Source organism: Streptomyces sp. NPDC053426, assembly GCF_055585405.1.
Genome location: NZ_JBVJKE010000002.1, coordinates 1 through 224,028, shown reverse-complemented (window position 1 = coordinate 224,028; position 224,028 = coordinate 1). Strand labels below are relative to the sequence as shown.

Here is a 224,028-nt window from a genome sequence, read left to right as displayed (position 1 = left end):
CACCACCAGGTCGATGTCGTCGCTCTGCGCGGCCTGCCGGCCGAGGTCGCGCGCGTGCCCGCGGTACTCGGTGGTGACCGCCTCCAGCTTCATCTCGCTGGCGAGCGCGTGGATCAGCACATCGCGCGTGCGCGCACTGGTGGTGGTTGCCGCCGGGTTGACCACGAGAAGTGCACGCATGACGTGCAGGGTACCTACTGAGCGGTACCGGGCCCAGACCGAGTCGGGGGCGGAGGGGGGAGACGGGGCGTGAACCTCGACACGGGGGACGCGCACGGCGAGGGCTACCCTTCAGGGGTGAGCAGCGAGCAGACCCCCACCACCCCGGACGCCACCGGCCCCCGCCCGCGCCGTCTGACGTACGCCGCGGCGCTGGCCGCCCTGGAGGGGCTCGCGCTGGTGGCCGGCGGCGTGTGGATGTCGGTCCTCGCCCTCACCGGCGAACCGGACGACCGTCAGCAGGCGATCACCGGCGGGGTGACGCTGATCGTGCTCGCGCTGCTCCCGCTGCTCGCCGCGCGGGGGCTGTTCGCCCGGCGGAGCTGGAGCCGCGGCCCCGCCGTCATCACGCAGATCATCGCGCTGCCGGTGGCCTACAACCTGCTGCGTTCCGACAGCGTGGCCATCCCCGCCGGAATCGCGCTCGCCGTCGTGGCCGTCACCGCGCTCGTCCTGCTGGTCAACCCCGAGACGACCCAGGCCCTCGGCATCCGGGGGCCCGGGAACGCCGAGAAGTAGCGCCCGCCCCCGGACCTCGCCGGGATCGCGGGGTGCGGCGCGCCCCCTCCCGGAGAGGGACCCCAGCGGCGTTGTCGCCGGCTGCCGGCTGCCGACTCCCGCACGCTCGACCGCTTCCCCCTCGGCTTCGCTCGAGCGGGAGGGGCCCATTGTTCGGGGGACCCCCGTCGCGTCGACGCCTTCCTCCGCCTTGCAGCCGCACGCTCGACCGCTCCCCACCCCCGGCTTCGCTCGAGCGGGCGGTAGCCCCGTGCGCGGGAGGGAGTCCCGTGGCCACCGTTCGGCCCGGCCGCGAGGCGCCGTCACCTGGGGGTGGCCTGGTCCGGAAGACAGGTTCCGGCGCCCCGGCGCCTGTGTCGGGTCACTCCTCCACGAGCAGCTTCTCCCGGAGCTGGGCCAGGGTGCGGGCCAGCAGCCGGGAGACGTGCATCTGCGAGATGCCGACCTCCTGCGCGATCTGCGACTGGGTCATGTTGCCGAAGAAGCGCAGCAGCAGGATCCGCTTCTCGCGCGGCGGCAGGTCCTCAAGGAGCGGCTTGAGCGACTCCCGGTACTCCACGCCCTCCAGCGCCTCGTCCTCGGCGCCGAGGGTGTCGGCGACCGCCGGGGACTCGTCGTCGGTGTCGGGGACGTCCAGGGACAGCGTGGAGTACGCGTTCGCGGACTCCAGGCCCTCCAGGACCTCCTCCTCGGAGATGGCCAGCTTCTCGGCCAGCTCGTGCACCGTGGGGGAGCGGCCGTGGAGCTGGGACAGCTCCGCCGTGGCCGTGGTGAGCGCCAGCCGCAGCTCCTGCAGCCGGCGCGGCACGCGCACCGCCCAGCCCTTGTCGCGGAAGTGCCGCTTGATCTCGCCGACGACCGTCGGGGTCGCGTACGTCGAGAACTCCACGCCCCGGTCGGGGTCGAAGCGGTCGACCGACTTGATCAGCCCGATGGTGGCGACCTGGGTGAGGTCGTCCAGCGGCTCACCGCGGTTGCGGAAGCGGCGCGCGAGGTGCTCGACGAGCGGCAGATGCATGCGCACCAGGCGGTTGCGCAGCTCCGCGTACTCGGGAGTGCCGTCCTGCAGCGCGCGCAGCTCGAGGAACATGGCGCGCGCCCCGCTGCGGTCCTGCGGGTTGTGGTGCGCGTGCCCGCCCTGGGCGCCCGGAGCGCCGGGGGCGCTCCGCGCGCCCCGGGCGGCGGGCGCCCGCGGCGCCTCGTCCTCGGCGTGTCGCTCGTGCTCGCTCATCGTCCCGCCCGTCGCCCTTCCCCGAGCGCTCGCCTCGTCCCCCGCTGCCGGCCTGGCCCTGGCGGGGGCGCCCCCCTGGCCCGGAGCGACCCCGGCCGGGGTCGTGCCCCGCGCGGCACCGCCGGACTGCCCGCCGTCCGGGGCGACGGTCTCCGCGGAGTCGTCCTCCGGATGCGGCCGGGCCTGCTCGGGGATGCCGTCGATGCCGTCCGGCACGCGCTCGGCCGGCAGCTCCCGTGTGCCGCGTTCTTCGTCCCGCACCGGCCCGTCCTCGCTCCTCACGCCGGCCCGGGTCCCGCGCCGCGCTGTTTGTAGAGGCTGATCGACACGGTCTTGTCCTCGTCCACGGCGGAGGAGACCTTGCCCGCGAGCGCGGACAGGACGGTCCAGGCGAAGGTGTCCCGCGAAGGGGCGTGACCGTCCGTGGTCGGCGCCGAGACGGTCACCTCGAGCGAGTCGTCGACGAGCCGGAAGACACAGCTGAGCACCGACCCCGGCACGGCCTGCTGGAGCAGGATCGCGCAGGCCTCGTCGACCGCGATGCGCAGGTCCTCGATCTCGTCGAGGGTGAAGTCCAAACGGGCCGCGAGGCCGGCCGTGGCCGTACGCAGCACCGACAGGTAGGCCCCCGCGGCCGGCAGCCGGACTTCCACGAAGTCCTGGGTCGCGGGCTCGCCTGCGATCTGGGACACCCTCACCTCCAAGGTGGTACAAGCGTTTAAGGGCCTGTTTCGCCCCCGGGTAACGCGCTACGTGGTTCAGCGGTGACGCTATCGCGCTCTCGACGGTCCTGTCCCCGGGACCCCGACCCGTGTGCTGTCACTCATAGTAAAACTATGAATACGCTCCGTGGCTAGGGGTCTGCGGCTCCCAAATGGGAAGAGCGCGCGCCGCATTGACGTACCCAGACGTCAGACGGTCGAACCGTCCGGCACCGGGGTCACTCCGGGTCACACCAGCACGTGGTCCACGAAGCACCAGCGCCAGTCCTCGCCGGGCTCGTGGGTCCGCATCACGGGGTGGCCGGTTTCCCTGTGGTGTTCCGTGGCGTGCCGGTTCGGCGAGGAGTCGCAGCACCCGACGTGGCCGCAGGTGAGGCAGAGGCGCAGCTGCACCGGATCAGTGCCGTCCCGCAGGCACTCCGGACACGTCTCACCGAGCGGGACGGGTTCCGGGTGCGGCAGCGCGTCGGCGTGCGTGCACTGTTTCATGATTGCCAGATTACGACGCCCGCGCGGGGAGCCGCGCGGAAAAACGAGGGTGGGCCGGACATGGATGTGATGCCGCTGCTGTTGCTGGTGGCGGGCAGCGCCGCGATCGCCGCGGCCGCCCGGCGCACCCCGGTGCCGCCACCGCTGCTGCTGGTCGCCGCCGGACTGGCGGTCAGCTACCTCCCCGGCGTGCCCGAGTACACGCTCGACCCGCACATCGTCCTGCCGCTCATCCTGCCCCCGCTGCTGCACACGGCGGCCACCGACAGCTCCTACCTCGACCTGCGGGCGCAACTGCGGCCGGTGGCGCTGCTGTCGGTGGGGTACGTGCTGTTCGCGACGTTCGCCGTCGGCTGGGTCCTGTACCTGATGGTGCCGGGCCTGCCGCTGACCGCGGCGCTGGTGTTCGGCGCCGTGGTGGCCCCGCCGGACGCGGTCGCGGCGACGGCGGTGGCGCGCCGGGTGGGCCTGCCGTCCCGGATCACCACCATCCTCCAGGGCGAGTCCCTGTTCAACGACGCCACCGCGATCACCGCGTTCCGGGTGGCGGTGGCGGCCGCGGTCGGCGAGGGCGCGACCTGGGCCGGGGGAGTCGTGGAGTTCCTGGTCGCCGCGATCGGCGGGGTGGCGGTCGGCCTGGTGCTCATGGCACCGCTGCACTGGCTGCGCACGCACGTGAAGGAGGCGCTGCTGCAGAACACGCTCTCCCTGCTGATCCCGTTCGTCGCGTACGCCGCCGCCGAGCAGGTGCACGCCTCCGGAGTCATCGCCGTGGTGGTCGTCGCCCTCTACCTGGGGCACCGCGCGTGGGAGGTCGACTTCGCCACCCGCCTCCAGGAGGACGCGGTGTGGAAGATGGTCGCGTTCGTCCTGGAGTCCGCGGTGTTCGCGCTGATCGGACTGCAGCTGCCCGTCGTCCTGAGAGGACTCGGCGAGTACGAGGGCGTCGACGCCGCCTGGTACGCGGTCGCCGTCTTCGTGGTGGTCGTCGTGATCCGGTTCCTCTGGGTGTACCCGGCGACCTGGCTGCCGCCGATGCTCTCGGCGAAGATCAGGGAGCGCGAGGGGAGACCCGGCTGGAAGGCGCCGTTCGTCATCGCCTGGGCCGGAATGCGGGGCGTGGTATCGCTGGCCATCGCCTTCTCCATCCCGGTCGCCGCCGAGGGCGAGGACTTCCCGCAGCGCAACCTGCTGCTCTTCCTGACCTTCACCACCGTCATCGGCACCCTGGTCGTGCAGGGGCTGACGCTGCCCCCGCTGATCCGGGTGCTCAAACTCCCCGGACGCGACGCGCAGGCCGAGACCCTGGCCGAGGCCAACGCCCAGGCGCAGGCCTCCCGGATCGCCGAGCAGCGCCTGGACGAGCTCCTCGCCGACGAGCGCAACGCCCTTCCCGCACCGCTCGCCGAACGCCTGCGCACCGTCCTGGAGCGCCGCCGCAACGCCGTCTGGGAACGGCTCGGGCAGGTCAACCCGGTCACCGGGGAGTCGGTGGACGACACCTACCGGCGGCTGTCCCGGGAGATGATCAGCGCGGAACGCGAGGTGTTCGTCCGCCTGCGCGACGGCCGCCACATCGACGACGAGATGCTGCGCACGCTGCTGCGCCGGCTGGACCTGGAGGAGGCGGCGGCGTTCCGGGAGACGACCTAGCCGCCTGAAGCCTGTCCGGCGGTTCAAGCCGGAGGGGACCGGTGGTGTCGTCTTGCGGCCCGGGTGAGCGGGGCCCGGCACGCCGCGGACGGGCGCGCCGGATCCCGCGTCTCCGGCATGATCCGCCGGACGGTCCTAGGGGAAGGGCCGTCCGGTGACCACCGCGGCGACCGTGCTCCCGCGCGGGAACGCGTTCTCCTCCGCCAGGGCGACAAGGGCGTAAAGCAACTTGGCGACATAGAGACGTTCGACCGGGATGCCGTGGCGGTGCTCGAAGTCCTCGGCGAACGCGTCGAGTTCCGGGGTGACGCGGGCGTAACCGCCGAAGTGGAAGCGGTCGTCCAGGCTCCAGTCGCCGCGCGGGCCGCCGAACGCCTCGCCCTGCAGGGCCCGTATGTCATCGGCCAGGAAGCCGCCCTTGAGCACGGGTATGCCCAGTGCGCGCGTCCCGCCGCCGAGCCCGGCGGCCAGTCCGGCCAGCGTGCCGCCGGTGCCGCAGGCCACCGCCGCCACGTCCGCCCGGCCGGCCAGCTCCTCCCCGAGCGCCCGGCAGCCGCGCACGGCGGCGGGGTTGCTGCCGCCCTCGGGCACGACGTACGCGCCCTCGGCGCCCGCCGCGCGGAGCAAGGCCGCCAGGGTCTCCGGTTCGGTCTTGCGGCGGTACGCCGACCGGTCGACGAAGTGCAGCCGCATCCCGTCGGCCGCGCACCGGGCCAGCGAGGGATTGAGCGGGCGGCCGGCGAGTTCCTGCCCGCGCACCACGCCGACCGTGCGCAGGCCGAGCAGCCGGCCGGCGGCGGCCGTGGCGCGCAGATGGTTGGAGTACGCGCCGCCGAAGGTGAGCACGGTCCGTCCGGCCGCCTCGTCGAGGTTCGGCGCGAGCTTGCGCCACTTGTTGCCGACCAGTTCGGGGTGGATCAGATCGTCCCGCTTCAGCAGGAGCCGTACTCCGTGCCGCTCGAACCGCTGGTCCGTGACCTCCCGCAGCGGGGAGGGCAGCCGTGGGCGCAGGCCCGCGAGGGCGTCGCGGGGGTCGGGGGTGTCGGAGCCGGTCACCGGGCCATTGTCGCCTGCGGCTCCTCGCGGCTCCGGCGGCGCTTGCCGTGGCGGTCCCGGAACATGTCGATCAGGGAGGGGCCGCCCCACAGGCACCACAGCGCGATCACCGGGTCGCATATCGCGCAGCCCAGGGACGACGTGTGGGCGAACGGGATGATGGGGTTGCCCTTGATGTGGTGGACGACGTCCCACGCGGTGTGCAGCAGCCAGCCGACGCCGATGAACGTCCAGGACTCCAGGCCGCGGAACGCGACATAGGTGACCAGCGCCGTGAAGGCGAACTCCCAGCCGCCCAGCCCGCCCCCGCTGAGGTAGGCGGCGCCCGCACCGGCGACCATGAGGGCGTTCAGGTGCCTCCGGTGCGGTTCACGGACGAGGGACATCAGCAGGGCGTAGAGGACACCGATGCCGACCGGGGCGACGTACTGCATGGCGAGGCCTTTTCCTGGGACCGTCAGGGACGTTCACCACGCTAGGAGCGGGTCGCCACGGGTCCCAGGGGAGCGAGCGACAGGTTCCCACGGGTTGTCGCCAGCCAGGCCGTGCGCCGTGCGCCGTCGCGCCCGTGCGCCCGCGCGTCACTTCAGCCGGTCGCCGATCCGTTTCCTCATCGAGCCCATCGTGAACCCGCGCGGGTCCACTTTCCCCGGCTGCCACTCCCTGTGCCCGATCACCGACCGTTCGTTCCAGCCGTGATGACGGCACACGGCGGCCGCGGCCCTCTCGATGGCCTCCAGCTGGGCCGCCGGCCAGGGGTCCTCGCCGTCGCCGAGGTTCTCGCACTCGAAGCCGTAGAAGTGCCGGTTGCCGTCGGTGTTCGCCTCGTTGTCCTTCGGCAGCGCCCTCTCGGCGATCACCGCGCGGAGCACTTCGTCGTCGCCGAGCCCGGCGTGGTTGGCCCTGCCGTAGCCGACGAGGTGGACCCGGCCGTCCTTGGTGATGACGCCGTGGCACAGGGGTCCGGGCAGACCCTCGTAGCCCTTGCGGCAGATGTCGACCGTGCGGGCGCTGCCCCGGGTCACGGTGTGGTGGATCATCACGCCGTGCACCGGGCCCCACGGGCCCTTGTGGTTGCGGTTGTGGTCGCGCCAGTCGCCGACCTCGACGACCGTGAGACCTTCCGCCTTCAGAGCGCGCAGGAACGCGCTCGCGGACATGGGTGGGGCCATGACCGCCCTCCTTCGTGCCGGACGGCGGCCGCCCTTCGCAACCGCTCGCTACCGGGCCTATACCTAAAAGGAGCGAGTTCAACTACTCGTCAGTCTCCTGTGCGAGCCGATCCGGACAATTTCCTTCCGGTCCGGCACCGTCGAACGGATGCCCATGTCTGCCCAGTCCCCCCAAGATCCAATCCCGCTCGATCGGGTAATGGTGCGCGCACGCTGGGTGAGGAAGGCTTGATCGCGCAATGCCACGCCCGGCGCGGCCGGGTGCGGGATCACCATTGGGGAGGGCAATTCTCTATGTCGGTAGGCGAAGAGGTCCGCACGGAGCAGGCCAGGCAGCAGCAGAGCCTCGGTACGGCGGCCGCGCGGAACCTGGCCACCACGACCAAGTCCGTGCCGCAGATGCAGGAGATCAGCTCGCGCTGGCTGCTGCGCATGCTGCCCTGGGCCGACGTGCAGGGCGGTACATACCGTGTCAACCGGCGGCTGACGTACGCCGTGGGTGATGGCCGGATCACGTTCGTGAAGACCGGCGACCGCGTCGAGATCATCCCCGCGGAGCTGGGCGAGCTTCCGGCGCTGCGGTCGTACGAGGACGAGGAGGTGCTGACCGAGCTGGCCTCCCGCTGCCGGCAGCGGGAGATCGGGGCCGGTCAGGTCATCGCCTCCTTCGGCAGTCCGGCCGACGAGGTGTACCTGCTGGCGCACGGCAGGGTGGAGCGGGTCGGCACCGGCCCCTACGGCGACGACGAGTCCCTCGGAGTCCTCGCCGACGGCGCCTACTTCGGCGAACAGGCGCTGCTGGGCGAGGACGCCATCTGGGAGTACACCGCCCGCACCCTCACCGCCTGCACGGTGCTCGTGCTGCCGCGCGAGGCCGTCGAACAGGTCGCCGAGCGGTCGGACACCCTGCGCGAACACCTCAGCCGGCGGCTCACGCTCCCCGGGCAGCGCACCAACAAGTACGGCGAGAAGGAGATCGACCTCTCGGCCGGCCACAGCGGGGAGCCGGACATCCCGCACACCTTCGTCGACTACGAGGCCAGGCCGCGCGAGTACGAACTCAGCGTCGCCCAGACCGTGCTGCGCATCCACACCCGCGTGGCCGACCTCTACAACCAGCCCATGAACCAGACGGAACAGCAGATCCGGCTGACCGTCGAGGCACTGAAGGAGCGCCAGGAGCACGAACTCGTCAACAATCACGACTTCGGCCTGCTCCACAACTGCGAGTACGACCAGCGGATCCAGCCCCACAACGGGGTGCCGAGCCCCGACGACATGGACGAACTGCTCAGCAGGCGGCGCGGGACCAGGCTGCTGCTCGCCCACCCGCGCGCGATCGCCGCGTTCGGCCGCGAGCTCAACAAGCGGGGACTCGTCCCCGAGACCATCGACATGAGCGGCAACCGCATCCCCACCTGGCGGGGGGTGCCGATCTTCCCGTGCAACAAGATCCCGGTGACCGAGGCCCGGACGACCTCCATCATCGCCCTGCGTACCGGTGAGGAGGAGCAGGGCGTCATCGGACTGCGGGCCGCCGGCATCCCCGACGAGATCGAGCCGAGTCTGTCCGTGCGGTTCATGGGCATCAACGAACAGGCCATCATCAAGTACCTGGTCACGGCCTACTACTCGGCCGCGGTCCTGGTACCGGACGCGCTCGGCGTCCTGGAGAACGTCGAGATCGGCCGTTGGTGACGGCCTGCCGCCGGCTCCCGCCCAGCACGCCGTGTCCCCGCCCGTCCGGGCGGGTACACCTCGGAGGTACGCGCTCGACGGGGGCGGAAGCGCCACACCTCCGCTCCTTCACCGAGCCGGTCCCAGGGGGAAGTCGATGACGGAGTCCATCACGGAGCCGAAGACGGGGCTCACGGCGGAGAGCACGGCCGAGATGCCGACGGTGCCGGAGCAGCGGCCCGGTGACGGGCACGAGGCGACGATGCTGCTGGAGCGGGCGCGGGCCGCGGTCGACCCGGTGCTGCGGGCCGCCCTCGGCTCGCTGCCCGGCCCGATGCGCCGCGTCGCGCTCTACCACTTCGGCTGGGAACAGGCGGACGGCACCCCGGCCGGGGGCGGTTCGGGCAAGGCGATCCGCCCCGCCCTGGTGCTCGCCGCGGCCTCCGCCCTGGGCGGGCCCGTGGCCCGGGCGTCCGCCGTACGGGCGGCTGCCGCGGTGGAACTGGTCCACAACTTCACGCTGCTGCACGACGACGTGATGGACCGAGACACCACCCGTCGCCACCGGCCCACCGCCTGGACGGTGTTCGGGGACGCCGACGCGATCCTCGCCGGGGACGCCCTCCAGGCGCTCGCCCTGCGGCTGCTCGCCGAGGATCCCCATCCGGCGGCCTCGGCTGCGGCGGCCCGGCTCGCGGACTGCGTGGTCGAGCTGTGCGCGGGGCAGCACGCCGACACGGCCATGGAGCAGCGGGGCCCCGGCGAGGTCACCCTCGCCGAGACGCTCGCCATGGCCGAGGCCAAGACCGGCGCCCTGCTCGGCTGCGCCTGTGCGATCGGGGCGCTGTACGCGGACGCCCAGGACGCGGACGTGGCGGCGCTGGACGGGTTCGGCCGGGAGGCGGGACTGGCCTTCCAGCTCATCGACGACGTGATCGGCATATGGGGCGATCCGCGCCGCACCGGCAAACCGGCCGGCGCGGATCTGACCGCCCGCAAGAAGTCGTTGCCGGTGGTCGCCGCGCTCACCTCCGGCACCCCGGAGGCCGCCGAACTCGCCGCCGCGTACGCGACCCCGCACCACGAGGAGGAGGACCTGGAGGAGATCGCGCTGGCCGTGGAGCGGGCGGGCGGCCGGGACTGGGCACAGACCCAGGCGGCCGACCGGATGGCCCGGGCGATGCAGGAAGTGGCCCGCGCGGTGCCCGATCCGGAGGCGGCGGGCGGGCTGCTGGCCCTGGCCGAGTTCGTGACGCGGCGCACCACCTGACGGCCCGCCGGCCGTCTCCCCGGCCCCGGAGCCACGGTGCCGTGCGGCTCCTGACCCCGCACGGCACCGTGGTCCCGGCCCGGCGGGTCCCGCACTTCCCCACGATGTGCGGGGCCCGCCCTTCCCACGCCCGTCCCGCACTAGGCTCAACCTCCGTACGTTCAACGACGGTTGAGGCGAAGGGGCGGACATGGGCGTGGCGATCCGGACGGCTGGGGACGGAGACCGGGAGCTGATCGTCCGGCTCCTGGACGAGGCGTTCCAGGACGACCCGGTCAGTGGCTGGGTCTTCCCCGGCGACGAGTACCGCCGTACGACGCACCACAGGCTCATGGCGGCCTTCACCGACGTCGTGCTCGCCGAGGGGCGTGTCGACCTCACCGAGGACGGCTCGGCGTGCGCGCTGTGGATGTCCGTACCGGCGGACGACCCCGGGCACGGCGAGGAGCAGCCGGACGACGACGGTTTCGCGCGGATGCGTCGGGCCGTCGACCCGGACAACGAGCGGGTGGAGCTGATCGGCCGGCTCACCGCGGGCATCCACCCCTCGGGACGGGCCCACGCGTACCTGTGGATGATCGGCGTGGCACCCGGCCGCCAGGGCGAGGGGCTCGGCACCGCCTTGATCGGCTCCGTCCTCGACCGCTGCGACCGGGAGGGGCTGGCGGCTTACCTGGAGGCGAGCAGCGAGCGCAGTGTCCGGCTGTACCGGCGCCTCGGCTTCGAGCCGGCCGGTGAGCCCCTGGCCCTTCCGGACGGCCCGTACATGTGGCCCATGTGGCGCGAACCCCGCACCACCGGCTGACGGACCGGCTGGTCCGGGGCCGGGGAGCCGGCGGTCGGCGGGTCCGGGACCCCGAAAGGGACGTTCGGCCCTGGCCGCCGGCGCGCGTCAGGACTTCACTGGCTCGCGGGTGGCGCCCGCCGGCCGTACCGAGGGATCCGGCGGGTGTCGGACGACGAGGCCGGCGGGGATGTGACGATGACGACGACGGGCGACGGCACGACAGGCGACGACGGCACGACGGGCGGGAACATCGCGGTGGTGGGGCACGCCGACCTGACCCCGGACACGCTCCTGCTGGTGGAGTCCGCGTTGCGGGCCCGGCTGGCGCGGCGGCCCGCCCCGGCCGTGGCCATGGTGCGCACCGGCGCGGGAACGCCACTGGCGTCCGGCCGGGCCGCGCGGGCGTCGGGGTGCCCGCTGGCCGTGGTGCTCCCCACGCGTATCGGGGTGCCCGCCCTGCCGCCCCGGCGGGACCGGATGGCGGCCGGCGAACTGCTGACCCTCGCCGACGAGGTGCGTCTGCTGACCTATGACCCGGTGGACCGCGACTCCTGTATCGGCGCGGACGAACGGCTCGTCGCCTCCAGCGGTCTCCTCCTGGCCGTCTGGGACGGTTCCCCGTCCAACGGCCGCGACGCCACCGCCCACCTGGTGACCTACGCCCGCGCCCGGGGCGTCCCCGTGGAGATCGTGTGGCCCGCGGGGGCCGCCCGGGAGGCACCGTCAGCCCTCCGTGCGGAGGGCTGACGACGGCGACAGGGACCATTGGCCCCCGCCCGGAGGCCCTCACAGGGACCCTTCGACCCATGTGGACCCCTCTCCCCGCCGCCGATCATGGGCGCGCGAAACAGCCTGGGGAGGAAGACGTCCGGTGGACGAGATACGCATGGAGAAGGTCGAAGCCGTGGAGGACGGACGGCCCCGTCCGGTGCCGCCGCCCGAAGGGACCGCCGCCGGGACACCCGCGGTGCGCCGGACCGCGTGGGTGGACTGGCTGACCACCACCGACCACAAGAAGATCGGCACGCTGTACCTGGTCAGCGCGTTCGTGTTCTTCATCGTCGGCGGGGTCATGGCGCTGATGATGCGCGCGGAACTCGCCCGGCCGGGCCTGCAGATCATGTCGAACGAGCAGTTCAACCAGGCGTTCACGATGCACGGCTCGATCATGCTGCTGATGTTCGCGATGCCGCTGTTCACCGGCTTCGCCAACTGGATCATGCCGCTGCAGATCGGCGCGCCCGACGTGGCGTTCCCCCGGCTGAACATGCTGGCCTTCTGGCTGTTCCTGTTCGGCTCCTCGATCGCCGCCGCCGGTTTCCTCACCCCGGGAGGAGCCGCCGACTTCGGCTGGTTCCTGTACGCCCCGCTGTCGAACGCGGTCTACTCACCGGGCATCGGCGCCGACCTGTGGATCATGGGCGTGGCCCTCTCCGGCTTCGGCTCGATCCTGGGCGCGGTCAACTTCATCACCACGATCATCTGCATGCGCGCGCCGGGCATGACGATGTTCCGCATGCCGATCTTCACCTGGAACGTGCTGCTGACGGCGCTGCTGGTGCTGATCGTGTTCCCGGTGCTGGCGGCGGCGCTGTTCGCGCTGGAGTGCGACCGGAAGTTCGGCAGCCACATCTTCGACTCGGCCAACGGCGGGGCGCTGCTGTGGCAGCACCTGTTCTGGTTCTTCGGCCACCCAGAGGTGTACATCCTGGCGCTGCCGTTCTTCGGCATCATCTCCGAGGTGATCCCGGTCTTCTCCCGCAAGCCGATGTTCGGCTACATGGGTCTGATCGGCGCGACGATCGCGATCGCGGGCCTGTCGGTGACGGTGTGGGCGCACCACATGTACGTCACGGGCGGTGTACTGCTGCCGTTCTTCGCCTTCATGACGATGCTGATCGCGGTGCCCACGGGCGTGAAGTTCTTCAACTGGATCGGCACCATGTGGAAGGGGTCGCTCAGCTTCGAGACCCCGATGCTGTGGACGCTGGGCTTCCTGATCACCTTCCTCTTCGGCGGTCTGACCGGCGTCATCCTGGCCTCGCCCCCGCTGGACTTCCACGTCTCCGACACCTACTTCGTCGTCGCGCACTTCCACTACACCGTCTTCGGCACGGTCGTGTACGCGATGTTCGCCGGCTTCCACTTCTGGTGGCCGAAGTTCACCGGCAAGATGCTCGACGAACGCCTGGGCAAGATCACCTTCTGGACCCTCACGGCCGGTTTCCACCTGACCTTCCTGGTCCAGCACTGGCTGGGCGTCGAGGGCATGCCCCGCCGCTACGCCGACTACCTCGCCGCCGACGGCTTCACCGCCCTGAACACCCTGTCCTCCATCGGTTCGTTCCTGCTCGGCCTGTCGATCCTGCCGTTCTTCTACAACATCTGGAAGACGGCCAAGTACGGCGAGCCGGTCGGCGTCGACGACCCCTGGGGCTACAGCCGCTCCCTGGAATGGGCGACCTCCTGCCCGCCCCCGCGGCACAACTTCACCACCCTGCCCAAGATCCGCAGCGAGTCCCCGGCGTTCGACCTGCACCACCCCGAGATCGCCGCGCTCGAATCGGCGAGGTGAGCCGTGTCGCAGCCCGTACTGGCGCTGGGGTGCGCGGTGGTGACGGCCGCCGGATCGGTCTGGTACCTGCCGGCCCTCGCCGACCTGCGCGCCGGAGCCGCCGACCGGCCGCTGTCCCGCCGTACGGCGGCGCTCGCCTGCCTGACCGGCTGGGGCACCCTCGGGGCGATCGCCTTGGTGCTGCTCGTGGCCACGGCGTGGTGGGTGCCGGCGGGGGTGGCGGTCGTGGGTGGTACGGCCGCCGCCGCGCTGTGGACCGATGCCGCCGTGCGGCGCGCCGGTGAGCAGCGGGAGGCGGCCCGGCAGTGGGCGCAGTTGCCGCACGTCCCGCTGCCCGCCGATGCCCACCGCCACCGCGGAGCGGTCGCCGCCCTGGCCGTCGCCGGTCCGGTCGCGGGAGCGGCGGCCGTGGTCGTCCTCGGTGTGATCGTCACGGTCCCGGCCCTGGTCGTGGGCCTCTTCCTGGTGATCGCCGTACGGCACACCCGTATGGTCCGCCGCACGACGGCGAACCACGGGCACCCCAGGTCCTAGACGTCCGGGCCGTCCATATGCGGAACCCTCCCACCCACTTGCCCCTGGTCCGGCGAATCTCCTTGCATCACTACAACTGAAGTACTACAACTGGAGTTGTCAGGACGAGGCAGCCAACGGAAAGAGGCCGCGTTGCGAAAGCTCACGTACTACATCGCCTGCTCCATCGACGGCTTCATCGGGGACCCGGAGGGCGACGCGTCGGCGATGTACCCCTTCGTCGACGAGGAGTTCCTCGCCTTCCTCGTGGCGGAGTACCCGGAGACCATCTGGACCGCCGGCCGCCGGCAGATGAACATCGACGACCTGCCGAACAAGCGGTTCGACACGATCATCCAGGGCCGGGGCAGCTACGACCTGGCCCTGAAGGAGGGCACCACCAGCCCCTACTCCCATCTGCGCGAATACGTCGCCTCCCGCACGCTGGGGGAGTCGCCCGACCCCAACGTCGAGATCATCGCGGACGACCTGGTCGGCCGGGTGCGCGCGCTGAAGGCGGAGGACGGCGCGTACGACATCTACCTGTGCGGCGGGGCCAAGCTCGCCGGCGAACTGGCCGACGAGATCGACGAGCTGATCATCAAGACGTACCCCATCGTGCAGGGCTCCGGCATGCCGATGTTCGACTCCGGCTTCGCGATCACGCAGTTCGCGCTGGAGTCGGTGCGCTCGTTCGGCAACGGTGTGCTGGTGCGGACGTACAGCAGGAAGCGCTGAACCCGCTCCGGGCCTACCCTGGGGGCATGGACAGCGAACAACCCGTCTGTCCCGTCTGCGGACAGCCGGTGGAGACGGTGGTCCGGCGCCACAAGACGCTGGGCGCGTGGGTCCCGGTGTGGACGCACGGCCCGTGCCGCAACCCGAGGTGCCGGGAATCCCGCTCCCACGAGGCAGAAGCGGGGGAAGCCCGGGAGGAAGCCGTGAACCAGGCACCCACCAAGCGCTAGCGTTGCGGCATGGGCGTGGTGTGGCGGTGGGGCGTGGGCGTCTGGTCGGCCGTCGTCCGCCCCCTCACCACCGACTGGTCCGACCGGCGGGCCGGTCCGCCCGTCTCCGGGTCACGGCCGGTCAGACAGTACGTACCGCCCGCCGGGTCCCTCATCACCGTCCAGTGGCCGAACGTGCCCACGCACACCGCGCCCAGCTCCTCGTGCCGCGCCCGGGTCGCCCCGATGTCGGCGCAGGCGAGGTCCAGATGGGCGGAGACCGGCCGTTCCTCCTCCAGTCGCTGGAGCAGGACGCGCACGGGCAGCCCGGCCGGCGGCCTGACCACACGGAACTCCGGGAGCGAACCGGGCACCGCATCCCAGCCGGGCAACAGCCCGCTCCAGAAGGCGACTTCCGTGTCGTAGGCGGACGGCGGGAGATCGAGGCACACCTGGTCCAGACGGCTGCCGTGCACGACGGGCGGCCGTACCGACTCCCCGTGCCAGGGCACCGCGCAGAACAACTGCCCCGCGGGTGACCGCAGTACGGCCCACCCCTCGTGCTCGCCGACCGTCTCCGCGCCCAGCCGCGACGCGTGCGCCACGAACTCCGGTACGTCGTCCACGGAGAAGTCGAGATGGGCGCCGCCCCCGCCCGAGACGGTTCCCTGAAGCTTGACGCAGGCGTCGGCGCCGTCCGCCAGCAGGGTCGCGAACTCCCCGTCCTCCCCGCGGACTTCGGACAGCCGTGTGCCCGTGACCGCCGTCCAGAACTCGGCGGCCGGGCCGGCCTGGAGGGCGGGTCGGTCGATGAAGGCGTACGTCCAGCGGATGCTCATCGCCCGATCGTAGGGCGCTGCGCCACTACCCGGGCCCGGGCCGTTCCATGAACCGCAGCATGTTCCCCGCCGGGTCACGGAACGCGCAGTCACGCACCCCGTACGGCTGGTCCACCGGTTCCTGGAGCACATCCACCCCGGCGGCGCGGACGCGCTCGAAGAGGGCGTCGCAGTCGGCGGTGGTGAAGTTGACCCCGCGCAGCATGCCCTTGGCCAACAGTTCGGCCATCGCCTGCTTGTCACCGGGGGAGGCGTCCGGGTTCGCGGCGGGCGGCTCCAGCACGATCTCCACGTCCGGCTGCTCCGGCGAGGCGACCGTCACCCAGCGCATCCCCTCGAACCCCACGTCGTTGCGGACCTCGAGACCGAGCACGTCACGGTAGAAGACCAGCGCCTTGTCGTGGTCGTCGACGGCGATGAAGCACTGGGCGAGCCGTACGTCGTTTCCTGTGTCCATGCGTCCACGTTAAAAGGTTTCGCTCGGATCGACCCGCGCCCGGCCCCGGACCGGCCGGGTGTACATCCGCGCCACGCACGGCGGAATGACCGCGCTCTCCTCGTGCGACCGGGCCCGGTACGCGCTCGGCGTCTCCCCGACCAGCTCGGTGAACCGCGAGCTGAACGACCCGAGCGAGGTGCAGCCGACCGCGAGGCACACCTCCGTCACCGTGAGATCGCCCCGCCGCAGCAACGCCTTGGCACGCTCGATGCGCCGGGTCATGAGATAGGCGTACGGCGTCTGCCCGTACGCCTCGCGGAAGCTGCGCTGGAAGTGCCCGGCCGACATCAGCGCGGTCCGCGCCAGCTCCGGGACGTCGAGCGGCTCGGCGTACTCCCGGTCCATCCGGTCCCGGGCCCGCCGCAGCCGCACCAGATCCTCCAGCTCCATCCGCCCAGCATCCCACGCCCCGCGGCGGCCGTCCCGCGTACGCCGATCGCCGGTCGTCGCGCGAGGCGGGCCGGCAGCGCTGTCTCATCGGGCCGGCAGGGGAGGCATCTCCCGCTCGATCAGGGGTTTGAGCAGGTTGAGCGCCGCGCCGCGTGTGGGCGCGAGGGGACTCGGGACCCCCCGGAGGGGTATGGCACCGCTCTCGACGATGCCGCGGAGAACGGTGGCCACCTCGGCGTCGTCGGTTCCGGCCAGGGCGGCCGCAAGGCGCAGAGCGTCCGTCCGCGGCCCCGTGGCCCAGCGCTCCGCCAAGTGCCGGATGCGTGTACTCGACGCGCTGTGCCGGGTTGCCGCCGCGAGGGCGGCGAGGGTGAACTGTACGGCTTCGTCCTCGTCGTCCCAGCGGCCCAGAAGGTACGGTGCCGCGGCTTCGACCGCATGGCGGGCGGCGAGTTCGTCCGCTGTCTCCTCCAGCGGAAGGCCCAGGGCGACCCTGCGGTCGGCCCCGGAAGCAGCCAGGCGCTGCCCGATGGTGGCCGCTTCGAACAGGAACGTGGTGAAGACGGCTCGATGCGCGGGACGGATGTCCTCGTGGCCCGCGAGACCGGCCAGCAAGGGAATCTCGTCGGCAGTGTGCGGGTAGCAGGTGCCCTGATGCATGACCGAGTTGGCCAATTCGAAGATGACTTCGCGATCGTCGGAGAAGCTGTCGGCCTCGTTAGTGAGCCACCAGGCAGTTCCGTCAGGCAGCTTGCCCTGCTGAGCTTCCTGATCACGGGCAACTTGCCGCGCACACTCAAGCACGGGTGGGAATGGACGTTCGGCGGTGGTGCACTGAAGCGGCGTGGCCGGAGCTGGTTCCTCCACCGGTGGAGGGAAGCTTGAGATCACGTCGCGCCGAATGCGATGGGCGTGCTTCTGGTCGAGTTCATGGACCAGCCCCCGGTGGTCGAATCTGGGCAGCATGGTCTCTCGGTTGGCCAGGGACCCGCCGTTCCGGAAACCGCCGTGCGCCCTGCCGATGGCCTCGACCACTGCCCGCTCGCAGTCGTGCTGGTGGAACTCCGAGGCCCGGTCGGGAGCTTCCTCGTCCACGAGGCCGTCGACGCTCCACCAGCCCTCCAGCTCGGGCCGGGAGAACTCGGGCTTGCCGAACAGGTGGTTCCCGGGGTCCAGGTGCGGAAGGTACACCGGGCGCACGGTCACCCACCGGTGTCCACGTCGCGTCAGTGCCGAGGCCACCGAGCGGGCGTCCGCTTCGCTGGGAGCGGCGACGGAGTAGTGGACCACCATCTCGGATGCCGGCCAGGAGACCGGCTCGTCGACGCCAGGACGTGAGGTGAGTTCGTTCGGCATGCGGCGAAGCATAGGCAGCGGGTCGGACAACGGGTCGCGGACGAGGCCGGCGCTGTGACCGCGTCGGTTCACCGGTTCGGTGGCCGCGGCGGTCGGATGCGCGCCGGTGTCTCCCGAGTCCCTTCCGAATGATTCCGGAAAGCCGAACGGCCCGGCCGGGGTGTCCGGGCGGGCCGTTCCGACCTGCGGTGGAGGCAGGTGTGAAGCCTCGGAAGGTCAGGCCTTCTTCGTCTCCTAGTAATGGGTCAGGTCGGTGACCTGCGGGGATCTTCCCCGTGGGCCGCTGACCTGGCCTTTTGCTGTTGGCTGGCGATGGGGTGCGACGGTCCTAACCGGGTTTCCTGCGGACTGTGTGCGGACTGGCACGTGGTCGACAAGAGGAGGAGATGAGGAAGTAGGCGCCAGTGGTGGTGCGAGGATGTCAAATCAACTGCTGAGCCCCCGTGCCTCGATGGCATCCAGCGCTTTGCGGACGGTGGTGACCCAGGCGTGGTCCTGCCCGACCCGTTCTTCCAAGGTGGCCAGGACCGCCGCGTACGCCTCTCTGGCCTTCACCAGCGGCAGCAAGCCCAGATCGTTACGGCACTGGGCGAGGCGGAAGCGGGTCATCAACGTCTCCTCGTGGTTGGCGCCGAGCGCGGTGACCTCTCCCGCCAGGGCCTGCTCGTACCAGTGCAGCGCCTCGGTCCGATCTCCGTGCGCGTGCAGCGTTCGGGCCAGGCAGTAGGCCGCCTTTCGGGCGTAGGAGTCGGCGGTTCCCAGGATGTCTATGTATGCCTTTGCGATCTCCCGCAGCTCATCCTGTGCCTCCCCATAGCGTTCCAGAGCCTCCAGCGTGTGGGCCAGGCAGTGGCGCTCGGACAGCACCTGCGAGTCCCGAGCGTCCACGGTGAGTAGTCGGTCCGCCAGCACGGCGCGGATCTCCTGCTCGGCCTCGGCCGGGCGGTCGCAGTGCCGGAGCATGTCGCCCCGTAGGTGTCGGAGCCCGAGCGCCTCCGGGAGGGTGGGAGAACGCCTGTCCCCACTGCCGTCGAACCAGGGCAGCGACGCATCGAGCAGAACAATGGCGTCCCGACGACGGTCCTGGTGGGCGAGGTTGCCACACAGGCACTGGAGCATGCTCCAGTACAGCGTGTGCGTCATGCCCTCGGCTCCATAACCCTCTAGGTCGGTCAGCACCGAGCGGTACTCGGCTTCGGCCTCGGCCCACCGCTCGGCGGAGTCCAGTGCGTGCGCCAGCTGGTGTCGGTGGTGTAGCGGCAGAAAGCGGTGGTCCCCCGGCGAGCGGCTGTCGAGGTTCTCGGCCAGTGCCCGGTACTCGGCGAGCGACCCCTCTTCCCCGTGGCCTCGTACCATCATGCGCTGGGCGACGGTGGCGTGGGTGAGAAGCGTGTAGGGGTCGTCGGAGCCTAGTTCCCGGCGGCGGGCTTCCAGGACAGCGCGCAGTTCCGCCTCCTCCTCGGCATCGGTGATCCGGCCATGCTTGTGACGGGCGAGGGCGACGTTGTAGCGGGTGATCAGCGTCTCGGGATGGTCCGGACCCTGGTCCGCTAGCTGGCGGGCCAGAACGTCCTCGTACTCACGCAGTTTCTCCTCGCCGTCGAGCAGGCTAAGGGTGGCGCGGTGACGGACCGACAGCCGCACCGGGTGGTCTTCGGGGAGGATGGCGGCTCGGCGGAGCAAGAGGCGGGCGAGTGTCGCGTCCATGCCTGATGCCGGGAGGTCGGAGAAGTTGAAGAAGGCGTAGGCGGCGAGCCCGGCCCGCAACAGAGGCAACAGCAGTGCGTCGTCTCCTGCCCCGGCGCTCCCTTCCGGTGCGGCGTCCAGGGCGGCAGTGACATGGGGGGCCAGCAGACGCCACCAGGGCCAGTTGGCCGGCTGCTCGGGGGCGTGGGCCGCGCCCTGCGCGAGGAGTCGGGCCGCAGCATGCCACACTGCCAGACGCTCTTCAGGCGGGTCGTCGGCGAGCCGTAGAGCGTTCACCTCCCTCACCAGCCGGTGGCTGACGAGACACGGGAACGGTTCAGCCTTGTCGGTCAGACCGTTCGGCCCGATGTCGACGACGTCGATCAGGTTCAGGTCGACCAGGGCCTCCAGAGCACGGTCGATCCGGTCCACCTGCTCTGCATCCGCTCTGGGCGGGCATGGCAGGACATCGGGGTCCAGCAGGTCGACGGGGAACGGAGCCGCGGCGCAGCAGGACAGCATCCGCATAAGCGTGCGAGCCTCCGGTAGTTGCTGTTCCTCCAGCAGGTTCAGGGACAACTCCCAGGTGCGGCCGATCAGACGGCGATGCGCGCGTTCGGCGTCGGACTCCTCGGGCCGCCAATGTCCGCCCTGGTCGAGCAGTCCGGCGCCGACCTCGCCGAGCGCGTCGGCGTAGGCCGCGAAGCTCCGTAGCCGACCGCTAGGTCGGCGGCCCCGGTTACGCAGGAGCCCGGCGCCGCGCGCCGCGCGGGCAAGGTGGGAGCCGGCAAGCCTGAGTGCCAGAGGCAGTCCGTCGAGTCGTTCGGCGAGTGCCAGTGCCTCCGTCGGACCACCGGCCTCCCCGGCGAGGTCCAGCAGGACATCCCGCCCGTCGGCGGGGCTAAGGACGCCGACCCGGTGGGTGTCGGCTTCCCGGCCCCAGACGTCGGGGTTGCCGACCCGGGTGGTGACCACCGTCAGGCCGGAGAGGCTTGAGCGCAGCCAGCCAGTCCCGTCGCCGGGCGTGCCACCTGGCGCGGCGAGCCACGCGGGTTCGTCGGCGTTGTCCAGCACCAGCAGCCACGGGTGTTCGGCGCGGTCGAGCAGGCCCCACACTAGATCGGTGGCGCTGGTGCGCCCAGACCAGGCCGCGTCGATGTCCCCGTCGTCGGCGCCCAGCTCGCGAGCCACCTCTCGCATACCGGTGACGAGCCCTTCCGGGGTAGCCGCAGACAGCCAGAAGACACGGTATCCGCGATCCCGGGCTTGACGAGCCAGATGCAGCGCCACAGCGGTCTTGCCGCAGCCACCGAGGCCGCACAGGACCTGCGGCCGGCTCTCGCCCTCGGCCAGCCTGGTCTCCAGTTGGGCCAACAACGCATCGCGGCCCCGCAGACGAGGCGGCAGCTCGCCGTAGGGCGGGCGAATGGAGAACGTTCCGGGGCCTGCCAAAGCGGGGGGCTCGTCCGCCTCAAGGGGCGTCTCGGTTGAGGGCTCAGAGCCGTCGGCGCGTGCGGCCCGCTTCTCCGCGTTCACCGCCTGCTGGGCGGTTTCTCGGGCTGCAGCCCAGTCGCGGTCGGGGGTGACGTCACAGCCGCGGAGCAGGGCGGCGAGCTTCTCCCAGGTGGGGACCCGTCGTGCGGTCAGCGCGTCGGAGACGGTGCTGCGGCCCACGCCGCTGCCGACAGCCAGTTCGCGTACTCCCGAGTACCCCGCCCCTCGCGCTACCTCTTGGAGCCGACGCGCCAACTGCCGTGCCTCGCTGGGCGCGTTGTCGTCGATCTGTCCAAAGCCCGCTGCCACTGGACCCCTCCCCGCGGTCACTGGTTAGACCTGAGCTTAGGCAATGTCCGACCGGACATCCGCAGGACAGCGGACACCGAACATTCCCGCAGGCACGCACCGTGCTACTCGCCAGCTGTCCGGCGGCTGTCCGACAGCTCTTCAGGACGATTCCACACCCGCCTAAACCAGGGGGGACAGCGGCGTTCGACGCCGCGTCACCGAGAGGCAGGAGAACAGGAATGGTCACGGACTTGGTCATGGCGGCGGCGGAGTTCGTACAAGCACACGACAGCGGGCTGCAGCTGGGACTCACCTCGCTCAGGCTGGCCGTTGAGGTCGCACGGGGCGTCCGGCGGGTGATGCGGCGGCGCGGCGGAAGGATGGAAGCCGCCGCTGAGGACACCACCCGGAGGGGAAGGCGAGCTGGACGTCGAGCTGTTGGGCGGAGGGGCGGACGACTCACCGGAACGTGTTGTCCCACATGTCGTCGCCGACGGTGTGGACATACGGGCTCCTCGAGGTAGGTGGGAGCCGGTCCATCAGGCCATGCGCTTCATCTCGATGGCGAGGGCTCCGAGGGCTTCCTTATCGGGCCCGTAGATGGTGCGGATGTTGGCGAGCTGCTGGTCGCGGGTGGCGGTCGGGTTGACGTTGGACGGGCCCTCGCCGTCGAGGAGGGCCTCGAAGTCGGGGTACTCGGTGACTCGGAGGACTTCGACGTCGCAGGTCTCGTTGGTGTCCTTGATGCGGAAGCGGATGGTGTCGCCGGCGGCGAGGTCGGCGAGGTGCGGGTACTTGACCCGCACCTCGATGGTCTTGGCGCCCGCGGCGACGAGCTCGAAGTACTGGCGGTAGAGGTTGAGCTCGCGGACGCGGGCGGTGCGGTCGGTCATCGGGAAGGAACGCTCCTGGGGGACGGTGCGGTGATCAGGCGGCCGATCTCGGCGGCCGAGTACGAGCGGAAGAAGTGGCGGGGGTCGGAGAGCAGGGTCTCGGTCATGGCGAGCAGTTGGTCGGCGTACTCGGTGACGGTGCCGGGCCACTGCCGGGTATCGAGCATCCAAGGGGCGGCGCCCTCGGGCAAGGGGGCACGGCCTTCTCGTATGAGGGATTTCGACAGCTTGGCGCCGGTGTCGGTGACGACCTGGGGGCAGAACAGCCGGGCCGGCAGCTGGGCGCGGGTGAGGCCCACCGCCTGGAGGGCTTCGTCGACGAGGTGGGAGCCGAAGACCCAGTCACCGCCCTTGACCATGACATGCAGGGTGCCCTGGGGGCTGGTCACGGCGAGTTCCTTGACCAGGTTGCGGTAGAGGGTGGCCAGGTCGAGGTAGCCGCCGGCGGTGGGCGTGATCGTGACCTCGTACGGCCCGTGGCGGAGGCACGTCGCGGAGACCACCGCTGACTCGGGCTCGGCGAGGCGGACTCGGGTGCGTTCGGCGTGCTTTTCCGTCCAGCCGCACCCGGGGTGCGGGCAGGGGATGCGGAGGTGCGGGGTGCCGGTGGAGGGGGCGAGCCACCAGCGGGCGGCGTCGATGCGGGGGAGGAGCCGGAGCCACGTGCGGCGGTAGTGCTCGCCGGCCTGCTGCTGGGTGTACGTCTCGATGCGGTGCGGGATGCCCAGGCGCCTGGACAGGGCCGTGAAGAAGGGCTGGTAGAGGGCGGTGACGAGGTCGTGCAGGGCCTGCTCGCCGAGGGCCTGGGCGTAGGCGCGTTGGTAGCGGTGTCCGTTGGCGGGGTCGGTCGCCAGCTCGTGCGGGGCGTTGTCGAGGGCGCTGAAGAGGACCTCGGTGGGGAGGCCGAAGCGGTCGCGCAGTCGGGCCGCCATGGCGAAGGCCAGGGACTGCACGAGCGAGGTGCCGATGTGCGGGGCGCCGTTGATCTGGGTGCCGACGACCAGCACGATCCGCTCGGGCGGGGCAGCCAGGATGCGCGGGGTCAGGACGTCCTCGGCGTGGTGGAGGGCGTTGGCCAGGACGGTGTTCGGCGAGACGGGGTGCGTCGTCACGAGGTGTCTCCCTGGGGGCCGGTGGTGTGGGGCGGCAGGGGAGCGGCCCCGTTCTTGGCACGGTCGAATGCGGCCCAGACGCACTTTCCGGGGCCCGTCCGCTCCTTTACGCCCCAGCTGTCGGCGGTCGCGGCGACGATCAGCAGACCGCGGCCGTCGACGGTGGACTCCTCGGGAACGCGCTTCGTCGGCCTCTTCTCGCCGCTGTCGTGGACCTCGATCCGCAGCTCCGCGTCAAGGGACTCGACGCGTACGAGGACCAGTCGACCCACGGGCGCCCCGTGCAGCACGGCGTTGGTGACGAGTTCCGAGGTGCACACCCGCATGTCGTCGAGGTGGCTCGTCTCACTCCATTCGGTCAGCGTGGCGGCGACGAAGTCGCGAGCAGTACGCGGCGTGGTCCGGCGGCGGGGGAAGAGCATGGTGCGGTGCCGGCCCGTGCCCGGAAGGCGGTCCGGGGCGGCGTCGGTCGCCTGGTTGGTGAGTCTGCTTGCCATGGTCAACAGCAAAGCGACTTAACTCATTTGGGTCGGGAGCCAGCGTGGGGGCCAAGGCAGGGGCCACTATGGGGGCCAGAGGTCACGTGTTCCTGGGGGACGGCATGGGCGACACCGGGATCGGCGCCTTGCTCGTCCGGCTGCGTACCGCGCGCGGCTGGAGCCAGCAGAGGGTTGCCGACGAGTACAACGCCCTGGAGGGGCGCTCCGCGAAGACCGGCAAGGAGATCGGGCGGTACGAGCGCGAAGCGCGAGTTCCTGTTCCCTACGCCCGGAAGTACCTGGCGCAGGTCTTCGGTGTCGATGTCACCGTACTCGACCAAGCCGTTGCCATCAGCAAGGGACAGCGGGACGGGGCTGACGCCGCCGAGGTCGAGACTGTGCCGTCGGTGCTGCCGCCCGAAGACACTCACGTCCGTGGAGGCCCGCTCTCGGAGGACGCGGTGCGTTCGGCGGACTTCGCCCGCTTCATCGCGCAGCGGAACGCCGACGAGTTCGTCGTGGAGCAGTTGGAGGCAGACGTCGGCCGGCTCGCCCGTACGTACGTCAGCCACCCGTTGATGGAGCAGTACGTCGAGATCAGGCGATTACGGGACGGGGTCTTCGAGTTGCTGCGTGGGCGCCAGCACCCCCGGCAGACCACTGACCTCTACCTCTCCGCTTCTCGCCTCTGTGGCCTGTCCGCGCACGTCTGCCTTGACCTTGGCGCCTACGACTCCGCCGCCACTCACGCCCGCACCGCACGTGCCTGTGCCGAGGCGGCGGGGCACGAGGGGATGCTGGCCTGGGTACGGGCCGTGGAGTCGTTGATCGCGTACTGGACAGGGCAGTACGAGCAGGCGGCCCGGCTGGCGCAAGTCGGCCGGCGGCACAGGGCGAGCGGCAGCATCGGCCCACGGCTGGCGAGTCTGGAGGCGCGGGCGTTGGCGATAGTCGGCGACACGGCAGGTGCGCTCGCTGCCCTGTCGGATGCCGAACGATCGCGCGAGGCGATCTCAGGTCGGGACGAGGTACTGGGAGTCTTCGACTTCCCCGCAGCCAAGCAGTTCGCGTACGCCGGAACGACTCTTCTGGCCGTGGGCGGGCAGGAGCACCTCCAGCGGGCCATCGTCAGCGCGGAGACGGCGATCCGCCTCTATCGCAGCGCGGACGGAGACGACCAGTCGGTCGGTGACCTGTTTGCCGCGCACCTCGACCTCGCCAGCGGGCACCTGCTCCTGGGCGACCTGGACGGCACGGAGAAAATGCTCGGCTTCGTTCTCCAGTCCTCGCCGGAGCGCATGTCGGCCAGTATCGTGCGCCGGCTCACCGTTCTCGGGCGGGAGCTGGAAGGGCCGCAGTACGGTGGAGCCGCGCAGGCAGTGCACCTGCGCGAACGACTCCAGCACACGGCCGTCCGTGCTTCCCTGCCTGCCGCCCACCCACCGGAGTTGCCGACGTGACCGACCTGTCCGCCGCCTACGACGCTGCTGTCACCGACCGGACCCGCCTGGCGGGCAGCGCCTACAACGGAGACCGGGACCTGGCCGCCCGGCAGTCGCTCTACCAGTGGCAGACGCCCCGGTACGACCTTCCCGGCCTCGTCGCCGAGCGGCTGGGTGATGTATGTGGGCGGGTCGTCGACATCGGCTGCGGCAACGGCAAGTTCATCCAGCGGCTCCGCCAGGACCGCCCGGACCTGTCCCTGCTCGGCTTCGACATCGCGCCCGGCATCCTCGCCGGCGTACCCGGCCCGGTCGCCGTGGCGGACGCCACGCGGCTTCCGCTGGCGGCGGGCAGCGTCGACGCCGCTCTCGCGCTTCACATGCTCTACCACGTGCCTGACATTCCCCAGGCGGTCAGGGAGCTGGCCAGGGTCGTGGACCGTGACGGGCTGGTGGTCGCCTCCACCAACAGCGACCGCGACAAGGCCGAACTCGACGACCTCTGGCAGCGGGCCGCCGGCGACGTCCTCGGCGTCGAGCGCGGCCCGGCCCGAATCTCGCTCAGCGCCCGCTTCTCCCTGGAGAAAGCCCCGGCCTTCCTCGGGGAGGAGTTCAGGCAGGTCGAGGTCGTCGAACTGCCAGGGACCATCACCGTCCGCGACCCTGAGCCCGTCATTGCCCACATGGCTTCGTACCGAGCCTGGGCAGACCAGCAGGACATGCCTTTCGACGCGACCATTGATCGGGCCCGTGCCCTCGTCGCCGACGACATCGCCCGCAATGGCGTGTACGAGATCACCTGCCTTGGCGGCATCCTTGTCTGCCGCCGGTGAGATCACCTCTGTAGCGGCCAGGGCCCGGTGAGCAGGCGTCGTGCCTCCTCGACGATCGAGTCCGCCAGGGATTCCCGGTCGCCGAGTCGGATCGCCGCCCAGTCGTTGTATGCCTCGGTTTTGTCGACGAGCGGCCTGAGTGTCTGCGGCCGGGCCAGTGCGCCCCACCCTTCGTACGTGATCAGGTCACCGCCGGCGCCGGGGGCCAGGCTGCCGTTCACGATCAGCCGGAGCCACCAGCGGACGAGTTCCCAGCGAGCCACTTCCCAGGGGAGGTCGGTGGTGTCGGCTGGCAGGTCTTGGAGCAGGCCGAGTTCGTCTAGTACCTGGTCGAAAAGGGTGTCGGCCTGCTCGTGCTCGGAGCGTGACAGGCCGGCGAGGAGGGGGAGGGACTCCGTCTCGACGTCGAGAACCAGGGCCGTGAGGCCGGCTTCGATGAGCTGGTCCGGGTGGTGTCGTCGGCCGATCAGGCGTTCCAAGGCCAGCATCCGGAAGCAGTCGACGGCCTCCTGCGCGGTCGTGGCGTACGGCGTGAACGGCGTGGGCGCGGTGACGTCGATGTCCGGTCCGCCCTCGACGAAGTACGACCAGAAGTCGACGGTTGAGTGGGCGAGGAGGCCGCTCGACCGCCCGGCGAATTCGTGCTGGATGTAGTCGGTGAGGTCGTTTCCGTACAGGATGATGTCGGTCTGGTAGACGGACAGGACGGGGTGCCCGTACTCGCCCGCCGTGCCGGGCAGGTAGCGGTGTCCGTAGACCGGAACCAGTTGCGGCACGCTCTCCAGTTCGGTTCTCGCGACGCGCAGTGCCTCGGACGTCTCCGCCGGTCTCGACGGCCAGCCGGGATGCCAGAACACGTTGTGCTCCACGTCGAAGAGCACGCCCTCCACCGGCCACGCCAGTCGTTCGGCAAGGTCCTCAGGGTCGCCGTCGCGCCAGTCGGGCCACCGCGACGAGCCGTGCGGGAGCCCGGCGGCGAGGAAGACGCGGTGGTCTGCCGAGAAAGTGAAGCCGAACCGTGTCTCGACCGCGTCGAGTTCCCGCTCACTGAGACCCGGACCGATTTCGGCTCGGATCATGCCCTGTAGGAGCTTTGCGACTTCCGGGGTCAGGTAAGGGGGCGATTGCGCGGTCATGCACCTCAGCGTAGTAAGCAGTACGGCTGTGCACGCTGGGGGGGCCGTGGGAGTCTGTGGCCGCCCAGTATTCGCGGCGATGGACGTGATGGATGACAGTTCTCCCTGCCCGAAACTGATTGGCTGGCTGCTGCCTTGCTGCGAAGATTCCTCTGTTTCCTAGACGGAGGACATTTGTTCGCTTTCGTGTGTGCGAGGTGCGGCGCCGAGCTGACCGCCCCGCTGTCCCAGGTCGCCCTGCCGGTCCATGCCCATCAGAAGTACGGGAATGGCATTCAGCTTCCGGTGCTCATGGAACCAGGCACGTTCGCCGTGGACCCGGAGCCCTGGGGGCCGCCGTGGAGGACGTGGGGGGAGATCCATCCGGAGGAGGCGACCGCCCGCGGTGTCTACGCGCCGGTCTACTCCCTGTCCGACGGCGCGCCCGGTGCGATCGTCATCGCGCCGGGTGACGCCCGCGGCACTCTGCTGATTCCGGAGAACTGCGGCGGCTACTGCTGCGGCCTCGACGGGGCCGACGGCCCGAACATGGCCTGCGAAACGTGTGGTTTGCCTGTGGCGAGCCGTATCGACGATTGCTCGCTCTGGCAGGCGGTGTGGCTCGCCCCGGGCGCTGTGCGGCGTCTTTCCGTCGACGGGGCCGACATCGCACCGCTTTCCTGGACGGAATTGATGGCGGAGAGGAAGGGCACGCCTCCGTTCGAGCCGATCACCGCCAGGTGGGGGTCTCGGCTGGGGCTGAACCACTGGTGGTCCTGGAGTCCACGCTGGGAGGCCGCGGTCGGTCGGGCACTCGCCCACCTGTTGGTGGCTTCGGAGGGCCAGCCGGTGACGGTCCCGGGTGGCTTGATCGGGGAAGTGTTCCAACGTGCCCTGGACGCCTTGCTGCCCGCAGGTCCGCCGGAGCGGTGGGCTGTCCTGGCTGGGCCGGGACAGCCCGCCCCTGGCGGGGACGCCGACATCCTCCTCGTGCCGGCTCATCCGCAGACGGGGGAGACCTGGACCCTGCCTGGCCTGGCCGCCTCGGTGCATTTGGTGCCGTTGCCGTTCGGAGTGTGGCTGTGGCTGGCCTTCCCTGAGCCGCATCTGCCCATTCCCGCGTCGGGTGGCATGCCCGACGGCGTCCTCCGCGACGACCCGCCTGCGCCGCACCCCCATTACCTGTTCCGGGCTGATCCGGAATCGTTCCGACACGCCCTGGTCCGATTGCCAGCCGTCCGCAGCCCGTGGCTGCGCGAGATCCTTGAGAACGTCGCACAGCACAGACGGGTCGGCCTCTTCTAACCTGCGACGCGGTGACGTGGTTGGCGGTGTGGTCCGTCCTGAGGCGGTATTTGGTTCGGCTGTGTGGGCTTCGAACGGGCGGTGCCCACCGTTCCTTGCTGGCGTGCCGCTTGTACCCGCTTGTTGGGCTGGGACGTGGTGCGCCAGATCAGGACCTGGGCCGGATGCTCGGCGGTGTCCAGTTCGCGTTCGGCGGCAGCCTGGGCCAGGAGTTGGTGAGGGCGGTGCCCGGCGGACTCGGCGTAGGCCAGGGCCGTGACGAGGGCGGGCCAGGCTGGGTCGGTGAGGATGCGCTCGGCTTGGGCGGGGATGGTGTGGCGGATGGCGGCCTCGAAGCGGTGGGCGGTTTGTGGGAGGGGTGTGCGGAGGGTGAGTTCGGTTAGGACCGGAGTGGCGGCTTGCTCGTAGCCGGCCTGGAGGTGGCGGAGGGCCTGTTCGGCTGCGGCGGCCTGCTGTTCGTGGCCTCGTTGGGTGTGCCAGTGGGCGGCGGCGCGGGCCAGGTGAAGGGCGGCGAAGATCACGGCGACGGTGAGTCCGCCAGGGGCGTGCGAGGCGTAGGCGAGTTCCTTGGCGGCTTCTCGGAGGGCGGTGGCGGCTTGGTGGTCGGCGCGGATCGCCGAGCGGCGTGCTCGGTTGAATGCCACTGCTGCTGCTCGGAGTTCTGTCCGGTGCGGGCCGCGCGTGGCGAGGGTCAGGTTGTGGAGGACGTCGCCGAAGGCGGCCAGGTGGGCCTGGGCTATGGCATCGGTGGCAGAGTCCAGGACCGTGTGGGTGGAGTGCAGGGCGGATGCGGCCTTGCGCCAGGTCTGCGCCGAGTCCGCCACTTGCTTGGGGCGGTCCGCCACGTCCTGCGCGGGGAGGCGTTCGCGTAGGCGGTTGATGGAGAGGTCGGGGGCGAGTTTGGAGCCGCCGTACCAGATGGGTTCGCCGGCCGCGTTGGTGTCGCCGGGTGCGGCGAGGCTGTAGCTGATCACGTCGCCGGTCTCGGGGCCGAGGCGTGTTTTGACCTTGATGCCGAGGGACTGCAGCACGGTGAAGTAGTCGGCTTCGTTGTGTACGGCGGCGGCGACCGCGTATGCCTGCTCGCGCAGCCAGTGCCGTGCCGTGACTGTCTGGCCCTGGCGCTCGGCCTTGGCGCGTTCGGCGCCGGTGGGGGTGCGGGGCGCGGTGAGGTCGCCGGACTTCAGGCGGCGCAGACCGAACTCGGCCTCGATCTTGCGGCATTCATCTTGGGCTCGCTGTCCGTCGCGGTGGGTGCGCGGGCGGCGCCCGTCGGCACGGACGGTGGTGGCCATGATGTGGATGTGGTCGTCGGCGTGGCGCACCGCGATCCACCGGCATGCCTTCTCGTCGCCTTCGGGGGCGATGCCAGTGGCGTGAACGATGCGGCGGGCTACCTCGGCCCACTCGGCGTCGGTGAGGTAGCGGTCGCCGGGCGCGGTACGGACCGGGCAGTGCCAGACATGCTGAGGTGGCTTCTTGCCGCCCAGCTCGCGGGTGCGCAGGTCGACATGGTGGTCGAGGCGCTTGGCGAGCAGGGTGTAGCTGGCCTCAGGGTCGCGGCCCGGGTCTGGGGCGCCGGCCATGTCCCAGGCGGCGACGATGTGAGGGTCGGCGTGTTCGTCGCGACGGCCGGGGCCGAAGAGGTAGACGATCAGTCCGCGGGAGTCGGAGCCGGTGGAGACATCAGGAACCATGCGCGGTGCCTTCCGTCAGGAGCTGGTCGATCAGCCGGTAGCTGCTCTCGGCGGCTTGCTCGACGCGGTCCAGCACCGCCTCGACGTGCTCGGGCACCGTTCCTCGGTGGATGGCTGCGGTGATCTGGTTGAGGTTGCCGCCGATGCGGTTCAGCGCGACCGTCTGTGCCTCGACGGCCTCGACCAGCGGACGGACCGGGTCGTCCTCCGGGCTGCCGACCAGCCCCGCCTTGCCCAGAGCGGCGGCCAGGGCGGCGTCGCCGACGAATCCGGCGAACTTCTGACCGCGCTGATGAGCGGCGGCGCTGATCACGCTCACCGCGGTCCGCGTGAAGCGGATGGTTTTCTCCTGGTCGCGCCTCTCCACCGTGCGCTTGCGGTTCCTCAGCGCGGGCAGGACGGGGGCATCGAGATCCCGCCAGGAGAGCTGCTCGACGGGAGGTAGGACATCGGCCGGCGACTGAGCGTCCGGGGCGACGGAGTCGGCTGCGGTCCAGCAGCCGGTCTCGGCTACACCCTCCTCCGGCTCGGGCGCCCCCTGGCGCTCGGCCTTCTCCTCCGCCACCCCTGGGGCGGGGGCAAGCGCGGACGAAGCCTCGTTAGAGGCTCGTTCGCTCCAGCTTGCTGCTGATCGGCGGGTCAGGCCGAAGAATCCCTTGCGGCGGCGAGCGGGGACGTTGTCGGTGTTCGTTTCGGGCATGGGGTGCTCCGATGGTGGTGTGGGGTGAGGCTTCGTCACGTCCGTTGCATCCGTCCCGTAGCTGGTCAGGACAGGTACGGAGGCGGTCGCAGGTACGGAGTGATCCGTATCGGCGAGGAACTCCGTCCCCGCGCTGACCTGCGCGGGGACGGATGCGACGGATTGATACGGAGCTGGTGTCAGCGAGTGGGCCTGGGGCCGGCAGGCCCGCCGGGCGGGCCGACGGGCAACGTCCCCGTCGGAGGGGTCGGTGGCATGCCCGGGACTCGACGTGCGGGCACGGTCTCGCTGACTGCGGGGGCCGGCCGGGCGGGGCCGGGGCAGTAGCGGGCCCAGGCGTCGAGGAACTGGTTGCGGGCGTACGCCTTGGCCTGCCTGCCGTTCTCGAAGCGGTGGTTGGCCGGGCTGATGCCGAAGTCGCGCAGCAGGTTGGCCAGGTGGTAGGCGTTCAGGCCCTTCGTCCCGTACTCGGCCCACGGCGCCTCGGCGTCCTGAACGAGGGCGGCGAGCAGGTCGTGGCTGCGCAGCGCCTCCGTGTTGCCCTGTTGCTCGAAGGCGCGGCGGATGTCCCGGAGCAGCCGGGTCTTCAGCGTCGTCTGTTCGTCCTGGACCACCTCGGTGCGGGTCATCGACAGGCAGGCAGCGCGGGCCTGCGCGGGCCAGTGACCGCCGGCCAGGTCGGCGACGATGACCAAGGGCTCCCAGGTGTCCGCGGCCCGGTCTTCGACCGGCATCGGTGGCACCAGCCGGTGCGCTGCCCCGCGCAGCGGGGTCAGCCAGGCGGCCAGCCGGTCGCGCAGCGCGTTCAGTTCCGGGACGGAGTAGCGGGAGCGGAAGGGAGCGATCTTCTCGCCGGGCTTGCGCTTCTGCATGCGGAGCACGACGGCGCGGTCCATGATCGTGTCTGGCAGGTCGCCGATCCCGGCCAGCGCGGCCATGGCGAAGGTGGGGAACGCGGTCGGCTTGTGTTCCGGGCCGGAGATCCGCCAGGCGGGGCGGTTGCGCTGGTGTCCGGCGTTCAGCAAGCCCCGGAGGTCCTCCTTGTCGCCGGCCTTGGGGCCGAAGATGGTGTCGGCCTCGTCCACCAGGAGCGTCGGCGGGTCCTCGCCGATGATCCGGAAGACCACCGCCGGTGAGGTGTTCACGGTCATCATCGGCTTGTGCACGGTCTCGTGGAGCACGTCCAGGACGCGGGACTTTCCGCATCCCTTGGTCGGCCCCACCACCGCCAGGCGCGGCGCGTGCTGGAGGGCGGGCTGGATGTGGGAGGCCGCCGCCCACAGGGTGACCGCGGTCAGTGCCTCCTCGCTCGGCAGGACGACGTAGCGGCCGATCGCGGCGCGCAGCTCGTCCAGTACGGCGGTCCCGTCCTGGTCCCGGTCCACCTTGGGACCGGCGCGCTTGCGGTCCCCAGTTCCCGGTCCGGGTTCGGGGGCCGTCCCCGGAGCACCGTGGTCAACCCGGACCGACGGTCCGGGTTCGCCGGCCGACTGACCGGAACTCTCCACCCGGTCATCGACTTCCGGACCAGGTCCACGGTCCGGGTTTCCGGCCCGGTCCGGCAGGCCGCTGAGCTGCGCGTTCTCCGTCAGTCCGGGTTCCTGGTCCGGGTTGTCCGGAACTTCGGTCCGGGTTTCGGTCGCGGGTCGGTCCGGTCCCGAACCGACCGGACCAGCGGCACGGTCCGCTTGTTCACCGGTCCCCGGAGAGGCGGACTGGCCGTCCGCTCGGTCCGGACCGAGCCACGGGATGCCCTGGCCGGGGACCGCAGCAGCAGGCCAGACGACCTTGCGGGATGTGTTCGAGGTGGCGGGGGACGTAGAGTCCTCCATCGACGTTCCTCTCAGGTGAGGGACGGGACGGGCAAGGTCCCGCCTCTCACCGGTTCGTTCGTTCAGGGATGGGCGGCGTGCAGGGGAATCTCCGGCCCTCGGCGTTGGCGCGCCGGGGGCCGTTGCTGTGTCCGGGGCTGCGAGCTGCTCACGAGGCCAGGCCCCATTCGTCCTGGCCGTCGATCAGCGTCTGCTCGTAGCGCAGGAGCTCGGCCTCGGGGTAGAGCACCCGCTTGCCGACCTTGATGCCGCGCGGCCCCTTCCCGATGTGGCGCCAGTAGCGGACGGTGCTCTCGGCTGTGCGGTAGCGCTCGGCGACCTCGGCGGTGGTCAGGTATCGCATGCATTCCCATTCGGCTAGATGGCGATTCGATCTGCATAAAGTTGTACCTCGGGATCGGCGGTTACCCAAATCGGGAAGCTCATGTTTCAATTTGGATAGCGATGGTCGTGATGGAGGTTCGATGGCAGGCGACAGGCCCGAGGGCGGCGAGGTGCCGCTGCTCTACAGCGAAGGGAACGTGGCCGCGCGCGTGGCGCTGGAGCGCGAGGTCAGAGGGTGGAGCACGACCGAGCTGGCGGAGCGGGTGACCAGAGCCGGCGTCAAGATGAACCAGACAGCGGTCTGGCGCATCGAGAACGGCTCTCCTCGCCGGCGCATCAATCTCGACGAGGCCCTCGCCTTCTCCCGCGTCTTCGAGCTCCCTCTCGAAGAGCTGATGTCCCCGCCCCTGGAGGGGCTCGACATCGACAGCCGGCGCCTCGTTCAAGAGGCCGTCGAGGCGTTCTACGAGACCCGAGACGCGCGCGATCGTCTCCATCGCGCCGTGGTCGCCATCGCCGACCACATCAAGGCCCATCCCGACAGCTCGCGGGCGATCCACGAGCAGTGCCTCCGCCTCATGGGCGACGAGCGGGACGCTCGCACGCTCAGCAGTGACATCGAGGACGGCGGCCACTACTGACAAACGACACGAAGGAGAGGCCACTTGGCCAACATCCAGAAGCGCCCCAACGGCAAATGGCGGGCCCGCTACCGCGACCTCGACGGCAAGGAGCACGCCCGCCACTTCGAGCGGAAGCTGGACGCCCAGCGGTGGCTCGACGAGGTCACGGCCAGCATCGTGACCGGCCAGTACGTCGACCCGCGTGCCGGGCGGATCACGTTCGAGAAGTACGCGAAGAAGTGGGAGGAGTCGCTCATCGCCAGCGAGGCGGGTGAGCGCATCACCGACAACGCGCTGCGGCTGCACCTCGTCCCGGCGCTCGGCTCCCGCGCCATGGCGGCGATACGCCGCAACGACATCCAGGTCCTGTTCAAGAACCTGTCCGAACTGCTCGGCCCCGGCAGCGTGCGGAACGTCTACGACGTCCTCGTGCGCGTGATGACCGCGGCCGTGGAGGACAAGGTCATCGCGTCCAGCCCGTGCCGCCGGATCACCCTTCCGCCCACGTCGGACGAGGAGGTCACGCCGCCCATGGTCGCCCAGGTCGAGGCCATGGCCCGGGTGATGCCGCCGTACATCCGCGCGGCGATCGTCACGCTCGCGGGGTCAGGCTTGCGCATAGGCGAGTTGCTCGGCCTCAAGGTGTCGGACGTCGACTTCAAGGCGGGCACCATCCGCGTCGAGCGGCAGCGGCTCCAGTCGGGGAAGATCGGCCCGCCGAAGACCGCGAAGTCCCGGCGCACCGTCCCGGTCGGTGAGGTCGTCACCGACGCTCTCCTCGCGCACCTCGCCGCACGCCCCTCCAAGGAGTGGCTGTTCACGATGGAGGAGGGGAAGCCGCTCAACTACCGGCGGTGGAAGACCGAGTGGAACGGCGCCCGTCGCGCACTCCAGGCGGCCGAGAACGGCGCAGCCGAGCGGGAGGGCCGTAAGGCCGTCGAGCTGCCGCACATGGTCACCCACGACCTGCGGCACTTCTACGCCTCCGCGCTCATCGCCGGCGGCGCGAGCGTCAAGCAGGTGCAGCTGGTCCTCGGGCACGCGTCCGCCGTCATCACGCTGCGGATCTACGCGCACCTGTGGCCCGGGGAAGAAGACCGCACCCGGGCCGTCATGGACGCCGTGCTCGGCGGCCTGCGGACCGGGTGCGGACTCGGAGACACTGCAATCAAGGAAATCGCAGGTCAGAGGGCATGATCGAAGATCAAGCCTTCTTCGTCTCCCAGAAGATCTTGTCGATCTGGGCGATGTAGTCCAGCGCCTTCTGGCCGGTGGCCGGGTCCGTCGACGCCTTGGCGGCCGAGAGGGCCTTCAGGGTGTCGTTGACCAGCTGGTGCAGCTCCGGGTACTTCTCGAAGTGCGGGGGCTTGAAGTAGTCGCTCCACAGCACGGAGACGTGGTGCTTCGCCAGCTCGGCGCGCTGCTCCTTGATGACCGTGGCACGGGCCTGGAAGTGCGGGTCGTCGTTGCCGGCCATCTTCTCCTGGACGGCCTTCACCGACTCCGCCTCGATGCGGGCCTGGGCCGGGTCGTACACGCCGCAGGGCAGGTCGCAGTGGGCGCTGACCTTGACCTTGGGGGCAAACAGGCGGGAAAGCATGGAGCGTTTCCTTCCTCGTGATCGTCTTCTCACACTGGACATTACTCCGTGGCGGACGGCTTTTCGCGGGTGCCCCCGCGGGCTTAGGACAAAAGTCCGGGGTGAGACTGAGACTGGTGGAGGACGAACCGGGGAGGTGCCGGGTGATGCCGGAGCTGTCGCAGGACGCCGAGCGGGCGAGGGCGCCGCTGCCCTTCGGGGTGGCCGAGGTGACCGGGCCGTCCATGGTGCCCACGTTGCACCACGGGGACCGGCTCCTGGTGCACTACGGCGCCCGGGTCAAACGCGGGGACGTGATCGTGCTGCGGCATCCGTTCCAGCAGGACCTGCTCGTCGTCAAGCGGGCCGCCGAGCGGAGGGAGGGCGGCTGGTGGGTGCTGGGGGACAACGCGTTCGCGGGCGGCGACAGCACCGACTACGGGGTGGTGCCCGACGAGCTGGTGCTCGGCCGGGTCCGGTTCCGTTACCGGCCGCGCGGCTCCGAGCGGCGTTCGCCGCTGGCCGTGGTGGGCTGGGCGCTGTCGTCGGCCCGGCCCGTGCTCTCCGGCCGGTCGGCCTCCAGGCGTTTGCGGGCGCGGTAGGCGGCCACGTTGGCGCGGGTGGCGCAGCGGTCGGAGCAGTAGCGGCGGGAGCGGTTGGTGGAGGTGTCCAGGTAGGCGTTGCGGCAGGGCGACGCCTCGCACAGGCCGAGGCGGTCCACGCCGTACTCGGTGAGGTGGAAGGCCAGGCCCATCGCGGCGATGGCGGCGTAGCCGGCGGTGGCGTTGGAGGGGTGGTCGGCCAGGTGCATGTGCCACAGCGGGCGGCCGTCGTCGTCGCGGAAGTCGTGGCCGGAGATCTGCGGGCTGACCGGGAACTCCAGCAGCAGTGAGTTCAGCAGGTCGACGGCGAGGGTCTCGTCGCCGCCGTCCGCCGCCTCGAAGACCGAGCGGAGCCTGGCCCGGACCGAGCGGAACCGCGTCACATCGGCGTCGGTGGTGCGCCGGGCGGCCGACTGGTTGGCGCCGAACAGATCGCGGACGGCCTCGACGGAGGTGAGCGTGTCCTTGCCCCGGGCCGGTTCCTCGGTGTTGACGAGGCGTACGGCGTAATCCGAGTAATAGGCCAGTTCCACTTGTAGTCCTTACGCGGGGGGTCTAGTGTCGGAGCGCGGTCTTGTAATGGACGATTCCGTACCCAGGGTATTACGGGACGTATGCGAGGGAGGCGCTCGATGACGGACGCGGACACCACCACGGCCGCCGCCGACTGGCGGGCCTGGCAGGAGAGCTGGGACCGGCAGCAGGAGTGGTACATGCCGGACCGCGAGGAACGCTTCCGGGTCATGCTCGACATGGTGGAGGCCCTCGTCGGCACCGCGCCGCGCGTGCTCGACCTCGCCTGCGGCACGGGCAGCATCACCGCCCGGCTGTTCGACCGGTTCCCGGACGCCACCAGCACCGGCGTCGACCTGGACCCGGCGCTGCTCGCCATCGCGGAGGGCACGTTCGAGGGGGACGAGCGGGTCTCCTTCGTGACGGCCGACCTCAAGGACCCCGAGTGGCAGGCGGCACTGCCGTACGACTCCTACGACGCCGTGCTGACCGCGACGGCCCTCCACTGGCTGCACCGGGAACCCCTCGCGGACCTCTACGGGCACATCGCGGGGCTCGTCCGCGACGGCGGTGTCTTCATGAACGCGGACCACATGATCGACGACACCACGCCCCGGATCAACGCGGCCGAGCGCGCCCTGCGCCACGCCCGCATGGATCAGGCCAAGCGGGACGGTGCCCTCGACTGGGCCCAGTGGTGGCAGCTCGCGGCGAAGGACCCGGTCCTCGCCGCGCCGACGGCCCGCCGGTTCGAGATCTACGGCGAGCACGCCGACGGCGACACGCCGTCGGCCGCCTGGCACGCGCGCGTGCTGCGCGAGAAGGGGTTCGGCGAGGCGCGGGCGGTGTGGTGCTCGCCCTCGGACGCCTTGCTGCTGGCACTGAAGTAGCCGGAGGGGAACGCGAAGGGGCGGTACGGAAGTCCGTACCGCCCCTTCGCGTGTCCGTTCAGAGCACCTTGGACAGGAACGACTTGGTGCGGTCGTGCTGCGGGTTCGTCAGCACCTCGCGCGGGTGGCCGGACTCGACGACCACGCCGTCGTCCATGAACACCAGCGAGTCGCCCACCTCCCGGGCGAAGCCCATCTCGTGGGTGACGACGATCATCGTCATGCCGTCCTCGGCGAGGTCGCGCATGACGTCGAGGACCTCGCCGACGAGCTCCGGGTCGAGCGCCGACGTGGGCTCGTCGAAGAGCATCAGCTTGGGCTGCATCGCCAGCGCGCGGGCGATGGCGACGCGCTGCTGCTGACCGCCGGAGAGCTGGGCGGGGTAGTGGCCCCTGCGGTCGCCGAGGCCGACCCGGTCGAGCAGCCGCTCCGCACGCTCCCGGGCCACGGCCTTGGTCTCGCGCTTGACCTGGACCGGAGCCTCCATGACGTTCTCCAGCGCCGTCATGTGGGGGAAGAGGTTGAAGCGCTGGAACACCATGCCGATGTCCCGTCGCTGCGCCGCGACCTCCTTCTCCTTGAGCTCGTAGAGCTTGTCGCCCTTCTGCCGGTAGCCGACCAGCTCACCGTCGACGGACAGCCGGCCGGCGCTGATCTTCTCCAGGTGGTTGATGCACCGCAGGAACGTGGACTTGCCGGAGCCGGACGGGCCGATCAGGCAGAACACCTCCCGCGCGTTCACCTCCAGGTCGATGCCCTTGAGGATGTGCGCGAGGCCGAAGGACTTGTGCACGCCCTCCGCCTTGACCATCGGGTGACCGCTCGGGCCGCTCACCACGTCCTTGCCGATCTTGCTCATCGGGTCACCTCCGGGCGGCCGAAGGAGTTGAACAGACGGAGGTTCTTCTTCAGGCGCTGCAGCGGCGTCGGCGGCAGGTTACGCGTCGAGCCACGGGCGTAGCGGCGCTCCAGGTAGTACTGGCCGACGCTGAAGACGCTGGTGAGGGCCAGGTACCAGATGGACGCCACGAAGTACATCTCGACCACCGCGAGCGAGGTGCTGGAGACGTCGGTGGACCGCTTGATGAGTTCGTTGAACTGCACCGCGTAGGCGAGCGACGAGGTCTTCAGCATGTTGATGAACTCGTTGCCCGTCGGCGGCACGATCACCCGCATCGCCTGGGGGAGCACCACCCGGCGCAGCGTTTTGGACTGGGTCATGCCCAGCGCGTGGGACGCCTCCGTCTGTCCCTCGTCGACGGACTGGATGCCCGCGCGGACGATCTCGGACATGTACGCGGCCTCGTTGAGGCCGAGACCCAGCAGTGCCGCCAGGAACGGCGTCATCACCTGGTTCATCTCGTCCTTGTAGAACCCCAGGTTGAGCACGGGGAACACCAGTGCGATGTTGTACCAGATGAGCAGCTGGACCAGGACCGGCGTGCCGCGGAAGAACCAGACGTAGAAGTAGGCCACCGTGCTGGTGACCGGGTTCGACGACATCCGCATGACCGCGAGGATCACGCCCAGGACGAGGCCGAGCACCATGGCGAGCACGGAGATGTACAGCGTGTGCCAGGCGCCGGACAGGATCGTGCCGTCCGTGAGGTAGTCGGGGATGATGCCGTAGTTGATGTTCGCGTTGGAGAAGGCGATCCCGATCAGCACCAGGATGGCGATGACCACCGCGCCGGCCACCCAGCGGCCGTAGTGGCGCACCGGGATCGCCTTGATCTGCTCCGGCGGCACCGATGACGCCGGAGCCTTGTCAACCGTGTCGGTCACAGTGACTGCCCTTCAGTGTCGCCGAGGTTCAGGAACCGCCGTTGATCTTCGCCTCGGTCACCGCACCGTCCGTGACGTTCCACTTCTCCAGGATCTTCGTGTACTCGCCGTTCTCGATGATGGCTTTCATGGCCGCCTGGAGGGCGTCCCGGAGCTGGGTGTCCTCCTTGCTGACGCCGATGCCGTACGGGCCGGCCTCGATCTGCTCGCCGACGACCTCGAAGTCCTTGCCGCCGCCCGACGTCTTCGCGTTGTACGCCGCGACCGGGAAGTCGTTCAGGTCGGCGACGGACGCGCCCTGCTTCAGCCGCAGCAGCGCCTCGGGGTCGGTGTCGTAGGTCTGGAGCTTGATCGCCTTGTTGCCGTCCTCGGTGCACTTCTTGTTCTGCGCGTTGGCGATGCCCTCGGAGGTGGTGCCGCGCTGCAGCGCTACCACCTGGCCGCACAGGTCGTCCAGGGACTTGATGCCCTTGGGGTTGCCCTTCTGGACGAGGATCGACGTACCGGCGGTGAAGTAGTCGACGAAGTCGATGCCGTCGCCGGCCTTCTTGCCGGTGTCGGAGTCGATGCCGTTCTGGCGGTCCGCGGTGTCGTTCATCGCGGACATGATCACGTCGAAGCGGTCGGACTGCAGACCGACGATGAGCTGGTCGAACTTGCCGTTCTGGAAGTCGAACTCCACCCCGAGCTGCTTGCCCAGGGCCTTCGCGATGTCGGGGTCGATACCGACGGCCTCGCCGTCCTTCATGAACTCGACCGGCGGGTACGCGATGTCGGAGCCCACCTTGATGACGCCCGCCTTGCGGATGTCGGCCGGGAGCTTGTCGGCGAGCGGCGCGTTGGACGAGTCGGCGGTGCCGCTGTCGCTGCTCTTGTCCGTCTGGTCACCGCAGCCGGTGAGAATCAGCGCGCCTGCGACCGCGATCGCGCCGACCGCTGCAAGACGGGAACGCGCGGCGGTGGTACGACGGGTGGTGCTTGCGGTCATGGTGGGTTCCTCCGGCGGATGGGTGGAGATGCCGATGGGTGGGCCACTGCCGATGGGTACCGACAGCGCCGCAGGTCGACGAGAACACACGTCTTCGAGTGTCGCGACCTCGTGCGATTACGGCATCTTGCCATTCGGTCTGAGCCATTCAGGGGGCCCGCGATGTCAAAATCGGATAACGGGTGACGCCCGAACCGCACCACTCCGGGACATCTGACCGGACAGTCTGCGGGAATCATTCGTTCCGACCGGAAGATCTCCGGTCCATCCCAGGATGCGGACTCGTCCACCGAGGTTTTTGTCGTGATTGTGGGCTTGCTCGTAGACCGTCCCAGCCTTGTCCTGATATGGAGCGACAATTCAGGGCGGCGGCATGTGACCTTCGCGTTATGGACTCGTCGCCGACGGCGTCCGTCCGGTAAGAAGGTTCTTTACACCCCTCATCCGGGGCTCAGGGCGCGTGTGCGGCGCGCCCGTCGTGTTCGGCCCGTACGCATCAACCCTCCGGGCCTTGCGCGGTCCCGCCCACCCCTCACCAGGAGTGGCAACCCTCAAACCATGAACAATTAAGGGGTAAAACCAAGTGGCAGCGGAGATTGTCAATCCTCGCAGCGACAGCGAAAGCCGGAACGGTCATACGGAGCAGGGCAACGGGGCCGAGCCCCTTGACTCCTTCGACCCGGCGTTCGCGCTGCACCGCGGCGGCAAGATGGCCGTGCAGGCCACCGTGCCGATCCGCGACAAGGACGATCTGTCCCTGGCTTACACGCCCGGCGTCGCGAAGGTGTGCAGCGCGATCGCCGAGCAGCCGGACCTCGTCCACGACTACACGTGGAAGTCGCAGGTCGTCGCCGTCGTGACGGACGGTACGGCCGTGCTGGGACTCGGTGACATCGGTCCCGAGGCCTCCCTCCCGGTGATGGAGGGCAAGGCCATCCTCTTCAAGCAGTTCGGCGGTGTGGACGCGGTCCCGATCGCCCTGAACTGCACCGACGTGGACGAGATCGTCGAGACCGTGGTCCGGCTCGCCCCGTCCTTCGGCGGGGTGAACCTGGAGGACATCTCCGCGCCCCGCTGCTTCGAGATCGAGAAGCGGCTGCAGGAGCGGCTGGACATCCCGGTCTTCCACGACGACCAGCACGGCACGGCGGTCGTGTCGCTGGCGGCGCTGCGGAACGCGGCGCGGCTGAGCGGACGGACGCTCGGTGAGCTGCGGGCCGTGATCTCGGGCGCGGGCGCGGCGGGTGTCGCGATCGCCAAGATGCTGATCGAGGCCGGTATCGGCGATGTCGCCGTGGCCGACCGCAAGGGCGTCGTGTCGCGGGACCGCGAGGACCTCACGCCGATCAAGGCGGAGCTGGCGTCGTTCACCAACAAGGCCGGCCTCTCCGGATCGCTGGAGTCGGCGCTGGCCGGCGCCGACGTCTTCATCGGCGTCTCCGGCGGCACGGTGCCGGAGCCGGCGGTGGCGTCGATGGCCGAGGGCGCGTTCGTCTTCGCCATGGCCAACCCCGACCCGGAGGTGCACCCGGAGGTCGCGCACAAGTACGCGGCGGTCGTGGCCACCGGGCGGTCGGACTTCCCGAACCAGATCAACAACGTGCTCGCGTTCCCCGGCATCTTCGCCGGCGCGCTCCAGGTGCGGGCCTCCCGGATCACCGAGGGGATGAAGCTGGCGGCGGCCGAGGCGCTGGCCTCGGTGGTCGGTGACGATCTCGCCGCCGACTACGTCATCCCGTCCCCGTTCGACGAGCGGGTCGCCCCCGCGGTGACGGCGGCGGTGGCCGCGGCCGCCCGGGCGGAGGGTGTCGCCCGCCGCTGAGGTGCGCGGATCGCCGGTCGGCCCCGTCCCCGGGTGGGCGGGGCCGATTTTCTGTGCCGGTTTTCCGTGCCGGGGGCTTGGGCCGCCCGGGTGGCGGATCCCGTCGTGTGGCAAGAGGGCGTGTCTCACAGCGGGGCCCGGTTCCTTCGGCGGGGCGGGGAACCTATCGTCAAGGTCATGTTCGCTGTCTACGCCGCCCGAATCGACCGCGACCAGCCGCTCGCGGGTCTGGAGTCGGGAGAGCGTCCCGCTCCCGAGCCCCGGCCCGGCTGGAGCACCGTCACGGTCAAGGCCGCCTCCCTCAACCACCATGACCTCTGGTCCCTGCGGGGCGTGGGCCTCGCGGAGGACAAGCTGCCGATGATCCTCGGCTGCGACGCCGCCGGCGTCGACGAGGACGGCAACGAGGTCGTCCTGCACTCGGTGATCGGACAGAGCGGCCACGGGGTGGGTCCCCGCGAGCCCCGGTCCATCCTGACCGAGCGCTACCAGGGCACGTTCGCCGAGCGGGTCGCCGTGCCCACCTGGAACGTCCTGCCCAAGCCGAAGGAGCTCTCCTTCGAGGAGGCCGCCTGTCTGCCGACCGCCTGGCTGACCGCGTACCGGATGCTGTTCACCAACGCCGGGGTGCGGCCCGGGGACTCCGTACTGGTGCAGGGGGCCGGGGGCGGCGTCGCCACCGCCGCGATCGTGCTCGGCAAGGCGGCTGGGCTGCGGGTCTTCGCCACCAGCCGGGACGAGGCCAAGCGGAAGCGGGCGCTGGAACTCGGGGCCGTGGAGGCCGTGGAGACCGGGGCGCGGCTGCCGCAGCGGGTCGACGCGGTGATCGAGACCGTGGGGGCCGCCACCTGGTCCCACTCGGTGAAGTCGCTGCGGCCCGGCGGCACGCTGGTCATCTCCGGTGCCACCAGCGGTGACCGGCCCTCGCACGCCGAGCTGACCCGGATCTTCTTCCTGGAGCTCAAGGTCGTCGGGTCGACCATGGGCACCAAGGACGAGCTGGAGGACCTGCTCTCCTTCTGCGCCGCCACGGGGGTGCGTCCCGTCATCGACGAGGTGCTGCCGATGGACCGGGCCCGGGAGGGCTTCGAACGGATGGATTCCGGCGGGCAGTTCGGCAAGATCGTGCTCACGAACCCCTGAGGGGCGAGGCTCGCCCCGACGGCCGGTCCGGGTCTCCGGGCCGGCCGTCGGCATGTCAACCGGGGTTGACAGTGGTGGAGTGTCAACGTACGTTGACATCATGACTGAGGCAACCGACCTCGCCGAGCGGGCGGGCGATCGCGACCCACGGGTCGGCCTGCGGGCCGTCGCCGCCCTGCGCCGGCTGCTGGAGCAACTGGAGACCGTGCAGGTGCGCAGCGCGCGCCATCAGGGCTGGTCGTGGCAGGAGATCGCCACCGAACTCGGAGTCAGCAGGCAGGCCGTGCACAAGAAGTACGGGAGGCATTGATGTTCGAGCGGTTCACGAAGGACGCCCGTGATGTGGTGAAGGGGGCGGTCGAGTACGCCGACGGGGCGCAGGCGGGGACCGTCGACGCCGAGCATCTGCTGCGTGCCCTGCTGGATCGCAGGGCCAGCCGCGCGTCCTTCGCGTTGGCGGCGCTCGGGGTGGACGAACGCAAGGAGTCGGTACGGCGTGCCCTGGACGAGGCCCGGCGCCGTGCCGGTCTGTCGCAAGCCGAGTCCGACGCCCTCGCCGGACTGGGGATCGACGTCTCGGAGATCGTCGCCCGGGTGGAGGAGGCCCACGGTGTCGGGGCGATGTCCGGCGACCGCAAGGACAAGGGCTGGTGGTCGGGGCGCCGCAGCTTCAGCCGGGGCGCCAAGGACGTGCTCGAAGGGGCCCTGCGTATCGCCGTGGCCCGGCGGGACCGTCACATCGGCGACGAGCACATCCTGCTCGCCCTCACCGCCCGCCCCGGCGTCCCCGCCGAGGTCCTCGCCGACCACGGCGTGACGCACGAGTCCGTGACCCTGGTCCTCCACGGGGGCGGCGAGGCGAAGGCGGGCTGACATCGGCGCAGGCCCAACCGGGTCGGGCTCAGCCCGGGCCCGGGTGGGCGGACCGGTCTTGCGGCCACGGCCGGGTCCCGCCGGGTCTGGGGTGTTCCGTCGGGCCGGGGCTTGTCGGAGCCCGGGTGCCGGCCCGGTCGGGGCGGGGCGGGAGACTCACCGCTTCGGGGTGCGCAGGATCACCCCGATGTGGGCCGCTGCCGTGGACAGGTGGCGGCGGGCGTCGCGGAGTTGGTCCGGGGTGACTCCGTGGTCGCGGGCCGCGTCGCGGATGTCGTCCCGGAAGCGGTCCAGCAGGCGGTCCAGGTCGCGGGCCGGATCGCCGGTGGAGTCCGCGGTGTCCTCGTGCGCCCAGGACGGGGTGTAGTCGGCGGGGAAGTCCTCGGGTGTCTCGGAGTACGACGGCTCCGAGGTCTTGCCGGAGGCTCCTGTGCCGGTGCGGCCGAAGGCGAAGTCCTTGCCGAACCCGCTCATCTCCTTGGCCAGCTCACCGAGGCCCTCCCGCAGGCCCGTCGGCCAGTCGCCCCGGGCGAAGTGGTCCTGCACCTGCTCCTGGACCTGGCGCACGATGCGCTGCACCTCCTCCTGCGCCCTGTCCTGGGCCTCCTTGGCCTGGCGGCGGGCGCGCTGGGCCTCCTCGCGGGAGCGGCGGCTCTCGTCCTTGGCGCGGCGGGCCTGTTCCTTCCACTCCTGCTTGGCGCGGCGCATCTCTTCCTTGGCCGCCTGCCAGGCGTCCTTGTTGCCGAAGACCCCGAAGTCGCCGAAAACGCCTTCCTCCTCGGTGGCCGCCCCGCCCGTACGGCCCTGGCGGGCCTTGCCGGCCGCGGCCCGCATCTCGCGGCGCAGATCGCCCGCCGCGCCGCTGACGTCGGCCCGGATCTCGGCGGCCAGCTCGGCGACCGACTCCCGGATCTCCAGCTCCAGATCGGCCAGCTCGCCGCTGCGGTCGGCCAGTTCGGCGCGGCCGGCGTCCGTGATGGAGTACACCTTGCGGCCGCCCTCGGTGGTGTGGGTGACCAGGCCCTCCGCCTCCAGCTTGGCCAGGCGCGGGTAGACCGTGCCCGCCGACGGCGCGTACAGCCCCTGGAAGCGCTCCTCGAGGAGGCGGATCACCTCGTAGCCGTGGCGGGGGGCCTCGTCCAGCAGCTTCAGCAGGTAGAGGCGGAGGCGTCCGTGGGCGAAGACGGGAGGCATGTCAGAGCACCTTCTTGTCGGTCGTACCGGCATTGTCTTCCGCGCCGCCCTGCGGTTCGGGCTCGTCCTCCGCGGCCGGACGGCGCAGCAGGGCGATGGAGCCGGAGACGGTGGTGGCGCGCAGCTTGCCGCTGCCCGCGCCCAGGCGGCCGGTGAGCTTGTGGGCGCCCCACACGCCCTGGACCCGGAGGTCGTCGAAGGCGTTGGAGATCGCGCCGCTCGCGGTGTTGGCCTCCACCTCGGCGTCCGCGGGGTCCGGCAGCCGGATGGCGATCTCGCCCGAGACGCTGGTCAGCTTGACGTCGGTGGGGCCGTCGGGGTCGAGGTCCACGATCAGTGATCCGCTGACCGTGTCCGCCCGTACGGAGGAGCCGGAGCCCTCGACGACGGTGAGGTCGCCGGAGACGGAGGCGAAGCGGAGGTCGCCGGTGACGGACTGGGCCTCCACGTTCCCCGAGACGGTGTCCGCGTGGACCGGGCCGGACAGGGCGACCAGGGTGGTGTCGCCGGCGACGCCCTTCACCGCGGCGGGGCCGTGGATTCCGGAGACCACGGCGCCGGCGCCGACCACGCCCACCTCGACCCGGGTCCGGGCCGGGACGGCCAGGGAGACCACCGCGCTGCGGCGCCAGCCCTTGCGGTCCAGCCACTTGAGGAAGCCCTTCCAGGGGAGGTCGTCGTAGGCGACCGTCAGGGTGCCGTCCTGCTGGGTGACCACGAGGGGCGGGCCGTCGATCTCGGAGACCTGGAGGTGGGCGGAGGGGTCGTCGGTGCCGACGATGTTCACTGTGCCGTTGACGATGCGGACGTGCAGGTTGTTCACGGGGGTGTCGAAGGTGAGCTTCGTGGGTTCCGCGACGGACCATTCGGGCATGAGGGGACCTCCTGGGAACGCAGCGGTCGACGATGACGCGGCATATCGCGTCTTACGTGATTCACGATATATCGCGGCAGGGGAAAGTCAAGGCACTCGTTCTGGTGATCCGTCGGCTTGTGACCGTGCCGATGGTGATGGTGGTGTGCACCGGTGGTGGTGCTGGGCGGGGGGTGTTCGCGCAGCCCGGCGCTTGCGGGGTGCCGTCGCGCCCACCCGTGCCGCCCCAGCGGCACGACTGCCCGCGGGAGCGGCGGTGCGCGGTTGCCCGCGGGGACGGTGGTGCGCGGTTGCCCGCGGGAGCGGTGGTGTGGGGCTGACTGTGGTCGGCGAGGGGGTGTTCTACTCCTCGTCCTCGTCGTCCAGGCGGGCCAGCCAGGTGGCCAGGCGTTCCACCGGGACCTCGAAGTCGGGGTTGAGGTCGACGAAGGTGCGGAGCTGTTCGGCCAGCCACTCGAAGGTGACCTCCTCCTCCCCGCGCCGCTTCTCCAGTTCCTCGATGCCACGGTCCGTGAAGTACATGAGGACAAGGATATGCGTGGGAAAACGGGCGGGCCGCACCCCCGTGAGAGGGGTGCGGCCCGTGCGCGTACCGCTGCCGGTTACGCCTCGAAGACCTCGCGCACCAGCTGCTCCTGCTCGGCCTGGTGGCGCTTCGCGGAGCCGACCGCCGGGGACGAGCCGTGCGGCCGCGAGATGCGGCGCAGACGCTCGTCGTGCGGGAGGTCGGCGCCGACCGCCAGGTCGAGGTGGTCGATCAGGTTGAGCGCGATGAACGGCCAGGCACCCTGGTTCGCCGGCTCCTCCTGGGCCCACAGGTACTTCTCGGCGTTCGGGTACTTCTTGATCTCCGCCTGGAGCTCCGCACCCGGCAGCGGGTACAGGCGCTCGATGCGGATGATCGCGGTGTCCGTCGCGCCGCGCTTCTGCCGCTCGGCCTCCAGGTCGTAGTAGACCTTGCCGGCGGTGAAGACGACCTTCTTGACCGCGGCCGGGTCGACCGAGGCGTCGCCGATGACCGGGCGGAACTGGCCCGTGGTGAACTCCTCCGCCTTCGAGGCCGCGGCCTTCAGGCGCAGCATCGACTTCGGGGTGAAGACGACCAGCGGCTTGTGGTGCGGGTTGTGCACCTGCCACCGCAGGAGGTGGAAGTAGTTCGACGGCGAGGTCGGCATCGCGACCGTCATGTTGTTCTGGGCGCAGAGCTGCAGGAACCGCTCCGGGCGGGCCGAGGAGTGGTCCGGGCCCTGGCCCTCGTAGCCGTGCGGCAGGAGCAGGACCACACCGGAGGTCTGGCTCCACTTCTGCTCGGCCGACGAGATGAACTCGTCCACGACCGTCTGCGCGCCGTTGACGAAGTCGCCGAACTGCGCCTCCCACAGCACGAGCGCGTCGGGGCGGGCCAGCGAGTAGCCGTACTCGAAGCCCATCGCCGCGTACTCGGACAGCAGGGAGTTGTAGACGTTGAGCCGCGACTGGTCCTCGGAGAGGTACTGCAGCGGCGTGTACTCCTCGCCCGTGCTGCGGTCGATGATGACCGCGTGGCGCTGGCCGAAGGTGCCGCGCTGGGAGTCCTGGCCGGCGAGCCGGACCGGGACGCCCTCCAGGAGCAGCGAGCCGAAGGCGAGGGTCTCGCCCATGCCCCAGTCGATGGTGCCGTCCTCGACCATCGCCGCGCGGCGCTGCAGCTGCGGCAGCAGACGCGGGTGGACGGTGATGTGGTCGGGGATGTTGACCTGGGACTCGGCGATCCGCTTGACGGTCTCCGTGGTCACCGCGGTGTTCACGGCGACCGGGAACTCGGCCTGCGGGTCCGAGGGCTCGACCGTGGCCGGCTGCGAGGTGGCCTCGCGGACCTCCGTGAAGACCTTCTCGAGCTGGCCCTGGTAGTCCTGGAGCGCCTGCTCGGCCTCTTCCAGGGTGATGTCGCCGCGACCGATGAGGGACTCGGTGTAGAGCTTGCGCACCGAGCGCTTCTTGTCGATCAGGTCGTACATCAGCGGCTGGGTGAAGGCCGGGTTGTCCGACTCGTTGTGACCGCGGCGGCGGTAGCAGATGAGGTCGATCACCACGTCCTTGTTGAACGCCTGGCGGAACTCGAAGGCGAGCCGCGCGACGCGGACCACGGCCTCCGGGTCGTCGCCGTTCACGTGGAAGATCGGGGCCTCGATCATGCGGGCCACGTCCGTCGCGTACATCGACGAGCGCGACGACTCCGGGGCGGCGGTGAAGCCGACCTGGTTGTTGATGACGACGTGGACCGTGCCGCCGGTGCGGTAGCCGCGCAGCTGCGACATGTTCAGGGTCTCGGCCACCACGCCCTGGCCCGCGAAGGCCGCGTCGCCGTGGATCGCCACCGGCAGGACGGTGAAGTCCGTGCCGCCCTTGCCGATGATGTCCTGCTTGGCGCGGGCGACGCCCTCCAGGACCGGGTCCACCGCCTCCAGGTGCGAGGGGTTGGCGACCAGGGAGACCTTGATCTGCTCGCCGTCCAGGCCGGTGAAGGTGCCCTCGGCGCCCAGGTGGTACTTCACGTCGCCGGAGCCGTGCATCGACTTCGGGTCGAGGTTGCCCTCGAACTCGCGGAAGATCTGCGCGTACGACTTGCCGACGATGTTCGCCAGCACGTTCAGCCGGCCGCGGTGGGCCATGCCGATGACGACCTCGTCCAAGCGGGACTCGGCGGCCGAGTCCAGCACCGCGTCGAGCAGCGGGATGACGGACTCGCCGCCCTCCAGGGAGAAGCGCTTCTGGCCGACGTACTTCGTCTGCAGGAAGGTCTCGAAGGCCTCCGCCGCGTTCAGCCGGCGCAGGATGCGCAGCTGCTCCTCGCGCTCCGGCTTGGTGTGCGAGCGCTCGATGCGGTCCTGGATCCACTTGCGCTGCTTGGGGTCCTGGATGTGCATGAACTCGACGCCGGTGGTGCGGCAGTACGAGTCGCGCAGCACGCCGAGGATGTCGCGCAGCTTCATCAGGGACTTGCCGGCGAAACCGCCGACGGCGAACTCGCGCTCCAGGTCCCACAGGGTGAGGCCGTGCTCGACGATGTCCAGGTCGGGGTGCTTGCGCTGGCGGTACTCCAGCGGGTCGGTGTCGGCCATGACGTGGCCGCGGACCCGGTAGGAGTGGATCAGCTCGAAGACGCGGGCGGCCTTGGTGACGTCGTCGTCGTGGGAGGCGTCGATGTCCTTGAGCCAGCGGACCGGCTCGTAGGGGATGCGCAGCGCCTCGAAGATCTCGTCGTAGAAGTTCTTCTCGCCGAGCAGGAGGTTGGCGACCGCGCGCAGGAACTCGCCGGAGGCGGCGCCCTGGATCACCCGGTGGTCGTAGGTCGACGTGAGCGTCATGACCTTGGAGATGCCGAGCTTGTTCAGGGTGTCCTGGGAGGTGCCCTGGAACTCCGCCGGGTAGTCCATGGAGCCGACGCCCATGATCACCGACTGGCCGGGCATCAGGCGCGGCACGGAGTGGACGGTGCCGAGGCCGCCGGGGTTGGTCAGGGAGACCGTGACACCGGTGAAGTCGTCCATCGTCAGCTTGTTGTCGCGGGCGCGACGGACGATGTCCTCGTAGGCCTGCCAGAACTCGAAGAAGTTCAGCGTCTCGGCCTTCTTGATGGCCGCGACGACGAGCTGGCGGTCGCCGTTGGGCTTCACCAGGTCGATGGCCAGACCGAGGTTGACGTGCTCCGGCTTCACCAGGGTCGGCTTGCCGTCCACCCGCGCGAACGAGTGGTTCATCGCCGGCATGGCCTTGATGGCCTGCACCATCGCGTAGCCGATGAGGTGCGTGAAGGAGATCTTCCCGCCCCGGGCCCGCTTGAGGTGGTTGTTGATGACGATGCGGTTGTCGAACAGCAGCTTCACCGGGACCGCGCGCACGGACGTGGCCGTGGGCAGCTCCAGGGAGGCGTCCATGTTCTTCGCCACGGCGGCGGACGGGCCGCGCAGGGTGACCTGCTCGGGGCCGGCCTTGGCCTCGGTGGCGGGCTCGGGCTTCGGCTTCGCGGCGGCCGGCTTGGCGGCGGGCGCGGCAGGCGCGGCGGCCTTCGCCGGGGCGGGAGCCGGAGCCTGGGCCGGGGCGGCGGGCGCCTTGGCGGCCGGCTGAGCGGGCGCGGCGGCGGGCCGCGCGGCCGCCGGAGCGGGCTGGGCGGCGGGCTGGGCCGGGGTGGTGGTTCCCGCGGCCCCCGCGGCCGCGGTACCCGCCGGAGCCGAGGTCGCAGGCGCGCCCGGCTTGTAGTCGGCGAAGAAGTCCCACCAGGCTCGGTCCACCGAGTTCGGGTCCTGGAGGTACTGCTGGTAGATCTCGTCGACGAGCCATTCGTTGGCACCGAAGGCCGCAGCGGGGTTCTTACCCGCTTGGTCGGTGTCGGTCGAGATGCTCGAGTTACTGGGGGACTGTGGCGACACGGCGTCAACCGCCCTCTTCCGCTTCGCAAGATGATGGACAGCGGAAATAAAGGCTACGCCCCCGAGAGCGAGAAGGTCAGGCCGGGCCCGTCCATCGTCGTGTAAGTCACATCGCGGCGGGTGTTTCGGCGCGGGAAATGGCGGGAAACAACCCTGGTTCCGCATCTCCGGGCCGCTTCAGGGATCGCTCGGACGGGCCCCGGCGCGCAGCTCGCGCGGGCCTCTGCCTGATCACACGTGTCCGTCAGGTCGAACGCCGGTGGATCTTGCGGCTCCGCTTCGAACTTTACGTCAACTCGGTACGGATGACGCTCCCGGAAGAGTGATGAGAATCCGGCAGCCCCGCTCGGATTCGGCCACTCCGATCCGGCCGCCGTGCAGATCGACGGCCCAGCGGGCGATCGCCAGGCCGAGACCGGTGCCGCCGTCGCTGCCCGGACCGTGCGGCCGGTTGACGCTGCCCCGGTTGAACCGCTCGAAGACGCGGTGCCACTCGGTCCGCGGAATGCCGGGCCCCTCGTCCAGCACCTCAAGCTCCAGCGACTCCGGCTGGTCCCCGCGCCGCGCCCGGACCGTCACCCGGCCGTGCGGCGGGCTGTGCTTGACCGCGTTGTCGATGAGGTTGGCGACGACCTGGTGGATGCGCTCGGGGTCGGCGTGCGCGACGAGTTCCGGCGGCGACACGTCGAGGTGCAGATGGACGTCCGTACGGGTGTGGCTGCCCGATCCGGAGGCCATGCCCGCGCGGGCCGTGGAGACCATGTTGGCCTCCTTCAGCACCCCGGACAGGTACGGCCACACCTCGAACCGCCGCTTCCTCAGCGGCACCACGCCGTTGTCCAGGCGGGACAGGTCGAGGAGCGTCTCCACGAGGCGGCCCAGCCGCTCGGTCTGCTTCAGGGCCGTGCGCATCGTCTCGGGGTCGGCCTCGGTGATGCCGTCGACGATGTTCTCCAGCACCGCGCGCAGGCCCGCGATGGGCGTGCGCAGCTCGTGCGAGACGTTGGCGACCAGCTCCTTGCGCTGGCGGTCCTGGGCCTCCAGCTCGTCGGCCATGACGTTGATCGTCCGGGCCAGGTCGCCGAGCTCGTCCCAGCGGTTCTCGCGCACCCGGCGGGTGTAGTCGCCGTGCGAGATGGAACGGGCCACGGCGTTCATGTCGTCCAGCGGCGCGGTGAGCGAGTGCGCCACGAACTGCGTGATGAGCAGCGTCGCGATCATCGAGAAGATCGTGATGAAGCGCAGCTCCGTCTTGGTGTGCACGGCGATCACCGACAGTCCCGTGGTGATCAGGACCGAGACGACGACCAGCGCACCCAGCTTGGTCTTGATCGAGAACGGGCGTACACCGCCCCAGGGCTGCCGCGCCCCGGGGCCTCTGCGTCCGGCCGGACCGTCGCTCATGGCGTCGGCGTCTCCAGGGCGTAGCCCACGCCGTGCACGGTGCGGATGCGCTCGGCGCCGATCTTCCGGCGCAGCGCCTTGATGTGGCTGTCGACCGTGCGGGTGCCGGAGGCGTCCGCCCAGTCCCACACCTCGGCCAGCAGCTGCTCACGGGAGAGCACCGCGCGGGGGGTGTTCGCCAGGCACACCAGGAGGTCGAACTCGGTGGGCGTCAGGTGGACGTCCTCGCTGCGCACCCGCACCCTGCGCTGCGCGTGGTCGATCTCCAGCTCGCCCAGGCGCAGGATGCCGCTGCGCGGGGTCGTCGCCGCGAGGGCGGCCCGCTCCATGCGGCGCAGCAGTACGTGCACGCGGGCCGCCAGCTCCCGCATGGAGAAGGGCTTCGTCATGTAGTCGTCGGCGCCGACGCCCAGCCCGACCAGCATGTCGGTCTCGTCGTCGCGCGCGGTGAGCATCAGCACCGGCACCGGCCGCTGGGCCTGTACGCGCCGGCAGACCTCCAGGCCGTCGAAGCCGGGCAGCATGATGTCGAGGATCAGCAGGTCGGGCTGCCAGGCCTCCGCCGTGTCCACCGCGGACGGGCCGTCGCCCGCCGTTTGCACCAGGAATCCCTCGGCGCGCAGGCGCGTCGCGATGGCGTCCACGATCGTCGCGTCGTCCTCGACCACCAGGACCCGGCGCTGGGCGCCGGGGGTGGTCGTGGCCGTGCCGTTGTGGGAGGTCTGTGTCTGCTCCATCGCCCGCCCCTGAGGTGTGCTTTTTCCGGAATCCGTGGGGTGATCCGTCGTCTGCGCATCACTGCGATTGACGTTTGAATGACCGCGTCAGGGCAGCAGCGTACGGGGATTCACCGTGGCTTTGCTATCCAGGTCGGACGCCGAGGTGCACGACGTCCGGAACGCCCCGGGCAACGGGGATCTCTTCGGTACGCACCTGTTGGAACCCGGCATTCCGCAAGGTTCCCTCGAATTCCGGGGACGGTTTCGCCGACCATACGGCGAGTACCCCGCCCGCCCTCAACACCCTTGCGCAGGCGGCGAGTCCGGCCGCCGAGTAGAGCCCGTCGTTGTCCTCGGTGACGGTCCAGTCGGGCCCGTTGTCGATGTCGAGGCAGAGCGCGTCGAACGTGTCCGATGTCTCATCGAGGTAACGGACGAGGTCCGCCTCGACGATCTCCGTACGCGGGTCGGCGAGGGCCCGCGCGGAGAGCCCGGACAGCGGTCCCGCGCGGTGCCACTCGACGATCGCCGGTTCGCGTTCCACCACGGCGATCCGTCCCCAGCGGGGCTGCCCGGCGGCGTGTGCGAGCGAGAAGCCGACCCCGAGGCCGCCGATCAGGACGTGCGGGCCGGTCCCCGGTCCGTGCCCCGCGCGGGCGTCGAGGGCGGCCAGGGCGGCGTCGACGAGCCGCCGCTCCGAACGGCCGTCGGAGGTGTCCATCAGGAAGCAGCCGTTGGCGATGATCTGCAGCAGGTCACCGTGCCTGCGCAGCACGACCTCGCCGTACGGGCCCTCGCGGCGGTCCAGGACTTCGGGGGGTTCGGGAATGTCGTACGGGGTGGACATGCGTTCATCCTGGCAGCTCCCTTTCTGCGGCGGCCGGGGCTTCGGCACCCGGGACGGTGATCGCTCAGAGCGAACGCGACTCCGGGAACATTCGGCGGCTCACAAGCATTGAGTCGGCATAGCTCAACTTGACTGCCGAAGGGGAGATCATGGCTGCTGAGTCCACACCGCTCGCCCTGCCTGTGCTGCCGCTCGACGACGAGGTCGTGCTGCCCGGGATGGTGGTTCCGCTGGACCTGAGCGATTCCGAGGTGCGCGCCGCGGTGGAGGCCGCCCAGGCCGCCGCCCGCACCGCCCCGGGAAAGCCCAAGGTGCTCCTGGTGCCACGCGTCGACGGGACCTACGCCGGCACCGGCGTGCTGGGCACGGTCGAGCAGGTCGGCCGGCTGGCCGACGGCGATCCCGGCGCCCTGATCCGCGGCCGGGGCCGCGTGCGCATCGGCGCCGGGACCACCGGGCCGGGCGCGGCGCTGTGGGTGGAGGGCACCCGCATCGACGAGAGCGTGCCCGAGCCGCTGCCGGGGCACGTGACCGAGCTGGTCAAGGAGTACAAGGCGCTCGCCACCGCCTGGCTGCGCAAGCGCGGCGCCTGGCAGGTCGTGGACCGCGTCCAGGCCATCGACGACGTCTCCGCGCTCGCCGACAACTCCGGCTACTCGCCCTTCCTCACCACCGAGCAGAAGGTCGCCCTGCTGGAGACCACCGACCCGGTGGCCCGGCTCAAGCTCGCCACCCAGCAGCTGCGCGACCACCTCGCCGAGCAGGACGTCGCCGAGACCATCGCCAAGGACGTCCAGGAGGGCGTCGACAAGCAGCAGCGCGAGTTCCTGCTGCGCCGCCAGCTCGAAGCCGTGCGCAAGGAGCTGCGCGAGCTCAACGGCGAGCAGGAGGGCGAGGAGTCCGACGACTACCGGGCCCGCGTCGAGGCCGCCGACCTGCCGGAGAAGGTCCGTGAGGCCGCGCTCAAGGAGGTCGACAAGCTGGAGCGCTCCTCCGACCAGTCGCCCGAGGGCTCCTGGATCCGCACCTGGCTCGACACGGTCCTGGAGATGCCGTGGAGCGAGCGGACCGAGGACGCCTACGACATCCAGGGCGCCCAGGCGGTCCTCGACGCCGAGCACGCGGGCCTTCAGGACGTGAAGGAGCGGATCACCGAGTACCTGGCGGTGCGCAAGCGGCGCAGCGACCGGGGCCTGGGCGTCGTCGGCGGACGGCGCGGCGGTGCCGTGCTCGCCCTCGTCGGCCCGCCCGGCGTCGGCAAGACCTCGCTCGGCGAGTCCGTCGCCCACGCGATGGGCCGCAAGTTCGTCCGTGTCGCCCTCGGCGGCGTCCGCGACGAGGCCGAGATCCGCGGCCACCGCCGTACGTACGTCGGCGCGCTGCCCGGCCGGATCGTGCGGGCGATCAAGGAGGCCGGGTCGATGAACCCGGTCGTGCTCCTCGACGAGATCGACAAGGTGGGCTCCGACTTCCGCGGCGACCCGGCCGCGGCCCTGCTCGAAGTCCTCGACCCGGCGCAGAACCACACCTTCCGGGACCACTACCTGGAGGTCGAGCTCGACCTGTCCGACGTCGTGTTCCTGGCGACGGCCAACGTCCTGGAGGCCATCCCGGAGGCCCTGCTCGACCGCATGGAGCTGGTCCGCCTCGACGGCTACACCGAGGACGAGAAGGTCGTCATCGCCCGCGACCACCTGCTCCCGCGCCAGCTGGAGCGCGCCGGGCTGGCCGAGGACGAGGTGACGATCGACGAGGGCGCGCTGCGCAAGCTGGCCGGCGAGTACACGCGCGAGGCGGGCGTGCGCACCCTGGAGCGGTCCATCGCGCGGCTGCTGCGCAAGGTCGCCGCCCAGCACGAACTGGGTGAGCGGAAGCTGCCCCTCACCGTGACCGAGGGCGACCTGCGGGGCCTGATCGGCCGGCCGCACCACGTGCCCGAGTCCGCCCAGGACCCGGCCGAGCGGCGTACCGCCGTCCCCGGTGTCGCCACCGGGCTCGCGGTGACCGGCGCCGGCGGAGACGTCCTCTACGTGGAGGCGTCCCTGGCCGACCCGGAGACGGGCGCGGCGGGGCTGACCCTGACCGGCCAGCTCGGTGACGTGATGAAGGAGTCCGCGCAGATCGCGCTGAGCTTCCTGCGCAGCCACGGCGCCGAACTGGAGCTGCCGGTGGGCGACCTGAAGGACCGGGGCGCGCACATCCACTTCCCGGCGGGCGCGGTGCCCAAGGACGGCCCGAGCGCGGGCGTCACCATGACCACCGCCCTGGCCTCGCTGCTCTCCGGCCGGCTGGTCCGCACCGACGTGGCGATGACCGGTGAGGTCTCGCTGACCGGGCGGGTGCTGCCGATCGGCGGGGTGAAGCAGAAGCTGCTCGCCGCGCACCGTGCGGGGATCACCACGGTGATCATCCCCAAGCGCAACGAGCCCGACCTGGACGACGTCCCGGCGGAGGTGCTGGACAAGCTCGACGTCCACGCCGTCACCGATGTCCGCCAGGTCCTGGAACTGGCGCTGTCGCCCGCGACGAACGGGGCGGTGCCGGAGGTTCCGGTCGCGGCGTGACGGACGCGGCCGGTCGAGGGAAGGCCCGGGTCCCGTGAGGGAGGCCCGGGCCTTCGCCGCGCCCGGCCGCTGTCGGCGAATCCGCCGGACCGCTTCCGGACGCGGGCCCCGGGCCGCGCCGGGAGCGGATCTCCCGGCGACACGCCGCCGGCGGACCGCAGAGGCGGGAGATCCGCGCCCCTCGGCGTCCTGCCGCCGGACGTGCCGCCGGATCTCCGCCGGATCCCCGCCGGATGCGCCGCCGGATGTGCCGACGGCTTCCGTGCCGCCAGGCGGGGACCGCGGCCGGGTCAGCCCAGGGCGAAGGTCCGCACCCGGTCCAGGGTGCCGTTGAAGAGGTCGTGGTCCCCGACGGTCGGGCCGGTCGAGGTGTACTGCCACATCGTGTACGTGCTCCAGCCCGCGGGCAGTTCGCCCACGGTGGAGGCGTACCGGGCGATCCACAGCGGAGTGGTGGCGGCGAAGCCGGCGTAGTTGCCGGTGCACTGCTTCCACCAGCTGGTGGCCGTGTAGATGACGGCGTTCCGGCCGGTGCGGTACCGGTACTGGTCCAGGAAGTCGCGGATCCAGCTCACCATCGCGCTCTGCGACTTGCCGTAGCAGGCGTCGCCGTACGGGTTCCACTCGATGTCGAGCACGCCCGGCAGGGTCCGCCCGTCCGCCGACCAGTCGCCGCCGCGGTCGACGAAGTAGTCGGCCTGGGCGGCGCCGCTCGCCGTGTCGGGCGTGCCGAAGTGGTAGGCGCCGCGGACCATGCCGACGTCGTACGAGCCGTCGTACTGCTGCGGGTGGTACGGGTTGGTGTAGTACGTCCCCTCCGTGGCCTTGGCGTAGGCCCAGCGGACCCCGCTGTTCCACAGGGTCGTCCAGGCGACGTCGCCCTGGTGGCTGGAGACGTCCACGCCCTCCGTCCGGGTGGAGCGGACGGAGGGGAGGCCGCCGCTGCCGTCGTGGGCGGCGACGCCCATGCCCATGTGGGCGGAGCCGCGCGGAGGCGCGGTGGGGGCGGATCCGGCCGCGACGGCCGGGCGGGGGAGGGAGAGCACCGCGAGCAGGACCGCGCCGGCGGTCGCGAGCGCGCGTATGCGCAGGAGGCCGGATCTGTGCACAGGCATGACGCATCTCCGAAAGGTCGGTGTGGGGCGAACCCGGAATGTGACCCACGTCCCATGTGGTGGGCATGCCACGCAATCGCCTGGTGAGGAGACTGCGCACGTGGACCACGGCGGGGGCGGGGCGTCCTCCCCCACTGCCCGAAGGGCGTGGGAGGTGCTCCCGGCCGTCGTTGGTCTACGCCTGCGAAATACTGGTGGAGCTGCGGCGACGTCGCCACTTGGCGGGAAACTTTCAGAACCGGAAAACCGAAGCAGGGGCAGACGTGCACGAACAAGGACACCGCGGCGAAGAGCGCGCCGCCTCCCCGGAGCCCGCGCCGGGTGTGGACCAGCCGGGATTCCTCGCGCTGGAACGCGAGTTGACGGTGCTGCTGCGGCGCGCCCGGGCCAGCCAGGGGGAGATGGCCCGCGCGGTCCATCCCGACCTGGAGCCGTCCGCGTACGGGCTGCTGGTCCGTCTGGATGAGTGCGGCCGGCAGCGGGCCACCGAGCTCGCCGCCTACATCGGCGTCGGCAAGGCGACGATGTCGCGCCAGCTCCGCGCGCTGGAGCAGCTCGGGCTCGTCGCCCGCGAGCCGGACCCCGCCGACGGCCGCGCCTGGCTGATCGCCCTCACGCGGGAGGGCCAGGAACGGGTCCGCAGGGTCCGCGAGGCCCGCCGCGCGCGCTACGCCGGCCGGCTCGCCGACTGGGACCCCGACGAGGTCACGGAACTCGCCCGGCTGCTGAACCAGCTCAACCGGGGCATGGAGAAGTGACCCCGTACGGGCTACCGCTCACGGGGTGACGGTTCGGCCTACTACCGCCAACGGGGTGACAGCTCGGCGTACACCACCGTCGCGTCGTCGTGCGTCTTGCCGCGGCGCGGCGGTACCCGGTCCGCGTCCGCCCGCTCCAGGGCCCGTACGCGGTCCACCAGGGACCGGGCGCCCTCCTTGCGGACCAGGGTGAGGCAGTCCGCCCAGTCGCCCTCGTGGAACCTCTCCACCCAGCGCGCCGCGCCGTCCGTCAGGGCGGCCAGGGCGCGCACCCCGTCGCGCGGCAGCGAACCGGTCACCGCGCGGGAGGCCACCGAGGGATCCGCCGCCGCGGTGAAGAAGCCGCCCTCCTTGTTGCGCAGCGTGGTGTCCACCAGGGCGTGGGAGGCCAGGGCCGAGCGGGGCAGCCGGTCCAGGCGGTCGTCCAGGAACGGGGTGACCGCCCCGTCGGGGGACTCGACGAGCAGGGCCGAGTCGGACAGCACCAGGTAGTCCACCGAGGCCGGTGACCAGCGGGCCAGCACCACGGTCGCCTGCGGCGTACGGGGGTGAGAAAGGTCACAGGTTGCCGCGTGGCCGGCGGCGGTACGCGCGAGGGCGCGGGAGAGCAGCTCGGCCAGCGGAACATCCGGGAGGGAAACGGTCAGTTCGGTCAGCGCCCCGCCGAGCCGCGCGGTGAACCAGGGCACGGAATGCAGGCATCCACCGCCGTCCCCCGGTGGCGTGACCCCGTCCAGCACCACGAGCGAACCGCCCTGTCCGGAGGCCGGAAGCCCGACGCTCGCGAAGTCCTCGTTGGGGCGGCCGGGATCACCGGGCTCCGAAACAAGCTCCGTACGCATCCCGTCAGTCTGCACGACCCCTTCACAAGGGTCGCGAAAGGCCCTCGCCGGTCGCCGGATCCACGCAGCCGCGCAGGTCAGGCGCCTGGTTTGGGAGGGAATACAGTGCTCCGGGAAGACGTGGCGGCGAATATTGCCACCGCCCGCCGCAGACGTCCAACCGGCGTGCCGCGCGGGGCCGCTGCGGGAGCCGGCGGAACTTGCCCCCCAACTCACCTCCGGGGTTCACTCCTTCGAGTGGCGGGTCAGGTGATGCGCATCCACTGTCCACGCTCACTGGGAGGGTCGGGGAGCGATGGGGGCGCCTCGCTGTCCGAGCACGGTCAAGAGCTCGGGGTGAACGCCCGCACCCGTTGACGGAGCGTCACCCGGACCCACGGGTACACGAGTCAGGAATGCGAGCACCGGTGCAGAAGTCGCGGCCTCGTCGCACAGGCAAGCAGACGGCCCCCACGGGGGACGCGGAGCAGAAGCCCACCGTCGGCAGGGGTCGCCCCACCCATGTACGCAACCGGCTCATCGTCGCCGTGGCCGTGGTGGCCGCCGCGATCGCCGCTGCCGGGGCACCCTCCGTACTCACGGCCTCCGGGCAGCTCAAGGACTCGCAGGACCTGGTGACGCTCGCCGAGCAGACCCAGGACGCCCTCACCCTGGCGCACTCCCTCGCCGACGAGCGCGACGAGGTCGTCCCCTACATCGCGGCCGGCCGCCCCGAGTCCGAGGCGCCCTCCGAGGAGCACAGCGCCCGCGTCGACCGGCAGGTCGAGGAGCTGCGCACCGACACCGACATGCCGCAGGAGCTGCGCGACGGCCTCGACGCCGTCGCCACCGTGCGCAGAGCGGCGCTCACGGGCAAGAGCAGTGCTCTCGAAGCGCAGCAGGCGTACTCCACCGCCATCACGCGACTGCACCGGCTCGCCGAACAGCTCGCGGAGCAGATCCCGCCCCGCGCCGGCTCCGGCGCCTACGCGCTCACCGAGCTGGACTCCGCCGTCCAGCAGGCCGCCGCCACCCGCGGACTGCTGCTCGCCGCGCTGAACGTGCCGACCACCACCCAGACCGTGATCGACCCGATCACCGGCCTGCCGTCCACCGTCACCAGCTCCTCGGACGCCGACGCGAAGCGGCGCGACGCGCTGACCGCCGCCGCGCTCCAGGCCCGGCTGCGCTCCGACGCGGCCCTCGCCGACTTCCGCGAGACCGCGCCCAAGGCCGCCCGCGGCTCCTACGACTCCACGGTCACCGGACCCGAGGTCGAGACCGCCGAGAAGTACCTGGCACGCCTCACCGACGAGCCCACGCTCTCCGACGACGACCTCGACACCAGCGTCAAGAAGCTGCGGGCCGCGCTCACCGCGCGGATCGACACGATGCGCGGCGTCGAGTCCGCGCTCTTCGACCAGCGCACCAAGGACCTCGCCCAGCTCCGCGACGACGACGTCACCGCGCTGGAGATCCGGATCGCCGCCCTCGGCGCCCTGATGCTGCTCGCGATCGGCATCGCCACGGCGATGGCCCGCACCCTGACGCGTCCGCTGTCGGTGCTGCGCCGGGGCTCCGCCCGCCTCGCCGAGGCGGAGGACCCCGCCGGCCAGGAGCCGGTCGCCTTCACCGGCCGCAACGACGAGTTCGCCCAGGTCGTCCGCTCCGTCAACGCCCTGCACGCACGCGCCGCCGCCCTCGCCGAGCGGATCGCCACCCTGGAGGCCGACCGCAAGCACCTCGTGGGCCAGCGGCAGAAGATGGCCGACGCCCGCGAGGAACTGCGCACCGAACTCGCCGAGTCCGCCGCCCATCTGGAGCGGCTGCGCGCCGGCATCGGCGGTACGTTCGTCAACCTCGCCCTGCGCACCCTCGGACTGGTCGAGCGCCAGCTCGGCGTCATCGAGGGGCTGGAGGAGCGCGAGGACGACCCGGACCGGCTGGCCACCCTCTTCAAGCTCGACCACTTCGCCACCGTCATGCGCCGGCACAGCGAGAACCTCCTGGTCCTCGCCGGCACCGAGCAGGGCCGGCGCACGGCGGGTCCGGTTCCGCTGGTGGACGTCGTACGGGCCGCGGTCAGCGAGATCGAGCGGTACGAGCGGGTCCGGATCGCCGCGCTGCCGCCGCACGCGCACATCGCCGGGTTCGCCGCGGACGACCTGTCCCACCTGCTGGCCGAGCTCATGGAGAACGCCACCTCGTTCTCCCCGCCCGACCTGCCCGTCGAGGTCTCCGGCTGGCTGCTGGAGAACGGCGAGGTCATGCTCTCCGTCCAGGACGAGGGCATCGGCATGACCGGGGAGCGGCTGGAGCGGCTCAACTCCCGGCTGTCCGACTTCGACCCGGAGGTCACGTACGACGCGGAGGCCGAGGACGGTCTCGGCCTCGGCCTGTACGTCGTGGCCCGGCTCGCCCACCGGCACGGGGTGCGGGTCCGGCTGCGCGAGCAGAAGCAGGGCGGCATCGCCGCGGTCGTCGTCCTCCCCGACCCCCTGCTGGCGCCCGCCGCCCCCGGCGCGGTCCCCGCCTCCGTCACCGGCGCCACGTACACCCTCCCGGGCGCCGATGCCGAGGCCAACTCCAACGTCCTCCACGGCCGCGCGGAGCAGGACGACCCGCTGGTCGCCCTGGCGGAGAAGGCGGTACGCCAGCAGGGCTCGTCCGGTGGAGAGACACCGGACGAGCCGACGGAGCCGCCGGCGGCGGGCGACGCGGGTGGATCCTCACGGGTCCCTGCGGAGGCCCCCGCGGAGGGCTCGGCCGGGGAGTCCGCGCAGGCCCCTGCGGAGGATGCCCGGCCGGACGGTGACGACGATCCGGCGGAGGCGGAGGCCCCTGCCGGGGAGGCGGGGGAGTCCGCGCCCGGACACGGGGACGAGTCCGCGAGTGATCCTGTGGGGCGTGAGGGCGGCGACGCGCCGGTCGAGCGGCCCGCCGAGGTCACGATGGAGCTGCTGATCCCGGTGCAGCCGGAGGCGGCCGACGAGCCGGCGGCCTCGTCGGAAGCCGCCCGGGACCACGGTGCCGACGCCGACCGCATCGAACGCACGGCCGTTCCCGGCGCCCGGGGAGCCGAGACCGGCGACACCGCCGGCGCCGAAGCCGGTGCCGGAGCGGCGGCCGAGCCCGGTACCGACGCCGTCGGCCGACCGGAGGGCGAGAGTGTCCGCCCGGGGCCGGGTCACGCGGGCGGAAACGATGCCGCGGGCGCTGCCGCGCAGCCGTTCGGCGTGGGTGCGGACGACGCCGTCCGCCCGGGCGCCGGTCACGTGGCCGGAGACGAGGAGCCCCCGTCCGGTGCCGCGAGCCGGCCGGCCGGCGAGGCCCCGGAGGACGCCGCTTACCCGGCCGCGTCCCACAGGGACGTACCCGGCGCGGACGCCGGGCCCGAGAGTTACGCCGGAACAGACGTCGGCCCCGAGGCCCGACCCGGAGCCGGTGCCGGGCCCGAGACTCGCCCCGGAGCCGGAGCCGGAGCCGGAGCCGGAGCCGGAGCCGGAGCCGGAGCCGGAGCCGGAGCCGAGCCCGAGGACCGCCCCGGTGCCGGCGTCGGCCCCGAGGGCCGTCCCGCAGCGGGCGGTGCCCCCGAGGGCGCCCCCGTGGCCGGCGCCGAGGACACCGCGCCGCTTCCGCGGCGGCCGGTCGCCGCGGGCGGTGGTGACACGGAGCACGCGCGTGTCGCCGACGGGGACGGGGACGGAGCCGAGGAACCGGTCACGGCCAAGGGGCTGCCCAAGCGCACGCCCAGGATCACCGCGCCCGTCGCGGCCCCGCGCCCGCGTACCGGGTCCGTGGACGCCGAGGCCCTGCGCCGCCGGCTCGGCGGTTTCCGCCGGGGGGCGGACGCCGGGCGCCGGGACGTCGAGGCGGAACTCGCCGAGCGGACCGGTGGCCACCAGGCGCCGTCCGACCCGGCCGCCACATCCGAAGAGACCACGGGGGGCACAGTCGAGGAGGCAAGCAGTTGACCGCGTCGCCCAGTACTGTCGGACTGAGCAGTGAGGCCCGCAACCTGCACTGGCTGTTGAGCAACCTCGTCGAGGAGGTGCCCGGCATCCTCTCCGTCGCGGTGGTCTCCTCCGACGGCCTGCTCCTGCTGTCGTCCGACGACTCCCGGAACACCGAGGCCCGCGACGCGCGGAGCGCGAGACGCACCGGCCCCCGCGGCTCCGCCGCCGACCTGGCCACCGTCGTCTCCGGCATCGGCAGCCTCACCGTCGGTGCCTCGAAGCTGATGGACTTCGGTCCGGTCAAGCACACGATGGTGTCGATGGACGAGGGCAGCCTGTTCGTGATGTCCATCAGCGACGGCTCCCTGCTCGGCGTGCACGGCTCCGCGGACTGCGACATGAGCGTGGTGGCGTACCACATGGCCCTGTTCGTCGGCCGCGCCGGCCATGTCCTGACCCCGGAGCTCCGCAGCGAGCTGCGCCAGTCCCTGGAGACCGAGTCCACCGGGAGTCGCCGATGAGCAGGTCCGGGAAACACCTTCCGGTCCGCGGCGGCGACCGCAAACCCGCCCGGGTCCGCCCCTACTCGCTCACCGGCGGCCGCACCCGCTTCGGCCACGTCCTGCTCGTCGAGACGTTCGTCGGCGCCACCGCCGCGCTCGAAGCCGCCGGGGAGCGCAAGGAGCTGACGAACAGCCCGTCCGGCTTCCGGGGCATGCCGGAGATGCGGGCCATCGTCGAACTGTGCCGCCGTATGCGAACGGTGGCCGAGATCGCCGCGCTGCTGAGGATGCCGCTCGGCGTGGTCCGCGTCCTCCTCAGCGACCTCGCGGACCAGGGAAAGATCCGTGTCTACGGAACGGGAACCGGCCACGGCACGGGCCGCCCGGACCGCGCGCTGCTGGAAAGGGTGCTGAGTGGACTCCGTCGTCTCTGACGTCGCTCACGGCGTCTCCCCGCTCACCGAAGGGGGCGACGAGCCGCTGCTGCCCTGGCAGACGGACCGCACCCGCGCGCCCGTCGCCACGAAGATAGTGGTGGCGGGCGGGTTCGCCGTCGGCAAGACCACGCTGGTCACCTCCGTCTCGGAGATCACGCCCCTGCAGACCGAGGCGCTGATGACCGAGGCGAGCGAGGGCACCGACGACCTCACCGCCACGCCCGGCAAGCTGACCACCACCGTGGCCATGGACTTCGGCCGCATCACGCTCGACGACGACCTGGTGCTCTACCTGTTCGGCACGCCGGGCCAGCAGCGGTTCTGGTTCATGTGGGACGACCTGGTGCGCGGCGCGATCGGCGCCGTCGTGATGGCCGACACCCGCCGTCTGAAGGACTGCTGGCCGGCGCTGGACTACTTCGAGAGCTGCGGACTGCCGTACGTCGTCGCGGTCAACCACTTCGACGGCAGTGAGCGGTTCGACGCCGAGGACGTGCGGGAGGCGTTGACGATCCCCGCGCACATACCTGTCATGATCATGGATGCGCGCCGCCGGATCTCGGTCATCGAGACCCTCCTGTCCCTCGTGGGCCACGCGCTCGACGAAACCCCCGAGTGACCCCCGAGCCATCCCCGAGCAGCCCTCTTAGGAGCGTCCCCCCTATGCGGAAGATACTCGTCGTCGGAGCCGGCCAGTCCGGTCTCCAGCTCGCCCTCGGCCTCCAGTCGCACGGGTACGAGGTCACCCTGATGTCCAACCGGACCGCCGACGAGATCCGCACCGGACGGGTCATGTCGACGCAGTGCATGTTCCACACGGCACTCCAGCACGAGCGCGACCTCCAGCTCAACTTCTGGGAGTCCCGGGCCCCGAAGATCGAGGGACTCGGCGTCTCGGTCGCGGCCCCCGGCTCCTTCGACCCGGGTCCCTCGCAGCGCGCGATCGACTGGCTGGGCAGGCTCGACGGGTTCGCGCAGTCGGTGGACCAGCGGGTGAAGATGGCCGGCTGGATGGAGACCTTCGCCCAGCGCGGCGGCCAGCTCGTCATCCACGGCGCGGCGGTCGGCGACCTCGACTACTTCTCCCGTACGTACGACCTGGTGCTCGTCTCGGCGGGCAAGGGCGAGCTCGTGCAGATGTTCGCCCGCGACCCGGAGCGCTCCCCGTACAGCGAGCCGCAGCGCGCCCTGGCCGTCGCCTACGTCCACGGCCTCGGCCCGCGCCCGGAGCACCCGGACACGGAGGCGGTCCGCTGCAACCTGGTCCCCGGTGTCGGCGAGATGTTCGTCATGCCGACCCTCACCACCTCGGGCCGTGCCGACATCCTCTTCTGGGAGGGCGTACCCGGCGGCCCGCTGGACGCCTTCAAGGACGTCAAGGACCCCTCGGAGCACCTCTCCCTGACCCTGGAACTCATGGAGAGGTTCCTGCCCTGGGAGTACGCGCGGGCCACCAAGGTCGAACTGACCGACGCCGGCGGCACCCTCGCCGGCCGCTACGCCCCCACCGTCCGCAACCCCATCGGCCGGCTGCCCTCCGGCGGACTCGTCCTCGGCGTGGCCGACGTGGTGGTCGCCAACGACCCGATCACCGGCCAGGGCTCCAACTCCGCCTCCAAGTGCGCCGCCTCCTACCTCGCCTCGATCCTGGAGCACGGCGAGAAGGAGTTCGACGAGACCTGGATGCGGCAGACCTTCGACCGCTACTGGGAGACGGCCCGGCACGTCACCAAGTGGACGAACGCCATGCTCGCCCCGCCGCCGGAGCACATCCTGAACCTCCTCGGCGCCGCCGGACAGCTCCAGCCCGTCGCCGACCGCTTCGCCAACGGCTTCGACAACCCGGCCGACTTCGAGAACTTCTTCTACGACCCGAAGAAGGCCGAGGGCTACCTGATGGAGGTCTCGGGCGCGGCCGGCGCGTAACCCCCGTCCGGCCCGTCCATCGCCCCGTCGGGAAGCTCCGGCGGCACGTACCGCCGTACGGGCTCCCCGTCCGGGTCGGGGCGTACGGCGCCCAGCACCGGGTTGGCCGCGATCGGGGAGACCTTGATCCGCGCGCCGGGGCGGGGCGCCTGCACCACCATGCCGTCGCCGAGGTAGAGGGCGACGTGTGTGGCCTCCGGGAAGTACACGACGAGGTCACCCGGCCGCAGCTCGTCCAGTGGCACCCGCTCCAGCCGCGCCCACTGCTCCTGGCTGGTCCGGGGGACCGGCGTCCCGGCGGCGCCCCACGCCTCGGACGTCAGCCCCGAGCAGTCGTACGTCTCGGGCCCCTCCGCGCCCCACTCGTACGGCTTCCCGAGCTGCTCCACGGCGTAGCGCACGGCCCGTTCGCCCGCCGCCGAGGGAGGAGTGCCGCCGCTGCCCAGCGCACCGGAGGCCACCAACTCCTCCTGCGCCTCGGCCGTGTTGCCCCGCTCCAGCTCGGCCAGCGCGGCGAGCTGCCCGGCGGTGAGCGAGGCGAGGAGCTCCTCGACCGCGCGGAGCCGTTCGCGGACCTCGTCCCGCTCCTTCCCGCGCCGCTCGGTGAGGGCGAGCCGGGCGTCGAGGGCCCTGCGCGCCCGGCGGGCCAGCGCGTCGGCCTCCTGCTCGTCGCCGGTCAGCCGGCCCACCGTCTCCGCCCGCTCCCGCGCCAGCCGCCCGATCACCCGCCCCTGGTCGAGCGCGCGCTGCGGATCGCGCGCCAGCAGCAGCCGTAGGTAGGGGGAGAGGCCGGTGACGCTCTGGTACTGCCGGCGGGCCAGCAGGCCGGCCGCGCCCCGGCTGTCGCGCAGGGAGAGCCGGGTGCGGGCGAGGGCCCTCTCCAGCCGCTCGGTCTCGGCGCGCTGCCTCTTCAGCCGTTCCTCGGTGGCGTTGTAGGTCTCGGTGGCCTTCTCGGCCTCCCGGTACAGGGTCTGAAGCTCCGTCAGCAGCTCGGCGACGGAACGCTCGCCGGAGCCGGTGCCCGGGCCGGCGGCGCCGCCGGCCGGTTCCGGGACGGCCACCGCGGGCACGGGCGCGAGGACGGCCCCGGCCGCCAGTACCGCCGTACACGCCAGACGCAGCAGCTTTCCTGACACTCCATCACCTCCGACGCGGGGCGGCTCGTCCGCTCCGCATCGCGAGCATCGGGCGGGTGCCGGTGGTCCGCTCGCCGAGTGTGCGCGGTTCGGCGCAACCCGGTCACCCGTCGGCGTCGTCCGGCTTGCCCTTCGGCGTGGCGTCTGGATCGGGCGCGGGCCTCGACCACGGCCACCTCCGGCCGTCGCCGGCCCGCCCCGTGGGGTCGTACAGGTACTTCCAGCCCCGCGTCAGCCCGGTCCGCGCGCTCCGTGCCCGGGGCACCCGCCGGTAGACCAGCACGGTGGGCGGGCCGCCGTCCGGGGCCGGGACGGGGATGCGGTACGTCTTCGGCGGGTGCCCGGTGATGCCCAGCAGCACGGGCAGCACGCGCCCGTCCATGGGCCCGCCCTCGAACGGGGTGTCTTCGCTCTTCACGCCCCCAGTGTCGGCGATGCGCGGGCCGTCAGGGGTCCGCGGCCAGCTCCCGCACCAGCGCGTCGGCCTGCGCGTCGCGCCGCGCGGTCACCTCCAGCACCGCCACGAACTGCTCCACGAGCCAGTCCCGCAGTTCGTCCAGGGGCGGCTGTTTGTCCTCGTCGAGCCAGATCAGCGAGGCCGCCTCCACGGCGGTGATCCACATCCGGATCGTCATCCGGAGCCGGCGTCCGGGCTCGGCGACCCCGAGATGGCTGAGGACGTGCTCGGCGGCGGCCCGCCGTACGCCGTCCACTATGGCGGTCGTACGGGAGGTCTCCACGACGCTCCCGCCCTGGAGCAGCGCGCTGAACCCGGTGTCGTGCTGGTCGACGAAGGCGAGGTAGCGGTCGAGGGCGCGGGACAGCCGGGGCAGCAGCGGGCCCTCGTGCGGTTCGTCGAAGCAGTGCCGCAGCTCGTCGGCGGCGGAGCGGAGGGCGGCCTCGTAGAGCTGCTGCTTGCCGCCCGGGAAGTACCGGTACACCAGGGGGCGTGACACGCCGGCCGCCTCCGCCACGTCGTCCAGGGAGACGTCCTCCGGGGCGCGGTGGGCGAAGAGGGAGAGCGCGGCCTCAAGGAGCTGGCTGCGGCGTTCCTCGACGCTGAGCCGCCGGTAGGCGGGGGTGGGGGCCTGCGAGGTCATGCCCGCAGGGTATCCGCCCGCCCGTCCACGCGAGCAGCCCCGACGACCGCCGGAGCTTCCGTCCGACGCCGCGCAGCACGCCGATGTCGTCCAGGCTGTTGCTCGATGTGCGGCTGCGCCGCGTGGCCGTGAGCCGGTCGGGGGTGTGGTGGTCGAGTGGTGGGGGCGCCCGTCTAGGCGAGCAGCCCCGACGACCGCCAGAGCGTCCGTCCGACGCCGCGCAGCACGCCGATGTCGTCCAGGAAGTCCGTGAGTCGCTTCGAGCCCTGTTGCATCACGTCCCGGCGGTGGGCGCTCGCCTTGACCTGGGCGACGGCCGCGCGCCGGTCCAGGCCGACGTTGGTGTAGACCTCGGGGTTCACGAAGGCCACCGAGAACACCCGGGCGAACTCTCCGGAGGTGACCCGGGTGAACTCCTGCGACCACTTCGGCGCGGTCACCATCTGGCGCCGCAGCTCCTCACGGGCGTAGCGCACGTGCCGGGCCTCCTCGACGACGTGGATGCGCGTGACGCCCCGGATCAGCGGCTGGACCCGCTCGTCCGGGAAGGTCAGCCGCTGCATCCAGTCCAGCACCTCCTCCCCGAGCAGGGTCGCGGTGAAGGAGCCGGGGGTGGTGGAGATCGTCTTGAAGAGGCGGCCGAGGTTCTGGTGGACGCGGCTCACCGGGTACCAGGGCGTGCCGCCGCGCGAGATCACGCGGGCGAACATCTTGGAGTGCCGGCACTCGTCCTCGATCTCGGTGAGGGCGTACCGCACGTGCGCGCTGGTGGCGGACTTGTCGTAGATGTGCCGGACCAGGAGCTGCATCAGGATCAGCTCGAACCAGATGCCGAGCGAGGCGAGCGCCGCGGCCTCGTGCCGCGAGAGCAGGAGGCGCTGCTCCTCGCTCATCCGCTTCCACATCGGGGTGCCGTACAGCGAGACCAGCTCCGGCGGCCAGAACCACTTGCCCTCCTCGAAGGGCGCCTCCCAGTCCAGCTCCTCGTCCGGGTCGAAGGAGTGCCTGGCGGACGACTCGAGCAGCCGCTGGGCCACCTGCTCCCGGTCCTTGAGCAGCCCGAGCGCGTCCCGCAGACCATCGAGCGCGTCGGTTTCCGACAGGGTCGTCATGGCGGTTCCACCTCGGGGCGTCTCGGGTTACCGGCGGGTCACCCACTTATGAGACTGCCTGTCAGCAAGCCCGTCAATCCCTCGCGCACGACTTGTCGACGACCGCCGGCCGTCAGGCCGGGCAGCCCAGCCCCTCCGGCACCTCGCCGGCCAGCGGCTCCGCACCGCCCGGCGGGAACGACGTGCGCAGGGTGAAGGCGTACGGGGTCGGGCCGTTGGCGCGCAGGTGGAGGAGGCGGGACTCGGCCTCCGCGACCGTGGGGCGATGGCCCTTCGGGACCCACCACATGGCGACCATCGCCTCCTCGACGCGCTCGAACCACTCCCTGCGCCGCGCCAGCATCTCCCGGTGGCGGCCCTGGTACATGAACGCCGTCAGGGCGTCGGTGTCCCGCCACACCGACATGTTGATGATCAGCCAGGAGTCGCCGAAGACGGCGATGTCCGTCGCGTCGCCGCTCTCGTCCTCCAGGCGCCAGACGAAGCCGTCGGCGGCGTCGGCGTCCGCGTTCACCGGGTCGAGACCGTCGACGAAGTCCTTCAACCGCGGGGAGTCCAGCGGGGCTTTGAGGCGGGCGATGTTCACCTGGGCGAGTTCGTACGCGATGTCGGTCATGTACCGAACGTTAGGTCGGGAACGTGCCGCTCCGGCACCCCCGTCTCATCAAGTGGGCGTTTCCGCCTACGAGTTCAGCACCGCCTCCATCACCGCCCGCGCGATCGGCGCCGCCGTCCCGCCGCCGCTGATCTCCCGCCGGTTCGCCGCCGCGTCCTCGACCACCACCGCGACCGCCACCTTCGCCTCCATGTCCGCACCGCCCCGCGCCCAGGAGATGAACCAGGCGTACGGCGTACCGGAGTTGCCGAGACCGTGCTGGGCGGTGCCGGTCTTGCCGCCGACGATCGCACCGGGGATCGCGGCCTTCGTGCCGGTGCCGTCCTCCACCACGCCCCGCATCAGCTCCCGCAGCCGCGTCGCCGTCGCCGGGTACATGGCCCGCCGTACCGGACGGGACCCCGCCGTCGACACCGTGCTGCCGCCCGCCCGCGTGGTCCGCTCCACCAGATACGGCTCCCGCACCTGTCCGCCGCTCGCCACGGCCGCCGCGACCATCGCCATCTGCAGGGGCGTCGCCCGGGTGTTGTACTGCCCGATCGACGACAGCGCGAGCTGCGCCCGGTCCACCGTGGTGTCGAAGGTGCTGCGCGCCACCCGGAACGGGATCCGTACGTCCGGGTCGTTGAAACCGAAGGACTCGGCCGTCGCCCTCATCCTCTCCACCCCCGTGGCCACCCCCAGCTTGGCGAACACCGTGTTGCAGGACCAGACGAACGCCTCCCGCACCGAGGCGTCCTCGCACCCCTCGGACCCGTTGGTCAGCCGGGTCCTCGTCCCCGGCAGGGTGTACGGGTCGGGGGAGTCCGTCGGCCCGTCCAGGTTCCTCACCACCCCGGCGTCCAGCGCCGCCGCCGCGGTGACCACCTTGAACGTCGAACCCGGCGGATACGTCCGCCGCACCGCCCGGTTCAGCATCGGCCGGTCCGGATCGGCGTTCAGCCGCGCCCAGGCGTCCCGCGCCACCGCGCCGTTCCCGGACAGCAGCGCGGGGTCGTACGACGGGACCGACACCAGCGCCAGGATCCTCCCGGTCGACGGCTCCACCGCCGCCACCGCGCCCTTCCGCGAGCGCAGCCCCTCGTACGCCGCCCGCTGCGCCGCCGGGTCGATCGTCGTCACGACGTGACCGCCCGCGTTGCGGGAGCGCGTGAACTCGTTCCACAGCGGCAGCGGCGCGAGCACCGGGGCGGTCCCGGACAGCAGCCCGTCCTCCGTGTGCTCCAGCAGTGTCGTGCCGTACTCCTGCGAGGCGAAGCCGGTCACCGGGGCGTACAACGGCCCGTCGCGGTACGTCCGTTCGTAGCGCAGGTGCTCCCCGGTGTCCCGTGAGCCGGTGACCGGCCGCCCGTCGACCAGGATGTCGCCGCGCGGCTGCTGGTAGCGGGCGATGGTGTCCCGGCGGTTGGCCGGATTGGTCTCGTAGTCCTCGGCGTGCAGGACCTGCACACGGGCGGCGTTCACCAGCAGCGCCACCAGCAGCAGGGCGCAGAACAGCGCCGCGTGCCGGATGTGCCGGGTCACCGGGGCGCACCCCCGCCGCCCTGCCGCCGCGCGGAGTCGCTCAGCCGGACCAGCAGCGCCACGATCGCCCAGTTGGTCACCACCGACGAGCCGCCCTGCGCCAGGAACGGCATCGCCATCCCGGTCAGCGGGATCAGCCCGGTCACCCCGCCCGCGATCACGAACACCTGGAGCGCCACGAGCGAGGCGAGGCCCACCGCGAGCAGCCGTCCGAACGGGTCGCGCAGGGCCAGCCCAGCCCGGTAGCCGCGCTCCACCAGCAGCCCGTAGAGCAGGAAGATCGCGGACAGCCCGGCCAGGCCCAGTTCCTCGCCGGCCGTCGCCAGGATGAAGTCGGACTTGACCGCGAAGCCGATGAGCACCGAGTGCCCGAGCCCGAGCCCGGTGCCGAGCGTCCCGCCCTCCGCGAAGGCGAACAGGGACTGGGCGATCTGGTTCGGTCCCTCGCCCGCCTCGATGGAGCCGAACGGACGCAGCCAGGTCTCGATCCTGTGGTGCACGTGCGGCTCCAGCCGGCCCACCGCCACCGCCCCCAGCGAGGCCAGCAGCAGGCCGACGGCGATCCAGCCGGTGCGGCCGGTGGCGACGTACAGCAGGACCACGAACAGGCCGAAGAACAGCAGCGAGGTGCCGAGGTCCCGCTCCAGCACCAGTACGCCCACACTGACCAGCCAGACGGCGACGATCGGGCCGAGCACCCGCCCGGTGGGCAGCCGCAGCCACCGGGCGCGGCGGCCGGCGTAGGTGAGGGCGCCCCGGTTCGCGGCGAGGTAGGCGGCGAAGAAGACCGCCAGCAGCACCTTCGCGAACTCGCCGGGCTGGATGGAGAATCCGGCGACCCGGATCCAGATCCGGGCCCCGTTCACCGCGGGGAAGAGGATCGGGACCGTCAGCAGGACCAGCGCGACGGTGACGCAGACGTAGGTGTAGTTCTGGAGCACCCGGTGGTCGCGCAGCACCAGGACGACCATGATGAACAGCGCCACGCCCAGCGTCGACCAGATGAGCTGGGTCGGGGCCGCCGGATCGCCCGGCGTCTCCAGGTCGAGCCGGTAGATCAGCACCAGGCCGAGGCCGTTGAGCAGCACCCCGATGGGGAGCAGCACCGGGTCGGCGCACGGGGCGCGCCAGCGCACCGCCAGATGGGCGACCAGCGCGAGCACGCCGAGCCCGGCGCCGTAACCGGCGGCGCCGGGCGGGACGGTGCCGTTCCTGGCGAGGCCGACGGCGCAGTATCCGTACACCGACAGCAGGACGGCCAGGACGATCAGGGCGAGTTCGACGCCGCGGCGCCCGGTGAGGCGGACGGCGGGCGCGGGCGGATCCGCCGTCGCCAGGGTGATACCGGCCTTGCTCATGTCCGGAACTTACCCAAACAGGGCGCCTTGCGCGCTTCGCTCATCAGCACCAGCGTGGCGCGGGACCGAGGTTGTCGATGTGGGCGGCCGGCCCCCACGCCCAGGTGCCGTCCGTGAGGAGGTACCAGAGGGGGTTGTCCTTCACCTTGTCGCCCGGGACCTTGCAGAAGATCGAGACGACATCGCCCTTGTGGGCGTACCGGATGATCTGCGAACCCCGGTTCGGGGCGCTGCGCAGGGCCAGGGAATTCGCCGTGACGACACCCTTGTACTGGCCCTGGTTGCCCTGGTGGTGGCCACCGGCCTGGTTGCCTTGGTTGTTGTTGCCGCCCTGCTGGTTGTTGTCGCCGCCTTGGTGGTCGCCGTTGCCCCCTTGCTGGTCACCGCCGCCTTGCTGGTTGCCGTTGCCACCGCCTTGCTGATTGCCGTTACCGCCCTGCTGGTTGCCGTTGCCACCGCCTTGCTGGTGGCCGCCGCCCTGCTGGTCGGCGTTGCCGTTGCCGCCCTGCTGGTTGTTGTCGCCGTTGCCGCCCTGCTGGCTCCAGTTCCCCTGGCCACCGCCCTGGTTCGGGTCGTCGGCGGCGACGGCGGGGGTGACGGCGGTCGCGACCGCGAGGGCCCCGGCGGCGAGAGCTATGGGCAGACGGCGGGCGAGCGGGGGACGCGAGGGGCGCGGGGACATGGGGTACCTCCACATGCGAGGAAAACGGGTCGAAGGTGACTTATCGCCACACTAGGAGCGGCCCTCCGCACCCGCCCGCCCTGCTGCGCCATCGGGGACGGCACCACCCGCCCCGCCTACTCCGCCAGCTCCTCCAGCAGCCGCGCCGTGGGCAGCCCGGCACGGAGGTAGTCGACGAACAGGTCGTTGTGCAGGGCCCAGGACGAGCGGCGGGAGCGGATCAGCCGGATCGCCGCCTCGGCGGTCCTGCCCTGCCGTACCAGCGCGTGCGCGACCACCAGACCCGAGCGGTTGTACCCGTGGTAACAGCGCACGAGGACCGTACGGCCGCCGTCCAGCGCCTCGCACGCCGCCTCGGCCAGCCGGATCACGCCCGCGAGCTGCGTCCCGTCCAGCGGTCCGTCGGGGATCGGCCACACCTGGTGCTCGACCCCGGGATCCGGCCCGTGCCCGGGCAGTCGCAGCAGCGTCTGCACGAGATCGAACTGCCGGTTCACCACGGCGAACTCCAGCCGGCCGGAAAGGCCCCGGAACTCGTGCCCGCCCATCCACAGGCCGGGCACGATCTCGTTCCACGGACTGTCCGGGGCCGGTACGTCGGGTTGCCTCCTGCGGGTACGCAACGGTGCCTCCCCACCCTCACCGCCCAACTCCTCTCCAAGGTAACCGCCTTCTTGCCCCCGGAGCACCCGCCTGTTCCCATGGACGTGAGGTGATGATGCATGGACGGGCTGCGCGTCATACCGACCTGGCGGCACGGCCGGGAAAGGCTGTACGTCTGCCTCCCGGACGGCCGGAACCTCGCCTGGTACGACCGTGAGACGGCCAGGGTCAACCTGCTCGGCGAGGAGTACGAGGAGGACGTGCTCACCGCGCTGGGCCCCTTCCTCGCCGGCCCGGTCTCGGTCGGCCCGCCCCCGGTCCCCACCCCCGCCGAGCTGGCGCGCCTGTCCCTGCACCCCGACGACGACCTCGCGCCGAACCGCCCCGGCGAGGCCCTGCTGATCGACCTCGACCGTGCTCCCGGCCCGGCCCGCCGCCTCCGCCCCGACCCGCGCCGCAGGGCGCTCGCCGCGGAGCGGGCGGTGGGCGAGGCCCTGGACCGCATGGACGGCGCCGGCTGGCACACCCTGCACTCGATCCCGCTCCCCGGCGGCGACCGCATCCACCACCTGCTGATCGGCCCCGGCGGGCTGTACGCCGTCCACGCCCTGTACGCCCACCGGCAGCGGGTGACGGTCGCCGACCCCCGGGTCGCCCTGGGCCGCCACGAACCGCGCCCGCTGCTGCACAGGGTCCGGGCCGACGCCGACCGCGCCTCCCACGCCCTGACGGCCGAGGTCCGCCCCGTGCTGGTCCTGGTCGGCGCGTCGGCCGTGACGGTCCAGGCCCCGCCCCGCGAGGTGCGCGTCCTGACGGACGCCGACGTGGAGACCCTGACCCGCACGGGCGGGGTCCTGAAACCGGCCGACACGGAGGCCCTGCACGCGATGGCACGGGACCGGAACACCTGGTCCCGGCTGTGACCGGACGCCCCTCCCCGCCGCCCTCTCGGTGAGGAACGCCATAAGATGGAAATCTCGTGCAAAGTATGACAAACGCTCCGACTGTGATCGGCGGACGGCCGGACCGGAAAGGTGCTGCACATGAGATCCATCTGGAACGGCGTGATCTCGTTCGGCCTGGTCAGGATCCCGATCAAGCTCGTGAACGCCACCGAGAGCCACGCGGTCCCCTTCCGTGAGATCCACACGGAGGACGGCGGCCGGATCCGCCACCGCAAGTTCTGCGAGCTGGAGGACCGGGAGGTCACCGCTCAGGAGATCAGCAGGGGCTACGAGGAGGCGGACGGCACGATCATCCCGATCACCGACGAGGACCTGGCCCATCTGCCGATCCCCACCGCCAGGACGATCGAGATCGTCACCTTCGTCCCCGAGGACAGCATCGACCCGCTCCAGATGAGCGCCGCGTACTACCTGGCGGCGGGCAGGGCGCCGGCCGCCAGGCCGTACACGCTCCTGCGGGAGGCCCTGAAGCGCGGCAACAGGGTGGCCATCGCGAAGTTCGCGCTGCGGGGCAGGGAGCGCCTGGGCATGCTCCGCGTGGTCGGCGAGGCGATCGCCCTGCACGGTCTGCTCTGGCCGGACGAGGTCCGCGCCCCCGAAGGGATCGCCCCCGACGCGGACGTCACCCTCCACGACAAGGAGCTGAACCTCGCGGACGACCTGGTGGACGCCCTCAGCGAGGTCGGCCTGGAGGACCTGCGCGACGAGTACCGCGAGGCGGTGGAGCAGGTCGTCGCCGCCAAGATCTCCGGCGAGGCCCTGCCCGAGGTGCCCGAACCGGAGCGCGGCGTCGAGGTCCTGGACCTGACGACGGCCCTGGAGCGGAGCGTCCGCGCGGTCCGCGGCGAGCCGGACGAGGAGGCCGGGGTCGAGCGGTTGCCGCGGCGCAGGGCGTCCCGCTCGTCCCCGAAGGAGACCGGCGGCAGGAAGTCCACGTCGAAGGCGGAGAAGAAGACGGCGTCCCCGGCGCGCAAGTCGACGTCGAAGACGAGCCAGGCCGAGAAGAAGAAGACGGCGGCGAAGAGCGCGGCAGGGAGCACGGCCGGGAAGACCTCCTCGAAGAAGGCCCCCTCGAAGAAGAACCCGGAGGCGAGGACACCGTCCCGCAAACGCTCGGCCTGACCCACGGCGGAGCGGACGGCCCGCACGCCGGCGTCACGTCGGCGCCGCGCGGGCGGAGCGCGGGCACCGCGAGGGCGCTACGAGAGCGGCGCGCGGGCGCTACGAGGCTGCCCGCGCGGGCGGTACGCGGGTGCCGCGGGGGTGCCCTGCCATACGGGCGCCGTGAGGGCGGCTGTGTGGGCGGCGCGTGTGGGCGGTACGAGGCTGCCGCGGGGGTGCTTGCCATGCGGGTGCCGTGAGGGCGGCTGTGTGGGCGGCGCGTGTGGGCGCTACGAGGCCGCCCACGCGGGCACCCGCGAGGGGGGTGCCATGCGGGCACCAAGAGGGCGGCGTGTGCGGGCACCGTGCCAGCCGCCCGCGCCGCCCGCAGGCTCCGCGCCCGTCATCGGCTCCGCGCCGCCCGCCGACTCCGCGCCACCCGCCGGCCCCGCGCTACGCCACCCGCCTCAGCGCCAGCACCGCGTTGTGCCCGCCGAACCCGAACGAGTTGCTCAGCACCAGGTCACCGCCGTCCGGCAGCGCCCGCGGTTCCCCCCGCACCACGTCCAGGTCGATCGCGTCGTCGACCTCCCCGCAGCCCACCGTCGCCGGCACCACCCGGTGGTGCAGCGTGAGCACCGCGGCGACCGCCTCCACCCCGCCCGCGGCCCCCTGAAGGTGCCCCAGGTGCCCCTTCAGGGCCGTGACCGGCACGTCCCGCCGCCCGAGCACGCCCCGCAGCGCGCGGGCCTCCGCGAGATCGCCGTCGACCGTGGCGGTGGCGTGCGCGTTGACGTGGACGACGTCCGCCACCCGGCCCCCCGCGTCCCGCACGGCCCGCCGCAGCGCGAGCGCGATGCCGTCGCCGGACGGATCCGGCGCCGCGACGTGGTGGGCGTCGGCGGACAGCCCCCACCCGGCGGCCTCGCAGTAGACACGGGCCCCACGGGCGCGCGCGTGCTCCTCGGACTCCAGGACGAGCACCCCCGCCCCCTCCCCGTTGACGAACCCGTCGCGGTCCTTGGCGAACGGGTGCGACGGCGAGCCCACGGACGGGTCGCCCTCCGCCAGCGCCCGCATCGCCGCGAAGGACGCCATGATCGTCGGCGTCACGACCGCCTCGGCACCGCCCGCGAGGGCGACGTCGACCCGCCCGTACCGGATGCGGTCGACGGCCTGCCCGATCGCCTCGGTCCCGGAGGCGCACGCGCTGGTCACGGTGCGCGCCTCGCCGGTGATGTGCAGGTCGAGGGAGACCTGCGAGGCCGCCTGCGAGGGCACCGTCATCGGCGGGGTCAGCGGTGAGACACCGCGCGGCCCCTTCTCCCGCAGCCTCCGGTCCCCGCCGACCAGCACCGACGCGTCCCCGAGGATGGCGCCGAGGCTCACCCCGACCCGCTCCGGATCGAGCCCGCTCTCGCGCGTACCGCCGTCCGCGTACCCCGCGTCGGCCCACGCCTCCCGCGCCGCCAGCACGGCGAACTGCGCGGCCCGGTTCATCCGCCGCGCCGCCTGGCGGGGCAGCAGTCCGGCCGGGTCCACCGGCACGGTCCCGGCGATCCGCACCGGCAGCCCGTCGAACTCCTCGCCCGTCAACTCCCGTATGCCGTGCCGCCCTTCGAGCAGCCCCTGCCACAACTCGCCCGCACCGACGCCCAGCGGGGTGACGGCACCGAGCCCGGTGACGACCACCCGCCGCACCCCGGCCGCCTCCGCCGCCCGCACGGGGCGCGGTTCGTGCCGTACGACGTCGCCCTCCCGGTCGGCCCCGGCGGCCCACCGGCGCACCTCGGCGTCGGACACCGGCCCGGCCGCGCCCTCACCGTCGGCGTGCCAGGCGCCCCAGCGGCGGACGTACGTCACCTCCTCGGCCTCCGGATCGACGGCGCGCAGGGTGCGCACCCGGTCCCCGTCCCGGAACTCCACGTCGTCGAGGACCGGCGAGCTCACCCGCGGGACCGCGGCCACGTCCAGCCGCCGCCCGGCGACGGTCACCCGCTGGTCGCGGCGCAGCGTCTCCTCGTGGTCCACCCCGCCGAGCGGCGGTCGCAGCGTGACCCGGATCACCTCTGGGCCCTCGGGCAGTGTGTGCGTCACGACGTGCCACCGGTGCCGCACCGCGTCCTCGCGGGACAGGGCGAACAGGTCACCGGGAACGACCTCGGCGGCGGTAACCGCGTACGGGCGTATGGGTACTTCAGGCGTTTCGGGGGAGTGGGTCATGGCCGCGCATGCTCTCTTTGGTCCGAACTGTCGTACTGGGGGCGGTTACGAGTGTTCTGTACGACATGCGACCAGACCATTGTTGAATCACGGGCATGTCCGTTTTGCCGCGCTATACCAGGCGAGTGACGGGAGACACACCCCTCAACGCGCGGGCGGAGCCGACGAGTTACCCGGCCGTAGCCCGTATGTGCAAAACGTCACGAATGGCCCGACGCTCCCGCTCGCCGACGCGGAACGGTGTGCTTCGATGGGTGCGAAACCTGTACGCAGCGGGGACGGCCGGGTTGCACGGGGCATCCGAGACACCGGTGGAGGGCATGACCGAGGAAGAGTTCGACGCTTTCTACGCGACCGCGTTCCCCCGTCTGACCGGGCAGTTGTACGCCTTCACCGGGGACCTCGGGGAGGCCCAGGACGTGGTCCAGGAGGCGTTCGTACGGGCCTGGGACCGGCGTCGGAAGCTGCTCGCCGACGAGGCGCCCGAGGCGTGGGTGCGCACCGTCGCCATGCGCCTCGCGGTGAGCCGCTGGCGCCGTGCGAGACGCTGGCTGGAACTGGTGCGGCACACCCCGCCGCAGGAGACGACCCCCGGACCGGGCCCCGACCGCACCGCCCTGGTCGCCGCGCTGCGCCAACTGCCGGAGCAGCAGCGCATGGCCGTCGTCCTGCACCACCTGTGCGACCTCAGCGTCGAACAGGTAGCCTCCGAAACAGGTGCACCCGTGGGCACGGTCAAGGCCAGGCTGTCCCGCGGACGGGCGGCACTGGCCAGACACCTGGCGGTGGACGAGGCCGAGGAGCCGGCCTGGAGGGAGAGCGGCCGTGTCGGATGAACTCGCCGGTGCCTTGCGCGAGTTGGCCGCACGGCACGAGACCCCGCCGCGCGTCGGCGCCGCGGAGGTCCGCGACCGTGCCCGGCGCCGCTCCCGCCGCCGCAGGGCGACCGTCGCGCTCGGCACGGCGGCCACGGCGGCCTGCGTGCTGACGGCCGTCGCGTTCACCCTGCACACCGGGGAACACGACCGGAACGGCCGTACCCCGGCCGCGGCACCGGACGCCCGCACCCCCGCCCCCACCACGGCGACCCCGGTCCCCGCCTCCGACGGCGTCCTGGACCTGGGCCGTCACACCCTCACGGTAGGCGAGCGCGTCATGCGCGTCGACTCGCACTCCTTCCGCCGCTTCCCGCCCGGCAGCCGGATGACGGTGACGGCCAAGGCCGACCTCAAGACGCTGCCGTTGGAGGGCGCCGCCAGGTCCGGCAAGGCGGTCAAGGTCCCCTACCTGGTGGAGCTGCGCACCCCCGACCGGCAGCCGGTCTACGCGGGCGCCCTCGCCTTCGACACCAAGGCGCTCGCCGCCCTCTCCGCGGAGACGGGCTGGCTGGGCATGAGCCCCACGGACGCGGAGTGGTTCTACACCCGGGCGCGGACGGGCGACCGCATCGAGATCACGTCGACGGCCACCCCGAGCGCGGAGGCGACGGCCACCGCGCCGACGAGGGCGGAGACAGCTGTCGGATCCCGGACCCCCGGGACCGCGGGCGGAACGGGCGGCTGACCTCGGTCCCTCACCGGGAGGGTGCGGCGGCGGGCTGGTCCTTCGCCCACCACAGGAACGCGGCGGCGTGCTGCTGGTTGGCGAACCCCTCGCCGACCAGGGAACGCAGCAGGTCGTTGCTCCAGAGGATGAGCCGCCCGAGCGTCCAGTTCACCGACTCCGGCGCCGGCAGCTCCAGCCCGTAGACCTTCCGCGCGATCTCGCGCTTGCCGCCCGCCTCCGTCGTGTACTTGAGGATCGTCAGATACCGCTCGGGCTCCACCACGCACAACACCCGTGTGAGCAGGGCTTCCTTGAACCCGGTCATGGCGAACGGCACGCTTCCGGCCAGCAGATGGTGCAGCCTGTCCCCGAGCGGTATGTCGTCGGGCCCGTACAGGAGGTACGCGATCGTCTCGCGGGTCGCCTCCCCGGCGGCGGTGTCACCCATGCTGTTCCAGGCGGAGTTGAAGGTGGCCTGGTTGCCGGGGCGGGCGCCGACCTCGGAGTTGGCGAAGTCCTTCAGACGCCTCGGATCGCACGCGCGCAACCCGTCCGGGGAGAAGATCTCCTGGTACTCCGCCCAGTAGGCCGCGACCCGGGGATCGAAGTCCGGCCGTACGGCGAGATACCGCTCCTTGAGCCCGGCCACGTGCTCCAGCCTGCCGGGTTCGACGTCCTCGGCCTTCGGGAAGCGCGCCGCGAGCTCGTCGAAGGAGAAGGAGCGGGGCGTCCGTTCCCTCTTCGGGGCGGCGGGCACCGCGTGCTCCCACTCGTAGCCGCACCGGTGCCGGACGACCCGGCCCCCGCCCTCCAGGATCCGGACGACCTCGATGTCCTCGTCGTCGCTGCACAGCGGACACATGACCAGGGCCATGCCCACCCCCGTTCCACCGCGGAGCCCGGGCCCCGCCGTAAGCCGACGTACTTCCCACCGGAGGACCACCCTTCCACATCCGGCCCGCGGCGGCCGTACCACCTCCTCACCCCTCGACCGCCTCCGACGCGAGCCCGGACGAACGATCGCACCGGACGAACGATCGCAGTCGTGCGAGCGTGCCGACGGGCCCCGCAGAACGCCCTCGCAGGGCACCATGTGCCGTATGGCCGACAACCGGATCGCGAACACCCACCAGTCCGAGGCGTGGAACGGCTACGAAGGCCGGCACTGGGCCGACCACCAGTCGCGCTACGACGCCCTCAACGACCCCACCAACGCCCCGCTCCTGTCCGCCGCCCGCATCCGGGACACGGACGGCGTCCTGGACATCGGCTGCGGCAACGGACACCTGACCCGCCTGGCCGCCCGCACCGCGGACCACGCCGTCGGCGTCGACCTGTCCGCGCCCATGCTGGAACGGGCCCGCGCGAGCACCGCCGCGGACCGCCTCACCAACGTCTCCTACCTCCAGGCCGACGCCCAGGTGCACCCGTTCGAGCCCGCGTCCTTCGACGTCGCCCTGAGCCGCTTCGGCATCATGTTCTTCGCCGACCCGATCGCCGCGTTCGCCAACATCGGACGCGCCCTGCGTCCGGGCGGACGGCTGGCCTTCGTCTGCCCGCAGCCCTTCGACCGCCTGGACCAGTCAGTGATCTTCGCGGCGGTGGCCGAGCACGTCACCCTGCCCGACTTCTCCGAGAAGACGGAGACGGGCCCCACCGCCTTCGCCGACCCGGCACGCACCCGGCACGTCCTGGGCGAAGCCGGCTACGACGCGATCACCGTCACCCCACTCGAAGTGCCGCAAGGATGGGGCACGGACGCGACCGACGCCACCGAGTTCCTCTTCGGCTGGGGCCCGATGCGCCACTGGCTGCGCGACGCGGATCCCGAGGACGTCGACAGCGCCCGCCAGGCCGCCACCGACGCCTTCCGCACGTACGAGACGAAGGAGGGCGTACGCCTCACGGCCCACTACTGGCTGGTGACGGCGACCTGGCCGGAACGCGCGTGAGGCGGTACGAAGGGAAGGAATCCCCCGGCAGGTCCCGCCGGCCGGCAACCGGCCAGGACCCTCCGAGCTGACCGGGTTGTCAGTCCCCTCTGCCACCATTCCGGCATGCCGTACGACGCCCAGATCCTCCGCCAGATCCAGCGAGGCGCGCGATGACCCTCGCCGCGCGGCTGATGCGCGCACTGACCGACCCGGACTGCGCACCCGACCACGGGCGCCCCGACATGGCGCAGGTCTCCGACGAGGAGCTCGGAGACCTGCTCGTGGCGGCCCACGACGTGAACGCCCCGGCCACACACGCCATGCGGACGGCCCGCTTCGCGATCGGGGAGGCGGTCGGGGAACGACAGCCGCGCTATACGCCCGACGCGTGCCGCCGGATGTTCGAGGTGCTCGCCGCCAGGTGCGAGGAGCGCGGCTGGGCGGACCTCACCCTGGGGCTCGACGCACTGGAACACTGTACGGGGCCGCGGCCCGACGTGTCCGAACCCGCCCGTGCCCTGGTCGGGTTCTGGCTGGAGAAGGACACCGTCCGTCAGCCGTACACGCTGCTCGCGGTCGCGGGTCTCGCCGGCGACGGGACACTGCGCGCGGCCGTGGAACGCCTCTCCGACGACGTGGGCCCCATCGTCGCGGACGAGATGGCCGTCATCGCCCGCCTCACCCCGGCCGAACAGACACTGCTGTCCGCGATCGACCGGGACGACAGGTTCGAATCGCCGCTCGCGCACGCCTGGCACGGGGCGGCCGACATCCCCGAGTACGTGGCCTTCGCCCGCCGCGCGCTGGAAGCGGCCGCCGACCGCACCGACGCGATCCGGGCGGGCGAGATCCCCTACCGGGCGGACAAGGCGTTCACGGACCGGGAGGTCACCTCGCTCGGACAGGCCCTGCGGGTGGCGCTGCTGCGCGACGAGCCCTGGCTGCCGGAGCTGTTCGAGCGGCTGCTGCCCGGCGTCGCCCTCGCCCCGACGGCGGCGAGGACCCTCCCGTCGCAGGCCCTGCTGTACGAGGTGGTCCGCGCCGCACAGTCCTTCCCGACGCCCGAGCTGGCCACCGCGATCCGCACCGTACGCCGGACCGTCCGGCACGCCGGGGTCCCCAGACAACTCGACAAGATGCTCAAGAAGATCGACGCGGCCCTGGCCGAGCGCACCGAAGTGGCCCTGCGGCTGCCGAGACTGGACTTCGACGACGAAGGAGTCCTGCGCCGCCCGGCCGGCGACCACCGGGCCGTCGTCACGGTCACCGAGACCGCGACACTGACCTGGGAGAAGGACGGCCGCCCACTGCGCGGCGTCCCGGCAGCGGTCCGCCGCGACCACACCGCCCTGGTGAAGGAGCTGCGCGACCTGGTGAAGCGAGTGAACGCCCAACTCGCCACCCTGGTACGCGCCCTGGAGGGCGGCTTCGTCCTCGACACCACCCACCCGTACGGCCGGTGGCGCACCGAGCTGGCCGACCACCCCCTGGCCCGGACCCTCGTACGCCGCCTGATCTGGGAGATCGAGGTGGCCCCCGACGAGTGGCGGACCGTACTGCCCGAAACGGACGAGCACCTCCCCGACGCACCCGACGACACCCCCGTACGACTCTGGCACCCGCTCCGCTCGGAACCCGAAACCGTGCGCACCTGGCGGAACCTGCTCACCGAGCGCCGCATACGACAGCCCTTCAAGCAGGCGTTCCGCGAGATCTACCTCCTCACCCCGGCCGAGGAACGGACCCGCGTCCACTCCAACCGCTTCGCCGCGCACCTCGTCCACTACCGCAGGATGTTCGCCCTGTTCCGGGCCCGGGGATGGACGAGCCGACTGCTCGGCCCCTGGGACGACGGGGACGGTGACGAGGCCGAGAGGACCCTGGCGGCGGGGGAGTGGCGGGTCCGCTTCCACCACACCTGGTCCGACCGGGCGGGCGACGACGAACTGGCCTCGACCGGCCGAGTGCGTTTCGACCACCGCGTGGACGGCGCCTGGCGCGAGGCACCGCTCTCCGACGTGCCCCCGCTGGTGTTCAGCGAGGCGATGCGCGACGTGGACCTCTTCGTCGGCGTGACCTCGATCGCCGCCGACCCCGACTGGACCGACGGAGGCCCCGAGCGCGCCTACTGGGAACGGGCCGGGTTCGGTGAGCTGAACGAGAGCGCCGTGACACGCCGCGACGCGCTGGAACGGCTCCTGCCCCGACTGAAGATCGCCGACCGGTGCACCCTCGACGGCCGCTTCCTGCTGGTCCGCGGCGACCTGCGCACGTACAAGATCCACCTGCTCTCGGCCAACATCCTGATGGAGCCGGACGACAGCTACCTGTGCATCGTCCCGGCAGGACACCGCCGGGGCACCCCCGATCCGTACCTGCCCTTCGAGGACGACCGGCTCTCCCTCATCCTCAGTAAAGCCTTCCTGCTGGCCGCCGATGCCGACATCACTGACGAGTCCATCCTCACGCAGATCAAGCGGGGCGCCTGACGGCCACCGCGACCTTCCACGACGAGACCGCCACGGGCAAGCCCCTCACCGAGGGACGGGCAACCGGACTGCCCGAGGAGACGACCGTACGCGAACCGAACCGAACCGAACCGACCCCGCGTCCGCGCTCTGCGCGTCCCTGACGTCACCGACACGTGACCGGGCTCACCCGCTTTCCAGTGGGTGAGCCCGGTCACGTCCGGCACCGCCGGACCACCGTCACGAACGGCGGCCGGCCGCCTTGGGCCGCGCCACACCCGCGTCCGGGACCGATCCCGGACCGTCGTCCGGGCCGAAGGACCAGTCGTCCCCGAAGTCCGGGGCGTGGAAGGGATGTGTCGCCGGAGGCGGCGCTGCCGCGGAAGCGGGGCGAGGCGCCCCTTCCAGGGCGGAGAACTGCGAGGTCAGATCGATGAGGGAACTCCCATTCGTTACGGATCCCGGCGGGACCCGGCGTGCCGTGACCGGGCACGGCGGTCCTACAGCTTGGTCATCTTGGAGTACGGGCTCAGGATCCGTCGTTCCTCCGAGCCGAAGTTCACGACCGCGGCGATCCCCTCCTCGATACCGACGACCCGGCCGAGGCCGTACATGTCGTGTGTGACCTGGTCGCCCACGGCGAACTCCTTGGCAGGCGGCGTGACCGGGGCCTTGAAGGGGCTCGTGGGCAAATGGCGCTTGGGTGCGGCAGACTTTGTCATTGCCCCCAGTATGCGCCTGCCGTGCCCGGCTGGCTGCGGTCCTGCGACGCCCGAACCGTCACACTTCCACGGCGCCACCACCCGGCCGACCTTCGCGATCCGGCGAGCGCGAGCGGCGCCGGGCGCACTGACCTGCGAGAAGAGCACGCAGAGACACGAGGAACGGACCCCGGCCGTCGGTCAGCCGCGTGCCTCCGGATTCTCCGACAGGCCGGCCACCTCGTCGACCAAGGGCTGGACCCGGTAGGGGATGACCGGACTCAGCGCGATGACCGTCGTACTGCGGCGGACGCCCGGTACCTCGAGGACCTGGTCGATCACCTGTTGCACGTGCTGGTTGCTCGTGCCCGCGATGCGGCACCAGATGTCGCCGGGGCCCGTCACGACATGGGCCTCCAGGATCTGCGGCACGGCCCGCAGGCGCGCGACGATGGCCGCGCGGGCCGGCTGGTCCACCTCGAACGTGGTGAACGCCTGGACCACGTGGCCGAGGGCGGCGACGTCCATGTCCGGTCCGTAGCCGGTCACCACACCGGAAGCGGTCAGCCGGTCGAGCCGCGCCTGCAGCGTGCCACGCGCGACGCCGAGTCGGCGGGCGATCTCCAGCAGCCCCTCACGCGGACGCTCCCGAAGCAGCCGCAGCATCCGACCGTCGAGCGGGTCGAGCCCCTGTCGTGCCACCGCACCTGCCGATCTGCCACCCAGGAGGCACTTTCACGCCCCACTCTCTGCCAGATTAACAAGGATGTACGGAGTCTGTTGCCTAATCGACTGCCCGTGGCCCACGCTGTGGCTCCCCGTCCACGAGGAGCAGGCGTGAGGCAGCACACCCACCCGTTCGTCCCCTACCGGCCCGACCGGTACGACGAGGCCGAGATGGTCCGGCGGGGGAAGGACTTCGTGTCGTTCCTCGACCGCCGGCGCAGCGTGCGGTTCTTCAGCGACGAACCGGTCCCGCGCGCGTGCATCGACCTCGCCGTCGCCGCGGCGAACACCGCCCCCTCCGGAGCCCACCTCCAGCCCTGGAAGTTCGCCGTGATCGGCGACGCGGAGACCAAGCACCGCATCCGGCTCGCCGCCGAGGAGGAGGAACGGGTCAACTACGAGGGCGGCCGCATCCCACCCGAGTGGCGCGCCGCCCTCGCCCGCCTCGAAACGAACTCGGACAAGAGCTTCCTCGACGTCGTGCCGTGGATCGTCGTCTGCTTCGCCGAGAAGAGCACCGCGATGCCGGACGGTTCGCTGCGCAAGAACTACTACGTGAACGAGAGCGTGGGCATCGCGTGCGGCCTCTTCATCGCCGCCCTGCACGCGATGGGCCTGAGCACCCTGACCCACACCCCCAACCCCATGGGCTTCCTCACCGAGATCTGCGAGCGCCCCGGCAACGAACGCCCCTACATCCTCTTCCCCGTCGGCTACGCCGCGCCCGACTGCGAGGTCCCGGACCTGACGCGCAAGCCGCTGACGGAGGCGATCGCGGAGACCCCGACCCCGCACCGGCCGGCGTGATCACCGAGGATCTGCTTCGCGAACACGAGTGACCCCGACCGGCCGTGTCCGAGGCCGCCGGCATCCACCAGGGCCTCGGTGTTTTCCCGGTGTGCTCGCTCAGAAGGCCGGTTCCACGGTGTCCTCGGTGGGGAGCCGCTGTGCGCGGGTGCCGAAGGGGTTGTCGATGACATACCGCCAACGGCCGTCCGGACCCCGCCGGGCGATGTCGGTGGCGGTGCCCTCGACGTGCACGGTCTGCCCGTCCCGGCCACTCCCGTCGATGACCCAGTCGACTATCAGCAGCGCCAGGTCTCCGCTGCGGTACACGTGCCGCGGACGGACCGAGATGGGAACTCCGAGCTTCTGCAGGCGGCCGTTCGCGGCGTGCAGGTCCGGGCCGGTCGCCGGTGTTCCCGGCTGCGGGACCAGCACCGCCGCGTCCTCGTAGACCTGCGCCAATGCGGCGGCGTCGCCGCTGTTGAACCGCTCGGCGAACACCGCGGGTACCTCTTCGGGCCGACCGGCCAGTTCTCGCATGATCGACAGACGTCCTTCCGGTCCGGGAGAATCGAAGTGCCCCACACGTTAGGAGGCGTTCTCGTGACTCACCGAACGGTTGGTCACCCGGCAGGGCTCCCCGACGACCCGCGCGCGAACGTCACCGTGCCCACCCCCGAGTGCCCCGTGGAGATCACGCTGGCGGCCTTGCACGGCCGCTGGACGACGCTGGTGGTTCGCGAACTGCTGCGCGGCGACCGTTCCTACAGCGAGTTGCGCACGGCCCTGCCCATGCTGTCGGACAAGGTGCTGTCCGACCGGCTGGCACAGCTCGGCGAGGCCGGAGTCGTCGAGCGCGACCGCCGACCGGGCTGGCCACCGCGCGTGCGCTACGCGCTCACCCCGAGCGGACACGGCCTCGGCCCTGTCCTCCAGGCTCTGTGGGACTGGGGAGCGGAGGCGTCAGCACGAGACAGCGGGGCTGAGAACAGCCACGCGACAAGCCCTCTCCGCTGATCGACCGAATCGAACCCCCTTGGGGAAGTTGATCAACAACGATCACCGCCTACCGTGTCGCATGGATTGTCGTACTGTCCGACTAGCCTTCTGGGTATGGGGCTTGGCGACATCAGGTACGAAGACGTCATCGCGGCGACCGAAGAGTTCCGCAGTCTGGGCCGGGACAACTTCCTCCAGCAGTACGGCTTCAGGCGAGCCAAGTCGTACGAGATGGTCCTGGACGGTCTTCGCTACGACTCGAAGGCCATCGTTGGTGTCGCCCACGGGCACGCCACGGGCGAATTCCTCCGCGCGGGGGACTTCAGCGGCGGCGCGGCCACGGTGGCGCGATGCCTGCGCGATCTCGGCTTCGTGGTGGAGACCGGAGAGACGTTTCACAACCCTGCCGCCCTGCTGGAGCGTCTCCGGAGACTCAAGGTCTCCCGCGGCCCCGGGAACCCGGCACCCAGCCGCCACCAGCCGTTGAGCCTCCTGTGGGCGATATCCCGCGAAGCCGACGAGCGGCCCCGCCTGACCCCGTGGCCGCAGTTCCGGGACGAGGTCGGCCCGCTCCTGGTCGAGTTCGGCCTCCCCAACGCGAAGGCCACACCGGAGTACCCGGTCTGGCATCTCCGGGGCAGCGGCCTGTGGGAAGTCCAGGGCATACCGGCCGAGCTGACCGAGAAGATGCCGAAGACGAGCATCCTCGACGCACACCACCCGCAGGCCGGCTTCAAGGAAGAGGCCGCCGGTCTCCTCCGAGACCCGGTGACCCGCCTCGACGCCATCGCCACGATCTGCGAGACGTATCTCCAGGACGTCGACCGCCAGGCCCTCTTCGAGCGAATGGGCCTGGCCGGATACACCACGGCCGGCAGCCTGTCGAGCCCGTCGGAGGACGAGAGCAGCGATGCCGGCACGGACGAGTACGGGCGGGCGACCGGCCCCGTCCCGCGCCGTGACACGACCCGCTCCGTCATCGTCCGCGACGAAGCCCTGGCCAGGAAGGTCAAGGAGCTGGAGGGCGACCGGTGCCAGATCTGCGACACGACGCTCCGCCGCCTGAACCGTCCCTACAGCGAGGCCGCGCACATAAGAGGCCTGGGCAGACCCCACCACGGCCCCGACGAACTGCAGAACCTCCTGTGCCTGTGCGCCAACTGCCACGTCCTCTTCGACGGCTTGGAGATCTACGTCGACCCCGACGGCCTGGTCAGGGGAACGAGAGGCGACAGAGAACCCCACCCCCTCCGCCGCGACCCCGAACACCCGATGGACGAGGCGCACATCGGCTACCACCGCGATCTCTGCAACCTCAACGCCCGTAAGCCCGCTGTCGGCTGACTTGACCCAGGGCCGGGGTTACTGTGGGCCCTACAGCAGGTGGTCGGCCTTACCGGCTTTGATGTCGGCGATGAGGGTGCGCAGGGCTTCGAGGGAGTCGGTGAGAGGGCTCTCCTCCTGACCGGCGACAGCTATGTACCCGTTGCCGTCGGCATCGGTACCGAGGCGGAAGCAGGAACTTCCCTCGCCGCAGAACGGGGCTTCCCAGGTGATGACAGCCATGTGGCCACTCCTCATAGTTGGTGAGCGATCTCGCGGATGAAGTCGCGGGAGCGCTCCGGGGACAGCGCCAGACCTTCCAACAAGTCGAGCTGGGCACGGTATTTCGCGAGTTGGCCGTCGCTGTGAAGGAAGTCCGGCCCATGCGAGTTGTCGATCTGCACGGTGTCGAGTTGCCGCACAGGCCCCTCGGCGTAGACGACCGTCTGTCCCGCTCCTGGAAAGGCGCCCTGGTCGAAGGGAAGCACAAGCACGGTGACGTTGTCCCGTTCGGAGACTTCCAGCAGATACTTCAACTGCCCCCGGGCGACGTCCCGTCCCCCGAACTGCATCCGGAGCGCCGCTTCGTGGATCACCGCCACGTACGGAACCGGATTGTCGCGGGTGATCACACTCTGGCGCTCTGAACGGTGGGCCAGACGGAGAGCGACCTCATGCTCGGGAAGTTGCGGGACGACGGCGCGGAAGATGGCCATGGCGTGCTCCGACGTCTGGAGCAGCCCCGGCACGTGCACGGTGTTCGCGCCCCGCAGACGTACCGCATAGGCCTCGGTTTCGGAGATGTCCAGTAAACCCTGGGGCAAGCTGCCCCGGTAGCGCTCCCACCATCCTGCCCGGCTCGGCTCCGCCATCTCGACGAGGGCATCGACGTACGTCTCGTCGGTGCAGTCACAGTTGCAGGCCAGCGTGCGCAGCCGTTCTGCGTTGATGCCGCGCAGTCCGGACTCCATGTTGGAAATTCGGCTCCGGTCGACGCCGAGGAGCCCTGCGGCGTACTCCGCGGACATGCCGGCCGTGGTGCGCATCCTGCGCAATTCACTACCCAGACGCTTCTGACGTTGAGTGAGGATCGTCCTCGGGGGCATGACGTTCCTTCCGTACGGTGCGGTGTCCGAATCAGTCCTATAAGCACAAGTTCACCGCATCGAGGCCATTATTTCGAACCACATGGCAAATGTGGCCCCTACTGCTCTACTGTCAGTATTGCGCAAGTTACACAACGCGATGCCGGAAGCGCACCGCGCGAGCACGCCCGCCTGCCCTGGGACGGGTGCGCCCGCGACCAGGGCGGCAGGCCACCGGCGAGCCCCAAACCCCTCACACAACACTGGAGTTCGTCATGCCCGAGATCCCCCTGGTGCCCATTCACTGGCACCTCCCCGCCCACCCCGCCTCGGTACGACGGGCCCGCCACGCCGTCGCCGAATCGCTGCCGCACGCCCTCCGCCCGCACCTGGGCGACGACCTGGGCCTGCTGACTTCCGAGCTGGTCACCAACGCCATCCGCCATGGAGCCTGCCGAGAGGACGAGGACCTGATCGAACTCGTGCTGTGGCCGGCCGACGGACACTACTGGCTCGCCGTCTCCGACCCCGGCACCGGCAAACCCGCACTGGCCCACCCGGACGCGAACTCCGAGAACGGCCGGGGCCTGCTCCTCGTCGATCACCTCGCCACCGCCTGGACCGTCCGCCCCCGCCCCACGCGCGGAACATCCGTGGTCGCGGGCCTCCCTTTCCAGCAAGGCGGCTGACCCGGCGGAACAGTCGGCCGGACCGGTCGGATAGTGCGGTCCTACCCGTGCTGTCCGACCGGCTGACCCAACTCGACGGAGCCGGAGTCGTCGAGCGCGACCGTCGACCAGGCTGGCCACCGCGAGTGCGCTACGCGCTCACTCCGAGTGGGCACCACCTCGACTCTGTCTTCAGGGCTCTGCGGGACAGGGGCGGATGCCCCGACACAAGGCGGCGGAGCTGGAAATTTTACCCAAAACCTATTGACTCGGCGCATGGTCTACTTAACCTGATTAATAAGCCATAACACCGAAAGAGTCGCAAAGTCGATAAGGACGTCTAGTCGGCGGAGTGACTTGGACAGGATGTGGTCTAGGCCCCCGGCAAGCCGGCGCGATACCGGAGCGACAGTGACGACTGAAGCCCCAGGACACGTGCAGCACTACCGGGGACTGTTTTTTGCCCTCGCAGCCTTCGCACGGTTGGGTCGCGGTGCGAAGGTTGCGTCATGACCACGAAGCCGCCCGTCTGGTTTCCCTGCTGCGGGCGGCTCGTGCCGTAGGTGTGCAGAGATCGAGGTCGGCGGCGGCACACTGCAGGCGTCCTGGGCTGCTGGGGGTGATTACCACGTCACCATGCACGCACCCTTTTCAGGGTGTCCCGAGTGTCAGGCTGAGCTTCTCCCGCTGTGTGGGAGGTGCTGACTAGCTGGTCGGGGCATTTTTGCGGGGTTTTAGGTTCACCGGTCCGAGGGCCTCGGTTCCGCAGACGGCAGCTATGGATGAGTTGCTCGCGCCCTTCACCTGTGAGTGCGGCGCCTGTAGTAGTGCACGGTTACCGCGCCGAGCAGCGGCCCCCAGGCCGCCACGGGCAGATAGCAGGCGGTCATGAGCCAGTTGCCCCACGGCGTGATGTCCATTTCAGCGTGCAGGGTCGTCCAGACGAAAAGCACGCCGTAGACGCTGCAGGCGACTGCGCCGAATGCGGCCGGCACAACCGCGGCGAGGACCGGGACCGGACGGCCTCCGAGGTACGGCAGCCAACGCGGCCACACCTCGCCCCACGGACGCACCAGCCCGAGTGTCAGCCATGCCAAGCCCTCCTGGGCCAGCGACAGCAGGGGCAGCACCAGTAGGCCCCAGCCGGGTATGAGCATCGCGTCGTACTCGGACTGTCCCAGGCCGAGCGGTATGCCCAGCACTGCGGCGAGACGCCACAACGCCGACGGCAGAGATGCCCAGACAACCGCTGCGGCTGCGAGTCTCGCCCAGCCCGGGACGCCAGGGACCGTCCGGCCCAGAGGACGGCCGGGTAAGTGACCCTTGCTCGCGGGGTCGTTGGCGGAGAGGGAAGCAATGGTGGGCATACGGCATGCTCCTCGATCATCGATGCAGTGCGGTGCCCTTGATGCTTCCGCGGTCCCCTATCGCTTTCGTCCGGCCAGGGTATGCACTGCCTCTGCCGCAGGGTGTAACCGCAGCGTCGCCGCATCAGCCTCGGGACGTATGCGTGGGCGCCGTCGCCCACTGCTGCGCGGACCCGCGTTGCCCCGCTTCCACCTACGTAGTCACACCTCGGCGCTTTCTCGGTACGACCTGCGGTTTTCTGCTCCGTGGCCAGCCCACGCATAGTCCGCGGCGCCCGACATACGGCAACTCCGGGCGGCACACGGCTGCACATACGCGAAGACCCCGACCTCAGCGTTACCGCTGGTGACGGGGTCTTCAGGCACCTACTACAAGGTGCCCCCGGCAGGATTCGAACCTGCGCACACGGCTCCGGAGGGGGCTTCAGCCTCAGCCATGTGCGCAGGTCACGGGCACCTTGCCCGTCGGTTATCGACCACTCGTCCACGGATAGTCCACAAGCCGCACCTCGTGTCAGTGGCGTCTCGAAGTCAACGACCGGGGTGCCGATCCTGGCCACCGTGTGCCCGTGCGAGGTCAGCATGGCCTCGGCGAACGGGCTGTCCAGCGTGGCGACTCGGGTCCACGAGCAGACCTCTGCCAACGAAACAGACTGCAAGATCTCGAAGTCGACCAAAAGGTGCGGGATGTCGAGGTACTTGGGCAGAATCCGGTAACGGGCGTGTTGTCGCGGAACATCTGCAGAGCCGCGTTCCGCTCCCGGCTCCCCTTGCCGGGGGATCCGGCCTCGATCCAACGAGCGATCAAGGGTGCTTCGGTCAACGGAACCGCCTTGGCGAGACATATGTACTCGGCCTGGGCCGCGCGATTGCCGCCGCCGGGCAGGTCCTCGTAGAGGTCGCACGCAGGGGTGAGGACGAGCCACCAGACGTCCTGGGGTCCTTGGTCAGTACATGCAAGTGGGGCACGGGACGCGGTGGTTGCTGCGCCGGCGAAGGAGGCGCAGCCTTGTGATCGAACGTGTCTTGTGGTTCGAGGGTTCGTTGAAACAGGTGGCGTTCGTGGATGTGTCACCCCGGAAAGGGGCGGTCGCGAGGAGCGGCCCAGGGGGTGTCCTCTAACATAGGGTGGTTCACGAGGAGAACGTTGCTTCAAGTTACCACCTGGGTACGTTGAGTGAACTGCAGTGTTCGCCAGGCAGCTCACCCGCGTGACAGTCGAGGCTTCGCGGCGGACGGAACCGGCCGGAAGTCTTGCCTCCGTAGCGTCGTGCGTGATCTCCTGGAGGTCGTTCAGGTCGACAGGTACGGAGGAGTAGGTCGTGACGAAGGAGAAGGGGGCGAAAAACACGTATGGCGTGCCCCTGGAGCGGAGCGACTACTTCAAGCCAGATAAGCACAAACACTACTGTGAGCCGACAGACTTCAAGAATTGGGTCCAGACCGGCTACGGAAAAGATAAGCGTCTGGCCGTTGACCTCTTCTCGGGCGCCGGTGGCCTGAGCCTCGGCCTTGAGCGAGCCGGGTGGACCACCGCTGCGGCCGTGGACTTCGACGAGCGGGCTCGGGAAACTCATGCAGCGAACTTCCCGGGAATGAGTCTCTGTGTCGACCTCGGAGACGACGGAAAGCGAAGCGAGTTCGTCCAGCAAATCCTTGACTCCGGCGCCGAGATCGACATCGTGGCGGGAGGTCCTCCGTGCCAGCCGTTCAGTCGTGCCGGACGTAGCAAGATCCGCCACTTGGTCGAGTACCACAACCGTGATCCGCACGATCTCCGTAAGGAACTGTGGCGCGCCTATGTCGACGTCGTGGAGCGGCTCCTTCCGCGTGCCGTCCTCATGGAGAACGTCCCTGACATGGGACTCGGTGACGACTTCAGCGTGATCCGCATCATCGAGGCAAAGCTGGAAAGCCTGGGGTACGTGACCCAGGTGCGTCTCGTCGATGCGTGGAACTATCGCGTGCCGCAGCACAGGAAGCGCCTGATCCTGCTCGCGCGGAGAGACGGCGGCGGGTTCCCCTGGGCTAAGCCGAAGAAACAGACCACCCTTCACGATGCCATCGGCGACCTTCCCCCACTCAATCCGGAGCCTTTGGAACCGGTAGGCGCCCGTCTTCTCGACTATGACGAGAATCAGGAACCGGCACCTTCTCCGTTCGCCAAGGAGATGCGCAAAAGGGCGGATAAAGGTGTAATCCATGACCACATGACGAGGCGGGTCCGTCTCGACGACTTCAGGATTTTCACCGTCATGGACTCCAAAACCCTCTACTCCGAGCTTGATGAGAAGCTGGCAGAGGACGAAAAGGACTTCCAAAGGTACGACGCAGAGCAGTTCACAGACAAGTACAAGAAGCTCGACTGGAACGAGTTGAGCCGCACCATCACTGCGCACATCGCCAAGGACGGTTACTGGTACATTCATCCTGAAGAGCCGCGTACGCTGACCGTTCGTGAGGCTGCGAGGATTCAGACTTTTCCGGACCGCTTCCGGTTCGCAGGTACTCGGAGCGACGCCTTCCGGCAGATTGGCAACGCAGTTCCCCCGCTCCTGGGCGAAGCCGCAGCCCGGGTTCTCCTGCCGCAGGATGCTCCTGCGGGGGACGAGACCGCGGACAAGTGGCCGAAGGTACGCGAGGAGCTGACCCGCTGGGCCAAGGAACAGCGCGCGGGTAAGCAGTGGTACCAGTTCCCCGGTGGCCGGAAGATGAAGCCGCTCGGGGCTCTCGTCATGGCGGTGCTCTCGGGAAGCAAGCTGCACCAGAGGCAACTCGCTTCCGTGATGGAGGACGTCGCCGGCCACAAGGAACTGACCCAGGACGTCTACCTCGCACTCCTGAACGCAGCGTCGACAGCAGCAGCCCGCAAGCGTTTGGAAGACCGACTCGGTCCCGTTGTCGACAAGCCCGAGGTCTGGGTGAACGCGGACTCGGTTCTTGATCACAGCACGGTTATGGGGCTGAAGCCAGCTGAGCTCGCGTTGTTCAGGCTTCTGGCCGGCGGGGACATCATGCTGGTCAGCCAGAGTGCGTTGCGGGTGGCTGCGAGAGTGCAGCAGAACCAGTCGCACCTGACCAACCGACTGACTGAGGGGCGGCTCAACCTCATCAAGCTTCTCGGCGCCGGCCGTGATGCACCTGTGCGCATGGCCGCCATCAGGTTCATAGGCGAGAACCTGTGCCGGGACAAGCAGCCCGTCTGTGGAAGCTGCCCGCTGAGCGACTACTGCCCGACCCGTCCGCAGGAGGACGAGGGAGCCGCAGCCACCCTGGACGTTGCGCTAACCGCAGGCTGACAGGGCGCTTCAGGGAGAACAGGGACGTTGCGGCGCGCAGCGTCGGCGATGCGCTGGGCGGCCCGCCCGGCGTCCGCCCTGACCTCACACTCCCAGATGCGTATCACGGTTCATCCGGCCTCTCCTGCGGCTTCGGTGTTCCTGGCGTCTCTCTCCATATTGGCCGTGATCTTGCCCTCCCAGCGTGACGCGTTGGGCCCGCGGAAGTGCCGCGTGCCGTGGGAGGGGCAGCCGTGCCAGAAACAGCCGTCGACGAAGACCGCGACGGAGTACCGGGGCAGTACGAAGCAGCCATGCTTCCACCTTGGGCGGCCATTAGCGTGGTCCGGGTGGCAGACTGAGCTGGATGATCCGAGAACCCGCAGAAATCAACGTCGACGAGACAAGCAGTGTGGAGCTCCCGCTCGGGATCCTCGCCGAAGCAGGCATCAGCCCAGGTACCAAGCTGCTCGCGTTCAGTGACGGGGACGGTCGCATCGTGCTGAGGCGCGCAGAAGACGCGATCAACGACCTGTTGGGCGAGGGAACCCTGTAGCGACAGCTCCAGCTGTTCAGGACTGCCGTGCTCACGCCATCTCGTTGTCGAGGCCGACGGGCACGGGGTGGAACCCATGCCGCAGGGCCTCTTCGTAGACCTCCATCGCCTGCCTGGCCTGGGCCCCGATCACCCGTCGCCCCTGGGACAGACGCTGCGCAACGCGGTCGGCGAGCTGCCTGTCCACGGAACGCAGGACCCGGCCTTCGCGGGCCCAGTCCGCAAGAGCCTGCCACTCCTCGCTAGGGATGTCCTCGACGGCGGCTTCGGCCTCGTCGGAGTCGGTGCTCTCGGGGGAGGCGATCTCGAAGGGCTCGGCCGTGAGCTCAGCGGCAAGCGCGTCGGGGAGCGTCCACGGGATGCGGGACACCTCGTCCCAGCAGTCCGGCTTCTTCGCCCACTCCGACACGTGCCGGTCGCCAGAGATCACCGTCTCCATGATCAGGGGGCAGAGTTCGTCGAGGGCGTCCCTCAGGGCTTCCGTTGTGCCCTGCTCGTTCCAGATCCTGTCGAGGTCGATCCGCTTCTCGGCGGCAAGTGAGAGACGGGCAACCGTATAGGTCGTGATCAGTCGTTTGTGACTGCCAGCCGAGTGTGTACGGGCAATCCGGTCGGCAGCATGGAAGAGGAGGGCGGTGGCGATGGCGCGCTTGCAGTACTGCACGTCCACGACGGGATCGGACTTCTCGACCCGCTCCATGAAGTGGGCGAAGTTCTTCTGGGCGCCGCGGCTCACCCAGTAGGGGAGCTGTTCCCAGGAGTGCACGAAGGTGGCAAGGTCCGACTTGCTGAATCTCTGCCGCGTCGGCGTGATCAGCTTGAACTTGCGCTGGGCGGCGCGGGTCTCGTACTCGGCAGACTTGTCCGTGTACTGGCCCCGTGCCCGCTCGTAGAACCATCGCGTCTCCTGACCACTGCCGTCGGTAGCAGGAGCCCACAGGCTGCGGGAGACACGCTCGAAGGCGACGTGGAACTCGTGGTTGGAACTGAAGTCGACCAACGTCACCTTGTTCTGGGTGTTGGAGTACTGGGAGATCCTCGGAACGATCTCGGACAGGTACGCAGGATCGACGATCGTGAGTTTCATCTGCACGTGGACCCCGTCCAGGTCCTTCTTGTCACGGGTCAGGACGTGGTGCAGCGAGGCGGTGGTCTGGCCACCGTTGACGATCTGAAGACCGGTCATGCTCCTGATGGCGACGGGACTGCCAGCCTCGTCGGTCTCGAAGTCCACGTCCGAGGCGGTGGCGGTCACGCCGTTGTTGTAGGCGAGGAACTTGCCCGGGGCGTTTAGCAGGGTGTCGCGGATGCCCTTGTTCACGGCACCGCGGGTCTGCAGGAAGGACCGGACGTTGAGTTCGAGGAGACGAGTCCGGTGCTCCTTGTACAACTCTGCCAGCTGTCGACCAGGAATCACGGCCAGGACGACCGAGTAGTTCGGCTCGTCGCTGTGAGCCGCCAGGCAGGGAAGGGGACGTTCGAAGGTCACCTTGATGGGCTCGCCGATGCTCCCGGAGGTCTCGTGCCTGTGCAGCCGCGCTAGGTCCCAGAGTTCGTAGGTGACGGGAATTCCTTCGAACGCCGTGGGCTCTGGAGCGCTCGTCGTACTGACCCGGTTGCTGAGGAGGAAGAGACGGATTTTCGGAACGCTAGACAACGCTTTCTCCACACCGACGCACATGTCGTGCACGTCGGTGTTGTCTTCCTGGTTGGGCCGGATGGTCCCGTGCTTGCCCAGGAAGGCGAACAGCCTGCGGAAGAGCCTGTCGGAGTCGGCCTTGGTCAGCTTGCTGCTCGACGGGGTCAGGTTGAAGTCAGTGGTGTAGAGGTCGAGGCTGGACCCGTCCTCGGGCAGGCCGTAGCCGTAGATCTCCAGTCCCCGAGAGGAGTGGTACGCGAGTGCCGCGTCGGTGACGACCCCGGCCTCATCGAGGATCTCGAGTACGTGCTGGGTGAACGTGTTCGGGATCGAGCCGCCCTCGGCGTCCGCCAGCGCCTGAATGTCGGTAACCAGCGCGCGGGAGTACTCGTGGAGGTCGTGCTCAGCCATGGGTTCCTCGGATCAGGTCGACCAGTGCTTCAGCGGTCACGCTGTGGGTGGCCAGGGCCGACACGTCAATGGTGTAGGTGCAGTCGCCGACCCCGGGCGGCAGTTCGGCCTCGACGATCCGGGGGAAACCCTCCCCGACCGTCCAGAACTCGCTGCGACGCAGGGTGTAGCGATCGTGATCGTAGAGGTCCCGCTGGTTCGGCAGGTAGCCGGCCTGGATCAGCAGGCTCTCGAAACGCTGGGAGGCGGACGGTGAGGTCAGACGGGCCCGTATCTCGTCCACCAAGGCGTTCAGACTCATGCCCAGCCCCCGCTGCCGATCGTCGAGGACGACGTGGGCCAGTGCGAGGGGCGTCGAGTCGGCCGCGTCCAACTGCCGCTCGCTCGCGATCTGGACCGTCCTGGGAGAGCGCGCCGTGGTCGCCTTCACCTCGACCGCGGCGCCGGGCAGCTGGAAGTCCTGGTTCGTCTGCCGCGGTCCGGTCCAAGAGCTGACGGCTATGTGCTGGTCGACAGCCGGCAGCACGTACTCGAGGAGGAAGTACAGTTCGCCAAAGAGGCCGCACCGGGCCTGTCGGGACAGTCCCTCGCGCGACACGGAGCGCAGCAGCTGCTGCCACCGGACGTAGCGGCGAACCGCGGCCTCCGCTGCCGCCACGGTTGTCGGTGCGACCCGCACCACCTCCGCGATGTCGGAGACGAGCGGGGTAAACACCTCCGTGAGTTCGTCGTCAGTGAGCATGACTTGGAGCTCGTAGTGGTTGCCGGACACCGACGACAGGCTCAGCTGCAAGCCACGGGTGGCCGGCAGTTCGTGGATCTCCTGACGTACGGTGTCGGCGGTCCGGGCGTCCATGCCGAGCAGTAGCATCCGCCGAAGGGCGGGGTGCGTCACCGACACCTGGATGTCGTGCGGGGAGTCGGGGTGGAGCCGCCGGGTGGACCTACCCGGGGTCTGCTGGTGGGCCTCCAGCTCCTGCCACACACTCTCGTCGATCACTCTTCGTCCTCGAAGTCGTCGAACTCCATGTCCTGCTGGAACCAGATGTCGTTCACCACGTACTCGGTCTTCAACTGCTGGCGGGAGAACGGGAAGCTGATGGCAAAACCGACCAGCGGAGCGACCGGCTCGGGGTTCCCCGACGACTTGGCCACCTCGGCAGGGCTTAGGGGATACAGCAGGAGCAACGGTTGGTCAGCGCGACGCTGGTGCCGCAGAGGCCGACCGCGGGGAGTGTCGGGATCGAGCGGTTCCCCCTTCCTGTTGAGTTTCCCCTTGGCAGCCTCCTTCGTGGCCTTCAGCGCACGCTCCTTCTGCTCGTCGGTCAGGTCACAGAGCTCGTCGGCAGGGCTGAGCACGCGCTTGATCGTGTAGCGGCCGGGAACAACGTCCGAGGACTTGGAGTGGCTGCGCGTGATGAGACCGATGGAATGGCCTGCGATCTCGGCCTCCGCGCCCTCGGGCAGTCGGCTGGCCAGGCGGACTGTCCAGTTACCCAGCTCACCCTGCTTGGCGCACTGACGTACATACTCCGCAATGAAGGCGGGTCGCACCCGCTGGGCCTGCCGATCGGTGAGGTAGGAGTCGAGAAAACCCTCGGTGACGTCCGAAGCTGCGACGCCACTCCAGGTGATGCTCCCGCTCCGCTCGTCCACCTTCCCGGCGGAGAGCGCGGCGAGGCGCGCTACGAACGACCCGAGAAGCTCGTGGTTGTTGCGAACCACCTTCTCGGAGAGGTCGAAGATGGTCGTCTCGGGAAGCTCACCTGAGTAGCTGAGGCGGACGCGCGTGCCCTGCCTCATCTTGTTGGAGGCCGTGATGCCGAGGCCGAGCGACGAGGTCCTGACCTTGAGACCGTACTCGCGGGGAGTGAGTCCCACCGCGGACATCTCCTCGACATCGCGCCGGAGTTCGTCAGTGGCGGCAGTGATCTCCGCGTACTGGCGTTGCAGCGTACGTGTCGTGTACAGCCGGCACAGGTCCTCGTAGCGGGGACGGTAGCCGAACCAGCGGCCCATCTGCAGCAGGGTGTCGTACGTCTTCGAGGCACGCAGGTAGTAGCTGACCGACAGCCCTTCGAGGGTCAGACCGCGGGAGAGCTTCTCGCCGCCTACGGCGATCACAGACAGGCCGGTCTCCCGGCGCTCGTAGTACTGGAGGGCATCCTTCGCCGCACCGTTGACGGCCATGACGGTGATCTTCGCGAGGGCAGCGTGGAGATGGGATTCGACGTCCTCCCAGTGGAGCCTGTCCCCGCTCATGTCCTCGGTGCAGGGGACGAAGTCGTCCTCCCAGAGCTGCCGCAGCTCTTCCTCGAGTTCTTCACGGGCATGGCTGAACCGGTCCTGGAGAACGTCGAAGAGCAGACGCACGTGAGCGTCGATCTGATCGCGGACCTGCTGCTGCACGGCGGTGAAGCGGGTCACGTGCACCAACATGGAGTTGTGCACTGCGACCTGCCCGCGCGCTCGGCGTGCCGCGCAGGTCAGGACGAAGGACCGGAGGGCGCGCTGCAGCGACTCGGGCAGGAAGTCGGGAACCTGGTGGTAGGACTTGTGCTTGTCCGGCACCCAGAGGTCTGTGTCCTTGATGTGCCTTATGAGCGGTAGTGGCTCGAAGTCCTCCTCGTCGCCGTCGGTCACCAGACCGAAGAGACGCTCGGGACCGAGATAGTTGGACGGCGCCCGCAGGGTGCGGATGAAACTCTCCGGGAAGAGGTCGGGGCCCAGCTCGTCGTGGTCCGTGTCCGGGTTGATGTAGATGTTCGCGAAGGGGGTCGCCGTGTAACCGACGTAGGACGCCTTCGTGAAGCTGTTGACCAGCTTCCTGATGGCCTTGTTGATCGCTGACGGGTTGGTGTCGGGATCCTTGGAGGTGTTCACCCCGGCGTTGTCGGCCTCGTCATCGATCACGAACAAGGGAAGGTCGGGAACGACCATCCGGCCGGTACCCGGGTCCTCCACGCCGTGGTTGTCGATCACCCAGTCCCGAAGGTTGTCGATGATCCGACGGTTCTTCTTGACCACGAGGACCACCGGGACGCTGCCCACCGGCACGTTCGCGGAGACCGCTGTCTTCCGGGCGAAGTCCCCCTTCTCGTGACTGGTGGTGAGCGACGCGGCCTTCAGGCGCTTGCCATGTGACATCGCGCCAACACCGATATGACGATGCGCGTCGTCGTCCGAACGGAACTGGTACTGGGTGTCGAACCCGAGGAGCCCCTCGTCGATACGGAGCTGGGTCTGGCTGCGCAGGTCGTTGTGGATTCCGGCGAAAACCACGATGAGCCGGTAGCCGGCGTCGGCTGCCTTCGCGGCGAGCCCGATGAACTGCCCCGTCTTGCCGGACTGGACCTGCCCGATCACGAGCCCGGTCCGGCGCCAAGTGCCTTCCCGCTGAGGGTCTTCCAGTTCACCGAGAACTTCGTCGGTGCTCTGGTCGAGCCGACGCACGACCTGCGTCGGGAGCTTGGAGACGCTCAGGAGGTAGCGCCGGTAACGGTCCCAGAAGTCCCACTTTCGGTCGGCCTTCGCGTCGGCGAGCCAGGGCACGTGGCCCTCGTCGTTCTTCATCGCCGAGGAATCAGCCTGGAACACGGAGGCCCGGGCCTCGAGTACCTTCCGTACCTGGTCCCGCTCCACGGTGATCCCCTGGGCAGCGAGAATGCTGACCGCGGTGTTCACGGCGAAGTCGACCTCGGCCGGCGTTGCCTGCCGGTCGCCAGGCAGGAGCAGCACCGCGGTCTGCTCGGCCTTTTCGAGACTGTCTTCAGGGGCGGTGCTCACAGCGACCTCCAGCGGCCGGGTGGGTTCGGAGCGGGGACTACCAGGTGTCTCAGGAGTTCCAGAAACCTTGTTGCTCGTCGAAGGGGGGCATGGAGCTGAGTACTCCCCGGGCGTCCTCAGGAGAGCGGCCTTGGTCCAAGAGCGCTTCGTACACCTGGCGGGCGACGTCGACGGTCTCCGGAGTGGCAGGCCCTGGACCTCCGAAGGGTTCGGGGTCGTCGACCGTGTCGGTCTCGTGGAGCATGCGGAGTGCCGTGACCGGGACCGTCTCCTCGAGGAGGCGGATCATCGAGCGGACGACGTCCGGATTGCCCCCCTGGCCGTCCATCGCCGTCTTCACCAAGGGGTGGTTTCTGTTGATGCGCAGAACGATCCGGGCGTCGTGGCGCTTCACGTTCCAGGCGAACTTCAGGGGGTCACCGTGCGCCCGCGAGACCACCTGACCACGCTGTCGTGCGGAACGGGAGGCCACTTCGCGGGTGTACTTGGCGATCCTCTCCAGGTGGCGACGCAAGGAGACGGGGGGGACCACGCTCGCCTTGCGCACGTCCACGCCCCAGGCGGCGTCAGCCTCCGCAGGTATGTCCACGGCGATCCGCGCGAGGTTGTACTTCTCCTCGCGCCGCAGGCCGCGGATCCCCAGCCAGTCACCGGCCAGGATCAGGCGGTCACGGCGGTACACGTAGAACCCCTGCTGCCCCAGCCACCCCCTCTGCCCGGCAGCCGACTCGTACTCGGCCTCCGATAGACGCTGTGACGTCGGGAGGACGAAGGGCTCGACGCGCACCGACTCCGATCCCAGCGGCAAAGGCTCCCAGGGGATCCGCTGGACCGATGGGTGTGTAGACAGGAACGGGTCCCACGGGGAGAGGTCGGAGCCGCGCACCCGGATCCGGCACCGGGCCGGGCGCTTCAGGAAACGGGCGAAGACCATCGAAAGGTGGGCTTCGGTGCGTTCCGCCTCCGTATAGAACTGGGCCTGCGTCTTTTCGTCGTCCCTGGTCACGGTGGTGTTGTGGTAGCCGGAGAGCTGCTCCCACAGGACAACGGTCCCGTGCTGCATGTTTCCCGTGATCCGACGCAGAAGAGCCGTGGTCGTATCGCCGGGGTCACGGAGGAGCCGCCACTCCTTGTGGTGCTCCACGACACCGAGGTCCCAAGTCCGGACGTGCCAGGCCCCGCCCTTGACCGTCGCGACGGTGAGTTTGCGGCATTGGGAAAAGGAGGCTGACTTCAGCCCCACACCGAACCGGCCGAGATCCGTAAGACTCCGTTCGGCCGACGGCCCGCGGGCCGCCACCGTCATGGCGGTCACCAGCTCGGGTTCCGTCATCCCTATGCCGTCGTCCGTCACAGCGATCCAGGAGCTCTGTCCGTCCCAGGTGAAGTCGACGTCGATGTTCTTGGCCTCTGCTGAGACACTGTTGTCCACGAGGTCTGCGACGGCGGCGGGAAGCGAGTAGCCGAGCGAACTGAGCGACGCCACCATGCCAGCGGGGTCGGGAGCAGCGACCTCGAAGTCCATCTTTACGCTCCGTACCCGGTGAGTCCTGTGCGGTCGATCGTCTGTGTGCCCCGAGGAGCGGCATCTGGCAGGACCTCTCGGGCCTTATGTGGTACGTGCGTTGCTGCTCGCCCCACACCAGCCGAAATCCCCCGTTCGGAGCATGCTACCGAAGGGACTTGTCTCGCGTAAGTGATCTCCGTGAGCACTTCCCACCAGCTTCGCGAGGTATAACGCGTAGGTCGTTGCGCACAGCACCATGCAGGCACTGGCGAGCTCTCAGCTTGGGAAGCTGTGGGCATTTGTTGGCTGGAAGAGGTGCTGAACTGGGCTTTCACTCGGCGCCGGGTCTCATCGCCCTCGGTCGCTTTCACCGTGGTTCCCCGCTGTTCCCCGCTCTATCTGGTGCGCTTGTGGTGCGTCGGTCGTGTCCTGGCCTGGTGCCGTCGACTCGTCGGCTCCGCCGTACAGATCGGCGAGGAGACGCTCCTTGGCCGCTTCACGGCGTGGGCCGTAGTCGGGCCTGAAGATCTCGCTCAGCGTCTTGTCCAACGTTCCGGAGATCGCGTAGATCGGTGACCAGACGGCTCGGTCGTGCACGATCCCTTCAAGGTCGTCGGACTGGTTGGTGAAGTGGTGGCGTACCAAGGGCGTGGTTGACGTGGCCCCTCGACCACGCTCTGGGAACATGCAGAGAGGAGGCTGGGTGGCGATGCCAGCTGACCTTAGAGCTAGCTGGATCGGCCACTCAACATTTCACGTAGTGCTGCCCTCATCTCTCGTTCGCTTTCTTTCAGTCCGATTCCACGAAAGATTCGAATGGCTTCCCCGTAGTAGATCTGTGCTTGATCGATGTCTCCTGACATCCACTCTGCGGCACCTAGCAAGCCGAGCGAGTTAGCCTCGAAATGATGATGTGAGGTACGTCGAAAGAAGCGGCGTGCTCGATGTAGGGAGTCTCGCGCATCCTTGATTTTTCCGGATTTCAGTTGCGTATGCCCCAAGTTCATGTAGTTGAGATGGATTCCCGCTTCGTCCTGCACTTCTCTGTAAGCAGTAAATGCCTTCTGGAAACACTCTTCGGACTTCTCTTGCTGGCCTAGCTGGCTAAGCGCTACCCCCAGCCCGGCATGTGCAGATGCTTCCTGTCTCCGGTTTCCCGAGGCGCGATGGTATGGAATGGATGCGCTGAGAGCTGCCGCTGCCTGGTGCAAGAGGCCGGATTCGCGGTATGCGGAGCCAAGGTTGGTTAGCGATGCTCCGATGTCGTTTGGGTCTCGATTCTCTCTCGAGAGTTTCACGGCGTCGATCAAAATCGGGATAGCTGCTCTGGGGCTGATATGTTGGCGAACTGCCGTACCGAGGCTGACTGTTGCGTCGCATTGCCCATCCAAGAAGCGAATCCGTTCCGCAATTGCGGCTGCCTTTCTGAGCGTTCGAATGGCATCTTCCAGCTTGCCCTGGGAGGTGAGGTTGATTCCAATGTTATTGAGAGCCCTAACCTGCCGTTCGGCGTCACGCTCTTTCCGTGCCGCCTCGTAGGCGATCTGCGCCGATTGAAGACCTTCGGTGATGCGCCCCCTTAGGTCGAGATAGACGATGAGGTGCATCGAAATGGAATACGCGTGTTCGGTTAGATCGGCGTCGCGAGCGAACCGTGCTGAAGCCTGCAGATTTGCGCACTCTAGGTCCAGCCAACTCAGGGCTTCGATAATTGACTGGAACTGTGGCGGGTTCCCCTCGGGAGTGCCGCGCAGTGTGAGGTCTGCATTTAGTGAAGCCTGGCAGTATATCTCGGCTAGGCGACTGAAGGCCTGTTTGCGATCGCTGGCAGGGACCGTTGCTTCGCATTGCTCGGCAGCGAATAGATACACAAGGTCGTGCATCCGCCATCGTGAGGCAACGGAGCTGCGGGAGATGAGGCTGGCCTGACTGAGCCGGCGCAGGAGCGAGCGAGTCTGTGGGACAGATACTCCGAGGACTGCCGAGGCAGCCTGTTCCGACATCTCGCTGCCCGGATGGATGGAGAGTCGGCAGAAGGGTTCCCTCATGGCGCAGTCAAGGCGAGCAAGCGAGACCTGAAGGGCTGCCCGTACAGCGGTGTCCCCAAAGTGCAGGACATCGAGTCGGCTCTTCTCTTCCCTCAGTTCTGCCAGTAGCTCGTCGGTCGTGAGATCGACGTCGTCTTTTAGAATTGCTGCCGAGATGCTCAGCGCCAACGGAAGATGGCCACACAGTGTGCACAGATCATGGATCGGGTCAGGGGCGTGGAGGCGCTGGTCCTCAGATCCCAAGATCTGAGTGAGCAGGACGTTTGACTCCTCCGGGCTGAGACAGTCGAGGTTGATCGTCTCGATTCCTTCGAGCACTCCCAACCTGCTGCGAGAGGTCAGTACCACGCCATGGGCGCGTGCCCTGGGGAGCAACTCGGCGACCTGAGAGAGTTCGGCTACGTTGTCGAACACCATCAACACCGGGTTACCAGAGGCGTCGAGGGCGTCGAGCGTTCGATGGTAGAGCGCAGCCTGGCCTTCTGCGGTACGTGGGATCTCGTCACCCGGCACGCCGAGAACTGACAGGAGAGGTCCGTACGCGATTCCGGGACTAGCCATGCGCGTGCGATGCGCCGAGAACCCGTGCATGTCTGCGACGATCACGCCGCCAGAGAACACTGCAGACACATCGTGGTGCCTGGCCACTTGGTCCACCAAGGACGTCTTGCCGACGCCAGCCATCCCTGAGACCAGGACTCGACGTCCCATGGTGGTCAGCATGTCCCTGATCGCTTGTTGCTCCCGCTTCCGGCCTACGAAGCGGGGCGAGGCACCGGAGGTTCCTGACAGTCGAGTGACCTGCAGTGACGACTCTTCGATGCGTCGTTGTGAACGAGCTTCAACGAACTCATGAGTCAAGGCCAGGAACGACTGGATGGTGTCCTCGTTCAGTTCCTGTTCCCGCGGCACGGCGATCCAGCTGGGCGCCTCCTCAGAGGACTCCAGACACTCCGTGAGGTTCGCCCAGAACAGCTGCTTTGTTGCTACGTCGAACACGACGCCCAGGACGGTCAGCAGGCCGTTTTTCCAGTCGTTCGCATGACCCTCGACAGGGATAGCGTAACTATGCGCCCGCTTGTACCTATTGCCGCTCTTCACCTGGATGGTGATCGCGACACCGGTTCGCTCGCCGTCCTTGGTGAGCATGACGAACAGGTCTTCCCCGTAGTCGTTGCCGCCGTCGATCTCTTGGACGATCTGATCGTGGTCTTCGAGGAGCGCGCGTAGAGCATTTACCCCCGCCCGTTCGATCCTTCTGCTCTGGGTGACCCTTCCCGACACCGTTCCCCCAAGTCACTGGCCAGTCGGTAGCTCGATCTTCGGCGAGGCTATCGGTGGTCTGCGCCCGAGGAGGGGCTTTCGGACGTGATCGCGCCTCACGCACCACTCACGCGCGACCAGTGACAGACAACGACGAAGGGTCGGACTCAGAGAGACTGAGTCCGACCCTTCGTCTTCGGCACTTCAGCAGGTCAGCGGCTTGATCACGCTGTCCGAGCTGGAGTGCCCCCGGCAGGATTCGAACCTGCGACACCCGCTTTAGGAGAGAGGCTGGGTGATCTCGGGCCTGAGCTGCTGTTTTGTTGAGCGAGCTAGCGGGCGGCTACTCGACCGCGGGACACCGGCGCTGACCGTGGCTGACCCCTGCATCTGGCACGGTTGTGGCACGAACCTTAGCCGACGACAGTCAGCCACGACGGCGGGTGTGCCGACCGGTCAGGCGCGCGTGTGCCTCGCTGCACCCCCTGCGGCCTCAGCCACGCTACCGGCTTGTGTCGTCGACCAGACCAAGCCGCAAGGGCCGGCACGCGATGGCGGCCCCTGAGCCTTCAGCTTGGGAAGCTGAGGTGATCTACGGGCGATTGTCCGGCTGACCTGGGCGAGAGCGCTGCCAGCGTCCGATTGCGTGTGGGACCGGTATCCGGCGTTCCCCGTGGTTCCCCGTGGTTCCCCGCAGATCTGGCACGGGTCTGGCACATCTGCCCCTACGGACGGCAGAGCCGGAGTCGCTAGCATCCTCCATGTCGAGGGAGAACCATGACACTGGAGCGTAAGGGTGCACGTCGCGTCGTCGTGCATGGCACGGCTTACCGTTGGCGGTTGCGACGCCGACTGACCTACGCTCGGGGCCTGGCCTGGCACCGTGCAAGTACGCGGTCGAGCACGCGGACACCCCCGGGACGACGCTTGTGGTAATCACTAAACGAAGTGATCAGTCGTCTGGCTCTTCGTCATCCTCCGCCCACTCGATGTCAAGATCGGTGTACTGAGCCGACGTCTCAGCCCATCTGTAGTCCCAAGTCATGCGGCTGCGGACGGTCGTCACGCTGCCGTCGAGAAGCTCCTTCTTCGCTGCCTCGATAGCGTCGCTTACTGCGGCCTCATAAGCCGCCTTGATCCTCGCAGCGTGGATCTTTCGCTCACCCATCTCGAACTCGAGAGTCACGGTGAGAACCTTAGGTGTGCTCATTTACACTCCCCTCCCAGAAGATGTGACACCTGTCTGCGTACTCAAGGAAATGTCGGCCGTCGTCCACTTCGTCTCAGAATAGGCCTAGGGGATTACGACGGTTCAAGTGGCGACAGTTTGTCGCCGGAAGGGGCCGGGCTAGGAATCGTTAGCTGACCCATGGCGACGGGGAGGAGCAACTGAAGGTTAGGGATGCCGCCTCCGCCTTCAATCCGGCTTATCAGTTGCCGATCAAGCGTGTAGAATATCCCGCACTCCTCGTCAACCGCTGTCGCCAAGTGCACCGCGTCTTGGGAGTCGAGGTGAAACTTTCGCGCCATCTCGCGTGCGTCTTCTGCTATGTCTTGGTGGACCTCAACCCAGGAGATGGGAGATGCCTTGAACCATGCGTCGATGATCCCAGACGCTGCAGCCTGGGTTTTTCCAGTGGCAAGCTGACTCTTGCGCTTGTCGTGAAGTTTGGCTTCCCCTTTGCCAAATACTTCCACGTAGACCATGGTTGACGCCGTCACGGCGAGATTGCCGTTCTCGAACTGGGCTAATACCTGAAGGCAGCGATCATAGTCCCGCTCATCGTGGTCGATGCCTACACCCGTGCGCCCTTTGATGACCTCAATGTAAACGCAGGAGTCTATGTAGCAACGTTGCGGGACTCCCCCCCTACGCCGGCTCACTCTTGCTCCTCGCCCCCCTCAATCACCTTCGGAGACCTTCGCTGTTTCCGAACGAACTCTACGGAACTCAAGCCTTCGGTCCAGTCTGGTGAAATCCCTGCGATGTTGTGTAGCGTTGGTCTTGCTGGCGCCTCTTCGATCACCCGAAGTCGGCCCACTCGCATGTGAATTGGTTGCCCCGCTGAGTTTCTCTTGAGATCTCCGCGAGCGCTAACGAGAGCACCTACGCTAGATTTAACCTGTTGCAATAGGTCGACATCACCGCGGTTCTCAAGGTGGCATCGCAGTCCGATTCCGCGGTTCTCGTCGAAGAGTGAAAATTCTGGAGATTTTACTCGAAGGTTGATTTTATCGAGTCGGCCCCGGAATGAACTTCTGGTGCGCGAGACTTCCTTAATTGCTTCGCGAGCGTGCGCAGCCACCAGGGCATTGATCGGTGTCACTCGGGCCAGCTTATCGCCGACTTCGCTGAGTTCGATTCCTGTGACTCCGCGCTTGCCTGACAGTTGGTACAGCTTAATGACTTTTCGGACGGCGAATTCGTTGGCTCCCAAAGGAATTGCCGGCCTCTCGTGAAGCTCACGGACTGCTTCCAATGCCCGTGGCAACGCCAACTCCCCCTCCGAGTGGGCTGCGGCGATCGCCACACAGGCACTTCCCTCAGCCAGTCCAGTAACAACCCAGTCTCGTTGGAGGCCGGAACGTCCAGCGCTTGGGTCTAACTCATTGAGAAGCGACACTGTGCTCGACAGTACGTCGCGCAGCGCCAAGACTGAGATCGCCCCAAGATCACCAGTCAGTCGCACCTGCATACGCATCACAGTTCCCCCCTCTCGGCTGTGATCCCATCAGGATGCCCCATCTTGCTATGTACCCGGTAGGTGTGGAGGCGATTCAACTACATGCGGGTGTCAGAGCAGGGCAGCGGAGCCTCAATGTGGGAGTCAAACCCCGGAGGATCTTGAAAACCGTCGTGGCAGCGATGTCACCGTGGGTTCAAATCCCACCGCCTCCGCGTGGCGAGCAGTGAGAACGGCCCCTGACCAGATACATCGGTCGGGGGCCGCCCTCACGCTCGGTGCCCGTGACCGCCCGGTGTTTCCTGCGGTTTCCCGCTCGATCGGGCACGTGCGGGGCACGACTATCGCTAGACCGTCCGGATCTTGGTGAAGTCGTCACTCTCCGGATTGGTCAGAGACTCCAGCACGCGGTAGCCGAGATCCTTCACACCGCCAACGGCAGAGAACTTCTTCGCGCCCTCCTTGGTCTCGGTGAGCTTGCCCGCGATGCCCGCCCACCGGTCAGCACCGTCCTCGGTGGACTTATCCCAGAGCACCGTGTCGAGGCTCCGGAGAAGGCTGTCCAGCCCGCCAGCCTTGGCACGTGCCTCGTGGACAGCGATACCGATCGCGGTGAGAACCGCCGGCAGCCCGACCACCGTGTCGTGGTTGAGGTGCTTCTCCAGCCTGGTGAACACCTGGCGCCACACCAGAGGGATGTCGTGCTTGTCCTGATCGGTGATGTCTTCGGTGAGGGGCTTGTTACCGAGGGCGAACACCTTGCGGCCAACCAGGCTGGCAACGGTGGCGCGCCGCAGCGTGGTGATGGTCATGATGGCATCGCTCTTGGCGCTCACCTGACGGGAGTCGAACGAGACCTTGCCGGCCAACTCCGGAATCGTGTCGGCCATGGTCTTGGCGATGCGCGTAGCCGGGTCACGTCCGTCTGCGGCGATGGCAACCGCGGCCGACATCGACACGCCGAGCAGGTTGAGGTCGTGGAAGGCCTGGCCGCCCCAGTCGATCGTGCGGGAGTGGTCGACGATGACGGCCATGGGGATGTCGCCGGTCGTGGGATGCAGGTTGCGAGCCATGAGACGGGCCAGGTACTGGGTCTCGCCGTCGTCATGAGTTCCCCGGATGCCCGGCGGCACGTGCAGGTAGGTCGCGGCACCCGGGACAGTGGATGCGACGTAGACCTTCAGCTCAGCCGTGAAGACGAGGCTCTGCGGCGGGGTGACGTAGTCCTTGCCGTTGACCATGCCGTCAATGAGGTACTTGGCGTAGGCGGGCACGTTGTCCCGCTTGGCCTTGTTGCCGGACAGAAGGCGCTGAACGCGCTTGCGCATCTCGTAGGCCTCCCGCACGCGGAAGTCGGCTGCCACACGCTTCGGGTCCTCGGTCGCCACCGGGTCGACGACGAAGGACTCCATCTGATTGAGCGAGGGGTTGATGACCACCCGGCGCTCATCGATCACGAGGCACGGGAGGACCTGACCAGGGAGGCCGGGCGGAAGCACATCGAACTGATTCATGCTGACTCCAATTGAGCACACAGTGCCGGCGAAGTGGTCGCCGCGGTCGCAGAGTTGCGATCCGCGGGTGAAACACTGTCAGATCGAGTTCTGATCGGTCAAGCCCGCGGATCGAATGATGTGAACCGCGGTCACTTGTTGTGGAGCCGCGGAATTTCCTTGGGCTTCGGCCCACCACTCACCCTGCTCCCATCCCGTCCGCCGTCGACCCACACACCGTGGAGCGGGCGTGGTCCAGGGCGTCCAGGTGGAGCGCGCCACTGTACGAACGACCTGGACGCCCTGGGCCGCGTCTGCTCGGCTTTGCCTGGGTCGGCGGTGGACGGGATGGGAGCTCCTCGCGCACGCCACTGCGGACCCGCGGTCGGCGACGTCGCCCCTCCATCCCGGTGCCGGCCGATCCCCCGCCGGAGGCATCGTCTTTGACCGCGCCCCGCTCTTTGCGGCGCTCGACTCATGGATTCCGGCCCTATCCACGTGTGGGCGCGCGTCGGCGCAGCGCGGGCGGAGCGGGCCGAAGGCAGGAGCGTCGCCCGGAGCGGAGCCGGGAAGGGGTCTGTACGGTGAGCGGTGTAACTCCCGAGCTGGAAGCGACAGTTGATGGCTGACGTGACGAGTGGCAGCGAGGCCGGGAAGGCCGCTGTGAGTGGGGCGGGCGCCGTGGATGACGGGCTGGTCGCCGAGCTGGTGGCCCGGGCCCAGGCCGGTGGGGTGAAGCTCACCGGGGAGGGTGGCCTGCTGCAGCAGCTGACGAAGCGGGTGTTGGAGTCCGGGCTGGAGGGCGAGCTCACCGATCATCTGGGCCACGAGCGCGGTGAACGGGCCGAGGGCGGCCGGGAGAACTACCGCAACGGGCACCGGTCGAAGACTGTGATCACCGAGTCGGGGCCGGTCGGGATCGCGGTGCCGCGGGACCGGGCCGGGTCGTTCGAGCCGCAGCTGGTCAAGAAGCGGCAGCGGCGTCTGGGCGGGGTGGACGAAATGGTCCTGTCGCTGTCGGCGAAAGGGCTCACGCACGGGGAGATCTCCGCGCATCTCGCCGAGGTCTACGGCGCGGAGATCTCCAAGTCCACGATCTCCACGATCACCGACAGCGTGATGGCCGGCATGAGCGAATGGCAGAACCGTCCCCTGGACAGTGTCTACCCGGTCGTCTTCATCGACTGCGTGAACGTGAAGGTCAGGGACGGGCAGGTCGCCAACCGGCCTGTTTACATGGCGGTGGCGGTCACTGCCGAGGGGCACCGGGACATCCTGGGCCTGTGGATCGGTGACGGTGGTGAGGGCGCGAAGTACTGGCTTCAGGTCCTGACCGAGATCAAGAATCGCGGCGCGGCCGATGTCCTGATGCTGGTCTGTGACGGCCTGAGTGGCCTCCCGGACGCCGTGAACACCGTCTGGCCTGCGACGATCGTCCAGACCTGCATCGTTCACCTGCTGCGGAACAGCTTCCGTTACGCGGCCCGGCAGGACTGGGAGAAGGTCGCGAAGGCGCTCCGGCCCGTCTACACCGCGCCGACCGAGGACGCCGCGCTCGAGCGGTTCGTGGAGTTCACCGACGCCTGGGGCGGGAAGTATCCGGCGATCGTCCGGCTCTGGGAGGCGGCCTGGGCGGAGTTCGTGCCCTTCCTCCGGTTCGACGTGGAGATCCGCAAGATCGTCTGCACCACCAACGCGATCGAGAGCATCAACGCGCGCATCCGCAAGGCCGTGAGGGCCCGAGGACACTTCCCCACCGACCAGGCCGCCCTCAAATGCGTCTACCTGGCCGTCATGAGCCTGGACCCGACCGGCACCGGACGCAAACGCTGGACCATGCGCTGGAAGGCCGCACTCCAAGCCTTCGACATCACCTTCGACGGCCGGCTCAGCGCCGGACGCCGCTGAACAAATCCGACTGAGTTTCACCGTTCGCTACACAGACCCGTGCGGAGTTGGCCGACCGAGGCGCTGAAAATTCAAAGGTCCGTACATGCCTTATCCCACATGCCATAAAGGGACCCCTGGTCGTCATACTGCCGTCAGTCGCTCGATGCTGAGAGAGAAGCATGTTCCGAATCCTGTTCTACCTTGCTTCATGCACTGCCACTGGGGGCGGCCTTGCCGTCCTTATAACCAGGGCTTCAGGAGCGGCCAACCCGGAAGGTGCCCCCGCCAACATCGGGATGGCCGTTGGCTTCCTCGCTGGTCTGGCTTATCTGAAGTTCCGTAACTCCCCGACAGCCACGCTAGCTCGAGCCATGCGCGATGGGGACGGGGCCGCGTATTTGGCCCGCGCAGTTGACAGGGGCGCCACCCAGCCGGTTCCAATGCGGCTCTCCCAACCCTGTGGGCATGGTTCGGACCGCGTCCTGGTTACGACGCGGCTGCTGACGGAGATGCACGACGGGGACATGGCCGTGCAGTCACAGCGGCTGGAGGCTCTGCTGCGGGACGCTGCAAAGGCGGCCCGCGCTGAGAAGGGATTTGGCGGCTCCACCAGCGGGGTGTTCATCTCGCCGGGCTCGTCGGTAACCGTGCCGCTTCGGATCGCCAGCTGGGATGGCTTGGCTGAGGGTCCTGGCGTGGTCATCGGGCACGACATGCACTGATGACGTCCAAGGCCATCTCAACCGAGCAACACCGCTGTTGTGAGCACCGAGAGTCTCCCCAGCCGTGCTACCAGCACCAAAACCTTCTTGCCGGGCTCTCCAATAGCCTTCCACACTGGCGGCATAACCTGTGGCAGCGATTGGCGGTCGTAGTGTCATCAGCCCCATCGGGCGACGATGGCTTCCTCGACGCTGAAGATCGCATCACCCTCGGCGCACTGGGCGTTACCGAAGACGTAGGTCAGCTTGCGACGTCTTCTGCCGTGCCGTAGGCGCGGTGGGGTCGTGACCAGTCGGTCATGCCGATGATCTAAGCAGTTGAGCGCCGCACGATGCCGCGGAGGCTGAGGAGGGCGCGTGAGCCGGCCGCCTCTGGAATCCGACAGCGACCTGCGGCGATGCACCAAGATCCCGTCCACGCCTCGTCCACAGACCCCGACATACGGCCGCTTCGGCCCGCGCACGCCTGCACATACGCGAAGACCCCGCTGGCAGCGTTTCCGCTGGTGACGGGGTCTTCAGGCACCTACTACAAGGTGCCCCCGGCAGGATTCGAACCTGCGCACACGGCTCCGGAGGCCGTTGCTCTATCCCCTGAGCTACGGGGGCGTGTCCGTCGCGGTGATCGCGGCGACGGGTAGAACATTACCAGCTCCCTGGGGGTGGTCATGAACCCGTTTTCGCAGCGGGCGGCAGCCGGCCGGGGTCGGTCCGGAGTGCGGGGTGTCGCCCGTGCGGGGTGGAAGTGGGGAAACGCCGGACGTGGTGGCCGGGTCCGACCTACTCTCGAGTTGTGCCAGGCGCATCGGGCCGGGTTCTTGTTGTGGACGACAACAAGGTCATCCGGCAGTTGATCAGGGTCAACCTCGAGCTGGAGGGCATCGAGGTCGTGACCGCGGCCGATGGTGCCGAGTGTCTGGAAGTCGTCCATCAGGTGCGGCCCGACCTCGTCACCCTCGATGTCGTCATGCCGCGGCTCGACGGGCTTCGGACCGCGGCCCGGTTGCGTACGGATCCTCGGACCAGTCATCTTCCGCTCGTCATCGTCAGTGCCTGTACCCAGTACGAGATCGAGAGCGGGCTCGATGTGGGAGTGGACGCCTTCCTCGCCAAGCCCTTCGAGCCCGGGGAGCTCGTGCGGCTCGTCCAGCGGTTGATCCTCGGTCCCCTCGGGCGGGTTCGTGGGCCCGGGGACGCCGAGCCGGCCGCCGGGCATGCCGGAGGGTGAGATCCGACGGCCGTCCACATCTCGGAATCGCGGCCTAACTCATTCGTCTACCCACCCCCTTCCTCCCCTACGCTTGTCCCGTGACCCCCGTCGAGCTCTCCCGCACCGTGCTGCACGCGGTGCGTCGTGCCGTCGATGAGGGGGAGCTGAGGGTGGTGGCTCTGCCTGAGAGGGTTCGTGTCGCGCCTCCGGGGCCCGGAGGGTGTGGGGACTACGCGACCAATGTCGCCCTTCAGCTCGCGCGGCCGGCCGGTCAGCCGGCCCAGCGGGTCGCCGAGATCCTGCGGTCGCGTCTTCTGCGCGCCGACGGCATCGATGACGTCGTCGTCACCGGGCCCGGGTTCATCAACATCAGCCTCGCCGACGGGGGAGGGCCCGTCGGGCTCGTTCGCGAGGTTCTGCGGTGCGGTTCCCGGTACGGGCACGGTGACGCCCTGGGCGGTCGCACCGTCCAGTTGCGGGCGGCCCGTGAGGTGCGTGCCGTCGTGCAGGTCGAGGCCCTCACCAGGGTTCTCCAGTCGCAGGGTGCCGTGGTTCGCGTCGACGACCACGACGGCATCGTCGTCCGGCCCGTTCCCGCGCCCGCCGACCCCTTCCGCCTCGGTACTGACGCCGGCCGCTGGGCCCTGCTGTACCCCGCCCCGCACGACCGGCCCCGGATCGGTGACGAGCATCTGGTGCAGCGGGAGAGCAATCCGCTGTTCCGGGTGCGGTACGCCCATGCCCGGACCCGGGCGCTCCTGCGCAATGCCGCCGACCTCGGGTTCGGTCCCGAGCCCGGTCCCGTGGACGGAGCCCGGTCGCTGCTCCAGGTCCTCGCCGACCACCCCCGTGTCCTCGCCGCCACCGCCACCCACCGTGCGCCCGACCGGCTCGCCCGGCAGCTCGTCGCCGTCGCCGACGCCGTGACGCCGCTGTTTCCCGCCGTGCTGCCGCTCGGCGAGGAGAAACCCTCGGCCGCCCACCGTGCCCGGCTCGCGCTCGCCGACGCCGCCGGGGCGGTGCTGGCCGGTGGCCTGTCCCTGCTCGGCATCGACGCACCCGATCACCTCTGAGAGAGTCCAGAGAGACACTGACATGAGCCGTTCCGCACACCCCGCCGGGCCCCGTCACGCCGACGTCCTCCCCGAGGGGCACTACTCCGCACCGCCCACCGACCTGAACGCCCTCGACTCCAAGGTGTGGGCCGAGACCGTCACGCGTGACACGGACGGTGTGCTCACCGTCGGCGGGATCGACGTCAAGCGGCTGGCCGAGGAGTACGGCACCCCCGCCTACGTCCTCGACGAGGACGACTTCCGGGCCCGGGCGCGGGCCTGGCGCACCGCCTTCGGCAGCGACGCCGACGTGTTCTACGCCGGCAAGGCGTTCCTCTCCCGGGCCGTCGTGCGGTGGCTGCACGAGGAGGGGCTGAATCTCGACGTGTGCTCCGGTGGGGAGCTCGCCACCGCGCTCTCCGCGGGGATGCCCGCCGAGCGGATCGCCTTCCACGGGAACAACAAGTCCGTGGCGGAGATCCGGCGGGCCGTCGAGGCCGGGGTCGGGCGGATCGTGCTCGACTCGTTCCAGGAGATCGTCCGGGTCGCGCACATCGCACAGGAGCTGGGCACGCGGCAGCGGGTGCAGATCCGTATCACCGTGGGTGTCGAGGCGCACACGCACGAGTTCATCGCCACCGCCCACGAGGACCAGAAGTTCGGCATCCCGCTGGCCGGCGGGCAGGCCGCGGAGGCCGTGCGGCGGGCGCTGAAGCTGGACGGTCTCGAGCTCATCGGGATCCACTCCCACATCGGGTCGCAGATCTTCGACATGTCCGGGTTCGAGGTGGCCGCGCACCGGGTGGTGGGGCTGCTCAAGGACATCCGGGACGAGCACGGGGTCGAGTTGCCCGAGATCGACCTCGGGGGTGGGCTCGGGATCGCGTACACCAGTGACGACGACCCGCGCGAGCCGCACGAGATCGCCAAGGCGCTGACCGAGATCGTCACCCGGGAGTGCGAGGCCGCGCGGCTGACGACCCCCCGGATCTCCGTCGAGCCGGGGCGGGCCATCGTCGGGCCCACCGCCTTCACGCTCTACGAGGTCGGCACCGTCAAGCCGCTCGACGGGCTGCGGACGTACGTCTCCGTGGACGGCGGGATGTCGGACAACATCCGGACCGCGCTGTACGACGCCGAGTACAGCGTCTCCCTCGCCTCCCGCGTCTCCGACGCCGAGCCGATGCTGTGCCGGGTCGTCGGCAAGCACTGCGAGAGCGGGGACATCGTGGTGAAGGACGCCTTCCTGCCGGGGGACCTGGCACCCGGGGACCTCATCGCCGTCCCCGCGACCGGGGCGTACTGCCGGTCGATGGCCAGCAACTACAACCATGTGCTGCGTCCGCCCGTCGTCGCCGTCAGGGGCGGCGAGGCGCGCGTGATCGTGCGGCGGGAGACGGAGGAGGATCTCCTCCGGCTCGACGTCGGATGAGCGGCGGCGACAAGAACACCGGCCGGGTGGCGGAAGATCTTCTGTCTCCCCGGTCGTGAAAATGAAATAGATGTCTCACGATCCGGACATAACGCAGAAAGTTCCGTCCGGTGAGTGAGACTGGTGCAACCGAGACGGTAATCAGGAAACGAGGTCGGATGATGCGTACGCGTCCGCTGAAGGTGGCGCTGCTGGGCTGTGGAGTGGTCGGCTCAGAGGTGGCGCGCATCATGACGACGCACGCCGACGACCTCGCCGCCCGGATCGGGGCCCCGGTGGAGCTCGCGGGCGTGGCCGTGCGGCGGCCCGACAAGGTGCGGGAGGGGATCGACCCCGCCCTGGTCACCACCGACGCCACCGCGCTGGTCAAACGCGGCGACCTCGACATCGTCGTGGAGGTCATCGGCGGGATCGAGCCCGCCCGTACGCTCATCACCACCGCCTTCGAGCACGGCGCGTCCGTCGTCTCCGCGAACAAGGCGCTGCTCGCCCAGGACGGCGCCGCGCTGCACGCCGCCGCCGAGGAGCACGGCAAGGACCTCTACTACGAGGCCGCCGTCGCCGGCGCCATCCCGCTGATCCGGCCGTTGCGGGAGTCCCTCGCCGGCGACAAGGTCAACCGGGTGCTCGGCATCGTCAACGGGACCACCAACTTCATCCTCGACAAGATGGACTCCACGGGCGCCGGGTACCAGGAGGCGCTCGACGAGGCCACCGCGCTCGGGTACGCCGAGGCCGACCCCACCGCCGACGTCGAGGGGTTCGACGCCGCCGCCAAGGCCGCCATCCTCGCCGGGATCGCCTTCCACACGCGGGTGCGGCTCGACGACGTCCACCGCGAGGGCATGACCGAGGTCACCGCCGGCGACTTCGCCTCCGCCAAGGAGATGGGCTGCACCATCAAGCTGCTCGCCATCTGCGAGCGGGCCGAGGACGGGGCGTCGGTCACCGCGCGGGTGCATCCGGCGATGATCCCGCTCAGCCATCCGCTGGCCTCCGTGCGCGGCGCCTACAACGCGGTGTTCGTCGAGTCGGACGCCTCCGGGCAGCTGATGTTCTACGGGCCCGGTGCCGGTGGTGCGCCGACCGCTTCCGCCGTGCTCGGTGACCTCGTCGCCGTGGGGCGCAACCGGATCAGCGGGACGACCGGGCCGGGGGAGTCCGCGTACGCCGCGCTGCCCGTCTCGTCGATGGGCGAGGTCGTCACGCGGTACCACATCAGCCTCGACGTGGCCGACAAACCGGGTGTTCTCGCCCAGGTCGCGACCGTGTTCGCCGAGCACGGTGTCTCGATCGATACGGTTCGCCAGCAGGGCAAGGACGGTGAGGCCTCCCTCGTCGTCGTCACGCACCGTGCGTCCGACGCGGCCCTCGGCGGGACCGTCGAGGCGTTGCGCAAGCTCGACACCGTGCGCGGTGTCGCCAGCATCATGCGGGTTGAAGGAGAGTAACCAGCAATGACCCACCAGTGGCGCGGAATCATCGAGGAGTACCGGGACCGGCTGCCGGTATCCGACACCACGCCGGTCGTGACGCTCCGCGAGGGCGGCACGCCGCTCGTGCCCGCGCAGGTGCTCTCCGAGCGCACGGGCTGCGAGGTGCACCTCAAGGTCGAGGGCGCGAACCCGACCGGGTCCTTCAAGGACCGCGGGATGACCATGGCCATCAGCAAGGCCAAGGAGGAGGGGGCCAAGGCGGTCATCTGCGCCTCCACCGGCAACACCTCCGCCTCCGCCGCCGCGTACGGGGTGCGGGCCGGGATGGTGTCCGCCGTCCTCGTGCCGCAGGGCAAGATCGCGCTCGGCAAGATGGGGCAGGCGCTGGTCCACGGGGCGAAGATCCTCCAGGTCGACGGCAACTTCGACGACTGCCTCACGCTGGCCCGCGCGCTGAGCGACAACTACCCGGTGGCGCTGGTCAATTCGGTCAATCCGGTGCGGATAGAAGGCCAGAAGACGGCCGCCTTCGAGATCGTGGACATGCTGGGCGACGCGCCCGACATCCACGTCCTGCCGGTGGGCAACGCGGGCAACATCACCGCGTACTGGAAGGGGTACAAGGAGTACGCCGCCGATCGGGTCAGCACGAAGAGGCCGCGCATGTGGGGGTTCCAGGCCTCAGGCAGCGCGCCGATCGTGCGCGGCGAGGTCGTCAAGGACCCGTCGACCATCGCCACCGCCATCCGCATCGGCAACCCCGCCTCCTGGGACTTCGCGCTCGCCGCGCGGGACGAGTCGGGCGGCGCCATCGACGAGGTGACGGACCGTGAGATCCTGCGCGCCTACCGGCTGTTGGCCTCGCAGGAGGGCGTCTTCGTCGAGCCCGCGTCCGCCGCGTCGGTCGCCGGTCTGCTGAAGGCCGCCGAGCAGGGCAAGGTCGACCCGGGGCAGAAGATCGTGTGCACCGTCACCGGCAACGGCCTGAAGGACCCGGACTGGGCTGTCGCCGGCGCCCCGCAGCCGGTCACCGTCCCCGTGGACGCCGCGACCGCCGCCGAGCGGCTCGGCCTGGTCTAGCACGGGCGGCCGGACGCGACAGGGCCCGCACAGCGGGCGTAAGAGCGCGTCCACCTGGGGAAGTTCTCCACAGGGGGTGCACAGGGGGCTTGCGACACGCATCGTGCGCCTCCTGTGCGCCCTATGTCGCCACTGAACCTTCCTTCGATAGGCTGTACCGAACCCGCCCGCCGCATATGCCGCGGTATCGCGGCGTCTCCGTGGTCCGGAAAGCGGCCCGGAGCGGCCCGGAAAGCGGCCGGCCACCCCGGTCGGCGGCGATCCCAGGGGGTTTCGTACGCCCCCGCACGTCCCCCTCACGTCCCTCGAATGTCATTCGACAGTCACGCAGCTCAAGGAGAGTCTTCGAGCGATGGCCGGTCCCGCGTTCCGCGCCGCCGCCGTCCGGGTGCGCGTCCCCGCCACCAGCGCCAACCTCGGCCCGGGCTTCGACGCCCTCGGCCTCGCGCTGGGTCTCTACGACGACGTGGTCGTCCGGGTGGCCGACTCCGGACTGCACATCGACATCGCCGGTGAGGGCGGCGAGACCCTCCCGCGCGACGAGCGCCATCTGCTCGTACGCTCCCTGCGCACCGCCTTCGACCTGCTCGGCGGACAGCCGCGCGGCCTGGAGATCGTCTGCGCCAACCGCATCCCGCACGGCCGCGGCCTCGGCTCCTCCTCCGCCGCCATCTGCGCCGGCATCGTCGCCGCCCGCGCCGTGACCATAGGCGCCGAGGCCAGGCTCGACGACACCGCGCTCCTCGAGCTCGCCACCGAGATCGAGGGCCACCCCGACAACGTCGCGGCCTGCCTGCTGGGCGGTTTCACCCTGTCCTGGATGGAGGGCGGCGCGGCCCGGGCGATCAGGATGGACCCCGCCGATTCCATCGTTCCGGTGGTTTTCGTGCCCGGGAAGCCGGTTCTCACCGAGACCGCGCGCGGTCTGCTCCCGCGCACCGTGCCGCATGTCGACGCCGCCGCCAACGCGGGCCGTGCGGCCCTGCTCGTCGAGGCCCTGACCAGGCGCCCCGAGCTGCTGCTGCCCGCCACCGAGGACCGGCTGCACCAGGAGTACCGCGCCCCGGCCATGCCCGAGAGCGCCGCCTTGGTGGAGCGGCTGCGGGGGGACGGGATCCCCGCGGTGATCTCCGGCGCCGGACCCACGGTCATGGCGCTGGCGGACGCGGAAACGGCCGACAAGGTCGAAGCACTGGCCGGCAATGACTGGGCCGCCAACCGGCTCGGTCTCGACGCGCAGGGCGCGAGCGTGCTTCCGCTCGCCACCTGACACACGGTTGCCGGATTTGGAGAGGGGGAATGTTTGTTGGATCCGGTAGTGTTAACCTCAAGTCTGCACCCGACCCCACCATGGCGAGGTGCCTCGTGTCCCCGTCCGGGACAGACATTCTTCCGGGAGCCCCCCAAGCCGCACTGTGTTCTCTGCTACGTACGCGGGCAGTACGTCGCACGCGGACACTGAACGGCTCGACGATGGGGGTACCCCCTCTGGGGGAGCTTCGGAACCGGTGCGACCACGCCACGTGACACTGGATGCCACGGCTCGGGGAAGCGCCATCACCAGATATCTCTTCCGCCGCTCAGGCGGACAACCGCCCCGGCACGGTTCACACAGCAAGGACCGATGCCGGACAGCACAACCGGTCGCCGAGCCAGACAGGCCGACGTCCGCTCCAGGGAAGGACCCTTCGTGAGCGACACCACCGATCTGATGGGCGCACGTGTCGAGGAGACCGCTGCCGCGCCCGCCACGGACGCTTCCGCGCCTGCCACCGGTGCCGGCTCCCGGCGGCGCCGCGGTACCGGCCTCGAGGGCATGGTGCTGGCCGAACTGCAGCAGGTCGCATCCGGCCTCGGGATCAGGGGCACCGCGCGGATGCGCAAGAGCCAGCTGATCGAGGTCATCAAGGAGGCGCAGGCCGCCGGAGGGGCAGCCGCCCCGGCCAAGGCCGAGTCCGCCGCCGAGACCAAGCCCAAGCGCCGTGCCACCTCCCGGACCCGTACGGGCGAGGCCGCCGAGAAGAAGGCCGACGCCAAGGCCGAGCAGGCCCCCGCCGAGAAGGCCGCGGCCCAGCAGCAGATCGAGATCCCGGGCCAGCCCTCCCCGAAGGCCGCCGGCCAGTCCGAGCAGGCCGAGGAGGCCGCTCCCGTCGAGCGCCGCCGCCGTCGCGCCACCGCCGAGGCGGGCGCCCCGGCCGCCGCCGCGACCGAGACGGTCACCGCCGAGGCGAAGGCCGAGCCCAAGGCCGAGACCCCGGCCCAGCAGCAGTCGCAGCAGCAGGGCGACGCCAAGGGCGACCACGACGGCGGCGAGGGCCGCCGCCGCGACCGCCGTGAGCGCGGCCGCGACCGTGACCGCGGTGAGCGTGGCGACCGCGGGGACCGTCGCGGCAAGGGCGACGACCAGCAGCAGGGCCAGGGCCGTCAGCAGAACCAGCAGGGCGGCGGCGGCCGACAGGACCGTCAGCAGCACGACGACGACGACTTCGAGGGCGGCCGTCGTGGCCGTCGCGGGCGCTACCGCGACCGCCGTGGCCGTCGTGGCCGCGACGAGATGGGCCAGGAGCCGCAGCTCACCGAGGACGACGTCCTGATCCCGGTCGCGGGCATCCTCGACATCCTCGACAACTACGCGTTCATCCGGACCTCCGGCTACCTGCCCGGCCCGAACGACGTGTACGTCTCCCTCGCCCAGGTCCGCAAGAACGGCCTGCGCAAGGGCGACCACGTCACCGGCGCCGTGCGCCAGCCCAAGGAGGGCGAGCGCCGCGAGAAGTTCAACGCGCTGGTCCGCCTGGACTCCGTCAACGGCATGGCGCCCGAACACGGCCGCGGCCGCCCGGAGTTCAACAAGCTCACCCCGCTGTACCCGCAGGACCGCCTCCGCCTGGAGACGGACCCCGGCGTCCTCACCACCCGGATCATCGACCTCGTGTCGCCGATCGGCAAGGGCCAGCGCGGTCTGATCGTGGCCCCGCCGAAGACCGGCAAGACCATGATCATGCAGGCGATCGCCAACGCGATCACCCACAACAACCCCGAGTGCCACCTGATGGTCGTCCTCGTCGACGAGCGTCCGGAAGAGGTCACCGACATGCAGCGGTCGGTGAAGGGCGAGGTCATCTCCTCGACCTTCGACCGCCCCGCCGAGGACCACACCACGGTCGCCGAGCTCGCCATCGAGCGTGCCAAGCGCCTGGTGGAGCTGGGTCACGACGTCGTCGTGCTGCTCGACTCGATCACGCGTCTGGGCCGTGCGTACAACCTCGCCGCCCCGGCCTCCGGCCGCATCCTGTCCGGTGGTGTCGACTCGACCGCCCTGTACCCGCCGAAGCGCTTCTTCGGTGCGGCCCGCAACATCGAGGACGGCGGCTCGCTGACCATCCTCGCCACCGCCCTGGTGGACACCGGGTCCCGCATGGACGAGGTGATCTTCGAGGAGTTCAAGGGCACCGGCAACATGGAGCTCAAGCTCGACCGGAAGCTCGCCGACAAGCGCATCTTCCCCGCGGTGGACGTCGACGCGTCCGGTACCCGCAAGGAGGAGATCCTGCTCGGCAACGAGGAGCTGGCCGTCGTCTGGAAGCTGCGCCGGGTGCTGCACGCGCTCGACCAGCAGCAGGCGATCGAGCTGCTCCTCGACAAGATGAAGCAGACCAAGTCGAACGCCGAGTTCCTGATGCAGATCCAGAAGACGACCCCGGGCAACGGCGACTGACGTCGCGCTTTCCCGTCGCGTTTTCCACCGGAAGGGCCGCTCCCGCGAGGGGGCGGCCCTTCCGCGTGCGGCGAGGGGGCGGCCGGCGGGACGATGGATGCCGTACGGCTGTGAGGGCCGGGTCTGACACCGGGTGCAGGGGGTAACCGTCCGGGGACGAGCCGAGGAGCACATGTCTGCCGAGAGCACACCGGGCCACCGGGGCAAGGGGCGCCGGGGCCTGAGGGTCGCGGCCTGGACGGCCGTCGGCGTCGTCGCCCTCGGCGGCACCGGCGCCGGATACGTGTACGTCAAGCTCAACGGCAACATCGAGAGCCTCGACATCGACCGGGTCCTCGGCGCCGACCGGCCCGAGAAGGCCGGCGACGGCTCCGAGAACATCCTCGTCCTCGGCTCCGACACCCGCTCCGGCGGCAACAAGGAGATCGGCGGCGGCGCCGACGACGGAAGCGCCCGCTCCGACACCGCGATGATCGTCCACGTCCACGAGGGCCACGAGAGGGCGAGCGTGGTCTCCGTCCCGCGCGACACCGTCGTCGACCGCCCCGAGTGCACCGACACCGACGGCGGCACCCACCCCGCGGCGAGCGGTGTGATGTTCAACTCCGCCTACGCCACGGGCGGGGCGGCCTGCGCGGTGAGGACCGTCGAGTCGATCACCGACCTGCGCATGGACCACTACCTGGAGATCGACTTCACCGGCTTCCGGAAACTCGTCGACGAACTCGGCGGCGTCGAGGTCACCACCGGTGAGGACATCGAGGACCCGGACAGCCACCTCGACCTGAAGGCCGGCACCCACCGGCTCGACGGTGAACAGGCCCTCGCCCTGGTGCGCACCCGGCACGGCGTCGGCGACGGCTCCGACCTCGGCCGCATCCGGCTCCAGCAGGCCTTCGTCAAGGCCCTGGTGCGGCAGGTCGGGGAGGTCGGCGTCCTCACCGGCCCCAAGAAGCTGTACGACCTCGCCGACACCGTCACCAGGACCGTCACCACCGACTCCGACCTGGGCTCGGTCAACGCCCTGATGTCCTTCGCGTCCGGCCTGAAGGACATCACCCCCGCCGGCCTGCACATGATCACCATGCCGGTCGCCTACGACCCGGCCGACGCCAACCGGGTCCTGATCAAGAAAGCTGAGGCCCAGCAGGTCTGGAACGCCCTGAAGAACGACCAGCCGATCCCGAAGAGCGCCACGGAAGGAACGGCCACTGGTGAAACGAGGGGCTTTCAAGGGGCGCGGGGAACTGCGCGACAAGCCCCCACCGGCCCGCGGGGAACAAACGACGGCAACCCCCGGTTTTGGGAGAGGACGCCAGTCCTGGCAGACTGGTGAGTCGGCCCCGGTTCACGCCCCCGCACCCCGCGGCAGCGACCCGGTGCCCTCCCGAACCTAGGAGACACCTTGAAGCGCGACATCCACCCCGAGTACGTCGAGACGCAGGTCAGCTGCACCTGCGGCGCGTCGTTCACCACCCGCAGCACGCTCCCCGGCGGCACCATCCGCGCCGAGGTCTGCTCCGAGTGCCACCCGTTCTACACGGGCAAGCAGAAGATCCTCGACACCGGTGGCCGTGTGGCCCGCTTCGAGGCCCGCTTCGGCAAGGCCGCCGGCTCCAAGAAGTAGCGAGCCCCATATCGCCGGTCCACGGCCGCGTCCCCGCTCACGCGAGTGAGCCGAAGGAGCGCGTCGGTGGCGAGGGCGCGAGCGCGCGGAGGCCCGAAGGGCTGAGCACGATCGTGTTCTCGACACCGACGCGAGCGCTCCGGAGGCGAACCGCGCGAATGAAGGGGGCAGGCCGGGACCGGCGTTTTTGGTCGCCCGCCCTTCACCCACGCAATCGCAGGAGCCCAAGATGTTCGAGGCCGTCGAGGAACTCGTCGCCGAGCACGCCGACCTGGAGAAGAAGCTCGCCGACCCGTCGGTCCACGCCGACCAGGCCAACGCGCGCAAGCTGAACAAGCGCTACGCCGAGCTCACCCCGATCGTCGCCACGTACCGCTCCTGGAAGCAGACGGGCGACGACATCGAGACCGCGCGCGAACTGGCCGCCGACGACCCCGACTTCGCCGCCGAGGTCAAGGACCTGGAGAAGCAGCGCGAGGAGCTCACCGAGAAGCTCCGCCTGCTCCTCGTCCCGCGCGACCCCAGTGACGACAAGGACGTCATCCTCGAGATCAAGGCGGGCGCGGGCGGCGACGAGTCCGCCCTGTTCGCCGGCGACCTGCTGCGCATGTACCTGCGGTACGCCGAGCGCGTCGGCTGGAAGACCGAGATCATCGACGCCACCGAGTCCGAGCTGGGCGGCTACAAGGACGTCCAGGTGGCCGTGAAGGCCCGCGGGCAGATCGAGCCCGGCCAGGGCGTGTGGGCCCGGCTGAAGTACGAGGGCGGCGTGCACCGCGTGCAGCGGGTGCCGGCCACCGAGTCGCAGGGCCGCATCCACACCTCCGCCGCCGGTGTCCTGGTGACCCCCGAGGCGGAGGAGGTCGACGTCGAGATCAACCCGAACGACCTGCGCATCGACGTCTACCGGTCCTCCGGCCCCGGCGGGCAGTCCGTCAACACCACCGACTCCGCCGTGCGCATCACGCACATCCCGACCGGAGTCGTCGCCTCCTGCCAGAACGAGAAGAGCCAGCTCCAGAACAAGGAGCAGGCACTGCGTATCCTGCGCTCCAGGCTGCTCGCGGCGGCGCAGGAGGAGGCGGAGCGGGAGGCCGCCGACGCCCGTCGCAGCCAGGTCCGCACCGTCGACCGCTCCGAGAAGATCCGTACGTACAACTTCCCGGAGAACCGCATCTCGGACCACCGCGTCGGCTTCAAGGCGTACAACCTCGACCAGGTCCTGGACGGCGAGCTCGCCGCGGTGATCCAGGCCTGTGTCGACGCGGACTCCGCCGCCAAGCTCGCCGCCGCGTAAATCCCGCCCGCACCCAGCACGGAGGACCGTCGTGAACCTGCTGCTCGCCGAGGTGGCCCAGGCCACCCAGCGGCTCGCCGACGCCGGCGTGCCCTCGCCGCGCACCGACGCGGAGGAGCTCGCCGCGTTCGTGCACGGCGTCAAGCGCGGCGAGCTGCACACCGTGAGGGACTCCGACTTCGACGCCCGGTACTGGGAGGTCATCGCCCGCCGCGAGGCGCGCGAGCCGCTCCAGCACATCACCGGGCGGGCGTACTTCCGCTACCTGGAGCTCCAGGTGGGTCCCGGGGTGTTCGTCCCGCGGCCCGAGACCGAGTCGGTGGTCGGCTGGGCGATAGACGCCGTCCGCGCGATGGACGTCGTCGAGCCCTGCATCGTCGACCTGTGCACCGGCTCGGGCGCCATCGCGCTGGCGCTCGCGCAGGAGGTGCCGCGCTCGCGCGTGTACGCCGTGGAGCTGTCCGAGGACGCCCTGAGGTGGACCCGCAAGAACATGGAGGGGTCCAGGGTCGAGCTGCGCCAGGGAGACGCCCTGACGGCCTTCCCGGACCTCGACGGCCAGGTCGACCTGGTCGTCTCCAACCCGCCGTACATCCCGCTCACCGAGTGGGAGTACGTCGCCCCGGAGGCCCGCGACTACGACCCCGACCTCGCGCTGTTCTCCGGTGAGGACGGCCTCGACCTGATCCGCGGCCTGGAGCGCACCGCGCACCGGCTGCTGCGGCCCGGCGGAGTGGTCGTCGTCGAGCACGCCGACACCCAGGGCGGGCAGGTTCCGTGGATCTTCGCCGAGGAACGGGGGTGGGCCGACGCGGCCGACCACCCCGACCTGAACAGGCGCCCCCGCTTCGCCACCGCCCGCAAGGCGCTGCCGTGAGCACCCCGCATACTTCATTCCCCCAGCAGCACCCGTACGAGGAGGCCCGCTAGATGGCTCGGCGATACGACACCAACGACGCGACCGACCGCACGACCGGTCTGCGCGAGGCCGCGTCCGCCGTCCGCCGGGGCGAGCTCGTGGTGCTGCCGACGGACACCGTGTACGGGATCGGCGCCGACGCGTTCACCTCGGAGGCCGTCGCCGATCTGCTGGACGCCAAGGGCCGGGGCCGCAACATGCCCACGCCCGTCCTCATCGGCTCCCCGAACACCCTGCACGGCCTGGTCACCGACTTCTCCGAGCAGGCCTGGGAGCTGGTCGACGCGTTCTGGCCGGGCGCGCTGACGCTGGTCGCCAGGCACCAGCCGTCGCTCCAGTGGGACCTCGGGGACACCCGGGGCACCGTCGCCGTGCGGATGCCGCTGCACCCGGTCGCCATCGAGCTGCTCACCGAGGTCGGGCCCATGGCCGTCTCGTCCGCGAACCTCACCGGGCACCCGGCGCCGGAGAACTGCGACGCCGCGCAGGAGATGCTCGGCGACTCCGTCTCCGTGTACCTGGACGGCGGGCCCACCCCCGGGAACGTGCCCTCCTCCATCGTCGACGTCACCCGGCCCGTGCCCGTGCTGCTGCGCGAGGGCGCGATCTCGCCGGAGGAGCTGCGCAAGGTGGTACCCGACCTCGAGGTGGCGAATTGACGGCCCCTGAGTCGGGGCGTGGCATAGGCAACGGGGAATCCAGCGCGGAGATCACGACGACCTTCGGTTTTCCGCGCGACACCTTCCGCATCCTCCACGTCAGTACCGGAAACGTGTGCCGTTCGCCCGTCACCGAGCGGCTGACCCGGCATTTCGTGAGCCAGCGGCTGGGGATCCTGGGCGGCGGGCTGATCGTGGAGAGCGCGGGGACCTGGGGGCACGAGGGCGCGCCCATGGAGGCCCACGCGGAGACCGTGCTGGCGGAGTTCGGGGCGGACGCTTCGGGGTTCGTGGGGCGGGAGCTGCTGGACGAGCATGTGATCCGGGCGGACCTCGTGCTGACCGCTACGCGGGATCATCGGGCGCAGGTCATCTCCATGGGGCATTCGGCGGGGCTGCGGACGTTCACGCTCAAGGAGTTCACGCGGCTGGTCAATGCCATCGATCCGGCGACCCTGCCGCCGCTGGATGAGGGTTTGGTCATGCGCGCCCGGGCGCTGGTGCGGGCTGCCGCGGCTCTACGCGGGTGGCTGTTGGCGCCGACGGCCGAGGCGGACGAGGTGTATGACCCGTACGGGGCGCCGCTGACGTTCTTCCGGTCGATCGGGGACGAGATATTCGAGGCGCTGGATCCGGTGGTGACGGCGCTGACCGGGGTGCCCGCTCGGGCGTAGGCGTCCGGCTGCCGGGGTGGGTTCGCAGGGCCTCCGGCGTTGTTCCGCTGTGCCCACCCGTTCCGCCCTGCGGAACGACTGCCCACAGCGGGGCGGGAGGGGTGGCTGCCCGCAGCGGTGGCGGGCGGGGGGCTGCCCGCGGCGGCGCGGGTGCCCGCGGCGAGGCGGCGGGGGGACTGTCCGCGGCGGGGCGGGGGCGGTTTTGGGGGGTTCGGCCTACATTGGGCGGTATGACGGTCGGGCATGTCCTTGAGGTCGATGTGGTGCGGCGGCAGGATCCCGAGCTGGCCGATGTGCTGCTCGGGGAGTGGGAGCGGCAGTCGAGCTCGCTTCAGCTGATCGCCGCCGAGAACTTCATGTCGCCGGCCGTGCTGGCCGCGCTCGGGTCGCCGCTGGCCAACAAGTACGCCGAGGGGTACCCCGGCAACCGGCACCACGGCGGCTGCGAGGTCGTCGACGTCGCCGAGCGCCTCGCCGTGGAGCGGGCGAAGGCGCTGTTCGACGCCGAGCACGCCAACGTGCAGGCGCACTCCGGCTCCTCCGCCGTGCTCGCCGCGTACGCCGCCCTGCTGCGCCCCGGCGACACCGTCCTCGCCCTCGGCCTGCCCCACGGCGGTCACCTCACCCACGGCTCGCCCGCCAACTTCTCCGGCCGCTGGTTCGACTTCGTCGGCTACGGCGTGGACGCGGAGAGCGGGCTCATCGACCACGACCAGGTCCGCGCCCTCGCGCACACGCGCCGCCCCAAGGCGATCGTCTGCGGCTCCATCGCCTACCCCCGCCACATCGACTACGCGTTCTTCCGCGAGGTCGCCGACGAGGTGGGCGCGTACCTGATCGCCGACGCCGCGCACCCTATGGGCCTGGTCGCCGGGGGAGCGGCGCCCAGCCCGGTGCCGTACGCGGACATCGTGTGCGCGACGACGCACAAGGTGCTGCGGGGGCCGCGCGGCGGGATGATCCTGTGCGGCGGCGAGCTGGCCGAGCGCGTCGACCGGGCGGTCTTCCCCTTCACCCAGGGCGGCGCCCCGATGAACACCGTCGCGGCCAAGGCCGTCGCGTTCGGGGAGGCGGCGACACCGGCGTTCGCCGCGTACGCGCACCAGGTGGTCGCCAACGCGCGGGCCCTGGCCGCCGCCCTGGCCGCCGAGGGGCTGGCCGTCACCACCGGCGGCACCGACACCCACCTGATCACCGCCGACCCGGCGCCGCTCGGCGTCGACGGGCGCGCCGCGCGCGGCCGGCTCGCGGCGGCCGGGCTCGTCCTGGACTGCTGCGCGCTCCCGCACGACGACGACCGCGGGCTGCGCCTGGGCACGGCGGCGGTGACCACGCAGGGCATGGGGGCGAGGGAGATGACGTTCGTCGCGGGACTGCTGGCGAGCGTCCTGCGGGGCGGCACCGAGCCCGCGCGGGCCCGGGAGGACGTACGGGAACTGGCCGCGGCGTTCCCGCCGTACCCCCGCTGAACGGGCCGGTTCCGGGGTGGGCGGCACGGATGCACAGTCACGCGTGCAACCATCGTCGCTACCCGGAAGTCCCCACTCATATGCGTGCCTCGCTAGGGTGTGGGGCTGTGATGGCCAGCGAGACCTGTGGGGAAGCCCGTGCGTGAATACCTGCTGACGCTCTGCATCACGGCCGCGGTGACGTACCTGCTGACAGGGCCGGTACGGAAGTTCGCGATCGTGGCGGGGGCGATGCCGGAGATCCGGGCACGTGACGTGCACCGGGAACCCACTCCGCGGCTCGGCGGTATCGCCATGTTCTTCGGCCTGTGCGCGGGCCTGCTGACCGCCGACCACCTCACCAACCTGGGCCAGCTCTCCGAGAGGTCCAACGAGCCGCGGGCGCTGCTCTCCGGGGCCGCGCTGATCTGGCTGATCGGCGTGCTGGACGACAAGTTCGAGATCGACGCGCTGATCAAGCTGGGCGGTCAGATGATCGCCGCCGGTGTGATGGTCATGCAGGGTCTGACGATCCTGTGGCTGCCCATCCCGGGCGTCGGCACGGTCGCGCTGACCCAGTGGCAGGGCACCCTGCTCACGGTGGCGCTGGTCGTCATCACCATCAACGCGGTCAACTTCGTGGACGGCCTCGACGGCCTCGCCGCCGGCATGGTGTGCATCGCGGCGGCCGCGTTCTTCATGTACGCCTACCGCATCTGGTACTCGTACGGCATCGAGGCCGCCGCCCCCGCGACGCTGTTCGCGGCCATCCTGATGGGCATGTGCCTGGGCTTCCTGCCGCACAACATGCACCCCGCGCGGATCTTCATGGGCGACTCGGGCTCGATGCTGATCGGTCTGGTCCTGGCGGCGGGCGCGATCTCCATCACGGGACAGGTGGACCCGGACAGCCTGTTCGGCGGGTCCGAGCGCAGCACGGTGCACCAGATGGTGCCGGTCTACATCCCGCTGGTGATGCCGCTGACGATCATCGCGATCCCGGCCGCCGACCTGATCCTGGCGATCGTACGGCGCACCTGGCGCGGCCAGTCGCCGTTCGCGGCGGACCGGGGGCATCTGCACCACCGGCTGCTGGAGATCGGCCACTCGCACAGCCGGGCGGTGCTGATCATGTACTTCTGGTCGGCGCTGATCGCCTTCGGCGCGCTGACCTACTCCGTGAACTCGGCGTCGATGTGGATCGTGCTGGGCGTCGTCGTCCTCTCCACGCTCGGCCTCGTCCTGCTCCTGCTGCCGCGCTTCACGCCGCGCGCCCCGCGCTGGGCGGAGGCCTTCGTCCCGCCGCGCTACCGGCGCCGCCGCCGGGCGGCCCTGGCCGCCGCCGCCCCGGACGCGTCGGTCCCGGCGGACCCCGAGTCCGCCGACGACGACCGCACCCCGGTCGCCGCGGGTGTCTCCGGCGTCAACGGCGCGACCGCCGTGGGCCCCCGCGCACGCCTGGCCGACCGATCACGGTCAAGGTAAGAATCCGACTAGAGCATTGCCAAGTCGTGGGGCTCCGATGGGGCGCCGTTGGGTCCCCGCCGGGTGTGTAAACTGCCCCAATAGCAGACAAACGGGCCGCGTTCTCGCTCAGACGCGCAGATTCACTCTCATGTGTGACGGCGAGCACAGCAGGCAGGTAAAGACTGCATCAAATAGTTTGTGATACCGTTCACGAGAACCCCGGATAGAGCCGAAGAACCGCAGTGCGACGGTTCACCGGCGCGAGGAATTCACCCTCGGCCCGGGGGTCTACGCTCGTCCATGACGACACCCTGCCCCCTGTGAAAAGCGGAGTTGCCGCCATGCCGTCCAATGACGTCCGGATCCTGGCCCAGGCCGCCGTGCCCACGGCTGCCGCCGGCGCTGTCGCCGCCGTCGTCAGCGCGGTGGTCGCCGGTGGCAAGGGCGCGATCGGGGCGCTCGTCGCGACCGTGGTGGTGATCCTCTTCATGGGGATCGGCCTCTACGTACTGCAGCGGACCGCCAAATCGCTTCCGCACCTGTTCCAGGCCATGGGGCTGATGCTGTACGCGGCACAGATCCTGCTGCTGTTCATCTTCGTCGCCCTGTTCCAGGACACCACCCTGTTCCACCCCAAGGCCTTCGCACTCACGCTTCTCGGCACCACGCTCGTGTGGATCGCCGCACAGACGCGCGCGCACATGAAAGCCAAGATCCTGTACGTCGAACCCGAGTCGACGACGAGCGGAAAGCCCGGAAACCCGGGGCACTCGTCGTGAGGGGTAGGCCCGGGATAAAGAGGCCCCGGAACTCCTGCTATCGTCCGGTGCCAACTGCGGCATCGCGGGCGCGGGCATCCGAGCTGACGCCTGCTCAATGGCGAGGCGAGATGCCCCCCAGCCGCCCCCACATCCGAACCACCAGTCCCGTGCCGAACCGCGGCCGTGCGCCGCGCCGACACAACGAGGTTGCCGTACCTATGCGCCACGATGAAGGAGCCCGCGGTGAGTGCTGACCCGACGCAGGTGCTCGCCTTCGAGACCGACTGCCACCTGTTCGACGGTTGTGGCTTCCCGGCTCCGGGCCTGCACTCGTTCCTCTTCGAGCCGCTCTGGGGCGACGCAGACGGCAACGGCCTGTACTTCAACAAGCCGATGCTGCTCGCGCTGCTCGGTTCCATCATCGTGGTGGGCTTCTTCTGGGCCGCGTTCGCCAAGCCCAAGCTCGTCCCGGGCAAGCTCCAGATGGTGGCCGAGGCCGGCTACGACTTCGTCCGCACCGGCATCGTGTACCAGACGCTCGGCAAGCGCGAGGGCGAGAAGTACGTCCCGCTCGCCGTCTCCCTGTTCTTCTTCGTCTGGATGATGAACCTCTGGTCGATCATCCCCGTCGCCGCCTTCCCGGTGACGTCGATCATCGCCTACCCGCTGGTGCTGGCCCTGATCGTCTACATCACCTGGGTCTCCCTCACCTTCAAGCGGCACGGTTTCGTCGGCTTCTTCAAGAACGTCACGGGCTACGACAAGTCGCTCGGCGCGGTGCTGCCGCTGTCGATGACCATCGAGTTCTTCTCGAACCTGCTGGTCCGCCCCTTCACGCACGCCGTGCGACTCTTCGCGAACATGTTCGCGGGCCACACCCTGCTGCTGCTCTTCACGATCGCCAGCTGGTACATGCTCAACGGCATCGGCATCGCCTTCTCCGCCGTGTCGTTCGGCATGGTCCTCGTGATGACGCTCTTCGAGCTCTTCATCCAGGCCGTGCAGGCGTACGTCTTCGTCCTGCTGACCTGCACGTACATCCAGGGCGCGCTCGCCGAGCACCACTGAGCGCCCCAGGTTCCCACCCCCAAGTCGTCCGGTGGCCAACCCCCACCGGTCCGTAAAGAGAAGGAAGAACTGGCATGTCCCAGACCCTCGCTGCTGTCGAAGGCCACATCGGCTCCATCGGTTACGGTCTCGCGGCCATCGGCCCGGGCGTCGGCGTCGGCATCATCTTCGGTAACGGCACCCAGGCCCTGGCCCGTCAGCCCGAGGCTGCCGGCCTGATCCGCGCCAACCAGATCCTGGGCTTCGCCTTCTGTGAGGCGCTCGCCCTGATCGGTCTCGTCATGCCGTTCGTCTACTAAGACGAACCCTGACGACCGACCCTTTCGACGAAAGGCACTGATGTGACATCCGCCCTGGTTTTCCTGGCGGCCGAGGGTGAGAAGGAGAATCCCCTCGTTCCGCCGTGGCCGGAAGTTGTCATCGGCCTCATCGCTTTCGTCATCGTCTTCGGTTTCCTCGCCAAGAAGCTCCTCCCGACCATCAACAAGGTCCTGGAAGAGCGTCGCGAGGCCATCGAGGGCGGTATCGAGAAGGCCGAGGCCGCTCAGACCGAGGCCCAGAGCGTCCTTGAGCAGTACAAGGCTCAGCTCGCCGAAGCCCGGCACGAGGCCGCGCGTCTGCGCCAGGAGGCGCAGGAGCAGGGCGCGACGCTCATCGCCGAGATGCGGGCCGAGGGCCAGCGTCAGCGCGAGGAGATCATCGCCGCCGGCCACGCGCAGATCGAGGCCGACCGCAAGGCCGCCGCGTCCGCGCTGCGCCAGGACGTCGGCAAGCTCGCCACCGACCTGGCCGGCAAGCTCGTCGGCGAGTCCCTCGAGGACCACGCCCGGCAGAGCCGCGTGATCGACCGCTTCCTCGACGAGCTCGACCAGAAGGCCGAGGCCACGCGATGAACGGAGCGAGCCGCGAGGCCCTGGCAGCCGCACGCGAGCGTCTCGACGCGCTGACGGACTCCACGTCCGTGGACGCCGGCTCGCTCGCCGGTGAGCTGGCCGCCGTCACCGCGCTGCTCCACCGCGAGGTGTCGCTGCGTCGGGTCCTCACCGACCCGGCGCAGGCCGGTGAGGCCAAGGCCGACCTGGCCCGGCGCCTGCTCGGCTCGCAGGTCAGCGGTCCGGCCGCGGACCTGGTGTCCGGCATGGTGCGTTCCCGCTGGTCGCAGTCGCGCGACCTGGTGGACGCGCTGGAGGAACTGGCCGACGTGGCCGACCTCACCGCCGCCCAGAAGGCCGGCGCGCTCGACGACGTCGAGGACGAGCTGTTCCGGTTCGGCCGGATCGTCTCCTCCAACACGGAGCTGCGTGCCGCGCTGACCAACCGGAGCGCCACCGCCTCCGCCAAGGGCGAGCTGCTGCGCAGCCTGCTCGGGGGCAGGGCGAACGCGGCCACCGAGCGTCTGGTCACGCGTCTTGTGACCGCGCCGCGGGGACGTAGCCTGGAGTCGGGACTGGAGTCCCTGTCCAAGCTCGCCGCCGAGCGCCGCGACCGCATGGTGGCCGTCGTCACCTCCGCGGTGCCGCTGAGCGACCAGCAGAAGCAGCGCCTGGGCAACGCCCTCGCGAAGCTCTACGGCCGCCGGATGCACCTCAACCTCGACGTCGACCCCGAGGTCGTCGGCGGGATCCGGGTGCAGGTCGGTGACGAGGTCATCAACGGCTCCCTCGCGGACCGGCTCGAGGACGCCGGCCGTCGGCTGGCCGGCTGAGCAGCACATTTCTTCATAGCAGTACGTACTTACGGCCCTGGTTGGGCCGTGCAGAGGATTCACCTCGTATCGGGGGGAGTCCCCATACCCCCCAAGTGAAACTTCGGGCCCAACAAGGAGAGCAGGGAACTCAGATGGCGGAGCTCACGATCCGGCCGGAGGAGATCCGGGACGCGCTGGAGAACTTTGTCCAGTCGTACAAGCCGGACGCGGCCTCGCGCGAGGAGGTCGGTACGGTCACCCTTGCCGGCGACGGCATCGCCAAGGTCGAGGGCCTTCCCTCGGCCATGGCCAACGAGCTGCTGAAGTTCGAGGACGGCACCCTCGGCCTCGCCCTCAACCTCGAGGAGCGCGAGATCGGTGCCATCGTCCTCGGTGAGTTCAGCGGTATCGAGGAGGGCCAGCCGGTCACCCGTACCGGCGAGGTGCTGTCCGTCGCCGTGGGCGAGGGCTACCTCGGCCGCGTGGTCGACCCGCTCGGCAACCCGATCGACGGCCTCGGCGAGATCGAGACCGAGGGCCGTCGCGCCCTCGAACTGCAGGCCCCCACGGTCATGCAGCGCAAGTCGGTGCACGAGCCGATGGAGACGGGCTACAAGGCCGTCGACGCCATGACCCCGATCGGCCGTGGTCAGCGCCAGCTGATCATCGGCGACCGCCAGACCGGCAAGACCGCCCTGGCCGTCGACACGATCATCAACCAGCGTGACAACTGGCGCACCGGCGACCCGAAGAAGCAGGTCCGCTGCATCTACGTCGCCATCGGCCAGAAGGGCTCCACCATCGCGTCGGTCCGCCGCGCGCTGGAGGAGAACGGCGCGCTGGAGTACACGACCATCGTCGCCGCCCCGGCGTCCGACCCGGCCGGCTTCAAGTACCTGGCGCCGTACACCGGTTCGGCCATCGGCCAGCAGTGGATGTACGAGGGCAAGCACGTCCTGATCATCTTCGACGACCTGTCGAAGCAGGCCGACGCCTACCGCGCCGTCTCCCTGCTGCTGCGCCGCCCGCCGGGCCGTGAGGCCTACCCGGGTGACGTCTTCTACCTGCACTCCCGTCTGCTGGAGCGCTGCGCCAAGCTCTCCGACGACATGGGCGCGGGCTCGATGACCGGTCTGCCGATCGTCGAGACCAAGGCCAACGACGTGTCGGCGTTCATCCCGACCAACGTCATCTCCATCACCGACGGCCAGTGCTTCCTGGAGTCGGACCTGTTCAACGCCGGTCAGCGCCCCGCGCTGAACGTCGGTATCTCCGTCTCCCGAGTCGGTGGTTCCGCGCAGCACAAGGCGATGAAGCAGGTCTCCGGCCGTCTGCGCGTGGACCTCGCCCAGTTCCGTGAGCTGGAGGCGTTCGCCGCCTTCGGTTCCGACCTGGACGCCGCGTCGAAGGCGCAGCTGGAGCGCGGTCAGCGCATGGTCGAGCTGCTGAAGCAGGACCAGTACCAGCCGATGTCCACCGAGGACCAGGTCGTCTCCGTCTGGGCCGGCACCACCGGCAAGATGGACGAGGTCCCGGTCGCCGACATCCGCCGCTTCGAGAAGGAGCTGCTGGAGTACCTGCACCGCAACGAGCAGGGCCTCATGACCTCCATCCGCGAGGGCGGCAAGATGTCCGACGACACCCTGCAGGCCGTGGCCGACGCGATCGTGGACTTCAAGAAGCAGTTCGAGACGAGCGACGGCAAGCTGCTCGGCGAGGACGCGCCGAAGGCGACCAGCGCCTCCAAGTGACGTAAGGAAGGGACCTGACTCATGGGAGCCCAGCTCCGGGTCTACAAGCGTCGCATCCGATCCGTCACCGCGACCAAGAAGATCACGAAGGCGATGGAGATGATCGCCGCCTCGCGCGTCGTCAAGGCGCAGCGCAAGGTGGCGGCCTCCACGCCGTACGCGCGGGAACTCACCCGCGCGGTCACGGCGGTCGGTACCGGTTCGAACACCAAGCACCCGCTGACCACGGAGGCGGAGAACCCGACCCGTGCCGCGGTCCTGCTCCTCACGAGCGACCGCGGCCTGGCCGGCGCCTTCAACTCCAACGCCATCAAGGCGGCGGAGCAGCTGACCGAGCGCCTGGAGCGCGAGGGCAAGCAGGTCGACACGTACATCGTCGGCCGGCGTGGTGTCGCCCACTACAACTTCCGTGAGCGCAAGATCGCGGAGACGTTCACCGGCTTCACCGACGAGCCCTCGTACGCGGACGCCAAGAAGATCGCGGCCCCGCTGATCGAGGCGCTCCAGACGGAGACGGCGGACGGCGGCGTGGACGAACTCCACATCGTCTACACCGAGTTCGTGTCGATGATGACGCAGACGGCGGTCGACTCCCGGATGCTTCCGCTGCGCCTCGAAGAGGTCGCGCAGGAGAGCACCACCAAGGGCGAGATCCTGCCGCTGTTCGACTTCGAGCCCTCGGCGGAGGACGTCCTCGACGCGCTGCTGCCGCGGTACGTCGAGAGCCGGATCTACAACGCGCTGCTCCAGTCGGCCGCTTCGAAGCACGCCGCCACGCGGCGCGCGATGAAGTCGGCCACCGACAACGCGGGCGAGCTGATCAACACGCTCTCCCGTCTTGCCAACGCGGCCCGCCAGGCCGAAATCACCCAGGAAATCAGCGAGATCGTCGGTGGCGCCAGTGCCCTGGCCGACGCGAACGCGGGGAGTGACAACTAATGACCACCACTGTTGAGACCGCGACGGCCACGGGCCGCGTCGCCCGGGTCATCGGCCCGGTCGTCGACGTGGAGTTCCCCGTCGACGCGATGCCGGACATCTACAACGCCCTGCACGTCCAGGTCGCCGACCCGGCCAAGGAGGGTGAGCTCAAGACGCTGACCCTCGAGGTCGCCCAGCACCTGGGTGACGGCCTGGTCCGCACCATCTCCATGCAGCCCACCGACGGTCTGGTCCGCCAGGCCCCGGTGACCGACACCGGCACCTCGATCTCCGTCCCGGTCGGCGACTTCACCACGGGCAAGGTGTTCAACACCCTCGGTGAGGTGCTGAACGTCGACGAGGAGTACACCGGCGAGCGCTGGCCGATCCACCGCAAGGCGCCGAACTTCGACGAGCTCGAGTCGAAGACCGAGATGTTCGAGACCGGCGTCAAGGTCATCGACCTTCTCACCCCGTACGTCAAGGGTGGAAAGATCGGTCTGTTCGGCGGTGCCGGCGTCGGCAAGACGGTGCTCATCCAGGAGATGATCTACCGCGTCGCCAACAACCACGACGGTGTGTCGGTGTTCGCCGGTGTCGGTGAGCGCACCCGTGAGGGCAACGACCTCATCGACGAGATGAGCGAGTCGGGCGTCATCGACAAGACCGCCCTGGTCTTCGGCCAGATGGACGAGCCCCCGGGCACCCGTCTGCGCGTGGCCCTCGCCGGTCTGACCATGGCGGAGTACTTCCGCGATGTGCAGAAGCAGGACGTGCTGTTCTTCATCGACAACATCTTCCGCTTCACCCAGGCCGGCTCCGAGGTGTCGACCCTGCTCGGCCGCATGCCCTCCGCGGTGGGTTACCAGCCGAACCTGGCCGACGAGATGGGTCTCCTCCAGGAGCGCATCACCTCGACCCGTGGTCACTCGATCACCTCGATGCAGGCGATCTACGTCCCCGCGGACGACCTGACCGACCCGGCCCCGGCCACCACCTTCGCCCACCTCGACGCGACGACGGTTCTGTCCCGTCCGATCTCGGAGAAGGGCATCTACCCGGCCGTGGACCCGCTGGACTCCACGTCCCGGATCCTGGACCCGCGCTACATCGCGCAGGACCACTACCAGGCCGCGATGCGCGTGAAGAACATCCTGCAGAAGTACAAGGACCTGCAGGACATCATCGCGATCCTCGGTATCGACGAGCTCGGCGAGGAGGACAAGCTCGTCGTCCACCGCGCCCGTCGCGTGGAGCGCTTCCTGTCCCAGAACACCCACGTCGCCAAGCAGTTCACCGGCGTCGACGGGTCGGACGTCCCGCTGGACGAGTCGATCGCGGCCTTCAACGCGATCTGCGACGGCGAGTACGACCACTTCCCGGAGCAGGCGTTCTTCATGTGCGGTGGCATCGAGGACCTGAAGAACAACGCCAAGGAGCTGGGCGTCTCCTGAGCATCAGGCTCACCGTGAACCCATGAGGTTCACACCCGAGGGGGCGGGTGCGTCCCGCCCCCTCGTTCACGCCCCTTAGACTTGTAACCAACACCCGGCACAACCGCCGGGTGGTGACCCGAGGAGCCACCTTGGCTGCTGAGCTGCACGTCGCGCTGGTCGCGGCCGACCGAGAGGTCTGGTCCGGCGAGGCCACCCTGGTCGTCGCGCGCACCACGTCCGGCGACATCGGCGTCATGCCCGGTCACCAGCCGCTGCTCGGTGTGCTGGAGTCGGGCCCGGTGACCATTCGCACGCGTGAGGGCGGGACGGTCGTCGCCGCGGTGCACGGCGGTTTCATCTCGTTCGCGGACGACAAGCTGTCGCTGCTGGCCGAGATCGCCGAGCTGTCGGACGAGATCGACGTCCAGAGCGCGGAGCAGGAACTCGCCCGTGCGAAGGCGGAGGACGACGCGGAGGCCCAGCGCCGCGCGGACGTCCGTCTGCGGGCGGCGTCGGCAGGGCGCTGATACCAGCGCGGTGGGATGACGTCACTCAGCCGCGGCCGGCACCGGAGCGATCCGGAGCCGGTCGCGGCTGAGGCAGATCTGGATGATTTTTCCGTTCCGTTACCTAGGAGACGAGGAGGTCGGTGTCGATGGTCCTCGCTCTGACTGTGTGCGGAATCGTGGTGGCCCTCGTGCTGGTGGGGCTTTTCGTCTTCGGCCTGCGCCGCCGCCTCATCCAGCGTTCCGGTGGAACGTTCGACTGCAGCCTGCGCTGGGACGCGCCCGAGTCGGGCGACTCCGGCGGCAAGGGCTGGGCGTACGGGGTGGCACGTTACAACGGTGACCGGGTCGAGTGGTTCCGGGTTTTTTCCTACGCGCCCCGTCCGCGCCGCGTCCTGGAGCGTTCCGCGATCGAGGTGGCCGGCCGCCGGCTGCCCGAGGGCGAGGAGGAGCTGGCGCTGCTGTCGGACTCGGTGATCCTCGCCTGTCTGCACCGGGGCACGCGTCTCGAGCTCGCCATGAGCGAAGATGCGCTGACCGGTTTCCTCGCGTGGCTCGAGGCGGCCCCGCCCGGCCAGCGGGTGAACGTCGCGTAGAGCGACGTTCGCCCTCCCCCGGACGGAACCGGGGGAGGGCGAACGCCGTTCGACGGTGGTGCTCGAGGGTTACTTCAGTCCGCTGTCGATGGCGCTGACCAGCTCGCCGTTCGCGGTGTCACCGCTGAACTCCCAGAAGAAGGCGCCACCCAGGCCCTGGTTCTTGGCCCAGGCCATCTTCGTCTTGATGGTCGCCGGAGTGTCGTAGGACCACCAGTTGGTGCCGCAGTGGGCGTACGCCGTGCCGGCGATGGTGCCGGTGGCCGGGCAGGAGTTCTTCAGGACCTTGTAGTCCTCGATGCCCGCCTCGTAGGTGCCGGCCGCCGGGCCGGTCGCCGTTCCGCCCGGGGCGGACTGGGTGACACCGGTCCAGCCGCGGCCGTAGAAGCCGATGCCGAGCAGCAGCTTGCTCGCCGGCACGCCCTTCGCCTTGAACTTCGCGATCGCCTCGGCGGAGTTGAAGCCCTGCTGCGGGATGCCGTCGTACGAGGTCAGCGGCGAGTGCGGAGCGGTCGGGCCGTTCTTCGCCCAGGCGCCGAAGAAGTCGTACGTCATCACGTTGTACCAGTCGATGTACTTCGCGGCCTCGCCGTAGTCGGCGGCGTCGATCTTGCCGCCGTCGGAGGCGTCGGCGGTGGTGGCCGCGGTGACCAGGTCGTTGCCGAACTCGGCGCGCATGGCCTTCATCATGTTGCTGAAGGCGTTCGGGGCGCTGGTCGTGTCACAGCTCAGACCACAGGCGTTCGGGTACTCCCAGTCCAGGTCGATGCCGTCGAAGACGTCGGCCCAGCGCGGGTCCTCGACCAGGTCGTGGCAGGACTTGGCGAAGGCCGCCGGGTTCTTCACCGCGTCGGGGAAGCCGCCGGACCAGGTCCAGCCGCCGAAGGACCAGATGACCTTGATGTGCGGGTACTTGGCCTTCAGCTTGCGCAGCTGGTTGAAGTTGCCGCGCAGCGGCTGGTCCCAGGTGTCGGCGACGCCGTCGACGGACTGGTCGGCGGTGTACGCCTTGTCGTAGTCGGCGTAGGCGTCACCGATGGTGCACTTGCCGCCCTGGACGTTGCCGAAGGCGTAGTTGATGTGCGTGATCTTCTCGGCGGAGCCGGAGGTGACCAGGTTCTTCACGTGGTAGTTGCGCCCGTAGACGCCCCAGTTGGTGAAGTAGCCGAGGTTGACCTTCTCGCCGCCCGGCTGCCCGCCGTCGCCGCCACCGGTGGTGGTGACCTTGACCGAGCCGCTCACCGGACCGGTCTGGTCGGCGGTGTCACGGGCCTGCACGGTGTACGAGTAGTCCGTGCCCTTGGTCAGGCCGGTGTTCGTGTACGAGGTGCCGGTCACGGTGGCGACCTTGGCGCCGTCGCGCAGGACGTCGTAGTTCTTGACGCCCTTGTCGTCGGTCGCCGCCGACCAGGACAGCTTCACCGAGGTGTCGGTGATGTCGGAGGCGGTCGGGGTGCCGGGCGCGGACGGGGCCGCGTCACCGGGGACCTCCGGGCCTCCGTCACAGCTGCCGCCGTTGAGCTTGCAGCCGGACGGGTCGCCGGAACCGCTGCCGTTGAAGCCGAAGCTGACCGACGCCCCGGGGGCGAGGGTGCCGTTCCAGCCGAGGTTCTTGGCGGTCCAGTGGTCACCGGAGTTGGTGACCGTGGCGTCCCAGGCGGAGGTGACCTTGGTGCCGGAGGGGAAGTCCCACTCGATGGTCCAGGAGCTGAGGCTCGTGGTGCCGGTGTTCTTCACCGTCCACTTGCCGGCGAAGCCGGAGCCCCAGTCCTGGGTCTTGGCGTAGGTGGCGGTCGCCGAGGTCGCGGCCTGGGCGGGGCTCGCGAGGGCGACGAGGCCGGAGAGGGGAAGCAGCAGGGTCGCGAGCCCTGCGGCGGCTTTGTGTCTGAAGCGCATGCTGCGCCTCCTTATGGGGAGAAGCCGTCGTGGACGTGACTGAGCCATCACGCCCGCAGTGCCGCGAGAATAGAAAGGTCTGGACCACAGGTCAATAGGTCTGGACCACTTGCCCCAGCTGCCCCTCTGTGCTTCGGCTAGAGCCCCAACTCTTGTGCCAGCACGGCCGCTTGTACCCGACTGCGCAGCTCCAGCTTGCCCAGCAGGCGGCTGACGTGCGTCTTCACCGTCGCCTCCGCCATGTCGAGGCGCGCCGCGATGTCGGCGTTGGAGAGCCCTTCGCCGACACAGGACAGCACCTCGCGCTCGCGCCGGGTGAGGGTGTCCAGCACCGCCGGATCGACGGTCGCCCGGCGGGCGGGCTTCGCGGCGAACTCCGCGATCAGCCGCCGGGTGACGGCCGGGGCGACGATGCCCTCCCCGCGCGCCACCGTGCGCACCGACGCGATGAGGTCCTTCGCGTCCGTGTTCTTCAGCAGGAACCCGGCCGCCCCGGCCCGCAGCGCCCCGAACACGTACTCGTCGAGGTCGAAGGTGGTCAGCACCAGCACATCGGCGAGCCCTTCCCCGACCACCTGCCGGGTCGCCGACACCCCGTCCAGGCGCGGCATCTGTACGTCCATCAGCACCAGGTCGGGGCGGAGTTCACGGGCGAGGGCCACCGCCCGCTCGCCGTCGCCGGCCTCGCCGACCACCTCGATGTCGGGCGCGCTGCGCAGGATGAGGACCAGTCCGGCACGGACGGCGGACTGGTCCTCGGCGACCAGGACCCGGATCATTGCGTCTCTCCTTGGGCGATGTCGGTGACGGGAAGACAGGCGCGTACGACCCACAGCTTGCCGTCCGGGCCGCTCTCCGGCGCCGCCTCGAACGTGCCGTCCAGCAGGGCCACCCGCTCCCGCATCCCGACGAGCCCGGCCCCGGACCCCGGCGCTCGCGGGGTGTCCCGGCCGCCGTACGGACTGGTCACCCGGATGTCGAGGCCGCCGTCGAGGCGGCGCAGCAGCACGGTGACCCTCCCCGGCGCGGCGTGTTTCAGCGCGTTCGTCAGCGACTCCTGCACGATCCTGTACGCGGCGAGTTCGACCGGTGCGGGAACCGAGCCGTAGGTGGCGTCGAGGGTGACGTCCAGGCCGTTGGCGCGGGCGCCCTCGACCAGCGTGCCGAGGCTGTCGAGGGTGGGGGTCGCGGCCGGTTCCCGGTCGTCGGCCCCGTCGCGCAGGATGCCGATGAGCCGTCGCATTTCGGACAGTCCCTGGACGCTGTTCTCCCGGATCACGGTGAGCGCGTCGCGGGAGGTCTTCTCGTCGTCCAGGGAGAGCGCGGCCGTGGAGTGGATGGCGATCGCGGAGAGGTGGTTGGCGACCATGTCGTGCAACTCCCGTGCCATCCGGGCGCGTTCCGCGGTCACCGCCTGGGTGCGGTCCATCTCGGCGAGCAGCGCGGTCTGTTCGGCCCGCAGCCGGGCCGCCTCGGCGGCGTCGCGGTGGTTGCGCACGATGAGGCCGGTCGACGCGGGCGTGAACGCCACACCGCCGACGACGAGACCGATCAGCAGCGCCTCCGGCACCCGCCACACGGCGTACGGCACCAACGTCGCGGCGATCGTGAGCATGCCCGTGATCCACGGCAGGCGGCGGGCCGCGGCGGGCGTCCCGTACAGGACGGCGGCGTACATCAGGTCGGTGTACATCACGATCGTGGCGATGTTGCCCTGGGTCATCGTGTCCGCGGCCAGCGCCAGCGTGCCAATCAGCAGCGCGGTGCGCGGCGCGGTGCGGCGCAGCAGCTCGCAGCCGGCGATCACGGCGAGCGGTACGAGGAGCGGCCAGCGGCCGTCGAAGAGCACGATCGGATCGTCGCCGCTGCGCACGCCCAGCCCGATCCCCCACAGCAGCAGTCCACCGGAGAGACTGGCCAGCGCGGTCCACACGTCGAAGCGGTGGGGGCGGGGCAGGCGTACGGGCATGGCACCATCCAACACGGTGCGCGCACTCGGCGCCTGATCCCCGCGGACGGTCCTGGACTGCATCTTTCGATGTACCGCGAGTTCATCGGCGGCGACGACGAAACGGGCCGCTCCGCACGGGAGCCTGAAGGGGTGAACGAAGGGAGTGCGTCGTGGTCGTCGCTTTGATCATCGCCTGCGAGGTCGGATTCTGGGTCCTGCTGGTCCTCGGGCTGGCCGCCCGCTACCTGCTGAAGTGGCGTCGCACCAGTGTGTTCCTGCTGCTGTGCGAGCCCGTCCTGGAACTGGTGCTGTTCGCCGTGACGGCGATCGACCTGAGGAACGGTGCCGAGCCGGGCTGGGAGCACGGTCTGGCCGCGCTGTACATCGGTTACACGGTCGCGTACGGCCACTACACGATCCGCTGGCTCGACGGCCACGCCGCCCACCGCCTGGGCGGCGGCCCGCCGCCGGTGAAGCCCCCGCGCTACGGCAGGGCCCGGGCCGCGCACGAGGGCCGGCTGTGGCTGCGCACGCTGCTGGGCGCGGCCGTGGCGTGCGCACTGCTCCAGGGAGCGGTCTGGTACGTCGGTGCCGAGGGCGACGTCTCCTCCCTGCGGGCCTTCCAGTGGGTGGCGGTCAGGGTCGCCGCCATCCACGGCCTGGTGGCCCTCGGCTACCTGATCTGGCCGAAGAAGGCCCCGGCCGGGACGCAGGAGGTCACGGCCGGGCGGCCGAAGGAGAAGGAGGGGGCACACCGGTGAGCCGGGCGTCGAAGAACCTGCTGGAGGGTGTGGTCACCCTGCTCGTCGGGCTGGCCCTGTGGCTGTTCACCGGGGACGTGGAGGTCCCCGTGGTCACCCCGGCCAAGGTCGGCGTCGTGCTGATGTGCGTCGGCGGCGCGCAGACCGCGTGGGGCCTGTACGGGGCCGCGCGCCGGTCGGCCTAGCGCTCCCCGCCCGGCACCCACAGCACGTCGCCGGTCTCCTTGTTCGCGATGCGGGCCAGGATGAACAGCAGGTCGGAGAGGCGGTTGAGGTAGGTGGCGGTGAGCGGGTTCATGGTGTCGCCGTGGGCCTCCAGCGCCGCCCAGGTGGAGCGCTCGGCGCGGCGTACGACCGTGCAGGCCTGGTGGAGCAGGGCCGCGCCGGGCGTGCCGCCGGGCAGGATGAAGGAGCGGAGCTTCTCCAGCCGCTCGTTGAAGCGGTCGCAGTCCGCCTCCAGCCGGTCGACGTAGAACTGCTCGACCCGCAGCGGCGGGTACTCCGGGTTCTCCGCCACCGGCGTCGACAGGTCGGCACCCACGTCGAACAGGTCGTTCTGGACGCGGGTGAGGACCTGTACGACCTCCTCCTCGAGACCGCCGAGCGCGATCGCCGTACCGATCACCGCGTTCGCCTCGTTGGCGTCGGCGTAGGCGGAGATCCGCAGATCGGTCTTGGCGACCCGGCTCATGTCACCGAGGTTGGTGGTGCCCTTGTCGCCGGTCCGGGTGTAGATACGCGTCAGGTTGACCATGGGGCCAGCCTAGTTACGCTCCGGCCGTCCGGAACACGCGTGTGCCCACCGTCACGGCGAGGACCGCGAAGCCGACGGCGACGACGGCGCCGTACAGCATGGGGGCCGTCGCGTAGGAGCCGACGTAGGCGTCCCGCACCGCGTCGACCAGGTAGCGGAACGGCATCAGGTGGGACAGGACGTCCAGCCAGGCGGGGCCCAGGGTCATCGGGAGCATCAGGCCCGACAGCAGCATCGACGGCATGGTCAGGGCGTTGATCGTCGGCCCGAACGTCTGCGGGGTGTCCATCCTCATGGCGAGCGCGTAGGACAGCGCGGCCAGGGACACGGTCAGCAGGGCGACGAAGGCGAAGCCGATCAGCACGCCGGCCAGCGGTGCCCGCAGCCCCATCACCAGCGCGGCCAGCACCAGCAGCACCGCCTGGAAGACGAAGAGCGTGGCGTCCCGCAGGACCCGGCCCAGCAGCAGGGCGAGACGGCTCACGGGCGTGACCCGCATCCGCTCGACCACCCCCTGGCCCTTCTCGATGATGATCGAGAAACCGGCGAACGAGGCCCCGAACAGGCCGAGTTGCAGCAGCAGCCCCGGTACCAGCAGCTGCCAGGAGCTGCCCTGCCCGCCGAGCGGCAGACCGGTCAGCAGCGGGCCGAAGAACAGCAGGTACAGCAGCGGCGTCAGCACGCCGAAGAGCAGCGCGAAGCGGGAGCGCAGGGACTGGCGCAGGTAGCGCCCGTAGATGAGCGCGGTGTCGTGGAGCAGCATGAGAGGGCGGTCCTATACGGCTACGGGGGCGGCGTCGGCCGGGGAGGCGCTGCGGCCCGTGATGGCGAGGAAGGTGTCCTGGAGCGAGGCGTCGGCCGAGCCGCCGTACTCCAGCTTCAGGGCGCCCGGTGTGCCCTCGGCGACGACCACGCCCCGGTCGACGACGACCAGCCGGTCCGCGAGCGCGTCCGCCTCGTCGAGGTAGTGGGTGGTCAGGAACACGGTGGTGCCGTGTTCGTCGCGCAGCCGCCGCACCAGGTCCCAGAGGCCGGCGCGGCTGCCGGGGTCGAGACCGGTCGTCGGCTCGTCCAGGAACAGCACCTTCGGGCGGTGGGTGAGCGCCATCGCGATGTCCAGGCGGCGCCGCTGGCCACCGGAGAGCGCGGCGCACTTGCGGTCCAGCAGCCCGGTGAGGTCCAGGTCGCGGGCCAGTTCCTCGGCACGCTCGGCGGCCCGCGCCGTGCCGAGCCGGTACAGGCGGCCCTGGGTGACCAGCTCCTCCCGCACCGTGATCTGCGGATCGACCCCGCCGGACTGCGCCACGTAGCCGCAGGCCCGCCGTACCCCGGCCGGGTCGGTCGCCAGGTCGTGGCCGGCCACGGTGGCCGCGCCGCCGGTGGGGGCGAGCAGGGTCGTGAGCATCCGCAGGGTGGTGGTCTTCCCGGCCCCGTTGGGGCCCAGGAAACCGAGGATCTCCCCCTCGCGGACGGTGAGGTCGATACCGCGCACGGCCTCCACCGGGCCGCGCTTGGTCTGGAAGGTACGGGCCAGTCCGGCCGTACTGATGATTGCCATGACCCCAGAAAAACAGAGTGACTTAAAATTTGCAACGACCCCAAAGTTTCAGAAAGCCCAAGCGTCCTCGGGCCGACCTACGATGAGGGCATGGCAGAGGGGCTCAGGGAGCGGAAGAAGCGCGAGACCAGGCAGCGGATCTCGGACATCGCCACCGGACTGTTCCTGGAGCACGGCTTCGTGACCGTGACGATGGCGGAGGTGGCGGAGGCCGCCGACGTCTCCGTGAACACGGTCTACAACTACTTCCCGGCCAAGGAGGACCTCTTCTTCGACCGCTCCAGGGGCGTCGTCGACCAGCTCGCCCGCTGGGTCCGGGGCCGGGACACGGGGGAGTCGGCCGCCCGTGCCGTACTGCGCGAACTGCGCGCCGACATCGAGGCGGTGTCGCCCCGGGTGGGCCTGCTGGAGGGCTACGACCGCTTCATGCGTGTCATCCACGACTCCCCGCAGCTGCGCTCCCGGCTGTGGAGCCTGCAGCAGGAGGTCCAGGACAACCTGGAGGCGGCGCTCCGCGAGGAGACGGGCGCCGCCCCCGACGACCCGCTGCCGGGCCTGGTGGCCGGTCAGATCTGCTGGATCCACGGCACCGTGTTCGCCGCGATCGGCCGGGAGATGATGAAGGGCCGCGCACCGGCCGAGGTGTCCCGCGAGGCGCTCGTCCTGGTCGACGACGTCGAGGAGCTGCTGAGCGGGAGGGTGCTCGGTTACGCGGTGCGCGGCTGAACCGGGCTACGCCGGAGGGGCCGCGTGCAGGACGCACAGGAGGCCCCGCGCGCGGGTGCCGTCGGGCGCCTCCCACGCGCCGGCGACATGACCCGCCGCTCCCGGCCCGGGAAGCGGTGAGCCGTCCGGAGCGGGCAGCAGGGTGCGCAGGACCCGCAGGGCGGTGCCGTCCGGCGCGGACAGCTCGGTGTGCTCCGGGGTGTCCTCGACGGTGGTGAACTCCGCCGGGACCGGGGTCTCGCCCGCGCAGGCGCGGGTGACCTCCTCGTCCGGGGTGTCGCTGACGCTCTGGGCCTGGGCCCGCACGCGGCCCTCGATCAGCGCCGCCAACTCGGCGACGGCCACCGGGTCGTGGCAGCCGTCGTAGACCCAGCGCCGCCCGAGCACACCGTGTTCCGCGGTGCCGACGAGGGCGTGCTCCGCCCCGTCGAGCGGAGCGCCCCGGTAGGTGAGCGGCACCAGGTAGGCGGCCGGCTCGGAGCCGGAGGCGTCGGTGACGACCATGAACTCGACACCGACCTCCCCCTTCGGGTCGTCGAGCCGGAAACCGCCGGCCCTGGTCAGCCGCGGCCCCTCCGTGCCCCCGTGGTACCAGGGGCGCGAGGGCAGCCAGGCGGTCAGCAGTTCGAGCTTGGTCGGCTCGAGGGTGGTGCGGTGGATCACGGCCATGCCGGGGTTCTCCTCCGTCGATCGGACACCGGCCCCCTACCCTCGCATCAAGGGGCGGTCCCTGACGGTCCGTCGGATCCGGCGGCGCCTGCCGTCGGTGTGATGTCCGTCATGTGAGACGTGACGCGCGTTACTTACCGGTCACACGGGGCCCCGTGAACGCTAATGTCCGCTCCTGGAGAACAAGACAGCGCGTATCAGGGGAGTCGCACAGTGGCACGCAAGCTCGCCGTCATCGGGGCCGGTCTCATGGGGTCCGGCATCGCCCAGGTGTCCGCCCAGGCGGGCTGGGACGTCGTCCTGCGGGACGTCACCGACGAGGCGCTCACGCGCGGCACCGACGGGATCAAGGCGTCGTACGACAAGTTCGTGAGCAAGGGCAGACTGGAGGCGCACGACGCCGACGCCGCCCTCGCCCGGATCACCGCGACCACCGACCTGGACGCCTGCGCGGACGCGGACGTCGTGGTCGAGGCGGTGTTCGAGAAGCTCGAGGTCAAGCACGAGATCTTCCGCGCGCTCGACAAGATCGTGCGGGAGGACGCCGTCCTCGCCTCCAACACCTCCGCCATCCCGATCACCAAGATCGCGGCCGTGACGGAGCGCCCGGAGCGGGTCGTCGGCACCCACTTCTTCTCGCCGGTGCCGATGATGCAGCTGTGCGAACTGGTCCGCGGCTACAAGACCAGCGACGAAACCCTCGCCAGGGCGCGGGAGTTCGCCGAGTCGGTCGGCAAGACCTGCATCGTCGTCAACCGCGACGTCGCCGGCTTCGTCACCACCCGCCTCATCACCGCCCTCGTCGTCGAGGCCGCCAAGCTGTACGAGTCGGGCGTGGCGAGCGCCGAGGACATCGACGTGGCCTGCAAGCTGGGCTTCGGCCACGCGATGGGACCGCTGGCCACCGCCGACCTCACCGGCGTGGACATCCTGCTGCACGCCACCGACAACATCTACACCGAGTCCCAGGACGAGAAGTTCGCCGCTCCCGAGCTGATGCGCCGGATGGTTGACGCCGGTGACATCGGCCGCAAGAGCGGGCAGGGCTTCTACGAGCACTGACACCGCGCACTCGCCCCGGCGTGCATCACACGCCGGGGTGAATTCGGTATCGGTTCGCTTACAGGTAGCAACCTCCGACGCCACCACGCAGTCAGAGGATGCATCACCGGCCATCAGGAAACGCGGAGCACGAGACGCATATCGGGGAGCGCATATGTACATCAAGGGCGACCACGCCGGGCTGGTCGTCGGGGGCCGCCTCGACGTACGCAGCGCGGCGGACGCCCGTACGGTCCTGCACTCGGCCGTCGACGACGGAGTCGGCGACCTGGTGCTGGACCTGTCCGACCTGGACTCCTGGGACGCCACCGGACTCGGCGTGATCATGGGAGCCCACCGGCGGGCCGGCCGCTGCGGCCGGCGCCTGGTGCTGCGGGACGTTCCGCCGCAGATGCAGCGCCTGTTGGTGGCCACCCGGCTGCACCGGATCCTGGCGATCGAGGGAGGCATCGGGGTGGACACGCTGCCCCGCGTATGAGGACGTACGGGTACGGGACGGACGCCCCCCGAGAACCCGGACCGACCTCGACGAACCCTTCGACGCGCGCACAATCCTCACGAGACCGTGACCTCTCGGACCGCGCGGTACCCCGGACTGTCGTAGATACTGAGCGAAGGTTTAGGGTTCGGCTGCCTGCTGCCCTGCAAACCCTGAGCGGGCCCGGACCAGAAGCGACAGCGCGGTGTGCGGCGAGGTCGGGAAGGGCTTCCACCACACGACGCTTTTGGGGGGCTAGGACCTATGGACCCGAACAACCCGGGACCCGAGGAGTACGGCCAGGAGGGTGACGGCCCCGCGCCGCGCCAGCGTCCGCCCCGGGAATCCCTCACTTCCGACTTCGGACAGCACGCGCCCGCGCTCGCCCGCACGGTGCAGCTCGTCTCCGGCGACTTCCTGCTGACCGTCAACCCCGTCGACGGCAGCGAGATCGAGCCCTGCCCGCCCGCCGAACGGCCGGCCCGCCCCGCGAAGCTGACCGAGGCCGAGCGCGCCGAGGTCGAGCGGGCCGCCAGGCCGCCCGTCCCGCCGGGCCCCGCGCAGCTCCCGCTGCCGCTGCTGGCCCGCCGGGACGAGCGCGAGAAGCTGGTCCGGCTGCTGGCCCGCGGCCGCTCCGTACGCCTCACCGGCCCGGCCGGCTCCGGCCGCACCCGGCTCCTCGACACCGTCGCCGAGGACTGCGCGGACCTCGCCCCCGACGGCGTCGTCCGGCTGAACGGCCACCGCCGCTCCGCCGACGACCTGCTGCACGACCTCTTCTACGCCGTCCACGACGCCCCGCTGCACCGCCCGGACCGGGACGAACTCGCCGACCACGTCCGTGGGATCGGCGCCGTCGTCGTCCTCGACGACCTGGAGTTCGGCGGCGCCGCCCTCGACGAGCTGCTGGACGCCACCCCCGAGTGCGCCTTCCTGCTCGGCACCACCCCGGACGTGCCCGAGCCGTCCGCCGGTGCCGGCATCGAGGAGGTCGCCCTCTCCGGCCTCGACCGCGCGGCCAGTCTCGACCTGCTCAAGCACGCCGTCGGCCGGGACCTCACCGAGGACGAGTCGAACTGGGCCGGCGACCTCTGGTTCGAGTCCGAGGGCCTGCCGCTGCGTTTCGTCCAGGCCGGTGCCCTGCTGCGGCAGCGCGACCGGCTGCGGGCCGGTGCCGACGCCGTCGACGAGTTCGGCGTCTTCGAGGACGTACGGCCCGACGAGACGTCCTACGACCCCGCGGACGGCGACGAGGTGCCGCTGCCCTCGCTCGGCGAGGCCGCCGCACCCGCCCCGCTGCTCGCCTCCCGGCTCAGCGCCTCCGCCCGCGCCACCCTGCGGTTCGCCGTCGCGCTCGGCGGCGAGGTGCCCCATCAGGCGCATCTGCCCGCCCTGGTGGGCGACACCCACGCCGACGCCGCGCTCGGCGAGCTGGCCGCCTGCGGACTGGTCTCCGCGGCCGGCGCACGCTACCGGCTCGCCGCCGGGGTGCCGGCCCAGCTCGAGGCCGCCGGATACGCCGACGAGGCCGAGGCGCAGGCCCGCGCCGCCGCCCAGCACTACGCCTGGTGGACCGGGCACCCCTCGGTCACCCCGGAGCGGGTGTGCGCCGAGGCCGACGCGGTGCTCGCCGCGCTCGCCGTGCTGTCGCCGCTCACCACGGCCGTCACCGAGGGCGAGCAGAGCACGGCCGTGCAGCTCGCCCGTACCGCCGCGCCCGCGTTCGCCTCGGGCCTGCACTGGAGCGCCTGGGAGAAGGCGCTGCGGGCCGGCGCGGAGGCCGCCCGGCTCGCGGGGGACGTGGCGGAAGAGGCCTACTTCCACCACGAACTCGGCATCCACGCGCTGTGCGCCGGACAGCTCGACCGGGCACGCGCCGAACTGGAGGCGTCCATCGGGCTGCGCGGCGCCCTCTCCGACAAGCGCGGCACCGTCGCCGGACGCAGGGCGCTGGCCCTCGTCGCGGACCGCTCCGGAACTCCGCTCGCGCTCATGCCGACCGCGGGGGAGGAGGTGCCCGAGGCCCGCTACGAGGAGTCGGCCTCGCCGCCCCGCGGGGTGCCGATGGCCTTCCCGGAGCTCCAGCCGCCCTCCGACACCGGCCTGGTCGTCAACCGCACGGTGCCGTCGCCGTCCAGGCCGACGCCGTCGGCCAAGCCGGGCGGCGGCCTCAAGGGGCTGGCCAAGCGCAACCTGGTGGCGGCCGGCGCGGGCGCGCTGCTCGTCGCCGTGCTGGGCACGGTGGTCACCCTGGGCGCCACGTCGGAGAACGACGCCGGCACCCCGTCCGAGAACGTCGGCGTCAACCCCTCCGCCAGCCAGGGCGTCGACGACGGCAGCCTCGGCGCCGATCCGGCGACCGGGGACGAGGGGGACACCGGCGAGGCCACCAGCCGGCCGACCGACCCGGGCCCGGACGGCACCGTGGGCACGTCCGACGACCCGACGCCGACGGCCAGTTCGTCGGGGGAGCCGTCGGACGACGAGAGCAGGACGACGGAGCCGGGCGAGCAGAGCGAGACGCCCGGCGGCAAGCCCACGGGTTCGAAGTCGCCCGAGCCCTCGGAGTCGGGGTCGTCCTCCCCGGACCCGTCCGACACGGAGACGACCCCCGACGACGAGCCGTCCGGCCAGCCGTCCGTCCCCGAGACGCCCCCGACGACGGGGGAGGAGGACACCCCGCCGCCGTCCACCGGTACTTCGGCCAGCGGCTCCGTCCCGTCCACCCCCGTGGACACGGACACCTCCGCGAGCGCCCCCCAGAGCAGCGACGCGAACACGCCCGGAGACCCGGAACAGGTGATCTGACCCGCGGGACACGCACGAGGGCCGGGTTCCCCGCGGAACCCGGCCCCCGGTCCGTACCGGCGCGGCTCAGAACAGCCGCAGCTTGTCGTCCTCGATGCCGCGCATCGCGTCGTAGTCGAGGACCTGGCAGCCGATGCCCCGGTCGGTCGCGAGGACCCGGGCCTGCGGCTTGATCTCCTGCGCCGCGAAGACGCCCCGCACCGGGGCGAGATGGGGATCGCGGTTCAGCAGCTCCAGATAGCGCGTGAGCTGCTCCACGCCGTCGATCTCGCCGCGCCGCTTGATCTCCACCGCGACGGTCCGTCCCTCGGCGTCCCGGCACAGGATGTCGACGGGGCCGATCGCCGTCATGTACTCGCGGCGGATGAGGGTGTAGCCCTCGCCGAGGATCTCGATGCGGTCGGCGAGCAGTTCCTGGAGGTGCGCTTCCACGCCGTCCTTGATCAGGCCGGGGTCGACGCCCAGTTCGTGCGAGGAGTCGTGGAGGATCTCCTCCATCGTGATGATGAGCTTCTCGCCCGCCTTGTTGACGACGGTCCAGACGCCCTCCTCGTCGCCGGTTCCCTCCTTCAGGGTGCAGGGCGGCGACATCCAGTTCAGGGGTTTGTAGGCCCGGTCGTCGGCGTGGATCGAGACGCTGCCGTCCGCCTTGACCAGGATGAGACGGGGTGCCGACGGCAGGTGCGCGGTGAGCCGCCCGGCGTAGTCCACGGAGCAGCGGGCAATGACGAGACGCATGGTCGGCAACGCTACTCGACCGGCCGGGGTCGACGCGATTCGCCGTCACACGCGACCCTCGGGGCCCATCTGGCGCGTCCTGAATCTCCGGGAAAACGCTTGTTTCGGCGATGGCCGATTACCGGCCCACAGGAAGTTCCGCATCCGGGCATTCGCCTGGTGCCGTCACCGTCCGTTGCTTACGGTATTGAACGGGAGGTCGCGAACTGTGTACGCAGCGTGTCCGATACCGCGCACTCCCTTATCTGTCAGGCAACCCCTGTTCGTTGGGGGTGCGAGAGGAGAACCCATGTCGCTCGACGTCTCACCGGCCCTACTCGAACAGGCCGAGCGAGGCGAGGTCGACGAAGCTGAATTCGTCGACTGCGTCCGGACCTCCCTGCCCTTCGCGTGGGAGATGATCAGCTCCCTGGTGGCACAGCTGAAGGTGGACGGCGGAGCCTTCGCCGACAACCAGACGCCCCCGCCGGACGAGCAGGCGCGCGGTCAGCTGCTGCGTGCGCTCGCGAGTGACGCGATACGCGGCGCGCTGCAACGGCACTTCGGTGTACGGCTGGCCTTCCAGAACTGCCACCGGGTGGCGGTGTTCCCGCTCGACCCCTCGGTCGACGAGAGGCACGCCCGTTTCACCTCGGTGCGCGCTCAGATACTGAACCAGTCGCCGGAACTGCGCGACTGCTGACGCGCTCCACCGTTCGCTTGCCGCTCCGTACGCGGGAGGTGCAGTTGTACCGGGGCGGCAAGCCTGCGTGAACCCCGCTCGCTCAGCCGAGCCGGGGCAGTACCTCGGCTCCGAGCCGCCGTACGTTCTCCTCGGTCGCCGCGAGGTCGCCGGAGCCCTCGACGAGCAGGGCGAAGCGGGAGATGCCGGTCCGCTCGCTGGTCGCGGCGAGCCGGTCGGCGCACAGTTGCGGGGTGCCCACCGGGTGCAGTCCGCAGAGGAGTTCGGTGTACGCCAGCGGGTCGCGCATCCGCCGCTGCCGCCCGTCCACCGTGACATGGGCCTCAAGTCCCTGTTTCAGCCAGCCGGGCATCGCCTTCATCAGGGTCTCCGCCGCGTCCGTGCGCCGGTCCGCGATCTGGCAGACGCCGGCCGAGACATGGGCCGCGCGGTGGATCTCCCGGGCCGGCCGCCCGCAGGCGCGGGCGTGGTTGCGCCACAGGGCGACCATCTCGGCCTTCTCCTCGTCCCCGACGTGCATGCCGAGCAGCATGGGCAGCCCGCGCTCGGCGGCCAGCCGTACGCTCGCCGGGGAGGTGCAGGCGACCACGACCTCCGGGCCCTCCGTCTCGTCCAGGGACTCCGACGGGCGCGGTACGACGGGCACCTCGCGGAAGCGGTAACGCTCGCCGTCGGCCCCGACGGACGGTTCGCGCAGCCAGCGCACCAGCAGATCGAGTGATTCCGGGAACCCCTTCTCGTACGCGTCCAGTCCGGCCCCGAACACCTCCAGGTCGACCCAGGGCCCGCCGCGCCCGAGGCCCAGTGAGAACCGGCCGCCGCTCGTGATGTGCAGCAGCGCGGCCTGTTCGCCGAGGGCCACGGGGTGGACGGTGGGCAGCACGCTGACCGCCGTACCGACCCGCAGCCGGCGGGTGCGGCCGAGCAGTAACGCGGCCAGGGTGACGGCCGACGGGCAGGTGCCGTAGGGCACGAAGTGGTGCTCGGCCAGCCAGACCGTGTCGAGCCCCGCCTCCTCGGAGACCTCGGCCGAGCGGACCGCGCGGTGCAGCGCCTCTCCCTCGCCCTGCCCGGGGAACTGGGCGGCCAACACGAAACTTCCAACGCGCATTGCTTTCCTGCTTCCTTGGCTCCGACGCGGAGCTCCCCCGCAGGGCATAACCGCCCGACACGTGCCGAGGACACGGCCGGGCGGGGGACTTTGCGGATTGTCTGCAGAATCGGCCACTCAGGAGGGGGCGCCGCATCATCATGGAGGGGACTTGTGACGATTGGTGCCGTACGTGTACCCCCGCGTGCGCCGCGTAGGCTGGACGCGGCCCCAGCATCCTGTATAGCCCCGTGAGGTGTTCTGTGTCCCCGCGTCGCAACCGACCCAAGGGAGCCGGTTCGTCCGGCCGGAGCGCCGAGGACGACCGCTCCGGCCGCTACGGCGGCTGGCAGTCCACGGAGAGCTGGCAGGGCGAGGAGTGGAGCGTACGGCACGTGGCCGGCGCCAGTGCCCAGGGCAAGGCCTACCGGTGCCCCGGCTGCGACCAGCTGATCCCGGACGGGGTGCCGCACGTGGTGGCCTGGCCCGAGCACGCGGGCGTCGACGACCGCCGGCACTGGCACAAGGCGTGCTGGAACGCGAAGGACCGCCGCACCACGCGGGTGCGGCGGTCCCGTAACGCGCCGAAGTTCTGAACGCCGTTACACGTCCCGCTTCTCCAGCAGGGCGAAGGCGCCGCCGAGTGCGGCGCCGGTGGCGACCAGCATGATCCACAGCGGGTCCCAGCCCGACGGGCCGGAATCGCTCAGCGAGTTGGCGTAGAAGATGCTCATCTGGTTCGGGATGGAGTACTCGAACAGCGCCTGCTGCACGTCCGCCAGCGAGGACGAGAACATGAACAGCGCGATCACCAGCGGGGCGAGCACGGCACCGATCATGATGGTGATGGCGCCCGCCGAGTGCCGGATGATCGACCCGATCGCCAGCGACAGCGTGCCGAGCAGCGCCACGTAGAGCGAGACGCCGACCGTGCCCTTCAGCCACTCCTCACCCGAGGGGCTGCTCGCGCCGTCGCCCTCCAGCAGCGCCACGTGCAGGAAGCCGACCAGCGACGCGCACACCAGGGTCACCACGAAGGCGATCAGGAAGAACACCATGGCCTTCGCCGCGAGCACCCGTCCGCGCGAGGGGCAGGCGACCATCGTGGTGCGGACCATGCCGGTGCCGTACTCCGACGCCGTGGTGAGCACGCCCAGCGTGATGATGCACATGCTGCCGAGCAGCAGCCCGAAGAAGCCGAGGGCCAGCGGGCTCTCGCCGCCCATGTCGGGTTCGGCGCTCGACACCACCAGGCCGGTCAGCAGGCCGATGCCGACCACGAGCAGCACGAACACGCCCAGCGTCCACATCGTGGAGCGCACGGACTTGATCTTCGTCCACTCGGAGGCGAGCGCGTGCCCGAGGTGCGTACGGACCACGGGGATCGGCGAGGTGTAGGTGGGGTACGGGGAGCCGGGCGCCGCCTGCCAGTCGGGTGCGGCGGTCTGCGGCATCGGGGGCGGGGGCGTGCTCATCGGGCGTCCTCGGGCTTGGTCAGGTCGGCGGCGGGAGCGGTCGGGGGCGCGGCGGGCGGTGCCGCCGGAGCCTGGACGGGCGGCGCCTGGGGCGCCTGCGGGGCGGGCTGCGCGTACGGGTTGGGCGCGGGGGCGCCCGGGGCCGCTCCAGGGGCGCCCGGAGCGCCGTAGGGGCCCGCGGGGGCCTGTCCGGGCACGCCCTGCGGCGCGGCGAAGGGCTGCCCGCCCTGCTGGGGCGGCGGCGGGGCGTACCAGCCGGGCTGGCCCTGCCCCGGAACCGGCATCGGCGGCTGCGCGCCGGGCGGCAGCGGCTGCTGGAGCCCGGCCTTCTGGTCGGTGGTCGAGCGGTAGTCGACGGCGCCCTGCGTCATCCGCATGTACGCCTCCTCCAGCGACGCCTGGTGCGGCGACAGCTCCCACAGCCGTACGTCGGAGTCGTGGGCGATGTCACTGATGCGCGGCAGCGGCAGTCCCGTCACCCGCAGCGCGCCGTCCTGCTCGGGCAGCACATGGCCGCCGGCCTCGGTGATCGCGGCGGACAGCTTCTCGCGCTGCTGCGGCTCGGTGTCGGGGGTGCGCACGCGCGCGAAGTCGGCGGAGTTGGCGGAGATGAAGTCCGTCACGCTCATGTCGGCGAGGAGCTGTCCGCGCCCGATGACGATGAGGTGGTCGGCGGTCAGCGCCATCTCGCTCATCAGGTGCGAGGAGACGAAGACCGTACGGCCCTCGGCGGCCAGCGCCTTCATCAGGTTGCGCACCCAGAGGATGCCCTCGGGGTCGAGGCCGTTGACCGGCTCGTCGAACAGCAGCACCTGGGGGTCGCCGAGCAGCGCGGCGGCGATGCCGAGCCGCTGGCCCATGCCCAGGGAGAAGCCCTTGGACCGTCTGCGCGCCACCTCGTGCAGGCCCACCACACCCAGCACCTCGTCCACCCGCCGGGCCGGGATGCCCGAGAGCTGGGCCAGGCTCAGCAGGTGGTTGCGGGCGGACCGGCCGCCGTGCACCGCCTTCGCGTCCAGCAGCGCGCCGACCTGACGGGGGGCGTTGGGCAGCCTGCGGTAGGGGTAGCCGCCGATCGTGACCTGACCCGCGGTGGGGTTGTCCAGGCCGAGGATCATCCGCATCGTCGTCGACTTGCCCGAGCCGTTGGGACCCAGGAACCCGGTGACGGCTCCGGGCCGCACCTGGAAGGAAAGGTTGTACACAGCGGTCTTGTCGCCGTACCGCTTGGTCAGGCCGACTGCCTCGATCATGCTCCGCACCCATCGAAAGGTTCAGGACAGCGGGGCACACGCCCCCGTAAGGGTTAGGAGCTTATCGAGGCGCTGACGGTTCCGCTCAAGCCGAGGTAAAAACCGGTCCCGCGCGGTCACTCACTGCGCGTCGCGCCGCTTCAGCAGCAGGTAGCCGCCGACGACCGCGGCGATCACCCAGAGCACCATGATCCCGAGGCCGCCCCAGGGTCCGTACGGGGTGTCGTCGTCCAGGGGCGTCACCACCTGCATGATCTTGCTGCCGGCCTGGTCGGGCAGGAACCGGCCGACCTTCTTCGTGGCGTCGACGTTGCCGAGGATGTTGGAGATCAGGAAGAAGAACGGCATCAGGATGCCCAGCGACAGCATGGGGGAGCGCAGCATCGCGGCGACGCCCATCGAGAACAGCGCGATCAGCGTCATGTAGAGGCCGCCGCCGATCACCGCCCGCAGCACCCCGTCGTCCCCGATCGACGCCTTGTGCTCGCCGAGCATCGCCTGGCCCAGGAAGAACGTGGCGAAGCTGGTCGCCATGGAGACCACCAGGGCGAGCGCGGTGGCGACCGCCAGCTTGCTCAGCAGGAACGTGCCGCGCCGCGGCACGGCCGCCAGCGAGGCGCGGATCATGCCGGTGCTGTACTCGTTCGACACCACCAGCACCCCGAACACGATCATCGCGAGCTGCCCGAGGCTCATCCCGGCGAAGCTGATGAAGGTCGGGTCGAAGGAGAGCCGGTCCCGCGCGCTCATGGTCTCGAACTCGTTCTTCGACAGCGCCGAGATCAGCATGCCGAGCGCGATGGTGACGACCACCGCCAGGGAGAGCGTCCACACCGTGGACGCCACCGACCGGATCTTGGTCCACTCCGACCGTACGACCTGCGTCGCCGTCATGCCGCTCAGCCCTTCTTCCAGCTCTCGCCCCACTGCTGCCGCGGGGGCGCGGGCCTGCCGGTGCCGGTGTGCGCGTGGTACTCCACCGACTCCGCGGTCAGCCGCATGAACGCCTCCTCCAGGGAGGCCTGCTGCGGGCTCAGCTCGTGCAGCACCAGCTGCTGCCGGGCCGCCAGCTCCCCGATGTACTCGGCCTTGGAGCCGTCCACCTCCAGCGCCCCGTCGCCGCTCTCCACGGCGGTGACCCCGGCCTGGCGCAGCGCGTCGAGCAGCCGCTCGCGCTGCGGGCTGCGGACCCGGACGTACGAGCGGGAGTTGTGCTCGATGAACTCGGCCATGGAGGTGTCGGCGAGCAGCCGGCCCTGGCCGATGACGACGAGGTGGTCGGCGGTCAGCGCCATCTCGCTCATCAGATGGGAGGAGACGAAGACCGTACGGCCCTGGGCGGCGAGCGATTTCATCAGCGTGCGGATCCAGTGGATGCCCTCGGGGTCGAGCCCGTTGACCGGCTCGTCGAACATCAGGATCCGCGGGTCGCCGAGCAGCGCGGCGGCGATGCCGAGCCGCTGGCCCATGCCGAGCGAGAACCCCTTGGCCTTCTTCCGCGCCACCGCCGTCAGCCCGACCGTGTCCAGCACCTCGTGCACCCGCTGCCGCGGGATGCCGTTGCTCTGCGCGAGGCACAGCAGATGGTTGTAGGCGCTGCGGCCCGGGTGCACGCCCTTGGCCTCCAGCAGGGCGCCGATGCGGGTCAGCGGGTCCTTGAGCCGGTCGTAGTGCGTGCCGTCGATCCGTACGTCCCCGGCGGTCGGGTGGTCCAGGCCCAGGATCATCCGCATGGTGGTCGACTTGCCGGCGCCGTTCGGACCGAGGAAGCCCGTGATGATGCCCGGTCTGACGGTGAAGGTCAGATCCTTGACCGCCACCTTCTCGCCGTACCGCTTGGTCAGCCCCTCGAGCTCGATCATGCGGCCACGCTAAAACGGGACAAAGCCCTCTGCCACCTCAGTGGCGGAGGGCTTCGTCGATACCTCGGTCGCCGTTACCGGGACTGCTGGGCCGGAACCCCGCGGGAGATCGGCTCGTCCTCGGTGGCGGGCGCGCCGGTCGCCGCCACCGCGGCACCGGTGAGCGTCGCCAGCATCTCGCGCACGTTCGTCAGCTGGGCGTTGATCGAGTCGCGGCGGTTGGTCAGCGCCGCGAGCTCACGCTCGGATTCCGAACGGATCCGGTCGGCCTTGGCGTTGGCGTCGGCCACGATGTCCTCCGCCTGACGCTGGGCCGTCTCCACCGTCTGGCGGGCACGGCGCTCGGCGTCGGTGCGCAGCTTCTCGGCCTCCAGCCGGAGCTGCTCCGCGCGGTGCTCGATCTCCGCGAGGCGCTTCTCGGCCTTCTGCTGGCGCGAGGCCAGGTCGCGCTCGGACTGCTCGCGCCGCTTGGCGAGGTTCGTCTCGAAGTCGGCGGCGGCCTGCGCGGCCTTGGCGCGGGTCTCCTCGAAGAGGGCGTCCGCCTCCTCCCGCTTGGACTGCGCGTCCTTCTGGGCCTCGGAACGCAGCTGGGCGGCGTCGCCCTGGGCCTTCTCGACGATCCGCGCGCCCTCGTCCTCCGCCTTCGACTTGCGCTCGGCGGCGTACGACTCGGCGTCGTTGCGCACCTGCTGGGCGGCCGACTCGGCGAGCTCGCGGTGCTGCTCCGCCGCGCGCCGGGCCTCCTCGCGCAGGTCCTTCGCCTCCTCCTCGGCGAGGCGGAGGATCTTCTCCACACGCGCGCCGAGACCGGCGTACGACGGCTCGGCGTCGTTGACCTGGGCCTGGGCGTTCTGCGTCTCGAGGTGGAGCTCTTCGATGCGCTTTTCCAGAGCGGTGATGCGGGCGAGAGCGCTGTCACGGTCGGAGACGAGCTTGGAGATACGTTCGTCCACCTGAGCGCGGTCGTACCCACGCCGCACAAGCTCGAAGCCGTAGGGGGAAGTGTCGCTCATGGGGTTCCTGTCGAAAGAGACCGGTGAGGTGATAGGTGGAATCCTAGGGGCGAAAGCGCTGTGTCATCGAGCGGATGCACGTTTGATACGGAGAATGACACCCCTTTTGAGTGGCTCGCCGCCGGAATGCTTGCCAAAAGCATGATCAAAGCCCTCACCCTACAAGGGATTTCGTCCGCTTTGCCAGCTATTCCGCCGACTTGCCACCCGTACGGGTACCACCCGCGGCGGCCCCCGCCTTGACCCCGTTGTCCTTCGCGCCCCCCGGCGCCTCGAAGGACTCCAGCGCCTCCAGCACGTCCTGCACGCGGGAGATCTCCGCGTTGATGTCCTCGCGGCGCCGCACCAGCACCTCCAGCTCGCGCTTGCCCTCCTCGACCGTGCGCCGCGCCTCCCGGACCGCCTCGGCCTTCAGCTCCTCGGCCTCCTTCACCAGGCGGGCCTTCTTCTGCTCCGCCTCCTTCAGCAGACCCTCGGCCTTCTTCACGGCGGCGATACGCACCTTGCCGGCCTCGGAGTTGGCCTCGGAGACGATCTCCTTGGCCTTCGCCTCCGCCTTGGCGAGCTGCTCCTCGGCGGCCTTGATGAGCGCGTCGCAGCGGTCGCCCGTCGACTTCATCGTCTCCGCCGCCTCACGGCGGGCCCGCCCGTGCAGCTCCTCGATCTCACCGGTGATCCGGTCGCGCAGCTCCTCCGCGCGCTCCCTGATCTGCGTGGCGTCCCGGCGCGCGCCGACCAGCAGCTCGTCCGCGTCCGTACGGGCCTTCTCCACCCGCGAGTTGCCCTCGACGGTCGCCTCGGCGACGATCCGGTCGGCCTCGCTGCGGGCCGCGCCGACCATCGTGTCCGCCTGCGACTCGGCCTCCGCCGTCGTCTTCAGCGCCTGCTGCTGCGCCTCGGTGAGCAGCTTGTCCGCCTCGGCGGTGGTCTCCGTGATGAGCGTGTCCACCTGCTCGGCCGCCTCGGAACGCCGCTTGTTGGCGTCCTTGCGGGCCTCGTCCAGCGTCCGCTCCGCCTCCTCGCGCGCGGCGGACACCATCCGCTCGGCCTCCGACTCCGCGTCGGACCTGACCCGCTCGGCCTCCTGACGCATCCGCTCCGCGTGCGCCTGCGCCGACCCGACCGTCTCCGCGGCCTCGGCCCGCAGCCGCTCCGCGTCCCCGGTGGCGTCCGCGATCAGCTTCTCCGCCTTGGACACCGACTCCGACCGCACCCGCTCGGCCTCGGCGGCCGTCTCCGCGCGCACCCGCTCGCTCTCCGCGAGGGTGTCGTCGGTGAGCCGCTCCGCCTCACTGCGGGCCTCGGTGATGAGGGTGTCCGCCTGCGTCGCCGCGTCCGAACGGATCCGGTTGGCGTCCTCACGGGCGTCCGCCCGGGTGCGCGCCGCGGCCTGCTCCGCCTCGGCGATCGCGTCCGACGCCTCCGTGCGCACCCGCTGGGCGTGCTCGGACACGTCCGTACGGATCCGGTCGGCCTCCGCGATGGCCTCGGACACCGTCCGCTCGGCCAGCGCCTTCGCGGCCTCCGTCTCCTCCTGCGCCTCGCGCCGCAGCCGGCCCGCGTCCTCGCTCGCCCGCTCCCGCTCCGCGTAGGCGTCGGAGCGGACCCGGTCCGCCTCCTCCTCGGCCTCACGGCGGGTGCGCTCCGCCGCGTGCTCGGCGGCGCTGCGCAGCCCGGCGATCTCCTCCTGCGCCTGCTCGTGCAGCCCCGCCACGGAGTCCCGCACCTGCTGGGCGTGCTGCTCGGCCGCCGACACCATCTCGGTGGCACGCCGGTCGGCCTCCTCGACCAGCCGTACGGCCTCGGCCTGCGCCTCCTCCACGCGGGTGCGCGCCGACGCCAGCAGCTCCTCGCTCTGCTCGCGGGCCCGCTCGCGCTCCTGGTCGGCCTCCTGCCGGGCCGCGCCGAGGAGTTCCTCGGCCTCGCGGCGGCGCCGGGCGGCCTCCTCCTGCGCGGCGGCCAGCGTCTCCGAGGCCTCCGCGGAGATCCGCTCGGCGGCGGCCTGCGCCTCCGCGCGCATCCGGTCGGCGCTGTCCTGCGCCTCCGACTTCAGCCGCTCCGCCTCGGCCGCGGCCTCCGACCGCAGCCGCACGGCGACGGACTCGCCCTCCGCGCGGGACGCCGACGCGTCCGCGGCGGCCTCGTCACGCAGCCGCTCGGCCTCCGCCTCCGCCTGCTGCCGCAGCGTCCGGATCCGCTCGGCGGCCTCCGCGCGCAGCCGCTCGGTCTCCTCGGACGCCTCCCGGCGGATCCGGCCGGCCTCCTCACGCGCGTCGCTCAGCGCCTGCTCGGCCGACGCGAGCCGCTCCTCGGCCTCCGTGTGCAGCCGCGTCAGCTCCCCGGCGGCCTCCGCGCGGCGCGCCTCCACGGCCCGCTCGGTCTCCTCGCGCAGCTCGCGCGCGGCCCGCTCGGCGTCCTCCTTGAGCGCGTCGGCCTGCTCGACGACCTCCGCGCGGTGCCGCTCGGCCTCCTGGCGGGTGCGCTCCAGCGTCTCCTCGGCCTGCCGGCGCAGCGTCGTGGCGCGCTCGATGGCCTCGGTGCGGACCTTCTCGCTGTCGCTCTGCGCGGTGGAGCGCAGTTCGTCGGCGTCCGCCTTCGCCTTGGCGAGCAGCTCCTCGGCGGACTTCGCCGCCTCCTCGATCTGCGCCACGGCCTCCTTGCGGGCCTCCGCGCGGATCTTCTCGCCCTCGGCGACCGCGTCGGCGCGCAGCTGCTCGGCCTCGCCGCGCAGCCGGCGGGCCTCCTCCTGCAGCTCGACCGTCTTGGCGCGGTACTCCTTGGTGTCGTCCTTCGCCGCGCCCTTGAGCTGCTCGGCGATGTCGTGCGCCTCGGCGCGCAGCCGGTCCGCCTCGGCCTCGGCCTCGCCGCGGATCCGCTCGGCCTCCTCGGCCGCCGCCCTGGTGGTCCGCTTGGCCTCCTCGGCCGCCTTGTTGAGCACGTCCTCGGCGGTCTTGGCCGCCTTGGAGAGCTGGGTGGCGGACTCCTCGGCGGTGAGCGTGCGGGCCTTCTCGGAGGCCTCGGCGACGATCTTCTCGGCCTCCGCGCGGGCGTCCGCGACCAGTTGCTCGGCGTCCGCCTTGGTGGTCTCCGCCTCCTTGGTGGCCTCGCTGACCAGCCGCGCCACCTGCTCCTTGGCGGTGCGCGTACGGGTCTCGTTGGCGGACTCGGCGGAGGCGAGCGCCTTCGCGGCGGCCTCCTTCGCCTCGGCGAGCACCTTCTCCGCCTCCGCGCGGGCCTCGCGCAGCGCGGACTCGGCCTGCGCCATCCGCTCCTCGGCGGCCCTGCTGAGCTCCTGCGCCTGGCGGCGCGCGGACTCCGACTCGGTGGCCGTCGACGTCCGCAACTGCTCGGCGTGGTCGGTGGCCTCCTGCGCCTGCGTCGAGGCCGCGTTCAGCAGCCGCTCCGCGTCCGCGCGGGCCCGGCGCAGGATCTGCTCGGCCTCCGCGCGGGCCGACTCCGCCTCGCTCTGCAGCCGCTGCCGGGCCTCGGCCGTCAGCCGCTCCGCCTCCGCGCGGGCGGCGGCCATCGCCTGCTCGGTCTCCGCGCGGGACTCGTCGAGGAGCCGGCGGGCCTGCTGCTCGGTGCGGGCGCGCAACTGCTCCGCCCACGCCACGTTCTCGTTGACGTGCGACTCGACGGTCTGCCGGCGCTCCGCCAGCTCCTGGTCGAGCTGCTGGCGCCGTGTCACCGCCTCCTGGTGCAGCTCCGCCTGGAGCCGGGCCGCCTGCTCCGCGTGCTCCTGGAGGATCCGCTGGGTCTGCGCCCGCGCCTGGCTCAGCTCCCGCTCGGCGTCCGCGCGGAGCTGGTCGGCCTGCACCTGCGCGTTGCGCAGCAACTGCTCGGCCTGGTAGCCGATGTCGCCGCCGTCGTACGCGGGCCGGGACATGATGGTGCGCCGCGCCTCGTGCAGCTTGGCGCGCAGCACCTCGACCTGGTAGCCGAGGTCCTCGGCGTGCTGGATCGCCTTTTCCCGCTCGGTCTTCAGCCGCTTCATCTCGGCTTCGAACCGAGAGAGGTGGTCGACGTCAGCCGCCGGCTCTCGCTCCTGGCTCTCGTAGCCCCGCACTGCGCGGTCCCATCCGTCCCCTGGTCGCAAGTCTGGCCGAGCTCCGTTCATCCGCCGAACGGGGCCCCCGGGGAATGGTGTCAGATCAACGGCGGAGCATGGGCTGCCGCCCCGCGCTCGCCCCCCGAAAACCGGACCCCGGCGATCCCGCCGCCAAAGACGACGGGACTGGGTCACCACGCATCGAGCGGCGACCGGACCCAACCCTACCGGCCCTTATGTACGTGGGTCAGTGCCCGGACGACTCAACGGACGCCGAAGTGACCAGTTCTGTCAGTACGCCATGGCAGTCCTTGGGGTGCAGGAAGGTGATCCGTGACCCCATGGAGCCGCGCCGGGGCTCTTCGTACAGAACGCGTACGCCCTTGTCCTTGATGTCCGCGGCCTCCGCGTCCACATCCGCCGTACCGAAGGCGATGTGGTGGACGCCCTCGCCGTTCTTCGCCAGCCACTTGGCGACGGTGGAGTCCTCCCGGATCGGCTCCAGGAGCTGCAGGTAGGAGGCCCCGCCGTCGGAGGTGTCGTTGATCTTGAGCATGGCCTCTCGCACGCCCTGCTCCTCGTTGACCTCGGAGTGGAACACCTCGAAGCCGTAGGTGGCCCGGTAGAACTCCACGGTCTTGTCCAGGTCGAAGCAGGCGATCCCGATGTGGTCGATTCGCGTCAGCATGGATTCAGTGCAGCGCTCCCACGACGGTTACGCAACGTGCGCGCGATCACACCGAAAGGACGATGACGTGGTCCACCGCACGTCAGTACATTCGAAGTAAACCCTCGTTCACTCCTCGGCTGTGCAGCCGGAAGGGGACCGCAGCTCATGACTTCCGCATCCTCGGCATCTTCCGCATCGAACGGCACGACCTCCGTCATCGTCGCGGGCGCCCGCACCCCCATGGGGCGGCTGCTCGGTTCGCTCAAGTCCTTCTCCGGAGCCGACCTCGGCGGCTTCGCGATCAAGGCCGCCCTCGACCGTGCGGGCATCGGCGGCGACCAGGTCCAGTACGTGATCATGGGCCAGGTGCTCCAGGCCGGGGCGGGCCAGATCCCGGCCCGCCAGGCCGCCGTCAAGGCCGGCATCCCGATGAACGTCCCGGCGCTCACCGTCAACAAGGTGTGCCTCTCCGGCCTCGACGCCATCGCCCTGGCCGACCAGCTGATCCGCGCCGGCGAGTTCGACGTGATCGTCGCCGGCGGCCAGGAGTCCATGACCAACGCCCCGCACCTGCTCCCGAAGTCCCGCGAGGGCTTCAAGTACGGCGCGGTGCAGATGCTCGACGCCATGGCGTACGACGGTCTGACCGACTCCTTCGAGAACATCGCCATGGGCGAGTCCACGGAGAAGCACAACACCCGCCTCGGCATCGCCCGCCCCGAGCAGGACGAGATCGCCGCCCTGTCCCACCAGCGGGCCGCCGCCGCGCAGAAGAACGGCGTCTACGAGGCCGAGATCACCCCGGTCGAGATCCCGCAGCGCAAGGGCGACCCGGTCCTGTTCAGCAAGGACGAGGGCATCCGCGGCGACACCACGGTCGAGTCGCTCGGCAAGCTGCGCCCGGCCTTCGCCAAGGACGGCACGATCACCGCGGGCACCTCCTCGCAGATCTCGGACGGCGCGGCGGCCGTGGTCGTGATGAGCAAGGCCAAGGCGCAGGAGCTGGGCCTGGAGTGGATCGCCGAGATCGGCGCCCACGGCAACGTGGCCGGTCCCGACAACTCCCTCCAGTCGCAGCCGTCCAACGCGATCCGGCACGCCCTGAAGAAGGAGGGCCTGGAGGTCTCCGACCTCGACCTCATCGAGATCAACGAGGCATTCGCCGCGGTCGCCGTGCAGTCAATGAAGGACCTGGGCGTTTCCACCGAAAAGGTGAACGTCAACGGCGGTGCCATCGCGCTGGGTCACCCGATCGGGATGTCCGGCGCCCGGCTCGTACTGCACCTGGCGCTGGAGCTGAAGCGGCGCGGCGGCGGCGTCGGCGCGGCGGCGCTGTGCGGCGGTGGCGGCCAGGGCGACGCGCTGATCGTGCGGGTGCCCAAGGCCTGAGCCGGTTTCTTTACAGGTTTTCCTCTCGTGAACGGAGCTGTGATGCAGGACGTCTCCTCGCTGGTCGCCCAGGCCAGGGAAGGCAGGCCACGGGCCGTGGCCCGGCTGATCTCCCTGGTGGAGGGGGCGTCCCCGCAGCTCAGGGAGGCCATGGCGGCCCTGGCGCCGCTGACCGGGAACGCGTACGTGGTCGGCCTGACCGGCTCCCCGGGCGTGGGCAAGTCCACCTCGACCTCGGCCCTGGTGACCGCGTACCGCAAACAGGGCAAGCGGGTCGGCGTCCTGGCCGTCGACCCGTCCTCCCCCTTCTCCGGCGGAGCCCTGCTCGGCGACCGCGTCCGCATGTCGGAGCACGCCTCCGACCCCGGCGTCTACATCCGCTCGATGGCCACCCGCGGCCACCTGGGCGGCCTGGCGTGGGCCGCCCCCCAGGCCATCCGCGTCCTGGACGCGGCCGGCTGCGACGTGATCCTGGTCGAGACGGTGGGCGTAGGACAGTCGGAGGTGGAGATCGCCTCCCAGGCCGACACGTCGGTGGTGCTCCTGGCCCCCGGCATGGGCGACGGCATCCAGGCGGCGAAGGCCGGAATCCTGGAGATCGGCGACGTCTACGTCGTCAACAAGGCCGACCGCGACGGCGCCGACGCCACCGCCCGCGAGCTGAACCACATGCTGGGCCTCGGCGAGTCCCGTGCCCCCGGCGACTGGCGCCCGCCGATCGTGAAGACGGTCGCCGCGCGGGGCGAGGGCGTCGACGAGGTCGTCGAGGCCCTGGAGAAGCACCGCGCCTGGATGGAGGAGGGGGGCGTCCTGACGACCCGCCGCCTGGCCCGAGCCTCCCGAGAGGTCGAGACCATCGCGGTGACGGCCCTCCGCGAACGCATCGGCGACCTCCACGGCGACCGCCGCCTGGACGCCCTGGCGGAACGCATCATCGCGGGCGACCTGGACCCGTACCGAGCGGCGGACGAACTGGTGGAGGGCCTGACCGCAACCAGCCCGTCCGGTACCAACTAGCCCGTCCGGCACCAACCAGCCCGTCCGGCGTTTGAGGACAAGGGGGTCCGGGGGCACGGCCCCCGGGGACGGGACGGGAAGGGGCGGCGGGGGCGAAAACGATCAGTCGTCGTCCGAGTCGCCCCCGTCGTCGTCCCGGTCGGCCGTGACGGAGCCACTGCCCAGATCGACCCGCCAGTCCCGCTCACCCCCGGAGGAGACCCGCGTCTCGGCCTCCCACCCCTTGTCATCGTCGTCGTCCAGATCCACCGACGTCACCGTCCCCTTGGCGGCAGCCGCCTCCGCGGCCTCCCCGGCCGTCACCGACGCCCCCTTCAACGCGGCCCGCACCTCGTCGGCGTCGTCCTCGTCGTCCTTCGAGGCGCCCAGGACCTTCCCGCTGCCCGGATCGACGCGCACGCTGTGCCAGGTGTCCCCGCCACCGAGGACGTCGACCTCCCAGACCGCCTTGCCGCCGTTGTCGTCATCGTCGTCGTCCAGCTCGGCGGAGACGGCCGTACCCGGCGTGTGCTTCAGCGCGGCGGCGATGGCGTCGGCGGCGGTCACGCCACTGGGGACGGCACGCTCGTCACGGTCGTCGTCCCCCGCCCGGCTCTCCGTCTGCGCCACCGGCGCCGGCCCGTCGTCGTCCCCCGAGACCGCGAGGGCCGTAGCCGCCCCGCCCCCGACCAGGGCCGCGGCCGTGACGACGGCGATCACGATGTTGCGCTTCATGCGAGTTCCTCCCGAGTCGCTTCGTTTTCGACGCCTTCAATCTCGCCGACCGACGCTGAAAGGAACCTGAACCCACCTGAAGGGATCTTCAGCTTCGTTTTGCGACCCTTACGGCATGCGCCTGCTGATCGTGGAGGACGAAAAACGCCTAGCCCTCTCCCTCGCCAAGGGCCTCACCGCCGAGGGCTACGCCGTGGACGTCGTCCACGACGGCCGGGAGGGCCTGCACCGGGCCACGGAGGGCGCGTACGACCTCCTGATCCTCGACATCATGCTGCCCGGCCTGAACGGCTACCGGGTCTGCGCCGCCCTGCGCGCCGCCGGCCACGACGTGCCGATCCTGATGCTCACGGCGAAGGACGGCGAGTACGACGAGGCCGAGGGCCTCGACACCGGCGCCGACGACTACCTCACCAAGCCGTTCTCGTACGTCGTCCTCGTCGCCAGGATCAAGGCGCTGCTGCGCCGCCGGCCGGGCGCCGGGGCCTCCCCGGTCCATGTGCACGGCGACCTCAAGGTGGACACCGCCGCCCGCCGGGTCTTCCTGGGGGAGGACGAAGTGGCCCTGACCGCGAAGGAGTTCTCGGTCCTGGAACACCTGGTGCTGCGGGCCGGTGAGGTGGTCTCCAAGGCCGACATCCTCGAACACGTCTGGGACTTCGCCTATGAGGGCGACCCCAACATCGTCGAGGTCTACATCAGCTCCCTGCGCCGCAAACTGCGCGCCGGTCTCATCCGTACCGTGCGCGGCGCCGGTTACCGCCTGGAGACGGCGCCGTGAGCCGCCTGTTCGGCTCGGTCCGCGCACGGGCGACGCTCGGCGCCACCCTCGTGGTCGCGGTCGCCCTCGTCGCGGCCGGCACCGCCGTACTGCTGTCGCTGCGCTCCAACCTGACCGCCGAGGCGGGCACCCAGGCGGAACGCTCCGCGCGGGCGGTCGCCTCCGAACTCGCCGCCCGGACGCCGTACGACCGACTGTCGGGGCTGGACGGAGACGACAGCCCGGTGCAGATCGTCGACGAGGACGGACGACTGGTCGCGGCGAGCGAGGACCTGCGACGGATCACCGGCACGGCGACGACCGACGTGACCCCGCAGCCGCCGAAGCCGGACGATGACGACGACTCCGGCGACGACTCGGACGACTCCGACGACGATTCCGGTGAGTCCCTCGCCCCCGGCGAGATCTCCGCCGAGACCACCTTCAGCAACGGCTCGGCGACCATCGACGGCGACACCGAGGACTACCGCTTCGCCGCAGTGGAGGTGGCGACCGACGACCGGGGCCGCCTCACCGTCCACGCGGGCGCCCCCCTCGCCGCCGAACACAGCGCCGTACGGACCGCGCTGACCGCGATGCTCATCGGCTTCCCGCTGCTCCTGACGGTCGTCGGTGCGGTGACCTGGCTGGTCACCGGACGTGCCCTGCGCCCGGTGGAGGGCATCCGGAGCGAGATGGCCGCGATCACCGCCTCCGAGGACCTCGCCCGCCGCGTCCCCGAACCGGCCACGCACGACGAGATCGCCCGCCTCGCCCGCACCACCAACGAGACACTGGCCGCGCTGGAGGCGTCCGTGGAGCGGCAGCGGAGGTTCGTCGCCGACGCCTCGCACGAGCTGCGCAGCCCGATCGCGTCCCTGCGCACCCAGTTGGAGGTGGCCGCCGCCCACCCCGAACTGCTCGACCTGGACGGTGCCGTCGAGGACACCGTGCGGCTCCAGCACCTCGCCGCCGACCTGCTGCTGCTCGCCCGCCTTGACGCGGGGGAGCGGCCCGCCGACGCCCGGGTCGACCTGTCCGCGCTGGCCCGCGAGGAGGCCGCGGGCCGTACGGGCGTGACGGTGGACGCGGAGCCGGCGGAGGTGACCGGATCGCGGGGGCAGCTGGGGCGGGTGCTCGCCAATCTGCTGGACAACGGCCGGCGGCACGCCCGCGAGCGGGTCACCGTGACCGTACGGCGGGAGGGCGACTGGGCGGTCCTGGAGGTGGCCGACGACGGCGAGGGTGTGGCCGAGGCCGACCGGGAGCGGATCTTCGAACGGTTCGTACGGCTGGACGCCGCCCGCAGCCGCGACGACGGTGGCGCGGGGCTGGGGCTGGCGATCGCGCGGGATGTGGCCGTACGGCACGGCGGGACGCTCACGGCGTCCGCGGCGCCGTACGGCGGAGCCCTCTTCGAACTCCGCCTGCCGCTCGCCCGCTGAGCCCGGGGGCCGTCAGTGGCGCCCCCGCTGCCCCCGCAGATGCTCGGCGATGGGCTTGAGGGCCTTGTCGAGCTCGGTGAGGGCCTCGGGGGAGAGCAGGTCGATGAAGTGCCGCCGCACGGACGCCACGTGGTGCGGCGCGACCTTCTGCATGGTCTCCATGCCGTGGTCGGTGAGGACCGCGTACAGCCCGCGGCGGTCGGACTCGCAGTTCTCCCGCCGGACCAGGTCCGCGTTCTCCATGCGGGTGATCTGGTGCGAGAGGCGGCTCTTGGACTGCATGGTGGCGGAGGCGAGGTCGCTCATCCGCATCCGCCGGTCCTCCGACTCGGACAGGTTCACCAGGATCTCGTAATCGTTCATCGTCAGGCCGAACGGCTGCAGATCCTTCTCGAGCTGGTACGTCAACAGCCTGTTGACCTCCAGGTGGGTGCGCCAGGCGCACTGCTCCGCATTGGTCAGCCAGCGGGTGGCCGTCTCGGTCTCCATGAATGAAGTCTACCTAAGAAAGTTGAATGGCGAACTAATAAGGCTTCCGTGTGACACCGTGCTCAGGCGTTCGATGTCACACCCCGCACATTACCGCTCACAGCCCGAAGCGACGCTGGAGGTCTCCGAGCTGTCCGGGAAGGCGCGGTGTGCCCGCCCCCTGCCCGTGGCCACCCGGAACCCCGCCGCCGGGCACCCCCGGCTCGTTCGGAGTCACCCCCGTGGCCTGCTCCGCCATCAACGTCTCGGACGACTGGAGCAGTACGGTGCCCGCCCCCACGAACTCGAACTGGTGCTCCTCGCCGGAGGCCCCGCCGAGGCCCGTCATCGCACGTAGACCGCCCATCAGGCCGGTCATGTAACCGTGGTCGTAGTGGTGGCACGGGGAGGGGCAGTCCGCCCATCCGACCAGCGCCTGCGGATCCACCCGGATGGGAGGTTCCATGAACACCACCGGGCCGTTGGAGGCGGCCACGAACTTTCCGGTTCCGATCAGCGTCAGAAAACCCGGCACGATCGACTGCTTGAGCGCGAGACTTGGCTGAAAAGCGAGGAGGTTGCCCGAGCGAATGGTCAGGTTGCCGTCCTCGAGGTCGTACGAATTCACATCGAAGGCCCGGTCGGCGAGGAGCATCTTGCCCGAGCCCTCCGCCACGACCCAGTCGCTCGCGTGCAGTGGCGAATGGAACGACGTACGGACAAGTCGGTCGAGTCGCCCGTGCCCGATCCCGTTGAACTCGATCGAACCGTAGTAGGCGATCATCTTCCCCTTCTGCATGAACCACTGGGTGCCCTTGAGCTCCACGCAGAAGGTGTAGGCGTCGACGTTGTCGTCGGACGGCAGCGTCATCGGGTCGTGGACAGTGCCGCTCACAGTTTCTCCTCGGACGCCTGGACGTACACGGCACCGCTGCCGCTCAGCTCCAACTGGAAGGCCTCGCCGGAGCCGCGGCCCACCATGTCCCGCCAGCCGAGGGCGGTCGACAGCTTGTTGCGGACGTCGCCATGGTGGGCGACGTAGGCCTGCGGGTCGACGTGCACCGGCCGCTGCGGGGTGATCGGGACCTCGATCACCCCTCCGTGGGCCATCACGGCGACGGAGCCGTGCCCCTTCAGCGAGGTGGTGAACAGCCCCTGCCCGGAGACCTGCCCCCGCACCATGCCCATCACCCCGCCCTGCGAGCCGAGGAACACCGTGCCCTGCTCCAGCGTGCCCTCGAAGGCCAGCAGCCGGTCGGCCTCGACGTACAGCGTGTCCCCGGCGAGGTCGATCACCTGGATGTGGTGGCCGCCGTGCCCGAACAGCACGGTGCCGCTGCCCTCCACGGTCATCAGGGGCGTGTCCTCGTCGGCCACCCGCCGCCCGATCATCGACATCACCCCGCCCTGGCCGCCCGCCATGTTCGGGGTGAAGCTGACCTCCCCCTTGTACGCGAGCATCGCGCCGCGCTGACTGAACAGCCGCTGACCCGGCGACACGGTCGCCTCGATCATCTTCGCGTTGATCTCCCGGAAGCCCATGTCACACGTCCCCCGCGATCGTGTTCCGCTCACTGGGCTGCACGTAGACCAGCCCGTCGCCCTCGAACCGGATCTGGAAGGCCTCGCCGCCGCCCTCGCCCAGCAGCGTGCGGAAGGTCACACCCGACTGGAAGGACTGCCGCAGGTTCCCCTGGTGGGCCACATAGGCGCCGGGGTCGACCGTCAGCGGGTACTGCGGGCTGACCCGGAGCAGCACCGCCGGCCCGTCCGACATGATCGCCGCCTGGCCGTGCCCCTCGACCGTCGTCGTGAACAGCCCGTTGCCCTGCGAGGCCCCGCGCATCCCCGTGAACGTGGTCCCGGTGCGCAGCCCGCCGTCGGTCGCCAGCAGGTTGCTGGACTCCACGTACAGCTTGTCCCCCTGCAGGCCCACCAGATTGATCTCGGAGGCCCGGTCCGCGAAAAAGCAGGTCCCGTGCCCCTTCACCTCCATCAGTGTCATCTGCTCGCCCGTGAGCCTACGGGTCACCATCCCCCGCAGCCCCTCCCCACCACCGCTGAGCTTCTTGAAGGCCATCTCACCGTCGTACGCGACCATGGAGCCGTTCTTCGCCTTCACGGCGTCCCCGGTCATGTCGACGGCGAGCACCTTGCTGCTCTGAAGTCGGAACATCGCCACGCTTGCGACGGTAGCCGCACCTTCGCCCCCACCGACAGATCCCGAGGGTGGAGTCGCACCCCGACCGGCCCCCTACGGGACGCGCGGGACCCCCTCCGGTGATCGCGGACGGCGTTTGCCACAATGGCGGGGCGCTTGTGCGTCCGTTCACAAGCCGTCCGACCCGTAGACGCCGACGTCTCTCCCACCGAAGGTGACCCGTGGACATCAAGACCGCCTCCGCCCTCCGCCGCCTCCGCCTGGTCTCGGGCCCCGAAGCGATCTCGTTCCTGCTGCTGCTCGTCTGCTCGGTCCTCAAGCGGACCACGGACTTCAACGCCGTCCCGGTGATGGGCGCGGTCCACGGCTTCCTCTTCGTCCTCTACGTGCTCTTCTGGGCCGACGCCTGGAACCGCGCCAAGTGGTCGCTTGGCACCGCCGCCTTCTACTTCCTGATGTCGGTCCTGCCCACCGGCGGCTTCTTCGCCGACCGCCGCCTCAAGCGCGAGGCCGAGGACGCGGTGATCGCCTCCCGCGCCCGTAACGAGGGGGTCGTGGGCGCGTGATCGTCGCCTTCTCGGTGACCCCGCTCGGCGTCGGCGAGGACGTGGGGGAGTACGTCGCCGACGCCGTGCGCGTGGTCCGCGAATCCGGCCTCCCGAACCGCACCGACGCGATGTTCACCTCGATCGAGGGCGACTGGGACGAGGTCATGGACGTGGTCAAGCGCGCCGTGGCCGCGGTGGAGGCACGCGCACCGCGCGTCTCCCTGGTCCTCAAGGCGGACATCCGCCCGGGTGTGGAGGACGGTCTCACGTCCAAGGTGGAGACCGTCGAAAGGCATCTGGCCGAGTGACTGTGGGCGGTGGACGGTGTCCACCCGAGACCCGGTGGATGTACCGGACTATCCGGCACATCCACCGGGTCTCTTTCTGTGTCCGCCGCCCGCTGCTATCGGCCGGACTCGTCCGCCTGTCCACCACCTGACGGCTCAGGGCCGTCCATCCCCAGCCGCTCACCGCGCAGGACCGCGACCAGGACCGCTTCCTCGACGGAGTGCGCGACGAAGCGCAGGGCGGTCCTCAGCTCCGGCTGGGTTGCCCCGGTGTCCTCGGCCAGGCCCCGTGCCCGAGCGGCGTCGGCTCGTGCCGTCTCGATCAGTTCGGCCTCCAGGACGTCGGCCAGCCGGTTGACGATCCCGTCGCCCGGTGGGACGAACACAGGCCGGTCGCCCTCTCGCCAGGGCAGGCGTCGAAGCTGGGTAGTGTCGTGCATGTCGTCGCTCCTTCGTAGCGTCGGCCACGCCCCGGGGCCGTTCGCGCGGTCGCCGGGGTACTTACGGTGACGACCTTACGCGGTTACGCGTTTACGCGGTAGCTCGTATCCGCATTCCCGCGGACGCTGGAGGCATGGAACTTGATCGCGCCGTTCCCGTCTGGCCCCAGGTGGCCGCAGACCTCCGCCGACGTCTGGACGCCGGCGAGTGGGAGCCTGGTGAGCGCTTCCCCGGTACGGTCACGCTGGCAGCGGAGTACGGGGTGACACAGTCGACGGTCCAGAAGGCCGTCGTCGCCCTCCGGGAGGAGGGCCGCCTGCGTACGGTTCTGGGGGCGGGGAGTTACGTCCTGCGCTGACGGCCGTTCACGCGCCACTGCGAACGGTCCCGCCGGACCGTCGTACGCGGAGATACCGATGAGTGAGACAGGGCTGACCGACATATGACCGGCCGGTAGGGTCTGGTCCGTGCCGAAGCCGCTCAGTCTCTCGTTCGATCCCATCGCCCGCGCCGACGAGCTCTGGAAGCAGCGCTGGGGAAACGTGCCGTCGATGGCCGCGATCACCTCGATCATGCGTGCGCAGCAGATCCTGCTGGCCGAGGTGGACGCGGTGGTCAAGCCGTACGGGCTCACGTTCGCGCGGTACGAGGCGCTGGTGCTGCTGACCTTCTCCAAGTCGGGCGAGCTGCCGATGTCCAAGATCGGCGAGCGGCTCATGGTGCACCCCACGTCGGTGACGAACACCGTGGACCGCCTGGTGCGCTCGGGTCTGGTCGCCAAGCGCCCCAACCCCAACGACGGCCGCGGCACCCTCGCGACCATCACCGACAAGGGCCGCGAGGTGGTCGAGTCCGCCACCCGCGACCTGATGGCCATGGACTTCGGCCTGGGCGCGTACGACGCCGAGGAGTGCGGCGAACTCTTCGCGATGCTCCGACCGCTGCGGCTGGCGGCGGGGGACTTCGAGGAGGAGTGAGAACGGGACGGCGCCTCCGCTGAGCACCCTCGGCAACGCCGCGCACGAAACGTTGTGCCCGCCCTGTTCCCCGTGGAAGAACCCAAGTATCAGCCGTTTCCCGGCGGCGTGGAAGCGGGGCCGGATGACGTGGGTCGTCAGGCCGCGTTCACAGACTGCGAAGGCACGTGCTTGAACGCCGGTCTGCGTCAACTCCGTTGGACGAGTGATGTGTCTCGCTAAAAGCGGACCGGTCTCGGTCTGTCTGAACCATCTGGCCACCTGTCTCAGGTGACCTTGGCCATCTGTTGATCTGTCTCGCTCTTTCCGACCCGCCGCCGCACCCGGCTCTCTACGGTCGTTCCACCTGGTCAGCGCTGAGTGGGGGTGCCTGGTGGAGGCTGAGGACTTCTGGCTTGAGTATGTCGATGCCCAGGGTGAGTCCCGCGGTGGGCCGCTTGAGGTGATGCGGCGAGCCCGGTTCGAGGCGGCTGCGCAGGTGCGTGTGTTCCCGTCGCACCGGGGGGCGGCGGAACTTCTCGGGCTGGTACCGGGCGGCGACCTGCTCCGAGCTGGTGGGCTACGAGTCGTGGGTGGAACTCGGGCATCTGATGCGGCTGGACGCCGACCCGAATGTGGTGGCGGTGGCCTCGCAGCCGTTCCGGTTGTCTTGGTGGTACGGCGGCCGAGGCCTGCGCCCGGGTCGGCTGGGGCTACGAACAGGCCGGGGTTCCGGACCCGGTGTCGGCGGAGAATTTGCGGTGGCCGTCCGGCTACCGGCATCCCAGGATCCGGCGGAAGCCGGTGGCCGATGCTCTGCTGGCGGTGTTCGGCGAGCCGCTGGGCGTGAACGCTTCGTGCGTCACCTCGTCCAAGCACACCTGGAACTGCACGACCTCAGCAAGCGGCCGTCGCGACAATTCGCCACGCAGCCACGTGAGCCGTCCGTCCCGGTTCCGTCCCTGACGCCGACACTCCTCGATGAGCTCCCAGAAGGAATCGATGCCCACAGCGGCACTGTGCCGGGCACCTCTGACAACGCACGGCCGACGGACTATGTTCGAGGGGTGGAGAATCCGGAGATCATCATCAAACTCACCCCGGATGAGGCACTGGTCCTGTCGGACTGGCTGGAGCAGGTGCAGATGACGGACCTCAGTCGTCTCGTCGACGACGCGGCGGTCTGGGCGCCCCTTCACCGCATTGCTGGAACGCTCGACAAGTCGCTACCGGGGATCTTTGCGGCGGACTATGCCGAACGTCTGGAAGCAGCCCGCAGCAGGCTTCGTCCAGCACTGGACGACAGTGCCAGTGACGAGAAGGGTGCGGATGCGTGAAGCCCCTCCCGGAGATGACTGATCGCGAGTACTTCGCCTGCGTCGGCCAACGCCCTGGCATGTTCGTCGGCAAGACCTCGTTCCACATGCTGACCGCTTTCCTGACCGGCTATGACCAGCATGCTCTCCGGCATGGTGGACGCGGGCTCACCGGCTGGCACGACTGGCTCGTCGCCCGTCGCGGACGCGGCTGCAACCACGCCTGGCCCGGCCAGGTCCTCCACATCGCCCTCCCACACGGCGGGGAAGACGTCTGGAACCTTCCGCCTGAGGACGAAGAGCACGCGATCAAGGTCCTGTTCGAGCTCCTCGACGAGTTCGCTGCCGAGTGCGAAGCAGCACAGGGCATGCGATTCCCAGGTTGAGTGAGACGCCAGGCCGCACCCCGTCTCACTCAGGATGACCCATCACTGGTCACGGCCTCGACGTGGTTCGCCTTCACTGAGACGGGACGACGAGCCTGCCGGAATGCGGATCATGGAGCTGTGATGAAGCGGACGAAGAAGGCGGCTCCGGTCGAACAGCCGGAGCGTGAGCCCGGCCTCTCGGCGTACCAGCAGACGATGCGGGACCGGCTTCTCGCGGCCCCCGTGGTGCCCGCTCCTGAGCCCTGGCAGCCTGTCTTCGAGTACACGTACGGCGTTCCTGTCGGTGGGCTGCTCGGGGTCGGCTTCGCGACGCACCCCGACAGTGGCCACGATCTGGTGATGGTCGTCTCCTCCGACGGGCACGGTCTCTTCGACGCCGTCACCGGAGAGAAGATCGCCAGGGATCGCGACCCCGACCCCGAGGACAGCACCCCCGACGCGATTGCCGATCTGTCCTGTCCGGGGCTGGGGCCGATCGCCGGGAGTCGTGTGCGCATTGCGGGGCTCTTCGGCGGAGGGCTGCACACCACCACCGATGACGGCTGGACCTTGGAGGTCGTCGCTCCGGCCTGGCCGAACGACCGTGTCCTGCTGTCCCGCGACGGCGGGCTGCCCCACGCCGGTTCGCACGGAGAGCAGTGGTGGCACATCTTCCACTCGAACTATTCCGAACTTCGAGCAGCCGGTTTCTCGCCCTCCGGACAGACCATCGCCGTGGCGACGAGCAGCGACCTCTCCCTGTGGACACGGGGAACGGCGACACTTGACCGCTCCCAGTGAGAAAGGACGGCGATGGACGAGGACGAGAACCTGCGCCGATACGGCCTGTACCCCGTAGGGGTGGACATCGAGGAGGTTCGGAGTCTGCTCACCGAGCGTGCCCGGCTGGAGAAGCGTGCGCAGGGCGACGGGGACACGGAGCTGATGAGACTGTGCTGCGTTCAGTTGTTCAACGCCGGGAGTCTGGACGACGTGCTGCTCATCTGGCAGGCCAAGACCGCCAGTATGGACGCCGACTGCTCGATCGACATCCAGTTGCTGTGCGGAAGCGGGCTGCCCGGGACCAAGGCGTATCTGTCGGAACAGTGCTCACCCGACGCCGGCGCGGCGCTGCGACGACTGAACCTCTGTGAGGCAGCCGGCGACTTCGAAGGCTTCTCCGTCGAAGTACACGCCGCCCGGCACGCCGCTTACTACGCGCCCTGACGCGAGACTGGCCCCTGCCGGGCGGTCTCCCTTCTCGCGCGTCCAGGCGGTGGGGCATGATGCTCAGCCGTCGACAGGACACGGGTCCCACCCGCGCCATATCCACGGACGCCTGGGAGGATGCCGCATGACCCACTGCCTGCGATTCTTCTTCGAGGCGGGCGCAGACACCTCCTGCGGCCGGAGGATGACGAGAGCCTGCTCTGAAGGGAGCGGCGTTTCTGTCCGAGCGGTGATGGACCTCTGGCAGAAAGGGCTCATGAACACGGCTTGACGTGGGTCATCAAGCCTCGCTCGTGGATCCGGCCAGTGCAGCGGTACCGGGACCCTGAGCCCTGGTTCTACTCCACCTCGATGCCGAAATCCTGAACGAGTTCCTCCAGGCCGCCCGTGTAGCCCCTGCCGCCCAAGACGAAGTCCCAGTCCCCGTTCGACCTGCGGCGGAAGGAGCCGAGCACCAATGCGGTTTCGCCTGGCCGGCCGTCGGAGACCTCCAGCCGTCCCAGCTCGGCCAGCCTCGGGTCGAGCAGACGGATGCACGCGTCCGTGAAGCCCGAGAGGTCCGCGTTCGGGTTGACCTCCGGGTCGATGGCGGCCACGAGTACGAACCGGTCGGCCTCGTCCGGCAACGTGTCGAAGGAGACACAGATTGCGGCTTTGTCGGGCGCGGTGGCGGGAAGGGCGCGCACGGAGCCGTCCGGTGTCTGTGGGTTGTTGAAGAAGACGAAGTGATCGTCGCTGAGGACGCGGTCGCCGTGACAGACGAGAGCGCACACGTCCAGGGCGACGCTTCCGGTCCACGACATGCCCAGGACGTTGTAGTCGTCGGGCAGTCGAGTGTCCGGAACCGTCGGCGCCGACTGCGCGGCAGATCGACGGGCACCATCGCCCAGGCGTCCACGGAGCCCATGACGATGCAGCAGGTCGACGAGTTCGGATCCCGGGATCAGTTCCAGCGGCTTGCCGTTGGCGAAGGTGTGTGAGCCAGGGCCGAACCGTGACGTCGTCACGAGGACGCCCTTGTTGGCGCCGACGTCCTGTACGGTCCCGTACAAGTCACGCACAGCGGTGGGCGGCACGGTGTTGCGGTAGCGCTTCACCTGCACGACGATCTTGCCGCCTCGGATGGGTGCCGGATCAAGTGCGTCGACGTCCACCCCGCCGTCGTTCGAGCGCTGGGTGGTGACGGCCTGCATTCCCATGGCCCGGAAGAGATCGGCAACGAGGTTCTCGAAGGCGATCGGATCCATCTCGTACAGGTCGGGTTCCTCGTCACTGCCATGCGTGACGACACGGTTCCCGACCTCCTGCGGCCGACGGCTCGGCCGTACCGGAGTGAGCTGGTCGGGACGGGTCGAGAGCTGCCCGCGCAGTGCGTCGGCCAGGCAGCTGCAGGCGTCCACCTGTGCCAAGTGCAGCTCGCGGAACGTCGAGCGCGGAGTCATGACGGTTGCCAGGTAGATGTGGCCCGGCCGGCCCGTCGTGGGGTCATGCCCGTCCACGAATCCGTTCAAGGTCACTGACTCGAGTGCACCCAGTTCATCCGCGGCGAAGAGTTCGTGCAGGACGAGCAATGTGCATTGCGCGAGAACCTCCCGGTAAAGAGCCCGACGCTGAGTTACCGGCCGGGGACTCTCCTTGTACTGGTCAGCCGCGTACATGTACCGAACGGATTTGGCCTCGGGGGCGATGCTGTAAGCGGGCAGCTCCCAATCCAGCACCAGCTGTCCGGCTGCCGAGTCGTAGGCCGCCGTCACCTGGCGTGGGAAACCCTCCGGCCACGCGGTCGACGCGTAGAGAGCAGCGGAGAAGTACTCGACCACAGCGTCGGGATCGCGGCGTCTCACCCCCTCGGTCAGCTCGACGATGTCGGCGTTGTGCCGCCGCACCTCGGCCAGCTGGGCATCAGCCCACTGCTGGTACTCCCGCTGGTACGCCGCCAACTGCTGCTGTCGTTGCGCATCAGCCGCCTGGGCCGCGTGCCAGTCCCGCTCGAAGCGCGCCCGGGCTTCGGCCTGCGCCTGTGCTCGGCGACTGGCGGTCCATCCGCTCTGCACTTGGTAATGATCGAAGTTCGGCATGGGCACGGGCTGCGCCAATGGCCCCGGGGCGAACGGCCGGACCTCTTCAGGACGCATGAGGGAGGAAGCACTGAAGGCCGGAGCCTGACAACCCGAGGCGAGGAGACCTTGCAGCGACGCAACCTGTGCGTCCAGTTCTTCGGTGCGACGCAGTGCCTCTGCCTGCATGTACTCACGGTGACTCTGGGCTGCTCGCCGCTGGTAGGCACGCGCTTGTTGCGCTTCTTGTCTCCGTCGCCTGGCGTCGGCCTCCACCTGGCGCTGCTGCTGCCTCTGCATCTCAGCCCAGACGCCGACCAAGCCTTGAGAACGACGACTCATATGCTGCATGCCCTCCCCATGGCACTCTGGTTGTCCCCACAACCAGTTGTAACGGGGCGACTCTATCCAGCAATGACGATCTCGCATATCCACCCGGCAAAAGGGACCTACGGGTCTGACGCAGGTTCGGGTGACAGGTCCGGTCACGCGACCTGGAGGGCCCGCTCGATCCAGGCCACGATCGTGATCCTGAGTTCTTCTTCGTGCACTCCCTCGTCGTAGGCGAGGCCGGCGAAGCCCGGGAGACGAGTGGCGGTACCGTCACTGGCCACCGCATGCGGACCAGCGACGGATCGTGGGCGCACGTCGAAGACGGCACCGTCCACCAGAGCGGTCCCGCGAGGTGTGGGACACAACGGAACACGCATACGAGTGGTTCGAGTCCCAGGGCCCCCACGCGCGAACGCTTCGGCGTGACCATCACCCCCGAGGGCCAGACGTACCGGCTCGACGAACCCGGCCAGGAACTGCCACAGGAATGGCTGAGTCACCGGTCGTGGTCCTGCCGGGCCCGCGCTGTGCGCCGTACCCTCACGGCCGGCGCGCCGCCCAAGGTGGTGCGCGACTTCGACGAGCGCCCGCACGGCGCCCATCTGTAGGAGGACAGGCATGCGGGTGGGGATCACCGGTCATCGTGGACTCGGCGCGGACGTGGAGCGGCGCGTGCGGGAGATGCTCGTCGAGGCGGTGAGCGCCTACGACGCCGCCGAGCTGGTCGGCGTCTCGTGCATCGCGGACGGTCCCGACGCCTGGTTCGCCGAAGCCGTGGTGAAGCACGGCGGCCGTCTTGAGGTGGTCATTCCGGCGGCCGGGTACCGCGACGCCCTCCCGGAGTGGCACCGTGCCACCTATGACGCCCTGCTGGGGCAGGCGTCCGACGTCCACGAGACCGGCATGGGCGAGTCGACGTCCGAGGCGCACATGAAAGGCTCGGAGATCCTCGTGGGACTGTCCGACGAACTCCTCGCGGTGTGGGACGGCAAGCCCGCATGGGGCTTCGGTGGCACCGCGGACGTGGTCTCGTACGCGGAGCGGGGCGGCACACCGGTGCGGGTCCTGTGGCCGGAGGGCGCCACCCGCTGATCACCAGTCGCCGCCTCGGCGGCTGACGATTCTCTTGCTTCGGCGTGGTCGGCACCCCGAAGGCGAGACGCACTGGCGAACGGCTGCCGCGGACGAGGGCGTTTCCCGGTCACCATCGTGACCGGGGAACGCCCTCGCGCCTGCGCGGGCACGGCAACGGGCCGGTGTCCTGCTGGAGTCAGGATCTGGCCACGAAGACGTGTGCGGTGGTCGGTGTGGGGGGTTCGGTGGTCGTCCACCCACCGCCGACCGTCACGCCGCCGGGCGACGACGTCACGCGCACGAGTCTGCCGGGCCGCACTCCGGCGTGCCGCAGGGCGTGCGTCGACCGGGAGTCGGTCCGCGCCGGCTCCCCCGTGCGGCGCGCGACCGTGCGTACGCCGTCCGGTCCGGTCTCCAGGTCGCTGGGGCCGACCGTGGTGCCGTCGGGGAGCGCGTCCGCGGCGCTTTCCTCACCGAGCTCCGCCAGGCCCGGTATCGGGCTGCCGTACGGCGAGTGCGTCGGGTGCCGCAGCAGTTCCAGGACGCGGCGTTCGACGGCCTCGCTGATCACGTGTGCCCAGCGGCAGGCTTCGGCGTGCGCCTGTTCCCGTTCCAGCCCGACCACGTCGAGGAGCAGACACTCCGCCAGACGGTGCTTGCGCAGGACACGCGTGGCCAGCCGGCGGCCTTCGTCGGTCAGCTCGAGGTGCCGGTCGCCGGCCACGCGCAGCAGGCCGTCGCGCTCCATGCGGGCGACGGTCTGGCTGACCGTCGGGCCGCTCCGCCCAAGACGCTCGGCGATGCGGGCGCGCAGGGGGACCACGCCTTCCTCCTCGAGTTCCAGGACGGTGCGGAGGTATACCTCGGTGGCGTCGATGAGCCGGGACACGCCGGTCGTCAGGCGGGCGTCTCAGCGGTGACGGTCAGTACCGCGCGGCCGAGGGTGTGGCTGGCCATGGTGAAGCCGAGGACGGCCGGGGTGGCGTCGGCGGGGACGCCGACGGAGGCGACGTCGAGGGCGTGCACCACGACGAAGTAGCGGTGCGGGCCGTGCCCGGCCGGCGGCGCGGCACCCATGTAGCGGGCCGAACGGGCGTCGTTGGGCAGCTGGAAGGCGCCCTCGGGCAGCCCCGAGCCGTCGTCGTCGCCGGCGCCCTCGGGCAGCTCGGTGACGGTGGCGGGGATGTCGGCGACCGCCCAGTGCCAGAACCCGGATCCGGTGGGGGCGTCGGGGTCGTAGACGGTGACGGCGTAGCTCCTGGTGCCGTCCGGGGCGCCGCTCCAGGACAGCTGGGGGGAGACGTCCTTCCCGCCGGGCAGGCCGGAGGCGTGCTGCTCGGCGGGCCATGCGGCCCCGTCGGCGACGGTGGTGCTGGTGACGGTGAACGATGCCGCCTCGGGGAGGCGGGCGAAGGGGTCGTTGGCGCTCATCGCGACGTTCCTTTCGGGATGGTGTGCCGAGGCGGTGGTGGTGCGCCCGGCCATCGGGTCCGCGGAGTCGACGGAACGGTGCCGGCGAAGTCCGCGACCACTGAATCGACAGTAACACTAATAATCGATTATTGAATCGATCGTCTATGCTGAGGGCATGACTGGTACGGCTCACACTCCGGCTCCGTCCGGGAAGCAGATGCTTTCCGAGCAGGTCTACGCACATCTGCGGGACGCGATCATGCGCGGCGACCACGCTCCCGGTGACGCCCTCAAGCCGCAGGACCTCGCCAAGGAGCAGGGTGTGAGTCTGGCCGTCGTGCGCGAGGCGCTCGTGCGGGTGGTCGGCGAGGGGCTCGCCGACCGGCTGCCCAACCGCGGCTTCGCCGTCCCGGCCGTCTCCGACCGTCGCTGGCAGGAGGTCGCCGAGGCCCGCCGGACCGTCGAACCGGTCGTGCTGCGCATGTCCATCGAGCGCGGCGACGTCGACTGGGAGGCCCGCGTGCGCGCCGCCCACCACCGCCTGGCCCGCACCCCGGCGTTCGTGCCGGAGGAGGGCGAGCACTACAGCCGCGCGTGGTCCGAAGCCCACCGGGTCTTCCATCGCACCCTCCTGGAGGGCTGCGGAAACCCCGTCCTGCTCCAGACCTTCGACCGCATGTGGACCGCGAGCGAGCTGGCCCGCCGCTGGTCGACGCGCCGCAACCCGGGCCGGGACGGGGCTCTGGAGCATCGCCGACTGGAGGAGGCGGTGCTCGCCCGCGACGCCGACACCGCGGCCGGGCTCCTGGTCCGACACCTCACCCAGACCGCGGACGCGCTGACCGGCTGAGGCTCCTTCGGCGCTCGGGCCGGGGGAAGCGGCGCGGAGGAACGTGTCGTCGTCGCCCGTCCTCCCCGGGAAGAAGGGGGACCGACCCCCGCCAAGATCTCCCGGAACGGGCCGTTACGCTCGTGTCCATGAAGAAGAGCGTGCTGACCCGCTACCGGGTCATGGCCTACGTCACCGGTGTTCTCCTCGTCGCGCTGACCTTCGGCATGATCGGCAAGTACGTGCTCGACATGGGTGGCGCGGCCGACTTCACGCAGGTGGTCAGCATCGCCCACGGATGGCTGTACGTCGTCTACCTGATCTTCGCCTTCGACCTCGGTTCCAAGGCGAAGTGGCCGGTCAAGAAGCAGCTCTGGGTGCTGCTCGCCGGGACCGTCCCCACCGCCGCGTTCTTCGTGGAGCGCAGGATCAGCCGCGAGCTGGAGGGCAGGATCGCGGAGGAAGCCCCCGCCGTCGCGTAACGCGTCTCACCGCCGTACGGAGCAGCGTGCGGCGGTCTCCCATCGACATTTACTAGGACGTCCTAGTAAATTCGAGGGTATGGACGCTGACGCCATCGAGGAGGGCCGCCGACGCTGGCAGGCCCGGTACGACGCCGCTCGCAAGCGCGACGCGGATTTCACCACGCTCTCCGGCGATCCCGTGGAGCCGGTGTACGGGCCCCGGACCGGGGACAGCTACGAGGGGTTCGAGCGGATCGGCTGGCCGGGGGAGTACCCCTTCACCCGCGGGCTGTATCCGACCGGCTACCGGGGGCGGACGTGGACCATCCGGCAGTTCGCCGGGTTCGGGAACGCCGAGCAGACCAACGAGCGCTACAAGATGATCCTCGGCAACGGCGGGGGCGGGCTCTCCGTCGCCTTCGACATGCCGACGCTCATGGGCCGCGACTCCGACGACCCGCGCTCCCTGGGCGAGGTCGGCCACTGCGGGGTGGCGATCGACTCGGCCGCCGACATGGAGGTCCTGTTCCGGGACATCCCGCTCGGGGACGTGACGACCTCCATGACGATCAGCGGGCCCGCCGTGCCCGTCTTCTGCATGTACCTCGTCGCCGCCGAGCGCCAGGGCGTCGACCCCGGCGTGCTCAACGGCACGCTGCAGACGGACATCTTCAAGGAGTACATCGCGCAGAAGGAGTGGCTCTTCCAGCCCGAACCCCATCTGCGCCTCATCGGCGACCTGATGGAGCACTGCGCGGCCGGCATCCCCGCCTACAAGCCGCTCTCCGTCTCCGGCTACCACATCCGCGAGGCCGGGGCGACGGCCGCGCAGGAGCTGGCGTACACGCTCGCGGACGGCTTCGGGTACGTGGAGCTGGGGCTCAGCCGCGGCCTCGACGTGGACGTGTTCGCGCCCGGACTCTCCTTCTTCTTCGACGCGCACGTCGACTTCTTCGAGGAGATCGCCAAGTTCCGCGCGGCCAGGCGCATCTGGGCGCGCTGGATGCGGGACGTCTACGGCGCCAAGAGCGACAAGGCGCAGTGGCTGCGCTTCCACACCCAGACCGCCGGTGTCTCGCTGACCGCGCAGCAGCCGTACAACAACGTCGTACGGACGGCCGTGGAGGCCCTGGCCGCCGTGCTCGGCGGGACCAACTCCCTGCACACCAACGCCCTCGACGAGACCCTCGCGCTGCCCAGCGAGCAGGCCGCCGAGATCGCCCTGCGCACCCAGCAGGTGCTGATGGAGGAGACCGGCGTCGGCAACGTCGCCGACCCGCTGGGCGGTTCCTGGTACGTCGAGCAGCTCACCGACCGCATCGAGGCGGACGCCGAGAAGATCTTCGAGCAGATCAAGGAGCGGGGCCTGCGGGCCCACCCGGACGGGCAGCACCCGATCGGGCCGATCACCTCCGGCATCCTGCGCGGCATCGAGGACGGCTGGTTCACCGGCGAGATCGCCGAGTCGGCGTTCCGCTACCAGCAGGCGCTGGAGAAGGGAGACAAGCGGGTCGTCGGCGTCAACGTCCACACCGGGTCCGTCACCGGCGACCTGGAGATCCTGCGCGTCAGCCACGAGGTGGAGCGCGAGCAGGTGCGGCTCCTCGGCGAGCGCAAGGCCGCCCGCGACGACGCGAAGGTGCGCGGCGCGCTCGACGCCATGGTCGCGGCCGCCCGCTCCGGCGCCAACATGATCGAGCCGATGCTGGAGGCCGTACGCGCGGAGGCGACCCTCGGCGAGATCTGCGGTGTCCTGCGCGACGAGTGGGGGGTCTACACGGAGCCCGCCGGCTTCTAGCCCCACGCCACTCGGTCAGCGGTGTTCCGGGAGTGGAGCCGGTGCTCTGCTCCGAAACCGCGCAGATGCGAGATCGCCGTGGCCCGGAATCCTGATCCGGGCCACGGCGACGTCCGTGCCGGGGGGCGTGTCAGCGGCGGGTGATCTCCACGGTCACCTCGGCGGAGGCCGCGGTGTGCCAGGGGTCACCGGCGTACGCCACGCCGTACCTCACCTGACCGAGCCTGGTCGGCGTGTCGGTCACGGTGAAAGTGCCGTCGGCCGCCACCGTGACGGTGCCCAGCGAGGTGCCCTCCGGAGCGGCGGCGTCGTAGCGCGTCACCGCGACGGTGGTGCCGGGAGCGAAGCCGGCCGCCGGGGCCAGGGTGCCGGTGACGGTCAGCTGCCGGTACCACCTGCTGGTCGGGGGCGCCTGGAGGGCAAGGGTGGTCTGCACGGTGGTGTCGACCTGCCGCGCGTGGAACCGGAGTCCCATGACGCCGGTCTGCTGTGTCACGGCGAAGACCCGGCTCCCGTCCGGCGCCCAGGCCAGCCCCTCGCTCACCAGCCTCTCGGTGTCACCGCCCAGCTCGACCGTGGTCAGCGGAGCGGGAGCACCCGGCGCGTAGAAGGACAGGTCCGGCACGTCGACGCTGTTGTTGGAGGTTCCTCCGGCCACCGTGCCGTCGGGTGCGACGGCGACGGCCAGGGGGGAGGGCGAGGCCGCGGGGGTTGCCTGGTCAGAGAGGTCGTCGAGGCGGAAGGTCTGGTAGCCGGGCGATATGAGGGCGGCCACGACGACGCTCCGGCCGTCGGGTGTCACGTCCAGGTCCCGCAGACCGTTCATCTCGGTCCCGGAGAAGACCCGTCGGGCGGTCGTCTCGGGCGACCCGCTGCTCACGTCGTACACCGTGAGGGTGTTGACGTTGGGGTTGCCCGTACCGGCCACCAGCACGTCGGGGTCGGCGGGAGAGGCGACGAGATCCGCCCCCCCGTCCAGCGAGCCGTCCAGACCGAGCGCGACCACCGGCTCGGCACCGGACACGTCGACCGACCCGAGGTCCCCGGTGACGCCGTATCCGAACCACAGCTTCCCGCCCGCGAAAGCCAGGCTCCACGGGGCGGTGTCCTCGCCCACGAAGTACCGTGCGGTCTCCGTCAGCGTCGCGGTGTCGTACGCGACGATGGTGTCGATGTCCCGCGCGGCCACGTAAAGGGTCCGGGAGTCGGGCGAGAGGGCCAGCCCACCGGCGCCCGGCAGGCCGCTCAGCCAGGTGCTGTTCCCGCCGTCGTAGTCCGTCACCACGACCCGGCCGTCCACTCCCGCGGGCGAGCTGAGGAAGACCTGCCGGTTGCTCCCGTCGACCTCCATGTCGGCGAGGGAGTACAACGGCACCGGCACGCCGCCCGCCGCGAACGCCGGGGAAGCTCCCGGAACGGTCAGCAGCAGCGAACCGAGGGCTGCGGTGAGCGTGGTGCCCAGCGCCCGTCTGAGTATGCGCAAGGTAGTGCCCTTCTGTGTCCCATGAATCACGGCGGCACACCGGTTGGACGACCGGAGGGGACGGCGTAGGGCGCCGCCCGCCAGGATTCTGCGGCGCGGGGTCCCTTGAATCACGGCGGCACACCGATCGGACGACCGGAGAGGAAGGCGCGCGGCAGGGGAGACGGCTCTCCGCTCCGCCCCGGGAGACGCTCAGTCGAGACAGAACTCGTTGCCCTCGATGTCCCGCATCACGATGCACGACTCGTTGTCCTCGTCGGCGTACAGCGTCCGCTCGTGTACCGCGCCGAGCGCGACCAGTCGTGCGCACTCGGCCTCGAGCGTGGCGAGGCGCTCCTCACCCACGAGCCCGGTACCGGCCCGCACGTCGAGATGCACCCGGTTCTTGACGACCTTCCCTTCGGGGACGCGCTGGAAGAACAGTCGCGGGCCCACACCCGAGGGATCGACGCATGCGAACCATGCGACCTGATGGTCGGACGGCAGCGAGTGATGGTAATCGTCCCAAGTGGCGAACCCCTCCGGCGGAGGCGGTACGACGTACCCCAACACCTCGCACCAGAAACGGGCGAGGCGCTCGGGTTCCGCGCAGTCGAAGGTGACCTGGAACTTCTTGATCGATGTCATCGGGGCACCGTAGCAAGGGGGTTCTGTCACTCATTTCCCGGCGGGGATCCGGCGGCCGGTGGGGCCCGCCCGATATGAGCGGGCCTCTCCGCGCGATCGTGTCACGGCTTGCGGGCCACCGCGCCGTACAGCGAGATCACGGCGTTCTCGTCGGTGTTCTCCCCGACGGCGAGCTCGGGATGCCAGTCGGTCACCTGCGCGATGCCGGGCTCGACGAGCTCCAGCCCTTCGAAGAAGCGGGCGATCTCCGCACGCGTGCGCGGCGCGAGCGTGACGCCGCCCGCCTTGTACATCTCGACCCCGCGGCCGACCGCCTCGGGGTCGAAGTCCGCCGTGAGCTGCGACAGGACCAGGTGACTGCCGGAGGGCAGCGCCTCGACGAGCCGCGCCACCAGCCCGTACGGGTCGTCCTCGTCGCCGAGGAAGTGCGTCAGCGCGACGAGGGACAGTGCCACCGGCCGACCGAAGTCCAGCTTCTCGCGGGCCTGTTCCAGGATGCGGCCGGGCTCGCGCACATCGGCCTGGACGTAGTCGGTGACGCCCTCGGGGGTGCTGCGCAGCAGCGCCTCGGCGTGCTTCAGCACGATGGGGTCGTTGTCCGTGTAGACCACGCGGGACTCGGGCGCGATGCCCTGCGCTATCTGGTGCAGATTGGGCTCGGTGGGGATGCCGGTGCCGATGTCCAGGTACTGGCGGACGCCCGCCTCACCGGCCAGCCACCGGGTGACCCGCTGCATGAACCAGCGGTTGGTGCGGGCGACGTGCCGGGCCGTGCCGTCGACACCCATGATCTGCCGGCCCAGCTCCTCGTCGACCGGGTAGTTGTCCTTGCCGCCGAGGAACCAGTCGTAGACCCGGGCCGGGTGCGGCCTGGAGGTGTCGATCCGTGCGGCGGCGGGTTCGGTCCCGGTCCCGGTCATGTGTGCCTCCCTGGCTGCTCGGCGTCCCGCGCGTTCCGGCGCGGGGCGATCATCGATCCTCGCAGTGCGCCGGGGGCGGTGACAGGCGACTACCGGCCGACCGTGGCCGGTTCAGGGTCCTGGGGCGGAGAGACCCGACAGCAGGACCCGGGTGAAGCCGTGCACCCACTCCTCGTCGGCCGGTTCCGCGCTCACCAGGGTGCGGTGCACCACCGCGCCGGCCACCATGTCGAAGATCAGGTCGACCGTGCGCTCCGCCTCCCGCGCGTCGGACTCCGGCGGCAGTTCGCCCCGCGCCTGCGCCCGCGCCCGGCCGGCGAGGACGAGACGCTTCTGCCGGTCCACGATCGAGGCGCGGATGCGCTCGCGCAGGGCGTCGTCGCGGGTGGACTCGGCGACCACCGCCATCAGTCCGTTCCGTGCCTCCGGGCGGGCCAGGATCGCGGCGAACTGGAGCACCACGCCCTCGATGTCGGCGGCGAGCGAGCCGCGGTCGGGCAGGGTCAGCTCGTCGAAGAGTTCCGCGACGGCGTCCACGACCAGTTCGTTCTTGCCCGCCCAGCGCCGGTAGAGGGTGGTCTTGGCGACCCCGGCGCGGACCGCCACGTCTCCCAGGGTGAGCTTGGACCAGCCCAGTTCGACCAGGGCCGCACGGGTCGCGGCCAGGATCGCGGCATCCGCGGCGGCGCTGCGCGGGCGCCCGGTGCGACTGGCTGGGGTGCGGCTCTGCATGGTCCGACGATAACGGCGGACCCCGTGCGGCCGGGTGTGGGAGAGATCACCGGTGCGCCCTGTTCAGCGGGCCCCGGTCGGTATTACGCTACGACCCGTAGCGAAAGCACGCGTGACCGGCGTGCCCGAGCGACGACCACCGGCGCGGGGTGGGGACCCGGCGTCAACAGCACACGTACGCCTGGCTTTCCCGGGCGTTTTCACACACACGCGCCGTACGGGGGAGGATAGACGCATGCAGCCACGGAACATGTCCATGAGCGGAGTCGTCGACCTCGCCGCGGTGAAGGCGGCCCAGGAGGCCAAGGCGAAGGCGGAGCAGGCGCGCGCGGAAGCGGCCCGGCAGGGCGGCGGGGGCGCCATCTCCCCGGCCGATCTCGTCATCGACGTCGACGAGGCCGGCTTCGAGCGTGACGTCCTGCAGCGGTCCACCGAGGTCCCGGTCGTCATCGACTTCTGGGCCGAGTGGTGCGAGCCCTGCAAGCAGCTGAGCCCGCTGCTGGAGCGGCTCACCGTCGAGTACAACGGCCGTATCCTCCTCGCCAAGATCGACGTCGACGCCAACCAGATGCTGATGCAGCAGTTCGGGATCCAGGGGATCCCGGCGGTCTTCGCGGTGGTCGCCGGGCAGGCGCTGCCGCTCTTCCAGGGGGCCGCGGGCGAGGCGCAGATCCGCCAGACCCTGGACCAGCTGGTGCAGGTCGGCGAGCAGCGCTTCGGCCTGACCGGCCTCGACGTCGACCCCGACGCCGAACCGGGCGGCGCCACGGCGGAGGTCCCGGGCGAGGCCGTCGGTCCGTACGACGCCCTGCTGGAGGCCGCCGTTCGGGCGCTGGACAGCGGTGACCTCGCCGGTGCCGTCCAGGCGTACAAGAACGTGCTCGCCGACGACCCGACCAACCCCGAGGCCACACTGGGCCTCGCCCAGGCCGAACTGCTCCAGCGGGTGCAGGGCCTGGACCCGCAGCAGGTGCGCAAGGACGCCGCCGAGAAGCCGGGGGACGCCGCCGCGCAGATCGCCGCCGCCGACCTGGACCTGGTGGGCGGTCATGTCGAGGACGCCTTCGGCCGGCTCATCGAGACGGTGGGACGCACCGCGGGCGACGACCGCAATGCCGTACGGGTGCGGCTGCTGGAGCTGTTCGAGGTGGTCGGCGCCGATGATCCGCGCGTGATCGCCGCGCGCCGTGCGCTGGCGCGGGCCCTGTTCTGAACCACCCGGGCCCCGTTGCCCGATTCCGGTTGGTTTGCCGGGCGTTCGGGTGCGTGAGGCCCGAGTTGCCGTTCGGTTCACGGATGCCGGTGCGGCCGCGCTTTACCAAAACTTGGTAATCGCGGCCGCTGTTACTGCCAGTAAGTCGCAGGCTTTGGTCTGTCGTATTCTGTCCAGCGATCAATGGTTTTGTACGGCACGTGCGGTGAACCCAGCGTCGCCACGTGGCGTCGGCGGGTCGTTGCGGGGTTACCCGGCCGTTACTAGCGAGTAACGAACCCCCTTGTGCCGACGGCGAGAATGGACCACGATCGGCGACGCTCGGTCCATTACCCGTATCCCGACAGCCGGTCGGGCCGCGGGAACTCCTGGGTCCCCACCGAGCAGAACCGGCGGCAGTGACGCCGGTTCTTGGACAGGGGGGTCTTCGCCCACCCGGCGAAGCCTGTCCAGCAGGGTTGTGCGTGATGCGTGTCAGGCGCGACCAGTGGTTGTCGCTCGGGGGTGATCGCCGGTGATCGGGCGCGTCGTACGCGCCGTCGAGCTCGGGCGCTCTCCTTCCCGAGGACGTAGCACTTCTCCCATCCCTGCCCGGCCGGGCCGCCGTTCATGGCGACGGGCCGGGGCAGGAGATGTACGTCCGAGAAGGAGGAAATATGGAGTCCCAAGTGCGTGGCGGGACCAGATGGAAGCGGTTCGCTGTGGTCATGGTGCCCAGCGTGCTCGCGACGGCGGCGGTGGGTGTCGGCCTGGCGCAGGGCGCGCTCGCGGCGTCGTTCAGCGTGTCCGGCCAGCAGTTCAAGGTGAAGGCCGGTCACCTGTACGGTGAGGGTTTCGCCCAGTACGGCGGTATGGACGAGGGTTACACGTCGGTCGCCGGCGATGAGAAGACGAAGCGCCCGGTCGCGATCTCGTCGTTCAAGACCGCCGAGATCACCAAGATGTGCCAATCGGTCAAGACGACGATCCCGGTCATCAACAAGACGGTCTACCTCCGTCTTGAGGCGGGCAACGACGCGAAGAACCCGGTCACGGCCGAGAACCTCTACATCGACGTCGCCCAGCTGGACGCCGACGCCACGTTCAAGAACATCGACATCGGTGTGGCGGTCCAGGACCAGCACCGCGGGCCGGCTGTGAAGCAGGACGGCACCTCGCTGCCGGGCGGCTTCGCCCAGCAGGCCGAGTCTGCCGACCTCTACAACGTCGAGCAGACGGCGTGGGCGACCACGGCCGGCACGTTCAAGCTCAGCGGCCTGAAGATGCGTCTCGGCGCAGACCCGAAGATGGAGTGCTTCTGACGGTTCCGTCATCGGGATGACCTCGGCCGGCTGAGTGGCCGAGGAGGGGTGGGGAGGGTTCGCCTCCCCACCCGCCCGGCTCGCCGCCCGACGGCGGGCACTCGCTGATAGTCAGACACTTCCGGCTTCTCCGTGCCTAGGCCGAGCCGATACGTACGTTCACCGGACCAGGGAGCTGTTTTCCATGAGTGCCGAGACTCCGGTCCAGAGCGCCGGTACCTTCACCCGGCTGCGTCTGCGATTCCGCGACTGGCGGGGCACCCGGCCGTTCTGGGCCGGTCTGCTCACGCTGCTGGGTGGCATCCCCATCGCGTACTTCCCCTACGCCACGCTCAAGCTGGGTCACATGTCGATCGCCATGGCGACGACGGCCGGCGCGGGGTCGCTGATCATCGGCGTGCTGCTGGTCACACTGGGCCTGACCATGTGGTTCCAGTCCGCCACCCGGGTCTTCGCCGGTGTCGCGGCGATCCTGCTGGCCCTGGTGTCGCTGGTGATCTCCAACATAGGCGGCTTCCTGATCGGCTTCCTGTTCGCGCTGATCGGCGGTGCGCTCGCCCTCTCCTGGGCGCCGGGCGAGCCGCCGGTCGAGGCGGCGGGGGAGCACGACGGCGCCGACGCGCCCACGGGTGAGGCGGCGCCGGACGCCACGCCCCACGACCCCGCCGTGGCGCCGCAGTTCCCGGCCGTTTCCTTCGAGAAGGGGGAAGAAGACGGCGAGGCGGACGGCGTCCGGGCCGCAGGGGGGCACCGTGTCGGCTGACGATGTGCGCGGACCGCGTCACGCGGCCCCCAAGAAGCCGCTGTTCACCAGATTCCACGTGCCGAGCGGCAAGGCGATCGCCCTGGCGGCGATGCCCACGGCGGTCCTCATGGGGATGGGGTTCACGCCGACGCTGGCCCTCGCCGACGGCAACGACGGGACGCCGACGGCGAACAGCCTGACCGTCGACGAGTACCAGGCCTGCCTGGAGGTCGCCGAGGACGCCAAGAAGGGCGACGCCTCCGCGTCGCCCACGCCGTCCGCGTCGGCGAGCGAGAGCGCGTCCCCGGACGAGGAGCCCTCGGCGGAGACCTCCGGCGAGCAGAAGGCTCCCGAAGCGGACAAGGACACGGACACGGAGACGTCCTCTTCGTCGGATTCAGGTTCCGACGACAAGGACGAGCCGGCGCCCGCCACCTCCACCCCCGCCGCCGAGGACACGGCCGAGCCCGAGCCGGAGCCCTCGGAGACCGACCGCAACCTCCTGGAAGGCCTCGGGGACGCCCTCAAGGACGTCTTCACCCCGAAGGAGAAGGAGGCCGAGGCGAGTCCCACCCCGTCCGCCTCCGCCTCCACTTCGGAGGACGACGCGGCCGGGGACACGGCCGGAACCGTCAAGGAGACCACCGAGAAGGTCACCGAAACGGCGAAGGACGCCGCCGAGGACACCGGCGACAAGGCGACGAAGGCCGCCGAGGAAGCCAAGGAGACGGTCGAGGAGGCCACCGAGACCTCCGCGACCCCCGAGGCCACCGCCTCCCCCAGCCCCTCCGAGTCGGCCACGGTCGACCCCGAGGACTGCCCGATCGCCACCGACGCCGAGGGCGGCGTCGACAACGAGATCCTGCTGCCCGACGACCCCTGGACCCTCAACGCCAGCTCGCTGCTGCTGAAGGGCGCCTCGTACAAGGGCATCGTCGAGGTGCGGACGGCGAGCGGCGGCACCAAGAGGGTGCTGAAGTACGTCATTTCCGACGGCACCGACATCGGGGACCTGCACCAGACGGTCAAGGACGAGCAGTCCGGCGCGACCCACCACGTGCAGGCGGCCAAGGGGTCGACGTCCACCATCCGCGACGGCGACACCGTGATGTACACCGAGAGCATCTCCGGCAACCTGCTCGGCCTGATCCCGATCACGTTCGACCCGGAGCACCCGCCGCCGCTCGACATCCCGCTGATCTACTTCACCAAGGTGACGGTGAAGCAGGCCGGCCAGTTCGGCGGCACCCTGCACGTCCCCGGGCTGCAGCAGTACATCACCACCGGCTGAACGCCGCGCATCACCACCGGCTGAACGCCGCCAGGACCCCCCCGGGAGCCGCAACACACCGAGGGCGTCCCCCGTGAGACCACGGGGGACGCCCTCGGTGCCGTACAGGCCCCTTACGGTCAGCCGGTCGCCTCGCCCAGGTGGTGGACGCGGACCATGTTGGTGGTGCCGGGGACACCGGGGGGCGAGCCGGCCGTGATGATCACGATGTCGCCCTCGCTGAAGCGGTTCAGCTTGAGCAGCTCCTGCTCCACCAGCTCGACCATCTCGTCGGTGCTGTTCACGAACGGCGCGACGTACGGCTCCACGCCCCAGCTCAGCGCGAGCTGGTTGCGGGTGGACTCGTCCGTGGTGAACGCCAGGATCGGCTGGGCGGCGCGGTAGCGGCACAGCCGTCGGGCCGTGTCACCGGACTGGGTGAAGGCCACCAGGCCCTTGCCGCCGAGGAAGTCGGCGATCTCGCAGGCGGCGCGGGCCACCGAACCGCCCTGGGTGCGCGGCTTCTTGCCCGGCACCAGCGGCTGCAGGCCCTTGGAGAGCAGCTCCTGCTCGGCGGCCTGGACGATCTTCGACATCGTCCGCACGGTCTCGATCGGGTACGCGCCCACGCTCGACTCGGCCGACAGCATGACCGCGTCGGCGCCGTCCAGGATCGCGTTGGCCACGTCGGAGGCCTCGGCGCGGGTCGGACGGGAGTTGGTGATCATCGACTCCATCATCTGGGTCGCCACGATCACCGGCTTGGCGTTGCGCCGGCACAGCTCGATCAGGCGCTTCTGCACCATGGGGACCTTCTCGAGCGGGTACTCGACGGCGAGGTCGCCACGCGCGACCATCACACCGTCGAACGCCATCACGACGTCCTCCATGTTCTCCACCGCCTGCGGCTTCTCCACCTTGGCGATGACGGGGACCCGGCGGCCCTCCTCGTCCATCACGCGGTGGACGTCGGCGACGTCCTTGGCGTCCCGGACGAAGGACAGCGCGACCAGGTCGCAGCCCATCCGCAGGGCGAACCGCAGGTCCTCGATGTCCTTCTCGGACAGCGCGGGCACGTTCACCGCCGCGCCGGGCAGGTTGATGCCCTTGTGGTCGGAGATGACACCGCCCTCGATGACGATCGACTTCACGCGGGAGCCGTCGACCTCGGTGACCTTCAGCTCGACGTTGCCGTCGTTGATCAGGATCTGGTCGCCCTTGGCCACGTCACCGGGCAGGCCCTTGTAGGTCGTTCCGCAGATCGTCTTGTCGCCCGGGACGTCCTCGGTGGTGATGGTGAACTCGTCACCGCGCACCAGCTCGACGGGACCCTCGGCGAAGGTCTCCAGGCGGATCTTCGGGCCCTGGAGGTCGGCGAGGACACCGATGGCCCTGCCCGTCTCCTTGGCGGCGGCACGGACCCGGTCGTACCGGCCCTGGTGCTCGGCGTGCGAGCCGTGGCTGAAGTTGAAGCGGGCCACGTTCATGCCGGCTTCGATCAGAGCGACGAGCTGCTCGTGGGAGTCGACCGCGGGGCCGAGAGTACAGACGATTTTCGAACGGCGCATGGGGCGATCCTATCGGTTTGTTTCGCAGCGGAATATTCCGTCTGACGGAAAGTACAAATGAGGAAGTCCCTGCTCAGTTGTTCTTTCCGACCAGTGCGTATGTCTGCTGAGCGATCTCCATTTCCTCGTCCGTCGGTACCACCGCGACCGCGACCCGCGCGCCCTCGGGCGAGATCAGCCGCGGCCCGCCACCACGTACGGCGTTGCGCCCGCCGTCCACCGCCAGGCCCAGCCCCTCCAGGCCCGCCACGGCCGCCTCCCGCACCGGGGCGGCGTTCTCGCCGACCCCGGCGGTGAAGGCCACCGCGTCCACCCGTCCGAGAACGGCGTAATAGGCGCCGATGTACTTCTTCAGACGGTGAATGTAGATGTCGAACGCCAGCTCCGCCCGTTCGTCGCCCTCGTCGATCCGGCGCCGGATCTCCCTCATGTCGTTGTCACCGCACAGTCCGACCAGACCGCTCTTCTTGTTGAGGAGAGTGTCGATCTCGTCGGCGGACATTCCGCCAACACGCATCAAATGGAAGATGACGGCCGGGTCCATGTCTCCGGACCGCGTACCCATCACGAGCCCCTCCAAGGGCGTCAGACCCATGGAGGTGTCCACGCACCTCCCGCCCCGTACGGCCGAGGCGGACGCCCCGTTGCCCAGGTGCAGCACGATGACGTTCACCTCCTCGGGCGCCTTGCCCAGCAGCTCGGCCGTCGCCCGGGAGACGTACGCGTGCGAGGTGCCGTGGAAGCCGTAGCGGCGGACGCGGTGCGCGTCGGCGGTCTCGACGTCGATCGCGTAGCGGGCCGCCGCCTCCGGCATCGTGGTGTGGAAGGCGGTGTCGAAGACGGCGACCTGCGGCAGGTCCGGGCGCAGCGCCATGGCGGTGCGGATGCCGGTCAGGTTGGCCGGGTTGTGCAGCGGCGCGACCGGGATCAGCCGTTCGATCTCCGCCAGCACCCGGTCGTCGATCACCGTCGGCTCGGTGAAGCGCTTCCCGCCGTGCACCACCCGGTGGCCGATCGCGGCCAGCTCGGGGGAGTCGAGGCCGAGACCGTCGGCGGCCAGCTCCTCGGCCATCGCCTTCAGCGCGGCGTCGTGGCCGGCGACCGGGCCGGTGCGCTCCCGGGTCCCGCCGCCCGCCGCGAGCGGGGTGTGCCGGACGAGGGAGGTCCGCTCGCCGATCCGTTCGACCAGACCGGAGGCCAGCCGGCTGCTGTCGCGCATGTCCAGCAGCTGGTACTTCACCGACGAGGAGCCGGAGTTGAGGACGAGGACGCGCGTGGAACTCACTGGGCCGCCTTCTCGGTCGGGGGCTGGGCCGGGGACTGGGCCTGGATCGCCGTGATGGCGACGGTGTTCACGATGTCCTGGACGAGGGCGCCCCGGGACAGGTCGTTGACCGGCTTGCGCAGGCCCTGGAGCACCGGGCCGACGGCGATGGCGCCGGCCGAGCGCTGCACGGCCTTGTAGGTGTTGTTGCCGGTGTTCAGGTCGGGGAAGATCAGCACGGTCGCCTGCCCGGCCACCTCCGAGCCGGGAAGCTTGGTCGCCGCGACCGACGGCTCCACGGCCGCGTCGTACTGGATCGGCCCCTCGATCCGCAGATCGGGCCGGCGCGAGCGCACCAGCTCGGTGGCGGCGCGCACCTTGTCGACGTCGGCGCCCGTACCGGACGTGCCGGTCGAGTACGACAGCATCGCGATCCGCGGCTCCACCCCGAACCGCGCCGCCGTGACCGCCGACTGCACCGCGATGTCGGCGAGCTGCTCGGCGTCCGGGTCCGGGTTGACCGCGCAGTCGCCGTAGACCAGCACCTTGTCGGCCAGGCACATGAAGAAGACGGAGGAGACGATGCCCGCGTCCGGCTTGGTCTTGATGATCTCGAAGGCGGGCCGGATGGTCGCGGCCGTGGAGTGCACCGAGCCCGACACCATGCCGTCGGCGAGCCCCTCCTGCACCATCAGCGTGCCGAAGTAGTTCACGTCGGAGACGACGTCGTAGGCCAGCTCCACGGTGACGCCCCGGTGGGCGCGCAGGGCCGCGTACTGCTCGGCGAAGGAGTCCCGCAGCTCGGAGGTGGCCGGGTCGATCAGCCGGCTGTCGCCGAGGTCGACGCCCAGGTCGGCGGCCTTCTTGCGGATCTGGTCGACGTCCCCGAGCAGGGTCAGCTCGCACACGCCCCGGCGCAGCAGCACCTCGGCCGCGTGCAGCACCCGCTCCTCGGTGCCCTCGGGGAGCACGACCCGGCGCAGGTCGGAGCGGGCCTGCTCCAGCAGCTTGTGCTCGAACATCATCGGGGTGACGCGGTCGCTGCTGGGCGCGGAGACCCGCTTGGTGAGGTCAGCGGTGTCGGCGTACCGCTCGAACAGGCCGAGCGCCCGCTCCGCCTTGCGCGGGGTGGCCGCGTTCAGCTTGCCCTCCAGGGAGAAGAGCTGCTCGGCGGTGGGGAAGCTGGTGCTCGGCACCGACAGCACCGGCGTGCCGGGGGCGAGCCGGTCGGCGAGGGTGAGGATGTGCTCGGCCGGGACCTCGTCCAGGGTCAGCAGCACCCCGGCTATCGGCGGGGTGCCGGCGCTGTGCGCGGCCAGCGAGCCGACGACCAGGTCGGCGCGGTCACCCGGCGTGACGACCAGGCAGCCGGGCGTCAGGGCGGCGAGGAGGTTCGGCAGCATGGCACCGCCGAACACGAAGTCCAGGGCGTCGCGGGCCAGCCCGGAGTCGTCGCCGAGCACCACCTTCGCGCCGAGGGTGTGCGCGATCTGGGAGACGGTCGGGGCGGACAGCGCCGGCTCGTCCGGCAGCACGTAGCAGGGCACCGGCAGCCGGCTGGCGAGCCGCTCGGCGAGCTCGTCCCGGTCCTCGCGGGCGACCCGGTTGACCACCATGGCGAGCACGTCGCAGCCCAGCGTGTCGTAGGCGCGGTAGGCGTTGGTGGTCTCGGCGCGCACCGACTCGGCGGTCTGCTTGCGGCCGCCGACGACCGGGATCACGGAGGCGCCGAACTCGTTGGCGAGCCGGGCGTTCAGGCTGAGCTCGTCCGGGAACTGGGTGTCGGCGTAGTCGGTGCCGAGGACGAGGACGACGTCGTAGTCGCGGGCGACCCGGTGGAACCGGTCGACGAGGGTCGACACCAGCTCGTCCGTGCCCTGCTCGGCCTGGAGGGCGGACGCCTCGTGGTAGTCCAGGCCGTAGACGGTCGACGGGTCCTGGGTGAGCCGGTACCGGGCGCGCAGCAGTTCGAAGAGGCGGTCGGGCCCGTCGTGCACCAGGGGACGGAAGACGCCCACCCGGTCGACCTGCCTGGTCAGGAGCTCCATGACCCCGAGTTCGACGACCTGGCGGCCGTCGCCGCGGTCGATACCGGTCACGTACACGCTGCGGGTCACGCGCGCTCTCCGTTTCGTCGAGGGCCGCAAGGGTCTTCGGCGGGGCCACAAAAATCGCCCACCCAGGTGAGCGGACCCCTCTTGACAATACCTCCGGCGCTGGCTAGGGCGCTCACTCGTACGGCGTCGGCGCCGCACGGACGGACGTGAAACAATCGGGACTGACTCACCGGTATCGACAGCGACCAGGAGACTCAGCACGATGCGCATAGGAGTGCTCACCGCAGGCGGCGACTGCCCTGGACTGAACGCAGTGATCCGGTCGGTCGTGCACCGGGCGGTCGACAACTACGGCGACGAGGTCATCGGCTTCGAGGACGGCTACTCCGGCCTGCTCGACGGCCGCTACCGCACGCTCGACCTCGACGCGGTCAGCGGCATCCTGGCCCGCGGCGGCACCATACTGGGCTCGTCCCGGCTGGAGCGGGACCGGCTCCGCGAGGCCTGCGAGAACGCCTCCGACATGATCCGCGACTTCGGCATCGACGCGCTGATCCCGATCGGCGGCGAGGGCACGCTCACGGCGGCGCACATGCTGTCGGACGCGGGCCTGCCGGTGGTCGGCGTCCCGAAGACGATCGACAACGACATCTCCTCCACCGACCGCACCTTCGGCTTCGACACGGCGGTCGGCGTCGCCACGGAGGCGATGGACCGCCTCAAGACCACCGCCGAGTCCCACCAGCGCGTGATGGTCGTCGAGGTCATGGGCCGGCACGCGGGCTGGATCGCCCTGGAGTCCGGCATGGCCGCCGGCGCCCACGGCATCTGCCTGCCCGAACGCCCCTTCGACCCGGCCCAGCTGGTCAAGATGGTGGAGGAACGCTTCGCCCGCGGCAAGAAGTTCGCGGTGATCTGCGTCGCCGAGGGGGCACACCCGGCCGACGGCACCATGGACTACGGCAAGGGCGAGATCGACAAGTTCGGCCACGAGCGCTTCCAGGGCATCGGCACGGCCCTGGCGTACGAGCTGGAGCGCCGGCTCGGCAAGGAGTCCAAGCCGGTCATCCTCGGCCACGTCCAGCGCGGCGGCGTGCCCACGGCGTACGACCGCGTCCTCGCCACCCGCTTCGGCTGGCACGCGGTGGAGGCGGCGCACCGGGGCGAGTTCGGCAAGATGACGTCCCTGCGGGGGACCGACATCGTGATGGTGCCGCTGGCGGAGGCGGTCACCGAACTGAAGACGGTCCCGAAGGACCGGATGGACGAGGCGGAGTCGGTCTTCTAGGAACGCTCACCGGGTGGGCGGCGCTTCCGGGAGGGGCGCGCCGCCCATCGGGTCGCGTCCCCGACCGCCGTCCAGAAGTGGTCGACGATGCGGTCGAGGAACTCGCGGCCGCTGTTGACGTCGCCTGCGCCGCCGCCGGGGAGCGGGCGCACGGGACTCGAATCCCCGTGCGACACGATTCCCCGCTCACCTCCCCGCGCGACGGTCACCCGCGCGGCGCGAATCCGCCGCCGGAGGGCCGGCCGGAACGGCCGGACGGGTACCGGTGTCGTCCTCCTCGCCGTCCGGCGACGGCATCGCGGGCAGCGGTACGGCGCAGACTCCCGTGTCGGGATCGCAGAAGGCGTCGGTGGGGACGTCGAGGATCGTGAAGGGCTGAGGCTCGGTGCTCATACGGTCTGCTCCTTGTCCTGTCGGGCGGTACGGATGGCGTCGCGGTAGGCGTCGGCGGTCGCGACGCCGGGGATGGCGAGCCGGCTGTCGAACACGGTGAACGGAACGCCGGTGACGCCCGCCCGGAGAGCGGTGCGCCGGTCGGCGCGCACGGCGTCGGCGTAGGCGTCCGTTCGCGCCGTCGCCTCGGCCTCCTCGGCCGGAACACCGAGCCGGGTGGCCGTCTCCACCAGGTGGGCGGTGTCGTAGATGTCGACCGCCTCGGTGAACAGCTCGCGCTGCAGGCGGACGAAGAAGGCGTCGCCCTGTCCGTGTGCCTGGGCCAGGTGCAGGAAGCGGTGCGCGTGGAAGCCGTTGGAGCTCGGGCGGTGCAGCCGGTACTCCTGGCCCTGGTCGCCCGCGAGGCGGGCCATGCCCCGCTCGTGCCGCTCTGCCGCGGCCTGGTCACCGCCGTACTTGTGCAGCACGTACCCGAAGGAGTCGACCCGTGTGTCGTCGACGTCGGGCAGCAGCTCGAAGGAGTGCCGCACGACGGTGATCCTCGCGGTGCCGCCCTCGGCCGCCACGGCTTCCTCCAGCCGGGGCTCGGCCAAGTAGCAGGCGGGGCAGCAGAAATCCATCCACACGTCGACGCGCAGGGTGGCGCCGGAGGCAGGGGGTGCGGGTGCGGACATGGGGGTGTCCTTTCCGTCGAAGAGGGGTGAAGGCAGGCGCGTCAGGGCGTGAGCACGATCCGGCCGAAGACCTCACCGGCGTCCATCCGCCGGTGCGCCACGACCGCCCGGTCCAGGGGGAGGACGTCGTGCCTCACCGTGACGAGTTCGCCCCGTGCCGCGGCCGCGAACTGGTCCTCGCGCACGGCCCGCAGATCCGCCGCGGGAACCGTGGCGGCGCTGAAGGTGGCGAACGACAGCGACCTCTGGAACCGCGCCATCAGCGTCATCCCGAAGTCCGCGGGCGGCGGGCCCCCCACCGCGCCGACGGCCACCAGGCGCCCGTTCGGGCGGAGCCGGTCGAACACTCCGGGCAGCCCGTCGCCGCCGACGACGTCGAGGACGACGTCGTAGCCCTCCGGGGCGTCGGGCCCGCCGTCCCCGGAACGGTCCAGCACATGTGTCGCGCCCAGCCGGCGCAGTCGCTCGCCCCGTTCTGCGGACGAGGTGGTCACGGCCACCGCGGAGGCACCCCTGCGGGCCGCCAACTGCACGGCGACGACACCGATGCTGCCCGCCGCCCCGCGCACCAGCACCGCCTCGCCGGGCGTGAAGCGGGCGTGCTCCAGGGCGAAGTGGGCCACCGCCCCGGAGCTTCCCAGGGTGACCGCGTCGGCCGGCTCCAGCCCTTCTGGCAGGGGCAGCACCTGGTCGAGCGGCACGCACGCCTGCTCCACGTAACCGCCTCCCACACCGGTGAAGGCCCACACCCGCCGGCCGGTCCACGACGCGTCGACGTCCTTGCCGACGGCCGTGACCGTGCCCGCGACCTCGCTGCCCGGGACGAACCCCGGCTCGAAGCCGTAGGCGGCCAGATCCCCCCTGCGGATCACCACGTCCGCACCGGCGACCCCCACCGCCTCGACATCGATCAGTACCTCCCCCTCGGCCGGGGAGGGAGCGGGCAGGTCGACGACGGCCAGTCCTTCCGGGGCGCCGTACGCGCGGATCTTCACGGCCTTCACGGTGTTCTCCTCCAGGTGGGTTCCGTTCCGGACGCTAACGGACGCCCCCGTCCGTTTCTTTTAAAGTGAGAGCATGCCCCGGAAAGTGACTCACGCCCTGAGGTCCGACGCCCGCGACAACCGCGACCGGCTCCTCGACACCGCCAGGGCGCTGTTCTCGGTGGAGGGCCTCACCGTCCCGATGCGGGAGGTCGCACGCCGCGCCGGCGTCGGACCGGCCACGCTGTACCGGCACTTCCCGACCAAGGAGGCCCTGGTCACCGCCGCCTTCGAGGACCAGTTGCGGGCATGCCGGGACATCATCGACGAGGCCTGCGCGGATCCCGACCCCTGGCGCGGGCTGTGCCAGGTCATCGAGCGCATCTGCGTACTGCACGCACAGGACCGGGGCTTCACCGAGGCGTTCCTGTCGGCCTACCCCCGGGCCTTCACGGCGGCCGTCGGCCACGGCCACATGCTCGAGGCGATCGCCGACCTGGCCGGCCGCGCGAAGCGCACGGGCCGGCTGCGCCCCGACTTCGTACCGGACGACCTCGTCCTCATGCTCCTGGCCAACAAGGGCCTGCAGACGGCCTCCCCCACCGCCCGCCCCGCCGCATCCCGCCGCTTCGCGGCCTACGTCATCCAGGCCCTCACCCACGGCCCCCACAACACCCCCCTGCCCCCACCGGCCCGCCTGGCCACACCGGAGCCTGGCCGGGGCTGAGCACGGGGCAGGGAGGACAGGGCGTGAGCGCGGCGTCCGCTCGTGAGACAAGGCCGTGGACGGTTCCCTCAGCGCTGCCCATGAGCGGGGCATCACACCCCACCTCGTGACCGACGGCGAAGTCGTACCGCTCGACAACTGACCCTCCACCGGTCAGCGGTGTCCGGTCACGGTGCGACAGTCGTGCTCGTCGCGTGCCAGGGCCTGGGGGGGCATGCAGTGCCGTCGCGAGGGTGTCCAGGTTGTTCGTCACATGAAGGTCTTGGGCGGGTCGGCTACGAGTTCGATGACACCAGCCGCGTATGGACGAGCGCTCGCAGCATCGCGGCGCCCGCCCCCACTGCTGCAAGGTGCAGGACCGCCGCGAGCGCGAGGTTTTCCGGCAGGGCCGCATCGGCCGGTTGCGCGACCGCCAGGTACAGGGTGAACGGAAGCTTCCAGCCGCTCCAGGCGAACAACGAGCCCGAGCCGAGCCAGCCGAACACCATCGGACCCCATCGGGGGACTCGTGCGGGCCGGCCTCGGACGGCAGCCCAGGTGGCGGCGGACGCCACGAACGCCCAGAGCCCGAAGACACCGGACAGTACATGCCAAGCGAGGTCCCGCTCGCCGCGGTGGGCGACCCCTGCGGTGCCGCCCACCGCCCAGTACAGCCAGATGAGACCGACTGCGGCGCCGACCACCGTCATCCATGGCGGCGTCCTCGGCGAACCCTCCCCACGGTCGCCGAGCCGACCCGCGAACGCGTCCGGCCAGCGTCGCCGCAAGTACGCGGGCAGCGCGATGGCCAGACCCAGCCCCATGCCTACGAACCCGATCTGAACCAGCGCGGCCTCCCAGACCGGCATCGACGGGCCGGCGTCACCCCCGTTCTTCGGATTGCCGTCCCCTGAGCTCAGCAGCGAACTGAGAACGGCGTACGGCAGCACCGGGACGAGGAACCCCGTCCCGACCCAAGCGCAGAAGGTCAACGGCGCCCCCGGTATGCGCATCCCCCACGGCCGCACCAGCGCGAGCGCCACCGCGATCCCGATCCCTGCCATACCGATCGTGGCGCTGTTGAGCACCACCCACTCCGCCTTGCCGAACCCGGTCCCGACCGGCAGCAGCCCCAAGAGCGAACCGACCACCCACGACACCTTGATCAGCAGGTAGGGCGTCAGCGCCAGCGCTGCCCCGTACGCCGCGACCCGCCCAGCCCGATCCCATCGATCCACTTGAACTCCCCATTCAAGCAAAGGAGTTCAAGTCTCATTCACCACAGCCCCCATGAGCGTCAACCGCCGGGCGCATCCATGTCATCACTCAGGGGGAGTGGGAATCCCCCGACGGGAGCACACAAAACTGCTGGGGCACGACGAGCTGCCGATTCAAGCCCTCGGCCAGCCAGGTGCAGCGCTCGATCGCACCCTTGGAATTGATCATCTAGAGAAGGTGGTCGGCCTTGCCGGACTTGATGTCGTGGATGAGGGTGCGGAGGGCTTCGCGGGTGTCGGTGCCTATGTGGAAGCAGTTGTTGCCCTCGGCGCAGAAGGGGTCTTCCCAGGTGATGTCGTTCATGGCGGCTGGGCTCGAGGGCCTGTCGGCACTCCCTTTGACCACAGCTCTTCGGCATGTTCGGCGAACCGGGCGAACATGCCGGTACCGCCGAACTTCCGCAGGTGCAGCAGAGGTGAGTCGTGTCCGACCAGTCGGGCCAGGTGGGGCGTGACAAGCGCCTCGTCGTCGAAGCGGAAGACCGACAGTGAGACGTGACTGGTCGCGTCGCCCGCCGCGGAGAAGCGTGCTTCCAGGCCCTCATGCGCACCGAGCTTGCCCAGGTGCTCGAGCGTGATCCGGATGCGCGTGGAAACGGTGAGGGCCACGTCTTCGATCTGCTCGCGGTTGCGCGTCGTCTCACCGTCGGGGGCGCCCGGCAAGAAACGCACGCGGCACCCGCTGTCGAGTTTCCGACGCAGGGTCGACGCGAACGCGGGCTGGTCGATCCAGAGGAAGTAGTTCGTGTACCCCGCGAAGAGGATGTCCGTCGTGGACTTCTCGACGAGCTCGGCCCAGACCGTCGACGGACAGGAGGACCGGTACGGGTAGGAATGGACGATCTCGCGGTCCCCGCCGGACTTGATCCGGTCCTTCACCGCTTTCGGCCACAGCATCTCTTCGTCAACTCCCAGCGCCTTGCAGGCGTCTTCCCGGTTCCTGGCGTGCGGGATCAGTTCGGCGTCCGCCACCCACCGTTCCACGGTCTTGCCGGAAACGCCCACCCGTACAGCTAACTGCCTGGGCGACAGATCGGCCGACTGCATAGCCGCTCCCAGTGCGCTGTTCAAGACTTCCCCCGAGGACGTTTGGGCGTTTTTCCGCGCTATCGCTGAAACGTCTCAGATGTAGCCATAACTGCCCCGAAAGCTCCTTGAGGGCGCGTCAGCATGGCGAGACACAAGGACCCCGGCGACCGCGCGAACGGCCCCGGGGCATGGCCAACGCTTACGAGGAGCGTCGACGCCCCATGCTTGTCACGCAGTCGCTCGACTGGCTGAGAGCGGTCCTGTTCGGGCCGCGTACCCCCGGCAGGCGCAGCCGACGCGCAGCGAACTCTGTGGCACCCCGGCGGGAGCAGTTCCCTCTGTCACCGTGCGTGTTGGGTGCCCGACTGGTCACCGCGCGCCGACTCCACAGGAAAGGGCGCCCGACGCCACCGCTGACGCGGACGCAGTTGCTCCGTGGCTGGGAGACGGAGGAAGCCTGGTCGAGGGTGCCCCGCAGGCCGTCTGTTCCGCCCCGTGCATGGCGTGCGGGGCGGAGGCGCCGGCGTCGGACGACTCCCCTGAGCCTGTGGAGATCTGGGTGCTGAAACACACGGACCTGAATCCGGCTCATCGGCAGTACAAGGCCATGGTGGAGACCTATTGGCGCGTGACTCCGGCGGAGGGCAACCCCTATCAGGAGCTTGACGCCTGAGTACGCCCGGAGGCATTCGAGGCGGGTTCGGATGGGGAGTTATTCCAGTTGTTCGGCGGCCCAGGCGCGGGCCTGGGTGGCTTCGGCGGGGGCGTTGGCGCGGGTGTAGGCGTCGGCGGACTGGAGCCAGGCGGCGCGGGCCTCGGCAGGGCGGTGGGCTGCCTTGTGGGCGAGGGCCAGGTTGTTGAGGGTCTGCCCCTCGCCGTACCAGTCCTCGAACTCCCGGCAGATCTCCAGGTCCTTGCCGTACGCCTCGATCGCCTCCTCCACCCGGCCCACCTCGCGCAGGGCGCTGCCGAGGTTGTGCCACGCCCTGCCTTCGCGGTGGCGGTCTCCCGCAGCCTGGAACAGAAAGCGGGCCCGGGAGAGGGCCTCGATCGCCTCCTCCGCTCGGCCCGCCTCCCCCAGGACGCCGCCGAGGTTGCTCAACGCCCTGGCTTCGTCGTGGCGGTCTCCGGTGGCCTGGAACAGGTCGCGGGCCCGGGTGAGGGCGTCGATCGCTTCCCCCGCTCGGCCTACCTCCCGCAGGGCGTTGCCGAGGTTGCCCCACGTCATGGCCTCGCCGTGGCGGTCCCCGGCGGCCCGGAACAGGTCGCGGGCCCGGGAGTGGGCGTCGATCGCCTCCCCCGCCCGGTCCGCCGCTCGCAGGGCGTTGCCGAGGTTGCCCCATGCGATGGCCTCGCCCAGCCGGTGCCCGACCAACTGCGCGGCCTCCTGCGCGGCTTCCGCGACGGCGATCCGGTCGTCGGAATACCGCCGCCAGTCCAGGTAGACCGCCAGACGCTGGGCGAGTTGCACTGCTGTGTCCGCGAACCGCTCCTCCCGCCCCCACCCCACCGCCGCCACCAGACCCGCCCGCTCACCGTCCAGCCACGCCAACGCCTGCCCCCGGTCCCCGAACCGCTCCGGCTCCGCCATTCCCGGCAGCCACCGCAACCGGTCATCAGCCGCGTCCGTCCACCGCACGTAGAACCCCAGCACCCGCTCCCGCGCCGCCTCACCCTCCTCCCACAACCCCGCATCCCCCGCCACCACACCCGCCCCGAACACCCGCACCAAGTCATGCGACCGCCACCGCACGGCGGAAGCCGTCCCGTCGCCGTTCCCCACTGGCGTGACGAGATGTCTTGCGGCCAGATCCTCCAGCAGTGACAGCACGGACCCGGTGTCGAGGTCGGCAAGAGCGGCGATCGCCTCCGTGCCGGTCTCCGCACCTGGCGCGAGGCAGAGCAGGCGCAGCAGCCGGGCCTGGCCGGGTGGTAGTCGACGATAGGAGGTCTCCAGCACAGGCCGCAGGGCCAGTGAGCGTCCGTACAGGTCGGTTCCGGGACTGCCACGGTCGAGAACGGCGGTCGCGTCCCCGGTCTCCCGGATGTCGGCCACCAGAGAGGCGATGTCCCGGTGGCGACGCCGACGCAACATGCCCGCGGCGATCTGGAGGGCCAGGGGCAGGTGCCCGCAAAGATCGGCCAGTTCGCGCAGTGCATCGGGTTCGCGCGCCGGGCGTTCGTCCCGTTCGTCGGTGTCGTGCAGGGCGCGGGTCACGAGGGCGACGGAGTCGTCCGGGGCGAGCGTCTCCAGGTCGATCAGGCGTACCGGAAGGGCGTCGGGGCGGTCCCGGGAGGTGATGAGCACCCGGTGGTGGTCCGTGCCGGGCAGGAGCGGCAGGTACTGGGCGGGGTCCGAGGCGTTGTCCAGGATCAACAGCATCCTGTCCCGCCGCTCGGCGAGGAGTGCGCGGTACGCGTCGTACTGGCGGTCCGCTGTCGGCGGCAGATCCCCGTCCCGTACCCCCAATGCGTCGAGCAGCGCCAGGACCGCCTGATCAGCCGTGACCGGGTCGTCGTCGTACCCGCGCAGGTCCACGAAGAGCGTTCCGCCCGGGAACCAGCCCTTCTTACAGGCCCGGTGTGCCGCTTCCACCGCCAGTGCGGTCTTGCCGATGCCGCCCATCCCCGTGACGGCGAAGATGAAGAGTGGCAGCGCGGCCGTGTCGTCCTCGTCGGGCTCGTTGGGGGAGAGGTGCGGAAGCAGGCGGTCCAAGTCCTCCGATCGACCGGTGAAGCCCAGGGGGCGGGGCGGGAGGGTGGCGGTCGCCCGGGGGACAGGACCGTGGACCGTCCCCTTACCGCTGCCCTCCCCCCTGCTTGCCGGTGACGGGGCCGTGGAAGGTGCCGCCCCGGAAGTCGATGTGGTCTCCGCCGTACGTCGCTCCGCCGTCCCCGTGCCGATGGGGTCTCTCCTCGGAGTCGGAGGAGCCCTCGCGGGGCCGGTGCTTGTGCAGCACCGCCACCGTCACCGCAGCCGCCTGCTCGGCGGCGCGCTTCTGTGAACCTGCGGCGTCGGCCTTGTGCTTCTTGGCGTCGGCCCGGTCGCTGATGCCCCGGATCACCAGGGCGTTCAACTGGCCGTTCAGGTGGGCCGCGTGAGCCGCTCCGGAGCCCTCCATCTCGATCGCGCCGGCGTCGTTGTAGTTCTTGCGGAGGAAGCGGGCGATCTCGGACTCGGCGTCCGCCAGGACCACGTCGCCCGTGGCGATCGGCAGGAAGTGCGCCCGTACGTCGGGCATGTCCCGCACGGCGGAACGGGCCGCCTGTACGAGCGCGTGCGAGCCCGGCAGGGATTCCGGCCGGACCTGGAAACCGTCCGGTGTCTGCTTGCCGCCATGGATCTCGTACACCTTCGTGCCCACGACGACGTCGCCGATCCCGATGTCGTCCTTCAGGCTGCCGGCGACACCGACGAAGAACACGGCCTCGGGGCGCAGCCAGTTGATGAGCTGGGTGGTGAGAGCGGCGGCCCGCTCGGCGCCCATGCCCAGTTCGGCGAGGGCGACGTGCCAGGAAGTGCCGGGTAGTTGGCCCTTCTCGACTCGGGTCCCGTCACGGTGCACCAACTCCTCCCGCTCCTCGACGTGCGCGCGAACAGCGGCATATTCGAGCGGAAGTGCGGTCAGGACCAGAGCAGTGGGCCGGGTCTCCTGCATAGTCATAAGTTACAACTGGGGGAAGGGAATCGAGTGCCGGAACAGGACCTCACCGTCGGGCAGTTGCTGCTCGCCGAGTACCAGACCGTGAAGGACGAGCAGAAGGCGAGGATCGGGTTCCGGGACAACCTCCTCTACGTGACGCTGGCCGTCGTGGCCGCCGTCATCGCCGCCGCGGCCCAGGCGAAACAGCCCTCGATGCTGCTGGCGCTGCCGCCGGTCTGCCTCGTCCTCGGCTGGACCTACCTCGTCAACGACGAGAAGATCTCGGCCATCGGCCGCTACGTCCGGGACGATCTGGGACCCCGGCTGGCCGCCCTCGCGGCACACGGGAGCGGCTTCACGACGTTCGGGTGGGAGGCGTACCACCGGAGCGACACCCGGCGCAGGTCCCGCAAGACGATCCAGACCGTGATCGACCTGACGGCGTTCTGTGCGGTGCCGCTGGCCGCCCTGGTCGTGTTCTGGGTGAACGGCGATGGCGGCGGGCTGCTTGTCGCGCTGTCGGTGCTGGAGGCGCTCGCCGTGGCGGGGCTCGGCTCGCAGGTCGTGTGGTACGCGAAGGTCGCATGAAGTCCCTTCTCTCGCACTACCTTTGACGCTCGGCCATGAGTTGTGACGGGGGCGAGTACGAGGCATGGAAGCAGCACTGCTGGCGGCCCTGGCCGAAGGCGCGGGCGGGGACGGCGGACGTCGGGCGGTGGAGAGACTGGCGCGGGCTGTAGGGCTCGACGCAGGCGCACCCGCCCGGGACATCGCCGAGGCGGCACAGGACCCGGCGCGGCGGGAGGCCGTACGGGAGTGGGGCGAGGCGCTGGCCGACCTGCTCGCCGCCGATCCGCGGGGCCTCGCCGGTGCCGTCGCGCGGGCCATGGAGCGGTCCGCGCCGGGAAGCGGGATGTCCTGGTACGACGGCGACCACTCCGACTTCCGGGGTGGGGTCTTCCTGCGCGAGGTGGTCGGCGTGCAGGTCGTGATCCAGCAGGGCGGGGCCGCCGTCCCGGAGGCGATGGCCGGCCTGCCGCCGAGGCCCGGCGGGTTCACGGGGCGGGAGCAGGAGACGGAGGAGCTGCTGCGCGCGCTGGACCCGGCCGGGGCGCAGCCGGTGGCGACCCTCGTCGCCGCCGTGTCCGGTCTCGGCGGCATCGGCAAGACCGCGCTCGCCGTCGAGACCGCCTACCTGGCCCTTAAAGAGGGCTGGTTCCCCGGCGGGGTCCTCTTCATCGACCTCCACGGCTACGACCGGGAGCCCGTCACCGCAGACCGTGCCCTCCAGGCCCTGCTGCGCGCCCTCGGCACCTCGCCGGAACACATCCCCACCACGACGGACGAGCGGGCGGCGCTCTACCGCTCGACGCTGGCCACCCGGGCCCGCGAGTGCGGCGCGGTGCTGGTCCTGGCCGACAACGCCTCCTCGCCGGAGCAGGTACGGCCCCTCCTGCCGGGCGACCCCCGGCACCATGTTCTGGTCACGTCACGCGACCGACTGTCCCAATTGGGCGCGCGGCTCGTTCCCCTGGACCAGCTCAGTCCGAGGGAGGCGTACGAACTCCTCGACCGTGCCCTGCGGATCGCCGACCCGTACGACAGCCGGGTGGCCGACGCCCCCGACACGGCCGAGCGACTCGCCGGCCTCTGCGGGAGTCTCCCACTGGCTCTGCAGATCGCGGCCGCCCTGCTGGCGGAGGACCCGGACAAGCCGGTGACCGAACTCGTGGCGGAACTGACCGAGTCCCACGACCGCCTCGACCATCTCGACGACGGCGAGCGCAGCGTCCGTGCAGCCTTCGAGCTCTCCTACCGCCGACTGCCGCCCGAGCTCGCACGGCTGCTGCGCCTGCTCGCTCTCGCGCCGGGGCCTGAGGTGAGTGACGAGGGCGTCGCCGCGCTCGTCGGTGCCGAGAAGCCTCCGGTGCAGGCTCTGAAGGCCCTGGCCCGTGCACACCTCGTGGAGAGGGGGAGCGAACGCGGATGGTGGCGGTTGCATGACTTGGTGCGGGTGTTCGGGGCGGGTGTGGTGGCGGGGGATGCGGGGTTGTGGGAGGAGGGTGAGGCGGCGCGGGAGCGGGTGCTGGGGTTCTACGTGCGGTGGGCGGAAGCGGCTGATGACCGGTTGCGGTGGCTGCCGGGAATGGCGGAGCCGGAGCGGTTCGGGGACCGGGGGCAGGCGTTGGCGTGGCTGGACGGTGAGCGGGCGGGTCTGGTGGCGGCGGTGGGGTGGGGGCGGGAGGAGCGGTTCGCGGGCACGGTGGTGCGGCTGGCCCTGCGTCTGGCGGAGTACTTGGACTGGCGGCGGTATTTCGACGACTGGATCGCCGTCGCGGGGGCCGCGCGGGAGGCCGCGCGGCTTGCCGGGGACCGGCTGGGCGAGGCCAACGCGTGGAGCCACCTCGGCAACGCCCTGCGGGAGGTGGGCCGGGCGGGGGAGGCGATCGGCGCCCACTCCCGGGCCCGCGACCTGTACCAGGCGGCCGGAGACCGCGACGACGAGGCCATAGCGTGGAACAACCTCGGCCTCGCCCTGGAGGCTGCGGGCCGGGTGGGGGAGGCGATCGACGCCCATACCCGGGCTCGTGACCTGTTCCAGGCCGCCGGAGACCGCCATGCCGAGGCCATCGTATGGAACAACCTCGGCACCGCCCTGAGGGAGGCGGGGCGCACGGGGGAGGCGATCGACGCCCACCGTCAGGCCCGCGGCCTGTACCGGGCCGTCGGAGACCGCCACGGCGAGGCCATCACGTGGAACAACCTCGGCGTCACTATGGAAGAGGCGGGCAGAGCGGAAGAGGCGATCGAGGTGTACAGCAGATCCCTGGAGCTTCGTCGAGGGCTTGAGGACTGGTACGGCGAGGGGCAGACCCTCAGAAATCTGGCCCGCGCGTACGAGGCTGCCCACCGCCCCGCCGAGGCCCGCGCCGCCTACCTCCAGTCCGCCGAAGCCTTCACCCGAGCCAACGCCCCCACCGAAGCCACACAGGCCCGCACCCGCGCCGCCGCCCTGGACACCCCCACCCCCTAACGCCCCTTCTCCACCCCCCGAACCCACCGATAAACCAACTCAGGCCGCCCCACCTGCCCATAAACCGGAGCCCGCCCGGCCCTCCCCGCCTCCACCAGGTGCTCCAGATACCGCCGGGCCGTGATCCGGGAGATCCCCACCGCCTCGGCGACCCCCGCCGCGGTCAGCCCGTCCTCCGCCTCCCGCAGCGCCCCCGTCACCCGCTCCAGCGTCGGCCCGCTCAGCCCCTTCGGCAGCGCGGCCGGTCCCGGTGCCCGCAGCACCGCCAGCGCCCTGTCCACCTCGTCCTGCCCGCTCGCCTCGCCCACCGCCGCGTGGAACTCGGCGTACCGCACCAGGCGGTCCCGCAGGGTCGCGAACGTGAACGGCTTCAGTACGTACTGCACGACCCCGAGCGACACCCCCTCCCGCACGACCGCCAGATCCCGCGCCGACGTCACCGCGATCACGTCGGCGTGATGACCGGCCGCCCGCAGCGAGCGCGCGAGCTGGAGCCCGTGCACATCGGGCAGGTGCAGGTCGAGGAGGAGCAGGTCGACGGGGGTGCGGTCCAGTACCCGCCGTGCCTCCGCCCCACTCTGCGCCTTCCCCACGGCGACGAACCCGGGCACCCGCCCGACGTACATCACATGGGCGTCGGCGGCCACCGGGTCGTCCTCGACCACCAGCACTCTGATGGGTTCCCCGGCCACCCCGCTCATACGGCGCCTCCCGCGCTCTCCACGACGGTGGAGTCCCTCAGCGGCAGCCGCGCCTCGAACACCGCGCCGCCCTCGTCCCCGGACGTCACCGACAGCACCCCGCCGTGCCGACCCGCCGCCTGCCGTACGAGTGCCAGGCCCAGCCCCCGCCCGCCCGGTCCGGCCGGCTTGGTCGTGAAGCCGCGCTGGAAGACCGCCTCCGCGTGGTCCGGGTCCACTCCGGGGCCGGTGTCGGAGACCCGCAGGATCAGCTCCGAGCCGTGCTCCTCGGTTCGTGCCGTCACCGTCACCCGCGGGTGCAGCCCGCCCTGTGCCGCGTCCACGGCGTTGTCGATCAGGTTGCCGAGGATGGTGACCAGGTCCCGGGCGGGCAGGGTGTCGGGGAGGAGGCCGTCGTCCAGGCGGCTGTCGTCCGACACCACCAGTTCCACGCCCCGCTCGTTGGCCTGGGCGGTCTTGCCGAGGAGCAGTGCCGCGAGGACCGGCTCGCTCACCGCCGCCACCACCTGGTCGGTGAGCGCCTGCGCCAGCTCCAGCTCGGCCGTCGCGAAGTCCACCGCCTCCTCCGCCCGGCCCAGCTCGATCAGCGAGACGACGGTGTGCAGCCGGTTCGCCGCCTCGTGCGCCTGTGACCTGAGCGCCTGCGTGAAGCCGCGCTCGGAGTCCAGCTCGCCCATCAGCGACTGGAGCTCGGTCACGTCCCGCAGGGTCACCACCGAGCCGCGCTGCTGGCCGCCGGTGACCGGTGAGGTGTTCACCACCAGCACCCGGTCCGCCGTCAGGTGCACCTCGTCCACCCGGGGTTCGGAGGCGAGCAGCGCGCCCGTCAGCGGTGTGGGCAGTCCCAGCTCCGCCACCGACCTGCCCACCACGTCCTCCTCCTGGCCCACGCCCAGCAGCTCCCGGCCGCCGTCGTTGATCAGCGCCACCTTGTACCGGCCGTCCAGCATCAGCAGCCCCTCGCGCACGGCGTGCAGCGCGGCCTGATGGTAGTCGTGCATGTGGCTGAGCTCGGCCGCGTTCATGCCGTGGGTGTGCCGGCGCAGCCGCGCGTTGATGACGTACGTGCCGATCGCGCCGAGCCCGAGGGCGCCGGCCGCGACCGCCAGCAGCGCCGTGAGCTGTCCCTGGGCGCGCTGGCTGATCTCCTCGACCCTTATGCCGGCGCTGACCAGGCCGGTGATCCGGTCGCCGTCCCGGATCGGGGTGACCGCCCGGACCGACGGGCCGAGGGTACCGGTGTAGGTCTCGGTGAAGGTGCGGCCCTGGAGTGCCGGGCCGGTGTGGCCCTGGAAGACCAGGCCGATCTGGTCGGGGTCGGGGTGGGTCCAGCGGATGCCCCGCGGATCCATGATCGTGACGAAGTCGACGTCGGTGTCCCGCACCACCGCCAGCGCGTACGGCTGGAGCTCCGCCGACGGGTCGGACGTACGGATCGCCTCCCGCACGGAGGGCGAGTCGGCGACCGAACGGGCCACCGCGGTGGCCTGGCGGCCCGCCGCCTGCTCGGCCTGGCTGCGGTCACTGACGTAGGTGAACAGCGCGTATCCGGCCACGACGACCGCGATGAGCACGGCCTGCATGGCGAAGAGCTGGCCCGCGAGGCTGCGGGGGCGGGGCAGGGGGATACGCATTCAGCCAGTCTGCCTCCCGGTTCCACGGTGAACTAAATGAACGGAAGGGTGACCGCGCTCACAAGGCACGACATAGTCACGGCATTCCCCGAAAACCCATCCCCCGGACGTGAGCCGCACGCCGGTGATGCCGACGACGTCGTCAAGGAGGGCCGCCGTGACCAGCACAGCCGCTACGGCACCTGCCGAACCCAAGGCCAAGCGGGACCGCACGCACTATCTCTACATCGCGGTGATCATCGCGGTCGCCCTCGGTATCGCCGTCGGTCTGATCGCGCCCGACTTCGCGACCGAGCTGAAGCCGCTCGGCACCGGCTTCGTGAACCTGATCAAGATGATGATCTCGCCGATCATCTTCTGCACCATCGTGCTGGGCATCGGTTCCGTGCGGAAGGCCGCCAAGGTCGGCGCGGTCGGCGGTATCGCGCTCGGCTACTTCATGGTGATGTCGGTCGTCGCGCTCGCCATCGGCCTGATCGTCGGCAACATCCTGGACCCGGGCACGGGCCTCGCGGTCACCGACGCCGTCAAGGAGACCGGTCAGGCGCAGGTCGACGCGGAGGCCAAGAGCACCGTCGACTTCCTGATGGGCATCATCCCGACCACGATCGTCTCCGCGTTCACCGCCGGTGAGGTCCTGCAGACCCTGCTGGTCGCCCTGCTCTGCGGCTTCGCCCTCCAGGCCATGGGCTCCGCCGGGCAGCCCGTCCTGCGCGGCATCGAGCACATCCAGCGGCTGGTCTTCCGCGTCCTGGCGATGATCATGTGGGCGGCCCCGATCGGTGCCTTCGGCGCCATCGCCGCGGTCACCGGCTCGGCCGGCATCGACGCGCTCAAGAGCCTGGCCGTGCTGATGCTCGGCTTCTACGTCACCTGTGTCCTGTTCATCTTCCTGGTGCTGGGCACGATGCTGCGCCTCATCGCCGGTGTGAACGTCTTCTCGCTCTTCAAGTACCTGGGCCGCGAGTTCCTGCTGATCCTCTCCACTTCCTCCTCGGAGTCGGCGCTGCCGCGCCTCATCGCGAAGATGGAGCACCTGGGCGTCAGCAAGCCGGTGGTCGGCATCACCGTCCCGACCGGCTACTCCTTCAACCTCGACGGCACCATGATCTACATGACCATGGCCTCGCTGTTCATCGCCGACGCCATGGGCACGCCGATGTCGATCGGTGAGCAGATCCCGCTGCTGCTCTTCCTGCTGGTGGCCTCCAAGGGCGCGGCCGGTGTCTCCGGTGCCGGTCTCGCCACGCTGGCCGGTGGCCTCCAGTCGCACAAGCCGGCCCTGGTGGACGGCATCGGCCTCATCGTCGGCATCGACCGCTTCATGAGCGAGGCCCGCGCCCTCACCAACTTCGCGGGCAACGCCGTCGCCACCGTCCTGATCGGCACCTGGACCAAGGAGATCGACCGGGCCCGGGTGGACGAGGTCCTGGCCGGCCGCGCCCCCTTCGACGAGAAGACGCTGCTGGACGACGACCACGGCACCGGCGGCGACGCCGACGGGCCCCGTGCCGAGCTGCCCGAGCCGGGCGGCGAGAAGGAGCTGGCCAAGGCCTGACGGCCACCGACGTCACGCCCCACGGACCCGGGCGGCTGGGACACTCCCCCCGTTGCTCAGCCGCCCGGTCACCGGAGGCCCGCCGCCCGTATCCGGGCCTCCCCAGCCGCCGGGCGGCCGGACTTCACCCCCGTGAGTCCGGCCGCCCGGCCGTTTCCGTCCCGTCCTTGCCTTGACGCCGACGTCAAGGCTTACGTTCGTCCGTATGCGAATCGGCGAGCTGGCCGCACGGGCCGGGACCACCACGCGGACGCTGCGGTACTACGAGTCACGCGGGCTGCTGTCCGCGCGGCGCACCGGCAACGGATACCGGACCTACGACGAGAGCGATCTGAAGCTGCTGCGGCAGATCCGCACGCTCCAGGACTTCGGGTTCGACCTGGAGGAGACCCGGCCCTTCGTGGAGTGTCTGCGGGCCGGACACCCCGAGGGTGACTCGTGCCCCGCCTCGCTCCAGGTCTACCGGCGCAAGCTGGACGAGCTCGACGCCCTGATCGGCGAGCTGCGCGCGGTGCGGGCGAAGGTCGGTGAGCAGCTCGCGCGGGCGGAGTCGGCGCGGGACGAACTGGCCGCCGACGCGACGGCTCCGGGCGGTCCGGAGCCGGTGTGCGAACTGGGAGGGGAGCTGCGATGAGCAAGGCGAGCGGTGTGCCCGAGGTGACCGACGCGGACTTCGAGGAAGAGGTGATCGGGGCGGAGCTGCCGGTGCTGGTGGAGTTCACGGCCGACTGGTGCCCGCCGTGCCGGCAGATGGCGCCGGTGCTGAGCGCGCTGGCCGCCGAGGAGGACGGCCGGCTGAAGGTCGTCCAGCTGAACGTGGACGCCAATCCCGGTACGACCAACGCCTACAAGGTGCTGTCGATGCCGACCTTCATGGTGTTCCGCGACGGGGAGCCGCTGCGGTCGATGGTGGGGGCCAGGCCCAAGCGGCGGCTGCTCGAAGAGCTGTCGGACGTGCTCTGACCTGGTACGACGATCTGGCACGACCTGGGATGACCTGGTACGCGGCACAAGAAAACCCCCGGGCAATTGCGCCCGGGGGTTTTCTTTGCGTATATTCATTGATTCGCGACTTCATTTCCGAAGAAACCGTGGAAGGAGTCGCAGTGAAGTTCAGTGACCACAGTATATCCGGGCGGGAGCGGAATTGTCAAACACCGAATTTCCGGACGAGGAATTGCGGCAGGAACAGCAATTCATCGACGGACTGTACGCACGCGTGGACGTCCTGCGCGGCGACGCCGAGGTGTCCGTCACGGAGGCGCTCGCCCAGGGCCACACCCCCCGGCAGGCCAGGCTGGAGCGGGACATCCTGGTCGCCGAGCGCTCCGGGCTGCTCGCCGCGCTGAACGCGGTGGACGGCTCCCTCTGCTTCGGCCGCATCGACCTCGCCTCCGGCGACACCCACCACATCGGCCGCATCGGCCTGCGCGCCGACGACGCCGAGCGCACGCCCGTCCTCATCGACTGGCGCGCCGACGTGGCCCGCCCGTTCTACCTGGCCACCGGCCACACCACGATGGGGCTGAGGCGCCGTCGGCACATCTCCACCGAGGGCCGCCGGGTCACCGCCCTGCACGACGAGGTCCTCGACCTCGGCGACGACACCCGTACCGGCCACGAGGACCCGGCCGGCGACGCCGTCCTGCTCGCCGCGCTCAACTCCGCGCGCACCGGCCGCATGGGCGACATCGTGCGCACCATCCAGGCCGACCAGGACCGCATCATCCGCGCCCCGCACCGCGGGGTCATGGTGGTCGAGGGCGGCCCCGGTACCGGCAAGACCGCCGTCGCCCTGCACCGCGCCGCCTACCTGCTCTACGAGCACCGCGAGCTGCTGGCCCGCCGCGCCGTCCTGATCGTCGGCCCCAACCCGGCGTTCCTCGGCTACATCGGCGAGGTGCTGCCCAGCCTCGGCGAGACCGGTGTGCTGCTCGCGACCGTCGGCGAGCTGTTCCCCGGCGTGAAGACCACCCGGACCGACACTCCCGAGGCCGCCGCCGTGAAGGGCCGCGCGGAGATGGCCGGCGTCCTCGCCGACGTCGTACGCGACCGGCAGGCGCTGCCCGACCCGGTGATCGCGATCGAGCACGACCGCGAGGTCCTCATGCTCGACGACGGCCTGGTGAACGTCGCCCGCGAACGCACCCGCGCGGCGAAACTGCCGCACAACGTGGCCCGCGAGCACTTCGAGGGCCACATCCTCAACGCGCTCACCGACATGGTCGCCGAACGCATCGGCACCGACCCCTACGACGGCTCCAACCTGCTCGACCCCAGCGACATCACCCAGATCCGCGACGAGCTCGCCGACAACCCCGAGGTCTGGTCCGCCATCGACCGGCTCTGGCCCCGGATCACGCCGCAGCGCCTGGTCGCCGACTTCCTCGCCGCACCCGAGGGCTACCTTCCCGACGAGGACGCCGCCGCGATCCGCCGCCCGGTCACCCGGCACTGGACCGTCTCCGACGTGCCCCTGCTCGACGAGGCCGCCGAACTCCTCGGCGAGGACGACCGCCTCGAACGCGAGCGCGCCGAACGCGAACGGCAGACCCAGATCGCCTTCGCGCAAGGCGTGCTGGACGTCTCGTACGCCTCCCGGACCTACGAGTTCGAGGACAAGGAGGACGACGACCCGGACTCCTCCGAGGTGCTGTCCGCGCACGACATCATCGACGCCGAACGCTTCGCCGAACGGCACGAGGAGGACGACCACCGCAGCGCCGCCGAACGCGCCGCCGCCGACCGCACCTGGGCGTTCGGGCACATCATCGTCGACGAGGCACAAGAACTCTCTTCGATGGCCTGGCGGCTGCTGATGCGGCGCAGCCCCACCCGCTCGATGACCCTGGTCGGCGACCCGGCACAGACCTCCGAGGCGGGCGGCGTCGGCTCCTGGGCGGACATCCTCACCCCGTTCGTCGAGGACCGCTGGGAGCACACCCGGCTCGGCGTCAACTACCGCACCCCCGCCGAGATCATGGACGTGGCCGCGGCCGTGGTGCGCGCCGAGCACCCCGGCTTCGAGCCGCCCGGCTCGGTCCGCTCCACGGGCGTACGGCCCTGGGCCCGCGCCACCGACGACCTGCCCGGCGCCGTAGCCAAGGCCGTCGCGGAACTCACCCCCGACGAGGGCCGCCTCGCGGTCATCGCCCCGCGCGAGCTGCACAGGGTGCTGGCCGCGAGGCTGGACGGGGTGACGGCGGGCGCCGAACCCGACCTGGCGCACGCCGTCGTGCTGCTCGACCCGCGCCAGGCCAAGGGGCTGGAGTTCGACTCGGTCCTCGTGGTCGAGCCGGGCCGCTACGGCACCAGCGACCTGTACGTGGCGCTCACCCGCGCCACCCAGCGGCTCGGCGTCCTGCACACCGAGCCGCTGCCGAAGCCGCTGGCCGAGGCCATGGACTGAGCGGAAGATCTCAGGCCGGTCGTAGCCACACCGTCGCCAGGGGCGGCAGGGTCAGGCGGATGCTCGCCGGGAACCCGTGCCGTCCCTGCGGCTCCGGCTTGACCGGGTCGGGGCGGGTGACGTCACCGCCGCCGTAGCGGGCGGCGTCGGTGTTCACCACCTCGTGCCAGGCGGGCACGTCGTCGGGGACGCCGATCCGGTAGTCCTGCCGGACCACGGGCGCGAAGTGGGAGACCGCGAGCAGCGGGGAGCCGTCGGAGTCGTACCGCAGGAACGCGAACACGTTGTCCTCGGCCGCGTCCCCGGTCACCCACCGGAAACCGGACGGCTCGGTGTCGCCCCGCCACAGCGCCGGGGTGTGCCCGTACACGGTGTTGAGGTCGCGCACCAGATCGCGCACCCCGCGGTGGTCGGCCTCCGCGCCGTAGTTCGGGTCGAGGAGCCACCAGTCCGGGCCGTGCGCCTCCGACCACTCCGCTCCCTGCGCGAACTCCTGCCCCATGAAGAGGAGTTGCTTGCCCGGATGGGCCCACATGAAGCCCAGGTAGGCGCGGAGGTTGGCGCGCTGCTGCCACCAGTCGCCGGGCATCTTCGACACCAGGGACCGCTTGCCGTGCACCACCTCGTCGTGGGAGATCGGCAGCACGTAGTTCTCGCTGTAGGCGTACACCATCGAGAACGTCATCTCGCCGTGGTGGTAGCGGCGGTGGACCGGCTCGTGGCTCATGTACTGGAGCGAGTCGTGCATCCAGCCCATGTTCCACTTCAGCCCGAAGCCGAGCCCGCCGAAGCCGCTCGGCCCCTTGTGGTGGGTGGCCCGGGTGACGCCGTCCCAGGCCGTGGACTCCTCCGCGATCGTCACGACCCCCGGCACCCTGCGGTACACGGTCGCGTTCATCTCCTGGAGGAACGCCACCGCGTCCAGGTTCTCCCGGCCGCCGTGCTCGTTCGGCGTCCACTGGCCCGGCTCGCGCGAGTAGTCGAGGTAGAGCATCGAGGCGACCGCGTCCACGCGCAGCCCGTCGATGTGGAACTCCTCGCACCAGTACAGGGCGTTGGCGACGAGGAAGTTGCGCACCTCGCGCCGCCCGAAGTCGAACTCCAGGGTGCCCCAGTCGGGATGGGCGGCCCGCAGCGGGTCCTCGTGCTCGTACAGCGGCCGGCCGTCGAACTCCGCCAGCGCCCACTCGTCGCGCGGGAAGTGCGCCGGCACCCAGTCCATCAGCACCCCGATCCCGGCCCGGTGCAGGGCGTCGACCAGGTACCGGAAGTCGTCCGGGGTGCCCAGGCGGGCCGTGGGCGCGTAGAACCCGGTGACCTGGTAGCCCCACGAGCCGCCGAAGGGATGCTCGGCGACCGGCATCAGCTCCACGTGGGTGAAGCCGAGGTCCTTGACGTACGCGGGGAGCTGCTCGGCGAGCTGGCGGTACGTCAACCCCGGCCGCCAGGACGGCAGGTGCACCTCGTAGACGGAGAAAGGCGCCCGGTGCGCGGGCACTTCGGCCCTGCGCTCCAGCCATTCCTCGTCGCCCCACTCGTACGCCGACGACGTGACGATTGACGACGTGGCCGGCGGGACCTCCGTACGGCGGGCCAGCGGGTCGGCGCGCAGGGTCTTCGAACCGTCGGGGCGGGTGATCTCGAACTTGTACAGCTCGCCCTCGCCGATCCCCGGCACGAACAGCTCCCACACCCCCGTCGAGCCCAGCGACCGCATGGGGAAGCCGGTGCCGTCCCAGAAGTTGAAGGTGCCGGACACCCGCACCCCGCGCGCGTTCGGCGCCCACACCGAGAAGCGGGTGCCGGTGACGCCCTGGTGGGTCATGGGGTGCGCGCCGAGGACCGTCCACAGCTCCTCGTGCCGCCCCTCGCCGATCAGATGCAGGTCGAGCTCGCCGAGCGTGGGCAGGAAGCGGTACGCGTCCTCCGTCTCCTGCACCGTCCCCTCGTACGTCACGAGCAGCCGGTACGCCGGGACCTCGCCCAGCGGCAGCAGTCCCGAGAAGAAGCCGTCACCGTCGTCGTGCAGCTCGACGGTGAGGCCCCCGGAGACGACGGTCACCGCGAGGGCGTACGGCCGGAACGCCCGGAAGACGACCCCGCCGGGCACCGGATGCGCGCCGAGCACGGAGTGCGGGGCGTGATGCGTCCCGCTCAGCAGCCGCTCCCGGTCGGCGGCGTCCACGGCGGGGGAGACGGCGATCTCCGTCTCGGGAGGGGTGGGCTGCGGGGCGGGCCGTGCGGCGGGGGTGGCCTTCGGCGCCGTCCTCTTCGCCGTGGCCTTCTTGGCGGGGGCCTTCTTGGCCGGTGCCTTCTTCGCGGCCTTCTTCGCCGGGGTTTTGGCAGCAGCGGCCTTCTTCACCGCCGCCTTCTTCACCGCGGCCTTCTTCACTGTCGCTTTCTCGGTCGCCGCCTTCTTGGTCGTGGCCTTCGCCGCCGCGGCGGTCTTCTTCCCGGCGGTCTTCTTCGCGACGGCCTTCTTCACCGGCTCGGCTGCCGCGGGCTGCCGCTCGGCCGGCTGCTCCGGATGCGAACCGCTGGACTCGGGGCGGGGGGTCACGGGCGAAGCCTCCTGGACGCGGGTCGGATGGGTCAGATCAGGTCGGACGAGGCGAGCCGGTGCGCGGCGGCCATCGGTACGGGCAGCCACTCGGGACGGTGCCGGGCCTCGTAGACCACTTCGTAGACCGCCTTGTCGGTCTCGTACGCGCGCAGCAGCACCGGATCGGTGCGCGGATCCCGGCCGGCCGCCTCCGCGTAGCCGGAGCAGTACGCCGCCCGGCACCGCACGGCCCAGTCCGGCTGCGGCGGGTCCACCGAACGCGCCGCGTAGTCGAAGGACCGCAGCATGCCGGCCACGTCCCGCACCGCCGGCTGCGGCATCCGGCGCTCGGCCAGCGGACGGGCCGGTTCCCCCTCGAAGTCGATCAGCGACCACTCTCCGGTCGGGGAGCGCAGGCACTGCCCGAGGTGCAGATCGCCGTGCACCCGCTGGGCGGTCCAGACGCGCCCCTCGGAGGCCAGGTCGTCCAGCGCCGTGAACACCGAGCGCAGCCCGTCCGCGTACGGCCGCAGCGCGGGCACCGCGTGCACGGCCGCCTCCAGCCGCTCGGTCATGCCGGCGACCAGGGAACGGAGCTGGGCGTGCCCCAGCGTGACCGTGGGCAGCGCGCGGGCCAGCGCGGTGTGCACCTCGGCGGTGGCCCGTCCGAGGGCCCGCGACTCGGCGACGAAGTCCTCCCCCTTGGCCAGCTCCCGCAGCGCCAGCTCCCAGCCGTCCGTCGCACCCTGCACGTACGGCTGGAGCACCCCCAGCACGTACGGCTCGGCCGAGGGCGGCGGGCCGGGCGCCTCATCGGGCTCCGCGACCAGCCAGGCCGTCGGCGGGGGCACCCGGGGGCAGCCGACGCGGGCCAGCGCCAGCGGCAGCTCCAGGTCGGGGTTGATCCCGGGCACGATCCGGCGCAACAGCTTCAGGATGAACGTATCTCCGTAGACGACCGACGAGTTCGACTGCTCGGCGGTCACCAGGCGCGGCACCAGACCGGACCGGATCTCCTGGCGCGGGTCCCGCTCGAAGCGAAGCCCGCCGATCCGGGCCTGGGTGCGCAGCGCCTCCAGGAGCAGTTCGGCGGGCCGGGTGTCGTGCAGGGCCTCGTAGACCGTCCGTCCGGCCAGCGGGCCCCGCGTCACATGACCGATCAGCGCGGGCGCGAGCCGGGGCGGCAACGCCTCGCGCACGCCTATGAACAGCTGGTAGCAGTCGCCGGGCTGCTCGGGGCCGCCGTGGCCCGGCTGGAGCGGCTGGTGCGCGCGCACGAGCAGGTGGTACAGGCCCAGCTTGGCCGTGGGCGGCAGCAGTTCGGTGGCCGCCACCAGGGAGAACCCGGTGACGGGGCGGCCCTTGCCCGCGAACCAGCGCTGCCGCGGCAGCCACTCCCTCAGCAGCGGATCCAGTGACGCAAGGAGGCCGGGCGGGGTCGTGACGGTGCGTGTGACGGCTTCCGACATGGCGTCGCGTCCTTTCCCCTCTTTCGGCGCGCCCACGGGGGCGCCGCCGGTGGGCGGGGTGTTACTCATGCGTGCCCCGGGCGGAGCGGCGGAAACCGCCCCGCCCCGGGTTCTACGCGGCGTCCTTGCGGAGCCGGAACCAGTAGAAGCCGTGGCCCCCGAGGGTCAGCAGATACGGCAGTTCGCCGACGGCCGGAAAGCGCACCCCGCCGAACAGCTCGACCGGGTGCCGTCCTCCGAAGGCGCTGAGATCGAGCTCGGTGGGCTGTGCGAAGCGTGAGAAGTTGTTCACGCAGAGCACCAGGTCGTCCTCGTACTCGCGCAGGAAGGCGAGGACCGCGGGGTTGGAGGACGGCAGCTCGGTGTAGGAGCCGAGGCCGAACGCCGGGTTCTGCTTGCGGATCTCGATCATCCGGCGGGTCCAGTGCAGCAGCGA

At 70.3% G+C, this 224,028-nt stretch carries 214 protein-coding genes and 1 tRNA gene (1 of these 215 only partly in view); 105 read left to right on the top strand and 110 right to left on the bottom strand.

The annotated features are described in order from the left end of the window. Positions 1 to 180: the 5' portion of a diacylglycerol/lipid kinase family protein gene (locus tag ACZ62B_RS04845; protein ID WP_469689298.1), read on the bottom strand. 789 nt of this gene lie to the left of the window's left edge; the window shows 180 of its 969 coding nt (coding positions 1–180); it begins with the start codon at positions 178 to 180; the stop codon falls past the left edge of the window. A 117-nt stretch (positions 181 to 297) separates the two neighbouring features. Between ACZ62B_RS04845 and ACZ62B_RS04840 the strand changes: the two genes are divergently transcribed. Next, positions 298 to 738: a hypothetical protein gene (locus ACZ62B_RS04840; protein WP_344569146.1), complete on the top strand. Its 441-nt coding sequence runs from the start codon at positions 298 to 300 to the stop codon at positions 736 to 738. A gap of 361 nt (positions 739 to 1,099) precedes the next feature. Here the strand turns inward: ACZ62B_RS04840 and ACZ62B_RS04835 are convergent, their stop codons facing one another. From ACZ62B_RS04835 to ACZ62B_RS04825, 3 genes are all read right to left on the bottom strand, one after another. Continuing rightward, entirely contained in the window at positions 1,100 to 2,230 is a 1,131-nt protein-coding gene (locus ACZ62B_RS04835; RefSeq protein ID WP_468880065.1) for an RNA polymerase sigma factor SigF, read from the bottom strand. Between the two features lie 17 nt (positions 2,231 to 2,247). After that, entirely contained in the window at positions 2,248 to 2,661 is a 414-nt protein-coding gene (locus ACZ62B_RS04830) for an ATP-binding protein (RefSeq protein WP_004925829.1), read from the bottom strand. Positions 2,662 to 2,919: 258 nt separating this feature from the next. Beyond that, the gene (locus tag ACZ62B_RS04825) at positions 2,920 to 3,180 is read right to left on the bottom strand and encodes a UBP-type zinc finger domain-containing protein (RefSeq protein WP_030219872.1); all 261 of its coding nucleotides are present in this window, start codon (positions 3,178 to 3,180) and stop codon (positions 2,920 to 2,922) included. A gap of 60 nt (positions 3,181 to 3,240) precedes the next feature. Between ACZ62B_RS04825 and ACZ62B_RS04820 the strand changes: the two genes are divergently transcribed. After that, on the top strand, positions 3,241 to 4,833 hold the full coding sequence (locus tag ACZ62B_RS04820) for a Na+/H+ antiporter (RefSeq protein WP_344568983.1): 1,593 nt from the start codon (positions 3,241 to 3,243) through the stop codon (positions 4,831 to 4,833). A 135-nt stretch (positions 4,834 to 4,968) separates the two neighbouring features. Here the strand turns inward: ACZ62B_RS04820 and ACZ62B_RS04815 are convergent, their stop codons facing one another. The 3 genes from ACZ62B_RS04815 to ACZ62B_RS04805 form a co-directional block, all read right to left on the bottom strand. Further along, positions 4,969 to 5,889 (bottom strand): 1-aminocyclopropane-1-carboxylate deaminase/D-cysteine desulfhydrase, encoded by a 921-nt coding sequence (locus ACZ62B_RS04815; protein WP_468880062.1) that lies wholly within the window; start codon positions 5,887 to 5,889, stop codon positions 4,969 to 4,971. Further along, entirely contained in the window at positions 5,886 to 6,323 is a 438-nt protein-coding gene (locus tag ACZ62B_RS04810) for a DUF6010 family protein (protein WP_344568978.1), read from the bottom strand. Before ACZ62B_RS04810 ends, ACZ62B_RS04815 begins: the two co-directional genes overlap by 4 nt. Before the next feature lie 147 nt (positions 6,324 to 6,470). After that, entirely contained in the window at positions 6,471 to 7,049 is a 579-nt protein-coding gene (locus tag ACZ62B_RS04805) for an N-acetylmuramoyl-L-alanine amidase (protein ID WP_344569144.1), read from the bottom strand. Positions 7,050 to 7,355: 306 nt separating this feature from the next. Between ACZ62B_RS04805 and ACZ62B_RS04800 the strand changes: the two genes are divergently transcribed. From ACZ62B_RS04800 to ACZ62B_RS04765, 8 genes are all read left to right on the top strand, one after another. Further along, complete coding sequence (locus tag ACZ62B_RS04800; protein WP_344568976.1) at positions 7,356 to 8,759, top strand: family 2B encapsulin nanocompartment shell protein; 1,404 nt, start codon at positions 7,356 to 7,358, stop codon at positions 8,757 to 8,759. Positions 8,760 to 8,952: 193 nt separating this feature from the next. After that, positions 8,953 to 10,008: a family 2 encapsulin nanocompartment cargo protein polyprenyl transferase gene (locus tag ACZ62B_RS04795; protein WP_344569142.1), complete on the top strand. Its 1,056-nt coding sequence runs from the start codon at positions 8,953 to 8,955 to the stop codon at positions 10,006 to 10,008. Positions 10,009 to 10,198: 190 nt separating this feature from the next. Further along, entirely contained in the window at positions 10,199 to 10,813 is a 615-nt protein-coding gene (locus ACZ62B_RS04790) for a GNAT family N-acetyltransferase (protein ID WP_125504277.1), read from the top strand. 177 nt (positions 10,814 to 10,990) lie between these two features. After that, on the top strand, positions 10,991 to 11,542 hold the full coding sequence (locus ACZ62B_RS04785; RefSeq protein WP_125510052.1) for a hypothetical protein: 552 nt from the start codon (positions 10,991 to 10,993) through the stop codon (positions 11,540 to 11,542). Between the two features lie 124 nt (positions 11,543 to 11,666). Then, the gene (ctaD, locus tag ACZ62B_RS04780; protein WP_125504276.1) at positions 11,667 to 13,370 is read left to right on the top strand and encodes an aa3-type cytochrome oxidase subunit I; all 1,704 of its coding nucleotides are present in this window, start codon (positions 11,667 to 11,669) and stop codon (positions 13,368 to 13,370) included. 3 nt (positions 13,371 to 13,373) lie between these two features. Next, on the top strand, positions 13,374 to 13,904 hold the full coding sequence (locus ACZ62B_RS04775) for a hypothetical protein (protein WP_344568972.1): 531 nt from the start codon (positions 13,374 to 13,376) through the stop codon (positions 13,902 to 13,904). A gap of 132 nt (positions 13,905 to 14,036) precedes the next feature. Then, positions 14,037 to 14,621, top strand: a complete 585-nt coding sequence (locus ACZ62B_RS04770; protein ID WP_125504274.1) for a dihydrofolate reductase family protein — start codon at positions 14,037 to 14,039, stop codon at positions 14,619 to 14,621. 26 nt (positions 14,622 to 14,647) lie between these two features. Continuing rightward, positions 14,648 to 14,851 (top strand): hypothetical protein, encoded by a 204-nt coding sequence (locus ACZ62B_RS04765; RefSeq protein ID WP_468719322.1) that lies wholly within the window; start codon positions 14,648 to 14,650, stop codon positions 14,849 to 14,851. Here the strand turns inward: ACZ62B_RS04765 and ACZ62B_RS04760 are convergent. The 8 genes from ACZ62B_RS04760 to ACZ62B_RS04725 all read right to left on the bottom strand — a co-directional run bounded on the left by ACZ62B_RS04760 (position 14,848) and on the right by ACZ62B_RS04725 (position 23,887). Continuing rightward, complete coding sequence (locus ACZ62B_RS04760; protein WP_344568968.1) at positions 14,848 to 15,669, bottom strand: VOC family protein; 822 nt, start codon at positions 15,667 to 15,669, stop codon at positions 14,848 to 14,850. The genes ACZ62B_RS04765 and ACZ62B_RS04760 overlap by 4 nt on opposite strands. 25 nt (positions 15,670 to 15,694) lie before the next feature. After that, positions 15,695 to 16,126: a VOC family protein gene (locus ACZ62B_RS04755; RefSeq protein ID WP_344568966.1), complete on the bottom strand. Its 432-nt coding sequence runs from the start codon at positions 16,124 to 16,126 to the stop codon at positions 15,695 to 15,697. A gap of 9 nt (positions 16,127 to 16,135) precedes the next feature. Then, positions 16,136 to 16,558 (bottom strand): helix-turn-helix transcriptional regulator, encoded by a 423-nt coding sequence (locus tag ACZ62B_RS04750; RefSeq protein ID WP_344568964.1) that lies wholly within the window; start codon positions 16,556 to 16,558, stop codon positions 16,136 to 16,138. An 84-nt stretch (positions 16,559 to 16,642) separates the two neighbouring features. After that, on the bottom strand, positions 16,643 to 17,914 hold the full coding sequence (locus tag ACZ62B_RS04745; protein ID WP_469689297.1) for a hypothetical protein: 1,272 nt from the start codon (positions 17,912 to 17,914) through the stop codon (positions 16,643 to 16,645). Positions 17,915 to 18,340: 426 nt separating this feature from the next. Continuing rightward, positions 18,341 to 21,274, bottom strand: coding sequence for an AAA family ATPase (locus ACZ62B_RS04740; protein ID WP_469689296.1), 2,934 nt, complete (start codon positions 21,272 to 21,274; stop codon positions 18,341 to 18,343). Positions 21,275 to 21,924: 650 nt separating this feature from the next. After that, positions 21,925 to 22,278, bottom strand: a complete 354-nt coding sequence (locus tag ACZ62B_RS04735) for an ASCH domain-containing protein (protein WP_469689295.1) — start codon at positions 22,276 to 22,278, stop codon at positions 21,925 to 21,927. Next, complete coding sequence (locus ACZ62B_RS04730) at positions 22,275 to 23,390, bottom strand: hypothetical protein (RefSeq protein WP_469689294.1); 1,116 nt, start codon at positions 23,388 to 23,390, stop codon at positions 22,275 to 22,277. Before ACZ62B_RS04730 ends, ACZ62B_RS04735 begins: the two co-directional genes overlap by 4 nt. Continuing rightward, on the bottom strand, positions 23,387 to 23,887 hold the full coding sequence (locus ACZ62B_RS04725) for an ATP-binding protein (protein WP_469689293.1): 501 nt from the start codon (positions 23,885 to 23,887) through the stop codon (positions 23,387 to 23,389). The genes ACZ62B_RS04730 and ACZ62B_RS04725 overlap by 4 nt, the downstream gene beginning before the upstream one ends. Before the next feature lie 104 nt (positions 23,888 to 23,991). Here ACZ62B_RS04725 and ACZ62B_RS04720 point away from each other — a divergent pair, with 104 nt between their 5' ends. Together ACZ62B_RS04720 and ACZ62B_RS04715 are read left to right on the top strand one after the other, a co-directional pair. Then, positions 23,992 to 25,329, top strand: a complete 1,338-nt coding sequence (locus ACZ62B_RS04720; protein WP_469689386.1) for a helix-turn-helix domain-containing protein — start codon at positions 23,992 to 23,994, stop codon at positions 25,327 to 25,329. Further along, positions 25,326 to 26,144: a class I SAM-dependent methyltransferase gene (locus ACZ62B_RS04715; protein ID WP_469689292.1), complete on the top strand. Its 819-nt coding sequence runs from the start codon at positions 25,326 to 25,328 to the stop codon at positions 26,142 to 26,144. Before ACZ62B_RS04720 ends, ACZ62B_RS04715 begins: the two co-directional genes overlap by 4 nt. A gap of 2 nt (positions 26,145 to 26,146) precedes the next feature. Here ACZ62B_RS04715 and ACZ62B_RS04710 read toward each other — a convergent pair whose 3' ends face one another. Further along, positions 26,147 to 27,223 carry an SMI1/KNR4 family protein gene (locus ACZ62B_RS04710; RefSeq protein ID WP_469689291.1) on the bottom strand — a complete coding sequence of 359 codons (1,077 nt, stop codon included), beginning with the start codon at positions 27,221 to 27,223 and terminating at the stop codon, positions 26,147 to 26,149. Positions 27,224 to 27,454: 231 nt separating this feature from the next. Between ACZ62B_RS04710 and ACZ62B_RS04705 the strand changes: the two genes are divergently transcribed. After that, on the top strand, positions 27,455 to 28,564 hold the full coding sequence (locus tag ACZ62B_RS04705) for a hypothetical protein (RefSeq protein WP_469689290.1): 1,110 nt from the start codon (positions 27,455 to 27,457) through the stop codon (positions 28,562 to 28,564). Here ACZ62B_RS04705 and ACZ62B_RS04700 read toward each other — a convergent pair. From ACZ62B_RS04700 to ACZ62B_RS04685, 4 genes are all read right to left on the bottom strand, one after another. After that, positions 28,561 to 30,261: a relaxase/mobilization nuclease domain-containing protein gene (locus ACZ62B_RS04700; protein WP_469689289.1), complete on the bottom strand. Its 1,701-nt coding sequence runs from the start codon at positions 30,259 to 30,261 to the stop codon at positions 28,561 to 28,563. The two genes, ACZ62B_RS04705 and ACZ62B_RS04700, sit on opposite strands and share 4 nt — an antisense overlap. Next, entirely contained in the window at positions 30,251 to 30,826 is a 576-nt protein-coding gene (locus tag ACZ62B_RS04695) for a MobC domain-containing protein (protein ID WP_469689385.1), read from the bottom strand. Before ACZ62B_RS04695 ends, ACZ62B_RS04700 begins: the two co-directional genes overlap by 11 nt. Before the next feature lie 314 nt (positions 30,827 to 31,140). Further along, positions 31,141 to 32,346 carry a DUF3631 domain-containing protein gene (locus tag ACZ62B_RS04690; RefSeq protein ID WP_469689288.1) on the bottom strand — a complete coding sequence of 402 codons (1,206 nt, stop codon included), beginning with the start codon at positions 32,344 to 32,346 and terminating at the stop codon, positions 31,141 to 31,143. A gap of 595 nt (positions 32,347 to 32,941) precedes the next feature. Then, positions 32,942 to 33,136, bottom strand: coding sequence for a helix-turn-helix transcriptional regulator (locus ACZ62B_RS04685; protein WP_109781179.1), 195 nt, complete (start codon positions 33,134 to 33,136; stop codon positions 32,942 to 32,944). A gap of 121 nt (positions 33,137 to 33,257) precedes the next feature. Here ACZ62B_RS04685 and ACZ62B_RS04680 point away from each other — a divergent pair, with 121 nt between their 5' ends. Continuing rightward, entirely contained in the window at positions 33,258 to 33,758 is a 501-nt protein-coding gene (locus ACZ62B_RS04680; RefSeq protein ID WP_469689287.1) for a helix-turn-helix transcriptional regulator, read from the top strand. 24 nt (positions 33,759 to 33,782) lie between these two features. Continuing rightward, the gene (locus ACZ62B_RS04675; RefSeq protein WP_469689286.1) at positions 33,783 to 34,937 is read left to right on the top strand and encodes a tyrosine-type recombinase/integrase; all 1,155 of its coding nucleotides are present in this window, start codon (positions 33,783 to 33,785) and stop codon (positions 34,935 to 34,937) included. A gap of 7 nt (positions 34,938 to 34,944) precedes the next feature. Here the strand turns inward: ACZ62B_RS04675 and sodN are convergent, their stop codons facing one another. Next, positions 34,945 to 35,340, bottom strand: coding sequence for a superoxide dismutase, Ni (gene sodN, locus ACZ62B_RS04670; RefSeq protein ID WP_004983535.1), 396 nt, complete (start codon positions 35,338 to 35,340; stop codon positions 34,945 to 34,947). A 146-nt stretch (positions 35,341 to 35,486) separates the two neighbouring features. On the opposite strand from sodN, the gene sodX reads away from it, so the two are divergent. Further along, positions 35,487 to 35,921 (top strand): nickel-type superoxide dismutase maturation protease, encoded by a 435-nt coding sequence (sodX, locus tag ACZ62B_RS04665; protein ID WP_217129586.1) that lies wholly within the window; start codon positions 35,487 to 35,489, stop codon positions 35,919 to 35,921. Here sodX and ACZ62B_RS04660 read toward each other — a convergent pair. Next, a complete protein-coding gene (locus tag ACZ62B_RS04660; RefSeq protein WP_073932419.1) occupies positions 35,804 to 36,454 on the bottom strand; it encodes a CGNR zinc finger domain-containing protein in 651 nt (216 codons plus the stop codon). The genes sodX and ACZ62B_RS04660 overlap by 118 nt on opposite strands. Positions 36,455 to 36,553: 99 nt before the next feature. Between ACZ62B_RS04660 and ACZ62B_RS04655 the strand changes: the two genes are divergently transcribed. Next, positions 36,554 to 37,324, top strand: a complete 771-nt coding sequence (locus tag ACZ62B_RS04655) for a class I SAM-dependent methyltransferase (RefSeq protein ID WP_468719320.1) — start codon at positions 36,554 to 36,556, stop codon at positions 37,322 to 37,324. Between the two features lie 58 nt (positions 37,325 to 37,382). Here ACZ62B_RS04655 and ACZ62B_RS04650 read toward each other — a convergent pair whose 3' ends face one another. From ACZ62B_RS04650 to ACZ62B_RS04640, 3 genes are read right to left on the bottom strand one after another with little or no spacing between them, the layout of a single operon-like run. Next, positions 37,383 to 38,183 carry an amino acid ABC transporter ATP-binding protein gene (locus ACZ62B_RS04650; RefSeq protein WP_344568930.1) on the bottom strand — a complete coding sequence of 267 codons (801 nt, stop codon included), beginning with the start codon at positions 38,181 to 38,183 and terminating at the stop codon, positions 37,383 to 37,385. Next, on the bottom strand, positions 38,180 to 39,109 hold the full coding sequence (locus ACZ62B_RS04645; protein ID WP_344568928.1) for an amino acid ABC transporter permease: 930 nt from the start codon (positions 39,107 to 39,109) through the stop codon (positions 38,180 to 38,182). The genes ACZ62B_RS04650 and ACZ62B_RS04645 overlap by 4 nt, the downstream gene beginning before the upstream one ends. A 28-nt stretch (positions 39,110 to 39,137) precedes the next feature. After that, positions 39,138 to 40,097, bottom strand: coding sequence for an ABC transporter substrate-binding protein (locus tag ACZ62B_RS04640; protein ID WP_344568926.1), 960 nt, complete (start codon positions 40,095 to 40,097; stop codon positions 39,138 to 39,140). A 583-nt stretch (positions 40,098 to 40,680) separates the two neighbouring features. Between ACZ62B_RS04640 and ACZ62B_RS04635 the strand changes: the two genes are divergently transcribed. From ACZ62B_RS04635 to ACZ62B_RS04620, 4 genes are all read left to right on the top strand, one after another. Next, positions 40,681 to 41,919: an NAD(P)-dependent malic enzyme gene (locus ACZ62B_RS04635; protein ID WP_073932424.1), complete on the top strand. Its 1,239-nt coding sequence runs from the start codon at positions 40,681 to 40,683 to the stop codon at positions 41,917 to 41,919. 177 nt (positions 41,920 to 42,096) lie between these two features. Continuing rightward, a complete protein-coding gene (locus ACZ62B_RS04630) occupies positions 42,097 to 43,062 on the top strand; it encodes a zinc-binding dehydrogenase (RefSeq protein ID WP_344568922.1) in 966 nt (321 codons plus the stop codon). A 100-nt stretch (positions 43,063 to 43,162) separates the two neighbouring features. Further along, entirely contained in the window at positions 43,163 to 43,372 is a 210-nt protein-coding gene (locus ACZ62B_RS04625; protein ID WP_344568920.1) for an HTH domain-containing protein, read from the top strand. Continuing rightward, positions 43,372 to 43,935 (top strand): Clp protease N-terminal domain-containing protein, encoded by a 564-nt coding sequence (locus ACZ62B_RS04620; RefSeq protein ID WP_469689285.1) that lies wholly within the window; start codon positions 43,372 to 43,374, stop codon positions 43,933 to 43,935. Before ACZ62B_RS04625 ends, ACZ62B_RS04620 begins: the two co-directional genes overlap by 1 nt. A 156-nt stretch (positions 43,936 to 44,091) precedes the next feature. Here ACZ62B_RS04620 and ACZ62B_RS04615 read toward each other — a convergent pair whose 3' ends face one another. From ACZ62B_RS04615 to ACZ62B_RS04585, 7 genes are all read right to left on the bottom strand, one after another. Continuing rightward, on the bottom strand, positions 44,092 to 45,129 hold the full coding sequence (locus ACZ62B_RS04615) for a helix-turn-helix transcriptional regulator (RefSeq protein ID WP_468886908.1): 1,038 nt from the start codon (positions 45,127 to 45,129) through the stop codon (positions 44,092 to 44,094). Position 45,130: 1 nt separating this feature from the next. Next, positions 45,131 to 46,003 carry a DUF4097 family beta strand repeat-containing protein gene (locus ACZ62B_RS04610; protein WP_344568915.1) on the bottom strand — a complete coding sequence of 291 codons (873 nt, stop codon included), beginning with the start codon at positions 46,001 to 46,003 and terminating at the stop codon, positions 45,131 to 45,133. 342 nt (positions 46,004 to 46,345) lie between these two features. Next, positions 46,346 to 46,525, bottom strand: coding sequence for a DUF6104 family protein (locus ACZ62B_RS04605; RefSeq protein WP_023586593.1), 180 nt, complete (start codon positions 46,523 to 46,525; stop codon positions 46,346 to 46,348). Positions 46,526 to 46,605: 80 nt separating this feature from the next. Then, entirely contained in the window at positions 46,606 to 50,412 is a 3,807-nt protein-coding gene (locus ACZ62B_RS04600) for a multifunctional oxoglutarate decarboxylase/oxoglutarate dehydrogenase thiamine pyrophosphate-binding subunit/dihydrolipoyllysine-residue succinyltransferase subunit (RefSeq protein ID WP_469689284.1), read from the bottom strand. Positions 50,413 to 50,703: 291 nt separating this feature from the next. Next, a complete protein-coding gene (locus tag ACZ62B_RS04595; RefSeq protein WP_344568907.1) occupies positions 50,704 to 51,816 on the bottom strand; it encodes a HAMP domain-containing sensor histidine kinase in 1,113 nt (370 codons plus the stop codon). Beyond that, entirely contained in the window at positions 51,813 to 52,553 is a 741-nt protein-coding gene (locus ACZ62B_RS04590) for a response regulator transcription factor (protein ID WP_028959305.1), read from the bottom strand. The genes ACZ62B_RS04595 and ACZ62B_RS04590 overlap by 4 nt, the downstream gene beginning before the upstream one ends. 124 nt (positions 52,554 to 52,677) lie before the next feature. Next, on the bottom strand, positions 52,678 to 53,382 hold the full coding sequence (locus tag ACZ62B_RS04585; protein ID WP_344568904.1) for a spermidine synthase family protein: 705 nt from the start codon (positions 53,380 to 53,382) through the stop codon (positions 52,678 to 52,680). 149 nt (positions 53,383 to 53,531) lie between these two features. Here ACZ62B_RS04585 and lon point away from each other — a divergent pair, with 149 nt between their 5' ends. Further along, entirely contained in the window at positions 53,532 to 55,946 is a 2,415-nt protein-coding gene (gene lon / locus ACZ62B_RS04580; protein WP_468719316.1) for an endopeptidase La, read from the top strand. 290 nt (positions 55,947 to 56,236) lie between these two features. On the opposite strand, the gene ACZ62B_RS04575 is transcribed toward lon, so the two are convergent. Beyond that, entirely contained in the window at positions 56,237 to 57,061 is an 825-nt protein-coding gene (locus ACZ62B_RS04575; protein ID WP_344568900.1) for a lysozyme, read from the bottom strand. Between the two features lie 263 nt (positions 57,062 to 57,324). Here ACZ62B_RS04575 and ACZ62B_RS04570 point away from each other — a divergent pair, with 263 nt between their 5' ends. Continuing rightward, positions 57,325 to 57,819 carry a MarR family winged helix-turn-helix transcriptional regulator gene (locus ACZ62B_RS04570; RefSeq protein WP_344568897.1) on the top strand — a complete coding sequence of 165 codons (495 nt, stop codon included), beginning with the start codon at positions 57,325 to 57,327 and terminating at the stop codon, positions 57,817 to 57,819. A 41-nt stretch (positions 57,820 to 57,860) separates the two neighbouring features. Here the strand turns inward: ACZ62B_RS04570 and ACZ62B_RS04565 are convergent, their stop codons facing one another. Continuing rightward, on the bottom strand, positions 57,861 to 58,661 hold the full coding sequence (locus ACZ62B_RS04565; RefSeq protein WP_344568895.1) for a protein phosphatase 2C domain-containing protein: 801 nt from the start codon (positions 58,659 to 58,661) through the stop codon (positions 57,861 to 57,863). A gap of 407 nt (positions 58,662 to 59,068) precedes the next feature. Here ACZ62B_RS04565 and ACZ62B_RS04560 point away from each other — a divergent pair, with 407 nt between their 5' ends. From ACZ62B_RS04560 to ACZ62B_RS04540, 5 genes are read left to right on the top strand one after another with little or no spacing between them, the layout of a single operon-like run. Further along, complete coding sequence (locus ACZ62B_RS04560) at positions 59,069 to 62,614, top strand: sensor histidine kinase (RefSeq protein WP_469689283.1); 3,546 nt, start codon at positions 59,069 to 59,071, stop codon at positions 62,612 to 62,614. Further along, on the top strand, positions 62,611 to 63,117 hold the full coding sequence (locus ACZ62B_RS04555; protein WP_344568891.1) for a roadblock/LC7 domain-containing protein: 507 nt from the start codon (positions 62,611 to 62,613) through the stop codon (positions 63,115 to 63,117). Before ACZ62B_RS04560 ends, ACZ62B_RS04555 begins: the two co-directional genes overlap by 4 nt. Further along, positions 63,114 to 63,533 carry a DUF742 domain-containing protein gene (locus ACZ62B_RS04550; RefSeq protein WP_344568886.1) on the top strand — a complete coding sequence of 140 codons (420 nt, stop codon included), beginning with the start codon at positions 63,114 to 63,116 and terminating at the stop codon, positions 63,531 to 63,533. The genes ACZ62B_RS04555 and ACZ62B_RS04550 overlap by 4 nt, the downstream gene beginning before the upstream one ends. Further along, positions 63,514 to 64,155 (top strand): GTP-binding protein, encoded by a 642-nt coding sequence (locus tag ACZ62B_RS04545; protein ID WP_344568884.1) that lies wholly within the window; start codon positions 63,514 to 63,516, stop codon positions 64,153 to 64,155. Before ACZ62B_RS04550 ends, ACZ62B_RS04545 begins: the two co-directional genes overlap by 20 nt. Before the next feature lie 44 nt (positions 64,156 to 64,199). After that, positions 64,200 to 65,462 carry a styrene monooxygenase/indole monooxygenase family protein gene (locus ACZ62B_RS04540; RefSeq protein ID WP_344568882.1) on the top strand — a complete coding sequence of 421 codons (1,263 nt, stop codon included), beginning with the start codon at positions 64,200 to 64,202 and terminating at the stop codon, positions 65,460 to 65,462. Here the strand turns inward: ACZ62B_RS04540 and ACZ62B_RS04535 are convergent. From ACZ62B_RS04535 to ACZ62B_RS04495, 9 genes are all read right to left on the bottom strand, one after another. Further along, complete coding sequence (locus ACZ62B_RS04535; RefSeq protein WP_469689282.1) at positions 65,426 to 66,598, bottom strand: C40 family peptidase; 1,173 nt, start codon at positions 66,596 to 66,598, stop codon at positions 65,426 to 65,428. The genes ACZ62B_RS04540 and ACZ62B_RS04535 overlap by 37 nt on opposite strands. Before the next feature lie 103 nt (positions 66,599 to 66,701). Beyond that, positions 66,702 to 67,016 (bottom strand): hypothetical protein, encoded by a 315-nt coding sequence (locus ACZ62B_RS04530; protein ID WP_344568878.1) that lies wholly within the window; start codon positions 67,014 to 67,016, stop codon positions 66,702 to 66,704. A 28-nt stretch (positions 67,017 to 67,044) separates the two neighbouring features. Then, positions 67,045 to 67,698: a TetR/AcrR family transcriptional regulator gene (locus tag ACZ62B_RS04525; protein ID WP_344568876.1), complete on the bottom strand. Its 654-nt coding sequence runs from the start codon at positions 67,696 to 67,698 to the stop codon at positions 67,045 to 67,047. Between the two features lie 173 nt (positions 67,699 to 67,871). Then, on the bottom strand, positions 67,872 to 68,810 hold the full coding sequence (locus ACZ62B_RS04520) for an AurF N-oxygenase family protein (protein ID WP_468719311.1): 939 nt from the start codon (positions 68,808 to 68,810) through the stop codon (positions 67,872 to 67,874). Positions 68,811 to 68,922: 112 nt separating this feature from the next. Next, positions 68,923 to 69,426 (bottom strand): DUF3291 domain-containing protein, encoded by a 504-nt coding sequence (locus tag ACZ62B_RS04515; protein WP_344568872.1) that lies wholly within the window; start codon positions 69,424 to 69,426, stop codon positions 68,923 to 68,925. Between the two features lie 66 nt (positions 69,427 to 69,492). Continuing rightward, the gene (locus ACZ62B_RS04510; protein WP_344568870.1) at positions 69,493 to 70,950 is read right to left on the bottom strand and encodes a penicillin-binding transpeptidase domain-containing protein; all 1,458 of its coding nucleotides are present in this window, start codon (positions 70,948 to 70,950) and stop codon (positions 69,493 to 69,495) included. Continuing rightward, positions 70,947 to 72,308, bottom strand: coding sequence for an FtsW/RodA/SpoVE family cell cycle protein (locus tag ACZ62B_RS04505; protein ID WP_469689281.1), 1,362 nt, complete (start codon positions 72,306 to 72,308; stop codon positions 70,947 to 70,949). The genes ACZ62B_RS04510 and ACZ62B_RS04505 overlap by 4 nt, the downstream gene beginning before the upstream one ends. Positions 72,309 to 72,351: 43 nt before the next feature. Continuing rightward, a complete protein-coding gene (locus ACZ62B_RS04500) occupies positions 72,352 to 72,990 on the bottom strand; it encodes an SH3 domain-containing protein (RefSeq protein WP_468719309.1) in 639 nt (212 codons plus the stop codon). 116 nt (positions 72,991 to 73,106) lie between these two features. Next, positions 73,107 to 73,613 carry a protein-tyrosine phosphatase family protein gene (locus ACZ62B_RS04495; RefSeq protein ID WP_344568864.1) on the bottom strand — a complete coding sequence of 169 codons (507 nt, stop codon included), beginning with the start codon at positions 73,611 to 73,613 and terminating at the stop codon, positions 73,107 to 73,109. Between the two features lie 99 nt (positions 73,614 to 73,712). Between ACZ62B_RS04495 and ACZ62B_RS04490 the strand changes: the two genes are divergently transcribed. Together ACZ62B_RS04490 and ku are read left to right on the top strand one after the other, a co-directional pair. Beyond that, on the top strand, positions 73,713 to 74,516 hold the full coding sequence (locus ACZ62B_RS04490; RefSeq protein WP_469689280.1) for an NERD domain-containing protein: 804 nt from the start codon (positions 73,713 to 73,715) through the stop codon (positions 74,514 to 74,516). A 120-nt stretch (positions 74,517 to 74,636) separates the two neighbouring features. Further along, on the top strand, positions 74,637 to 75,680 hold the full coding sequence (gene ku / locus ACZ62B_RS04485) for a non-homologous end joining protein Ku (RefSeq protein WP_469689279.1): 1,044 nt from the start codon (positions 74,637 to 74,639) through the stop codon (positions 75,678 to 75,680). 432 nt (positions 75,681 to 76,112) lie between these two features. Here the strand turns inward: ku and ACZ62B_RS04480 are convergent, their stop codons facing one another. Then, positions 76,113 to 77,882 carry a beta-ketoacyl-[acyl-carrier-protein] synthase family protein gene (locus ACZ62B_RS04480; protein ID WP_469689278.1) on the bottom strand — a complete coding sequence of 590 codons (1,770 nt, stop codon included), beginning with the start codon at positions 77,880 to 77,882 and terminating at the stop codon, positions 76,113 to 76,115. 320 nt (positions 77,883 to 78,202) lie between these two features. Between ACZ62B_RS04480 and ACZ62B_RS04475 the strand changes: the two genes are divergently transcribed. Together ACZ62B_RS04475 and ACZ62B_RS04470 are read left to right on the top strand one after the other, a co-directional pair. Further along, the gene (locus ACZ62B_RS04475; protein WP_468879987.1) at positions 78,203 to 78,718 is read left to right on the top strand and encodes a SigE family RNA polymerase sigma factor; all 516 of its coding nucleotides are present in this window, start codon (positions 78,203 to 78,205) and stop codon (positions 78,716 to 78,718) included. Then, on the top strand, positions 78,708 to 79,445 hold the full coding sequence (locus ACZ62B_RS04470) for a hypothetical protein (RefSeq protein ID WP_469689277.1): 738 nt from the start codon (positions 78,708 to 78,710) through the stop codon (positions 79,443 to 79,445). The genes ACZ62B_RS04475 and ACZ62B_RS04470 overlap by 11 nt, the downstream gene beginning before the upstream one ends. Positions 79,446 to 79,455: 10 nt before the next feature. On the opposite strand, the gene ACZ62B_RS04465 is transcribed toward ACZ62B_RS04470, so the two are convergent. Further along, positions 79,456 to 80,301, bottom strand: coding sequence for a hypothetical protein (locus ACZ62B_RS04465; protein ID WP_468719307.1), 846 nt, complete (start codon positions 80,299 to 80,301; stop codon positions 79,456 to 79,458). Positions 80,302 to 80,527: 226 nt separating this feature from the next. On the opposite strand from ACZ62B_RS04465, the gene ACZ62B_RS04460 reads away from it, so the two are divergent. Both ACZ62B_RS04460 and ACZ62B_RS04455 read left to right on the top strand, forming a co-directional pair. After that, on the top strand, positions 80,528 to 81,379 hold the full coding sequence (locus ACZ62B_RS04460; RefSeq protein ID WP_469689276.1) for a class I SAM-dependent methyltransferase: 852 nt from the start codon (positions 80,528 to 80,530) through the stop codon (positions 81,377 to 81,379). Positions 81,380 to 81,531: 152 nt separating this feature from the next. Beyond that, on the top strand, positions 81,532 to 83,850 hold the full coding sequence (locus ACZ62B_RS04455) for a DUF4132 domain-containing protein (protein ID WP_469689275.1): 2,319 nt from the start codon (positions 81,532 to 81,534) through the stop codon (positions 83,848 to 83,850). Positions 83,851 to 84,329: 479 nt separating this feature from the next. Here the strand turns inward: ACZ62B_RS04455 and ACZ62B_RS04450 are convergent, their stop codons facing one another. Both ACZ62B_RS04450 and ACZ62B_RS04445 read right to left on the bottom strand, forming a co-directional pair. Then, the gene (locus tag ACZ62B_RS04450; protein WP_344568843.1) at positions 84,330 to 84,551 is read right to left on the bottom strand and encodes a CarD family transcriptional regulator; all 222 of its coding nucleotides are present in this window, start codon (positions 84,549 to 84,551) and stop codon (positions 84,330 to 84,332) included. Between the two features lie 180 nt (positions 84,552 to 84,731). Continuing rightward, entirely contained in the window at positions 84,732 to 85,232 is a 501-nt protein-coding gene (locus ACZ62B_RS04445) for an Lrp/AsnC family transcriptional regulator (protein ID WP_344568834.1), read from the bottom strand. A 135-nt stretch (positions 85,233 to 85,367) separates the two neighbouring features. Here ACZ62B_RS04445 and ACZ62B_RS04440 point away from each other — a divergent pair, with 135 nt between their 5' ends. Continuing rightward, complete coding sequence (locus ACZ62B_RS04440) at positions 85,368 to 86,063, top strand: nitroreductase family protein (RefSeq protein ID WP_469689274.1); 696 nt, start codon at positions 85,368 to 85,370, stop codon at positions 86,061 to 86,063. 99 nt (positions 86,064 to 86,162) lie between these two features. Here the strand turns inward: ACZ62B_RS04440 and ACZ62B_RS04435 are convergent, their stop codons facing one another. Continuing rightward, complete coding sequence (locus ACZ62B_RS04435; protein ID WP_344568830.1) at positions 86,163 to 86,582, bottom strand: YybH family protein; 420 nt, start codon at positions 86,580 to 86,582, stop codon at positions 86,163 to 86,165. Between the two features lie 63 nt (positions 86,583 to 86,645). Here ACZ62B_RS04435 and ACZ62B_RS04430 point away from each other — a divergent pair, with 63 nt between their 5' ends. Both ACZ62B_RS04430 and ACZ62B_RS04425 read left to right on the top strand, forming a co-directional pair. Further along, positions 86,646 to 87,059 carry a winged helix-turn-helix transcriptional regulator gene (locus tag ACZ62B_RS04430; RefSeq protein ID WP_469689273.1) on the top strand — a complete coding sequence of 138 codons (414 nt, stop codon included), beginning with the start codon at positions 86,646 to 86,648 and terminating at the stop codon, positions 87,057 to 87,059. A gap of 96 nt (positions 87,060 to 87,155) precedes the next feature. Further along, on the top strand, positions 87,156 to 88,385 hold the full coding sequence (locus tag ACZ62B_RS04425; RefSeq protein ID WP_469689272.1) for an HNH endonuclease: 1,230 nt from the start codon (positions 87,156 to 87,158) through the stop codon (positions 88,383 to 88,385). A 30-nt stretch (positions 88,386 to 88,415) separates the two neighbouring features. Here ACZ62B_RS04425 and ACZ62B_RS04420 read toward each other — a convergent pair whose 3' ends face one another. Both ACZ62B_RS04420 and ACZ62B_RS04415 read right to left on the bottom strand, forming a co-directional pair. Continuing rightward, positions 88,416 to 88,607 carry a hypothetical protein gene (locus tag ACZ62B_RS04420; RefSeq protein ID WP_468719301.1) on the bottom strand — a complete coding sequence of 64 codons (192 nt, stop codon included), beginning with the start codon at positions 88,605 to 88,607 and terminating at the stop codon, positions 88,416 to 88,418. Positions 88,608 to 88,618: 11 nt separating this feature from the next. Further along, positions 88,619 to 89,470 carry a helix-turn-helix domain-containing protein gene (locus ACZ62B_RS04415; RefSeq protein WP_469689271.1) on the bottom strand — a complete coding sequence of 284 codons (852 nt, stop codon included), beginning with the start codon at positions 89,468 to 89,470 and terminating at the stop codon, positions 88,619 to 88,621. Positions 89,471 to 89,724: 254 nt separating this feature from the next. Here ACZ62B_RS04415 and ACZ62B_RS04410 point away from each other — a divergent pair, with 254 nt between their 5' ends. Further along, entirely contained in the window at positions 89,725 to 90,138 is a 414-nt protein-coding gene (locus ACZ62B_RS04410) for an ATP-binding protein (RefSeq protein ID WP_469689270.1), read from the top strand. A 47-nt stretch (positions 90,139 to 90,185) separates the two neighbouring features. Continuing rightward, a complete protein-coding gene (locus ACZ62B_RS04405; protein ID WP_469689269.1) occupies positions 90,186 to 90,425 on the top strand; it encodes a winged helix-turn-helix transcriptional regulator in 240 nt (79 codons plus the stop codon). 492 nt (positions 90,426 to 90,917) lie between these two features. Here the strand turns inward: ACZ62B_RS04405 and ACZ62B_RS04400 are convergent, their stop codons facing one another. Then, a complete protein-coding gene (locus ACZ62B_RS04400) occupies positions 90,918 to 91,484 on the bottom strand; it encodes a hypothetical protein (protein ID WP_469689268.1) in 567 nt (188 codons plus the stop codon). Between the two features lie 1,322 nt (positions 91,485 to 92,806). Here ACZ62B_RS04400 and ACZ62B_RS04395 point away from each other — a divergent pair. Then, a complete protein-coding gene (locus ACZ62B_RS04395; RefSeq protein ID WP_469689267.1) occupies positions 92,807 to 94,783 on the top strand; it encodes a DNA cytosine methyltransferase in 1,977 nt (658 codons plus the stop codon). Between the two features lie 110 nt (positions 94,784 to 94,893). On the opposite strand, the gene ACZ62B_RS04390 is transcribed toward ACZ62B_RS04395, so the two are convergent. Next, complete coding sequence (locus ACZ62B_RS04390; RefSeq protein ID WP_469689384.1) at positions 94,894 to 95,148, bottom strand: hypothetical protein; 255 nt, start codon at positions 95,146 to 95,148, stop codon at positions 94,894 to 94,896. On the opposite strand from ACZ62B_RS04390, the gene ACZ62B_RS04385 reads away from it, so the two are divergent. Beyond that, on the top strand, positions 95,130 to 95,318 hold the full coding sequence (locus tag ACZ62B_RS04385; protein ID WP_266399161.1) for a hypothetical protein: 189 nt from the start codon (positions 95,130 to 95,132) through the stop codon (positions 95,316 to 95,318). The two genes, ACZ62B_RS04390 and ACZ62B_RS04385, sit on opposite strands and share 19 nt — an antisense overlap. Positions 95,319 to 95,349: 31 nt before the next feature. Here ACZ62B_RS04385 and ACZ62B_RS04380 read toward each other — a convergent pair whose 3' ends face one another. The 9 genes from ACZ62B_RS04380 to ACZ62B_RS04340 all read right to left on the bottom strand — a co-directional run bounded on the left by ACZ62B_RS04380 (position 95,350) and on the right by ACZ62B_RS04340 (position 110,170). Next, on the bottom strand, positions 95,350 to 97,368 hold the full coding sequence (locus ACZ62B_RS04380; RefSeq protein WP_469689266.1) for an AIPR family protein: 2,019 nt from the start codon (positions 97,366 to 97,368) through the stop codon (positions 95,350 to 95,352). Continuing rightward, positions 97,361 to 98,368 carry a PD-(D/E)XK motif protein gene (locus ACZ62B_RS04375; protein ID WP_469689265.1) on the bottom strand — a complete coding sequence of 336 codons (1,008 nt, stop codon included), beginning with the start codon at positions 98,366 to 98,368 and terminating at the stop codon, positions 97,361 to 97,363. The genes ACZ62B_RS04380 and ACZ62B_RS04375 overlap by 8 nt, the downstream gene beginning before the upstream one ends. Then, positions 98,365 to 101,154 carry a Z1 domain-containing protein gene (locus ACZ62B_RS04370; RefSeq protein ID WP_469689264.1) on the bottom strand — a complete coding sequence of 930 codons (2,790 nt, stop codon included), beginning with the start codon at positions 101,152 to 101,154 and terminating at the stop codon, positions 98,365 to 98,367. Before ACZ62B_RS04370 ends, ACZ62B_RS04375 begins: the two co-directional genes overlap by 4 nt. A 49-nt stretch (positions 101,155 to 101,203) precedes the next feature. Continuing rightward, entirely contained in the window at positions 101,204 to 102,679 is a 1,476-nt protein-coding gene (locus ACZ62B_RS04365) for an ATP-binding protein (RefSeq protein ID WP_469689263.1), read from the bottom strand. Between the two features lie 710 nt (positions 102,680 to 103,389). Then, on the bottom strand, positions 103,390 to 105,993 hold the full coding sequence (locus ACZ62B_RS04360) for a tetratricopeptide repeat protein (protein ID WP_469689262.1): 2,604 nt from the start codon (positions 105,991 to 105,993) through the stop codon (positions 103,390 to 103,392). A gap of 931 nt (positions 105,994 to 106,924) precedes the next feature. Beyond that, entirely contained in the window at positions 106,925 to 107,182 is a 258-nt protein-coding gene (locus tag ACZ62B_RS04355) for a hypothetical protein (RefSeq protein ID WP_469689261.1), read from the bottom strand. A gap of 92 nt (positions 107,183 to 107,274) precedes the next feature. Beyond that, positions 107,275 to 107,856 (bottom strand): type II toxin-antitoxin system VapC family toxin, encoded by a 582-nt coding sequence (locus tag ACZ62B_RS04350; protein ID WP_469689260.1) that lies wholly within the window; start codon positions 107,854 to 107,856, stop codon positions 107,275 to 107,277. Then, entirely contained in the window at positions 107,853 to 108,503 is a 651-nt protein-coding gene (locus ACZ62B_RS04345) for a hypothetical protein (RefSeq protein ID WP_469689259.1), read from the bottom strand. Before ACZ62B_RS04345 ends, ACZ62B_RS04350 begins: the two co-directional genes overlap by 4 nt. 500 nt (positions 108,504 to 109,003) lie before the next feature. Next, the gene (locus ACZ62B_RS04340; RefSeq protein WP_469689258.1) at positions 109,004 to 110,170 is read right to left on the bottom strand and encodes a DNA sulfur modification protein DndB; all 1,167 of its coding nucleotides are present in this window, start codon (positions 110,168 to 110,170) and stop codon (positions 109,004 to 109,006) included. 600 nt (positions 110,171 to 110,770) lie between these two features. On the opposite strand from ACZ62B_RS04340, the gene ACZ62B_RS04335 reads away from it, so the two are divergent. Beyond that, positions 110,771 to 112,057, top strand: coding sequence for an IS256 family transposase (locus tag ACZ62B_RS04335; RefSeq protein ID WP_469689257.1), 1,287 nt, complete (start codon positions 110,771 to 110,773; stop codon positions 112,055 to 112,057). Between the two features lie 1,241 nt (positions 112,058 to 113,298). Here ACZ62B_RS04335 and ACZ62B_RS04330 read toward each other — a convergent pair. Further along, positions 113,299 to 113,370 (bottom strand) — tRNA-Arg (locus ACZ62B_RS04330). 130 nt (positions 113,371 to 113,500) lie between these two features. Between ACZ62B_RS04330 and ACZ62B_RS04325 the strand changes: the two genes are divergently transcribed. From ACZ62B_RS04325 to ACZ62B_RS04205, 25 genes are all read left to right on the top strand, one after another. After that, positions 113,501 to 113,989, top strand: coding sequence for a response regulator (locus ACZ62B_RS04325; protein WP_382055011.1), 489 nt, complete (start codon positions 113,501 to 113,503; stop codon positions 113,987 to 113,989). Positions 113,990 to 114,069: 80 nt separating this feature from the next. Next, a complete protein-coding gene (nrtL, locus tag ACZ62B_RS04320; RefSeq protein WP_469689256.1) occupies positions 114,070 to 115,044 on the top strand; it encodes an ArgS-related anticodon-binding protein NrtL in 975 nt (324 codons plus the stop codon). Between the two features lie 22 nt (positions 115,045 to 115,066). Next, positions 115,067 to 116,458, top strand: coding sequence for a diaminopimelate decarboxylase (gene lysA, locus ACZ62B_RS04315; protein WP_468879937.1), 1,392 nt, complete (start codon positions 115,067 to 115,069; stop codon positions 116,456 to 116,458). 158 nt (positions 116,459 to 116,616) lie between these two features. Next, positions 116,617 to 117,909 carry a homoserine dehydrogenase gene (locus ACZ62B_RS04310; RefSeq protein WP_344568768.1) on the top strand — a complete coding sequence of 431 codons (1,293 nt, stop codon included), beginning with the start codon at positions 116,617 to 116,619 and terminating at the stop codon, positions 117,907 to 117,909. Between the two features lie 6 nt (positions 117,910 to 117,915). Continuing rightward, complete coding sequence (thrC, locus tag ACZ62B_RS04305) at positions 117,916 to 118,974, top strand: threonine synthase (RefSeq protein WP_344568766.1); 1,059 nt, start codon at positions 117,916 to 117,918, stop codon at positions 118,972 to 118,974. A 352-nt stretch (positions 118,975 to 119,326) separates the two neighbouring features. Continuing rightward, a complete protein-coding gene (gene thrB / locus ACZ62B_RS04300) occupies positions 119,327 to 120,244 on the top strand; it encodes a homoserine kinase (protein ID WP_344568764.1) in 918 nt (305 codons plus the stop codon). A 420-nt stretch (positions 120,245 to 120,664) separates the two neighbouring features. Then, positions 120,665 to 122,692 (top strand): transcription termination factor Rho, encoded by a 2,028-nt coding sequence (gene rho / locus ACZ62B_RS04295; protein ID WP_469689255.1) that lies wholly within the window; start codon positions 120,665 to 120,667, stop codon positions 122,690 to 122,692. A 172-nt stretch (positions 122,693 to 122,864) separates the two neighbouring features. Next, a complete protein-coding gene (locus ACZ62B_RS04290; protein WP_469689254.1) occupies positions 122,865 to 124,028 on the top strand; it encodes an LCP family protein in 1,164 nt (387 codons plus the stop codon). Positions 124,029 to 124,097: 69 nt separating this feature from the next. Next, on the top strand, positions 124,098 to 124,319 hold the full coding sequence (rpmE, locus tag ACZ62B_RS04285) for a 50S ribosomal protein L31 (RefSeq protein WP_073932489.1): 222 nt from the start codon (positions 124,098 to 124,100) through the stop codon (positions 124,317 to 124,319). A 229-nt stretch (positions 124,320 to 124,548) separates the two neighbouring features. Then, on the top strand, positions 124,549 to 125,616 hold the full coding sequence (gene prfA, locus ACZ62B_RS04280; RefSeq protein WP_085572323.1) for a peptide chain release factor 1: 1,068 nt from the start codon (positions 124,549 to 124,551) through the stop codon (positions 125,614 to 125,616). A gap of 31 nt (positions 125,617 to 125,647) precedes the next feature. Further along, positions 125,648 to 126,493, top strand: coding sequence for a peptide chain release factor N(5)-glutamine methyltransferase (gene prmC, locus ACZ62B_RS04275; RefSeq protein WP_344568756.1), 846 nt, complete (start codon positions 125,648 to 125,650; stop codon positions 126,491 to 126,493). 53 nt (positions 126,494 to 126,546) lie between these two features. Next, positions 126,547 to 127,194, top strand: coding sequence for an L-threonylcarbamoyladenylate synthase (locus tag ACZ62B_RS04270; RefSeq protein ID WP_344568754.1), 648 nt, complete (start codon positions 126,547 to 126,549; stop codon positions 127,192 to 127,194). Continuing rightward, positions 127,191 to 127,868, top strand: a complete 678-nt coding sequence (locus tag ACZ62B_RS04265) for an arsenate reductase/protein-tyrosine-phosphatase family protein (RefSeq protein WP_344568752.1) — start codon at positions 127,191 to 127,193, stop codon at positions 127,866 to 127,868. The genes ACZ62B_RS04270 and ACZ62B_RS04265 overlap by 4 nt, the downstream gene beginning before the upstream one ends. Positions 127,869 to 128,098: 230 nt before the next feature. Beyond that, the gene (locus ACZ62B_RS04260) at positions 128,099 to 129,337 is read left to right on the top strand and encodes a serine hydroxymethyltransferase (protein ID WP_468719290.1); all 1,239 of its coding nucleotides are present in this window, start codon (positions 128,099 to 128,101) and stop codon (positions 129,335 to 129,337) included. A 138-nt stretch (positions 129,338 to 129,475) separates the two neighbouring features. Further along, entirely contained in the window at positions 129,476 to 130,801 is a 1,326-nt protein-coding gene (locus tag ACZ62B_RS04255; RefSeq protein ID WP_344568748.1) for an MraY family glycosyltransferase, read from the top strand. A 323-nt stretch (positions 130,802 to 131,124) separates the two neighbouring features. Continuing rightward, the gene (locus tag ACZ62B_RS04250; protein WP_344568746.1) at positions 131,125 to 131,562 is read left to right on the top strand and encodes a hypothetical protein; all 438 of its coding nucleotides are present in this window, start codon (positions 131,125 to 131,127) and stop codon (positions 131,560 to 131,562) included. 210 nt (positions 131,563 to 131,772) lie between these two features. Continuing rightward, a complete protein-coding gene (gene atpB / locus ACZ62B_RS04245) occupies positions 131,773 to 132,612 on the top strand; it encodes a F0F1 ATP synthase subunit A (protein ID WP_073932497.1) in 840 nt (279 codons plus the stop codon). 74 nt (positions 132,613 to 132,686) lie between these two features. Beyond that, a complete protein-coding gene (gene atpE, locus ACZ62B_RS04240) occupies positions 132,687 to 132,911 on the top strand; it encodes an ATP synthase F0 subunit C (protein WP_073932498.1) in 225 nt (74 codons plus the stop codon). Positions 132,912 to 132,953: 42 nt separating this feature from the next. After that, entirely contained in the window at positions 132,954 to 133,505 is a 552-nt protein-coding gene (locus tag ACZ62B_RS04235; RefSeq protein WP_201263004.1) for a F0F1 ATP synthase subunit B, read from the top strand. After that, the gene (locus ACZ62B_RS04230; RefSeq protein ID WP_344568743.1) at positions 133,502 to 134,317 is read left to right on the top strand and encodes a F0F1 ATP synthase subunit delta; all 816 of its coding nucleotides are present in this window, start codon (positions 133,502 to 133,504) and stop codon (positions 134,315 to 134,317) included. The genes ACZ62B_RS04235 and ACZ62B_RS04230 overlap by 4 nt, the downstream gene beginning before the upstream one ends. 134 nt (positions 134,318 to 134,451) lie before the next feature. Then, entirely contained in the window at positions 134,452 to 136,050 is a 1,599-nt protein-coding gene (gene atpA, locus ACZ62B_RS04225; protein WP_468719289.1) for a F0F1 ATP synthase subunit alpha, read from the top strand. Positions 136,051 to 136,071: 21 nt separating this feature from the next. Beyond that, a complete protein-coding gene (locus ACZ62B_RS04220; protein WP_344568737.1) occupies positions 136,072 to 136,989 on the top strand; it encodes a F0F1 ATP synthase subunit gamma in 918 nt (305 codons plus the stop codon). Beyond that, positions 136,989 to 138,425 (top strand): F0F1 ATP synthase subunit beta, encoded by a 1,437-nt coding sequence (atpD, locus tag ACZ62B_RS04215; protein WP_344568735.1) that lies wholly within the window; start codon positions 136,989 to 136,991, stop codon positions 138,423 to 138,425. The genes ACZ62B_RS04220 and atpD overlap by 1 nt, the downstream gene beginning before the upstream one ends. Before the next feature lie 131 nt (positions 138,426 to 138,556). After that, positions 138,557 to 138,934, top strand: coding sequence for a F0F1 ATP synthase subunit epsilon (locus tag ACZ62B_RS04210; RefSeq protein ID WP_004925483.1), 378 nt, complete (start codon positions 138,557 to 138,559; stop codon positions 138,932 to 138,934). Positions 138,935 to 139,062: 128 nt separating this feature from the next. After that, positions 139,063 to 139,509, top strand: coding sequence for a DUF2550 domain-containing protein (locus tag ACZ62B_RS04205; RefSeq protein ID WP_344568732.1), 447 nt, complete (start codon positions 139,063 to 139,065; stop codon positions 139,507 to 139,509). A 69-nt stretch (positions 139,510 to 139,578) separates the two neighbouring features. On the opposite strand, the gene ACZ62B_RS04200 is transcribed toward ACZ62B_RS04205, so the two are convergent. The 3 genes from ACZ62B_RS04200 to ACZ62B_RS04190 form a co-directional block, all read right to left on the bottom strand. Continuing rightward, positions 139,579 to 141,405 carry a glycosyl hydrolase family 18 protein gene (locus ACZ62B_RS04200; protein WP_468719288.1) on the bottom strand — a complete coding sequence of 609 codons (1,827 nt, stop codon included), beginning with the start codon at positions 141,403 to 141,405 and terminating at the stop codon, positions 139,579 to 139,581. 137 nt (positions 141,406 to 141,542) lie between these two features. Next, complete coding sequence (locus ACZ62B_RS04195; RefSeq protein WP_344568728.1) at positions 141,543 to 142,184, bottom strand: response regulator transcription factor; 642 nt, start codon at positions 142,182 to 142,184, stop codon at positions 141,543 to 141,545. Next, positions 142,181 to 143,374 (bottom strand): sensor histidine kinase, encoded by a 1,194-nt coding sequence (locus tag ACZ62B_RS04190; RefSeq protein ID WP_469689253.1) that lies wholly within the window; start codon positions 143,372 to 143,374, stop codon positions 142,181 to 142,183. Before ACZ62B_RS04190 ends, ACZ62B_RS04195 begins: the two co-directional genes overlap by 4 nt. A 152-nt stretch (positions 143,375 to 143,526) precedes the next feature. Between ACZ62B_RS04190 and ACZ62B_RS04185 the strand changes: the two genes are divergently transcribed. Continuing rightward, entirely contained in the window at positions 143,527 to 144,117 is a 591-nt protein-coding gene (locus ACZ62B_RS04185; protein ID WP_468719286.1) for a hypothetical protein, read from the top strand. Next, positions 144,114 to 144,302, top strand: a complete 189-nt coding sequence (locus tag ACZ62B_RS04180; RefSeq protein WP_344568722.1) for a DUF5708 family protein — start codon at positions 144,114 to 144,116, stop codon at positions 144,300 to 144,302. The genes ACZ62B_RS04185 and ACZ62B_RS04180 overlap by 4 nt, the downstream gene beginning before the upstream one ends. On the opposite strand, the gene ACZ62B_RS04175 is transcribed toward ACZ62B_RS04180, so the two are convergent. Genes ACZ62B_RS04175 through ACZ62B_RS04165 form a run of 3 tightly spaced genes read right to left on the bottom strand, consistent with a single transcriptional unit; the run spans position 144,299 to position 146,429 of the window. Further along, positions 144,299 to 144,871: a cob(I)yrinic acid a,c-diamide adenosyltransferase gene (locus tag ACZ62B_RS04175; protein ID WP_344568720.1), complete on the bottom strand. Its 573-nt coding sequence runs from the start codon at positions 144,869 to 144,871 to the stop codon at positions 144,299 to 144,301. The genes ACZ62B_RS04180 and ACZ62B_RS04175 overlap by 4 nt on opposite strands. Before the next feature lie 13 nt (positions 144,872 to 144,884). Continuing rightward, positions 144,885 to 145,634, bottom strand: a complete 750-nt coding sequence (locus tag ACZ62B_RS04170; protein ID WP_344568718.1) for an ABC transporter permease — start codon at positions 145,632 to 145,634, stop codon at positions 144,885 to 144,887. A 12-nt stretch (positions 145,635 to 145,646) separates the two neighbouring features. Continuing rightward, positions 145,647 to 146,429, bottom strand: coding sequence for an ATP-binding cassette domain-containing protein (locus ACZ62B_RS04165; RefSeq protein ID WP_344568709.1), 783 nt, complete (start codon positions 146,427 to 146,429; stop codon positions 145,647 to 145,649). Positions 146,430 to 146,519: 90 nt separating this feature from the next. Here ACZ62B_RS04165 and ACZ62B_RS04160 point away from each other — a divergent pair, with 90 nt between their 5' ends. Further along, complete coding sequence (locus tag ACZ62B_RS04160; RefSeq protein WP_469689252.1) at positions 146,520 to 147,155, top strand: TetR/AcrR family transcriptional regulator; 636 nt, start codon at positions 146,520 to 146,522, stop codon at positions 147,153 to 147,155. A 6-nt stretch (positions 147,156 to 147,161) separates the two neighbouring features. Here ACZ62B_RS04160 and ACZ62B_RS04155 read toward each other — a convergent pair whose 3' ends face one another. Then, a complete protein-coding gene (locus tag ACZ62B_RS04155; protein ID WP_468719284.1) occupies positions 147,162 to 147,824 on the bottom strand; it encodes a maltokinase N-terminal cap-like domain-containing protein in 663 nt (220 codons plus the stop codon). Between the two features lie 213 nt (positions 147,825 to 148,037). Here ACZ62B_RS04155 and ACZ62B_RS04150 point away from each other — a divergent pair, with 213 nt between their 5' ends. The 3 genes from ACZ62B_RS04150 to ACZ62B_RS04140 all read left to right on the top strand — a co-directional run bounded on the left by ACZ62B_RS04150 (position 148,038) and on the right by ACZ62B_RS04140 (position 152,172). Further along, positions 148,038 to 148,886, top strand: coding sequence for a 3-hydroxyacyl-CoA dehydrogenase family protein (locus ACZ62B_RS04150; RefSeq protein ID WP_344568696.1), 849 nt, complete (start codon positions 148,038 to 148,040; stop codon positions 148,884 to 148,886). Between the two features lie 154 nt (positions 148,887 to 149,040). Further along, the gene (locus tag ACZ62B_RS04145) at positions 149,041 to 149,364 is read left to right on the top strand and encodes an STAS domain-containing protein (protein ID WP_030860450.1); all 324 of its coding nucleotides are present in this window, start codon (positions 149,041 to 149,043) and stop codon (positions 149,362 to 149,364) included. A 264-nt stretch (positions 149,365 to 149,628) separates the two neighbouring features. Next, positions 149,629 to 152,172: an ATP-binding protein gene (locus ACZ62B_RS04140; protein WP_469689251.1), complete on the top strand. Its 2,544-nt coding sequence runs from the start codon at positions 149,629 to 149,631 to the stop codon at positions 152,170 to 152,172. 66 nt (positions 152,173 to 152,238) lie between these two features. On the opposite strand, the gene nucS is transcribed toward ACZ62B_RS04140, so the two are convergent. Continuing rightward, the gene (gene nucS / locus ACZ62B_RS04135) at positions 152,239 to 152,910 is read right to left on the bottom strand and encodes an endonuclease NucS (RefSeq protein ID WP_073932513.1); all 672 of its coding nucleotides are present in this window, start codon (positions 152,908 to 152,910) and stop codon (positions 152,239 to 152,241) included. 289 nt (positions 152,911 to 153,199) lie between these two features. On the opposite strand from nucS, the gene ACZ62B_RS04130 reads away from it, so the two are divergent. Continuing rightward, on the top strand, positions 153,200 to 153,592 hold the full coding sequence (locus ACZ62B_RS04130; RefSeq protein WP_073932514.1) for an SCO5389 family protein: 393 nt from the start codon (positions 153,200 to 153,202) through the stop codon (positions 153,590 to 153,592). Positions 153,593 to 153,674: 82 nt separating this feature from the next. Here the strand turns inward: ACZ62B_RS04130 and ACZ62B_RS04125 are convergent, their stop codons facing one another. Next, positions 153,675 to 154,703, bottom strand: coding sequence for an LLM class flavin-dependent oxidoreductase (locus tag ACZ62B_RS04125; RefSeq protein ID WP_344568688.1), 1,029 nt, complete (start codon positions 154,701 to 154,703; stop codon positions 153,675 to 153,677). 242 nt (positions 154,704 to 154,945) lie between these two features. On the opposite strand from ACZ62B_RS04125, the gene ACZ62B_RS04120 reads away from it, so the two are divergent. Next, positions 154,946 to 155,278 (top strand): ATP/GTP-binding protein, encoded by a 333-nt coding sequence (locus ACZ62B_RS04120; protein WP_344568687.1) that lies wholly within the window; start codon positions 154,946 to 154,948, stop codon positions 155,276 to 155,278. Between the two features lie 6 nt (positions 155,279 to 155,284). Here ACZ62B_RS04120 and ACZ62B_RS04115 read toward each other — a convergent pair whose 3' ends face one another. From ACZ62B_RS04115 to mce, 7 genes are all read right to left on the bottom strand, one after another. Beyond that, positions 155,285 to 156,157 (bottom strand): ABC-2 transporter permease, encoded by an 873-nt coding sequence (locus ACZ62B_RS04115; RefSeq protein ID WP_344568685.1) that lies wholly within the window; start codon positions 156,155 to 156,157, stop codon positions 155,285 to 155,287. Continuing rightward, positions 156,154 to 157,410: an ABC transporter ATP-binding protein gene (locus ACZ62B_RS04110; RefSeq protein WP_344568683.1), complete on the bottom strand. Its 1,257-nt coding sequence runs from the start codon at positions 157,408 to 157,410 to the stop codon at positions 156,154 to 156,156. Before ACZ62B_RS04110 ends, ACZ62B_RS04115 begins: the two co-directional genes overlap by 4 nt. 120 nt (positions 157,411 to 157,530) lie before the next feature. After that, on the bottom strand, positions 157,531 to 158,304 hold the full coding sequence (locus ACZ62B_RS04105; protein WP_344568681.1) for an ABC transporter permease: 774 nt from the start codon (positions 158,302 to 158,304) through the stop codon (positions 157,531 to 157,533). 5 nt (positions 158,305 to 158,309) lie between these two features. Beyond that, complete coding sequence (locus ACZ62B_RS04100) at positions 158,310 to 159,272, bottom strand: ABC transporter ATP-binding protein (protein WP_469689250.1); 963 nt, start codon at positions 159,270 to 159,272, stop codon at positions 158,310 to 158,312. A 74-nt stretch (positions 159,273 to 159,346) separates the two neighbouring features. Beyond that, positions 159,347 to 160,285: a coiled-coil domain-containing protein gene (locus ACZ62B_RS04095; RefSeq protein ID WP_073932521.1), complete on the bottom strand. Its 939-nt coding sequence runs from the start codon at positions 160,283 to 160,285 to the stop codon at positions 159,347 to 159,349. A gap of 187 nt (positions 160,286 to 160,472) precedes the next feature. Further along, positions 160,473 to 164,351, bottom strand: coding sequence for a polarized growth protein Scy (gene scy, locus ACZ62B_RS04090; RefSeq protein WP_468719282.1), 3,879 nt, complete (start codon positions 164,349 to 164,351; stop codon positions 160,473 to 160,475). A gap of 229 nt (positions 164,352 to 164,580) precedes the next feature. Beyond that, positions 164,581 to 165,021, bottom strand: coding sequence for a methylmalonyl-CoA epimerase (gene mce / locus ACZ62B_RS04085; protein WP_344568674.1), 441 nt, complete (start codon positions 165,019 to 165,021; stop codon positions 164,581 to 164,583). A 147-nt stretch (positions 165,022 to 165,168) separates the two neighbouring features. Between mce and ACZ62B_RS04080 the strand changes: the two genes are divergently transcribed. Further along, positions 165,169 to 166,392 carry an acetyl-CoA C-acetyltransferase gene (locus ACZ62B_RS04080; RefSeq protein ID WP_469689249.1) on the top strand — a complete coding sequence of 408 codons (1,224 nt, stop codon included), beginning with the start codon at positions 165,169 to 165,171 and terminating at the stop codon, positions 166,390 to 166,392. 42 nt (positions 166,393 to 166,434) lie between these two features. Next, complete coding sequence (meaB, locus tag ACZ62B_RS04075; RefSeq protein WP_469689248.1) at positions 166,435 to 167,409, top strand: methylmalonyl Co-A mutase-associated GTPase MeaB; 975 nt, start codon at positions 166,435 to 166,437, stop codon at positions 167,407 to 167,409. Positions 167,410 to 167,511: 102 nt separating this feature from the next. Here meaB and ACZ62B_RS04070 read toward each other — a convergent pair whose 3' ends face one another. Next, entirely contained in the window at positions 167,512 to 168,123 is a 612-nt protein-coding gene (locus ACZ62B_RS04070) for a PepSY domain-containing protein (RefSeq protein WP_469689247.1), read from the bottom strand. Between the two features lie 115 nt (positions 168,124 to 168,238). Between ACZ62B_RS04070 and ACZ62B_RS04065 the strand changes: the two genes are divergently transcribed. Continuing rightward, positions 168,239 to 168,904, top strand: a complete 666-nt coding sequence (locus tag ACZ62B_RS04065; protein WP_344568649.1) for a response regulator transcription factor — start codon at positions 168,239 to 168,241, stop codon at positions 168,902 to 168,904. Then, the gene (locus ACZ62B_RS04060; protein WP_469689246.1) at positions 168,901 to 170,328 is read left to right on the top strand and encodes a sensor histidine kinase; all 1,428 of its coding nucleotides are present in this window, start codon (positions 168,901 to 168,903) and stop codon (positions 170,326 to 170,328) included. Before ACZ62B_RS04065 ends, ACZ62B_RS04060 begins: the two co-directional genes overlap by 4 nt. A gap of 12 nt (positions 170,329 to 170,340) precedes the next feature. On the opposite strand, the gene ACZ62B_RS04055 is transcribed toward ACZ62B_RS04060, so the two are convergent. The 4 genes from ACZ62B_RS04055 to ACZ62B_RS04040 form a co-directional block, all read right to left on the bottom strand. Further along, positions 170,341 to 170,817, bottom strand: a complete 477-nt coding sequence (locus tag ACZ62B_RS04055; RefSeq protein WP_085571453.1) for a MarR family winged helix-turn-helix transcriptional regulator — start codon at positions 170,815 to 170,817, stop codon at positions 170,341 to 170,343. A gap of 97 nt (positions 170,818 to 170,914) precedes the next feature. Further along, a complete protein-coding gene (locus tag ACZ62B_RS04050) occupies positions 170,915 to 171,667 on the bottom strand; it encodes an AIM24 family protein (protein WP_344569133.1) in 753 nt (250 codons plus the stop codon). Positions 171,668 to 171,687: 20 nt separating this feature from the next. Further along, positions 171,688 to 172,338 carry an AIM24 family protein gene (locus tag ACZ62B_RS04045; protein ID WP_344568638.1) on the bottom strand — a complete coding sequence of 217 codons (651 nt, stop codon included), beginning with the start codon at positions 172,336 to 172,338 and terminating at the stop codon, positions 171,688 to 171,690. Position 172,339: 1 nt separating this feature from the next. Beyond that, positions 172,340 to 172,972, bottom strand: coding sequence for an AIM24 family protein (locus tag ACZ62B_RS04040; RefSeq protein WP_344569131.1), 633 nt, complete (start codon positions 172,970 to 172,972; stop codon positions 172,340 to 172,342). 206 nt (positions 172,973 to 173,178) lie between these two features. Between ACZ62B_RS04040 and ACZ62B_RS04035 the strand changes: the two genes are divergently transcribed. Together ACZ62B_RS04035 and ACZ62B_RS04030 are read left to right on the top strand one after the other, a co-directional pair. Next, on the top strand, positions 173,179 to 173,523 hold the full coding sequence (locus tag ACZ62B_RS04035; protein ID WP_073932533.1) for a DUF3817 domain-containing protein: 345 nt from the start codon (positions 173,179 to 173,181) through the stop codon (positions 173,521 to 173,523). Further along, complete coding sequence (locus ACZ62B_RS04030) at positions 173,520 to 173,813, top strand: MTH1187 family thiamine-binding protein (RefSeq protein ID WP_344568634.1); 294 nt, start codon at positions 173,520 to 173,522, stop codon at positions 173,811 to 173,813. The genes ACZ62B_RS04035 and ACZ62B_RS04030 overlap by 4 nt, the downstream gene beginning before the upstream one ends. A gap of 95 nt (positions 173,814 to 173,908) precedes the next feature. Here the strand turns inward: ACZ62B_RS04030 and ACZ62B_RS04025 are convergent, their stop codons facing one another. Beyond that, positions 173,909 to 174,232 carry a hypothetical protein gene (locus tag ACZ62B_RS04025; RefSeq protein ID WP_344568632.1) on the bottom strand — a complete coding sequence of 108 codons (324 nt, stop codon included), beginning with the start codon at positions 174,230 to 174,232 and terminating at the stop codon, positions 173,909 to 173,911. A 134-nt stretch (positions 174,233 to 174,366) separates the two neighbouring features. On the opposite strand from ACZ62B_RS04025, the gene ACZ62B_RS04020 reads away from it, so the two are divergent. Together ACZ62B_RS04020 and ACZ62B_RS04015 are read left to right on the top strand one after the other, a co-directional pair. Next, the gene (locus ACZ62B_RS04020) at positions 174,367 to 174,591 is read left to right on the top strand and encodes a GntR family transcriptional regulator (RefSeq protein ID WP_344568630.1); all 225 of its coding nucleotides are present in this window, start codon (positions 174,367 to 174,369) and stop codon (positions 174,589 to 174,591) included. Between the two features lie 109 nt (positions 174,592 to 174,700). Continuing rightward, positions 174,701 to 175,210: a MarR family winged helix-turn-helix transcriptional regulator gene (locus ACZ62B_RS04015; RefSeq protein ID WP_344568621.1), complete on the top strand. Its 510-nt coding sequence runs from the start codon at positions 174,701 to 174,703 to the stop codon at positions 175,208 to 175,210. Positions 175,211 to 175,962: 752 nt separating this feature from the next. Here ACZ62B_RS04015 and ACZ62B_RS04010 read toward each other — a convergent pair. Then, on the bottom strand, positions 175,963 to 176,199 hold the full coding sequence (locus ACZ62B_RS04010; RefSeq protein ID WP_469689245.1) for a DUF4240 domain-containing protein: 237 nt from the start codon (positions 176,197 to 176,199) through the stop codon (positions 175,963 to 175,965). A 57-nt stretch (positions 176,200 to 176,256) separates the two neighbouring features. Here ACZ62B_RS04010 and ACZ62B_RS04005 point away from each other — a divergent pair, with 57 nt between their 5' ends. The 4 genes from ACZ62B_RS04005 to ACZ62B_RS03990 all read left to right on the top strand — a co-directional run bounded on the left by ACZ62B_RS04005 (position 176,257) and on the right by ACZ62B_RS03990 (position 178,100). Continuing rightward, entirely contained in the window at positions 176,257 to 176,526 is a 270-nt protein-coding gene (locus ACZ62B_RS04005; RefSeq protein ID WP_469689244.1) for a hypothetical protein, read from the top strand. 14 nt (positions 176,527 to 176,540) lie between these two features. Continuing rightward, positions 176,541 to 176,891 (top strand): hypothetical protein, encoded by a 351-nt coding sequence (locus tag ACZ62B_RS04000; RefSeq protein WP_469689243.1) that lies wholly within the window; start codon positions 176,541 to 176,543, stop codon positions 176,889 to 176,891. Positions 176,892 to 177,014: 123 nt separating this feature from the next. After that, positions 177,015 to 177,674, top strand: a complete 660-nt coding sequence (locus ACZ62B_RS03995; protein ID WP_469689242.1) for a hypothetical protein — start codon at positions 177,015 to 177,017, stop codon at positions 177,672 to 177,674. A 12-nt stretch (positions 177,675 to 177,686) separates the two neighbouring features. Then, positions 177,687 to 178,100 carry a hypothetical protein gene (locus ACZ62B_RS03990; protein WP_469689241.1) on the top strand — a complete coding sequence of 138 codons (414 nt, stop codon included), beginning with the start codon at positions 177,687 to 177,689 and terminating at the stop codon, positions 178,098 to 178,100. Between the two features lie 341 nt (positions 178,101 to 178,441). Here the strand turns inward: ACZ62B_RS03990 and ACZ62B_RS03985 are convergent, their stop codons facing one another. Both ACZ62B_RS03985 and ACZ62B_RS03980 read right to left on the bottom strand, forming a co-directional pair. Then, a complete protein-coding gene (locus ACZ62B_RS03985; RefSeq protein ID WP_469689383.1) occupies positions 178,442 to 180,502 on the bottom strand; it encodes a restriction endonuclease in 2,061 nt (686 codons plus the stop codon). A gap of 143 nt (positions 180,503 to 180,645) precedes the next feature. Next, positions 180,646 to 180,774, bottom strand: coding sequence for a hypothetical protein (locus ACZ62B_RS03980; RefSeq protein ID WP_469689240.1), 129 nt, complete (start codon positions 180,772 to 180,774; stop codon positions 180,646 to 180,648). A gap of 141 nt (positions 180,775 to 180,915) precedes the next feature. Here ACZ62B_RS03980 and ACZ62B_RS03975 point away from each other — a divergent pair, with 141 nt between their 5' ends. Continuing rightward, a complete protein-coding gene (locus ACZ62B_RS03975; RefSeq protein ID WP_469689239.1) occupies positions 180,916 to 181,101 on the top strand; it encodes a hypothetical protein in 186 nt (61 codons plus the stop codon). A 10-nt stretch (positions 181,102 to 181,111) separates the two neighbouring features. Then, positions 181,112 to 181,585 (top strand): hypothetical protein, encoded by a 474-nt coding sequence (locus tag ACZ62B_RS03970; RefSeq protein ID WP_469689238.1) that lies wholly within the window; start codon positions 181,112 to 181,114, stop codon positions 181,583 to 181,585. A gap of 178 nt (positions 181,586 to 181,763) precedes the next feature. On the opposite strand, the gene ACZ62B_RS03965 is transcribed toward ACZ62B_RS03970, so the two are convergent. Both ACZ62B_RS03965 and ACZ62B_RS03960 read right to left on the bottom strand, forming a co-directional pair. Continuing rightward, positions 181,764 to 182,456, bottom strand: coding sequence for a metal-dependent transcriptional regulator (locus ACZ62B_RS03965; protein ID WP_469689237.1), 693 nt, complete (start codon positions 182,454 to 182,456; stop codon positions 181,764 to 181,766). A gap of 8 nt (positions 182,457 to 182,464) precedes the next feature. After that, on the bottom strand, positions 182,465 to 182,998 hold the full coding sequence (locus ACZ62B_RS03960; RefSeq protein ID WP_469689236.1) for a YbhB/YbcL family Raf kinase inhibitor-like protein: 534 nt from the start codon (positions 182,996 to 182,998) through the stop codon (positions 182,465 to 182,467). A 157-nt stretch (positions 182,999 to 183,155) separates the two neighbouring features. Here ACZ62B_RS03960 and ACZ62B_RS03955 point away from each other — a divergent pair, with 157 nt between their 5' ends. From ACZ62B_RS03955 to ACZ62B_RS03945, 3 genes are all read left to right on the top strand, one after another. Beyond that, positions 183,156 to 183,830: a GntR family transcriptional regulator gene (locus ACZ62B_RS03955; RefSeq protein ID WP_469689235.1), complete on the top strand. Its 675-nt coding sequence runs from the start codon at positions 183,156 to 183,158 to the stop codon at positions 183,828 to 183,830. Between the two features lie 128 nt (positions 183,831 to 183,958). After that, the gene (locus tag ACZ62B_RS03950) at positions 183,959 to 184,291 is read left to right on the top strand and encodes a DUF3817 domain-containing protein (protein ID WP_469689234.1); all 333 of its coding nucleotides are present in this window, start codon (positions 183,959 to 183,961) and stop codon (positions 184,289 to 184,291) included. A gap of 79 nt (positions 184,292 to 184,370) precedes the next feature. Further along, complete coding sequence (locus ACZ62B_RS03945) at positions 184,371 to 186,071, top strand: acyl-CoA mutase large subunit family protein (protein ID WP_468719277.1); 1,701 nt, start codon at positions 184,371 to 184,373, stop codon at positions 186,069 to 186,071. 130 nt (positions 186,072 to 186,201) lie between these two features. On the opposite strand, the gene ACZ62B_RS03940 is transcribed toward ACZ62B_RS03945, so the two are convergent. The 4 genes from ACZ62B_RS03940 to ACZ62B_RS03925 form a co-directional block, all read right to left on the bottom strand. After that, positions 186,202 to 187,554: a WD40 repeat domain-containing protein gene (locus ACZ62B_RS03940; protein WP_344568614.1), complete on the bottom strand. Its 1,353-nt coding sequence runs from the start codon at positions 187,552 to 187,554 to the stop codon at positions 186,202 to 186,204. A 192-nt stretch (positions 187,555 to 187,746) separates the two neighbouring features. After that, entirely contained in the window at positions 187,747 to 188,181 is a 435-nt protein-coding gene (locus ACZ62B_RS03935; protein WP_344568612.1) for a VOC family protein, read from the bottom strand. A gap of 101 nt (positions 188,182 to 188,282) precedes the next feature. Then, complete coding sequence (locus ACZ62B_RS03930; protein WP_469689233.1) at positions 188,283 to 189,101, bottom strand: SAM-dependent methyltransferase; 819 nt, start codon at positions 189,099 to 189,101, stop codon at positions 188,283 to 188,285. A 111-nt stretch (positions 189,102 to 189,212) separates the two neighbouring features. Next, positions 189,213 to 189,833: a TetR/AcrR family transcriptional regulator gene (locus ACZ62B_RS03925; RefSeq protein ID WP_344568610.1), complete on the bottom strand. Its 621-nt coding sequence runs from the start codon at positions 189,831 to 189,833 to the stop codon at positions 189,213 to 189,215. A 235-nt stretch (positions 189,834 to 190,068) separates the two neighbouring features. Between ACZ62B_RS03925 and ACZ62B_RS03920 the strand changes: the two genes are divergently transcribed. The 4 genes from ACZ62B_RS03920 to ACZ62B_RS03905 all read left to right on the top strand — a co-directional run bounded on the left by ACZ62B_RS03920 (position 190,069) and on the right by ACZ62B_RS03905 (position 194,383). Next, the gene (locus tag ACZ62B_RS03920; RefSeq protein ID WP_468719273.1) at positions 190,069 to 191,046 is read left to right on the top strand and encodes a tetratricopeptide repeat protein; all 978 of its coding nucleotides are present in this window, start codon (positions 190,069 to 190,071) and stop codon (positions 191,044 to 191,046) included. Between the two features lie 656 nt (positions 191,047 to 191,702). Beyond that, positions 191,703 to 192,347: a DUF6230 family protein gene (locus ACZ62B_RS03915; RefSeq protein WP_469689232.1), complete on the top strand. Its 645-nt coding sequence runs from the start codon at positions 191,703 to 191,705 to the stop codon at positions 192,345 to 192,347. Positions 192,348 to 192,531: 184 nt separating this feature from the next. Continuing rightward, positions 192,532 to 193,110 (top strand): DUF6114 domain-containing protein, encoded by a 579-nt coding sequence (locus tag ACZ62B_RS03910; protein WP_468886966.1) that lies wholly within the window; start codon positions 192,532 to 192,534, stop codon positions 193,108 to 193,110. After that, a complete protein-coding gene (locus ACZ62B_RS03905) occupies positions 193,100 to 194,383 on the top strand; it encodes a hypothetical protein (RefSeq protein WP_469689231.1) in 1,284 nt (427 codons plus the stop codon). Before ACZ62B_RS03910 ends, ACZ62B_RS03905 begins: the two co-directional genes overlap by 11 nt. A 119-nt stretch (positions 194,384 to 194,502) precedes the next feature. Here the strand turns inward: ACZ62B_RS03905 and pyk are convergent, their stop codons facing one another. From pyk to pta, 3 genes are all read right to left on the bottom strand, one after another. Then, entirely contained in the window at positions 194,503 to 195,930 is a 1,428-nt protein-coding gene (pyk, locus tag ACZ62B_RS03900; RefSeq protein WP_344568580.1) for a pyruvate kinase, read from the bottom strand. A gap of 73 nt (positions 195,931 to 196,003) precedes the next feature. Next, positions 196,004 to 197,215, bottom strand: a complete 1,212-nt coding sequence (locus ACZ62B_RS03895; RefSeq protein ID WP_468719269.1) for an acetate kinase — start codon at positions 197,213 to 197,215, stop codon at positions 196,004 to 196,006. Then, complete coding sequence (gene pta, locus ACZ62B_RS03890) at positions 197,212 to 199,311, bottom strand: phosphate acetyltransferase (RefSeq protein ID WP_469689230.1); 2,100 nt, start codon at positions 199,309 to 199,311, stop codon at positions 197,212 to 197,214. The genes ACZ62B_RS03895 and pta overlap by 4 nt, the downstream gene beginning before the upstream one ends. Positions 199,312 to 199,513: 202 nt before the next feature. Between pta and ACZ62B_RS03885 the strand changes: the two genes are divergently transcribed. Next, positions 199,514 to 200,539, top strand: a complete 1,026-nt coding sequence (locus ACZ62B_RS03885; protein ID WP_344568574.1) for an ATP-dependent 6-phosphofructokinase — start codon at positions 199,514 to 199,516, stop codon at positions 200,537 to 200,539. Here ACZ62B_RS03885 and ACZ62B_RS03880 read toward each other — a convergent pair. From ACZ62B_RS03880 to ACZ62B_RS03865, 4 genes are read right to left on the bottom strand one after another with little or no spacing between them, the layout of a single operon-like run. Then, positions 200,536 to 200,691, bottom strand: a complete 156-nt coding sequence (locus tag ACZ62B_RS03880) for a hypothetical protein (RefSeq protein ID WP_469689229.1) — start codon at positions 200,689 to 200,691, stop codon at positions 200,536 to 200,538. The two genes, ACZ62B_RS03885 and ACZ62B_RS03880, sit on opposite strands and share 4 nt — an antisense overlap. Before the next feature lie 34 nt (positions 200,692 to 200,725). Continuing rightward, complete coding sequence (locus tag ACZ62B_RS03875; protein ID WP_344568570.1) at positions 200,726 to 200,932, bottom strand: hypothetical protein; 207 nt, start codon at positions 200,930 to 200,932, stop codon at positions 200,726 to 200,728. After that, positions 200,929 to 201,606, bottom strand: coding sequence for a DsbA family oxidoreductase (locus ACZ62B_RS03870; RefSeq protein WP_344568568.1), 678 nt, complete (start codon positions 201,604 to 201,606; stop codon positions 200,929 to 200,931). Before ACZ62B_RS03870 ends, ACZ62B_RS03875 begins: the two co-directional genes overlap by 4 nt. Before the next feature lie 41 nt (positions 201,607 to 201,647). Beyond that, positions 201,648 to 202,610 (bottom strand): zinc-dependent alcohol dehydrogenase family protein, encoded by a 963-nt coding sequence (locus ACZ62B_RS03865; protein ID WP_344568566.1) that lies wholly within the window; start codon positions 202,608 to 202,610, stop codon positions 201,648 to 201,650. A gap of 73 nt (positions 202,611 to 202,683) precedes the next feature. Here ACZ62B_RS03865 and ACZ62B_RS03860 point away from each other — a divergent pair, with 73 nt between their 5' ends. Further along, entirely contained in the window at positions 202,684 to 203,316 is a 633-nt protein-coding gene (locus ACZ62B_RS03860; RefSeq protein WP_469689228.1) for a TetR/AcrR family transcriptional regulator, read from the top strand. 275 nt (positions 203,317 to 203,591) lie between these two features. Here the strand turns inward: ACZ62B_RS03860 and ACZ62B_RS03855 are convergent, their stop codons facing one another. The 3 genes from ACZ62B_RS03855 to ACZ62B_RS03845 form a co-directional block, all read right to left on the bottom strand. Beyond that, a complete protein-coding gene (locus tag ACZ62B_RS03855; protein WP_469689227.1) occupies positions 203,592 to 204,533 on the bottom strand; it encodes a hypothetical protein in 942 nt (313 codons plus the stop codon). 208 nt (positions 204,534 to 204,741) lie between these two features. Then, a complete protein-coding gene (locus tag ACZ62B_RS03850; protein WP_469689226.1) occupies positions 204,742 to 204,876 on the bottom strand; it encodes a hypothetical protein in 135 nt (44 codons plus the stop codon). Continuing rightward, a complete protein-coding gene (locus ACZ62B_RS03845; protein ID WP_469689225.1) occupies positions 204,873 to 205,619 on the bottom strand; it encodes an XRE family transcriptional regulator in 747 nt (248 codons plus the stop codon). Before ACZ62B_RS03845 ends, ACZ62B_RS03850 begins: the two co-directional genes overlap by 4 nt. A 328-nt stretch (positions 205,620 to 205,947) precedes the next feature. Here ACZ62B_RS03845 and ACZ62B_RS03840 point away from each other — a divergent pair, with 328 nt between their 5' ends. Then, positions 205,948 to 206,274 carry a DUF7848 domain-containing protein gene (locus tag ACZ62B_RS03840; RefSeq protein WP_469689224.1) on the top strand — a complete coding sequence of 109 codons (327 nt, stop codon included), beginning with the start codon at positions 205,948 to 205,950 and terminating at the stop codon, positions 206,272 to 206,274. A 39-nt stretch (positions 206,275 to 206,313) separates the two neighbouring features. On the opposite strand, the gene ACZ62B_RS03835 is transcribed toward ACZ62B_RS03840, so the two are convergent. After that, a complete protein-coding gene (locus tag ACZ62B_RS03835) occupies positions 206,314 to 208,227 on the bottom strand; it encodes a tetratricopeptide repeat protein (RefSeq protein ID WP_469689382.1) in 1,914 nt (637 codons plus the stop codon). 172 nt (positions 208,228 to 208,399) lie between these two features. Continuing rightward, complete coding sequence (locus ACZ62B_RS03830) at positions 208,400 to 209,260, bottom strand: 5'-methylthioadenosine/S-adenosylhomocysteine nucleosidase family protein (protein ID WP_469689223.1); 861 nt, start codon at positions 209,258 to 209,260, stop codon at positions 208,400 to 208,402. A 33-nt stretch (positions 209,261 to 209,293) separates the two neighbouring features. On the opposite strand from ACZ62B_RS03830, the gene ACZ62B_RS03825 reads away from it, so the two are divergent. Together ACZ62B_RS03825 and ACZ62B_RS03820 are read left to right on the top strand one after the other, a co-directional pair. After that, on the top strand, positions 209,294 to 209,833 hold the full coding sequence (locus ACZ62B_RS03825; RefSeq protein ID WP_468879858.1) for a hypothetical protein: 540 nt from the start codon (positions 209,294 to 209,296) through the stop codon (positions 209,831 to 209,833). A gap of 64 nt (positions 209,834 to 209,897) precedes the next feature. Next, positions 209,898 to 212,279 (top strand): tetratricopeptide repeat protein, encoded by a 2,382-nt coding sequence (locus tag ACZ62B_RS03820; RefSeq protein ID WP_469689222.1) that lies wholly within the window; start codon positions 209,898 to 209,900, stop codon positions 212,277 to 212,279. Here the strand turns inward: ACZ62B_RS03820 and ACZ62B_RS03815 are convergent. Next, the gene (locus ACZ62B_RS03815) at positions 212,276 to 212,980 is read right to left on the bottom strand and encodes a response regulator (protein ID WP_344568548.1); all 705 of its coding nucleotides are present in this window, start codon (positions 212,978 to 212,980) and stop codon (positions 212,276 to 212,278) included. The genes ACZ62B_RS03820 and ACZ62B_RS03815 overlap by 4 nt on opposite strands. Next, a complete protein-coding gene (locus tag ACZ62B_RS03810) occupies positions 212,977 to 214,614 on the bottom strand; it encodes a sensor histidine kinase (protein ID WP_469689221.1) in 1,638 nt (545 codons plus the stop codon). The genes ACZ62B_RS03815 and ACZ62B_RS03810 overlap by 4 nt, the downstream gene beginning before the upstream one ends. Positions 214,615 to 214,771: 157 nt before the next feature. Between ACZ62B_RS03810 and ACZ62B_RS03805 the strand changes: the two genes are divergently transcribed. The 4 genes from ACZ62B_RS03805 to ACZ62B_RS03790 all read left to right on the top strand — a co-directional run bounded on the left by ACZ62B_RS03805 (position 214,772) and on the right by ACZ62B_RS03790 (position 219,581). Continuing rightward, positions 214,772 to 216,172 carry a cation:dicarboxylate symporter family transporter gene (locus ACZ62B_RS03805; RefSeq protein WP_344568544.1) on the top strand — a complete coding sequence of 467 codons (1,401 nt, stop codon included), beginning with the start codon at positions 214,772 to 214,774 and terminating at the stop codon, positions 216,170 to 216,172. Positions 216,173 to 216,377: 205 nt separating this feature from the next. Then, positions 216,378 to 216,806 (top strand): MerR family transcriptional regulator, encoded by a 429-nt coding sequence (locus ACZ62B_RS03800; RefSeq protein WP_344568542.1) that lies wholly within the window; start codon positions 216,378 to 216,380, stop codon positions 216,804 to 216,806. 14 nt (positions 216,807 to 216,820) lie between these two features. After that, positions 216,821 to 217,135, top strand: a complete 315-nt coding sequence (locus tag ACZ62B_RS03795; RefSeq protein ID WP_344569127.1) for a thioredoxin family protein — start codon at positions 216,821 to 216,823, stop codon at positions 217,133 to 217,135. Between the two features lie 214 nt (positions 217,136 to 217,349). Continuing rightward, positions 217,350 to 219,581 carry a HelD family protein gene (locus ACZ62B_RS03790; RefSeq protein WP_468719370.1) on the top strand — a complete coding sequence of 744 codons (2,232 nt, stop codon included), beginning with the start codon at positions 217,350 to 217,352 and terminating at the stop codon, positions 219,579 to 219,581. Between the two features lie 10 nt (positions 219,582 to 219,591). Here the strand turns inward: ACZ62B_RS03790 and glgB are convergent, their stop codons facing one another. The 3 genes from glgB to ACZ62B_RS03775 form a co-directional block, all read right to left on the bottom strand. Then, positions 219,592 to 222,141 carry a 1,4-alpha-glucan branching enzyme gene (glgB, locus tag ACZ62B_RS03785; RefSeq protein WP_469689220.1) on the bottom strand — a complete coding sequence of 850 codons (2,550 nt, stop codon included), beginning with the start codon at positions 222,139 to 222,141 and terminating at the stop codon, positions 219,592 to 219,594. 32 nt (positions 222,142 to 222,173) lie between these two features. Further along, the gene (locus tag ACZ62B_RS03780) at positions 222,174 to 223,592 is read right to left on the bottom strand and encodes a maltokinase N-terminal cap-like domain-containing protein (protein ID WP_469689219.1); all 1,419 of its coding nucleotides are present in this window, start codon (positions 223,590 to 223,592) and stop codon (positions 222,174 to 222,176) included. A gap of 112 nt (positions 223,593 to 223,704) precedes the next feature. Next, a partial coding sequence (locus ACZ62B_RS03775) for an alpha-glucosidase C-terminal domain-containing protein (RefSeq protein ID WP_469689218.1) occupies positions 223,705 to 224,028 on the bottom strand: 324 nt, incomplete at its 5' end.

What these genes read in the sequence shown, in the direction of transcription:
- ACZ62B_RS04115 (WP_344568685.1), bottom strand. Translation starts at nt 156,157, where the DNA reads ATGAGCACGCCCCCGCCCCCGATGCCGCAGACCGCCGCACCCGACTGG.
- ACZ62B_RS04025 (WP_344568632.1), bottom strand. Translation starts at nt 174,232, where the DNA reads ATGCACGACACTACCCAGCTTCGACGCCTGCCCTGGCGAGAGGGCGAC.
- ACZ62B_RS04540 (WP_344568882.1), top strand. Translation starts at nt 64,200, where the DNA reads ATGCGGAAGATACTCGTCGTCGGAGCCGGCCAGTCCGGTCTCCAGCTC.
- ACZ62B_RS04100 (WP_469689250.1), bottom strand. Translation starts at nt 159,272, where the DNA reads ATGATCGAGCTCGAGGGGCTGACCAAGCGGTACGGCGAGAAGGTGGCG.
- ACZ62B_RS04625 (WP_344568920.1), top strand. Translation starts at nt 43,163, where the DNA reads ATGACTGAGGCAACCGACCTCGCCGAGCGGGCGGGCGATCGCGACCCA.
- ACZ62B_RS04615 (WP_468886908.1), bottom strand. Translation starts at nt 45,129, where the DNA reads ATGCCTCCCGTCTTCGCCCACGGACGCCTCCGCCTCTACCTGCTGAAG.
- ACZ62B_RS04640 (WP_344568926.1), bottom strand. Translation starts at nt 40,097, where the DNA reads ATGACCGCAAGCACCACCCGTCGTACCACCGCCGCGCGTTCCCGTCTT.
- ACZ62B_RS04490 (WP_469689280.1), top strand. Translation starts at nt 73,713, where the DNA reads ATGGACGGGCTGCGCGTCATACCGACCTGGCGGCACGGCCGGGAAAGG.
- ACZ62B_RS04230 (WP_344568743.1), top strand. Translation starts at nt 133,502, where the DNA reads ATGAACGGAGCGAGCCGCGAGGCCCTGGCAGCCGCACGCGAGCGTCTC.
- ACZ62B_RS03870 (WP_344568568.1), bottom strand. Translation starts at nt 201,606, where the DNA reads ATGTCCGCACCCGCACCCCCTGCCTCCGGCGCCACCCTGCGCGTCGAC.
- atpA (WP_468719289.1), top strand. Translation starts at nt 134,452, where the DNA reads ATGGCGGAGCTCACGATCCGGCCGGAGGAGATCCGGGACGCGCTGGAG.
- ACZ62B_RS04435 (WP_344568830.1), bottom strand. Translation starts at nt 86,582, where the DNA reads ATGCGAGAACTGGCCGGTCGGCCCGAAGAGGTACCCGCGGTGTTCGCC.
- ACZ62B_RS04420 (WP_468719301.1), bottom strand. Translation starts at nt 88,607, where the DNA reads ATGGCTGTCATCACCTGGGAAGCCCCGTTCTGCGGCGAGGGAAGTTCC.
- ACZ62B_RS03960 (WP_469689236.1), bottom strand. Translation starts at nt 182,998, where the DNA reads ATGAGCGCCAACGACCCCTTCGCCCGCCTCCCCGAGGCGGCATCGTTC.
- ACZ62B_RS04700 (WP_469689289.1), bottom strand. Translation starts at nt 30,261, where the DNA reads ATGGTTCCTGATGTCTCCACCGGCTCCGACTCCCGCGGACTGATCGTC.
- ACZ62B_RS04000 (WP_469689243.1), top strand. Translation starts at nt 176,541, where the DNA reads ATGACTGATCGCGAGTACTTCGCCTGCGTCGGCCAACGCCCTGGCATG.
- ACZ62B_RS04165 (WP_344568709.1), bottom strand. Translation starts at nt 146,429, where the DNA reads ATGGCAATCATCAGTACGGCCGGACTGGCCCGTACCTTCCAGACCAAG.
- ACZ62B_RS04575 (WP_344568900.1), bottom strand. Translation starts at nt 57,061, where the DNA reads ATGCCTGTGCACAGATCCGGCCTCCTGCGCATACGCGCGCTCGCGACC.
- ACZ62B_RS04505 (WP_469689281.1), bottom strand. Translation starts at nt 72,308, where the DNA reads ATGAGCAAGGCCGGTATCACCCTGGCGACGGCGGATCCGCCCGCGCCC.
- ACZ62B_RS04400 (WP_469689268.1), bottom strand. Translation starts at nt 91,484, where the DNA reads ATGCCCACCATTGCTTCCCTCTCCGCCAACGACCCCGCGAGCAAGGGT.
- ACZ62B_RS04785 (WP_125510052.1), top strand. Translation starts at nt 10,991, where the DNA reads ATGACGACGACGGGCGACGGCACGACAGGCGACGACGGCACGACGGGC.
- ACZ62B_RS04825 (WP_030219872.1), bottom strand. Translation starts at nt 3,180, where the DNA reads ATGAAACAGTGCACGCACGCCGACGCGCTGCCGCACCCGGAACCCGTC.
- ACZ62B_RS04465 (WP_468719307.1), bottom strand. Translation starts at nt 80,301, where the DNA reads ATGGCCCTGGTCATGTGTCCGCTGTGCAGCGACGACGAGGACATCGAG.
- prfA (WP_085572323.1), top strand. Translation starts at nt 124,549, where the DNA reads ATGTTCGAGGCCGTCGAGGAACTCGTCGCCGAGCACGCCGACCTGGAG.
- ACZ62B_RS04175 (WP_344568720.1), bottom strand. Translation starts at nt 144,871, where the DNA reads ATGGTCAACCTGACGCGTATCTACACCCGGACCGGCGACAAGGGCACC.
- ACZ62B_RS04110 (WP_344568683.1), bottom strand. Translation starts at nt 157,410, where the DNA reads ATGATCGAGGCAGTCGGCCTGACCAAGCGGTACGGCGACAAGACCGCT.
- ACZ62B_RS04805 (WP_344569144.1), bottom strand. Translation starts at nt 7,049, where the DNA reads ATGTCCGCGAGCGCGTTCCTGCGCGCTCTGAAGGCGGAAGGTCTCACG.
- ACZ62B_RS04525 (WP_344568876.1), bottom strand. Translation starts at nt 67,698, where the DNA reads ATGACCTCGCAGGCCCCCACCCCCGCCTACCGGCGGCTCAGCGTCGAG.
- ACZ62B_RS04520 (WP_468719311.1), bottom strand. Translation starts at nt 68,810, where the DNA reads ATGACGACCCTGTCGGAAACCGACGCGCTCGATGGTCTGCGGGACGCG.
- ACZ62B_RS04820 (WP_344568983.1), top strand. Translation starts at nt 3,241, where the DNA reads ATGGATGTGATGCCGCTGCTGTTGCTGGTGGCGGGCAGCGCCGCGATC.
- ACZ62B_RS04340 (WP_469689258.1), bottom strand. Translation starts at nt 110,170, where the DNA reads ATGAATCAGTTCGATGTGCTTCCGCCCGGCCTCCCTGGTCAGGTCCTC.
- ACZ62B_RS04550 (WP_344568886.1), top strand. Translation starts at nt 63,114, where the DNA reads ATGAGCAGGTCCGGGAAACACCTTCCGGTCCGCGGCGGCGACCGCAAA.
- ACZ62B_RS04195 (WP_344568728.1), bottom strand. Translation starts at nt 142,184, where the DNA reads ATGATCCGGGTCCTGGTCGCCGAGGACCAGTCCGCCGTCCGTGCCGGA.
- lon (WP_468719316.1), top strand. Translation starts at nt 53,532, where the DNA reads ATGGCTGCTGAGTCCACACCGCTCGCCCTGCCTGTGCTGCCGCTCGAC.
- ACZ62B_RS03970 (WP_469689238.1), top strand. Translation starts at nt 181,112, where the DNA reads ATGCGGGTGGGGATCACCGGTCATCGTGGACTCGGCGCGGACGTGGAG.
- ACZ62B_RS04710 (WP_469689291.1), bottom strand. Translation starts at nt 27,223, where the DNA reads ATGATCCGAGCCGAAATCGGTCCGGGTCTCAGTGAGCGGGAACTCGAC.
- ACZ62B_RS04415 (WP_469689271.1), bottom strand. Translation starts at nt 89,470, where the DNA reads ATGCCCCCGAGGACGATCCTCACTCAACGTCAGAAGCGTCTGGGTAGT.
- ACZ62B_RS04355 (WP_469689261.1), bottom strand. Translation starts at nt 107,182, where the DNA reads ATGAGCACACCTAAGGTTCTCACCGTGACTCTCGAGTTCGAGATGGGT.
- ACZ62B_RS04610 (WP_344568915.1), bottom strand. Translation starts at nt 46,003, where the DNA reads ATGCCCGAATGGTCCGTCGCGGAACCCACGAAGCTCACCTTCGACACC.
- ACZ62B_RS04450 (WP_344568843.1), bottom strand. Translation starts at nt 84,551, where the DNA reads ATGACAAAGTCTGCCGCACCCAAGCGCCATTTGCCCACGAGCCCCTTC.
- ACZ62B_RS04410 (WP_469689270.1), top strand. Translation starts at nt 89,725, where the DNA reads ATGCCCGAGATCCCCCTGGTGCCCATTCACTGGCACCTCCCCGCCCAC.
- ACZ62B_RS04065 (WP_344568649.1), top strand. Translation starts at nt 168,239, where the DNA reads ATGCGCCTGCTGATCGTGGAGGACGAAAAACGCCTAGCCCTCTCCCTC.
- mce (WP_344568674.1), bottom strand. Translation starts at nt 165,021, where the DNA reads ATGCTGACGCGAATCGACCACATCGGGATCGCCTGCTTCGACCTGGAC.
- ACZ62B_RS04040 (WP_344569131.1), bottom strand. Translation starts at nt 172,972, where the DNA reads ATGTTCCGACTTCAGAGCAGCAAGGTGCTCGCCGTCGACATGACCGGG.
- ACZ62B_RS04220 (WP_344568737.1), top strand. Translation starts at nt 136,072, where the DNA reads ATGGGAGCCCAGCTCCGGGTCTACAAGCGTCGCATCCGATCCGTCACC.
- ACZ62B_RS03925 (WP_344568610.1), bottom strand. Translation starts at nt 189,833, where the DNA reads ATGCAGAGCCGCACCCCAGCCAGTCGCACCGGGCGCCCGCGCAGCGCC.
- ACZ62B_RS04480 (WP_469689278.1), bottom strand. Translation starts at nt 77,882, where the DNA reads ATGACCCACTCCCCCGAAACGCCTGAAGTACCCATACGCCCGTACGCG.
- ACZ62B_RS03955 (WP_469689235.1), top strand. Translation starts at nt 183,156, where the DNA reads ATGACTGGTACGGCTCACACTCCGGCTCCGTCCGGGAAGCAGATGCTT.
- ACZ62B_RS04790 (WP_125504277.1), top strand. Translation starts at nt 10,199, where the DNA reads ATGGGCGTGGCGATCCGGACGGCTGGGGACGGAGACCGGGAGCTGATC.
- ACZ62B_RS04620 (WP_469689285.1), top strand. Translation starts at nt 43,372, where the DNA reads ATGTTCGAGCGGTTCACGAAGGACGCCCGTGATGTGGTGAAGGGGGCG.
- ACZ62B_RS04335 (WP_469689257.1), top strand. Translation starts at nt 110,771, where the DNA reads ATGGCTGACGTGACGAGTGGCAGCGAGGCCGGGAAGGCCGCTGTGAGT.
- ACZ62B_RS04765 (WP_468719322.1), top strand. Translation starts at nt 14,648, where the DNA reads ATGGACAGCGAACAACCCGTCTGTCCCGTCTGCGGACAGCCGGTGGAG.
- ACZ62B_RS04250 (WP_344568746.1), top strand. Translation starts at nt 131,125, where the DNA reads ATGCCGTCCAATGACGTCCGGATCCTGGCCCAGGCCGCCGTGCCCACG.
- ACZ62B_RS04460 (WP_469689276.1), top strand. Translation starts at nt 80,528, where the DNA reads ATGGCCGACAACCGGATCGCGAACACCCACCAGTCCGAGGCGTGGAAC.
- ACZ62B_RS04380 (WP_469689266.1), bottom strand. Translation starts at nt 97,368, where the DNA reads ATGGCTGAGCACGACCTCCACGAGTACTCCCGCGCGCTGGTTACCGAC.
- ACZ62B_RS04565 (WP_344568895.1), bottom strand. Translation starts at nt 58,661, where the DNA reads ATGCGTACGGAGCTTGTTTCGGAGCCCGGTGATCCCGGCCGCCCCAAC.
- ACZ62B_RS04200 (WP_468719288.1), bottom strand. Translation starts at nt 141,405, where the DNA reads ATGCGCTTCAGACACAAAGCCGCCGCAGGGCTCGCGACCCTGCTGCTT.
- ACZ62B_RS04750 (WP_344568964.1), bottom strand. Translation starts at nt 16,558, where the DNA reads ATGGAGCTGGAGGATCTGGTGCGGCTGCGGCGGGCCCGGGACCGGATG.
- ACZ62B_RS04080 (WP_469689249.1), top strand. Translation starts at nt 165,169, where the DNA reads ATGACTTCCGCATCCTCGGCATCTTCCGCATCGAACGGCACGACCTCC.
- lysA (WP_468879937.1), top strand. Translation starts at nt 115,067, where the DNA reads ATGAGCCGTTCCGCACACCCCGCCGGGCCCCGTCACGCCGACGTCCTC.
- ACZ62B_RS03985 (WP_469689383.1), bottom strand. Translation starts at nt 180,502, where the DNA reads ATGAGTCGTCGTTCTCAAGGCTTGGTCGGCGTCTGGGCTGAGATGCAG.
- ACZ62B_RS04270 (WP_344568754.1), top strand. Translation starts at nt 126,547, where the DNA reads ATGGCTCGGCGATACGACACCAACGACGCGACCGACCGCACGACCGGT.
- ACZ62B_RS04800 (WP_344568976.1), top strand. Translation starts at nt 7,356, where the DNA reads ATGTCGGTAGGCGAAGAGGTCCGCACGGAGCAGGCCAGGCAGCAGCAG.
- ACZ62B_RS04500 (WP_468719309.1), bottom strand. Translation starts at nt 72,990, where the DNA reads ATGTCCCCGCGCCCCTCGCGTCCCCCGCTCGCCCGCCGTCTGCCCATA.
- ACZ62B_RS04365 (WP_469689263.1), bottom strand. Translation starts at nt 102,679, where the DNA reads ATGGACTTCGAGGTCGCTGCTCCCGACCCCGCTGGCATGGTGGCGTCG.
- thrB (WP_344568764.1), top strand. Translation starts at nt 119,327, where the DNA reads ATGGCCGGTCCCGCGTTCCGCGCCGCCGCCGTCCGGGTGCGCGTCCCC.
- ACZ62B_RS04760 (WP_344568968.1), bottom strand. Translation starts at nt 15,669, where the DNA reads ATGAGCATCCGCTGGACGTACGCCTTCATCGACCGACCCGCCCTCCAG.
- ACZ62B_RS03915 (WP_469689232.1), top strand. Translation starts at nt 191,703, where the DNA reads ATGGAGTCCCAAGTGCGTGGCGGGACCAGATGGAAGCGGTTCGCTGTG.
- nucS (WP_073932513.1), bottom strand. Translation starts at nt 152,910, where the DNA reads ATGCGTCTCGTCATTGCCCGCTGCTCCGTGGACTACGCCGGGCGGCTC.
- ACZ62B_RS04655 (WP_468719320.1), top strand. Translation starts at nt 36,554, where the DNA reads ATGACGGACGCGGACACCACCACGGCCGCCGCCGACTGGCGGGCCTGG.
- ACZ62B_RS03820 (WP_469689222.1), top strand. Translation starts at nt 209,898, where the DNA reads ATGGAAGCAGCACTGCTGGCGGCCCTGGCCGAAGGCGCGGGCGGGGAC.
- ACZ62B_RS04045 (WP_344568638.1), bottom strand. Translation starts at nt 172,338, where the DNA reads ATGGGCTTCCGGGAGATCAACGCGAAGATGATCGAGGCGACCGTGTCG.
- ACZ62B_RS04590 (WP_028959305.1), bottom strand. Translation starts at nt 52,553, where the DNA reads ATGGAGCAGACACAGACCTCCCACAACGGCACGGCCACGACCACCCCC.
- ACZ62B_RS03800 (WP_344568542.1), top strand. Translation starts at nt 216,378, where the DNA reads ATGCGAATCGGCGAGCTGGCCGCACGGGCCGGGACCACCACGCGGACG.
- ACZ62B_RS04595 (WP_344568907.1), bottom strand. Translation starts at nt 51,816, where the DNA reads ATGAGCGACGGTCCGGCCGGACGCAGAGGCCCCGGGGCGCGGCAGCCC.
- ACZ62B_RS04720 (WP_469689386.1), top strand. Translation starts at nt 23,992, where the DNA reads ATGGGCGACACCGGGATCGGCGCCTTGCTCGTCCGGCTGCGTACCGCG.
- ACZ62B_RS04170 (WP_344568718.1), bottom strand. Translation starts at nt 145,634, where the DNA reads ATGCTGCTCCACGACACCGCGCTCATCTACGGGCGCTACCTGCGCCAG.
- ACZ62B_RS03830 (WP_469689223.1), bottom strand. Translation starts at nt 209,260, where the DNA reads ATGCAGGAGACCCGGCCCACTGCTCTGGTCCTGACCGCACTTCCGCTC.
- ACZ62B_RS04260 (WP_468719290.1), top strand. Translation starts at nt 128,099, where the DNA reads ATGACGGTCGGGCATGTCCTTGAGGTCGATGTGGTGCGGCGGCAGGAT.
- atpD (WP_344568735.1), top strand. Translation starts at nt 136,989, where the DNA reads ATGACCACCACTGTTGAGACCGCGACGGCCACGGGCCGCGTCGCCCGG.
- thrC (WP_344568766.1), top strand. Translation starts at nt 117,916, where the DNA reads ATGACCCACCAGTGGCGCGGAATCATCGAGGAGTACCGGGACCGGCTG.
- ACZ62B_RS04105 (WP_344568681.1), bottom strand. Translation starts at nt 158,304, where the DNA reads ATGACGGCGACGCAGGTCGTACGGTCGGAGTGGACCAAGATCCGGTCG.
- ACZ62B_RS04125 (WP_344568688.1), bottom strand. Translation starts at nt 154,703, where the DNA reads ATGCGCGTTGGAAGTTTCGTGTTGGCCGCCCAGTTCCCCGGGCAGGGC.
- ACZ62B_RS03815 (WP_344568548.1), bottom strand. Translation starts at nt 212,980, where the DNA reads ATGAGCGGGGTGGCCGGGGAACCCATCAGAGTGCTGGTGGTCGAGGAC.
- ACZ62B_RS04630 (WP_344568922.1), top strand. Translation starts at nt 42,097, where the DNA reads ATGTTCGCTGTCTACGCCGCCCGAATCGACCGCGACCAGCCGCTCGCG.
- ACZ62B_RS03950 (WP_469689234.1), top strand. Translation starts at nt 183,959, where the DNA reads ATGAAGAAGAGCGTGCTGACCCGCTACCGGGTCATGGCCTACGTCACC.
- ACZ62B_RS03850 (WP_469689226.1), bottom strand. Translation starts at nt 204,876, where the DNA reads ATGAACGACATCACCTGGGAAGACCCCTTCTGCGCCGAGGGCAACAAC.
- ACZ62B_RS04050 (WP_344569133.1), bottom strand. Translation starts at nt 171,667, where the DNA reads ATGACGCTGCCGTCCGACGACAACGTCGACGCCTACACCTTCTGCGTG.
- ACZ62B_RS03810 (WP_469689221.1), bottom strand. Translation starts at nt 214,614, where the DNA reads ATGCGTATCCCCCTGCCCCGCCCCCGCAGCCTCGCGGGCCAGCTCTTC.
- ACZ62B_RS04755 (WP_344568966.1), bottom strand. Translation starts at nt 16,126, where the DNA reads ATGGACACAGGAAACGACGTACGGCTCGCCCAGTGCTTCATCGCCGTC.
- ACZ62B_RS04795 (WP_344569142.1), top strand. Translation starts at nt 8,953, where the DNA reads ATGCCGACGGTGCCGGAGCAGCGGCCCGGTGACGGGCACGAGGCGACG.
- ACZ62B_RS04425 (WP_469689272.1), top strand. Translation starts at nt 87,156, where the DNA reads ATGGGGCTTGGCGACATCAGGTACGAAGACGTCATCGCGGCGACCGAA.
- ku (WP_469689279.1), top strand. Translation starts at nt 74,637, where the DNA reads ATGAGATCCATCTGGAACGGCGTGATCTCGTTCGGCCTGGTCAGGATC.
- atpE (WP_073932498.1), top strand. Translation starts at nt 132,687, where the DNA reads ATGTCCCAGACCCTCGCTGCTGTCGAAGGCCACATCGGCTCCATCGGT.
- ACZ62B_RS03910 (WP_468886966.1), top strand. Translation starts at nt 192,532, where the DNA reads ATGAGTGCCGAGACTCCGGTCCAGAGCGCCGGTACCTTCACCCGGCTG.
- ACZ62B_RS04385 (WP_266399161.1), top strand. Translation starts at nt 95,130, where the DNA reads ATGATCCGAGAACCCGCAGAAATCAACGTCGACGAGACAAGCAGTGTG.
- ACZ62B_RS03990 (WP_469689241.1), top strand. Translation starts at nt 177,687, where the DNA reads ATGGACGAGGACGAGAACCTGCGCCGATACGGCCTGTACCCCGTAGGG.
- ACZ62B_RS04650 (WP_344568930.1), bottom strand. Translation starts at nt 38,183, where the DNA reads ATGAGCAAGATCGGCAAGGACGTGGTGAGCGGCCCGAGCGGTCACCCG.
- ACZ62B_RS04290 (WP_469689254.1), top strand. Translation starts at nt 122,865, where the DNA reads ATGTCTGCCGAGAGCACACCGGGCCACCGGGGCAAGGGGCGCCGGGGC.
- ACZ62B_RS04810 (WP_344568978.1), bottom strand. Translation starts at nt 6,323, where the DNA reads ATGCAGTACGTCGCCCCGGTCGGCATCGGTGTCCTCTACGCCCTGCTG.
- ACZ62B_RS03995 (WP_469689242.1), top strand. Translation starts at nt 177,015, where the DNA reads ATGAAGCGGACGAAGAAGGCGGCTCCGGTCGAACAGCCGGAGCGTGAG.
- ACZ62B_RS04140 (WP_469689251.1), top strand. Translation starts at nt 149,629, where the DNA reads ATGGACCCGAACAACCCGGGACCCGAGGAGTACGGCCAGGAGGGTGAC.
- ACZ62B_RS04475 (WP_468879987.1), top strand. Translation starts at nt 78,203, where the DNA reads ATGACCGAGGAAGAGTTCGACGCTTTCTACGCGACCGCGTTCCCCCGT.
- ACZ62B_RS04685 (WP_109781179.1), bottom strand. Translation starts at nt 33,136, where the DNA reads ATGCGATACCTGACCACCGCCGAGGTCGCCGAGCGCTACCGCACAGCC.
- ACZ62B_RS03875 (WP_344568570.1), bottom strand. Translation starts at nt 200,932, where the DNA reads ATGAGCACCGAGCCTCAGCCCTTCACGATCCTCGACGTCCCCACCGAC.
- ACZ62B_RS03845 (WP_469689225.1), bottom strand. Translation starts at nt 205,619, where the DNA reads ATGCAGTCGGCCGATCTGTCGCCCAGGCAGTTAGCTGTACGGGTGGGC.
- ACZ62B_RS03780 (WP_469689219.1), bottom strand. Translation starts at nt 223,592, where the DNA reads ATGTCGGAAGCCGTCACACGCACCGTCACGACCCCGCCCGGCCTCCTT.
- sodN (WP_004983535.1), bottom strand. Translation starts at nt 35,340, where the DNA reads ATGCTTTCCCGCCTGTTTGCCCCCAAGGTCAAGGTCAGCGCCCACTGC.
- ACZ62B_RS04145 (WP_030860450.1), top strand. Translation starts at nt 149,041, where the DNA reads ATGTACATCAAGGGCGACCACGCCGGGCTGGTCGTCGGGGGCCGCCTC.
- ACZ62B_RS04745 (WP_469689297.1), bottom strand. Translation starts at nt 17,914, where the DNA reads ATGCCGAACGAACTCACCTCACGTCCTGGCGTCGACGAGCCGGTCTCC.
- atpB (WP_073932497.1), top strand. Translation starts at nt 131,773, where the DNA reads ATGAAGGAGCCCGCGGTGAGTGCTGACCCGACGCAGGTGCTCGCCTTC.
- ACZ62B_RS04735 (WP_469689295.1), bottom strand. Translation starts at nt 22,278, where the DNA reads ATGACCGACCGCACCGCCCGCGTCCGCGAGCTCAACCTCTACCGCCAG.
- ACZ62B_RS04095 (WP_073932521.1), bottom strand. Translation starts at nt 160,285, where the DNA reads ATGAGCGACACTTCCCCCTACGGCTTCGAGCTTGTGCGGCGTGGGTAC.
- ACZ62B_RS04455 (WP_469689275.1), top strand. Translation starts at nt 81,532, where the DNA reads ATGACCCTCGCCGCGCGGCTGATGCGCGCACTGACCGACCCGGACTGC.
- pyk (WP_344568580.1), bottom strand. Translation starts at nt 195,930, where the DNA reads ATGCGCCGTTCGAAAATCGTCTGTACTCTCGGCCCCGCGGTCGACTCC.
- ACZ62B_RS04155 (WP_468719284.1), bottom strand. Translation starts at nt 147,824, where the DNA reads ATGGCCGTGATCCACCGCACCACCCTCGAGCCGACCAAGCTCGAACTG.
- ACZ62B_RS04190 (WP_469689253.1), bottom strand. Translation starts at nt 143,374, where the DNA reads ATGCCCGTACGCCTGCCCCGCCCCCACCGCTTCGACGTGTGGACCGCG.
- ACZ62B_RS03935 (WP_344568612.1), bottom strand. Translation starts at nt 188,181, where the DNA reads ATGACATCGATCAAGAAGTTCCAGGTCACCTTCGACTGCGCGGAACCC.
- ACZ62B_RS03945 (WP_468719277.1), top strand. Translation starts at nt 184,371, where the DNA reads ATGGACGCTGACGCCATCGAGGAGGGCCGCCGACGCTGGCAGGCCCGG.
- ACZ62B_RS04680 (WP_469689287.1), top strand. Translation starts at nt 33,258, where the DNA reads ATGGCAGGCGACAGGCCCGAGGGCGGCGAGGTGCCGCTGCTCTACAGC.
- ACZ62B_RS03930 (WP_469689233.1), bottom strand. Translation starts at nt 189,101, where the DNA reads ATGACCGGGACCGGGACCGAACCCGCCGCCGCACGGATCGACACCTCC.
- sodX (WP_217129586.1), top strand. Translation starts at nt 35,487, where the DNA reads ATGCCGGAGCTGTCGCAGGACGCCGAGCGGGCGAGGGCGCCGCTGCCC.
- ACZ62B_RS03920 (WP_468719273.1), top strand. Translation starts at nt 190,069, where the DNA reads ATGCAGCCACGGAACATGTCCATGAGCGGAGTCGTCGACCTCGCCGCG.
- ACZ62B_RS04160 (WP_469689252.1), top strand. Translation starts at nt 146,520, where the DNA reads ATGGCAGAGGGGCTCAGGGAGCGGAAGAAGCGCGAGACCAGGCAGCGG.
- ACZ62B_RS03835 (WP_469689382.1), bottom strand. Translation starts at nt 208,227, where the DNA reads ATGGGCGGCATCGGCAAGACCGCACTGGCGGTGGAAGCGGCACACCGG.
- ACZ62B_RS04310 (WP_344568768.1), top strand. Translation starts at nt 116,617, where the DNA reads ATGATGCGTACGCGTCCGCTGAAGGTGGCGCTGCTGGGCTGTGGAGTG.
- meaB (WP_469689248.1), top strand. Translation starts at nt 166,435, where the DNA reads ATGCAGGACGTCTCCTCGCTGGTCGCCCAGGCCAGGGAAGGCAGGCCA.
- ACZ62B_RS03885 (WP_344568574.1), top strand. Translation starts at nt 199,514, where the DNA reads ATGCGCATAGGAGTGCTCACCGCAGGCGGCGACTGCCCTGGACTGAAC.
- ACZ62B_RS04020 (WP_344568630.1), top strand. Translation starts at nt 174,367, where the DNA reads ATGGAACTTGATCGCGCCGTTCCCGTCTGGCCCCAGGTGGCCGCAGAC.
- ACZ62B_RS04130 (WP_073932514.1), top strand. Translation starts at nt 153,200, where the DNA reads ATGTCGCTCGACGTCTCACCGGCCCTACTCGAACAGGCCGAGCGAGGC.
- ACZ62B_RS03860 (WP_469689228.1), top strand. Translation starts at nt 202,684, where the DNA reads ATGCCCCGGAAAGTGACTCACGCCCTGAGGTCCGACGCCCGCGACAAC.
- ACZ62B_RS04585 (WP_344568904.1), bottom strand. Translation starts at nt 53,382, where the DNA reads ATGTCCACCCCGTACGACATTCCCGAACCCCCCGAAGTCCTGGACCGC.
- ACZ62B_RS04055 (WP_085571453.1), bottom strand. Translation starts at nt 170,817, where the DNA reads ATGGAGACCGAGACGGCCACCCGCTGGCTGACCAATGCGGAGCAGTGC.
- ACZ62B_RS04725 (WP_469689293.1), bottom strand. Translation starts at nt 23,887, where the DNA reads ATGGCAAGCAGACTCACCAACCAGGCGACCGACGCCGCCCCGGACCGC.
- ACZ62B_RS04070 (WP_469689247.1), bottom strand. Translation starts at nt 168,123, where the DNA reads ATGAAGCGCAACATCGTGATCGCCGTCGTCACGGCCGCGGCCCTGGTC.
- ACZ62B_RS04605 (WP_023586593.1), bottom strand. Translation starts at nt 46,525, where the DNA reads ATGTACTTCACGGACCGTGGCATCGAGGAACTGGAGAAGCGGCGCGGG.
- ACZ62B_RS04205 (WP_344568732.1), top strand. Translation starts at nt 139,063, where the DNA reads ATGGTCCTCGCTCTGACTGTGTGCGGAATCGTGGTGGCCCTCGTGCTG.
- ACZ62B_RS04515 (WP_344568872.1), bottom strand. Translation starts at nt 69,426, where the DNA reads ATGACCGACATCGCGTACGAACTCGCCCAGGTGAACATCGCCCGCCTC.